Origin of the sequence: Aestuariibius insulae (genome assembly GCF_040783535.2) — a bacterium.
Classification (GTDB): Bacteria; Pseudomonadota; Alphaproteobacteria; order Rhodobacterales; family Rhodobacteraceae; genus Aestuariibius; species Aestuariibius insulae.
Genome location: NZ_JBFONW020000007.1, coordinates 1 through 188,819, shown reverse-complemented (window position 1 = coordinate 188,819; position 188,819 = coordinate 1). Strand labels below are relative to the sequence as shown.

The following is a 188,819-nucleotide window of genomic DNA, read 5'->3' as shown; positions in this document are numbered from 1 at the left end:
CCCCCCCCCGCTTCATCTGGCCATAAATACTCAAATCCAGCGCGCTCAACGTGCCCGCCGCTCGGGCCAAGACGACCACCGGCCCCGCCTGTCTCAATTCCCGCCGATCCCCCTTCCCGCCTCCGGTCCATCCCGCTATCCATGGCGGGACATGACCGACGACCTCCTCCCCGATCCGACCCAAATCCCCAGCGCCCCTCACCCCAGGGAGACCGAAACGCTGTTCGGCCAATCCGAGGCAGAGGCGGCCTTTCTGGGCGCCATGGGATCGGGCAGGCTGCACCATGGCTGGCTTCTCACCGGTCCTCGCGGCATCGGCAAGGCGACCCTCGCCTGGAAGATCGCAGCGGCGCTCCTTGCAGGACAAGTCACTGATGCACAAGCGCTTTTCACAGAAAGTCCGGCGCTCGAGATTCCCTTGGATCACCCGGACCGCCGTCTTCTCCTCGCGGGCAGTCATCCGCGCCTCTTCCTCCTCCGGCGCAGCTACGACGGCAAGACCAAGCGTCTGAAATCCGCCATCGGCGTCGACGAGGTGCGCGCTCTCAAAGGCTTCTTCTCGATGTCCGCCGCCGACGGGGGCCACCGGGCCGTTATCGTGGACAGCGCCGATGAGATGACGAACCAGGCTGCCAACGCACTCCTCAAGCTGCTCGAAGAACCGCCTGTCAGTACCACGCTGCTTCTGATCTCGCATCAGCCCTCGCGCCTTTTGCCGACGATCCGCTCTCGCTGCCGGACGCTGCGCCTCGCCCCGCTCTCGCCCGAGGATACGGCAGCGGCCCTCGCGCAGGCAGGCTTCGCCAGCGAGGAATCGCCCGCCCTCGCGGCCCTGACCGCAGGATCCGTCGGTGACGCGATCCGCCTTCTGGCGATGGATGGCTTGCCGCTCTATGCCGATCTGGTCAAGCTTCTGACCGGCCTGCCAAATCTCGACCGGCCCGCTCTGCTCAAACTCGCCGAAAGTGCGACCGGCGCGAAGAACGCCCCCCGTTTCGACCTGCTCCTCGACCTGACCGAAATTGCGATGGCCCGCATTGCCCGCGCGGGGCTCACCGGCCCGCCCGCCGCGCAGGCCGCCCCAGGCGAAGCGCTGCTGCTGCAAAAGCTCAGCCCCGATGCCCGCGCCGCCCGCCAATGGGCCGCGCTGGCCGAAGACCTTTCCTCCCGCGTCCGTCACGCGCAGGCGGTCAACCTTGACCCTGCTCAGGTGATCCTCGATATGGCCTTTAGGATCGAACAGACGGCCCACCGTCTCGCCGCCTGAGGAGCCGTCTTGTCCCAGCCCCCGATCACCGACAGCCATTGCCACCTCGATTTCCCCGATTTCGACGGCGAACACGGCGCCCTTATCGCACGCGCTGCCGAGGCGGGCGTGACCCGCATGGTCACGATCTGCACCAAGCTCCGGCTCGAGCCGCAGGTCCGCACCCTGTCCGAGGCGCACGCCCCCGTCTTCTACGCCGCAGGCACCCACCCGATGAGCGTCGCGGACGAGCCGATGGCCACCGTGGATCAACTCAAACCCCTAGCAAAGCACCCGAAATTCGTCGGCATCGGAGAGACTGGGCTCGACTACCACTACACGGCCGACACCAAGGATCTGCAGCAAGAGAGCCTGCGCCTTCATATTGAAGCGGCCCGCCAAACCGGCCTGCCGCTCATCATCCACGCCCGCGCCGCAGACGAGGACATGGCGCGGATCCTGACCGAAGAGCATCAGGCAGGCCCCTATTCCTGCGTCATGCACTGCTTTTCCTCCGGTCCCGATCTGGCGCAAGCCGCCCTTGATCTGGGCTTCTATCTCTCCATGTCCGGCATCGCTGCTTTCCCAAAAAGCACCGAGCTGCGCGAGATCTTCAAAACCGCCCCGCTCGACCGGATCCTCGTCGAGACCGACAGCCCCTATCTCGCGCCCCCGCCCCATCGCGGCAGGCGCAACGAGCCGGCATATACAGCCCATACCGCCGCCCGGGCCGCCGAACTTTTCGAGCTGGACTACGCCGGTTTCGCCGCCCGAACCGAGGCCAACTTCGACCGCCTATTCGCGAAAGCCGCCGCCTGGAGCCCCGATGGCTGAGCGCCGCTTCACCATTCTCGGCTGCGGCTCGTCCGGCGGCGTCCCGAGGCTCGGGGGTCACTGGGGCGCCTGCGATCCGGACAACCCGAAGAACCGCCGCCGCCGCTGCTCTCTCCTCATCGAGCAAACAGGCGCCACTGGCACCACCCGCGCACTGATCGACACCTCTCCCGATCTGCGCGCCCAACTCCTCGATGCCGATATCGGAGAGCTTGACGCCGTCATCTACACCCATTCGCATGCCGATCATGTCCACGGTCTCGACGATCTTCGGATGATCGTCTTCAACATGCGCAAACGCCTGCCGGTCTGGGCCGATGGCGCGACCCAGAACGACCTGCTCTCTCGCTTCGGCTACGCCTTCGTACAGCCCAAGGGCTCCCCCTATCCGCCGATCCTCGATCTCAACACGATCGATGGTCCCGTGACCATTGATGGCGCAGGCGGAGAGATCACCCTTACCCCGTTCGAAGTCGATCACGGCGCCATCGACGCGCTCGGCTTTCGTATCGGAGACGTGGCCTATCTGCCGGATGTCTCCGACATTCCCGACGCCGCGTGGCCTGCTCTCCAGAACCTCGATACCTGGATTCTCGACGCCTTGCGCCGCGATCCGCATCCGACCCATGCCCATCTCGCCAAGTCACTGGATTGGATCGAAAAGATGGCCCCGAAAGAGGCGATCCTGACCAACATGCATATCGATCTCGACTACGAGACGGTGCTGGCCGAAACACCCGAAAACGTGCGCCCTGCCTATGATGGCCTGACCCTCTGCCATGATCTCTAAGCACCGACCTCATCCTCATCTTGCCCTAAATACCTCCGCCGGAGGCATCCGCGCCTTCAGCCAGCGCTCCGCCTGACATGGCGGCGCTGACGGTCGTCATCCTGCCGGTCTTCCTGCTGATCGGTGCGGGCTATGGCGCGGTCCGGATGGGCTGGTTCTCGGATAGCGGCGTCGACGGGTTGATGAAGTTCACCCAAGGCTTTGCTATCCCCTGTTTGCTCTTCCGCGCGATCTCCACCCTCGATCTGCAGTCGAATTTCGACCCCGCCCTCCTCTTCAGCTTCTATCTTGGCGCCACCGCGGGCTTTCTCGCAGGGCTCTTCGGCGCGCGCCTGCTCGCGGGACGCGAATGGGAAGATTGTGTGGCCATCGGCTTTTGCTGTCTCTTCTCGAACTCGCTTCTGCTCGGTCTTCCCATCACCGAACGCGCCTACGGCGCTCAAGCGCTCGAGGCGAACTTCGCCATCATCGCGCTCCACTCCCCGTTCTGCTACGGCCTCGGCATTACGGTGATGGAGATCGTCAAAGCGCGCGGCACACCCAGTGCCCGCCTGCCTCTGACCGTCCTCAAGGCCATGTTCCGCAACGCCCTGATCCTCGGGATCACCGCAGGCCTCATCGTCAACCTGTCAGGCCTCACCCTGCCTCGGCCCGTCACCGACGCCATCGACCTGCTGGCCCGGACCGCCCTGCCGGCCGCGCTTTTCGGTCTGGGCGGCGTGCTTTACCGCTACAAGCCCGAAGGCGATCTGCGCCTGATCCTCGCCGTTTGCGCCATCGGACTGATCCTGCACCCCGCCATCACCTGGACGATGGGAGGCTTCACAGGTCTGGGCCGCGACGCCTTCCGCTCCGCCGTCGTGACGGCGGCGATGGCACCGGGCATCAATGCCTATATCTTTGCCGATATGTATGGACGCGCCCGACGGGTCGCGGCGTCCAGCGTCCTGATCGGAACCGGATTGTCGATCCTGACGGTCTGGCTTTGGCTCGCGATCCTGCCCTGACAGGCGCTCCTTAGGCGAGAAAGGCCCGCGCCTCAAAGCCTTTCAGGCTGGGATGAACCGACGGACCATATGCCCCCTCGACCTCGGCGATCTCGGAAAAGATCTCAAGCAATTCCGCCCGTGCTGCCGCATCGAGCTTATCGAGCGTGCGGATCCCGGGATGCAGGCTCTCCGCCTCCGCCCCTTCGGCAAAGATGATCTGATGGCGGTCGAACATCAGGTGGTGATACTCGACCGTGCCGCCAAGACGGCGCGTGACCGTATCGTCATTGAGGAAATGGACCGCAGGCACCAACGCCTCGATCTCGCCGAAAAGAAGCTCCGCCTTCCAGCCGGAGACCCGGACCCGGTGCTGCGGCGACAGGACCAGCTCGCGCTCGTTCCCGATCACGCCCGGCTTGAAGACGATGGGCGCCATCGACCCGATCGCCGCAAAGCGCCGCACACCGTGCCAGCGCACCGTCTGAAACCCATTATCGCGCGTCCGCACGCGCATACCGACCTCGATCTCCTCAATTGGCATCGGGCCACGCTCGGTCTCGATCAGCGTGCCTGCGCCAAAGCAGATCGGCGTCGCGTAATCCGCCGCCGGGAAATTAGGGCCCTCTGCCGCCGATACCACCGTCAGCGGCACACCGACCGGAGGAAAACCGCCCGGCCCTCCGATAAAGGCGAGACCCTCGACCGTCCCGTAAGATGGGTTCGTCGTCGCAATGTTGAACCCGACCAGCGTCCACGTGACCGGATTGCCCTCGCTGTCGAAAGTCCCGTCGGTGACGACAAAGGAATACTCCGCCTCCACCTTGGATCCGGCGCTGAAGGTCGATCCGTCCAGGCTCGTCTCGTTGACCAACGTCTGGGCCGTCGTGCCCCGCGTGTCATTGTCGGAAAAGTTGGCGTCGTCGTCCGAAATCTCGGTCGGCATCCAGTTGGACCCGCCCAGCGTCAGCGTATCACCCACCAAATGCGAGCCGTCCCCCTGGTTCACACCATCGAGATTCTCGGCCGTCCCATCGCTGTTCGTCAGCGTGATATCAGCCTCATCGAGGACATAGATCGTGTAGTTCGGCATCTCGGCACTCGTTACGCAAGGTCAGCTTGGGTCTCGGGAATAATCACATCCGAATGGTCCTGAAAAGGCCCAACTAAGGCGACGCTACGGCAAATCGTTCAACTCGGCGACAGTCCCCTCAACCGTTCCGAGCGTCGACGCAAAACCTCCAACATCGTCAGTAGAAGGATCGAGATGATGACGAGAAGCGTGGCCACCGCGAGGATCGTCGGCGAAATCTGCTCGCGTAGTCCGGTGAACATCTGCCAAGGCAAGGTCGTCTGACTTGCCGACCCCACGAAAAGCACGACCACCACTTCGTCGAACGACGTAATAAACGCAAAAAGCCCGCCAGACACGACCCCGGGCAGGATCAACGGCATCTGCACTTTGAAGAAGGTCCGCACCGGCCCCGCCCCCAGATTGGCCGCAGCCCGCGTCAGCGACCGGTCGAACCCGATCAGCGTCGCCGTCACCGTGATGATGACAAAGGGAATCCCCAGCGCCGCATGGGCCAGAACAACCCCGGTATATGTGCCGGTCAACGTGAACGGCAGCTCTACCCGACCCAAGAAAGGGACCGGAATGTAGGGGTTGGAGTAGAAGAAATACATACCCGTCGCCGAGATGATCAGCGGCACGATCATCGGCGAAATCAGGATCGCCATGATCGTGCCCCGGAACGGCACATGGCTCTGGCTCAGACCGATAGCCGCGAGCGTGCCGAGGCTCACTGAAATCAGCGTCGCGGCAGGCGCGATCTTCAGCGAGTTCCACATCGCCTGCTGCCAGTCATTGCTGGTGAAAAAATCCTCGTAATGCTTGAGAGAGTATCCCTCCGGGTCCAGAGCCAGCATCTTTGGCGTGAAGGTAAAGAAATCCTGCGCGTTGAAGCTCAGCGGGATGATGACGAGGATCGGCGCGATCAGGAAAAAGAAGATCAGCCCGCAAAGGACGCGAAAGCCGTAATGCCAGATCCGCTGCCCGGTCGTCGCATAAGGTGCCAGTGCCATATCCTCAGCCCCCCAGCTTCACGTTGTCGATGCCCACGATCCGGTCGTAAAGCCAGTAAAGCACCAGAACCAGCGCCAGCAGGATCGACCCCAATGCTGCTGCCAGACCCCAATTGAGCGAGGTCGAGATGTGATAGGCGATCCGATTGGAGATAAAGACACCCTTGGTGCCGCCCACCAGTTCCGGCGTGATGTAATAGCCGATGGCCAGAATGAAGACGAGGATCGACCCCGCCCCGATCCCCGGCACGCTCAGCGGGAAATAGACCCGCCAGAACGCGGTCCAGTTCGTGGCCCCCAGCGACTTGGCCGCGCGCAGGAAGGACGGGTTGATCGTCTTCATCACCGAATAAAGCGGCAAGATCATGAACGGCAAAAGGATATGCGTCATCGCAATCACCGTGCCGGTGGCATTGTTGATCATTACCAGCCGGTTCGCATTATCCAAAATCCCGCTCCAGACGAGGATATCGTTGATGACCCCCTGTTGCTGCAGCAGCACCTTCCACGCGCTCGTGCGCACCAGAAGCGATGTCCAGAACGGCAGCAGAACAAGGATCATCAGAAGGTTCGCGCTTCTTGCGGGAAGGTTGGCCAGAAGCCATGCAATGGGATAGCCCAGCAGAATACACGAGCCGGTAATCAGCAGGCTCATCCACATCGTGCGCAAAAATAGCGTGCCATAGATCCGCTGGTTCTCGGGTTGGCGCTCGACACCGGTCGATGTGAGTTGCCGGTCGGTCGCGCGCAGAAAATAGCCCGCGGTGTAGCGATCGGAATAGGCCTCGATCGTCCCCCAGACCTCGGGGCTGGCCCAGTCCTCGTCGATATCGAGAAACGCGGCGCTGACATCCTCGGTCAGAAAATCGCTCGCTGCGTCCTGCAACGAGGCCAGCGGCACATCTGTCGCCGCGATCTCCTCCGGGATCGTCTCCAAAGCCGCCAGATCCTCGACCAGCGCGCGATAGACGACCGGCCATGGCTCTTCCTCGGTCGGGCTGTCCTCATCCTCGATCTGGAGCGTCCGCGCAAAGGCCTGATAAAGATCCGAGCTTAGCGGCAAAGCGTCCCGTGCCGCATCGCTCAGCCGAAAGCGCGGCTCGGCCCCCTCGCCCTCCTCCGCCGCCCACTCGGCCTGCGCCTCGATCCAGTCGGGATCGGCCATCAAAGTTACCCACGTCGCGGGCTCCTCCCACACGGCATTGACGCCGACGACCTGCGCCATTGCGGTCTCGCCGATCTCGTCCACCCCGCGCCCGGTCTTGCGGAACAGCGAGGATATTCCCGTCATCTCGTAATTCAATCGGCTGCCCAGCCGCGTATGGGCCTTGCGCTCAACCGCGATGTTCAGATCGCCCGCCAGCGCCAGAAAGACCGGCTCGCCCGGCACGGTCTCGCCGTCCCATTCGTCCAGCGCAATCACGGTACGCGGCAGCGTCTCGCTCACGATCTGGTTCTCGACCGACCGGAAAAGCATATCGGCGATCGGCGCAATGAACGTGAGCAGAATGAACAGCAAAAGCGGCGCGATCAGCAGCAGCGCCCGCAGCTTGGACCGCCTGAGCGACCGCGCCAGCGACGCTTTCAAGGGGCGTCCATCGGCGGCCAGCATCGGCCCCTCCGCCCGCTCGGCATTGCGCAGGGCATTGTCCGGCGTCGCGCCAGTGAACTGATCGGGACCGGTGGCCGTATCCGACATCAGGTGCCTTCCACGATGACGATGCGGCTGTCGGCCGTGCGGTGCCGGATCTTCACGACCTCCTGATAATCTGGATCGTGATAGGCCGCCTTGGCCATCTCGTAACTTGGAAATTCGATGACGACATGCCGGTCGTAAAGCGCCCCCTCCGGCGCTTCGGACGAACCGCCCCGGACGATGAACCGCCCGCCAAGACCCTCGAGGATCGGCGTATCGCGCTCCACATATTCCTTGTAGGCCTCGGGATCGTTCACGGTGATATGTCCGATGATATAGCCCTTGGGCATGTCCGTCTCCGTCCTGTCGTCTGAAGAAAAGGGGCGGCCCGCTGGACCGCCCCGATAGCTCTTATTGCGCGAGCCACGACTGGAAACGCGCATCCAGATCGTCGCGATAATCCGCCCACCATTCGTAGTTGAAGAGGAACGTGTTCTCCGCATTGGCCGGATCGGTCGGCATATGGGGCGCCATATCGATGCCCAGCTCCGCATGCTGCCCGACCAGAGGGGCCGACGACTGACGCGCCGGACCGTAGGAGATATACTTCGCCTGATCGGCCAGCCGCTGGGTGTCGGTCGCAAAGCGCACGAAATCAAGCGCGCGCGCTTCCCGCTCTTCGGACAGACCGGCGGGAATGATCCAACCGTCCAGATCGAACATCTGCCAATCCCACAGCATCGCGATCGGCTGGTCCTGCTCCTCGATCGCCGAGAAGAGGCGCCCGTTATAGGTCGAACCCAGCACCACTTCGCCATCGGCCAGAAGCTGCGGCGTCTCGGCACCGGCGGTCCACCAGATCACGTTGTCCTTGATCGTATCGAGCTTGGCAAAGGCGCGGTCCTGCCCTTCCTCAGTCTCCAGAACGTCATAGACTTCCTCAATCGGCACGCCATCACAGATCAGCGCCCATTCGAGGTTCGCGATGGGCCGCTGCTCCAGCGACCGCTGGCCGGGGAACGTCTCCAGATCGAAGACCGCGCAGACATCCTCGGGGGTCGCGCCGTTCCATTCGGCCACATCCGTGCGATAGCCAAAGGTCGTCGAATAGACGATCTGCGGGATGAAGCAGTCGCTGACGATCAGCTCGCCAAAGTCCTCGCTCGCGGTCGATCCGTCATCGCCGGGGGCCAGCATCTCGTCATGGTCGATCTCCATCGCCAGACCCTCGTCGCAGAGCCGGATCGCATCGGCGGCGACGACATCGACGACATCCCAGGTAATATTCCCGGCTTCCGCCATGGCCCGCATCTTCGCGGTCGCCTCGGCCGAGCTTTCGTCCCAGGTGATGCTCACCCCGGTATCGGCGGCATAGGGCTCCGAATAGGCCTTCTGCTGGCTGGTCTGATAGGCGCCGCCCCAGCTTACGATCGTCATCTCGTCGGCCATATGGCCTTCGGCAAAGGCCAGGCCAGCAAAGCCCAGCGCCGTGCTCGTCAGTGCGATTGTCTTGAGTTTCATCGATATCTCCTGTTGTCGTGTCCCCGGTTCGATTTGGTCGGCGCGCCCCGCCCGGGTCGAGGGCACCGAATGGTCAGAACCTGCGCGCGGCAGGCCCTTTCATCTTGTCATAAATATGCACAATCCCGCCCTCAGGCATCAAGCGCCCGCGCATCTTCGGGCAGCCAGCCGATCTCGATCGTCTCGCCCGGTCTCAACCGGTCCTGTCCTTGGGCATTCCGACTCTTGACGATGAAATCGTCCCGCCCGGCAACCCGCAGCCGCGTGCGGAACTGATCGCCCATATAGATGAATTCCAACACCTCCGCCTTGAGCGTATGGGCATCAGGCGACAGTCGGTCGCGCTTGTGCTCGACACGTTCGGGCCGGATCGAAACCAGCGTTCGCTCTCCAACCTCGGCCACATTGACCGGCACCGCATCGATCAGCCCGCCATCGTCGAGCCGCACGATGGCGATCCCGTCCCGCAGTTCCTGAACGACGCCTTCCAGCGTGTTGTTTTCACCGATGAACTGCGCCACGAAACTGTTCTGCGGGCTTTCATACAGCTCGTCGGGCGGCGCCAGCTGCTGGATCCGCCCGTCATCGAAAACCGCGACCCGGTCGCTCATCGTCAGCGCCTCCGTCTGATCGTGCGTGACGTAGACCGTCGTGATCCCCAGCTCATGCGCCAGATTGGTGATCTCGAACTGCAAACTCTCGCGCAGCTGCTTGTCCAATGCTCCAAGCGGCTCGTCCATCAGAACCAGTTCCGGCTCAAAGACCAAAGCCCGCGCCAGGGCGACCCGCTGCTGCTGCCCGCCCGACAGCTGCGCCGGGCGCCGCCCCCCGAACTCTCCCATCTGCACCATATCGAGCGCGCGCTGGATCTTCGCCTCCCGCTCGGACTTGCCCAACTGGCGCACCTCAAGCGGAAACGACAGGTTCTCGGCCACGCTCATATGCGGGAACAGCGCGTAATTTTGAAAGACCATCCCGATCCCGCGTTTATGCGGAGGGATGTTGTTGATCGGAGAGCCGTCCAGCCGGATCTCTCCATGCGTCGCGGTCTCGAACCCCGCCAGCATCATCAGGCACGTCGTCTTGCCGGACCCCGACGGTCCAAGCATCGTGAGAAACTCACCCTTGGGCATCGCCAGGTTCAGATCCTTCACGACCAGCGTTTCGCCGTCGTAACTCTTTTGAACCCGCTCGAACTCGACGAACGCATCCGTTCCGGCATGGGCCGTACCGTCTGCCACCAAGGCAACCTCTCCCTTTGACCGCGCGGCTTATAGGTGCCGCGTCAGCGTTGCAGCAAAGCAAAGCGCACCGCTCTTTGCAACCCGCTAGAAGGTCACATCGCCGCAAGACCGGTCATTGACAGCCCTGTGCAAACTCTTTTGGCATTCAAACCGATGTCCGCACGTCCTCTCCTCAAAGGTCGCCCGATCTCCCTCGGCCTGCTCGATTACGGGCTGTTCCGCGTCCATGACGGGCCGCGCACCATTGGCATCTGCGGCTACCTGATCCAAACCGATGCGGGCGAGGCCGTCCTCGTCGATCTCGGCTTCCCGCCCGCCTATGCCGCCGATCCCGAGGCTGCCTCCAAGGCCGACGCCCTCACCACGTTCGGAACCGTGCTGACCTGCACCGCCGAAAACACGCCCGCCGCCCAGCTCGCCAAGGCGGGCCTGACCGAGGCCGATATCGATCTGCTCGTCCTCACCCACAGCCATATCGACCATATCGGAGACCTCGCCTTCGCGCCTGAGGCCCCGTTGATCCTGTCGGCGGCTGAACGCGCCTTGCCCCGCCCGCTTTATTGGGGAGACCGCCAACCACTCGACTGGCCGGACCGCGAAACCCTCGCACTGGAACGCGACACCGATCTCGCCGCGGGCCTACGCGTCCTGATGGCCCCCGGTCATACGCCCGGCCAGATCGCACTCCTGCTCGAGCTGCCGCAAACCGGTTCCGTCCTTCTGACCTCCGACGCGATCTCCCGCCCGTCCGAAATCTTCGCCACCGACCGCGAACGCCAAACCGCCGCCCGCCTTCTTCAGATCGCCGAAAAGAAAGGCGCCGTCATCCTCTACGGCCATGACCCGGCTCAATGGCCTAGCTTGCGCAAGGTCCCCGATCTCTACCTCTGAAAGGCGCCGCTACCGCCGCTCCGCCCAACCCGCAAAGGTCCGCTCCAGCCAGACCACCGCGTAATAAAGAGCGATCCCCAGCACCGCCAAAGCGATCAGCACGGCAAACATCAGCGGATAGTTCGAATTCGTCTGCCCCGACAGAAAGAGCGCCCCAAGCCCCCGCCCGTGGGGCGAGACGATCTCCACCAGATTTGTGCCGATAAAGGCCAGCGTCACCGACACTTTCAGCGCCCCGAAAAACTCCGGCAGCGTCTTTGGCAGCGCGATCTTCCAGAAGATCGTCGCCTTCGACGCCCCAAGCGATCGGAGGATATCACGATATTCCGGCTCCAGCGTCGACAGCCCGATCCCGACCGATACCGCGATGGGAAAGAACGAGATCAGGAACGCCATCATCACTGTGTTGAAGTTGTGCTGACCGATGAACAGCAGCGCCAGCACTGGAACCAGCGTGGCTTTCGGGATCGCATTGAACCCCACCAGCAGCGGATAAAGCGCGTCGCGCATGATCCGTGAAAAGCCCATCACCATCCCCAGCAACAGGCCAACGATCACGGCAAGCAGCAGCCCCAGCACTGTCCGCCACAGCGTCTGCCATGCGCCGAGCAGGAACAGATCCCAGAACCGGATATAGGCCGCCGGCAGATCCGACGGCGCGGCCATCACGAAATCGGGCCAGCCATTCGCCCAGACCAGCAGCTCCCACAGCGCGACGAACACCGCCAGCGCTAGAACCGGGACCCCGACCGAGCGGATCATGCACTCTGCTCCACCGGTCGCCCCTGCGCGATCTTGATCTCGTCCCGCAGCAGATGCAGCATCTCGCCCACACGCGGCGTATACATCACATCCAGCGTTCGGTCCGCAGGCAGATCCACCCGCATCACATGCTGCGTGCGCGCCGGACGCCCCGACAGCACGACAACCTGATCGCCTAGAAAGACGCTCTCGCGCAGATCATGGGTGATCAGAACCGTGGTAAACGGCTCGGCCGCCCGCAGATCCCGCATCGTCTGCCACAGATCCTCTCGCGTGAACGCATCAAGCGCCCCGAACGGCTCATCCAGGATCAGGACCGACGGTTTATGGACAATCGACCGGCAAAGTGAGGCGCGCTGGCGCATCCCGCCTGACAGCTCCGAGGGCCGCTTGTCCTCGAACCCCTCCAGCCCGACCATGCTCAACAGCTCTTCAGCCCGCGCCACGCGATCCCGGCGCGCCATCCGCGGAGCCACGATCTCGAGCGGCAGGATCACATTGTCGAGGATCGTGCGCCATTCCAGCAAAACCGGGTTCTGAAACGCCATCCCGACGGATCGCCGGGGGCCGGTCACGCGCTCTCCGGCCAGCCGCACCTCGCCCGCATCGGGCCGCATCAGACCGGCGATCAGCCGCGTCAGCGTGGATTTCCCGCACCCTGACGGTCCCACAACGGCGCAGAACTCGCCCTCCGGAACGGCCAGCTCCAGCCCGTCCAGAACCGGCAACGGCCCGGCCTCCGTCGCATAGGCGTGCCGCACGCCGGTGATCTCGATCAAAGGGGTCATGGATCGGTCCAATGGGGCCGCCGAGACGGCCCCGGTCCACTCAGTCCGACAGCATCAGCACATCGCCCTCGGGCAGATAGCTGCCATCGAAAAAGAGGCTCGGATCCGGCTCGGTCTGAAACTCGTAGACCTGACGCGTCTGCTCGATCGCAGCCGCCAGCCGCCCGGGATCGACCGATCCCATCCCGGCCTCACGCACGGCATCGGTCAGCACATTGGTCTCGACCGCCAATTGCAGACGCCGCTGCTCAAGCTCCGCATCGGCCGCCGGGTTGCGCTCGACCAGCGAGGCGATCGCCGCCTCCGGATCATCGATGGCCGCCTGCCAGCCCATCGCCACACCAGTCAGAAACCCGGTCACCGCCTCGGGATTGGCCTCGGCGAAATCGGTATTCACAATGATCGCATTGCCATAAAGCTCCAGCCCGTGATCGGCCATCAACAGGACCGAGATATCCTCTTCCGGCACACCCAAACGGATCAGGTTCAGCGTCGAGGAAAACGAGAACCCCGTCACCGCATCGACCTCGCCCTGCGCCAGCATCGGCTCACGCGTTGGAAAGCCCACGGGCTCGACCGTGATCGCATCCACATCGAGCCCCGTTTCGGCGGCAAAGATCGGAAACTGCGCCCAGGCCCCGTCCGGCGGCGGCGCGCCCAGAGTGCGGCCCTCCAGATCGGCGGGCGTCTCGACCCCCTGACTGATCCGACCCACCACGGCGAAAGGCGGCTTGTCATAGACCATCATCACCGGCACGACCGGAGCGCCCGGATTCTGATCGATGAACCGCATCACCGAATTGATATCGGCAAACCCCACCGGAAACGCCCCCGTCGCAACCTTCGGGATCGCATCGAGCGATCCGGCCCCTTCGGTGATCGTCACCCTAAGGCCTTGATCGTCAAAGAACCCTTCATCGATGGCCAGCGTATAGGGCGCGGCAGGCCCCTCGAACTTCCAATCCAGCGCAAACGGCATCTCGGTCTGGGCGAGCGCCGCAGAAGCGCTCACGGCAAAAGCTGCCGCAGTCAGTGCAAAACGAAACATATTTCTCTTTCTTAAAAGGAGACCAGCCCCAATGCGGTACGGGATCGCCTTAGGGAAATCAGCCTTCCGCCCCAAAGGTCCTGTCCTCGAGATGCGACTTGCCCAGGCATCTGCCTGTTTTCCAGCCGGACCGCCGAATTTTCAGGCACTCGGACGAACGGCACGGCCCAAAGACCCCGCATCCCACGTCACATATCAAAAGAGAAAAACCACCTGCCGGGCCCGGCCTGCCCGTCGTAATAGGAACCGGATGGTGCGGTCGAGAAGACTCGAACTTCCACGGGTGTTACCCCACAGCGACCTCAACGCTGCGCGTCTACCAATTCCGCCACGACCGCACGTGATCAGGTAGTCGCGGCTCTTTAGACGAAGGCACAGAGGTTGTGAAGGCCCTCTTTTCTCCCGGGTCCGGCTCACGTCGCGTCCCGCCGGAATTCGCCCCAAGGGATGGCGGGTGGGGCGATCTGCGCCAGCAGGAGCGTCACCCTCCATCCATTTACAAACATCGCCTCAGCGGCCACATCCCTCCTGATGGTAGACTGGATCACCTCCCCCGGCTTGACGCCGTACAACGCCGCCCTGACCGAGATGGAGGCGCGCGCTGCCGCTATCCGCGCCGGCACCGCGTCCGAGGCGATCTGGCTGCTCGAACACCCCCCGCTCTACACCTCCGGCACTTCGGCCGATCCCAAGGACCTGCGTAATCCTCGCTTCGAGGTCCACGAGACGCGGCGCGGCGGCCAATACACCTATCACGGCCCCGGCCAGCGTGTCGCCTATGTGATGCTCGACGTCGCGGCCCGAGGCCGCGATATCCGCGCCTTTGTCCAAAGCCTCGAGGCCTGGGTCATCGCCGCGCTCGCCGAGTTCGATCTGGTCGCCACCACCCGCCCCGGCCGCGTCGGCGTCTGGATCCCGCGCCCCGACAAGCCAACCTTGCCCGATGGCACCCCGCGCGACGACAAGATCGCGGCCTTAGGCATTCGCCTCAGGAAATGGGTCAGCTTCCACGGCCTCTCGATCAACGTCTCCCCCGATCTCAGCCATTTCGACGGTATCGTCCCTTGCGGCATCGAAGGTCACGGCGTCACCAGCCTCGCCGATCTCGGCCTCACGGCAACAATGGAAGATCTCGACGCGGCTCTGAAACGGACCTTTGCGGCCTCGATCACGGCGCTCCAAGAACCATCGGTATCGGCCGGCTGACCTTGCAAAGCGTGCAGGTCCGCACCGCTTCCGTGATCCCCATCAGGGCCAGCTCCCGGAAGGACGGCAGATCGAACGCATCGGCCGCCGCCAGATCCACTTTATATCCCAGATCCGCGAACGAAGCGACGGACATCCGGCTCAGCGGCCGGTCCTCGCCCGACAAGAACCCCGTCAACAGCTCGTCGCCAAAGACCAGCTCCCGCCAATGGCCCTCGCGCGTGCCCGCCCCGCCTGTATTGGCAATCGGCACCGCGCCCTCGTCGCCTGAAAGCCCGCCATATTCCCGCACCGCTCCTTCACCGATAAAGCGCGGATCCATCGTCCCCGATCCCGCGATCAACCCCTGACGCGCCCAAAGTGTGCCGAACCCCAGCACATGGGCCATCTCGTGCAGGATCACATCGGCAAAGCTGCCTTCTTCTTCAAGCCGCGTGATATCGGCCTCGTCGAACTGCATGATCCCCTTGACCGGAAGCTCGGATCCCGGTCTCAGAACCGTCGGCCCAGCCTGTCCCAGCGTGCCTTCGGGCCCGTCGATCGGCTCCACCGCCGCATCGATCACCAGCCCGTCCAAAGCCTCGCCATCCACCTCGACCGGCTCGAAGGCAGTATTGAGAACCCTGTCCCAAACCTCCCCGGCCCTCAGAAAGACCTGCTGACGTGCTTCAGATGTTGACGTGCTGAACCGGACTGTGATCATCGCGCTCTCCTTCTGGTAGAGACCTACCATAAAGCGCGCAAACGCCCCGCGACCAGTCCAGAAGAACAAATCGGCAACAAGTCGCTTTGCCGCGCGGATCCGGGGCTTTCCTATCGGCAAAGCTGTGCTAAGCCGCGATCACGTTGTTCGGAGCTATCTTGTGATCTCCCGCCTGGTCTCGATGACCCGCCTGTCCCTGGCGCTCTGCCTGCTGGCGGCGCTGGTGCTGCCCAAGGTCTCGGGCGTGCTGATCGAGATCGTCCCCGGCATGCAACGCGTGGTCCTGTGCAGCGGATCCGAAATGATCGTCATCCTCATCGGCCCGGATGGCATCCCTGTGGAAGAGCCCGCCTCCGATCATGCGCCCTGTATCGCGGCCGATCCAACCGGCATCGCCCCCGCGCCTCTGCCCCTCTGGCAAAGCCTTGCAGTCGATTTCACCGACCCTTTCCGGGTCAAGATCCACGCCGCCGCAAATGCCGATCGCGCGGCGCTGACCTGGCCCTCCCGCGCGCCGCCTGTCCCGGTCTGATCCCCTCCCAGAACAGACCCAAACAGGACAGCTCAAAATGACCGATGCAATCGTATCGGGGCCCGCCGCGTCGCAGACGACCGGTGGAGCCCTCTATCGTCTGGTGTGGAAATGGCATTTCCTCGCTTCCCTCTTCGTTCTCCCCTTCATGGCGCTTCTGGCCATCACAGGCGGGATTTACCTCTACAAACCCCAGATCGAAAACTGGCTCTACGCGGATCGCCTCGCCGTCGCGCCTCTTGAAGAGACGCTCCCGATCGAGGCCCAGATCGCCGCCGTCGAGGCCGCCTCCGGCATCACCCGCCTGCGCGGCATCACCAGCTTCGACGCGCCGGGCCGCACCACGCTCATCGAATTCGACGACGCGGGCGGCACACGCTCCAAGGCCTGGATCGACCCCTATCGCGGCGAGGTGCTGGCCTCCACGCCCCGCGACCAGATGGCGATGCAGGTCCTGCGCAAGCTGCACGGAGAGCTCCTGCTTGGCGATGTCGGCACCAAATTCGTCGAACTCGCCGCCCATTGGGCCATCGTGATGTTCATCACCGGCCTCTATCTGTGGTGGCCGCGCGGCAAGCGCAGCCTGGCCAAGGCCATCCGCCCGCCCTCGGGCAAGGACCGCAAATGGTGGCGCGAAACCCACATGTTCACCGGCATGCTCGCCACCGTCCTGATCGTCCCGATCCTGATCACCGGCCTGCCCTGGACCGATGTCTGGGGTGGCGGTCTGGGCTACGTGCAGGAAAAGACCGGCCAGACCTCCAAAAGCCTCCGCTTCGGCGGCGCCGTCCCCGGCTCCACTGCCTCGGAAGGCGAGACGATCCCTTACGCGCAGGTCTTCCAAATCGCCCGCGCCGAGGGGCTCGCCGCCCCCTACGAGATGCGCCCGCCCAAAGACGACAGCGCCGCCTTCTGGGTCCGCTCAACCAGCAAGATCCGCACCGAGCAGACCGAGCTGATCGTCGATCAATATACCGGCGCCGTGCTCAAGCGGCACGACTTCGCGGATAATCCAATAGTCGCGCGCACGATCTCGCAAGGCATCTCCTTCCATCAGGGAGAGCTCTATGGCTGGCTGAACATCGCCCAGAACACGGTTGCAGCGATCCTCGGCGTGATCCTCGCGGTCTCGGGCTTCGTCGCGTGGTGGATGCGCCGCCCGGCAGGCTCTCTCGGCGTGCCAGCGGCGCCTGATGCTGCGCTCGGCACGGGCATGATCGTCCTCGTCACCGTCCTGATGATCCTTCTACCACTGATGGGCGTCTCGCTTCTGGCGGCCCTTGCCCTCGACTGGCTGATCTTCCGACGCCTCGGCTGGTTCCGCGCCCCGGGCGCCACCTAACACGGACGCGCCCCGGCCACCGCGCCGGGGCCTCCCCCCTTTACCTCTCAAGCCAGACCTTCACCGTCGCGATCTCGAACGGCCCGAGCTCGAGCCGCAGATCCCTGGCCTCGCTATCCAGGTCCTCCAGCTCCGCCTCGAAGATATCGACCCGCGCCGCCCGCCGGATCCCGTCCCGGAACCGCAACGTGCAGCGCGGCTCGGCCCCGCCGCTCTCGAAAAGCCGCAGCACGACCGCCGCGCCGTCCTCGGACGGCTTCAGCGTCTCCAGAATAATGGTCTCGCTCTCGCAAGAGACAAAGCGACCGGCGGATCCCTCCGCCACCCGCGGCGGCGTATTCAGATCATAGGCCGCCTCCTGCAGCCGCCGCGCCTCTCCGCCGGGGTTCGCCAGTAGCGCATAGGTAAATACGTGCCGCCCCTGATCGGCCTGCGGATCGGGCGAGGTCGCCGACTTGATCAACGACAGGCGTAGCACGTTCTCGCGCACGTCATAGCCGTATTTGCAATCGTTCAGCAGCGCGACCGCATAGCCCGGCTCGGCCAGCTCCGCCCATTTCTGCGCGGGCACCTCGAACCGCGCGGCATCGAACGCCGTATCCCGCGAGGTCGAGCGCAGAACCGACCCCCACTGGATATCGAACCGCGCCTCCCGCGCCTTAACCGACACCGGAAAAGCCACTTTCAGCAGGATATGGCTCTGGTGCCAGTCCACCTCGGTCACGAAATCCAGCCGCCGCGATCCTGCCTCCAGCCGGATCTCCTGCGTGATCCGGCTCCCGCGCCACACATGATCTACGCGGAGAGTGGCGCGCAAAGGCCCCGTCTCGACAATCTCAACCGTCGCAGGCGCGTCGATCAGCTCCCGGCGGTCTTCGAAATGCGGATCGATATCCCAGGCATCCCAGCAGATCGGCCGATCCTCGAAGGCCTGCAGCACATTGCCGTGCAGCCCCTGCGCCAGAACCTCGCGCCCCGCCTCCTTGTCGTAAAGCCGCAGGATCTGCCCATTCGCCCCGACCACTGCCAGCAGGCACCCGTTCTCAAGAACGATCCCCGTCTCGCCCTCGTAAACCGTCACGCCTTCCGAGGGGACCACAGCCTCCGTCAACGGCGTCGCCGAATAGGCCGGCAAAACCTCGAAGAGATAAAGCCCGCCCGCCTCGGTGGTCTGCACCGCGCCCTCCGCAGGCCCCTCGACCAGACGGCGCCCCGCCACCGGCGAGGTATTCAGAACGCAAAGCTCCCCGCCTCCCAGCCGCGCCGCTGCCTCGGCTGCCGCCGCCTCCGCCATCCCGGCGACGCGATCGAGATCCCGCCGCGCATCGGCAAAGACCTCCGTGATCGACGTTCCGGTGATAATGTCGTGGAACTGGTTCAGGCACAAAAGCCGCCACGCCGCCTCCAGGTCCGGCGCCAGCCCCGCCATCGCCGACAGCGCCTCCGCCTCGTGCAGCGCCCGCTCGGCCTTCCGGTTCGCGCGCTTGATCCACCCTTGCGAGGTAAAGACGCCCCGGTGCCCCTCCATGTAATGCTCGCCGCGCCAGACCGGCAAAGCGTTCCGCCGCGGCTCAATCCGCTCGAAGAACCGCCGCACCGTGCTCATTTTGAACCGCGGCATGCCCGGCATGTCCTCGAAGATATGCGCCTTGGCCAGCAGCGTCTCGGTCGGCCCTCCGCCGCCATCGCCATAGCCATAGCAAACCGGCAGATCGCGCACCCCGTCGGTGGTCGATCGCGTCCAGCTGCCCAGAACCTCCCGCGCGCTCAGATCGCTTTTGTAGTTCGTCGGAAAGGGCAGATACTGCACGGGCCGGGGCGTGGTGAAAATATGCGCCAGAACCCGGCTGCCATCGATACCCTCCCACAGATGCGTCGACCAGGGCACCGGGTTCATCTGGTTCCAGTTCAGCTTGTTGGTCGCGAACCACTCCAGCCCCGCCAGCCGCATCAGCTGCGGGATCTGCCCCGGAAACCCGAACGTGTCGGGCAGCCACAAAACCGGCGTCTCGACGCCCCCGAAGGTTTCGCGGAAATAGCGCCGCCCCAGCACAAGCTGCCGAACCAGCGCCTCCGCCCCCGGAACGTTCAGATCCGGCTCCACCCACATGCCGCCCATGACCTCCCAACGGCCCTCGGCGACACGGGCTCCGATCCGGTCAAAGATCTCAGGGTAATCCTCCGCGCACATTACGTAAAGCGCAGGCTGAGAATGCGAGAACGTATAGTCCGGATCCTCGTCCATCAGTCGCAGGACGTTGGAATAGGTCCGCGCGTTCTTCAGCCGGATCTGATCGATCTGCCACAGATAGGCGATGTCCATATGCGCATGGCCGATCCCGTGCAGCACCACATCAAGCGGTGCACCCGCTCGCGCGATCCCGTCCAAAAGCGCCTGCCGCGCCGCCGGGAAAGAGCCGTAGATCTCCTCCCCGATCGGATCGCGCGTATCGAGCAGCCGGAACGCCATCTCCAGCGCATCCAGAAGCCGGTCCCGCTCAGGCTGATCACGCTCCAGCACCGACACGGTGTCATGCACGGTCGAGGCCAGCTGCCAGAAGGCCAGCGCCTCGGGATCCCGCTGGATCAACGCGGGCACCCCCATAAAAAGCTTCGCCTTGCTGTTCGGATCGGGCGGCCATCCCGCCAGCCCCGTCCAGCCATGCAGCGCGATAGCGTGTTCCGCCCCATCCGCGCAGGCGGGATCCAGCGGGATCGTATGGTGATACCGGTCCGCCGACCCGATCGCCCGCCCGTCGATATGCACCAGCGCCTCGGGATGGTTGAAGATATCGCCATAGACGCCCAGCGGTAGGTAAAGCGCCAGATGCCCCGCGCTCCAGCCTTCCGGCACGGCAAAGGCGGTCTTCATCAGAAAGTTCAGGGCCGGCGCGCCCCAGTAGCTTTCCGCCGGGATCTCGGTCCAGCCGGACGCATCGGCCCGAACCGGAGCCTCCACGACAGCGCCCTCCAGCGGCGTCATCCGAAACGGCGGCAGCGGCATCGACCGGCGATGGATCAGCGGCTCGATCAGGGCCAGGCGCGCACCGATCTTCTCGAACGTAAACCGCCAGTTGTGATTGACATTCATACCGCGATCACGCCTTGGCCAGCTCGAAGCCCGCGACATCTCCGCGGAAGGCGGGCGGCGCCGAGGCGATGGTGTCCTCCGCCCCATCCTCAAGCCCGCTCCCCCAGCCGCGCTGCAGATCCGGCCACGGGATCGAGGCAATCAGAAGCTGCGTATAGGGATGCTGCGGATCGCCGATCACTGCCTTGGGCGGCCCGGCCTCGACCACATGACCCTTGTAAAGAACCATCACGTAATCGCTCACGTGATAGGCCGTCGCCAGATCATGCGTGATATAGAGAACCGAGATCCCGTGCTTGTCCTTCAGATCGTAGATGTTGGACAGGATCGTCGCCCTGAGGGACGCATCCACCATCGATACCGGCTCGTCCGCGATCAGCAGCTTGGGCGACAGCATCAAGGCCCGCGCCACGATCAGCCTTTGCCGCTGCCCGCCCGACAGCTGATGCGGATAACGCGGCAAGACCAGATCCGGATCCAGCCCCACCGCCGCGCAGGCCTCCTCCATCGCCGCTTGCGTCTGCGCCTTGCCCTGCGACAGACCGAACCGCTTGTAAGGATAGCTCAGCGCATGACCGACCCGGTAGAACGGGTTGAAACAGGAATAGGGATCCTGAAACACCGCCTGCACATTGCGCCGGAACTCAAGGTTCTGCGACGCCCCGATCTTCGCCAGATCCTGCCCTTCGAAAAGGACCCGCCCCGTCGTTGGCGGAGTGAACCCCAGCATGATCGAGCCCATCGTCGACTTGCCCGATCCGGACTGCCCGACGATCGAGATGATCTGAGGGGTATCCCCCTGCAGCGCGAACGAGATCGGATGCAGCGCCGTCACCGCGCCATAGGTCTTGCTGACGCCCTCGAACTGCAAAAGCGGCTCGCGGCTCTCCCGCTTCGGCGCCTCGGCCCGCCGGTCGGGATTGAGAAAACTCTCGCCCCCCACTAGCGGCACGGACGAGATCAGATCCTGCGTATAAGGATGCTTCGGCGCCTCGAGGATCTGCTTGACCGTGCCATGTTCCACCAGCTCCCCGTCCTTCAGAACGGCCAGCTCGTCCACCGATTGCGCCATCAGCCCCATATCATGCCCGATCAGGATCAGGCCCGACCCGATCTGCTCCTGAATGTCTTTCAGTGTCTGCATCACCTGCCGCTGCGTCACCACATCCAAAGCCGAGGTCGGCTCGTCCGCAATGATCAGCTCCGGCGTCAGGATGATCCCCAGCGCGATGCAGACCCGCTGCTTCATCCCGCCCGACAGCTCATGCGGATAAAGCTGCGCCGTATGGACCGGCAGCCCCACGCTCTCCAGCGCGGCATCCGACCGCCGCTTCAGCTCGCCCCGGTCCAGCCGCCCCTCATGGGCAACGATCGCATCCCAAAGCTGCGGCTCGATCCGCATCACCGGGTTGAGCGAATTCATCGCCCCTTGCGGAATATACGCGACCCGGCTCAACCGCGTGCGCCGCATCTGCTCGTCATTCAGGGCCAGAACATCCGTGCCGCCCAGATCGATGCTCCCGCCCGCCACGCGCCCCGGCTCGGCCAGCATCTGCATCACCGCCAGCGCTGTCGTCGTCTTGCCCGACCCGCTCTCGCCGATGAACCCCACACGCCGCCCCGCCTCGATCGTCAGATCCAGCGCCTTGACCGCCTCCACCACGCCACCGGGCGTCGGAAACTCGATCGACAGATCCTTGAGCGTGAGGACAGGAGAGGTCACGACAGCCGCCTCAGCCGCGGGTTCGACACCTCGTCGAGCCCCAGATTGATCAGCAAAAGCCCGATGAACATCACTGCAAGCAGCAAGGTCGGAATGCCCCACCACCACCACAGGTTCTGGATCAGCGCGCCCGCATTGATCGCCTCGTAGATCGTCCGCCCCAGCGTCGGGATCCGCTGCGGCCCCAGCCCCAGCACCTCAAGCCCCACCGCCGTCACGATCGACGTCGTCACATTCGCAATGAACGAGCCGAAGAGATAGGGGATCAGGTTCGGCAACATCTCGCGGAACATGATATGCGAGGTCGGCGCCCCCGAAAGCCGCGCCATCTGCACATAACCCGACTGCTTCATGCTTAGCACCTGCGCCCGAATGAGCCGCGTTGGCGACTGCCAGACGAACCCCGCGATCAACAGCGCCATCATCGTCAGCGACACATCCCCAAAGGCGGATTGGAACACGACAAGGATCAGCAGCGGCGGGATGGTGATCATCACATCGCTCAGTACCCGGATCACGTCGTCCGTCCGGCCTCCGACGAAACCGGCGGTAAAGCCCAGCACGATCCCGGTCGTCATCCCGATCAGCGAGGCGAGCAGTCCCACAAAAAGCGAATTGGGCGCCCCGATCACGATCAGCGCCAGCATGTCGCGCCCCGACCCGTCCGTGCCCAGCGGATGATCCCAGACGCCAGGCTGCCTCCTGAGGTTCTCGAACCCCACAGGCGGCAGTTTGAGCGTCGCCGACCCGGTAAAGACCAGATCGAGGTTCCATAGGATCCGCCCAAGGATCCCCAGCAGAACGATCCCGATCAACAGCCCCGCCCCCCAAAGCAGCTTTGGGTTCAGCCACGGATTGTCGAACCGCCGCATCCGGCGGGCCTGACGCTTTTCCGCGCGGGTCATCGGCTGGGTGGACTCTGCCACATTGTCATCGGTTGAGAAATTACTCATCCGCGCGTGCCTCCCAGAGTTGCAACCGGGTGACGCACGCAGTTCGCTTTGCGAACCGCTGTCGCGCACGGCGTGATATGAAATCGAGATTTCATATCACGCAGCCTCATGCCGCACACGCGGATCGATGAACGGATAGACGAGATCCACCAGAAAGACGCTCAGCGCCGTCATCAGGATAATGACGTAAGAGACGCCCTGAATGACCGGGAAATCCTGATCGAGGATCGCGTCGTATAGCAGCTTGCCCATCCCGTTATAGGCAAAGATACGCTCCACCAGCACCTGTCCCGCGATCAGCAGGCCGATCTTCAGGGCAAAGGCCGTGATCTGCGGCAGGATCGCGTTGCGGATCATATAGCGATAAAGGATGTAGCGCGGCCTCAGCCCCTTGGCCTTGGCCAGCGTCGTGTAATCCTCGCCCTGCACCGTGATCATCAGACCGCGCATCCCCAGCGCCCAGAAGCCGAAGGTCACGACGATGATCGACAGGGCCGGCAGGAACCCGTGATGGATGACCGATTGGGCGAAATCCCAGCTCCAGCCCGGCTCGACCGTCAGCCCGTAGGATCCGGTCAGCGGGAACCATTGCAGCTTGGCCGCAAAGATCCACATCAGCAGCAATCCCGACAGGATCGGCGGGATCGAGGTAAAGACCATGGCCGCCGGGATCGCGACCTTCACCAGACGCGGCGAGCGCTCCCAGACCATCAGCGCGCCTAGCAGATTGCCGATCACAAAGGTGATCACCAGCGACAGCACCATCAGCCCCAACGTCCAGGGCAGCGCCTGCGCGATCAGGGCCGAGACCGGCGTCGGAAAAGAGGCGGTTGACAGGCCAAAATCAAAGACCAGAACGCCACCCAGATACTTGAAATACTGAACGATCAGCGGCTGATCGATCCCCATCTGCGCCCTAAGCTGCGCCAGGATCTCGTCGGCATTGGCGACCGATCCCGCCCCCGCCGCCATCCGCCCCAGAGCGATCTCAGCAGGATCGACCGGCGACAGGCGCGGTATGATCCAGATCAGCGTCGCCGCGATCAAAATGGTCAGAACCAGCGTGACCAGCCGGTTGAGAAGATAAGAGCGCGGGATGCGGCTCACATCCGGCCCTCCTCAAAGCCCAAGAGCAGCCCCCGGCCGCAGGTGAGGGCGCAGCCCCCGCCCATGGGAGCGGTCGGGGCCTGCCCGGCGATGCCGGGCAAACCAAGGGGGTGCAAAGAGATGCTCCCCCGATCCATCACTCAGCCTTTTCAAGGTTGTGAATGATCTGGTGCGTGTGGTTCCACCAGAAGAACGGATGGTTGTACTCGTTCTCCGCCGTGGGCCATCCCGTCCAGTAGGTCGTGTTCATCGGCAAGAGCTTCGCCGCCTGCACCAGCGGGATGAACGGCATCTCCGCATCGAGATGCGCATAGGCCTCCGCCACCAGTCCCGCCACGGCCGGATCGCCCAACGGCATCTGCCCCATCCGCTCCACGATCTGGGAATACGACGCCGCCGCCTCGCTGTCCCAACGCGCGGTGTTGTTGAACCCCGGGCTGCGCTCGCCCACCGGGACAACATCGGCCACGGTATAGCGGCTCATCGAGGTCCAGGGCTCGTTCACCGACCCGCAGGAGAGCCAGCTATAGGTCATCTCGTAGGCGCCAAAAGGCAGCACCTCACCCCAGAAAACCCCATTCTCGACCGGCACCGGAGTGGCGGCGATCCCGGCGCGATTCAGCTGCTCGACGATCATATCGATGGTGCGGGTATACTCGGTCGAGGCCGAATTGACGTGGATCCGAACCGACAGATCCTCTCCGTCCTTCTCATAGATCCCGTCCGATCCCTTGGTATAGCCCGCCCCCTCGATCAGCGCCTCGGCGGCGGCGACATCGGCACTCTCGGGCAAGCCGTAGCCCGCTTCGATCACCGCATCGATGAACGGCTCCATCGATCCGTAATCGGCAAACATCGTCCGCGAAGCGAGCGTCGCTCCCTCGGCGGCGACATTCACGATCTGGCTGCGGTCGATGATATGGGCCACCGCCTTACGCATATCCGGATCATCCCAGGGCGCCACGGTCGTGTTGATCTCAAGCTGACGCGCACAGGGATCGGCAGCCGCATATGGATAATCGGCATACCACGCGATCACGTTGGGGTTCTGCGCCCGGATCGCCTCGAACGTGCCGACGCTCACATTCTGCGCCGCATCCAGCTGGTCAGTCACCATCAGCTGCGCCCGGCTCTCTTCGCCGCCCGTCTCGAGGAAGATCACCCGCTGCGGCTCGGGCAGATCCATGAACCCGGTCCTGGCGCCCCACCAATCGTCGTTGCGGTCCCAGATCGCCCGGTTCGTCGCCGCCGAGGTGAATGTGTAAGGTCCTGTCCCGATCGGCTCGGCAAAGGCAAAGGTCGCGGGATCCTCACCGGCCCAGATGTGCTCTGGCATGATCAGGAACGAGCCAAAGATCCGCACCCCGAAATTCTCGACAATAAAGCGCGGATTCGGATCGTTCAGCGTGAAGCGCACGGTCAGATCGTCGACCTTCTCGACGCTCGCGACCTGCGCGCGGATCGTCGCCGCTTCGCGCTCTGACAGGTTTTCGTTGCCCATCGCCATCTCGACGGTAAAGACCACGTCATCGGCGTTGAACGCCTCGCCATCCGACCACTCCACGCCCTCGCGCAGGCTGATCGTGAATTCAGTGGACTCCCCGTTATCCTCGAACCCCGTCGCCAGCCAAGGATCAAGCTCCCCGCTGCCGTAATTGAGGATGAACAGCGGCTCCCACATGGTCTGGTGCGCGCCGTGCATCCGCTTGGTGCCGGGCGTGAACCAGTTGAAGTTGCCGGGATCCTTGATCGTCCGGTCCAGATCGAAGATCACCGTATCGGCGCGCGCGACATCCTGCGCGAGCCCCGGCCCGGCCAACGCGGCCAGAGCAATCCCCGAAACCGCCATCACGGCTTTAATCTTGAGCATCCTATTCCTCCCTTTGACGGGGCGCAGCGCCCCTTAGTCCCGAACCTTGCGGTCCGACTCGTCCTGTTTACCGAACGTAGTCCATCACCAGAACACGTGTCCGCTCCGGCAAATCCTCCCTTTTGATATCGATCGAACTGCCAAAGGCGAAATCGATATCCTCCTCCTCGAAATGGCCAAGAAAGCTCTCGATCCACATCGTGTTGCGCGGTCTGTAGGTCAGCGTGCGAAAATGCATCGGGATGACCAGCCGCGGCCGCACCCGGTGGATCATCTCCATCAGATCCGGCAGCTCGATCGTCAGATACCCGCCCGCGAGCGCAAAGAGGATATCGGTCCCAGCAAAGAAATCCTGCTGCGCGCCCGTCAGCGGATTGCCCACATCGCCCATATGCGCGCAGGCGATCCCGTCCAGCGTGAAGCGGTACATCCCGTTCTGCCCCGGCACCGAATGTTCGGGATGATGATCCCACTCCGCCGCCTCGATAGCAGTGATCTCGATACCCAGCGCCTCGCGCCGCCCGCCTGATTGGGCCACTTCCAGCGCATTGACCACCTCGGGGTCCCCGTCGATCAGATCCGCCCGGCAATGGGCACTGTCGTCGTCCGACGAGATCAGCACCAGATCCGCCGCGTCCCGGATGGGCGCATAGCCGACGCCGTCGGGCGTATAGGGATCGGTGATCACATGCGGCCCACTCTCGGGGCGCAGCCCAAAGGCTGCATGTCCGTACCACGTGATCTTCAAGTGTCCGTCATCCCGCCCTTGTCAAAACCGGCACTGAGGGGCCTCGCCCACTCCATGCAGCACCCAATTGCGGTGCCGCTCCTGCCCAAGGTCCTCCCCGGCCCGTCCAGGAACGCTACTCATCCCCGCCTCCGATAACAGCGAACCGGTTTGACTTAATCTTGAACTATATTGATATTCATTGGACCGTATACTGACCGACCTCAGACCCCCAAGGCCCATGTCTCACAAGACGTTCTACATAAATGATTATATCCGGGTCGATGAAGCCTACCATTTCGCGCGCAAGGACCTCGCCCGCCGCTTCCCGGACGCCCAGCACGATCACGACTATTTTGAGGTCGCCCTGATCGAAGAGGGCCAGACCGAACACCGGATCAACGGGATGACCCAGCAGTTGAAGGCCGGTCAGCTCATCTTCATCCGCCCGCGGGATGTCCACGCCTTCCGCGCCGATCCCAAGACAGGCTGCCGGATCGTCAACATCATGTTCCGCAGCGACACGGCGCATCATCTGGCAAACCGATACGCAAGCTCCATCGCCGGGCGCTTTTTCGACTCCAAGGAAAGCCTCCCCGAAGAGCACAGCCTTGGCTCCGTCCGGTTCGACCGCGCACTCTCGGTCGCGCGTCCCCTTCAGACCGGCGACCGCTCGCTTGCCCGGATCGAGGAATTTCTTCTGACGCTCACCAACCGCGTCGCCGATTTCACCAGCCCCACGAACACCGCCGCGCCGCGTTGGTTCACCGATGCCTGCACCGCCGCCCAGTCACGAGAGGTCTTCCGCCGCGGCACCGAAGGGTTCGTCTCCGCCGCGGGGCGCAGCCACGAACATGTCTGCCGCACCTGCCAAGACGTGCTGGGCCTTACGCCCTCCGCCTACATCAACCAGATCCGCATCGACCATGCCGCGCACCTGCTGCGCAGCGACGAGGCGTCGATCGAGGATATCGCGGCAGCCTGCGGCTACGACAATACCAGCTATTTCTACCGCCTGTTCCGCAGCCAGTACGGCACCACCCCGCGCTCCTACCGCCTGCGCCACCAGCGCGACCCGTTCGAGCGAGAGGCGTCCTAAACGCGCGGCAGCATTCCTTCGCCGACGATCAGAAGAAGCTGCCCTTCATCAACCATTTTCTCCCCGTGCAGTTTGTCGTCAAGCATCAGGAAACTGTGCCCGTGCACAAAGCACCACAGCGCATAGGCCCTCAGCTTCGCCTCCTCGCTCTCAAGTGGGATCGCCAGATGATCGGCCACAACACCGACCACGATCCCCAGCGTCTCGTCGCCCATCCGGCTCAGCTCCTCATCGTCCTGATGGCCCGCCGTGAGGCTGAACATCATCCGGAACAGCCCCGGCTCGGCCCGCGCGAAATCGATATAGGACTGGCCCAACGCCGCGACCCGCGCGACCGTCCCCGCCGCATGGGCATCCGCCGCCTCCTGCATCCGCTCGCGCATCCGCAGCATCCCCAGAAAGACGACACCCCGCAGGATCTCGTGCCGGTCCTTGAAGTGCTTATAGGGCGCAGCCGTGCTCACCCCAGCCAGCCGGCACGCCTCCGCGATCGAGAACTCATCTGCCCCCTTTGTCTCCACCAAATGCCGCACCGCCTCCAGGAGCTGACCTTTCAGATTGCCATGATGGTAGTTTTTCTTCTCTTGTATCAGACCTTTACCTTCGGCCATTCCGCTCGCCCCTGATTTTTGTCTTGCCAATGTAAGCGTCGCAAACATATGTAAGCAATGCTAACTTTGAAAGGGTGACCCGATGTCCGACCCCCGATCCTCCCTCTGGCGGCGCGCCGCGCGGACCACCGGCAGACTTGGCCTCACCCTTGGCATCATCGCCATCTCCGCCGCTCTGATCCTCGCCGGACGAAGCGTCCTGGCCCAGCGCTCCGCCGCCGTGACCGGCCCAGAACCGGCCGCTGTCACCCCCGTCGCCACGCGCCCCATCGAGATGACAGACCATTACGAGGTCACTCGCCGCTTCTCGGGCCAGTTCGAGGCGCGGCAAGAGACCGCGCTCGCCTTCGAACGCGCTGGCACCATTGCCGAGGTACTGATCCGCGATGGCGACACGGTCACGCAAAATCAGCCAATCGCCCGCCTCGACACCCGCCTTCTGGAGGCCGAGGCCAAACGCCTCACCGCCCAGCGCGCGGGGCTTGAGGCGCAGGCCGAACTCGCCCGCCGCACCAACGCCCGCCAGGCCGAGCTGCGCGAGCGGGGCCACGCCTCCGATCAGCGCGTCGACGACACCTCCCTCGCCCTCGCCCAGCTCGAGGCCGGCATCGCCGAGATCGACGCGGCTCTCACCTCGACCCAAGTCAATCTCGGCAAATCCGTCCTGACCGCTCCCTTCACCGGCACCATCGGTGCGCGCCTTGTCGATGCAGGCACCATCGCCGCCCCCGGAAGCCCTGTCGCCACGCTCCTCCAGGACGGCGCTCCGCGCTTCCGCGCCGGGCTCGACCCCGCCCTGGCCGAGGCGCTGACCCTGGGCGATCCCGTCGAGATCACGCTCGGCACCGGCACCCGCACCGCGACTCTCGCCCATCTCTCCCCCGAGCTCGACACGATGACCCGCGCCCGCACCGCGCTCTTTGACGTCGACGGCCCCGCCCCGCCGTCCCGCGCGACCGGAGAGGTCGCCCTCACCCAGCGTATCGAGGCCACCGGCGCCTGGATCCCCCTCTCGGCCCTGCGCCAGGGCCCGCGCGGCACCTGGATCCTGCTCACCGTCGAAGACGGCGCCGTCGCGACCGAAGCCGCCGAAATCCTCCACGTCCAAGGCGCCCGCGCCTTCGTCCGCGGCACCTTCACGGACGGCACCGAATTCATCACCGGCGGCACCCATCGCGTCGTCCCCGGCCAGCCCGTCACCGCCGAGGAGGCTTTGGCATGGGCGCGCTGACCTTCCGCCAACCCCGCATCGTCGCCCTCGCCCTTCTCGTCATCATCGCCGCAGGCGCCTCGGCCCTGCTGGCCATCGGGCGGCAGGAAGATCCCACGATCACCAATCTATTCGCCACCGTCACGACACCCTATCCCGGCGCCGAGCCGGGCCGCGTCGAAACCCTCGTCACCGCCGAGATCGAGGACGTCCTGCGCGAGGTTGCCGAGGTCGATGTCATCAATTCCACCTCGACGACCGGCATGTCCATCATCTCCGTGGAGCTGGTCGAAACCACCCCCGAAAACCGGATCGAACAGATCTGGGCCGAGATCCGCGACAAACTCTCAGATACGGCCGTCCTCTTGCCACCGGGTGCGCTCGATCCCGAGCTTGATGCCGACGGCGTCAGCGCCTTCAGCGCCATCGTGGCCCTTTCCGCACGCCATGACGACGTTCCGATGACGCTGGCCGCCCGCTACGGCGATGCGCTCTCTGAAAAGCTGCGCAACGTCCCCGGCACCAAGCTGGTCGAGGTCTTCGGCCAACCCGAAGAGGAAATCCTCGTCACGTTGGAGACCTCTCGTGCTGCCGCCCTGGGTCTGACCGCCGATACCGTGGCCCAGGCCGTCCGGCAGGCCGACGCCAAGGTCAGCGCAGGCCGCGTCACCGGTGCGGGCGAGGATATCGTGATCGAGGTCTCGGGCGAGATCGAAACCTTGGACCGGCTCCGCGGCATCGTCCTGCGCGACGGCGCGGACGGTCTGACCCTGCGGCTCGGCGATGTGGCCGAGATCACGCGTGGTCCCAGAACCCCTCTGGCCGAGGCCGCGCTCCATAACGGGCGTCCCGCCATACTCGTGGCCGCCAGCCTCGAATCCGGTCTTCAGGTCGACATCTGGGCCGCGCAGATCCGCGGGGAGGTCGGCAGCTTCATCAGCACCGCCCCCGGCGGCCTCGACGTGCAGCTGATCTTCGATCAATCCACCTATACCGCCGACCGCTTGGCTGAGGTCGGCACGAACATGGCCATCGGTGTCGCCCTTGTCGTCGCCGTCTTGCTCGTCACACTCGGTCTGCGGGCCGCACTCATCGTCGCCATGGTCCTGCCGGTCGTCTCTCTGGCGACGCTGGCCACGATGAACCTGATCGGCCTGCCCATTCACCAGATGTCCGTCACCGGCCTGATCGTGGCGCTTGGCCTGCTGGTCGATGCCGGGATCGTCATGACCGACGAGGTCGGCCGCCGCCTACGCAGGGGGCTCGACCGGGCGCGCGCCGTCTCAGGCGCGGTCTCGCGCCTTGCAATGCCGCTCTTTGCGTCGACCGCGACGACCGCGCTCAGCTTCGTGCCGATGATCCTCTTGCCGGGCGGCGCGGGCGATTTCGTCGGCTCCATCGCGCTCGCCGTTGTTATCATGCTGCTCTGGTCCTTCGTCGTCGCCGTCACCATTACACCCGCCGTCGCGGGCTGGAGCCTGCCCGAAGGCTCCGCCACCGGCTGGAGCGCTACCGGCATTCCGTCCGGCGCTGTGGGCCGCCTCTTCGCCGCCTCGTTGCGCTGGTCCGGCCGCAACCCGGTCCGCTCCATCGCCCTCGCGCTGGTTCTGCCCATCATGGGCTTTCTGTCCTTGCCGCTTCTGACGGCCCAGTTCTTCCCGGGCGTCGATCGCGACCAGTTCCATATTGAGGTCGACCTGCCCCCCGGCACCGGCATCGACCGGACCCAAGCCGTCGTTGCCCGTCTTGATGCCGAATTGCGCGGCACGCCCGAGATCGAAAGCATCACCTGGACCCTCGGCCGCTCCGCTCCCGCCTTCTACTACAACATCACTGGCGGACGCGACGCGGCCCCGCGCTATGCCCAGGCGCTCATCCGGACCCAAAGCGCTGAGGCGACCGAGGCCGTCCTGCCGCATCTGCAACGCACCCTCCCAACCATCGCCCCCGAGGCGCAGGTCCTCGTGCGCGGCCTCGTCCAGGGCCCGCCCGTCAACGCCCCGGTCGAGCTGCGGCTGGTCGGCGACGACATCGATACCCTGCGCCAGACCGGAGAAGAGCTCCGCCGCCTTGCCGCCGCCTCCCCCGTCGTCACGCTGGCCCGCGCCTCGATCACCGAAGGCGCTCCGAAGCTGACCGTCGACGTAGATGAAGCCCGCGCCCGCCTCGCCGGTCTCGATCTGGGACAAGTCGCCCGACAGCTCGAGGCGGCGCTTGTCGGCAGCACAGGCGGCACGATGATCGAAGGGACCGAAGAGCTACCCGTCCGCGTCCGCTTCGGCGACGCCCTGCGCTCCGATCCTGCCGCGATCCGCGATATGCCGATCCTGCCACCCGCGCCTGTCCTCGACGGGTCTCTGCCCGCTCTACCGCTTTCGGCCATCGCCGAGATCCGCCTTGTCCCCGGCGAAGGCGTCATCACCCGCCGCAACGCCGAACGCGCCAACACGGTTCAGGCGTTCCTGCTGCGCGGCGTCCTCCCCGAAGAGGCGCTCTCGGACATCCAGGCGACAATCGCCCAAAGCGGCTTCACCCTGCCCCCCGAGATCCGGCTCGAAATCGGCGGCGACGCCGATGCCCGCTCCTCGACGCTCAACAACCTGCTCGCCTCGCTCGGCCTGATCGTCACGCTCTCGATCGCGGTCGTCGTGATGACTTTCCGCAGCTTCCGTCTGGCCGGTGTCGCCCTAGTGGTTTCGGGCCTTGCAGCGGGCCTGTCGATGCTGGCGCTCGCGATCTTCGATTACCCGTTCGGGATCAACGCAATCATCGGGCTCATCGGCTCCATCGGCGTATCGATCAACGCCGCTCTCATCATCATGACCGCCCTGCAGGAGGACGAGGCCGCCGCCACCGGCGATCCCGATGCGATGGCCGAGGTCGTCATGGGCTCCTCCCGCCACATCGTCTCGACCACGATCACCACCTTCGGTGGCTTCCTGCCCCTGATCCTCGCCGGAGGCGGCTTCTGGCCACCCTTCGCCATGGCCGTCGCCGGAGGGGTGTTGCTCTCGACCGTCGTCAGCTTTTACTTCACCCCGCCAGCCTTCCGTCTGGTCTACACCCGCAAGACAGCCCGCGCCGCCCCGCGGGAGGTCGCTCGCCCGCAGTCCCCGCTCCGCCCGATGCTTCTGGAGGCTGCCGAATAGAGCGCGAAACAATCCTGTCCTCGCAGAAGGGATTATCCATTGCCGTTGCGCGAAGCATGAGCGCCCGGTCCGTTAACACCGAACCGTGCCCGCGACTCACCGACCAAATACCGACGTGATACCGACCGGATACCGAAAGGCCCGTTTCGCGTCGCTCAGCCTCGTTAACCCGAATATCCCTTGGTTCGCGCTCCGCCGCGCCCGCTGCGCCAATCTTACCCACCGTTTGGGACCTTCGGACGCTTGCCCGCTCCGATCAGGAGGACTAGAACCCTCTCGAAAGCCGTCCGGGCGCGATCCGGCTCCGGCGCACAAAAAGCTACAGTTCAAGGAGCGCCCCATGGCAGACGCCGCCGTACACGGCCATGACCACGAGGACGACCGCGGGTTCTTCACTCGCTGGTTTATGTCGACAAATCATAAGGATATCGGCATCCTCTATCTCTGGGTCTCCGGAGTTCTCGGGTTCATCTCGGTCGCCTTCACCGTCTATATGCGGATGGAGCTCATGCATCCGGGCGTCCAGTACATGTGCATGGAAGGCATGCATTTCCTTCCGCAGGCGCTCGAGGATTGCACACCGAACGGCCACATCTGGAACGTGATGATCACCTATCACGGCGTCCTGATGATGTTCTTCGTCGTGATCCCCGCCCTCTTCGGCGGATTTGGCAACTATTTCATGCCCTTGCAGATCGGCGCGCCGGATATGGCGTTCCCCCGTCTGAATAATCTCAGCTTCTGGCTCTTCGTTGCGGGCTCCACCCTCGGCGTCGCTTCCATGCTGTCCCCGGGCGGCAACGGCCAACTCGGATCGGGCGTTGGCTGGGTCCTCTACCCACCGCTCTCAACCTCTGAAGCCGGGATGTCGATGGACCTCGCGATCTTCGCCGTCCACGTCTCGGGCGCATCCTCGATCCTGGGCGCGATCAACATCATCACGACCTTCCTGAACATGCGCGCGCCGGGCATGACGCTGCACAAGGTGCCGCTCTTTGCGTGGTCGATCTTCGTGACCGCATGGCTTATTTTGTTGGCCCTGCCGGTGCTTGCTGGGGCGATCACGATGCTGCTGACAGACCGGAACTTCGGCACGACCTTCTTCCAGCCTGCGGGCGGCGGCGACCCGATCCTCTACCAGCACATCCTCTGGTTCTTCGGGCACCCGGAAGTCTACATCATCATCCTGCCCGCCTTCGGCATCATCAGCCACGTCATCGCGACTTTCTCCAGAAAGCCGATCTTCGGCTATCTCCCGATGGTCTACGCCATGGTCGCAATCGGTGTTCTGGGCTTCGTCGTCTGGGCGCACCATATGTACACGGTTGGCATGTCCCTGACCCAGCAGAGCTATTTCATGCTGGCGACCATGGTCATCGCGGTGCCCACCGGCGTTAAGATCTTCAGCTGGATCGCGACGATGTGGGGCGGCTCGGTCGAGTTCAAGACGCCCATGCTCTGGGCCTTCGGCTTCCTCTTCCTCTTCACCGTGGGCGGCGTGACCGGCATCGTTCTCAGCCAAGCGGGCATCGACCGCGTCTACCATGACACCTACTACGTCGTGGCCCACTTCCACTACGTGATGAGCCTCGGAGCGGTCTTCGGAATCTTCGCAGGGATCTACTTCTACTTCCCCAAGATGACCGGGAAAATGCTGCCGGAATGGGCCGGAAAGATCCACTTCTGGGCTATGTTCATCGGCGCGAATATCACCTTCTTCCCCCAGCACTTCCTGGGCCGTCAGGGGATGCCGCGCCGCTATATCGACTACCCAGAAGCCTTCGCCTTCTGGAACTACGTCTCCTCTTGGGGCGCGTTCCTGAGCTTTGCGTCCTTCCTCTTCTTCATCGGCGTGGTCTTCTACACGCTGCTGAGAGGGGCCCGCACGGCCGAAGCGAACCCGTGGAACGAATATGCGGACACGCTGGAATGGACCCTGCCCTCGCCTCCGCCCGAGCATACGTTCGAGATCCTTCCCAAGCGCGAGGACTGGGACAAGACCCACGCCCACTGACCGGGGCCAACCGATGACAAGGGGTTCCGGGAAACCGGGACCCCTTTTTGCTTCCGCCGCGTTTTATCGATGAGATGTTAGGGGTATCTTAACCGACATGCCTTACGAGTGGATCGACACAGCGAATCAATCGGGCGACAGACCCGCAGAAATCGAACTGCATTGCTGGCCATACCGATCCCTGCCCCGTCGGGACATGGTTCTCTTTATCGGTGCCACGGCAGTCCTGATTTCGCTCCCGCTGATCGTCGTTCTGGGATCTCCGATCCTCTGGGGGCTGCTGCCCTTCTTTCTGATCGCCTTGGGCGCTGTCTGGTACGCGCTCGAACGGTCCTACCGGGACGGCGAGATCCTCGAAGAACTTCACCTCACGCCCGACGAGATCCGCATCGACCGCCACAATCCGCGCGGTCCCGACCAACACTGGGACGCCAATCCGCACTGGGTCCAGATCGCGCTCGACCATAAGGACGGTCCGGTCGAAAACTACGTCACCCTGCGCGGCGCGGGCCGCGAGGTCGAACTCGGCGCCTTCCTCATGCCCGACGAACGCGCCGCCCTCTACAGCGAGCTGAAGCAGCGTCTCGACGCCGTGCGCACCTGAACATGGCCCAGGCCCCCGCGACGTCCAAGACCCGCCGCCGCCTGCTGGAATGGGGCGCCGGCACGCTGGGGTCGAACTGGCTTCTGACCCGCCGCAAACTGCATCCGGCCGAAAAGGCCGCGCTCAAGCTGCGCATGCTGGGGCGCCTGCCCGGCAAACCGAAAGAGCCGCATTTCGCAATCCTCATCCCCCTCGTCGGCCCGGGCGATGTCGGCGACTGGGATGCGGTGACCCGCCGCCTGACCCGCACGGTCGAAAGCTTCAAGCGCCAGGAGTACAGGCGCTGGACCGCCTTCGTCTGCTGCCAGGAGCGTCCGCCCCTCCCCTGGTCGAGCCACCTGCGCTACACGCCCTTTCGCGATGCGGTCGAGGGCAACGACAAATGGGCCAAGTTGCGCACGCTCGCCAAGGCGATGACCGAACTGCGCGACGACGACCCCCAGGGCTTTGCCATGAGCTTCGATGCCGATGATCTGCTCGCAGACGGGCAACTGGCGAACATGGCCCAGCGCAAGACATCGGGCGGACATCTCGTCACGCAAGGCTACGTCGCCGATATCGGCGAAGACCGTATCGCCCTCGCCCGCCCGCAAAGCGTCTCTCAGCCGGGCCAAAAGGCGTTCTGGAAACTCTGCGGTAGCTCCGCCGCTTTTCGCTACGATCTGCGGCACGGGATGAAAACGGAGCTCGCCTTCCTGGCCGCGGCGCTCAGCCACGAGCACCGCATGTTCCCGCATCTGGCGGCCCTTTCAGGCCGCCCGCTGAGACCGCTTGATGATCCGGCGGTGCTATACCTTTTGAATCATGGGGAAAATTTCGGCGCGCGTCGCGGCCGAACCGAGTTCAAACAGCGCTTTGCAAACCGGTTCGAGATCACTGATCCCGATCAGCTCGACGAGATCAGGACCAAATTCCCGCCCTTCTGACGCGCCTTTTCAGCTCAGGCGGTCCTTCACCATAGGTCCGACCTTCCCGAAATCCATGCGGCCCGTGTATTTCGCTTTCAACGCTGCCATCACCTTACCCATATCGCGGATCGAACTCGCGCCCGTCTCGGCAATCGCCTTGTCCACAGCGGCGGCAATCTCGTCATCGTCCAGCTGCTTGGGCAGATAGTCCTCGATGATCCGGATCTCCGCGCGCTCCTTCTCGGCCAGCTCCAGCCGCCCGCCTTCCTCATAGGCCCGCGCGCTTTCCTGCCGCTGCTTGACCATCTTGCCCAGAATGGCCAGCACGCCCGCATCCTCGAGCGTCGGCACCTCGCCCTCACCGGCATCGGCCCTGAGCGCAATCTCGCGATCCTTGATCGCTGCCGAGATCAGGCGCAGCGTCGCCAGTCGCTCTGTTTCCTTAGCGCGCATCGCCTCTTTGAGGCCCGCAGTGATCCGCGTCTTCATATCCATTCGGTGGTCCATCCGGTCATGTGTGGAAGGTCTGCACGCTAGCCCCGCGGAACCGGAGTGACAAGAACCGACCTCGCGTCGTCCGGCCATTGACCCGGACCCGCGCCCTGCGTAAGACCGCATCGTTTGCCCCTAGCCCGGAGACCGCGATGCCTGATCCCACCCCCGGACGGCCCACCGCCTGCCTCGCGCTGGCCGATGGTACGCTCTTTTACGGCAAGGGCTTTGGCGCGACCGCCCAGACCGTCGCGGAGCTCTGTTTCAACACCGCCATGACCGGTTATCAGGAGATCATGACCGATCCCTCCTATGCCGGACAGGTCGTGACCTTCACCTTCCCGCATATCGGCAATACCGGCATCACGCCCGAGGATGACGAGACCGCCGATCCCGTGGCCGAGGGTATGATCGTCAAATGGGACCCGACCGAGCCCTCCAACTGGCGCGCCATGGGCCGCCTGCCCGACTGGCTCGCCGCGCGCGGCCGCATCGGCATGGGCGGCGTCGACACCCGCCGCCTGACCCGAGCGATCCGCCAGCAAGGCGCGCCCCACGTCGCGCTCGCCCATGATCCTGAGGGTAATTTCGACGTCGAGGCCCTTGTGGCAAAGGCCCGCGCCTTTAACGGCCTCGAAGGTATGGATCTGGCGAAAGGCGTCACTTGCGCCCAGTCCTATCGCTGGAACGAGATGCGCTGGGCCTGGCCCGAAGGCCATACGGAAAAGGCCCCCGGAGGCCCCAAGGTCGTCGCGATCGACTACGGCGCCAAACGCAACATCCTGCGCTGTCTGGCATCGGCGGGCTGCGACGTCACCGTCATGCCCGCAACCGCGACCGCCGAAGACGTGCTCGCCCAGAACCCCGACGGCGTCTTTTTGTCCAATGGCCCCGGAGATCCCGCGGCAACCGGTGAATATGCCGTGCCGATGATACAGGAGGTATTAAAGACCAACCTTCCCGTCTTCGGCATCTGTCTGGGCCATCAGATCCTTGCGCTCGCTTTGGGCGCACGGACGATCAAGATGAACCACGGCCACCATGGCGCAAACCATCCCGTCAAGGACATGGAGACCGGCAAGGTCGAAATCACATCGATGAATCATGGCTTCACTGTCGATAGCCAAACCTTGCCCGAGAATGTTGCGGAGACCCATGTCTCGCTCTTTGACGGCTCGAACTGCGGCATCCGCCTGAAGGACCGCCCTGTCTTCTCGGTGCAATACCACCCCGAAGCCAGTCCGGGTCCCCAGGACAGCTATTACCTCTTCGAGCGGTTCGCCGAGGCTATCAAAGACCGGATGCAGACCCCCGCTTAACGTTTTCTTAAACAAGATCCTCCAGCGTCTCGCCTTGGGACGTTTGGCTGAAGGATCGGTTTATGAAAACCGGTATAAGCGTCGTCCGTAGTCCCGACATTCGGTCCTTGCAGGCGTTCGCGTCACTGGAAGACCGGCTGATCGATGCCGGTATCTGCTCATCCGAACTGATGGCGGTCCTTAAACGACGGCAAGCCGAGACGGGGCAGCCGCTTGCCGATCTCGTCTGCGTCTCGGGCGTGGCGAGCGAGGATGCGGTCGCCGGTGCAATCTCCGGTCAGTTTGGCGTGCCGCTGATCGATCCTCAGGCCGAACCTCCGCAATCCGCCTATCTCATGATGTACGGCCCCCACCGGGCCGCGCGCACTCAGCTTCTGCCCTGGCGGCGGATTGGCGGGGCAATGGTCGTCCTTACCGCTCGGCCCGAAGAATTTCCACGCCACCGCGAAGAGCTCGAGAAGATCTTCGGCACCGTTCGCATGGCCCTTGCAACGCCCGGCGCTTTGCGTGCGGCGATCCAGCATCTGGCCGGGGACAGCCTGCGCGACCGGGCCGAAACCCGTGTCGCGGTGGACGACAGCTGCAGGACATGGCGCTCTCGTCACGCGCTTGCTGTCTTGGTCGTCGCAATCCTCCTTCTGGGGACCGGTCTGATCGCTGCGCCTGTCATGACCGTACTGGTGCTGACGATCTGGGCACTCTTCACCCTCGCGCTGACGATGGGCGTCAAGGCCGCCGCCGCCATCACCCATCTCCGCCACGACCCCCGGCAGGCGCCCGACATCCCGGTCGCCGTTCCGCACCGTGTCCCGGTCGTCTCGATCATCGTGCCTCTGTTCAAGGAAACCCAGATCGCGGAACATCTTCTCGCCCGCCTTCAGGACATCGATTATCCGCGAGAGTTCCTCGATATTCATCTCGCGCTTGAGGAGAACGACCTCACAACCCAAAAGACGCTGGCCAAGACCCACCTCCCTCCATGGATCCGTCCCATCGTGGTCCCCGCAGGAGCGCTTCAGACAAAGCCGCGTGCGCTCAACTACACGCTCGACTTCTGCCGAGGCAGCATCGTCGGAGTCTACGACGCCGAAGATGCTCCCGCCTCGGACCAGTTGCGCCGGGTCGTCGCACGCTTCGCCACCTCACCGTCCGAGGTGGCGTGCCTGCAAGGCGTGCTCGATTACTACAATCCCCATGCCAACTGGCTGACCCGCTGCTTCACCATCGAATACGCCACCTGGTTCCGCCTTGTCCTTCCGGGGCTCGAGCGGATGGATCTGCCGATCCCGCTCGGCTGCACGACGCTGTTTTTCCGCCGCGACGTGCTCGAGGAACTCGGCGGCTGGGACGCGCATAACGTTACCGAAGATGCCGATCTCGGCATGCGCCTCGCCCGGCGCGGCTACCGGACCGAGCTGATCGCGACGACAACCGAGGAAGAAGCGAATGGACGGATATGGCCGTGGATCAAACAGCGGTCCCGCTGGCTCAAGGGCTATGCGATCACCTACGCCGTCCATATGCGACGGCCGCGCACGCTCTGGCGTGAACTGGGGCCCTGGCGGTTCTTCGGCATGCAAGTGCTGTTTCTCGGCACGCTCAGCCAGTTCGTTCTGGCACCGCTGCTCTGGTCATTTTGGCTAATTGCGTTTGGCCTGCCCCATCCGCTGACGACGATCCTGGCGCCGCCGGCACTCTGGACGATGGTAGGCTTTCTCCTTTTGACAGAAGCCATCAACATCGCAGCCGGCATTCTCGCCGTCCGGCAAACGCGCCACAGGGGGCTTATGCCTTGGATTCCGACATTGCACCTCTACTTCCCGCTTGCCGCACTCGCCTCCTACAAAGGCCTGTGGGAGCTGACGCGCAACCCCTTCTACTGGGACAAGACCGCCCATGGCTTGCTGCTCGGGGAGGCTACTCCGCCGCTTCCACCGCCTGAGCATCCAGCTTCAGACGTGTGATATAGGCGTTCGAGATATGATCGCGGAGGGCCTTGTAGGCCCTGCCTGAATCCCGTGCCGCGATCGCATCCACGATCTCGTCATGCTCGGCCAGAGTGCCCGCACTGCGGCCCTCGGCGGCCAGCGATGTCGTGGCCAGCAAAGCCATCGATCGGTGAACCAGATCAAGCTGTTGCACCAGAAACCGGTTATGCGAAGCCAGATGGATCTGCTTATGGAACCGCCGGTTCGCGCGGCTGAGCGCTTTGGGATCATCCGCCAGCGCCCTGTCGGCGGCCGCCATGTCACGCAGCACCGAAATCTCCTCCGGCGTCGCATGAACCGCGGCGAGCCGCGCGGCCAGCCCTTCCAGCTCTCCGCGCACGACATAAAGCTCCGCAAGCTGCGTGTGATCGAGCGACGCCACCATCAAGGACCGCCCATCCCGGGTCAAAAGCGACTGCGTCTCAAGACGCTGCAATGCTTCGCGAATAGGCGTTCGGGAGACCCCGAACCGGTCGGCAAGCTCGCTTTCGACCAGCCGATCTCCCGGGCGATAAACGCCCACGTCGATCGCCTCCAATATCAGATCATAAGCATCCTTCAGCGGCGCTTTATGCTCGGCCATCACGCACCCCTCCTCTTGAGGCTGGACCATCCTAACCTCCAGATCGGTCGCCGCATATCCCCGATTGCCGCGAGCAGGTTCTCGCAGTAGCGTCCCGCCATGCCGCGTGACCAGTTCAAGCCGATCCGCCATTGGGTCTTCGATCTCGACAACACCCTCTATTCGCCGGATGCACGGCTCTTCGATCAGATCGAGGACCGGATGGCCAACTGGATTGTCCGAACGCTCGATCTGCCGCGAGAGACCGCCAACGAGATCCGCAAAAGCTACTGGCAGACCTATGGAACCACGCTGGCCGGTCTCATGGCCGAGCACAAGGTCGAGCCCGACGCCTTCCTCGCCGACGTCCACGACATCGACCTTTCCGTCCTGACGCCCGATCCGGACCTGCGCCGGGCCATCGACGCCTTGCCTGGACGCCGCATCGTTTTCACGAACGGAGACGGTGCCTATGCCCGCCGCGTTCTGGCCGCGCGCGGGCTCGATAATCTCTTCGAAGCGATCTACGGCGTCGAGGATGCCGCCTACCGCCCCAAACCCGAGCGCGAGGCGTTCCGGCTTGTCTTCGACGCAGACAAAGTGACACCCGCACAATCGGCCATGTTCGAGGACGATACCCGCAACCTGCAAACCGCTCACGACTTTGGACTGCGCACGGTGCATGTCGCACCAGAGGCTGACGAGCAGCCGCATATCCACCACCACACGGACGATCTGCCGGGCTTCTTGTCGCAACTTGTCTGAGAGGCTTTGCCCGACCCGCCCGTCCCCCTATCTTCGAGGATATGACAGTGGAACAGACCGATATCCTCATCTCCGGCGGCGGCATCGCCGGCCTTATCGCTACCATCGCCTTCGGACGCGAGGGGCTCAATGTGCTGTGCGTGGACCCTGCCCCGCCGGTCACCGACGAGCAGACCGAAGGAGCCGATCTTCGGACAACCGCGTTTCTTCAGCCCGCTCGCGATCTGCTGGACGAAATCGGGCTCTGGCCTCGGCTCGAGGATGAGGCGACGCCTCTTCAGGTGATGCGCATCGCCGATCTGGGCGGCAGCTCTGCGATCCGCGACTTCGACGCCGCAGATATCTCTGACCGGCCCTTCGCTTGGAACCTACCGAACTGGCTGACCCGCCGCGAAGCGCTCGCCCTGATCGAGGAGATGGAGAACACCGAATTCCGCTCCGGCGTCGGTACCGCCGACATCCTCACCCGCGAAAGCGAGGCCCGCATCCGTCTGACCGATGGCACGCAGGTGCGTGCGCGTCTTTTGATCGGCGCAGATGGAAAAGGCTCGCCGGTGCGCGAGGCGCTCGGGATCGGTCTGCGCAAGACCAGCTATCCGCAAAAGGCGCTTAGTTTTGCGGTGACGCATCCCAAACCGCACGGGAATGTCTCGACCGAGATCCACCGCTCTGGCGGACCCTTCACACTCGTCCCTCTTCCCAACCGAGATGGTCAGTCCTGCTCTGCGATCGTTTGGATGGAAACCGACGACGAAGCCGACCGCCTTCTCGCCTTGGACGAAACGGCGTTCGAGCAGGAAGCGACCGAACGCAGCAACAGCTATTTCGGACCGCTCACGCTGGTCTCGAAGCCGACCGGCTGGCCCATGACGAACCAGATCGCCCGCAGCTTCATCGGCGAACGCACGGCCCTGATCGCCGAAGCTGCCCACGCGGTGCCACCCATCGGCGCGCAAGGGCTCAACATGAGCCTTGCCGATATCGCGATGCTTCGGGATCTGATCCGCGAAGCTCCGGACAAGCTCGGGACACAGGCCATGCTCGCAGGCTACGATCGGGCCCGGCGGCTTGAGACGCGCCTGCGCGTGGCTGGGATCGACATGCTGAACCGAGTCTCCATGGCCGATACCGCTCCGATCAAGGCCGCCCGGTCGCTGGGGATGCGCGCGCTGCATGACATCGCACCGATCCGCCGGGGCCTGATGCGCCTCGGGCTGGGCAGCTAGCGAATGGGCCTTTTTCCGAAGGTCGACCTGAAAGTCGTCGCATGGGACATTCACGGTGTGCTTTGCCCCATAGAAGGCACGCTCGATTTCGATGAAGCTCTACTCGACTGGGCCGAGACGCTGTCGTCTCAAGGGCTCAGGCAAATCGCCCTGACCAACGCCCCGCCTGACCGAATGCGCGAGATCCAGACCCATCTCGGCGATTGGCCCGCCATCGATCTGGTTCTGACCTCCGCAGGCACGGATCTGACGAAAGCCGACCCCGCCTTCTACGATCATGTTGCCTCGGAACTCGGCACCCTCCCCGGTTCGATCCTTCTGATCGACGACAAAGGCGCGAATATCAACGCCGCAGCCGCCGCTGGATGGCGCGGCTTTCGCTACTCTTCTTTGGCCCGTGACGCCTTGAAACGCTCGCTCAAGCTGTGACGCGCCGATTGCATCCCTAAGCAAAACCGCTAGAAGTCCCCGGACGCTTGATATCTGGGCACAGGAGAGGGACCGAAATGCGCGTTTACTATGATCGCGACTGCGATGTGAATCTGATCAAGGACAAGAAGGTCGCGATCCTGGGCTACGGCTCTCAAGGCCACGCGCATGCGCTGAACCTGCGCGACAGCGGTGCAAAGAACCTCGTCGTTGCTCTCCGCGAGGGCTCTGCCTCCGCCAAGAAGGCCGAAGGCGAAGGTCTCAAGGTCATGGGCATCGCCGAAGCCGCTGCTTGGTGTGATCTCATCATGTTCACCATGCCCGACGAATTGCAGGCTGAAACCTATCGCAAATATGTTCACGACAATATCCGCGAAGGCGCCGCTATTGCCTTTGCGCATGGCCTAAATGTCCATTTCGGACTGATCGAGCCGAAAGAGGGCATCGACGTTATCATGATGGCGCCCAAGGGCCCTGGCCACACCGTCCGAGGCGAATATACCAAGGGCGGCGGCGTTCCTTGCCTTGTAGCAGTTGATACCGATGCGTCAGGCAAAGCGCTCGAACTGGGCCTCTCCTACTGCTCAGCCATCGGCGGCGGACGCTCGGGCATCATCGAGACGAACTTCCGTGAGGAATGCGAAACCGACCTCTTCGGCGAACAGGCCGTGCTCTGCGGCGGTCTGGTCGAGCTGATCCGCTGCGGCTTCGAAACCCTGGTCGAGGCGGGCTACGCCCCTGAGATGGCTTATTTCGAATGTCTCCACGAGGTGAAGCTGATCGTCGACCTGATTTACGAAGGCGGTATCGCAAACATGAACTACTCGATCTCGAACACCGCCGAATACGGTGAATACGTCTCTGGCCCCCGCGTTTTGCCCTACGACGAGACCAAGGCCCGCATGAAAGATATCCTCACCGATATCCAGCGCGGCGCCTTCGTGCGCGACTTCATGGCCGAAAATGCTGTGGGCCAACCGTTCTTCAAAGGCACGCGCCGCATGAATGACGAGCACCAGATCGAGGAAGTCGGCAAGAAACTCCGGGGCATGATGCCTTGGATCTCTGCGGGCAAGCTTGTGGATCAGGACAAGAACTAAGGACAAGCCGGCGGCGGCTCTAACAAGACGTCGCCGGCAGGGATCCCCTTTCATGGGAACACATAACCCGTTGGAAATGGACAATGTCGTCCGCCCCAAGACGCGGGATCGAGGTATCTGTTTCCTGCACCTGCCCAAGACCGCAGGCTCTTTCGTTGTCGCTTGTTTCGAAGAAAGATATGGGGCGGAAAACTGCGCGCCCTTTATCGAAGGGCATCTGGTCAAATCGATATCGACCGGAACAGCTGATCCCATAGCCGCCGATTTCATAAGCGCCCATGCGTCCTTCCATACCCTTTCGATTGCCGGGGTGCGACAGCGGTTCGATCTCTTCACGATCCTGCGGGACCCTGTCGACCGGCTCGTGTCGCACATGAACTGGATGGATCGCTACAATCATAGGGATCGGCGGCAAGAACTCAGACAGCTCCCCAAAGCGCATCTGACGCTTCTCGAACAGCTCAAGAGCGCTGATTGCCACGACGTAGACTCGATGCGCCGGTTCTTTCACCTGGACGATCTGACAAAGGCGCAATTCCTATTGAACATGCAAACCGGCATGGTCATGGATTGCATCCGTAAGGATATCCTGTCGATCGCCGCCCTCTCGCAGCTTCCGAACGAGGCCATTCGAAAGCGTCTGCGCAAGTTTCGCTTCGTCGGTCAGGTTCAGGAGTTCAACGATCTCTTTCTGGCCCAGACCGGGTTCGACCCCGCAGATCTCGGCGACGGCGTGAACAAGACCCATCAGGGACGCTTTTCCCGGACGCCAGAGCTTGAACGCTTCTGTCAGCCCTATGTCCAGGCCGACAAACGATTGCTCACGATCTGTAAGGCAGAGCGGGCCAAGGGCAATCTGAATGATCTTGTGATCGACTAGGGCAGACAAAGGGGCGTGCCGCGCGCACCTCGCTGAGTGCCCAAAGAAAAGCCCCAAACTCCAATTTCCTTAGAGTTCGGGGCTATTTTGGAGCTCGTTCGAGCGCGCTCACTTGTCTGCGTTGCTCTCGGCAAGTGCCGAAGGGGATGTCGTAGGATCTTCAAGTCGATCCTCCGTCTTTGACTTGCTGCGCAAGGCAAAAACGATGACAGCTCCGAACGTAACAAGCGCAAGAACGGCAATTAACGGAAAGCTGTCCATGCCAATCTCCTGTTTTTCGTTCCCAGTACGCCGCTAACCGCAAAGACCGACAGAAGGTTCCTCAGATCGCCGCTTCGACCTCCGCGACAATTCCGCCAACCACTTCTTCAAGCAGATCCGAATCGTCTGCCTCGCCCATCACACGGATCAACGGCTCGGTCCCGGATTTGCGTATGACCAGACGGCCATGACCGTTCAGCTGTGCCTCCGCATCGGTAATCTTGTCCTGCACGGTCTTCAGTCCCAGCGGATCCTGCCCGGTCTCGTAACGCACGTTCCGTAAAAGCTGCGGCACTGGGGTGAAGACAGTGGCAAGCTCGCTCGCCTTGCGCCCACTTCGGACCATCTCGGCCAAAAACTGGAGGCCTGCGATCAGGCCGTCGCCGGTTGTCGCGAAATCAGTCATCACGATATGGCCTGACTGCTCCCCGCCAAGGTTCCAGCCGCCCCGGCGCATGGCCTCGACGACATACCGGTCTCCGACCTTGGTCCGCTCAAGCCGCATTCCCGCGTCCGTCAGGAACCGCTCGAGCCCCAGGTTCGACATGATGGTCGCAACCAGCGTGCCATCCTTTAGCTTGTCGTCCTCCGCCCATCGCCGCGCCATCAGGGCCATGATTTGATCGCCGTCCGCAATCCGGCCCTGCTCGTCGATCAGGATGATCCGGTCCGCATCCCCATCAAGGCATAGCCCGACATCGGCCCCGTGAGAGACGACGGCCTCAGCCGCCGTTTGCGGCGCTGTTGATCCGCACCCATCGTTGATATTCGTGCCATCGGGCGACGTTCCGAGCGGGATAACCTCTGCTCCCAATTCCCAAAGGACCTCCGGCGCGGTCTTGTATGCCGCGCCATTCGCGCAATCGACAACGACCTTCATCCCATCCAGGCGCATTCCGGTCGGGAAGGTTGATTTTACTCGCTCCTGATAGCGAAACCGTCCGTCATCGATCCGCTTGGCCCGCCCGATATTTCCTGCTCCTGCCGGCTCGGTGCCGTTCTCCACGAGCGCCTCGATCTCTGCTTCGGCCTCGTCAGACAGTTTGAAGCCATCGGGACCGAAGAATTTGATACCGTTGTCATGATGCGGGTTGTGGCTGGCCGAGATCATGATGCCGAGATCTGCGCGCATCGAAGGCGTAATCAGCCCGACCGCCGGTGTCGGCACCGGTCCCAATAGCAGAACATTCATACCTGTTGAGGTCAGCCCAGCGGTCAGCGCGTTCTCGAACATGTATCCCGACAGCCGGGTATCCTTGCCGATGACGACCCGATGACCATGTTTGCCGTCCCTGCGGAAATACCGGCCCGCCGCCGCGCCCAGGCGCATGGCGATCTCTGCGGTCATGGGGTGAACGTTAGCCTTGCCCCGGACTCCGTCCGTTCCGAACAATTTACGGTCCATGGAATGCTCTCCTCTCGCTCCGTCCGGCCTCTGTCAGAATAGAGCCAGTTGTAGAGCCATTGCCTGCCGGGTTGCAGCCATATCATGAACCCGGGTGATCTGCACCCCTTGCCGGATCCCATGCAGCGCCACCGCAACCGATCCGGGAACCCGCCGGTCGGGAACGGGCTCGCCTCCGATCCGGCCTATGAACCCTTTGCGGGACACACCCAAAAGGATCGGACATCCCAGACCATGAAACAGTGACAGACGCTTCAGCAGGGCAAGGTTATGGGCCTCCGTTTTGCCGAACCCGATCCCGGGATCGACAACGATCCGCGAACGAGCAATTCCAGCAATCTGTGCTGCATCAACCCGGTCGGCCAAAGCGTCATAGACATCAAGGAGGACATCCTCGTAAGTCGGATCGTCCTGCATCGTCTTCGGATCACCTGCCGAATGCATTAGGCAAACTGGCGCCTCCGCCCCAGCGATCACAGAGGCCATCGCCTTGTCATAGGTCAGGGCGGAAACATCGTTGATCAGCGTCGCCCCTTTTGCCAAAGCCCCTCGCGCGACGCCTGCCTTGCGGGTGTCGACCGAAACGGGCGCATGGGCAGCAAGCGCCTCCACAACAGGCAGCACACGGCGCGATTCCTCGTCTTCAGGGACAGGCTCCGCTCCGGGACGTGTGCTTTCCCCTCCGATATCCAGAAGATCGGCGCCTTCCTTCATCAGCGCTAATCCATGGGTAATCGCAGCCTCGCCCAGATGCTGTCCTCCATCCGAAAAGCTGTCCGGGGTGGCGTTCACAACCCCCATCAGGCGTGGCTGGTCCATCTGTAGGCCAACGCATGAGATGCGCGGTTCGGTTAGACGCGCTAACTCGCGTGCCTCAAAATCCCGAGCCGGAACGATCCTGGGTGCAGCATCCCGCGACAGAACCTCTAGCTCCGTGAACCAGGCCCATCCCCCGGCCAGTGGAAATGCATCATTCGGGCGCGCGACATCGGTCCGCGCAATAGGGCGATAGTAGTCCCGTGTCACAACAGGCTATCAGCCGCGACTGAAACCTCCCGGACGGGACACTCCGCCGGACCCGCTGCCACTCCAACGCAGACAAGCTCGGCCGCCGCCATTTGTCCGGCAAACCAGCCCGCCAATACCACGGGATCCTCCGGGCCGGGAGGCACTGTATCAACCGCATCCAGGACCAGCTTGGACGGTGCCCAGACACTGATCTGCCCGTTCCTCATGCCCCAATCCAGCTCTGTCGCGGTCTCCACCACAACGCATCGCGGATCCCGGCCCGCCAGAACCCAGCAGGCCTGCTCCAGCGACAGAAGATCAATGCGACGCTGTACCATCTTCACCGGCGTCTGCGGAGCATCGGTCTGGGGCGGGCAGACAGTCAGAATGGTCGGCACGCCCGAGCGCTCCAACGCATCGAGCCAATTCGAAAGCTGCCCGGACTGCACCGCCTCGTTGGCCAGCAGGACGACACGCGGGTGAAGCACTGCAGTGTCTGCCGGGCTGACCACACGCAAACCGTCGCGCCGCGTGCGCACAATCTCGACGCCAAGCGCTCCTGGACCCCGATCCAGCTTCTCAATACGAACGAATGTCCGCACCGCCTGCGGCTCAAGCAGGATGCGCTCTGCGACCCGCTCAGCCAGAGTTTCAAGAAGATTGATCCGCTCCGCACCGATCTCTGTGGCAATCGCTTCGGTGACACGGTCGTAGCTCAGAATCCGGTCCACATCGTCCTCGATCGGACCGTCTAGCGGGCGAACCTCGACGACGACATTGAAGCGAATACGCTGGGTCGTGCCGCGCTCGGCCTGAAAGGCACCGATCTCCACACTGACAGTGTGATCCCTGAGCGAAATCCTGTCGCGCAGCGTCTCTGAGGTCGCAGCCGCGCGTTCCGCGGGATGGGCAAAGGCCAGATGAATATCGTCGGTCATGATCGACAGCCACAGGCCTGGATGGCCCCAGCTGCCGCCTTACCCCAGTCAGCCTCCCGACGACAAGAGGCGCATCCCCTAGCTGGAGGCCGCCGTCCGGGTGATCTCGCGATAGAAGTAGTGCGCGCCGATCGCGGCCGTTTTGGGGAACACAGAAGCCCAGTTCGGATTAACGGCCTTCGTATGGTAATGGGTCGCCCCCTGCGTCAGCTGACGCGGCGCCCCGTCCAGAAGTAAACGAGCGACTTTCCCGACCCGCGCATAAGCACGCGGCTCGTTTATCACTTCCGCAATCCCGTCGCAGGTATAGCTGAACTGGCAGGCATACTTTCGGCCTGTTCCCTGATTCACTACCTCGCAGACCGTATCGGGATAGCGCGCGCTTTCCACCCGGTTCATGATGACCTCAGCCACGGCAAAGATGCCGGAAACGCTTTCGCCCCGCGCTTCGAAGTAAAGCGCCTCAGACAGGCATTCCCACTGCTGTCCGCCATCGGCTTCGGGAAGCTCGGCCAGAAATGAGCGGTTATACTCGATCTCGCTTTCATCCACGTCCAGCGCGATGGAAGCTTCTGTCACTACGACGGGGGCACTGAACACCATGGCGTCGGATGCAGGAGCAGGTTCGATCGACGCCAGATCAGATCCAAGCAACGCGCCCAAGCGGGCACTCATCAATTCGCTGGCCTGAGCCACTCCGCAAACAGCAAAAGCACAGACCACAGCAACAGCACGAAACCCGAAAGTCTTGACGATCATCAGCAGCTATCCCTTCCTCGGCGGACCCCTATTTCCGCGATCAGGGGGCTATCTATGGAAAGGTGTCCCTAACGTAAACCCGATGGAATGGTGCAGGACGTCGCACCCATGGAACAATGAGGCTACGTTCTCACATCACTGATAAATAAGAATCTTTCCGGGTTTTGCCGGAGGCTCTGTCAACCCCATACGTCCCGCAACAGCGAGCCGGGCAGCGGAAAGTCGCGCACCGGGCACCCGAAACGGAGAGCAGGACACATAGTCGAAACCATGCGACCGGCAGAAGGCGATTGTCGCCTGATCGGCTCCATGTTCGCCGCAAATCGCAAGGACCAGATCGTTGCGGGCGGTCCGGCCACGCTCTGCGGCGATCGTCAAAAGCTCGCCTACACCTTCAAGATCAAGCGTGTGGAACGGGTCCTCACGATAGACCCCCTGTTTGACATATTCCGACATGAACCGCCCGGCATCGTCCCGCGACAGGCCATAGGTCATCTGCGTCATGTCGTTGGTGCCAAAGCTCAGAAAGGCGGTATTCTCCGCGATGTCTCCGGCGCGCAGCGCGGCGCGCGGTGTCTCGACCATCACCCCCAACCGATAGGTGACCTCGCGGCCGGTCTCCGTCTGCACAGCGGCAGCCACCGAATCGATCCGCGCGCGAACGATCTCGACCTCCCGCTGGGCGCTGACCAGCGGAAGCATGATATCGGGCACGAACTCGCCGCCCGTTTTCTCGGACAGACCGATCGCAGCTTCAAAGATCGCGCGGGCTTGCATGTCATAGATTTCAGGCACGGTGATCCCGAGCCGCACGCCCCGCATCCCCAGCATTGGATTGTATTCCGACATCCGCTCCGCACGTTCCATCACGTCCGACAAGGGCTGGTCGAGCGCTTCAGCCAAATCGCGCAGCCCTGCGCGGTCGCTCGGAAGGAACTCGTGGAGCGGCGGATCGAAAAGGCGAATGCAAACGGGTAGCCCCTCCATAATCTCGAACAGTCGGGTAAAATCGGCGCGCTGCATCGGCAAAAGCCGGTCGAGCGCCGCAGCCCGGTCGTCATCTCGCTGCGCAAAGATCATCTCGCGCATCACGGTCAGCCGTTCTCCGTCAAAGAACATATGTTCCGTGCGGCAAAGCCCGATCCCCTCGGCCGAGAAATCGCGGGCTGTCTGCGCGTCGTCCGGCGTGTCGGCATTCGCGCGCACCCCGATATCGCGCAGATCGTCCGCCCAGGACAGCAGGGTCCGGAACGCATCGTCGAGCGCCGGCTCGATTGTGCCAGGCTGCCCGATCAGGACATCGCCCGTATGGCCATCAACCGTCACGATCTCGCCCGCGCCCAGAACGCGGCTGCCGGCCCGGATCGTTCGCTTGCGCGTGTCGATTGTCAGGTTCGATACGCCGACAACGCAAGGCAGGCCCAGCCCGCGACCGATCACAGCAGCATGGCTCGTGATCCCTCCGCGCGCGGTGACAACGCCCGACGCCGCATGCATTCCGCGAATGTCTTCGGGCGTCGTCTCGCGGCGAACAAGGATGCTCTGCTCTCCACGTGCCGCTGCCGCCTGAGCCTCCGAGGCCGAAAAGACGAGCTGCCCGCTCGCCGCACCCGGGCTGGCCGCGATCCCACTCGCCATCACCTCCCGCGCCGCATCAGGCGCAACCTGCCGGTGCAACAAATCATTCAGCGTATTGGGCGCGATCCTGAGAACCGCCTCCTCCCTCGGGATCACGCCCTGCTCTCCCAAAGCGACAGCAATCCGAACGGCCGCCCGGCTGGAGCGGGGCAAACGCACCGCATCGAGGACATGGAGAACACCGCTCTCGATGGTGAACTCCACCTGCATTTCTTCGCGCAACCGCTCCCGCGCCAGCGCGCCGATCCGGATCAGATCCGCATAGATCTCGGGGCAAAGCTCTTCTAATGACGGCCCGCGCGGATCGCGCGTCAGATAGATCGCACCTTCCTGCGCCAGTGCATCCCTGCCTTGGCTCTGGCTTAGATACCGTCCCTTCACCTCTGGCGCGCCGGTCACTTCTGAGGCGAACTGGATCACGCCCGCGCCGCTTTCGGGCGCGCCAACGCCAAGGGCCATCTCCTGAACGACAAGGCCAAGCCCCGCATCCGCAGGGGCACCCTTCGCTTCCCTCAAGATCCGCGCCGTTGTGCCATCCCAGGCCCGCGCCATGAACCGCAGAACCTCGCCAAGCTGCCGCGCCGGATCCTGCGGGAATGGCTCGTTCGTTTCCGCCTCATAGGCGGCCAGCATCGCGGCAAGGCTAGCCTCATCCGCATCATCCGGCAGCTCGAACGGCTCGGGATCCAGACGGGCGACATTGATCGCAAAGGACTGGATGAACCGCAGATAAAGGCTGATCGCAGAGGCCAGGCCGATCTCGTCCGCCAGCGCTGCGCAACGCGCATCGTTCATTCCGATATTCAGAACCGCACCGGGCCCGCCCCAATCGGGATCGAGCGAGGAAGGCCTCACAGATACAAGAGGCGTTGGCCCGAAAGGCTCGAGCACCGCATCGATATCTGGCATCCGCCCCTGCGCGATGCCCCGGACGGTGTCAAAGCTCAGCGCGACGGTAGTTGGAACCGGCATATCAAGCCGAATCAGCCGCTGGAGACATTTCGCACGCCCGCCAAACACCTCCGCCGTCATGCTCGCGGTCGGCGTGATGAGCGTTATCGCGTTGAATGTCGTATGTTTCTGCACCGCGGCGAATTCTCCTGCTGATGCAGCATAGGGGTTACCCGCGCGTCATCAAGCACACCTTGGTCGGACGCTGCGTCTAACCCTCAAGGCGTGAGAGGTCGGCAACAGATGTGCACAGCGTCCGGATGCGGTTCAGAAGGTTCAGGCGGTTGCGACGCACAGCCTGATTGTCGGCATTGATCTTGACCGCCTCAAAAAAGGCATCGATCGGAGCCCGCAACGCCGCCATCGCCGCCATCGCCGTCGGAAAATCCTGCGCCTCAAGCGCCGGAGCGATATCCTTCTCCGCCAGATTGAGTGCGGCAAAAAGCGCCTTCTCTTCCTCGGCCTCGGCAAATTTGGGATCCGCGCCGTAGGAGTACTCAACCCCGTCGGCCTCTTCCGCCTGCGTCAAAATGTTGTTCGCCCGCTTGAATCCCTGCACGAGGTTCTCACCATCCTCCGTCTGCAAAACCGCCTGCAAAGCCTCCGCTCGTTTTACGAGGAGAGTGAGGTCGTCATTCCCCGGCATAGCGATGCAGGCATCGATGACGTCATGCCGGATGCCTTCGGAGCGGAGATGGACCTTCAGGCGGTCATGGATGAACGACATCAAACTTTTGGTGTTCTCAATGGCACGCGAGATCCGGGGCCATATTTTCTCGTCACGTATCCCATAGTGCTTTTCGACCAGCGCCCCGATGCTGGAGTCGATTGCTTTCGCTTCCGATAAACTTGTGGGGAGCTCAAATTTCTCCATAACGTCGGCCATGTTTGGATTTACCTGTCTCTGTCGGAAATCAATCCAAACAGATAGCACTAAGCACTTATCGAGACCGCAATCCGCATTATTCTCGAGAATAATTCGCACCACCCCCAACGCCGCCCGCCTCAGCGCATAAGGATCCTTAGACCCTGTCGGCTTCTCGTCAATCGCCCAGAACCCCGTCAGCGTGTCGATCTTGTCAGCCAGCGCCACCGCCACCGAAACAGGCGCAGTCGGCACGTCATCGGACGGCCCCAGCGGAGCGTAATGCTCCTCGCAGGCTGCCGCGACGGCATTATCATGGCCTGCTGCATTGGCATAATACCGCCCCATGATCCCCTGCAGTTCCGGGAACTCATAGACCATCTCGGAGGCCAGATCGGCCTTGCAGATCCGGGCCGCTTCCGCTGCCAGATCGGCATCCGCCCCGACCATCGGAGCGATCTCGCGCGCGAGCGCCTCGATCCGGGCCACCCGATCCGCCTGCGAGCCCAGCTTGGCATGGAACGTCACATCGGCGAGCGGCTTGGCCATCCCCTCCATCCCGATCCGCTCGATCGTGCGCAGATCGTTCTCCCAAAAGAACTTGGCATCTGCCAGACGCGCGGCCAGCACCTTCTGGTTGCCCGCCAGGGTCGTCGCCCCGTCATCGGCGGTCTCGATATTGGCGACCGTCACGAATTTCTCAATCCGCCCCGTCTTGGAGTTGCGCACCGAGAAGAACTTCTGATGCTCACGCATGCTGGTTTGAAGAACCTCGGGCGGCAGATCGAGGAAATCCTCTCCAATCCCGCCCATCAGCACGACCGGCCATTCCACCAGCCCCGCAACCTCGGCCAGAAGCCCGCGATCCTCAACGATTTCAAGCCCCTGCGCGAAAGCGGCATTGGTCGCGTCGTTCCAGATCGCCTCCGCCCGCTCCGCCGGATCGAGCACGACGAAGGCCCGCTTCAGCTTTGCCGCATAATCCTCGAAAGACGTGACTGAAAACGGTGCGGGCGCCATGAAGCGATGCCCCTGCGTCACATCTCCGGAGGCGATCCCGTCGATCTCGAGCGGGACGACCTCCGCCCCTTGCTCGTGCGTCAGCAGGCACAGGATCGACTGCAAAGGCCGAACCCAACGCAGTGACCCGTCGCCCCACCGCATTGAGGTCGGCCAGGGAAAGCTACGCACCGCAGCCTCAAGGACCTCTGCCACGATCTGAAGGGCCGGACGTCCGGGGATTTCCATCACGGCGAAATAGACGGCGCCCTTTCCCGCATCGCGCTCTTCCAACTGGTCGCGCGTCAGACCCGTTGACCGCAGAAACCCCTCCACTGCCTTATCGGGAGCCCCGACCTTGGGCCCCTTTCGCTCTTCACGCCGATCCGGAGAGCGCTCCGTCAGCCCTTCGACCGACAACGTCAGCCGCCGCGGCGTCGAAAACGCGCCCGCGCTGGCATAGGTCAGCCCCGCCTCGACCAACCCGTCGGTGACCAGCTTTTTCAGATCCTGCGCTGCCTTGCCCTGCATCCGGGCGGGGATCTCTTCGGAGAAGAGTTCGATCAGAAGATCAGCCATCCACGCCTCCTTCGGCTGCCCCGCCCAGCCCGCCTTCAGGGATCGGCGGGCAGTCCTCCGGCACCGGATTGCCGTCGAACACAACCTCTCCGCAGGCATTGATCTGATGCCAGGAATAGCCGCGCCCATCGGGGTAAACGGCCACGACGCGGTCGATCCCGTAGGTCACGTTCTCAACCCCGAGAAAGGCAATCGCCTCTCCGCCCTGCAAAGCGGCCCCGATCGCATCGGCGTCGAAGCACTCGAACCAACCCGGCGCGACCCGCGGCTCCGCGCCATCGTAAACCAGATAGGTTTCGGTCAGCATCGCCTGGCTCTGACCCGTCGTGAAGCAATCGCGATAGCGCAGCGGAGAGCTCTCGGCATCGATCCCCTCATAATCCTCGAAGAGGATCGGCTCCGGCAGGCCGCTCACGACAGAGGTCAGCTCCACCCGCCCCTCCGGCACCTCTTCGTAGAAGGCGTAGACCTGAAAATAATAGAGCCCGGCCCCGGCCGCCAAAGCACTGATCAAGATAAACAAAACGGCAATCCTTGCAGTCACGCGGCGGCACCCCCGGCAGGCGTCTGCAGAAACGCATCCGCACAGGCCTTGGCGAGCGTCCGGACCCGGCCGATATAGGCTTGCCGTTCGGTGACCGAGATCACGCCGCGCGCATCCAGCAGGTTGAAGATATGCGACGCCTTGATGCACTGGTCATACGCCGGCTGGGCCATCACGATGTCCCGCCCGGTCTTCGGATCCGTTGCGGGAGCATCCAGGATCCTTCCGCATTCCTCTTCCGCATCCACGAAATGCCGCAGCAGCACATCGGTATCCGCAACGTCGAAATTCCAGCGCGAATACTGCTCTTCTGCATCACGGAACACATCGCCGTAACTCAGCGCAATAGGCGTTTGCGGATCGTTAAACGGCATGTCCATGACATGATCCGCGCCGAGGATATAGATCGCCAGACGTTCCAGACCGTAAGTCAGCTCCCCGCTCACCGGACGGCAATCATGTCCGCCGACCTGCTGAAAATAGGTGAACTGCGACACTTCCATCCCGTCGCACCAGACCTCCCAGCCAAGACCCCATGCGCCCAGCGTCGGGCTCTCCCAGTCATCCTCGACGAAGCGGACATCATGGACCGCCATATCGATGCCGATCGCCTCGAGCGATCCCAGATAGAGCTCCTGAAAATCCGGCGGCGACGGCTTCATCAACACCTGGAACTGGTAGTAATGCTGCAACCGGTTGGGGTTCTCGCCATAGCGACCGTCGGTCGGACGCCGGGACGGCTGCACATAGGCGGCGGCCCAGGCTTTCGGCCCCAAGGCGCGCAGCGTGGTCGCCGGATGGAACGTGCCCGCGCCCACTTCCATATCATAGGGCTGCAGGATCGCGCAGCCCTTCGCGGCCCAATAGGACTGCAGGCGCAGGATGATCTCCTGAAAACTCTTCGGTTTGTCCACGATGACAGGCCCTCGTTGATCGCGCGCTCTGCATAGGGTCGCGGTCCAACAGGGTCAATTGCGCCACGCCCGGATCTTTCCCGCCACCCCACGAACGATTGAAGATGCAACCCCGGCGGTCACTGATAATCTGCCGGGTGAACACCTCACGGGATGAGAAATTTTTATATGCCTGCTGCCTTTATGACATCCCGAACCGCTTTGGTTCGGACATTTGCCAGATGTATCCTGGCTCTCCTTTTCGCCATCGCCGCTGTTTCTCAGTCTGTCCGCGCCCAAGCGGGCGATGTCTGGATCCAGGTCGAGGCAAGGCCAAGCCTGACCGCCGCGCAGGATCGGGCGCGCTTCTATGCGGGCTCACTCAACGATGTGAACGGCTTCGCACTCGATACAGGTTGGTACGGGATCGCCCTCGGCCCCTACTCTTCCGAGGATGCAGAAGCGCTGAGCCGCCAACTTCTGCGCGACAGGCTCATCCCCTCCGACAGCTTCATCGCCGATGGCTCACAGTTCGAACGACGCTTTTGGCCGGTTGGCAACGCCGCCTTTGAGATCCTCACCCCAGAGCCTGAAGCGCAGCCCGAGCCTCAGATCATCGCCGAGCCGGAGCCGCGGCAGGTTCCGGAGCCCCAGCCGACCCCCGTCGTGCAGGTCGAGGAAACGCCCTCGCAGGCCCGCGCCATCGAGGCGCAGCTCACACGTCGCGAGCGCGAAAAGGTGCAGACCGCTCTGGAATGGGCCGACGTCTATGAAGGCGCCATCGACGGGCTCTTCGGTCGCGGCACTCGCAACGCCATGGCGGAATGGCAGGCGCGCAACGGCTACCAGACGACCGGCATCATGACGAGCGCGCAGCGCGACGAGCTTCTGACCGCCTATGACGCGGTTCTCGACGGGCTTGGCATGCAAACCATTACCGAGGATGTCGCAGGCATCCGGCTCGACATGCCGATGGGAGCCGTACAGTTCGAGGCCTACGCCCCGCCTTTTGTGCGCTACACATCCGACACGATCGAGGAGGCGCAAATCCTTCTGATCTCCCAGCCTGGGGATCAGGATCGCCTCTTCGGTCTCTACGAGATCATGCAGACCCTCGACATCGTCCCCGAAGACGGAGATCGCAAAAAAACGGACATTGCCTTTCGGATTGAGGGGGCGAACAACCGGATCTCATCCTTCACGCTGGCCGAGCTCAGAGACGGCCGCATCAAGGGCTTCACGCTGGTCTGGCCCGCTGGCGACGAACAACGCCGCAGCCGCCTTCTGGCCGAGATGCGAGCAAGTTTCGAATTCCTGCCCGGCGTGCTCGAGCCGTCCTCCGCCTCCAACCCCGAAGATCAGGTCCTCGGCCAGATCGCGGGCCTCGATTTACGCAGACCGCGTCTGTCGCGAAGCGGGTTTTATATCGACACCGCGGGAACCGTCCTCACCACGCCAGAAGCCGTAGCGGGCTGCGAACGCATCACGCTCGACCGGACCCACGATGCCCAAATCGCTTTTGTCGACGACGCACTCGGTCTTGCCGTTCTGCGTCCAGTCGAGACGCTCGCGCCGCCCGCTGTGGCACAGCTTAGGATCGAAACGCCCCGGATCGGCGACGAGATGACCGTCTCCGGCTACCCTTACGAAGGCATTCTCAACGCGCCGACGCTGACATTCGGAACGCTTGCCGATATCCGCGGTCTCCAGGGCGAAACCGACCGGATGCGTCTCGACATGAGCGTCGAACGCGGCACCGCAGGAGGACCGGTCTTCGACCGATCCGGCGCGGTGGTGGGCCTCTTGCTGCCTGCATCGCCGGACGGCGGCACCCAGTTGCCTGACGGGGTCGGTTTCTTTCTAGATGCGGCCGCGCTCGACCAGCGTCTGAAATCCGAAGGGTTCGAAATTGCGCCCCCTGCAGACCGGTTCGAAACACAGTCGCCCGAGCGGCTGACGAAGGCCGCGCCGAAGCTCACTGTCCTCGTCAGCTGCTGGGACTGACGAGGCTCTCGCAGAGTAGCTCGTCAATCGCGCCAGAACTGAACCGTAAGGATGGTGAAGACAGCCATTACCTCCAGCCGTCCGATCAACATGGTGATGGCAAGGATCCATTTTGCAGTCGCACCCAGATCCGCAAAATTCCCGGCCGGCCCGATTTCGGAGCCAAGGCCGGGCCCGATATTGCCAAGCGCCGTCGCCGCTCCCGATACTGATGTAATGAAATCGAGCCCCGTCATTCCCAGCGCCACCGCCACGACGCCCAATGTCACCGTGAAAAAGAAGAAGAACGACATCACTGAGTTGAGCACATCGTCGCTGACTGTCCGTCCGTCATAGCGCGGCGTGAAAATGCCCGACGGGGAATGGATCCGTTCGATCTGGGTTTTGATCGATGCAAAAAGCAGCTGGTAGCGGAAGATCTTGATCGAACACGCCGTCGATCCCGCACAGCCTCCGATTAGACCGATGAAGAAGAACAGGACCACAGGAAAGGCGCCCCAGCGCATGTAGTCGTCACTTGCATAACCGGTGCCCGTCAGGATCGAGACGACGTTAAACAGAGATTTGCGGAAAGCGTATTCGAACGAGTTTTCGGAGCGCGTAACAAGCCAAAGCGACACGACCGTAACAAGGATGAAGGCCGTCAGAAAAAAACCCCGGATCTGCCGGTCCCGCCACATGGGCTGCGCGGTGCCCGCAAGAAGCTGAACATACCGCACGAACGGCAAAGCGGCCAGGATCATGAAGACGGCGGCAACATATTCGGCGCCCGCTGAAAAGCCACTGAACGAAGTGTCATAATTCGCGAAACCGCCTGTCGCGACGGTCGTCATGGCATGGGTGACTGCATCCAACCAGCCCATCCCGGAAAGCCCGTAGCAGGCCGCGCAGGCTGCGGTCAGCCCCAAGTAGATAACCGAGATCCGGCTGGCGATCTCCCCTGCCCGTGGCAGGATCTTCCCCATCGTATCAAAGCTCTCCGTGCGGAAAATCTGCATCCCGCCGACCCGCAGCTCGGGCAGGAATACCATCGCGACCACGATAATGCCGACCCCGCCCAACCATTGCAGCACGCCTCGCCACAGCTTGAGCCCGTCCGGCAAATCCCCAATCCCCGTCATCACCGTTGACCCGGTCGTGGTCAGCCCGGACATCGCCTCGAAAAAGGCATCGGTAAAGGTCATGCCGCTCGCCCCCAATATCAGGGGCAAGGCGCCGAAAACCGGCAGGATCAACCAAACGATTGTAGTCAGCAGGAAAGTCTGCCGGATCGACAGACCTTCGCCGACCCCGTTCGAACAGGCCAAAGCGATCAGGCTGCCGCCCAGAACCGTGACGATCCCGGATTGCAGGAAAACGATCCATTCGCCGTTTCCAGCAATCAGATCTACGCCAAGCGGCAACAGCATTGTCGCGCCCAAGGCGGCGACCAGCAGGCCGATGACATATCCTACAGGGCGAATGTCGAACATAGGGCGGAGCTTTGGAGACAGGGTCCCGGCACGTCAAGCAAGCAGCTTGATAGACGGACCGATCCAGCAGGTTCAAAAGGAAAGAGCCGATCCAGCGGATCGGCCCCTCGCAACCTGCAGGTTGTTTGCCGGACCTAGCGTCCGAGACTGCTGAATGTCCGGCGCTGATCCGGTCCGATGCCCAGCCAGCCTTGAGTAACGGCCGCCAGGTGGTTGACGATCCGCACCTTCTGCGTCTGGCCTTGCTCGGCCGCCTGCACCGCCTGCTCGCCGGTAAAGGCCTCAAGATCGGCGCGGAACGCAATCGGTTCAGTGATGGGTGCACCGGTGCGGGCATCCAGAACCTGCGCCGTGTAGACAATATCATGCACCGCTTGGGGGGCCCGTGCGACAGCGGCGGGCGTGACGGCATGGAAGCGCTGCACGGTGACATTCAGCGTGACAGGCTTGGACCCGCGAACACCGGCCACGCCGCGCTCGAGCCCGGCTTCCATGATTGCCTTCACCTGTGCCCTGCGATCCCCGGCCGCATCACCGTGCCAGACGATATCGGCCTCCGGCGCGATCCGGTTCTCGTCCGTCACTGTCAAGGTTTGCGGAACATTCACATTCACCGATCTGAAAGACCAACTGCGCGCCGTCGCCTCATCGATCGATTGATCATATCGTGTCACCCAGGTCGATGAACACGCCGCCAATAACAGCGCCGCCCCCATCATCACGATCGTTCTTAGTTTCATAACCACTCCTCCGGTCACTCGAGATCTTCCGCGATAGTCAGTTGGCGAACGTCCGACAAGGTAAACCACCTCGGAAAACATAGCTTTATCAATAAACTGCTTCACTTTTCCACCCTCATCGGGCAAGAACAGCCATAGGCAGAAGAAAGACCAACTCATTCTACCTAAAAGGAGTTGGCCGCTCTCGCGGGGGATCGGAACCGACAAAGGTTTAACAGAGCGTTTAGAAGCCACGAAAATTTAAGAAAAATTGCTATGTTTTTCTCGGTCTTGAGGGCCAACCGCAAAGGTCATGCGACAAATCGACCCGATCCGCCTCAGCGCACCGTAATTTCCCAATAGACCTACGTCGAATTAGATAAGAATTTCCGTGTTAATGTAGTTTTCTTCCTCACCCTCTGAATAGTTAGTGCGAACTCACGGGAAGGCCCCGGCGCTCTAGTTGGAACCCAGCTTTTTCCCGCCTGCTTTGAGGTGAGCGCGCATTATCGGTCTCCTTCCACCGGCGGAAGCGGTACTGGCTGATGCTGGATCGCGTAGAAGGGAAAACCAAAGTCTTCCCATCTCTCAATTATTGTCGGCTGCCAGTCCTGTTATTGGGTACTGCACAGTCACGCTCACGTCCAATCGTTCAGCGACGCGCCCGTCCCCTAAATAGTGCGGCACGAATAAGGCCTGATCGTAGTCGTATCCAGAGCGGTACTCAGATCTTTCACGTAGAACTGACGCTTGCAGCCATTAAAGGGGCCGGTGTTCTGCATTGTTGTAAAGACACCAGATAGCGAGTGTTTGATTTACCATATCGGATGTCGCGTTAAATCGCACCTCGGGTTGAAGCGCCATCGACGCGAGGTGTATAAGGCTCGCGCCCTAGGGAATACAAACTGATGTCCGACGCCGTTGAAGCACCCGCGCCCCTTTTGGAAGAGCAGCTTTGCTTCGCCCTCTACTCCACGTCTCGGGCGATTACGAAAGTGTATGCCGGCCTGCTTGAAGATCTCGGGCTGACATATCCGCAATATGCGGCGATGTTGGTCCTGTGGGAGAGTGACGGCATCACCGTTCAGGCAATCGCCGATCGCCTCGAGCTTGAGGGGGCGACCGCAACTCCCTTGATCCAGCGGCTCGAGAAAATGGATCTCGTGCGGAAGGCGCGCAGCAAGATAGACGCGCGCGCTCAGGACGTCTTCCTTACCGAAACCGGTTATGCCATGCGCGCGCATGCTATCGATATGCCCGATCGGTTGGGATGCGCCCTTGGCGTGTCGGATCAAGATGCCAAGGCTTTGCTCGAGGGTATCCGGTCGCTCCGAAACTCCATGGCAGAGACTACGAACACGACGAAGTGAGACATACCCCATTTGACTAGCGCACTAGCTTTGTGACTTATAGCTAGTACACTAGCCAAATAGGAGATCTCTATGCTTCCCCGTACTCTGCTCGCCGGTCTGTCGACAGCTTGCCTGTCCCTCATTGCCGGTATCTCAACCGCAACCGCTCAGGATCTGGAGGCCAGATCGGTCGTCCTTGTCCATGGTGCCTTTGCCGATGGATCAGCCTGGAACCAGGTTACACCGCTTCTTGAAGAGGCTGGACTAAACGTTATCGCAGCCCAGATCCCCCTGAATTCACTCGAGGCGGATGTGGCCGTGACGGAGCGGGCCATCGACCGGCTTGAAGGGCCAGTCGTGCTTGTCGGTCATTCCTGGGGCGGCATGGTCATCACCGAGGCCGGTGCGCGTGACGATGTGCACTCGCTCGTCTATGTCGCGGCCTTCGCGCCGGATGAAGGTCAGTCCCTTGGCACCTATACCGCCGATTTCCCGCATGCCGACGGTCTCGACTTTCTAGAGAAGGACGCGGCGGGATATTACCGGCTCAGTCACGAGGGCGTCGCGAAGCATTTCGCGTTCGACCTGCCTACAGAGCAGATCGATCTGATCGCAGCCTCTCAGGGCCCTATCAACAGCGAGGCGCTCGGCACGCCCGTTACGACAGCGGCCTGGAAGGAAAAGCCCAGCTTCGCCGTCGTCACCACTCAGGATCGCATGACGCTGACCGACATCCAGCGCGCGCAAGTTGGGAAGTTGAACGCCGTGGCCGTGGAGGTGGACACCAGCCATGTCCCGATGCTCACCTATCCGCAGGTGGTGGCTGACATGATTATCGAGGCTGCCAGATGAACGTCCGCATCTTATCCCGCCCGATTATCGGCGCAGTCGCCGCAATGTTCGCCTTCGTTTCCCCGGCGGCGGCACAAAAGGCTCGGACCGGCGTCTATCCGGCCGATATTGTTCCGATCGCGCCTTACTCTCCGGGTCTTCTGACCGACAACGGTTTTCTCTACGTGTCTGGCCAGATCGCCTATGTGGATGGTGCCGTTCCGGATCACGCCAAAGATGGCGACGATGACCTGCGCGACCAGACCACGGTCGTGATGGAGAACATCCGCGCCGTTCTCGACGAGGCTGGCTACGACTTCAACGACGCCGTTCGGGTGACCGTCTTTCTTGCTGACATGGACGATTACGGCGCGTTTAACGAAGTCTACGGAAGCTACTGGGGCGAAGGAGCCACACCGCCTGCTCGCGCTGCGATCGAGGCGAGCGCCCTGCCCGGCGGGACATCCGGCGCACCGATCTTGGTCGAAGTCACGATGATCGCTTACAAGTAGGTCGATACCAAGACATTGAACATGATATCGGAGGGCCAGCATATTCGCTGGCCCTGCCATCGTTTGAAGAGGAGACACGACATGAAGAGCACTCAGGACCTTCTAGATGAAGCCAACGCGACCGTTCCCCGGCTGTCCACCGAAGAGGCGATCGCCATTCACGCAAAGGACGCGGGCACGTTCATCGACGTGCGCGACAGCGCCGATATCGCGAAGTCAGGGACCATTGCAGGCGCACAGCGTATTCCCCGGGGATTTCTGGAGTTCGCAGCCGATCCCGATCTTGGCTTTCACAACCCGGCTCTGGACCGCCAGGCGGATCTCTACCTGGTCTGCGGCAAAGGCGGACAGGCCGCGCTGGCCGGTAAAACCCTGATGGATCTGGGCTTCACATCCGTCACAAATGTGGGCGGCGTCGGATCCTGGAAAGAGGCCGGTGGGCCGATGGAGGACGCGTAGGCGCTGCTCGATCCGTAGTCGCCCGCATTCCGAACCTGGGTGGTAATCGTATTGAAGCGCGCCATCATGAGCCGCAATTCAAAGCGATAGCGGGCAAAGCGGATGCGCCGCGCAGATACCGGCCTCCGCGCGAAGGCCAGTGTAAGCCGCGAGCGGGTGCATCCCGCTCGCAGCTCCATCGTTTCAGGCGGCCTTGCGCTGCCAGGCAAATGGCTTCACCGGCTCATCAAGGGGCGTTTCAGCGACGTGATTGATATAGTTCGACATCGTCTTCTGCGCGAGGCCCAGCACAACGTCGAGCACCGCGCGGTGGCGATAGCCTGCATCGAAGAACGCCGTCATCTCGGCATCCGATACGTGGCCCCGACCGCGCAGCATAGCGAGTGTGAAAGTCCGCAGTGCTTCGAGTTTAGGTGACGGTAGGCTGGTCTCGTTGCGCAAGGCCTCCGTGATTTCGTCAGAGACCTTCATCCGCTTGGCAATGCCGGTATGAGCGGGCACGCAATAATGGCACTCGTGCTCCACATTGATGGCTTGCCAGACAACCGTCATTTCATCGGCGTCGAAGTCTGTTTCGGTGAACAGTTTGTGTAGCAGCTGGTATCCTTCCAGCGCCTGCGGGCTCTCGGCCATGACTTTGTGCAATCCTGGTAGACGTCCGAAGGCTTTCTGCGAATTTTCCAAAAGTGGCTTCGAAGCGTCCGGAGCGCTATCGAGATCGTGAGACGGGAAGTCGGTCATGGTGAATCCTCATATGATTGCCAGACACTCATACGCCTTGCTTGAGCGATCACTCAAGTTTAAAGTTGAGCAAACGATCAAGATTGTGAGATTGGCATGGTTCGCACCGCTTCATTCGACCGCGACGACCTTGTGACCCGCGCGCGGGACCTGTTTTGGCGACAAGGTTGGGCGGGCACGTCACTGAAAGATCTGGAGCTCACGCTCGGTGTACGACCGGGCAGCTTTTACGCCGCATTCGGTTCAAAAGACGCTCTTTACGCCGAAACCTTGGATATCTATGCGGCGGACGGCGCAAAGCGGCTGGATGGACTTGCAAAGGAGAATGGGCCCCTCGGCACTTTGAAAGCCCATGTTCTGAGCTTTGCCGGGTCTCGGCCGTTTGGAGCGGCTCATGCCTGTATGCTTGTGAAAACCCTTCTTGAGGTTCAAGGACGGCAAGGAGATCTTGCCAAGCAGGCCAGCCGCCTTCTGGAGGAGATGGAGATCCGCTTCGCAGCGCTATTCTCGGCAGCACAGATCGCCGGCGACGTCGCAAAGCATCACGACCCCGCTCGCCTGGCCCGGCGCTACCAGTCGGACTTGATCGGTTTACGGGCCTCGGCCGAAAGACCGGATGTCGATGCCGCTGAGCTGGCGCGTGAAATCGCGGCGGGACTCGACGCTCTTCAAAATTGAACGGCTTCGAAAGTGTCTCTCAATCCTGCGCTTCCGAGGGTTTTGAGGCATGATTGGCCCTGACTTTGCACCAAGTCGGCTGGGATCATCATTTCCTATCCATCAGCGCAGCAAGATCGAGCGGCTTGAGCTCCATGACAAGCCCGCCCTCGGTATCGCGCGGCCAGTCTTGTGGAGCGCGATCGCGGTAGAGCTCCAGTCCGTTTCCGTCTGGATCATTCAGATAGACCGCCTCCGAGATGCCGTGATCGGTCGCGCCCGTCAAAGGATGTCCAACCTCCAACACCCGGCGAACGGCCTGTGCAAGATCGGCGCGTGACGGATACAGGATGGCCGCATGGTACAGCCCGGTATGACCACCCGGCGGCGGTGTGCCACCTCGGCTATCCCAGGTGTTGAGGCCGATATGATGGTGATAGACCGTGCCATCCGCCATCGGAGCTCCGAGGAAGGCCGCAGCATTCCCGACCCTCGCCTGAACCTGAAAGCCCAGTATGCCTTCGTAGAACGCAAGCGCCCGGTCAAGATTGGCCACACGTAGATGCATGTGGCCAATCCCCGTTCCGGCGGGCGCCCGATAGGGCCTTTCGGTCATTCTGCCGCTGCGGAGAGCTCGCCCGCATGGCTTTCGACGAATGCCTCCATCGTTGTCTCACCCATGTCGACCAGCTTTGCGTTCTCGCCAGCGATAATTGTGACGTCTTTGATCCCGATCGCGCCTAGAATGACCTTCATATACTGCTGCGCAACAGCGCGGTCCGCGATCGGCGATCCGGGCCCGTAGGCGCCGCCTGCCGCAAAGATGACTGTTGCCTTCGTGTCCGTCACCAGGCCTTTGCCGTCGAAGCCCAAGGTCATCCCCTTGCGAACAGCATGGTCGATCCACGCTTTGAGCACTGCAGGTACGTTGTAATTGTAGATCGGGGTGGCGATGACGATCTCGTCAGCGTCCAGCACCTCGCCTGCCAGTGTGTCTGAGAGTGCAAGCGTGGCCTTCATCTCTGGCGAGTGCTGGTCTGTTGGGGTGAAGTAGGCCTGGAGCCACGTACCCGTCACAAATTCCAGCGGGGTGTCGGCGAGATCCCGGCGGACGATATCGCCGCCGGGATGGGCGGCGGCCCATATCTCGACGAACCGCTGTGTCATATGGTGCGAGATCGAGGCATCGCCTCGGGGGCTTGCTTCGACGACGAGTAGCTTGGTCATGGGTCTTTCTCCGATCAGATGGGTTCCCCCGGAGATGTACGAGCAAAACCAATTGCAGAAGCGATGAAATTGCGATGATCTCTATCCGTTGATACGATGGTTTATGATCGGCCGTCTGACCCTCGACCAACTCCGCGTTCTCGTCGCTATTGACGAAACGGGCAGCTTCTCGGCTGCTGGCCGGCGCCTGGACCGCGCACAATCCGTCATCAGTCAGACCGTTGCGACACTGGAGGACGTCCAGGGCGTTATGCTCTTCGATCGCAAGGGCTACCGGCCAAAACTGACCGAAGCGGGACGCGTCCTCGTCTCGCAGGCGAGAGCGACATTGGCAGCTGCAGCTCGCTTCGAGACAATGGCAGAGGGAATGAGGACCGGGCTGGAGGCGGAGTTGGCGCTCGCATCGACCCGCTCATGCCGAGCGCACCACTGATCAAGGCGCTGCACGGTCTGCGGGCCACCTTCCCGGATCTTCCCGTTGCCTTCTCGACCGAGCGGCTGGGCGGCGCGCTGGCGCGCGTCCGTGCTGACGGTACGGCCCTTGCCCTTTGCCCGCTTCTGCCGGACGTGCCGGGCGATATCGTCGCTCATCCGATCTTGAGAACGACAATGCGCGCTGTTGTAGCGCCGGGTCATCCGCTTGCGCGGATCGGCCCCCCGGTTTCGCGCGCCGACCTTGTACCGCATATCCAACTCGTCCTGTCCGAAGACGACCAGGCAGGTGGGCGAGACTACGGAATGATCGGCGCAAGACGGTGGCGCTTCGTTGACCTTGCACGGCGCCTCGACTTCCTTCTAGCCGGCTTTGGATGGTGCCGGATGCCCGACCATCTGATCGAACCGTTATTGGTTGAGGGTCGGCTTGTCCCTCTCGACATCGAACAGGATGACCCGCGCGCCCATGAGCTTGTTCTTTACGCCGCCCACAGGGCGGATCGCACCCTTGGTCCGGCGGGGCGATGGCTAATGGAAACGCTGCCAAGCAACGACTGAGAGCCGGCGCCATACCGCCAGCAAGCAGTCATGCCGGATCGATAGCACAGCATCGGAGCGCATATGAAGCGAGCCGCTGTCTACGACCCCCAAAGTGATCCGAAGAGGACGAAGTTGGAGCCAGAGCTCCAGCGTCGCCAACACGCCTAATAGCGGGGCCGCGCCAATATAGACGTCGTGGGTACAGGTAATATCGTAGCCACATACATCATTCGCATCGTTCTCCGGAGGCATCACGCCCAAAGGTCTGTACTGGAACGATCTCTACAGAAGATTGAACTATTTCACATAGTCCGTCTGCGAAAGACGGCCAACCTACTGGTGTAGCGGCCGCATTGTCCTGGTCGCGTGGATCATCAAGGGAGCTGAAGATGGCCGTTTATACGTCTAAAAATCGAACGGGCGAACCCGGCGAGCCGGGATATGGACTGATCTCCCACGTGAACCACTGGTTGACCGCGGCCGCGTTCTTGGCAGCCCTCGGGATCGGCCTCGTGATTGACTACGCGGGCTTGCCGGAGCAGCAAGTCTTTGCACTCTACGATTGGCATATGCTTTTCGGTGGCATCGTCCTCGTCTATGGCATCTGGCGTGTCGGCTGGCGGATCGCAAAGGGGTTTCCTCCACCCGCCGCAGGTACGCCCCACTGGCAGGAGGTCGCGGCCAAGGCAGTCCATTACGCCCTTCTGGCGGCGATCGTGGTCACGCCGGTCTCGGGCGTACTGATGACGATCTCTGGCGGTTTCGACGTCGCGGTCTGGGGCGCTGTTCTGGTGCCCTCAATCGGTGAGGTCGAATGGCTAAACGCGGCTATGGGCGCCATTCACTGGGCAATGTCGTTCGTCATCCTTGCGCTGCTTGCGCTGCATATCGGCGCGGTGCTTAAGCATCGTTTCATCGACCGCGACGCGACGCTTGCGCGTATGACGACGGGGCGACGACGAGCGGCGCCGCGCTAGTCCGTCGCGCCACTGCGCTTGGCGAACTGCCGCGGCGCATGGCCCATCACGCGCTTGAAAGCGACGCCGAACGCGCTTTCGGATGTATAGCCTATGTCTGCCGCAATTCTGGCGACGGGTGTCCGACCATTGCGCAGGCGTTCGGCGGCCAGCAGCATGCGCCATTCCGTCAGGTACTCGATCGGAGAGCGGTCCGTCACGGCCTTGAAGCGTACAGCGAAGGACGTCCGCGACTGGCCCGCGACAGCGGCAAGATCCTCCACCGTCCAGTTTTGTGCCGGATCGTCGTGCATCGCCTCCACAGCCGGGGCGATCCGCGGATCCGACAAGGCGGCAATCCATCCAGGGCCGGTCGCCGCGCCGCTGGCCAGATGTCCGCGCATGACCTGAAGGAGCAGCAGGTGGGAGAGGTGCGTCACCGACAGGGTACTGCCAGGCTGAGCCTCGCGCAGCTCTGCCATGATCCGCTCCAGCGTCCAGCGAAGCGCCTCGCTCTCGGGGCTTGCGCGCAGGACGATCAAGGGAGGCAGACCGCGCAGAAGGGGCCCTGCCTGCGGCCCGGACAAAAGGAAGCGGGCACCCGACATGAAGAACTCGCCGCCCGCGCCATAAACGGCGGTGCCTCCGTGGCGGACAGGGGAGTAAAGAACCTGCGCGTCCTCACCCATGCGCGTGGGCCGTGCGGACAGACGGAACGGCCGACCTCTGGGCAGGATCACGCAGTCACCGGCGGTCAGGTGGACGGCATCCTCACCCTCCACCTGGATCCAGCAGGCCCCATGGATGACCGCGTTGCATTTAAGCCCCTCATGCGCCTCGAACTGGATGGACCAATCCCCGGCCGCGTCAAAGCCCGCCGCGACGCAATCGTGCGGATGCAGAAGCGAGATGATGCCTGAAAGTGGGTCCACGATGGCAATCCTGAACGATCAAAAGAGAAGTCTGTATCCACAGACATGTGACGTTCGAAGTGTCGCTCATAGATCAAGGACAAGCAAGACAGGGACCGTCCAACATGATCCTCCTCACCACACCCACGGGCGATATCGGAGCCCGCGTCCTCGACCGCCTTCTGAACACAGGCGCGCCGGTTCGGGTGATCGTCCGCGACCCGTCGCGCCTGCCGCCGGATGTCCGCAGCAGGGTCGACCTCGTCCGGGGCTCCCATTCCGACGCCGCGACGATCGGTGCTGCGCTGGACGGCGTGGACAGGGTGTTTTGGCTGCCGCCGGGCGATCCAACCGCAGCGGATGCGCATGCAGCATACGTCACATTCTCAAAGCCATTTGCGGAGGCTCTTCCAGCGTCGGACGTGACCCATGTTGTCGGTATTTCGGCCGTCGGACGGGGGTGGGCAAAACCCGCAGGTTTGGCCTCGGCAAGCGTTGTCATGGACGATCTGATCGCGGCCACGGGTGTAGCCTACGGGGCGCTGGCCTGCGCCTCGCTCATGGACAATCTGATGCGGCAGATTGAGGTGATCCGCGACGGTGCATTCTATGCCCCGACACCCGGCGATCTACCGCTGCCGCATGTGGCGAAAGCGGACGTCGCGGCGGTTGCGGCCCGCCTCCTTCTGTCGCCGGACTGGACGGGGTTCGAGGACATACCGCTGCATGGACCCCAGGAGGTGTCGTTCGATGAGATCGCGTCGATCCTCTCGGATATCCTCGGGCATCCGGTCGCCTTCCGCGAGATGTCTATGGACGCATTCAGCGCGATGCTGCGGTCCATCGGTACGAGCGAAGGCATGATCCGCGACTATACCCTGATGATGACCGAAAAAAACGAGGGCATGGACACCCCGCATCCTGGCACCTCTCGAGACGACACCCCGACGTCTTTCCGCACTTGGGCTGAGCGAGAGCTGCGACCGGCGATCCTAAATCACACCCGCCATCTTGCACCGAATGACGAGGAGCTATCATGACCTTTGACCTTCCGACCGACCGCCGCACGCTTCTTCGCCTTTCGGCGATCGCCGTCGCCGCCGGTCTTGCGCCGATTATGGCTTCTTCGCAGGAGGAGGCCGAGAAAGAGCCCGCGCCGACGCCCTATCCGCAGCCGAGTGTCGATGCGCGCTTTCCCGCAGAGATCGCGCCCGGCGTGTTCGTTCTGCCGGACCGCCGCATCCCGCTGGTGCCCAATATCGGCATCATCGTCGGCACGGAGCGGATGCTGGTCGTCGATTGCGGGCTGGGGATCGACAGCGCCGAGGCAGTGCTGGACGCGGCGCAACGTCTGGCGCCGGGGCGCGAGATCGTCCTGACGCTGACCCACGCTCATCCCGAGCATGGGTTCGGCGCGCAGGTTTTCGCACCTGACGCCCGCATCTTCTACAATGCCGCGCAGGCCGAGCACCTGATGCGGGCGGGCCCTGGTCTGCTAGAGGGATTTCGGGCAGGCGTGCTGCCGCCGGAGCATCAGGTCCTGCTGGACGGGATCCGGATCACCCCGCCAAGCGAGACCTATGACAGCGCAGAGGCCCGCATAGATCTGGGCGGGCGCGAGGTCGTTTTGCGCTCTGTCGGGCTGGCCCATTCGCCAGGCGATCAGATCATTGAGGTGCCCGATGTGGGTGTGCTTTTCGCAGGCGACCTGATCGAGGAGCGGATCTATCCGATCGTCCCCTACTTCCCGCCGCTGATCGGCGCCGAGGATATCGACCTGCCGACCTGGCGCTCCGCTCTAGTCGCGATAGAGGGATCGGCCCCGTCGATCATCGTGCCGGGACATGGCGCTCTTGGCAGCATCGAACTCGCGCAGAGCGTCGACGGCTACCTGGCTGCGCTTGAGGACGTCGCCGCAAGCGGGTCGGACATGGAGGTCATGGTCGCCGAGATGCGCCGCCGCTACCCGACCTGGGAGCAGCCGAACTATATCCCGCCCGCCTTGCAATACCTCACCCGCTAGACCGGACCACGCAGGTTCAATCCTCAGACAGGAGATCTCAGATGACCAAACCGACCTTGACCCGCCGCACGATCCTTTCAGCCACCGGAACCGCTTTCGCCATCGGCGCATCGGGCCTTGCCGTGCCCGCCCGCGCCCAGAGCCTTGCGCCGACGCAGACCATGCGCGGCGGCGCCAACAACTACCGCCCCGGCGCTCCTGTCGTGGAGCGGATCGGAGGCGGCGGGTTCTGGACCACCGGCAACGTGCGCCGCGCAGGCGACGGCGCTCCGCTTGCCGGACGGCGCATTCAGGTCTGGGCCCATACGACCGAAGGGCACGAACGCGACGCGCGTTCGCACGGGGCGACGCTTACCGATGCAGATGGTATGTTCCGGATCGAGATGCCGCAGATCGTGCCCGCCTTCGGACAGCCGCATGGGCATCTGGCCTATGATGCGGACTACGATGACGGTGGCTTCGAGACCGTATTTTTGCGCCCAATCATGGGAAGCGCGTCGGACACCAGTCTCCAGGTCGAGTTCGTCCTCCGCCCTGCCTAATGCAGGCGACTCTGATCTGGGCGGCGCTTGCCCGTCCTTCAGATCCACCTAGATGCCAAGGCATAAAGTTCTCTGCTGCGATGACGCGAGCCGATCTACACCGTTAAGTGGCTTGCGAGAGCGGTCGGACCGTCTTCCTACCTGTTTAAGCCGCGCTCATTGCCGATTCCGGCGTCGTGCTCCGGCGACGGTGAGCTCAGCGTCGCGCGGGTTCCGATAAGTGCCATCCACAGGACGATGGTGATGATCCCCCGACCGCCCGATATGCTCGATCTCATCCTCTTCCGCCCGTTTATTCCGTTTGTGATCCGAAATACGATGACAATGAGGACGACAGTCGCGGCAGCCTTCTTCGCCACCTCCCGAGAGTGGGTGGACTTACCTCTCTCGCGTTTCGGGTAACTGGTAACGGCGGGAATTATCGTTGGCGGAACCGTAGTACGTGTCTGGCTGAATCCGGCCACGATGATCGGATGGGGCAGTAGCGGCCCAGCATAGTGATTGCAGCATGCGATAATAGAAGAAATTAGCGTTCTGCTTAAGTGTTCCTGCGCGCGATTGATTACAAAACGCTTTGCCGATCGCGATGGGTTGCCTTTGAGCATTTCAAGTATTCGCGGGAGAGGGCCAGAGACCTCTCAAACGGCTTTCCCATAATCTCAGTCGCCGAAGTAGCCGTTCACGGCGTATCAAGTATTGGTCTAATTCAACCCTAAGCCGTCACTGAATGCAGCGCAGTACTCCGCCTCGATCCTACTCAAGAACATCGGCGCTTGGGGAGGCCTAGTCCTTCCGCAAGGGCATGCACAAGATATCGGCGCAGCGTCGTGAGATGCCACTCAATACCTGACAAAAATAGTTTGACTCTCCATATCTTATCGTTTCCTTCTCCGCGCAGGAGGAACAGCGATGAACGTTCTTAAGCTTGCTATAACCATGATCTTTGGCACAACCGGGATTGCGATAGCGCAGGAAGGTGATCCTGTGATGCTGGGCACAATCGTGCTGGAAGCGGAAAGTGACGAGACGCTGGTGCAAGACGGTTATGTGGCACAATCCGGCCGCCAGGCGACGAAGCTCGACACTCCGATCAAGACGATCCCGCAATCCATCGGGGTTGTCACGCTTGATCAGATCGAGGATCAGAAGCCCAGTCAGCTGCTTGAGGCTTTTGAATATTCCGCAGGTACGACCGCCAGTACTTTCGGCTTTGACACCCGATACGACGCGTTCAAGCTGCGAGGGTTTGCGGCATTCAACAACGGCTTTTTTCGGGATGGCCTTCGTCAGGTCAACGGGCCTTCGGCGTGGTACCGCAATGACCCTTACACAATTGAAGGTGTCGGTATTCTGAAAGGTCCGTCCTCGTCGCTTTATGGCGTCAGCGGTCCGGGCGGGCTTATCAATGTCGTCTCCAAACGGCCGAAGGCTGATCCATTCCGCGAATTGCGATTGACCACAGGAACGGATGACCGCGCAGAGCTGGCTTTCGACTTTACCGGACCTGCAATAGATGACGGCCGACTGATCTTTCGCCTGACCGGCCTTGTTCGGGACTCGGGCACGCCGCTTGAAGGGTATCCAGACGACAAGACGCTGATTGCGCCGTCCCTTACCTTTGATCTGAATGATCGTACGCGCGTCACGTTTCTCACTGAATATTCTGACTCCACCGTTGGCGCGACGGCTGCCTTTTATAACCCGGAACCAGGGGTCGCATCGGATATCTATGTCGGCGATCCCGACTACAATAGCTTCGACCAAGAGCAGTACCGGATCGGGTATGAGATTGCTCACGATCTGACGGATCGCATCACCTTGCGACAAAAATTGCGCTATTCCGAAGTCGAGAGTGAGCTGCGCTTCAGCGACGTCTTTGATACGGGAGCCGGGACCCTGGGCCGGGGTTGGGGCAAGTACTTCGAAGATCAATCCAATTTTAGCGTCGACAATACCGTTGAAATGTCGTTCCAGACCGGCGATCTTTCTCATGACCTGATAATTGGGCTCGACTATACGGCTGCTGAGTATGAGGCGTTCTTCACGCCTTTTTCGGTCACGTCAGCATCCGCGGTCGACGCCGCGGAAGCGCCTTTCTTTGGTGGACAGGATGTCGAGCAAACCGGTCTTTATCTCCACAATCAGATCTCGAACGGACCGCTCAATCTTTTTGTGAGTGGCCGATATGACTGGGTAAACATCACGACGTTTGCCGCTGATAATACCCAGAGCAATAAGTCGGACGAGGAGTTCAGCGGCCGGATCGGGGTGTCGTATGAGATGGAAAATGGCCTGACGCCTTTCGCCAATGTCTCTAGCTCTTTCGTGCCGAATACCGGGCTCGTGTATTCCGATCCGACCGATGCGACCAGCGACCGACCGGCAGACCCGACACGCGCGGTCCAAACCGAACTTGGCGTGAAATACGAGATACCGGATACCGATAGCCTGATCACGGCTTCGGTCTTTGATATTCAGCAGGAAGACGGCGTGGTTTTCCAGATCGTCGATCCTGCGACGTTCAATGGACTAAACCAGATCCAGGTCCCATATGATCTGCGTTCGCAAGGTGCTGAAATCGAGGCGCAGGCGAATTTCGGTAATGGCCTGCGGATGACCGGTTCCTACACGTATCTCGATGTCGAGATTGAAAGCGGAGCCGCTGGAACAGTCGGCAATCAGCTATCGGCCACGCCAGAGCATCAGGCGTCGATCTGGGCCTTCTACGAGCCGCAAAGCGGACCTCTGGACGGCGTTGGTTTAGGGGGCGGCCTGCGATACGTCGGCGAAAGTTATGGCGACGATCAGAATACCTTTAAAAACGATGCTCAGACCTTTGCCGATCTGGCAATGAGCTATGATTTCTCGAAGGTCGGCTATGATGGTCTAAAGTTGCAGACCAATGTGCGGAACGTGTTCGACAACGATGAACAGATCTGCAGCGCCGGATTTTGCTATCGCTACGAAGGCCGGACCGCGAAGCTGGCGCTTCAGTACCGGTTTTAGGTCATGCAAACCGGTCAACTCCGCACCGTCGGCGCGATCGGCGGGGTCTACATTGCCCAAAGTGTTCTCGGCGGACTGACATGGACCGGGTTGCCCGGCGTATTGCGTGCGCAGGAACTTCCGCTGGATCGTATCGGCCTCGTCTCCTTAATTGTTCTGCCTTGGGCACTGAAATTCCTGTGGGCGCCCGCCATCGAACGGGTGCGTCTACCATGCTATGGCAGGGATCGGTCCGCTGATATTGTCGGCACCGGAATTGCCATCGTCGTCGCGGCGCTCTTTGCTGTCGGATTTGTCGGACCGGTTCCAATGCTGGCGGTTCTGGGGGTTCTGTTATTTGCGGCGACCGCGACAGCAACTGTGGATATCGCGGTAGATGGATATGCTGTCGCACGCCTGTCAGCGACCCGCTATGGCTGGGGCAATGCCGCGCAGGTTGGCGGCGCCTATGTCGGATCGGCTATCGGCGGCGGTGTGTTCCTGATCCTGGTGGACCTCTTTGGTTGGATGATTGGGACGTGGTCAATGGCTGTCCTGATCGCCTTGATCTGTCTTCCATTTGTCTTCCTGGCCCGCACGGACCGGATCGCTGCCGAGAGGTCGCATGTGCCCAGTCTAGGCGCTGCGCTCCGACGTTCGGAGGTGCGCGCAGGGCTATTGATCGCTGCGCTTTACGTCATCGCGCAAAAGACAGCGATGGGCATGTTCGGTCCGTTCTTCATCGACGCAGGTTACAGCCTGATAGAGCTGGGCCTCCTGTCGGGAATCGGCAGCCTCACTCTAGGTCTTGCAGGAGCGTTGGCCGGTGGAGCCATTGTTCGTCGGTTCGGCAGTCGCCCTGTCCTCGTTGGTGCGGTGGTAGCGCAGGCCGGTCTTTTGGGAGTTCTCGCACTCGCCGCCGGATCGGATGTAGTGTCGGCAGTCGCGGTCGCGCCGCTCGCGCTGGTTGCGACAGGCGCGATAATGGCTGTGGGTTTTGTAGCTCTTTACGCGCAGTTCATGGCCTGGTCCGATCCGCGCCAGGGCGGTGTGGATTTTACGCTCTTTCAATGCATGGATGCGGCAATCAGCATGATCTCCGGCGTCGCGGCTGGTCTGATCGCCGAACGCTTTGGCTACGGGATCTTCTTTGCACTGGCTCTCGGCATATCTCTTGCCACGATCCCTTTGATTCTTCGCGCGGCTGCACCGGGCCCGGACGCAGCTCGTGCATGACATCACGGACGGGACATCAGACCATGACGAAGGACCGCTATCCCCTCGAGGCGCTGGCTGACCTGCCTGGCGTCTCTTTCGCATCGATGCGGCAAATGATGCTGTTTCAGGCGAACGAAGACGCTCTGGATATCCTCGAGGACGAACCGGGACGTCTGACGGTTCAGACCACTTGGGGCCTCATCGGGTTGCGGCCGGGTATAGATGCGGAAACCGCCTGTCTCGTAGCGGCGGCCGACGCGCGCTGGCTTTTCGCTCTGAAAGGAGGGGTGGTCGAACAAATTCAGGGCGTTCTGCCGCAGCTTGCCGATGCAATCCGCTGGTCCGGCAGTGAAGAGGAAGGTGGCTTGCCTCCCAATTTTCAATTCGTGCGCGCGAGCAAGGTTGAAACATTGGGCTCAGCTTTCTTGCGCGTCACGTTGGAGTGCCAGGATCTGTCCTCCTACACTGATGATGCGATACATTTCCGAATTGTTCTGCCGCCGCGGGGAGTTGCGCCGGAATGGCCTTCGGTTCAGGCGAATGGCGCGACGCTTTGGCCTGAAGGAGCAGCCGCGCCGCACAAGCCTGTCTATACCGCCCGCGCGGTCGATCATGCAGCGCATACCCTTCTCATGGATGTCTATATCCACGACGGCGGACGCACGACCGAATGGGCAAAAAGCATCATGCACGGCTCACAGGAGCGCCGGGTGATCGGCCTTCTTGGTCCGGGCGGCGGCGGGCTGCTGAATGCGGATCGTGTGCTGATAGCATCCGATGAGACCGGATTTCCTGCAGTGGCGCGTTTGATCGAAGGACTACCTGACCGATCGTCTGCCGAGGTCATTCTGGAAGCAGAGAACGGGGCTGCCTGCACCTATCCCTTCCCGGAGCGGAAGGACATCGACGTTAAATGGCTGTCACGGAGCGCCGGAGACAATCTCGGCGAGGCCAGCATTGCCGCGCTGGCGCGGCATCCCAAATCTGTGATCTGGTTCGCAGGAGAGCGACAGGACGCCCGAAATTTGCGCGGGGCTGCAAAAAGAGATGATCGAACGCCAGCAGACCTGCGAATATCGGCATTTTGGAAAACGCCGACCGGCCATCTGCCGTCCGCATCGCCGAAATAGGATCATAATCCAACGCGCGATTGAAGGGACCTCTTGGGGCGCAAGTTTTTTGGGCTGGTCAAATACCGGTATGGCAGTCTATACACCAATGCTGATAAAAAAGCTCAGGATTTATTTAGCCAGACATTCCATGACGTTGACCGAACCCGGTCGATCATGGCGTCAAGCAAACCCAATGGTGAATACGCAGACCGGAGGTTTGAATGCGGAAAAATTCGCTTGTCTTTGCACTGGCTGTCGCGGCCAGTCAGGCGATGGCCGAGGATCCGTCTGACGGCCTCTCGATCGAGCTGAATGCAATACAGACCGAAGATCTGTCCTGTCGACTGACATTTGTCATCACCAACGGCATGTCGACGAAAATTGAGCAGGCCGTCTACGAGATCGTCCTGTTCGATCCCGATGGGCAGGTCGAACGGCTGACACTTCTCGATTTCGCAGCTCTTCCGTCCGAGCTTTCGCGGGTCCGGCAATTTGTCGTGCCGGATCTGACCTGTGATCAGCTTGGGCGGATACTCTTCAACAATGCCCATACCTGCATTTCCGAAACCGACAATGCAGATGCTTGCTCGGCCTCGCTCCAACTGAGCTCAAGAACCCAGATCGAGGTGATCGGATGACTGCCGTTATCGATCTTTTCCGCCGTATCGAAGAGCTTGGCGGACCCGTCGTTCTGATCCTTATCGGTCTTTCGATCGTCACGTTAACCGTCATGCTTTACAAGTCTTGGCAATTTGCAGTGGCGGGCGTCGGACGCCACCGCGAACTCAAGGCAGCTGTAGCGGCATGGGATCAAGGCAGCCGCGGCGATGCGCGATCTCATCTCGAGCGCTCTTCCAGCTATCTGGCTCCAGTCGTGGAAATGAGCATGGAGAGAGGAGACGGTTCGGCCTCCCGTCTTGAGGCGGAGGCCGAAGCGAGATCCCGCAAGCTGGAACGGGGTCTTCGATTTCTGGATAGCGTCGCGCAAATCGCACCGCTTTTAGGCCTCTTCGGAACGGTCCTCGGCATGATCCAGGCCTTCCAGGCCCTGCAGGAGGCAGGGGCACAAGTCGATCCTTCGATCCTGGCCGGGGGGATCTGGGTGGCGCTTCTGACAACGGCTGTCGGGCTGGCCGTTGCCATGCCAACCGCTCTCGTTCTGAGCTGGTTCGAAGGGAGAATGGACAACGAAAGGATGATTGCCGAGACTGCAATCCAGACGATCCTAAGTCCTCGGGATATCGACGTAACAGCCGCAGAGCCGGCGTCTGGTCAGGCCTATGCTGAGGCGTGAGCGTCGTAAACGCAGACTGTCTATGACGTCATTGATTGACGTTATCTTCCTTCTGCTGCTTTTCTTCATGCTCAGTTCCACCTTCTCGCGATTCGCCGAGGTCGAACTTGCAAGCGCTCCGGGCCAAGGAGATGCTCTCCCGGATGCGACGCCAGCGTTTCTGCAGGTTGAGACCGGTCGCCTTGCCTTGAATGGCACGGCAATGACAATCGAGCAGCTGACCCCCGCATTGATCGCAATTCCCCGCAGCGGCGAACGCCTTCCCGTATTGGTCAGCCTTCGGCCGGATATCTCATCACAACGGCTTATCGATGTCATGGTGGTCTTGCGAGGTATCCCCGGACTTTCGATCGCTGTTCTCGGGCAGATGTCATGAGACCGCGTCGCCGTAAATCTAGGCTGGAGCCGACCATTGCCCTGATCAACATCGTCTTTCTGATGCTGATCTTCTTCATGGCGGCAGGAACGCTTGCGCCGCCGCTCGATCGCGACTTGCAGCTTGTCTCGACAGCGGAGCTCGACGGGGCGCCACCACCGGATGCGTTGGTCATCCATCCCGACGGTCGCATGAGCTATCGCGGAGAGGATCAAGTATCCGTCGCCGGTTTCATGGACGCACTGACCGAGGAAGAGAGGACCGTCCTTCGTGTTGTTCCGGACCGCGCTTTGCCTGCGCAGGATCTCGTGGAGATCACCGGAAACCTGCACCGCGAAGGCGCGGGACGGGTTGTTGCGGTGACGGAGCGTGGTCTGCCATGATCCGATCGTCTTTATGGGCCATATCTGTTTTCGCCGTTATCGCGGTGACATTTCATCTGGTACCCGCTCTGGCCTTCGTCTCTGAAGAAGAGGCGCTGATCGAGAGCCGCACAGGCTCGTTCGAGGCGCGGATCGGCTCCAGCTTTGCAGACTTCAGCCAAGGGATCCTGGAGGCGGAAGCCGTAACCGCGTCGGAAACGCTTACTCCGCAGACGCCCGAACAGGCCGAGCCAAAGACGAGCGCAGAGCCGATCAGCCCCTCGGACACCGTGTCAGCAGAGACCGCAATCCCGCGACCGACATCGGATGCCTTAGCCGGACCCGAGGCCCCGGTGCTCGCCCCGTCACAACCTTCGACCCCTCAATCAGCCGAGCGCGTCTCTCCCCGGTCAGCCGAGCAAACACCACCGGCAGAGACGCTTAGAGCGATCGAGTCGACGACAGCAGTCTCCCGGTCCCTTCGCCCCAGCCCTCGCCCGGACCGCCCGCGACAGGCAGAGCGGCCGCGCCGATCGGAGCCCCCGCAAACGGAGCAGGCCCCGTCGAGAGGAAACAGGGCGCAGCAAAACCAGACCGCTGGTTCAGCGCAGGGAACGCAACGCGCAACGTCCGCGCAAGCCGGCGTAAGTTCGGGCCAAGCCGTGGAGGCTGGCACGACGGCGGCAGCGACCAACTATCCAGGCGAGGTCATGCGCCGCATCTCTCGTGTCCCCAAGCCACGCGTGGGCTCCAGGGGACTTGCCGTCGTCAGCTTCAGCATAGCGGCCAGCGGCGGGCTCCAAAGCGCATCAATTGCGCAAAGCTCCGGATCAGCTCGGTTGGATCAGGCAGCCTTACAGGTCATTCAGCGTGCCGCGCCATTTCCGCCGCCACCGGCAGGCGCCAGGCGGAGCTTTTCCATCAGGATAGAAGGCGCGGGGTGACCCTCTTTTTTGAACAAAGCTGTACTTGGGGTGCGATCAAGACAGTCCCGGACCCCAATCTCGATAAGAATGTGATCCGGCAATATCGCTGTAAAGAGAATTCTTTATTCAAGGATGCGCCACAGGTTTGCGGCGCATCATTTGCTCTATTTAGAATGTTCGAGCCAGTGAGAGCTTGATATTGCGTCCGGGGGCCGGGCGCGTCGACAGATGCGGCGTAAATTCCCGGTCGAAAGCATTCTCCAACCCCAACCGCAGCTCGGATCCCTCCAGAACGCCCTGCTGCGGGACGTAAGTCGCGCGAAGATTATGAACGGCGAAACCGGGGCTTCGGTCATCCTCTCGATTCTCTGCGCGCGCGGCCACGATCTCCCAGCTTAGATCGAGTTCCTCTCCAAACCGCTGACCTAGGGTCAGACGCGCCGAGTCCGCTGGCGTGATCCGCCAATCGGTCGTCCTACCGTTCGCGTCGGTCTCTTCACCGGCGACGATATTGGCATTCAGATCGACGTAGAAACCACTTCGCATTGCATAGGACGCTTCAAGCTCGAACCCCTCGGTCTCCACGCGGTCCAAGGGCTGGCTCTCTATGTCATCAGGCCCCGGGCCCACGAAAACATCAGAAACATAAGAGGTCACTTCCGTCAGTTCGGTCCGGTAGAATGTACCCTTGATCGCCAGCACATCCTCGTCCGCGAAGATGCTCGTGCGATCAAGCGAGGCGCCAAGCTCGAACGTTCGCGCCTCCTCTGCTTGCTCCATCAACTCGTCGTTCTCGAGATCGTCGAGGATTGGGAGGTTTTCGGTGTAGGCCGCAGATCCGAACAGCGCGACCCCGTTGGAGAAGGCATATCGCACCGAAAGTCCGCCGACCAAGGCATCGTTGTCATAGGACACATCTCTGCCGTCATCGAGGGTTCCGTCGATCTCGGAGGTCTCATAACGCAAGGCCGGTGTAATCGTCCAAGCCTCCCCGATCCGCATCTCATCGATAGCAAAGAACGCGACGCGGTTGTCTTCTCCACCCGGAGCAGAGGCCGCATCGAGCCTCTCTTTCCGAAGAAGCTCAACGCCCGCCCGCAATTCGTGGTCGACACTGCCAGTAGTGAACAGGCTCGTATTCCTGATGCTCAGCTTCGTCGTTTCGTATTGTTGATCGGCATTAACGACGCTGAAGCCTCCTTCAGGAAACGGAAAGTCGCATGGAAACGGGGGGCCGCCTTCACATGAAGAGCTGCCCTCAACGTATTCCTGCTCGATCTCCTGGTTCGCATAGGACAGATCAACCGTGACGTCGATCAAATCGTCGCCCGGTGGATTGTACTCGTAGGACAGGACTGCCGTCTCGGTCTCGATATCGCGATCTACATTGCCGAAGACATCGTCAGACGTCAGAAACGTATCATAGGGCACGTCCCGATCACTCTCGCTTGTCTCGGTGTAGGTCAGCGACAGCGCGTGAGCTCGATCCTGGCCAAATCGATACCGGCTCTTAATCAAGGATGACGGCAGGTCGAAGGCGCTGTTGCCGATGTCTTCGCCATCGCCATCGGTCTGGAAATCCTGCTCGCGCCACGTGTAGTTGGCAAGGAACTCCAGATTCTCGGTCGGCTGCCACGCGACGATTGACGACGACGTCAGACCATCGCCATTCGTCGTGAACTGAAGCGTTTGCCGAACCCGCACACCTGGCTCGCCACCGGTGAAGTCAGATGCATCTTTGGTCTCCAGAAGAACGACACCGCCCACAATTCCAGTCCCGTATTCGAAGCTGCCGACTGTTCCACGAATAACGGATACGCTCTTGAAAAGCTCAGGATCGGTAAAGAGCTGAGTTCCGATCCGATAGATTTCTTCGCTGCCGACGCTGGCTCCGTCGATCTGGATCGCCACCTTCTGATCGCTGCCGAATGTGCTGTTCGCGCCGAAGCCTCGGATGTTGATACCCGACCCGTTCGGCGTAGAACCATTGACCAAGCTCACGCCCGGGACGCTGTCGATCAACTCGGCGACAGTGCCAGCCTGACGATCGTCGATCTCGGTCTGGTCGACCTCCGTCACTGGCGTCGCAGTGTCAGTCGCGACCTCCCGCTTGCTCTCCCCAAGGACGATAGTCCCCAGAAAGACACCGTCCTGCTCTTCCTGTGCCGTGACAAGTTGGCCTGACAAGCAGGCTAAGGCGCATGTCGTTCCATAAAAGAAACCGCGTTTCATTTGCATATTTTAATCCCCGAAACCCTTTGGATGTGCCTTGGGCTCGCGGGGGCTGGCTGGGCAGTTCTATTCTGACGAGCGAGATTTCCCGCCGGCCACACTTGTTTGTCCTACAAAGACCTACTAAAAGCGTCAACAATAGGAGGTAGCCGCCGCCATCCTTCCAAACGGATTTCTGGAGGCCACCTTATGACTGAAACGCTCGTTCTCACGTCTGCTGATCTTCGCGCGGCTCGACTTGAGAAGCCGAAGATCCGTGATCGCGATCTAGCCGCGGCGCTCGGCGTATCGGAAGCCGAACTACTCGCTGCCCATGTTGGCCCGAAGGTCATCCGCATTCACGCTCACCCTGACCGGCTGATGCCAGCTGTCGAGAGCTTTGGCCCCGTCATGGCGCTTACTCGAAATGCCTCCTGCGTCCATGAAAAGGACGGTCTTTATGCGAACTACCATCCGGGCGAACATGCCGCGATGATCCTGAACGAGGCTATCGATCTGCGGATCTTCCCGTCTCACTGGCGGTACGCTTTCGCAGTGGAAACAGAGACCGAAACCGGGCCGCGGCGCAGTTTTCAGATCTTCGATGCAGCAGGTGACGCGGTTCACAAAGTCTTTCTGCGCGATGGAGCTAACCTTGATGCCTGGGATGCGGCGAAGCGGGACCTCGCCATGACAGACCAGTCCGATGCAATGCGCACCGATCCGCGTCAGCCGCCTGACGGTGCCAAATTTAACATCGCCAAACTTGATGTCCTGCAGGAAGAATGGCGGCGCCTGACCGATACGCATCAGTTCCTGCGGCTATGTGCGAAGCTCAAGATGAACCGGCTCGGCGCCTATCGCATCGCGGGTACTCCGTTTGTGAGACCTCTCGCGGTCTCTGCGGTCGATACAATGTTGAAAAGAGCGTCTGCCGACAAGATCCCCCTTATGATCTTCGTCGGCAATCGCGGCTGTATCCAGATCCACAGTGGACCGGTGCACGAGATCAAGCCGATGGGACCTTGGCAGAACGTGCTCGATCCAGAATTCAATCTTCACCTTCGGCTCGACCATGTCGCGGAAGTCTGGGCTGTCGATAAGCCGACCAAGCGCGGTTCGGCCATTTCGGTCGAAGCTTTCGATGCGGATGGCAGTCTGATCCTGCAAGCCTTCGGCGTCGGAAAGAAGGGGGCCGATACACGTCCTGCCTGGAACGCGCTTGTCGAGACGCTGGAGACGGCGTCATGAGGGGTCTCTTCGTTGCAGCCGCCCTCCTTGCCCAGCCGCTTGCCGCTCAAGAAGATCGCATCCTCGCTTTGGGAGGCTCCGTCACCGAGATCGTATACGCCTTGGGCGAAGGCGACCGGCTTATCGCCCGTGACACAACGTCCGTCTATCCCGAGGAGGCTCGCTCCCTTCCCGATGTCGGCTACATGCGGGCGCTGTCGGCTGAAGGCGTTCTCTCGGTCGAACCGGCCCTCATTCTGGCGGAAGAGGGTGCCGGTCCGCCAGAAGTCATCGATGTTCTGGAAAGCGCCCGCATTCCGTTGATTATCGTTCCCGATGAGTTTTCCTCGGAAGGGATCCTCGCCAAGATCGATGCAATCGGCCGTACCCTTGAGGTAGAAGACAAGGCCGCAGATCTGCGCGAGAGCGTCGCCGCTGATCTTGGCGCCGCCAGAGAGCGGGCTGCCTCTTTGTCAGGCAGTTCACCCAAGCGGGTCCTGTTCATCCTCAGCCTGCAGGACGGTCGCGTGATGGCGTCCGGAGCGGAAACAGCAGCGAATGCGATCATCGAGCTGGCCGGCGCAGAGAATGCAATCACGTCCTTTACAGGTTATAAGCCGCTGACAGACGAGGCTCTAACGGCGGCAGCGCCGGATGCGATCTTGATGATGGACCGCACCGGTGATCACGCCGCCACCGACGATGAGCTGTTCGAGATCCCCGCTCTGTCGCTCACTCCGGCAGCGCAAAGCAAAGCGGTCATCCGAATGAATGGTCTTTACCTGCTCGGCTTTGGGCCCCGTACCGCATCGGCGGCAGAGGAGCTGAGCGAGGCGCTCTATGGCGGCTGACATCGCCGTGCAACCGGTCGCGGATCGGCGCCAGACGGCGCGGCAAATGCATCTTTGGCTTATCGGCCTTCTTGTCGTTGTCAGTTTGCTCAGCCTGACAAGCGGTGCCGCTGACGCCTCGCTTGTGAACGCCCTCACAACACTTTCCCGGGGTGAGCCGCTGAGTCAGCTTGAGCGGGTCGTTCTGCTGGACGTCCGTCTGCCTCGCCTTTTGCTGGGCATCGTGGTCGGCGCCGCGCTCGCAGTGTCGGGGGCATTAATGCAGGGGTTATTCCGCAATCCACTTGCCGACCCTGGCATCGTTGGCGTCAGCGCAGGCGCGTCCTTGGGCGCGATCGTGGCCATCGTTCTGGGGCCGCTTCTGCCGACGGCAATTGCCGCCTATTTCGGAAGCGCATTGACTGCGGTTGCCGCATTCTTCGGAGCCTGGATCACGATGATCCTTCTTTACCGCGTCTCCACCCGGCAAGGCCGGACATCGATTGCAACAATGCTGCTTGCGGGGATCGCCTTGGCGGCGCTGGCCGCTGCCGTATCGGGTCTCCTGATCTACATGGCCGACGATCAGCAACTTCGTGATTTCACGTTTTGGAACCTTGGTTCTCTGGGCGGGACAAGCTGGTTGAAGGTCTGGATCACAGCTCCCATTATCCTTGGCTCCATCCTGCTCGCGACACGCCTTGCCGACGGTTTGAATTGCCTCGCTCTTGGAGAGGCTGCCGCACGTCATCTGGGGATCCGAACGGAGCGTCTTAAGACCGGAACCATCCTTCTCACTGCTGCGGCAACCGGATCGGCGGTCGCGGTTTCGGGAGGGATCGGTTTCATCGGCATCGTCGTACCGCATCTTCTGAGGCTTGCGAACGGCCCAGACCATACAACGCTCATCCCCAATGCGGCGCTCTTGGGCGCGTCTTTGCTGATTGCTGCCGATATCATTAGCCGAACGATCGCGGCCCCCGCCGAGCTTCCGATCGGCATCATCACGGCGATTCTCGGAGCGCCTGTGTTTCTTTGGATCCTGCTGCGCCGCACCACCCTCGTGGATCTCTGACGTGCTAGAAGTCCAGAATCTTACAGCAACCCTGAACGGGAAGACGGTTCTTAAAGGGATTACAGCGCAGGCCAAGCCCGGTGAGATAACCGTCATTGTCGGGCCGAACGGGTCCGGCAAGACGACGCTTCTCCGCGCATTGTCCGGAGATCTTCCCTATAGCGGCGTCGCGACGCTCAACGGCGACGATATTGCTGCCGCTGATCCCGCGAAACTGGCCGGTCTTCGCGCGGTTCTGCCGCAAACGACGCCGCTCGCATTCCCGTTCACCGCGGCAGAGGTCGTGGGTCTCGGCGCAAGGGCCGGGATAGGGGCGGCTGACCTGACCATTCCAGCACTGGCGCTCGCGGCAGTCGATCTTGGCGGATACGGCGGACATTTCTATCAGCAGCTATCGGGCGGCGAGCAGCAGCGCGTTCAGCTTGCCCGGGCGCTTGCGCAGGTATGGCACCCGGTCTTGGACGGCGTTCCACGCTGGCTATTCCTCGATGAACCCGTCTCCAGCCTGGATCTAGGGCACCAGATCCTCGTGATGAAACTTGCCAAGCAGTTTGCCGCGTCGAGCGGCGGGGTTATCACTGTCCTTCACGATCTCAACTTGGCAGGACTGTTCGCCTCGCAGGTGTTGCTTCTATCCAATGGATCCCTTCAGGCCGCCGGATCCGCAGACGAGGTCTTCAAAGACCAAACGATCGAAGATGTCTATCGATGCCGGGTCGTCACGCGTCAACCGCCTCTAGCAGACACCTTCTTCCTGCTTCCTCATGCCGTTGAGCTTATGTGACGACGGACCACGTCTCCAAAGCCGCATCCGACGTACCTTTATCGATCTTGTGCATTCGCGCGCACGGCCAAACAGTCATGGACGCGATCAGGCCACCAGATTTTTGAACCGACGATCAGTCGAAATATTCTCGAAAGATGGCCCCTTACGCGCCGCTGCCCCTTGACTGACCAGTTCAGAATATAAAGTGAACTTCGGCAACACTTCCCCAGCGGCATAAGGGCCGCACGGGCCGCAATCGCTCGCCACGCCCATCTCGTTCTTCGGTGTCGAATTCTATTTGCCGGCATCCGCCTCAATCAGGCTTGCCGAGATAGCCACGCGTTGGCCCTCGATCAAATCACCGTCGAAGCGGCGCGCCAGTGTCAAAAAACGAATGGCGCCGCAGACCTGTCTCACCCGCAGGCCGAACTACTCATAAAAAAGGTAGAGTAAACGGCTGCGAAACCGTTCAGACCGAGACAGAAGACCCATTATGCCCATACGCGTTTAAGCATAATATCCATTGCAGTCATACTCAGTCCGGGCGGGCGCGAATTACATGTAGGCCGTAAGCGTCGCGGTGTGTCTCCCGACCATCCATACTGCGAGAGTATGATGTTTCATCGACTGTCAGAAATACGACATCCGAAGGCTCGTTTCCGCGTGTTGTGAGATAGAGTTGTCCATCGACGTTCCGCATCGAATACAGAAAACCCCCGTGAAATTCGGTAGGCTGACGGAAGGAAATCTGCTCGCCGCGATGCGTCAGTCTATAATATCCGATACCCATCCAATCAAATGATATCACCGGAATAAAATAGTAAAGATAGGGCCATTCATCGAACTCGGTAAATTCGAAACCGACCAAATCGAGCCGACCGGAAAGTTGTTCGAAACTGTAGGCCGGAGTATATTGCCGCTCAGGCACAATATGCAGATGGACATATCGCGCATCATTCTCAAGGTCGAGAAACTGCACGGAAGAGGTCAGACGCCGCCGTTCTATCAGATGACCATCCTGGCTGACAGACAGGACGAACCGGCCAAAGTATCCCGGCTCCCACGGCTCGACCGGGTCCGCGACGATCAGATAGCTGCTGTCCTGCTGATCGAACCAGATCTCGCTCCACCCGTATACCAGCTGCGCAATCTCGTAGTTTTCGCTTTGCGGGCCTTGCGACAAGGAGGGATAGGTACGTTCTTCAGCAGAAAGCCGCATGCCCGAAACAAGGTTCAGCGCAGGTACATGCAGCACATATGCCGCCATGATTCCCAAAACGAACAGGGCCGCTATGGTGGCGATCTTCATTGGCGGTTCTCCATCTACCACGATGCCCCTCTGACTACTCCAACCGATCTTGCAATGCGATCACCTCCCAGGCGGCCAGTATTCGAACCGTCATGCTCTGATCGTATTGCGGAGAAGCGGATACGATCAGGCCTACTCCCCTGCGGAGTACTCGATTTGAGGGTGGCCTGCTCTCCAACTGAGGAGAAGAGCGAACGGAGAGAAAGCGTCTAAACGCAGTGCAGATAATCGGCCTTTCTAACGAGCATCAGGCTGGGATGAGCGCACTTGATCTGCGCTGCGAGGACGGGGATCCATAAGGCAGCCGTCTACAACTGGCATCGTAAGGAGGGCGGCGTCGAAGTCGCCGATGCGAAGCGGCTTAAAGCGCTGGAAACCAAAACCGCAAGGCTAGAAAGAGGTTGGCCAAGCGGATGATGGAAGTGGCGGTACTAGTAGAAAATGCTCAGAAAAAAGTCTGAGGACAAGCTATGTCCCGCGATCGGTCCGGGCAACAATGGCGAACGTTCGAGGAGGAAAGCCGTGGATAGGGCGATTGAGAACAAGAGCGGCACGCGGTGGCAAGTCTGCGGCTCCCCGGGATCGATCCGCGTGTTTCTCGGCGCCGCTCGAAGCGACCGGACCGATCAAGGAAAGAGCATCGGTCATGCAGAGCAAGACACAAAAGCCAGTTCGTTTTGACATTTTTGAAGGGACCCGCGCCTCCGTCGAGACGTGGATGGAGGACGAGCTCACAGTCGGCTCCGAGTATCTTTGGCCTTGCCCCTTTCGTAAGCGCCTGCACACTTCGACGCACCGATAGGCATAGATCGTCCGCGATTGAGTCACATCGATCAATCGAGAATCAAGCGCCTATGGAACTCATTTGAGTAGGCGGACGAAGGTAACTCAAATCTACAAGAAAGCAGAAGACTTGCGAGCGGTTCAGCTTTTGAGTTTACAGTATAGTGCGGTATCTAGGCGTCGAGTTCGACGATGCGTTAGCAATCGCAAAGGCCGTCAAAATATAGCGGCTTTCGGATCGCCTTCGTCCTCCGGCCCGTCGGGGATATTGAGCAATGCATTCGGCGCCGCAGTACAGCTTTCTAGCAAGCAGTCGTCTCCTGACGAAACCGTTTGACCTATTCCAACGAAACACGAGGCCTCGATCAACCTGTCCAAGGGCATGTCGCGCCGATCGCTGGGGATTGATCGACGATTGAAGCTTGGTTTTGATTGGACGGCGTCGGCGAGCATCTAAATGCTAAATCCGCTCTCGCCTCCGACGCCAGAGAGCTTGTGCCGGATGTAGCCGCGCTTGATGGTTCTCATCGTTTCAATTCTGTTTGGGATCGCCTGGGCCGCTTCCAAGGATCGAAAGCTCTGGCGATAGCCGAGCGATCGCTTCATAACGGCGTGATCGCTTTCGATCAGGTTGTTGCACCACTTTCGGTCGATGTGCCGGCTGCGGCACAAATGTGGATCATAGCAGTGATGATTTCGCCGATAACGCGGTGATAGGCCTGGGCCTTGTCCAAGCAGATCGCAACGGGTCGGTGCAGATAAACAGGCTCGATTGCCTTTCTGAAGAAGGCTTTGGCCGCGTTGGCATCCCGCCATGCCGTTAGCGAGAAGTTGACCAGACGGCCACTCGCACCGATTGCGCGCCAGAGGTAGCGTCACTTGGCGCCAATGCGGGTAGAAATCTCGTTTGCTTAACAATCGACGCTGGCTCGACGCAGATCGCTCTCGGTCCGCTTTATGACCTCTGGACTGACTTTCCGAGCCCGGTGATCCACAGTGGATCGATTAACTGTGACGCCGCGCTCGGCGAAACGATCACCGACATCCTCGAAGACAAAGGATAGCGCAGATACCAGCGCACCTCGCAAAGGACGACGTCTCCTGAAAAGCGATGGTGCTTGAACAGCGATCTGCGCAGCATGCTGAACCGTCAGAGCGACACCTCAGGCAATGCATCAATCCGTGTGATCGTTGATCGCTGCTTGAGCGGCGCGCGTTGTCGTGGCGCGCTTGTGACGAACTTGGCCTATAGTGCCTTTTTCCATTACTCTAAGCGGATCGCGCCATCAAATCCTGGGATCAAATACCCATGGACTTTGTCGTATTCTGCAGCCGTCCGCGAAACCAGCGACGGAAGACAACGAAGCCCGGTGCGGCCCGGTCCCAGATCACGTCAGCCAAAGGCATTGAACCTAAATTATTGACAGGTTCGGAAAAACCTGCACCCTAACTGGTATTGAGGCCGGACCAGCATATCAGAGAGAACCGGTCAAGGGAGGACAGTATGACTATTCGTTTCGAAGCAGCATTGGCGGCTTCTTTCATCATGGCGAGCTCGATCGTCATTGCGCAGGACTATTCGGAGCCGGTGCGCGGGAATTACGTGATTGAGAACTTCGAGTTTGAGACTGGTGAGGTTCTGCCGGAAATGAACGTCAGTTACCTTACAATCGGTGACCCCTCGAACCCGGCCGTCCTGATCACGCATGGCACGACGGGGCAGGCAAAAGGGATGCTCGGTGAGGCTTTTGCCGGTAATCTTTACGGTCCCGGGCAGCCGCTGGATGCGGAAAAATACTTCCTTATTTTGGTCGATGCCATTGGCGCGGGGGAAAGCTCCAAACCGTCGGATGGGTTACGCGCGGAGTTTCCAGAACAGACGCTGATGGACATGGTCAATGCCCAGAAAATGTTGCTTGAGGACGGCCTGGATATCGATCGCCTGCATCTGAAGATCGGCTTTTCGATGGGCGGCATGCTGACCTGGACGTGGCTCACGGAATATCCTGAATTCATGGATGGCGGGGTGCCCATTGCCTCGCTTCCCGGACCGATGGCCGGTCGCAACTGGATGATGCGCCGCATGGTGATCGACGCGGTGCGGGATGACCCCGCCTGGATGGACGGCAATTATGAAGAGCAGCCGCCGATGTTGCGCTACATGTCGGCATGGTTCGGCATTGCAACATCGAACGGCAACCTGCGCCTGCAGGAACTGGGTGCGACCCGAGAGATGGCAGATGCCTTCGTCGACGAGCGCAAGGAGCAGCAAACCGTCGGTGACGCGAATGACGTCATGTATATGTGGAACGCCTCGCGAAACTTCGATCCAACGCCCAAGCTGGGCGACATCCAGGCCGATTTGCTGGTCATTCTGAGCCAGGATGACGAGCGTAATCCGGTAGAGTTGCCCATGCTGGAAGAGAACATGGCGAAGATACCGAATGCCGAGCTTTACATCGTGCCCGAGGATAACGAGACGCGCGGGCACGGCACGACATTCAATGCGAGTTATTATGCCGATGTATTAGGCGAGTTCATGGCGCAGCTTCCGAACGCACCCCAATAGAACAGGCCAAAAATTACAATCGGAAGGGGCGCCATCAGGCGCCTCTTTCTGTAAGTGTCTGCGACTTTGTCAGCGGTCGGGGGAAATCTTGCTGTCGAGAAACGCGCGAGTCGTGACATAGATGCGGGTTGCATGATCGATCACAGCCCGTTCGGCCGCTTTTGCATCACGCGCCTCCATGGCCTGCAGGATCAACCGGTGATCCGACAGGCTTTCAGCGATCGACCCGGGTTGAGCGACGATCCGGCGACGATGATCCAGAAGGTGATTGTATAGCGACATCGCAATATCAAAGAGCGCCTCGTTGCCCGCGGCACGGTAAAGTGCCGTGTGAAACTCCCGGTCGCAAAGAAGGAATCGGACGGGGTCGTCGCCGCAATCCTCCTGCGCCGCGATAGAGGCCCGGAAGGCAGCGAGGCCAGCCGCGTCGATCCCTTTTGCGGCTTTGGCCGCGATGCGCTGTTCGACCAACAGACGGGCTTCATGGACGCTTTCCAAATCGTACGAGCCGTGGAAACCGACAGACGGCGTGCCGGCGGCAAGAGACCGGGTATCGGCTTTTGCAACTGTCGTGCGGGCGCCGTGGGCGACACGCAGGACACCATGCGAGGCAAGGATCGCGATGGCACCACGCACGGTCTCGCGACTGACCGAAAGAGATGCTGCCAGTTCGCGTTCACTGGGAAGTTCGTCACCGACCGACAGAACGCCAGAAGATACGAGGGCCGCCAGCTTTTCGGCAATCACATCCCGCACCGAACGGCGCGAAACATCCCCCATGAGCGCCTTCGTATCTTCCAGTTGCAGTCGTCTGGCCTGAACCACGTTATGGCACCTTTTCTTCGGAAATGACGGATGGGCGCGAGGGAGAAGCACCGGAAATTGAGCCTCTGAAATGTAACGCATTCAGAGGTTCGGCTGCAACCCGAGCGCATGTTGACAGGTGTTTCAAATTGGACCAGTGTCCATACCAGTGGTCCAATTTGATGGAGTTTCGTGTTGGGCCAGACATCCCGAAATTCGGGGTTTCTATACCGGGGCGGTCCGCCAGCTGCTGGCTGATGCGCTTCCAAAAGCCGAAAACGGTATACGATTGGGAGGAACGTTCATGACAAACCGCAAGTCCCTTGTGGGAGCTTTTTCAGCGGCATGCGCCGCGGCCTTGTTTGCTTTCACCTCGCCCCTTCAGGCGCAGGAGAACGGTGAGCTGGTCTACATGACGCCTGGGCTGGACCTGGCATTCTGGCGATACGTGTCGGAGGGTGTGAAATCCGTCGCCGAAGAGAACGGATACGGGTTCGCGGCGCTCGATTCCACGAACGATCCGCAAACGCAGCTTCAGAACGCGCAGGATGCCATCGCACGCGGCGTTTCCGGCATCGTTCTGTCGCCGACGGACAGCTCGACCGCGCCCGCGGTTCTGCAATTGGCGCAGGACGCAGGAATCCCGGTGGTGATTGCCGATATCGGCACTGATTCCGGTGAATTCGTCTCGGTTATCGGATCCAACAACTATGAAGGCGCCAGCGGCGTGGGAGAGGCCCTCGCCTCGGCGATGCAGGAGGCAGGCAAGACGGAGGCGACTGTCGGGATTGTCGGCATCAGTCAGGCCCGGCTCAATGGCCAGGCACGGACAAAGGGCTTCAAGGATGCGATGGCAGACGGCGGCGTCGTTGGGGATGCTGGGCTTCAGCAGATGCAGGCCTACACGGCTGACGAGACGTTCAAGTTCACCCAGGACATGATCACCGCAAATCCGGATATGGGCGGGATGTTCATTCAGACCGACGGGCCCACATTGGGGGCATTGCGCGCCATCAAGGCCGCGCGGATGGACGGGGACGTTTTGGTCGCCGCCTTCGACGGCATCCCGGAATTCGTCCCGCTTCTGCAATCGGGAGAGCTTGTGGTGTCCGGAATGCAGCAGCCTTACTTGATGGGCGTTCGTTCTGCAGAAGCGATGCTGGAACATCTGGACGGCGGCACTCCGGACAAAGAGATCACCGTCCCGATCCTTATCGTGACGTCAGACAATATCGACGGGATGCTGCCGACGATCCGGGAAACGGTCTTTGCTAACGAGATCGAGTGATCGGACTTCCCTTGCGCCGGGGGGCTTCATCCCCCCCGGCGACTTGCCGAATGACAGCATGATCCAGACCGACCTTCAAACCGCCAGCACCGCGCGCGCTGACCCTTTGCTCATGGCGACGGGTGTCGTGAAGCATTTCGGCAAAACGCGCGCGCTGGTCGACGCTGCGCTGACGCTTCGCCCAGGCGAGGTGGTCGGTCTTCTGGGGGCCAACGGCGCAGGCAAGTCGACCCTATCCCGGATTATCTCGGGCCATATTCAGCCGACGGCCGGGACGCTGGTCTTCGATGGTGCGCCGCTTGTCTTGTCGTCCCCACGCGATGCACTGGGCCAGGGCATCGCGCTTGTCGCGCAAGAAACATCGCTCGCACCTGATCTGTCGGTTCTCGAAAACATCTTTCTGCCCGATCTGGCCACCCCGGGGCGCCTGTCGTTCCGCGGGATGCGCCAGCGGGCAAATACGCTTCTGTCCGGTCTGGGGCACGAGCATGTCCTGCGGCTCGATGCGGAGGTCAGATCGTTATCGGCGGCCCAGCGCCAGCTGGTCGAAATCGCCAAGGCGCTGGCTCTGGACGCGCGTCTGGTGATCTTCGACGAACCCACGGCATCGCTTTCTGCGACCGAGGTAGACAGGCTTTTCGATATCATGGATCGCCTGAGGGCCGACGGCCGTGCATTGGCCTTTGTCTCGCACCGGCTCGAAGAGGTGTTCTCGATCACCGATCGCGTCACGATCCTGCGCGAAGGGCGCGCCGTTGCCGAAGACCTCGTTACCTCGGAATTGACGCAAGGCGACATCATTCACCATATGGTCGGCCGGGATATCGGTGCGATCCATTCGCCTCGTCGAAACGCGCCGAACGACGTTGGCGACACTGTCTTTGAGGTCCAGGGACTTCAGGCGTTGCCTTGGGTTCGAGACATGAGTTTCTCGGTGCGCTCCGGTGAGATCCTCGGTCTTGGCGGGCTGGTCGGCGCCGGACGGTCCGAGGCGATGGAGGCGATCTGGGGTCTGCGCGCCCGGCAGGCTGGCCGGATCATGGTGCGCGGTGAAACTGTCCGGTTACGAAAACCGTCGGACGCCGTCCGCGCGGGTCTCGGGTTCGTCGCCGAGGATCGCCGTGCGCAAAATATCGTCCCCGATCTTTCGGTGTGCGAGAACCTGCTTCTCGCCCAGATGGGCCAGCACCGCGGATTCTGGCGGGGCTACGGCCAAAGGGCCGAGAAAGCCGCTTCGCTTCTGGCGGATCTAGGGCTCCCTGTAGACCGGCTGGACACAAGCCTTCTGAACTATTCCGGCGGGATGCAGCAGAAGATCATCATCGCGCGCTGGCTGCTGACCGAACCGGATATCCTGATCCTCGACGAGCCGACCAAAGGTGTCGATATCGGCACGCGGTCGTCCATCTACCGGATCCTTCAGGATGCAGCCGATGACGGACTTGCCGTGATCGTTATCTCGTCGGACTTCGAAGAACTTCTAGGTCTTGCTGAACGGATCGTCGTCGTCTCCGACGGAGTTAGCATCGCGGATCTGTCCGCAGAGCGCCTAACGGAGGAAAAACTGACTTTACTCGCAGCACCGCGCAGCTCGACCCGACGCAACCAGGCCTTGCTCGACGAACTTTCAGAAGTCCATGGCGGGGATGCGTTCTGGACCCTTCTCGATAAAGAAGAAGCGATCTGCCTGGCGCAGTCAGGGGCTCGGCTTTCGGGGCTAACACCCGGTGAAGCCGCGATGGCGGATGAAACGAACATTGCCGACGCGATCCGAAAGCGCAGCGACGATTTTGTCGTCGAAGCGGCAGGCCAACGGACGCTTCTGTCTCAGATGACCGACCGGCGCGGCCACGATCTGGGATGGATCGGGCTGACGCTGTCCGGGGCAGAGACCCTGCCGGATCCCGCGGCGATCCGCACCCGCATTCAGGATCTGACGAAGGGTGAGAGCTGACATGGTAGACTCCGCATCGTCGCAGTCACGCTTGCCGTCCATTACAGGAAAGATCCTGCGCAGCCTTGAGATCAGGATGCTGGGCCTTGCCCTGCTGCTGGCGATCGTCCTGTCTTTCTCGTCACCTTTCTTTCTGACCGAGCGGAACATCTTTAACATTCTCGATCAATCGGTCGTCATCGGTATCGTCGCAGTCGGCATGACCTTCGTGATCCTGACCGGCGGGATCGACCTGTCGGTCGGTGCGGTCTTTGGCCTGACCGGCGTGATCCTGGCGCAGGCCCTGCAGATCATGCCGATCCCGGTCGCGATCCCCCTTGCCGTTCTGGCCGGCGCCGGGATCGGTTTGTTCTCGGGGGTGCTTATCGCCGTCTTCGGTCTGGCGCCGTTCGTCGTGACGCTTGGCGTCATGGCGATCGGTCGAAGCCTGTCTTTCATCTTTTCCGGGCAGCGCAGTATTTCGGGCCTGCCTCCAGATCTGGAAGCCATCGTCTATTCGACCTTCCTCGGCATCCCGGCAAATGTCTTGTTCCTGATCTGTCTCTATCTTCTGGCCTGGGGGTATCTGACCTATACGAAAGGGGGACGGACCATCTATGCCATCGGGTCGAATATCGAGGCCGCGCGCGCCGCCGGCCTGCCGACCCTGTCCTATTCGATCATGCCATACGTCGTCTCTGGTGCCCTGGCAGCGGTCGCCGTCACCTTTTCGCTGGCGCAGATCATGTCGGCCGATCCTTTGGCAGGAAACCAGCTGGAACTCGATGCTATTGCCGCCGTCGTGATCGGCGGCGCCAGTCTTTACGGCGGGCGCGGATCAATCATCGGCACGCTTCTTGGAGTTCTCATCATGGTGATGATCCGCAACGGCCTGAACCTTATGGGGGTTTCACCCTTCTGGCAGGGCACCGCCATCGGATCGATCATCATTCTCGCCCTTCTCGCCGAACGCCTGATCAATTGGCGGTCAAATCGCAGCTGAATGGAACCTGTCATGTCAAATCCTTCGCGGGCCATCGCACTTTATGGAACCGAAGAAGCGGTGCCAGCGCCGCGCCTTCTGACCGCGGGAAAGCTGACTGCAGAGCTTGAGGCAGGCAACTTGCGCTACATCCGCTGGGACGGGGAGGAGGTGTTGCGCGCGATCTCCTTCATTGTGCGGGACAGGGACTGGGGCACCTATGCCCCGCAGATATCTAAGTTGGAGATAGAAGAGGACGGGGATGTCTTTCAGGTTTCGCTGCGTGCAGAGGTTCAGGGAAAGGACGAGACGTTCATCTACGAGGCCCGGATCGAGGGCGGATCGGACGGAACGCTGACATTCCATGGCCGCGGAACAACCCAGACGGGCTTTGAGACCAACCGCACCGGTTTCGTGATCCTGCACCCGATTGACGGGATCGCGGGCGCCCCGGTCACCATCGAGCATACGGATAAGCGGATCGTCGAAGACCGTTTCCCCCGGATCATAGACCCCATCCAGCCAATGATGGATCTGCGCGCCCTTACTCACCGAACGCCCGGCGGTCTAACCGTCCGGGTCGTGATGGAAGGCGACACTTACGAGATGGAGGATCAGCGCAACTGGACCGATGCCTCCTACAAGACATATGTGCGCCCGCTGGCTCTGCCCTGGCCTTACAGGATCGGGCCCGACGATGTGATCGACCAGACTGTCACGGTGATCATAAGCGGTGAGACTTCCGCAAGTGGACATTCGGGGACGGTAGAATTGTACCCCGGGTCAATCTCTGGAGAGATGCCGTCCTTGGGCCTCGGGCTGAGACCCGAGAATACGAAAACCACCCGAGGCGCCGCGAAGGCTCTGAAGGAGCTTTCGCCTGCCTATATCGTCCTTCACCATGATCCCCGGACAGGGCATGATCGTGCTTCGCTCGAGGCGATGCTGGATGTCGCGAACGCAATCGGAGCGCCCCCCTGGCTGGAAGCGGTCATAGAGGCGACGGATGACGCGGGCGCGCGGGCTGAACTGCAATCCCTTGGCGAAACAGCCGCTGCGCTGGGACGCCCCTTCGACACCGTTCTGGTGTCGCCCGCGCCGGACCTCAAATGCACGCTTCCCGGGTCGGTCTGGCCGGACACGCCAGATGCGGCTGCCCTTTACGAGGCGGCACGTTCCGCATTTCCGGGCGCTCGCATCGGAGGCGGCATGTTCAGCTACTTCACCGAACTGAACCGAAAGCCGCCACCTTCGGGAACACTCGACCTTGTCAGCTTCACGACATCGCCAATGGTTCATGCCGGTGATGACCGGTCGGTACTGGAAACCCGCGAAGCGCACGGCGCCGTCGCAGCGTCGGTCACCAAGATAGCGGATGGCACTCCGTGGGCGGTGGGACCCTCCGCAATTGGGGTGCGCGACAATCCCTATGGCGAAGCGGCAAAGGACAATCCCGACAATATTCGCCAAGCGATGAACCGGAACGATCCCCGGCAACGGGGTCTGCTGGGGGCGGCCTGGACGCTTGCCTATATCGCGGATTTCGCGGCCGGTGGAGCATCCGCCATAGCCATCGGCGGCGCGACCGGCCCCTTTGGCGTCCTTTCCGCAGGGGGTGACGATCCAGAGCCTTGGTATGATGGAAACGGCGGATTTTATCCTGTGTATGCCGTCCTTCGGGGCCTCTCGCGACTCAAGGGCGCGCCACGGCTGGGTTTGAATCTATCTGCATCCGGACCCCTCTCTGCCATCGCTGTGCAAATGGCTGATGGAATTGAAATCTGGGCCGCCAACATGACCCCGGATCCGGTCGAGGTGAGGTTCCCCAAGCCGGTCGAGGTCGCCGTCCTTGACGCGTCCAGCTTTGCAGAAGCCGCTACGGCATCCGACTATCTCGACCATGTCACCGGGCGCGACCCCGTCATGACATTGGACAGCTTTGCAATTGCTCGCATCCTCATGAAAGGCTGATCTATGCACATCACCATCATCGGCGCCGCGGGCATGATCGGCCGGAAGTTGGCAGAACGGATCGCCCGGACCGGCAAGATCGGAGAGCGTCCGGTCAACAGGCTGACCCTGGTCGACGTCGTCGAACCTGAGGCCGCGACGGACTTTGCCGGAGAGCGGACCGCGCTATCGGCGGATCTTTCCGAACCCGGGACAGCCGAAAGGCTGATAGCAGAACGGCCGGATGTAATCGTCCATCTTGCCGCCGTCGTCTCGGGGGAAGCAGAGGCGGATTTCGACAAGGGATACCGCGTCAACCTGGACGGAACGCGCGCGCTGTTCGACGCGATCCGAACGGATGAAAGCTATGCGCCCCGCGTCGTCTATGCCTCCTCGCTCGCTGTCTTCGGGGCGCCGTTCCCGCCTCGGATCGGGGACGATTTCCACCTGACGCCCCTCACCAGCTACGGAACGCAGAAGGCAATGGGCGAGCTACTGCTCGACGATTACACAAGGCGCGGATTTTTCGATGGCGTGGGCATTCGCTTTCCAACGATCTGCATCAGGCCGGGTAAGCCGAACAAGGCAGCCTCAAGTTTCTTCTCTGGCATCCTGCGCGAGCCGCTGAACGGGCAGGAGGCGGTTCTGCCGGTCGATGACGACGTGCGCCACTGGTTTGCCAGCGCGCGTGCGGCCGTGGGCTTCATCGAACATGCGGCAACGATGGACACGAACAGGCTCGGGACCCGGCGTAACATGACAATGCCCGGCGTATCGGCTACCGTCGCCGATCAGATTGAAGCGCTTCGCGATGTGGCTGGCGATCATGCGGTCAACCTCATTCGCAGGGAGCCCGATCCAGCCGTTGCCCGTATCGTGGCCGGCTGGCCCCGCGATTTTGACACCACACGCGCCCATGACATGGGATTCCGCGCCGAGACGTCCTTTCGGCAGATCATAGAGGTCTACCTGGAAGACGAAATGGACGGGCGACGCCCGGACATCGCTAATCACAAGACGTAAGCCAAATTCTCAGGGAGGAATGAGATATGACCTACTACACTATGACCGGAATTGCCGGTGCGCTCATCGTGGCGGCCGGTTTTGCCTCGGCTCAGCAATCTATCGTCATCGGCCACACGCTGTCCGCCGACTCTCACTACGGGATCGGCGCGGATGCCTTCATCGCCAAGCTGGAGGAGCTGTCGGGCGGCGAGTGGACCGGCGAACAGGCCCCCGCAGGTCAGCTCGGAGGAGAGCGCGACATGATCGAGGGCCTGCAGATTGGCTCGCTCGACGTCGTCATCACATCGACTGGGCCGCTCGGGAACTTCGTGCCGGAGGTTTACGCGCTCGATCTGCCATTCCTGTTCCGCGACTACGACCATGCACGCGCGGTTCTGGACGGCGAAGTCGGCGAGGAACTTCTTGGCAAAATCAACGAAAACCAGCTGGTCGGCCTTGCCTGGTCCGAAAATGGCTTTCGTCATGTAACCAATTCCCAAAGACCAGTGAACACACCCGAAGATCTTAACGGCCTAAAGCTCAGAACAATGGAGAACCGCGTCCATATGGAAGCGTTCTCGCAGATGGGTGCCGCGCCCACTCCAATGGCATTCCCCGAGCTTTTCACGGCCCTGCAACAAGGCGTGGTTGACGGTCAAGAAAATCCGGTGACTGTCATTACCGCCTCTAAGTTCTGGGAGGTGCAAGACCATGTCTCCCTGACCGGCCATGTCTATTCGCCAGCGGCGGTTCTCGCCTCCCCCATTGTTCTGGATGCCCTGACCGAAGAGCAGCAAGGCTGGTTCTACGAAGCCGCGGCAGCCGCCGCCGAGGCGACACGCGCCGAGGTCAACCGGCTCGAGGATGCAGGCGTCGCATTGTTGAGGGAGAACGGGATGGAGGTTGTTACCGACATCGACAAGGCGCCGTTCGCCGAACTCGCGCAACCTGCCTACGCCGTTTATACCGATCAGTACGGGACCGAATTGGTCGAACGCATTCAGGCCGTACAGTAACAGACCAGCGACTGGCGCGCAGATGTCGCGCCAGTCGTCTCGGATGGGGTAGGCAACGAAATGCGGTATTTCCTACGATTTGAGGACCTGACGACCGGGCTGGCGCTTAGACTTTCAATTGTATTTCTGATCACCGCCGCAACGCTGGCGCTCTATCAAGTCGTGACCCGCTTCGTCTTTGGTGCGCCATCCACATGGTCGGAGGTGATAACGAGGTCTTCGATGATCTGGTCGGTGTTCCTGGGCGTGGCCGTAGCCTTCAGACATGGCGCCATGATCTCGGTCGAGGTCATTCAGACCGCCTTGCCGCGAAAGCCTGGACTCGCGCTTTTCGTGATTTCGAATGTCGCATCGCTCGCTTTTTTCGCGGTCCTCTTCTGGCAAGGCTGGGCCATGACGCTTCGCGTCGTGCCCCAGCGCCTTGCCGCGCTCGAGATGTCGATAGCCTGGGTCTATGCAGCGCTGCCTATCGGATCCGTCTTCATCATAATCGCCATTCTGGCCTCGATGGTCCGGGGCCTCCAAGGCGACTGGCCCGCCCCCCATGATGCGGAAGCCAGCCAATGAACACCACGCTGGGTCTTTCGCTCGCGATCCTGTTCCTGATGGGCGTTCCCATCGCCGTGTCGATCGGTCTGGCGTCCGTCATAGGCATCGAGGCGCAGGGCCGTCTTCCGCTCCTTTTGGTTGCCCAGCGAATGTTCACGGGCATCGACAGCTTTCCGCTGATGGCGATCCCCCTCTTCATCCTTGCCGGGAATCTCATGTCGGCGGGCGGCATATCCCACAGACTGGTGGAACTGGCGAAATCCATTGTCGGCGGCATTCAGGGCGGGCTGGCCTGCACCTGCGTTCTGACATGCATGCTGTTCGCGTCTGTCTCCGGCTCTTCCGTCGCCACCACTTTTGCCATCGGTGCGATCCTGATCCCCGCAATGGTGCGGCACAATTATCCCAAGCCGCTTGCCGCCTCGATCCAGGCCTCCTCGGCAGAGCTTGGGGTTCTGATACCACCGTCGATCCCACTGATCCTCTATGGCGTCGCCACCGATACCTCGATCGGTAAGCTTTTCGTGGCGGGGCTTGGGCCGGGCTTTGTCGTGGCCGGCGCGCTGATGGCTCTGGTTTTGGTGATCTGTCGTCGTCGCGGCATCGGCAAGGACGATGGTCGCGACCGTGCCAGCCTGCGGGTCGCGCTCGTCTCCGCCATTCCGGCCTTGCTGGTTCCGGTGGTTATTCTCGGCGGGATCTATTCGGGCATCTTCACGCCGACTGAGGCCAGCGCCGCCGCCGTTGCGGCAGCGCTTATCGTCGGGATGGGGCTCTACCGCGAGCTGAAATTGTCCGATCTGCCGGATATCCTCAAGAAGACGGTGATCTCGACATCGGCGATCATGATCATCATCTCGGCCGCGGCGCTGTTCTCATTTCTCATCGCTCGTTCCGGGCTGCCGAACGAGATAGCGGCCTGGTTCCGAGAGGTCTTCGAAAGCAGGATCGCTTTCCTGCTCGCCATTAACCTGCTGCTTTTGATCGTCGGGATGTTCATTGAGACATCCGCAGCGATCCTCGTTCTGGCTCCGATCCTGACACCGATCGCCATCGCCTATGGCGTGGATCCAGTCCATTTCGGTCTCATCATCGTGGTCAACCTCGCGCTCGGGATGATTACGCCGCCTCTAGGCGTCAATCTGTTTGCCGCCTGCGCTGTGGCGGAATTGCCGGTCGAGAAGATCATCCCGCAGCTGATCTGGTTCGTTCTGACCGTCTTCGCGGCCTTGCTGGTCATCACTTACGTTCCGGCGATCACCCTTGCGCCGGTCAACCTTATCTTTGGAGGATAGCGCCATGATCGTCTATTTCGCTGGTCTGGGGTCCATGGGCTCCGGCATGGCCAGGTGTCTAATCCATGCCGGGCACGAGGTTCATCTTCTCGACCACAATCCGGAGCGTGTCGCCTCGCTACACGAGGCAGGCGGGCATCCACTCCAGGGCAACGCACCGCCTGCGGACGCCATTGTTTCAGTCGTGATGAATGCAGAACAGACGCGGTCTGTCCTGTTTGCGGATGAAGCGCTTGCGCTGCGACTGAAGCCAGGCGGTGTGATCGTCTCCTGCGCGACGGTTTCGCCTGCCTTCGCCTCAGAGATGGAAGCCGAAGCCAACAATCTTGGTCAGCTCTACGTTGATGCACCGATCTCCGGCGGTGCTGTCAAGGCGGCTGAGGGAACCCTATCGATGATGGTGTCCGGCAAGGCAGAAGCATTGAAGGCCGCGACACCGCTTTTTGATGCGATGGCCGAAACGGTCCATCGCATGGGCGATACCGCAGGGGCCGGATCCGCCATGAAGGCGGTGAACCAGCTTCTGGCGGGGATCCACGTGGCCGCGATGGGAGAGGCTTTGGCCTTTGCCGCATCGCAGAAGCTTGATCTCGAACAGGTGGTCAAGGTGGTATCGGCCTCGGCCGGTACGTCTTGGATGTTTGAAAACCGTGCGCCCCATGTCGTTCAGAGTGATTACACGCCCCTCTCGAAGCTCGACATATGGCTCAAGGACCTAGGTATCGTGACCGACATTGCCAGAGCGGCCGACCTTCCGGTCCCCGTGGCCGCGTCGGCCCTGTCCCAGTTCCGCGATGCCTCCGATGCCGGATTTGGTCAGCAGGACGATGCGGCGGTCGCGAAATATGCGGCAAGCCGGGGCGGGATCACATTGCCTGGAGAACGATAGATGCTGCTTGGTTGCATCGGCGACGACTTCACAGGATCATCCGATCTGGGTAATACCCTGACGAAGGGCGGCATGCGATGCGCCCAGTATGTCGGCGTTCCGAAGGGACCTGCCGCGTCCGATGTGGAGGCGGGCATCGTCGCCTTGAAGTCGCGGTCCATCCCGGTGGCCGACGCGGTAAGTCTATCGCTCGAAGCGCTTGACTGGCTCAGGGATCAGGGCTGCCACCAGTTCCTGTTCAAGTATTGCTCAACGTTTGATTCCACGGCAGAGGGCAACATCGGCCCGGTCGCTGAGGCTCTGGCCGACGCGCTTGCTGCGGAAAAGGTCATTGTCTGTCCCGCTTTTCCTGCAACGGGCCGCTCTGTCTTTCAGGGGCACCTCTTTGTCGGAGACCGGCTGTTGAACGAAAGCGGCATGGAAAACCATCCGCTGACACCGATGACCGATCCCGATATCCGGCGCTGGCTTGGTCATCAAATAGACGGCACGGTCGGGCATGTGCCCTCCGCAATCGTGGCAGGCGGACCAGAGGCGGTGCGCGAAGCGCTGCAAAGGGCTCAGGATAGCGGCAACCGGCTGATTGTGGCGGACGCGATCCATGACAGCGACCTTGTCACACTGGGCCAAGCCGCCGATGGGCTGCCCCTCCTGACCGGCGGATCGGGTATCGCCATAGGTCTCCCGGACGTCTTTCGGAACAAGCGCCTGCTTTCAGAAAGCGGGGGCACGTGGGCTGGTCAGACGGGACCGGTCGCGGTCCTCTCCGGCTCCTGCTCGAAAGCCACGCGGGCGCAGATTGCGCGGCACCAGGCGTCGAACCCGTCCCGCGAGGTCGCGGCAGACGATGTGATGTCAGGGGCAGCTACTGCGCAGGACCTGGCGGATTGGGCTCTTTCGAAATCCGGCATTCCCTTGGTCTACACCTCCGCCGATCCTTCCGAGGTGCGCGCGGCCCAAGACCGTCACGGATCCGAAGCCACCGCGACGGCGATAGAAGCCCTCTTCGCCGAGACGGCTCGCCTTCTGGTCCAAGGCGGTACGACGCGGCTTATAACAGCGGGCGGTGAGACATCTGGCGCCGTGGTAGAGGGGCTGTCGCTGGACAGGCTAGAGATCGGACCAGAGATTGACCCCGGCGTTCCTGTCATGCGCGCCGGTCCGGATCTTGTTCTGGCTCTCAAATCCGGAAACTTCGGCGGGCCGGACTTCTTCGCTAAGGCCGCCGCCACATTGGAGGGAACATGAGCGAAAGCAAATTGCGAGAGGATGTGTGCTACTGGGCCGCCTCGCTTTTCGATCGCGGGTTGACTGGCGGCGCGTCGGGTAACGTGTCGGTGCAGACCGAGGACGGCGGCCTTTTGGTGACGCCCACAGGCATCAGTCTCGGCCGTCTGGATCCCGCGCGGCTGTCGCGGTTTGATGCAAAAGGTCGCCACATAGACGGTGATCCTCCCACCAAGGAGATGCCGTTGCATTCGGCGTTCTATGAAACACGAAGCGGCGCCGGCGCGGTCGTTCACCTGCATTCCACTCATTCGGTCGCACTGTCGATGCTGCCCGAAACCGATCCCGATGACGCGATCCCGCCATTGACCGCCTATGCCGTGATGCGCGTCGGTAAGGTATCGCTTCTGCCGTTTTTCGTGCCGGGCGATCCGGCGATGGCCGATGCCGTGCGCAGCCTTGGCGGGCGCCGCTCGGCGGTGCTTCTTGCCAATCACGGTCCGGTCGTCGCCTCCAGCGATCTGGAGGCCGCGATCTTTGCAATGGAGGAGCTCGAAGAGACAGCGAAACTTGCCTTGCTTCTGAGGGGAACAAAAGCCGTTCCACTGAAGCACGATCAGATCGATGCCGTGGTCCGTAAATTTAAGCTGGAGTGGGACTGATGCGATTCTCTGCCAATCTGGGCTTTCTCTATACCGACCTGTCGCTTCCTGATGCGGTTAAGGCCGCCAAAGACGGCGGGTTCGATGCTGTCGAATGTCATTTCCCTTACGACACGCCGCCTGAGGATCTACAGGCCGCGTTGGACAAGACAGGCTTGCAAATGCTGGCGCTCAATACTTGGCCGGGCCACCGAGACGCGGGTGATTTCGGCCTTGCCGCCTTGCCTGACCGGGCCGAAGAGGCCCGTGCCGAAATCGGCCGAGCAGTGGATTTTGCCGCTGCGACTGGCATAACATTCATCCATGTCATGGCGGGTCTGACCGATGGTGGACACGCCGCCGAAGATCAATTTAGGGCCAATCTCGACCACGCCTGCGATCTAGCAAGCGCTCATGGAATGACGGTTTTGATCGAGCCCATAAACACGCGCGACGTGCCCGGCTATCACCTGTCGGGCACAGACCATGCCGAAGAGATCCTGACGGCGCTGGACCGGCCCGAACTGAAAATCATGTTCGACTGCTATCATATGCAGATCATGCAAGGTGATCTGGCCGCATCCATCGAACGGCTGCTGCCAATGATCGGTCACATCCAGATCGCGGCGGCTCATGATAGAGGAGAGCCGGACACCGGAGAGATCGACTATGCTTGGCTGATGAGCCACTTGGAGCGTCTCGGCTTCGACGGCTATGTAGGGGCGGAATACAAGCCTCGGAAAACGACCGTCGAAGGGCTCGGCTGGCTGAACCGGTTTCGGGGATAAGCATTGGACTGATGCGTTATTCCGCGCGGCACCACCCGCATCTGGTATGAGCTTGATCTAAGCGTAAGCTTTGCATCTGACCCTTCCGATAGATTCTTCCCGATATAGCTAATACTGCCGACAGCAGCGCCACGTGCCACCGACTAAGCATGAATAGATTCACTTCCGCCCAAACCAGACCTTGAGCGCAGCGCATCTCTGCTGCGATGCGGCCTGGCCTGTCCGGCCACGGAGACATTCGGTGCAAGCGCTAGATTGAAAAGGCGTCGGAGATCGGTGGAGATGGAGGTGCGGGCTTTCGCTGCGTCTTAGGAGCATATCCCTACTGGTCGGACTGCCCTGCAAAACGCTCCACCTCTCTCGCAAGATGATGCTACGGTCGGCGGGTGATCTACGTGAGCATGCAAATAGGAGAAACTCGTATGACCTTGCGACCCGTCGGTTGCCTTACCTCTATCTGGCAAGCGGGCTTACGCGCGTTCAGTATGCTCATCATCATCATCATCGCAGGAGCGCCGGCAACCTTGCACGCGGATGATAAGGTCCTCCTTCCAGCTCCCGAGCGGCAAGTAGAAGGCAACCGGATCGTCAGCGAGGCCAATCCAGCAATGACTGTCGTTGTTCCGCAGGAGGCGAAGTATCTCGGAGCGCGGCGCATCCTTATAAACGCAGCCTTCGACGCGGAAATCCATGTTTACGCCGAAGTCGATCCCTACGATCTCATCGAGCGTTTCTATTGGATCCAATTCGAGTCCTACCTGCCGGATACGCCAGGGCGTTACGATTATGCCGAAAGCAACCCCGATATTGTTATTATAGATGGGATCGAAATGCATGTGCGGCCCGGCGGTGACAACACGGTAGAGGGCACGATCCGGCCCGGCTCGGACTATGCCGCTTTCCGCGAGTAGGTGGAGGAAGCGGGCTACCGTCTGCCCACCTGGCTCACGACGCTGCGTCTTGTGCATCTCTATGAACCTACCGAGCGCGGCGAGATCATCATTCTCTACGGTGAGGGGCTCGATGCACTGGCAGAGGCCGCAGAAGCTGCGATGATTGCTGGCGAACCTGACCTCGTGTTCGCCGATATGCTTCCCGGTTTTATTGCTGATGTGGACGCGAAAGTCGATTTGATCCCGCACGACTAAAAAGTGCCGATGAAGGAACTACAGCGAGAAACGTCCGCGACCTTTTCACTTGAAAGCTTTCTAGTGAAACAGCCAGATGATGCGGTCCGACCTATGCGTAGCACTCCGTCTGATTTTCCGAACGCACCTACAGCGGGAGCCGAGCCACTATAAAATTGCATAAAGCCGAGGCGGGACATCCGCGAAGACCCCGTTATTGCACGGCGTCTCTCCAATAGATCGGACCGTGCGTAGGCACGCCCAACACTTGTCCCCTTGAATTGCGCTAAGCTCTTTTCAGCGATCTCCCTAGCCGCATCGGCCTCTGCCGCTTCCCAGTTCCGAAATGCTGACGGTAGGCAAATCATCACTCCCGGCTGCCTGATCGCATCGGCCTGCATTCGCCCTGTCTTCAGAAAAGCATGCTCCGCCAGCGTGTTGACCCGCGGCCGCCCGTGTCTGGGATTCTTCTATATAGGCCGTCGCTTGACGTGGACTTGTCGGGCGACCTCCTCAAAGCATGGCATATTACGCCGCGTATTATAGCGCGGATTGATGTTCTGCGTCGCCATGTGACGATGCTCAAAGATCCGGTCACAGGCCTGTTTCAGAATGACGAGATCCACCCCATCAAGCCCGAAGCCGGTATGGAGCGGCTTGCCCTCACAGTTACGCTGTCTGTCTACCTCGACGCGCATGACTCACAGCCTGGATCAACTATAAGTGAGAGACCGGTACTATTACCGTGCCTTCACCGCCCAAGAGTTCGTACGGGATTGTTGCCCAGTTTGCAGCCATAGAGAGCCATGCAAACGCTATGTTCCTTACCACGCAAGGAACAGAATCGAAGGCATCTTGATCACAGCAATAACTGCATATGAAACAACGTAGACAGCCCCATAAGCGGCCGCACTATATGGGATCGAAATAACAAAATTGGTGGGTGGCGGAGACGAAGGGATTCGAACCCTCGAGACGGTTTCCCGCCTACTCCCTTAGCAGGGGAGCGCCTTCGACCACTCGGCCACGTCTCCGCTGACCCGTCTATCTGCAACTGGGGGCGGGGGACAACCCTTCAAAGCATCTTGTCGCGCGAAAGACGGCGCCTAGGGCAACATCGCAAGCGTCTCGATGAACCGGTGACGGACGGCGTCCGCATCGACGCCCATCGCCACTGCGACCGGCGGGGCTCCGCAGGCGGGATCTGCCAGGGTCCGCCCCGACGCCTCGCCTTCCGTGACAACACGGATCGGCGTCTTTCTCCATTCAAAGAGATCCGGCGCAACAGCGGCAATCATCGCGGCGGGATCGTGTAAGGCGCAACCATCGAACCGACCGACACTTTCGTAGAACTTCAGATAATGCAGGCTCATCTCCTGGATCTGTCCGCCGATCACAGGCGAGCGATGCGCGATATTGGCAAAATCGCTCGCCGCGCAGAGGATCTGATGCGTCACGTCGAGCCCCACCATCCGGATCGGCGCGCCGCTGGCAAAGACGATCTCGGCCGCATGGGGATCGTGATAAAGGTTCGCCTCGGCATGGGGCGTGATGTTCCCGCCTGCATCCACCGATCCGCCCATGATGACCAGTCCGGCCAGCCGCCCGGCAAAATCCGGATCGCGGCGGAGTGCCGAGGCGACATTGGTCAGCGGGCCCAGCGCGACGAGGGTCAGTTCTCCCGGTGCCTCTGCCGTCATCCGCAGCAGCATGTCGTCCGCCGCCTCGTCCACGACCTTGCCCGCCGGGAGTTCTGCCGGAACCGTCCCGAAGCCTTCGCGCCCATGGATCCTCCAAGTCGGCTCGAAAGGCGGCAGGACCAACGGCTGCCAGGCTCCTTCCGCGACGGGCGCCTCTACCCCTGCCGCCTCAAGCAGGCGCAGTGCATTGCGCCCAGCGATCCGGGAGGAGACGTTGCCGAAAACCGTCGTAATCCCGGCAATCTCGATTTCGGGCGCGGCAGCGGCCCAATAGATCGCCATGGCATCGTCGATGCCCGGATCCGTATCGATCAGAACCCGCATCAGGTGTTGAAAAGGAAGTGCAGCACGTCGCCGTCCTTGACGCGATAGCCCTTGCCCTCGGCCCGCATCTTGCCCGCTTCCTTGGCCGCCTGCTCGCCGCCCAGCGCGACGAAATCGTCATAGGCGATGGTCTCGGCGCGGATGAACCCCTTCTCGAAATCGCCGTGGATCACGCCGGCGGCCTGCGGCGCCGACGTGCCTTCGCGGATCGTCCAGGCGCGCGCCTCCTTGGGACCGACCGTGAAATAGGTCTCGAGCCGCAGCAGCGCATAGCCCGCGCGGATAAGCCGGTCGAGCCCGGCCTCCTCCAGCCCCATTTCGCCCAGGAACATCTCGGCCTCCTCGGCCTCAAGCTGGCTGATCTCCTCCTCGATCCGAGCCGAGATCACGACATGCGAATTGCCCTCCGCCGCAGCCATCTCGGCGACCTTCGCGGATAAGGCGTTGCCCTCCGCCGCGTCGTCCTCAGAGACGTTGCAAACATAGAGCACGGGCTTCGTCGTCAGAAGCTGCAGCATCCTCCACGCCTTTGCATCCTCCGCCTCGACCTCGACGACCCGCGCGGGCTTACCGTCTTCAAGCGCCTCCTGCGCCGCGGCCAGAAGACGGTCCTGCTGCTGCGCCTCCTTGTCGCTGCCCTTGAGCTTGCGGACGAGCCCCGCCCGCCGCTTCTCGATGCTTTCGAGATCCGCCAGCATCAGCTCGGTCTCGATCGTCGCAGCATCGGCCACCGGATCGACGCGCCCCTCCACATGGGTGACATCGTCATCCTCGAAACAGCGCAAAACATGTGCAATAGCATCAACCTCGCGGATATTGGCAAGAAACTGGTTGCCCAGCCCTTCCCCCTTCGAGGCGCCCTTCACCAGACCCGCGATATCGACGAACGTCATGCGCGTCGGAATGATCTGCTTAGAACCGGCCAGCGCCGCCAGTTTCTCAAGCCGGTCGTCGGGCACGCCGACATCGCCGACATTCGGCTCGATCGTGCAGAACGGGAAATTCGCCGCCTGCGCCGCCGCCGTCCGCGTCAGCGCGTTGAAAAGCGTCGACTTGCCGACATTCGGCAAACCCACGATGCCCATCTTAAAGCCCATGCCCGTTCCTCTCGCGATACCGCTCGCCTCTTAGAGACGCCGAAGGCCCAAAACAAGCAGGAGTGGCGAGACGTTTCCGCAGCAACAGGATCGGAACGAGCCGAAGGCGCCGATCCATCGCCAGTCCGCCCAACCGGGCTGGCGATTTGGTCGATCTTTGCGAGACAGGCATGCGGCGAGATATCCTTGATCCATAAAGCGCCCGGAAACTGGCGTGACATCGCCACCCCGCGGACTGGCAATGGATCGGCAAGCTGAAACCCTGCGCCTCTAATCCCCCCGCCGTTCCCGCCGATCTTCGCGGGTCTGGAAGATGATGATCCAGGCCAGCAGGATGAACATCGGATGGGTCAGCCCGCCCGAAAAGATGATCGCCGGGATCCAGATGACGAAAACCAGGATCGACAGAAAGATCCGGCCGACCAGAAGGATCGACAGGGGCGGCAGCAAAAGAGCGACAAGATAGAGCATAACCTGAAGATAGGAGCGTTTTGCCCGTTGAACATCCCCCCGTCCTGCCGCAACAGAACAGAACCAGACGAAAAGGGAGGCATCATGGGCCGCATCTCCACCGCGTTCGACCGGCTACGGTCCGAGAACCGCAAAGCGTTCGTCGCCTATATCATGGCGGGCGATCCCGATCTGGAAACCTCGCTCGAAGTCATGCGAGGCCTGCCCGAAGCGGGCGTCGACATCATCGAACTGGGTGTGCCCTTCACCGACCCGATGGCCGATGGCGGCACGATCCAGCTGGCCGGACAGCGTGCTCTGGCGGGCGGCCAGACGCTGGCCAGAACGCTCGACATGGTGCGCCGCTTCCGCGCGGACGATCCGGATACGCCCATCGTGCTCATGGGCTATTACAACCCGATCTATAATCGCGGGGTGGAGACCTTTCTCAAGGACGCCTCCGAAGCAGGCGTTGACGGGCTCATTGTCGTCGATCTGCCGCCCGAGGAGGACAGCGAGCTTTGCCTGCCCGCGCTGGCCGCCGGGCTCGACTTCATTCGCCTGACGACGCCCACCACCGACGACGCGCGTCTGCCGACCGTCATGCAGAACACCTCCGGCTTCGTCTACTACGTCTCCATCACCGGCATCACCGGCGCAGCCGAAGCCGACCCGCAGGCCGTCGCCCCCGATGTAGAGCGCATCCAGACCGCCTCCGGCCTCCCCGTCGTCGTGGGCTTCGGGGTCAAGACCCCCCAGAACGCCGAAGCCATCGCCAGCGTCGCGGACGGCGTGGTCGTCGGCTCCGCCATCGTGGCAAAGATCGCCGAGGGCAAACCGGTCCCCGAAGTCCTCGACTTCGTCTCGTCCCTCTCAGACGGCGCCCACCGCGCCTAGCCGCTGACAGCTTCGCGAGACGTCTTGGCCGAATGATCTGACGCAGCTTCACAGTCGTGCACGCCTGTAGCGGTGCGCCGGTGCATCAGGCCTTCTGCTTGATCCGGGCAGTCACTCTCGCGGACAGAAGAGGGGACGACACAAAAGCCACCCCGGTCACAGGTCCTTTCCCGCGATACGCCTCCGAATACGGGACAGGCTTTCAGGCGTCAGGCCAAGGTAACTCGCGATAAGATATTGCGGGACCCGGCGGGCGACTTCAGGGCGCGTTTCGATGAAGCGGCGGTAGCGTTCTTCGGGTTGCAGCGTCAGCAGGCGACTGGCGCGGCGCTGTGATCCGATCAGCGCCTCCTGCAGCATCAGGCGGCCGAACCGTTCGATCGCGTGATCCTCGTCATAGCCTGACTGAAGCACGGCGCGGGGCAGCACGACGATCGAACTTGTCTCCAAAGCTTCGAAGTTCTGCTCTGCGGGAACACGGGTCAGAAAGCTCTCTGCATCGGTGACCACGAACCCCTCGTCGAAGAACTGACCGGTGCGTTCCTTGTCCCCTTCGTTCGGGTCGTTGAAATAGTAGCACAAAAGGCCCTGATGTACGAAGAACACCTCCTCCGCCACGGTCCCGGCGCGCAGGATGTGATCGCCCTTTTTCAAGATCCGATGGCGCGCTCCGCTATGGAGATGCGCCATCGCCGCGTCGCCCGGAACAAGTGGCGCGACCGCTGTTTCCAACCGGCGGGAAAAGGCCGCGAGCGCGGCCTCCCTGTCCATCACGCTGCTTTTTGATCCGTCTTCCGCCACCACTCCACCGTCTGGCTCAACGCCGTGTCCCATCCGCTTGTCTGTGTGCCCACGGCTGCATCGAAGCGAGCGTGGTCGATGATGAACGCATCGTCAAACATGTAGCGCATCTCAACCAATTCACCTGCGGCAGGCCGCACAAGGCCAACCGCCCGCAAAAGCCATGACGGCGTTTGCCGGATCTTCGGGCCGGATGTCCGCCACGGATCCGCCCGTTCGCAGATCTCGCGCAGGCTGATGGGCGCAAGAGCGGGCAGATGCCAGGCCTGCCCCCACGTCTCGGGCGTTCGGCCTAGCTCGGCATAGGCGGCGGCCAGATCGGGCAGATAAGCAAAGCTGTGAGGCGCATCAGGATCGCCTACCCAATCGATGGTCTTTCCAGACAAAAGCGCTGGCCAGAAGCGATCGCCAAGGGCTGCCTGTCTCACGCCGGGGCCGAAGAAATCGGTGGCGCGTCCAGCCACGCATTTGGCGCGGCCTGCGGCATGGGCGTCCAAAAGCTCTTGCGACAGCCGGGCGCGCAAGGCTCCCTTCCGGGTCTCGGCGGTCAGCGGCATGCCTTCCGTCAAGGTCCCGGTAGAGCCATATCCGTAAAGGTTTTCGACAGCCACAAGCACGGCCCCGGTCGCGGCCGCTGCAGCAATCGCCGCCTCCTGAAGAGCCGGGAAGGCGGAGGTCCATTGGTGATAGGGCGGGGCCGCGCACTGGTATATCGCATCCGCCCCTCGGCAGGCTGCCACTGTCTCCTCGGGGTCGGACAGATCCGCCCGGCGCGGCGTGATCCCGGGGCCGATATCGCGCCCGTCCCTTGTGACAACGGCGACGGCCTCACCTCTCGCGGCCAGTGCTTCAGCGATCGCGCGGCCCACCGGGCCCGCGCCAAGAATGATGGATTGTCTATGATCGGTCATCATCCCCTCCCCCATCATGCCCGGCGCCAAAGCGAGATCGCCAAGGCCAAGGTCCAGAACTGCCAAAGGATGCCGGACAGCGTCAGCATGATCGGCGATTCAATCCCGACCACCGACAGCAGGGTCGACAACAGCAGCGCCGCCGCGCCAAACCCGGCATAGCCCAGCCATCTCGATCCCCGGCGCAGCATCGCGACCGAGATCACGATGGTCCAGATACCGGCAAAAAGCCCGACACCAAGCAGCTCGCCCACGCCGCCCGCATAGGCGTTGAAAGCGCCGTAGACGACTTCGATGGCATCCTTCGTGGCGGGGCTGGCGGATGGATCGGTATAGGCGGCGGCCAGTCCGGGCATCAGGAACAGCCAGCGGACGATCCCGAACGCCTTGGCAAAGCCCGCCAGAACACCCAACGCGACCACCGCGAGCCCCATGGCACCGTCAAGCTCCAAGGCGTCCCGCAGAAGGATCGCAAGCGGGATCAGCGCAAGGGCATGGATCAAATAGCTCAGATAGCCCGCGAAGACCGCAGTGGACTGGTCCAGGATCAAAGGCAGGATCACGGACGGCGGCTCATCGAGCGATGCGGGCCAGTTGATCGCGGGGGCGAGGATGAAGAACGCGGTCCACATGGTCACGAATTGAAGAAGCAGCAGCCCGGCTGCGCCCGGAACACCTTTGCGCCTCGTTTGAGTTGGCGTCGATAGAACATGGGTCATTTGGTTTTCCTTCTTGATGATCAGGTAAGGCATGAAGGTGGGATAGGACCGGCGAAGAGGCCCGTCATTGATCCGGGGTAAGATCAGAGGGGCGGCAGCCCCTCGGATGCCCGCGCAAGGGTAAAGAGGGTGAGACCTGCCCATCCGCTCGCCAACGGGATCGTAAGCGCGGCAACGACAGATGACGGCAGGATGGCCAGCAGAATCAGGGCCGCCAGCGGCAGCGCCTGCATGGCGTGCACCCCGATGAAGTGGGAGATACGATAATCTCCTCCGCTCAGGGACCAGCCGGTCAGCGGCATGAACGGACCGGCGGCCGGGTCGACACCGACGAACGGGCCGCCATTGGCTCCGATCGCGCTTCCCGTCTGGGCGCCGAGCCATCCTGCCAGTATGAAACCAAGCGCCAGCGCGAACGGCAGCGGGTTTTCCGCGATGCCGGAAACGCCGCTCCTGAGGACTGTGATGGCGAGTGCGACGCCAAGCAAAAGCGGCACTATAACCAGCACGCCCGCACCCGCCGCCATGATCGTCCCGCCGATAGCGTCAAAGGCGGTCGTGTCGTTGAAATGCGACCGAACCCCACGACCGGCCTGAAGCGACAGGAAGACCGCTTCGTAGACGATCACGGCGCCGAAGACGAAAAGCCCAATCTTCGTTGCGATATGGGTTTGCCACGCCTCAGGCAGGAACCGCACCGCCAAAAGGACGGTGATCCCGTGAACCGCAAGCGATAGATGAAACTTAAGCGGTTTAAGCCATAGCGTCTCATCGTCGAGGATCCGGCGATCAAACCCAAGCAGCAACAGACTAATCGGAACGGCAATCAGGCAAAGCCAGATTGCTCCGCGAAGCAATGGCGGGTCCGATGGGTAAAAGAGGGTCATCATGAGCGTTTTCCGGCGATAATGAACCGACCCCGCAGGCCGGTTCTAATGCGCCAGAGCTATTGAAGCGGACGATGCCGCTCATTGACTTCAGGTAAGAAAGACATCGCACCAGGCATAGGAACGTCTGCTCCCGACGGCAAAGCGGCCAAACGACCTTTGACGGCCATAGAAACCGGCAAGACCCCTTCGGCATGTCCAGGATGGAAGGCCCGGATCGGCAAAGACGGTTCGGGATCAATCCCGCGCCGTCATCCCGGTCCCATCGCCAAGGTTCAAAAGGCTGAACCAGACGTAAGCCTGAATGCATCTCGACAGGGGTCGGACATGACCGCAGAGCTCAACATTGATCAGCCTCCAGCAAATCCGCGGAGGATCGAAGACGGCGCATACTACAGATAAATCCAGTTCTTCCGCTCAGAGACGATGCCACCGGGCGAGGCGCCTATGAGGCGCCCAACTTCACGGGCGGCTCAGACGTCCTTCATCAACGATCGGCGGCATCGCCAAAGCGACCAAAGCCATGCCAGCTCTTTCGATCTGAGCAGGAGTAGAGGCGACTACCCGGCTACTGCCAATGGCCAGATAAGGTTGAAGATGAACATCACAACGACGACCGCCAGAAATATCCGCCAGTCAAAGGCGGCCCTGCGATGCTCCGAAACAACGCCGAAATGACGCAGCGCCCATAATGTCCCGAGGATCAGAACCGCCGAGATGATGGAATGCAGAAGATCAATATGCATCGCACGACGCTCCTGCGATCAAGGACGAATTAGGCTCCTTTATAAGCTGAACGGAGCTTAAGGCCAGACTGCAACCGGGACCAGCGCGCCGCGCTCGCAGGACGGTGCCTCACAGGCGTTCATCTTTGACTGACGTGGCCAATCAAAACCGACGCCCTTTGCAGCAAAGCAAACCAACCGTCCGATCAGGCTGTCAAAAAACGCGCTGCGGCAATGCTGGATCGAACCAAGCATTGCCTGCACTCCAATCCATCGAACTGGATCGCCCCCATATTCGCCTGCGCAGAGGCCGATCTCTGCAGAGAATATCCCCGCCAACCCAGCGGCCCGCTTAATCCTCGTCGCGTGCGGCGTCGAGGAAAGCGCGCATTTCGGCCAGCTTCGGGACGATCTCCCGCATCGTCTCGGGATCGAACTGCTGGGCAAAGGCGGCGAGGGCCGGTCCCGTCGCCTCGACCACGCGGTCACGCAGGGAACGTCCGGCTTCCGTGATCCAGACCTGCTTGGACCGTCCGTCCTTGGGATGCGGCTTCAGCTCGATCAGACCGTGCCGTTCCAGCACGCCCAGACTGTGGGTCATCGTCGTCTTGGGAACTTGAAACGCATTGGCCAGCGTCAGCGGCGTCTGGCCGTCCTTCACCCGGACCGCATGGTTCAGGATCGAAAAATGCGGCGCCAAAAGCCCTTTGGGCAGCTCCGCCTCCAGCATGGCACGGCTAAGCTGCCCGATGATCCCGATCTCGTTGAAGAACGCAAAATACAAAGGGGCGTCAGAGCGATCCATTTACCATCCGGTGACCATACGCGTCTCGAGCGGCCAGCGCGGCGTGCGCGGCGTGCGCTCTCCATAGCCCAGCAATCCGATCATTTGAACCGTCTCGCCGTCCGGCGCATACATCTCGTGGATCGCGTCGAAATGCGCCGTCATCTCCGGATATTCCTGAAGCGCTTGGCTGACAGGCCGCAAGGCCAGCCCCGCCCCGGTCGCCGCCAGGTTCAACCGCAGCCAGCGGTCGCCCGCCTCGATCTGCTCCAGCCGCGTATTGCCCTTGGTCGTCTGTACGACATAGGCCGGTGCCGCGGCGATCGCGGCGGCAGTGTCCTCGATCGCCCCTTTCGTGCCCGGATTCTCAAGATCCGACGCCGCCTCACGTGTGAACAGTCCGACCAGTGCCAGACTGTCCATCATTGGCCCGCCGATATCGATCCCGTCCGGTGTCGCATTGATCTCGCTCTTGCCGATGCGCAGCAAATCGACGCTTTCCTCCCAGGCCTCCTGCGTCGACGCCTCCGTCCGCCAAGCCGCCTCCGCAATCCGCGCCGTCTCGGCGACAGCGCCCGGATCGGTCACCACGTTTGCATAAGAACGCAAGACATCCGCCTCGGCCCCGACAGCTTGCGGCAGGAACCCCTCCTTATGGGACCGCCGCTGCATCACGTGGGCAAATAGCGGATCAGGCTCCGCCCCGCCCGGCACGAACCGGCAGACCGCGACGGGACCACCCTCGCCTTCGGGATAAAGCACCTCCTCGACGCCGAACCCCTCTTCGGCGGCCGCCATCTTCATCAGCGACAAGAAACAGCCCATCCCGATGGTCAGCTGTCGCCCATAGGGATCGGTCACCGGCAGATCCCGCGTCTCGTCCCGCCAGATCGTCACGCTGTCTTCTCCGTCCAACTGAGCCAGCCAAGGCTGCCGGTTATGCGGGTTGGGCGCCAGCAGCGCATAGGACAGCGCCCGCATCCGCGGATCGCCATAGTCGCCCGCCTGATCCCAGGGCTCAAGCGCCCGGGTGGGCGTGCGGGTCACCACAAAGGTTCCAGCCGCAGCGCTTGCCGCGAAAATCGTACCGCCGCCAATCAGGGCCAGCGTCTTTCTGCGCGAGAGGGTCATCTGTCGATCTCCAATATAATCCAATGTCGCACTATTTAGTACGATTTCGAACCATATGCAACCCTTGTGACGGGACCCGCCGCCCCGTATGAGATTTGCATCTGTTTTCAGGGGGATCCGCGGCCATGCCTGTCATCACCACGATCGAGGACTTCAAGCCGATCTATCGCCGCCGCGTCCCCAAGATGTTCTACGACTACGCCGAGTCGGGCAGCTGGACCGAACAGACCTTCCGCGAGAATACCTCCGATTTCGACCGCATCCGCCTGCGCCAGCGCGTCGCCGTCGATATGGAAGGGCGCACGACCGAAAGCACGATGATCGGCGAGGATGTGACGATGCCCGTCGCCCTTGCGCCCGTGGGCCTGACCGGAATGCAATGCGCAGACGGAGAGATTAAAGCCGCCCGCGCCGCCGAGAAGTTCGGCGTCCCCTTTACCCTCTCGACCATGTCCATCTGCTCGATCGAGGATGTCGCCAGCCACACGAGCAAACCCTTCTGGTTCCAGCTCTACGTGATGCGCGACGAGGAGTATGTTGCCTCCCTGATCCAGCGCGCCAAGGATGCGGGCTGCTCGGCCATGGTGCTGACGCTCGATCTGCAGATCCTCGGCCAGCGGCACAAGGACCTCAAGAACGGCCTGACCGCCCCGCCCAAGCTGACGCCCAAGACGATCGCCGATCTGGCGACCAAATGGGCCTGGGGGCTCGAGATGCTGGGAACCAAGCGCCGCTTCTTCGGCAATATCGTGGGCCACGCGAAAGGCGTCACCGACGCCTCCTCGCTCTCCTCCTGGACGGCCGAGCAGTTCGACCCGCAGCTCGACTGGTCCAAGGTCGCCCGCCTCAAGGAGCAATGGGGCGGCAAGCTCATCCTCAAGGGTATCCTCGACGCCGAGGATGCAAAGATGGCCGCCAAGATCGGCGCCGATGCCATTGTCGTCTCCAACCACGGCGGCCGCCAGCTCGACGGCGCGCTCTCCTCGATCCGCATCCTGCCCTCCATCGTCGAGGCGGTCGGCGATCAGGTCGAGATCCACCTCGACAGCGGCATCCGCTCGGGCCAGGACGTGCTCAAGGCGCTCGCCCTGGGCGCCAAGGGCACGTATATCGGCCGCGCCTTCACCTACGGCCTGGGCGCCATGGGCCAGAAGGGCGTCTCCACCGCGCTCGAGATCATCCGCCGCGAGCTCGACACCACCATGGCCCTCTGCGGCCGCAAGGACGTAAAAAGCCTCGACCGCGACGTCCTGCTGGTCCCCGAAGATTTCGAAGGCAAATGGGTTTAGAGGTCACATGCCTCGCATGTGACAGGTGCCGGTAAGCGGTTGCGCAAGTAATCGCGGCGGCACCCTTCTGTCGACATCCAAGCGCCGGGCGAGCGCCTGACCGGGGGCTGGCGCAGCAACGCTGGAACGACGCGCTTTATCGCAGCCAAGCACATCCCCAGATCGACATGGGCAGTACTCCATTTCCAAAGCGCCAGACCGCCGGGCCGGTCAGGCGCTCGCCCGGCGCGGCGATGCCGCGTGTTCCGGGCAAAGGCGGCGCGTCACGTCGCCACCAACCGCTTCGGCTGCCGCACCAACACCGCCAGCGGCACGAAGGCCATCAGCAAAAGCACTCCCACGAAGGCAAACGCCACCCGCAGCCCGAACAGCTCCGACACCCCGCCCATCACCGCCGGTCCGATGAAGAAGGCCGAAAACCCGATCGCCGCCACCCGGCTGATCGCGAAGGCCCGCGGCCCCGGCCCGACCCGTGTCCCCACCATGGCAAGCGCCGTCGGCGCGAGCACCGAGATGCCAAGCCCTACGATCCCGAAGCCCAGATAGGCTACCGGCTCGGACGGCGCGCCCGCCGCCACCAGCGTTCCGCTTGCCGACACCACGATCGCCCAGGTCAACAGCCGCCGCTCCCCGATCCGCTCGGCCAGCGCCTGCCCTGCGAAACGTCCCGCTGCCATCGTCAGCCCCAGCATCGTCGGCCCAAAGGCTCCTTCGACCGCGCGCCCGCCCAGGGACCGCTCGATATGCAAGGCCGACCACGCCTCCACCGACGCCTCCGCCTGAAACGCGATCAGCACGAAAAGCCCCCCCGGCACGATCACCGCCCAAGGCAGGGCGACCTTGGCGGGCGCTCCGTCAAGCGGCGCCTCCGGCGTCATCCGCAGGCTCAGCGCCAGCAGCACCACCACGGCCCCAAGCGCAAGGAACACCTCGAGAGGCCCCCACCCGGCTTCCCGCGCCAACCCGGTCGCAAACGCTCCGGCCCCATAGGCCAGCGAGAACATCGCATGGGCAAAGTTCATCAGCGACCGCCGGTGACGGCTCTCCAGCTCGCTCACCCGTGCATTCATCACCACATCGAACGTGCCCGCTGCAAAGGCCGCTGCGACCAGCGCCAGAACGAAGGCCAGCGGCGTCGTCGCCCACCCGATCAGCAGAAACGCCCCCGCAAGCCCGATCGCCGCGATCTGCATCGACCGCCCCCGCGATCCGGCGTCAAAGCGTGGGGCCAGCAGCATCGCCACGAGCAGCCCGCCCGCCGACGCCGCAAGCATCGCCCCAAACGTCCCGTCGCTGACCTCGATCCGCTCCCGAAAAACCGGCACTAGCGCGGCAAAGCCGCCCCACATCAGGCCCATCGCCATGAACCCGGTGGCCGGTTGCCGCGAGAGCAGGAAGAGCCGCAGAAACGCCATGGATCTCTCAGATCCCGAAACGCCCCGTCATGCAAGCGCGCCTGCCCGAACGCGCGCCGAAAAGGGCTTTTCAAACAGCGCCACCCCGCTTAAGAGAGCGCCTTCAACCGGGCCATACACCCTTGGAGGATGGCCCCCTATCAGGAGAAACACCATGGCTGGAGAGATCCCGGATCTCATCGCCGAGGAACGCGCGGGGACAGGCAAGGGGGCCGCCCGCCAAGCCCGTCGTGACGGTCGCGTTCCCGGTATCGTTTATGGCGGCGGGGAAGACCCCGTTGCAATCAGCGTTCCCTATAACGAACTGCTCAAAAAGCTGAAGGCAGGCCGCTTCCTGGCGACGCTCTTCAACCTCAAGGTTGAGGGCCACGACGATGTCCGCGTGATCTGCCGCAACGTGCAGCGCGATGTCGTCAAGGACCTGCCGACCCATCTCGACCTGATGCGGCTCAAGCGCAATTCGCGCGTGAACCTTTTCATCCCGGTCGAGTTCATCGGCGAAGACACGAGCCCCGGCATCAAGAAGGGCGGCGTTCTGACGGTCGTCCGCCCCGAGGTGGAGCTGATGGTGACCGCAGGCGATATCCCCGAAAAGCTGGTGGCAGACGTCTCCGAGCTCGAGGTCGGCGATACGATCACGATCTCCTCGATCACGTTGCCCGAAGGCTCGCGCGCGATCATCGACCGCGATTTCGTCATCGGAAACATCCAGCCGCCCTCCGGCCTGGCCTCCCAGAACGACGATGACGAGGACCAGCCCGACGCGGATGAAGTGCCCACCACCGAAATGGGCCCGCCCGACGGCGAGTAATCCTCCCACGCTGAAAGCCCCGGCCCGCAAGGTCCGGGGCTTTTTCATCCCCGTTCATTCCCGCAGCACCGCCTCGCGCAACGCCGCCTCTCCAGAGGCCGAAAAGAGCACCGCCCGGCTGCCCGCCTCGCGCCGCGCCCAGCCCTGCTCGAGGATCCGCGCCAGCAGCGCCCGGCCGAGCGATCCCGCCAGATGCGTCCGGCGCACGCTCCAATCCAGACAGTCCAGACAGAGCGGCGACCGATGGCCCCGCAGCGCCTCCAGATCCACCCCGAACCGCCCGGCAAATGCCGCGCCGGCCTCCGTCAGCTCGGGCCGCTCCGCCCCCGCCAGCAGATATCCCTGCTCCAGCAGTGCATCATAAAGCCAGACCCCCATCTCCCCGGCCAGATGGTTATAGCAGACCCGCGCCTTCCTCAGCGCCGCATCTCGCGGCCCGACGCGCGTTCTCAGCTGCCCGGTCCCGGCCGCCAGACCCATCAGGCCCTCTAGAACGGCCGCGACCTCCTCGCCGGCTAGGCTGACATATTTGTGCCGCCCCTGCCGCCTTGGCCGCACCAGCCCACCCGCCTCCAGCTGTGCCAGATGACTGCTCGCCGTCTGCGGCGTCACGCCAGCCTCCGCCGCAAGCTCGGTCGCGGTCAGCGCCTGACCCGTCATCAGCGCCGTCAGCATGTTCGCCCGCGCCGGATCCCCGATCAAGGCGGCCACGCGCGCAATATCCGGTCCGTCCTTCATGCTTCGACCATCACCGAAACATCCGCGCCCGGCAACCCCCTATACCGAACGCAGAAAGGAGCCTCCGCCATGCTCACCTGCATCATCCGCTACCAGATCGACCCGACGAAAAAGGCCGACTTCATTCGCTACGCCGAAAACTGGAACACCGCGATCCCGCGCTCGGGCGCCAACCTCATCGGGTATTATGCCCCCCATGAAGGTTCCTCGACGCTGGCCTATGGCATCTACGACATCCCCAGCCTCGCCGCCTACGAAGCCTACCGCAAGAAACTCGCAGCTGATCCGCTGGGGCAGGAAAACTACGCCTTCGCCCAGTCCGAGCGCTTCCTGCTGCGCGAGGACCGCACCTTCCTCAAACGCATCCCCTAGACGTGCTGCACCGCAGCGCGATATCACCGCGCCATGAAACTCTTTGCAGGTCTCGGAAATCCCGGCGCGAAATATGCGGGCCACCGCCACAATGTGGGCTTCATGGCACTCGACCGGATCGCCTCCGATCACGGCTTTGCCGCCTGGCGTGGCAAGTTCAACGCCAGCCTGACCGAAGGGCGTCTGGGCGGCGAAAAGGTGATCCTGCTCAAGCCCGAAACCTTCATGAACCGCTCGGGCCAGTCGGTCGGTGAGGCGATGCGCTTTTACAAGCTCACCCCCGCCGATGTGACCGTCTTTCATGACGAGATCGACCTGGCCCCCGGCAAGCTCAAGCACAAGATCGGCGGCGGTCATGCGGGCCATAACGGCCTGCGCTCGATCCACGACCATATCGGCCCCGACTATGCCCGTATCCGCATCGGCGTCGGTCATCCGGGCCACAAGGACCGCGTCCCAGGCTATGTGCTCCATGATTTCGCCAAGGCCGACGAGCTCTGGCTCGATGATCTGCTGCGCGGCGTCGGCGACGGTGCGCCCCTTCTGGCGGATGGGGACCCTGCCCGCTTCATGAATGCCGTCGCCCTGCGCACGGCCCCGCCCCGTTCGTCCAAGACGAAAGAGGCCGCCAAAGCACCGCCCCCTCTGCCCGAGCCTGAACCCGAAGAGACCCGCTCCCCGCTCCAGCGCCTCGCCGACCGGTTCCGATGAACGTCCGCGAGGCGTTCCGCAGGCAGGCCGTCAGCTGTACCGGTCTCGGCTCACCCTTCATGGGCCGCCTCATGACGCTCGCCGCCGATCGCCTCGCCCCGGGCCATCCGGTGGCCGACAAGATCCTCAACTGGCCCGGACGCCCGGAGGCCAACAAGGATTCCGTCCCCCTCCGCTTCGCCGGAGCCCTCCATGCGCTGCAGATCGAGGGCGATCCGGATCTTACCGCCGCTTACCCGCCGAATGACGTCTCCGACGACACCCTCTGGCACGCCGCCCAGATCGCGATCGACCGGCACACCGACGCCATCCTCCGCTTCCTGGACAGTCCGCCCCAGACCAACGAGGTTCGCCGCTCCGCCGCGCTCATCGCGGCGACCACTTGGCTGAAACCGGACCATCCCCTGATCCTCAGCGAGCTTGGCGCCTCCGCCGGTCTCAATCTGATGTTCGACCGCTTCGCACTGGCCACTCCGAACGGCCCCCTCGGAGCGAGCGATCCGGCCCTTACGCTCACTCCCGACTGGCAAGGCGAGGTCCCTGCCCCGCATCCCGTCTCCGTCGCGGAGCGCCGCGGTTGCGATCTCTCCCCCATCGATCCCTCAGACCCGGATCACCGCACCCGCTTGCGCGCCTATCTCTGGCCCGACCAGCCCGAGCGCCGCGCTCTCACCGATGCGGCCATCGCCGCCCATGACGCCCCCGTCGACCGCGCCAAGGCGCAGGACTGGATCGCCTCCCGCCTGACGCACCGCCCCGGCCACCATCACCTGATCTACCACACCATCGCCTGGCAGTATTTCCCCGATGACGCGCAAGGCAAAGCAACGGCCCTGATCGAAGAGGCCGGCGCCTCGGCCACCTCAGACACGCCGCTCTCCTGGCTCTCTGTCGAAAATGACGAAGGTCGCGGCGCCGGGATCACGATCCGCTGCTGGCCTGGCAACCGCGCCTATACCCTCGGCCGGTTCGACTTCCACGGACGCTGGATCGACTGGCAACCGGCCGCGCTGCCCGAAGCGCCGCGCAACGGCGGGCGGGCGGTCCGTTAACTCGGAGTCGGTCCGAAAATCCACCGACCAAATACCGACGTAATACCGACCGGATACCGAAACCCCGATCTCGCCGCTTCCGCCCCATTAACCGAATCAAAGGCGGCGCGGGAAATCCGGCTCCATCGCCTCAGAACCACTGCCCCGGCTCGATCAGGCCCAGATCCAGCAATTGCTGCGACGTCCAGTCGAAATGCACCGAATTGTGCCAGTGAAACGTGTCGATATCCGACCGGCTCCCCGGATTGCGACGCAGCGCCTTCGCCGCCCGGAACGAGCAGACAGCCGCCGTCACGTTGTGATGCCACGGACAGGAATAAGTGTTATATTCCGGCAGGTTGAACGTATAATCCGGGCGCAGCTCGATCCCTGGAATAGCCTTGAAAATCGACACCCGATCAATCCTCCGCCGCGCCTTCGGGATATGCTCCTCAAAGCGCCAGCGCAGCCCGCCATAGAAATCCAGCTGCCGCTCCTCGAACTCGCCATCCTTGCGCTTGCGGCCCAGTGCATAATAGCCCGACCGGTCCAGACATGCCGTCTCAAGCGATACGGCCTCCGGATGATCGTTCAGATTTCGCGCATATATATCAACGACATAGGTCAGAACCGTGTCGCGCCGCTCCTCGGTATTGAACGCCAGAAGCTCCCCGATCGTGCGGCTCTCGCAGAACGGATAGAACAGATATTCCGTGTTGTAGCAGTAGTAGATCCAAAGCCCCGGACAGGCCGCCGCAACCCGGTTGACCACATGGGCAGCCGCTCCGCTTTCGCGCATGTCATGCCGCACGAAATGAACCTGCTCGGCCAGCTCTTCGGGCAGTTCGACATCCGCGCCGCCGAACAGGATAACCGAACAAAATCCAAGCTTTAGGTGATGCTCCAGTGTCGATTTTAGCTCGACCGCATCCTCCGCCAGGATCAGGGCGATCGGCCCCTTAGCCAGCGCCTTTTGCCCGGATTTGACCAGACTGGAGAGGTTTTCGTAGTTCATCGTGACATCCCGCAGCCTGACTTGACGCTCCGCATTGCGCCGGGCGTCCGGCACGATTAGACAGACGCTCGTTTTCCCGCAAGTCTCCTCACCAAGGCTCCGCCGATGTCCGCCACCAAGAAGCTTTTCGTCAAGACCTATGGCTGTCAGATGAATGTCTACGACAGCGAGCGCATGGCCGAGGCTCTGGGCGGTGCGGGGTATGAGACGACGGACCGTCCCGACGAGGCGGATATGATCCTGCTAAACACCTGCCATATCAGGGAAAAAGCTGCCGAGAAGATCTACAGCGAGTTGGGGCGCCTCAAGCCCTTCAAGGCCGCCAATCCGGATCTGAAGATCGGCGTCGCGGGCTGCGTGGCCCAGGCCGAAGGCGAGGAAATCCGCCGCCGCCAGCCGCTCGTCGATCTGGTCGTCGGCCCGCAAAGCTATCACCGCCTGCCCGATATGGCGGCAAAACTGGCAACCGGCGAACGCGTGGTCGACACCGAATTTCCGCCCGAGGACAAGTTCGACCACCTTGCCCGCCGCCCCCGCGCCCGGCGCGCACCGGCGGCCTTTCTCACGGTTCAGGAAGGCTGCGACAAGTTCTGCGCCTTCTGTGTCGTTCCCTATACCAGAGGCGCCGAAGTCTCGCGATCTGCCGCGCAAGTCCTTGAAGAAGCGCGCGATCTCGTGGATCGCGGCGTGCGAGAGATCACCCTTCTTGGCCAGAACGTGAACGCCTATCACGGTCACAAAGGCGGCCTGGCCGGCCTCATCTGGGATCTGGCCGAGATCGACGGGCTCGCCCGCATCCGCTTCACCACGTCCCATCCCAACGACATGGACGACGCCTTGATCGAGGCGCATGGAACCTGCGACAAGCTGATGCCCTACCTGCATCTGCCCGTCCAATCCGGCAGCGACCGCATCCTTAAGGCGATGAACCGCAAACATACCGCCGATGGCTACCGCAAGCTGATCGACCGCATTCGGACTGCCCGCCCCGATATCCTGCTTTCAGGCGATTTTATCGTCGGCTTTCCGGGCGAAACCGAAGCCGATTTCAACGCAACGCTCGCACTGGTCAGAGATGTTCAATACGGCCAAGCCTATTCCTTCAAATATTCCACGCGTCCCGGCACACCGGCCGCCGAGAAACCGCAGATTGACGACGATCTGGCCTCGGACCGCTTGCAACGCCTTCAAGCGCTGCTTTCGGAGCAGCAGCGGGCCGCGCAGGACGAGATGATCGGGCGCACCGTCTCGGTTCTTTTCGAGAAACCGGGGCGTCTTGACGGACAGATGGTCGGCAAGTCGGACTATCTTCACGCCGTTCATGCCGCAGCGCCTGATGTGGCCATCGGCGATATCCGGCGGGTCAAGATCGTGCAAAGCGCATCGAACTCTCTGAAGGGAGAGCTTTTGCAGGATATTTGACCTGTTTTGTGACAATCCCGAAATACCGCGCGCCAAGGCTTGCACCTCTATCGCGCCCTTGCCACTCTGGATCCAGCCGCGTTGAGTGCGGACCACGAAGGAGACGTATTTGGCCCTCGACCCGCCCACCGATGTCGCCGATGTCACCGAGACAGACCTCGAATTTCCCGATAACCGCCTCCTGATTGACCTGTGCGGCGAATATGATCGCAACCTGACGGATATCGAGAACCGCCTGTCCGTGCAGATCCTGCGCCACGGCAACCGGCTTCGTATCCTTGGCTCCGAGGGGCAGGTCGACAGCGCCGCCCAGACGCTCGAATCGCTTTACGAGCGGCTAGAGCAAGGCCGTGCGGTCGAACCGGGCGACATCGACCGGGAGGTCCGCATGGGCCCGTCAGAAGACGAGACCGGCTCGCGCGACGGCGACCAGATGGAGCTCATTCCCTCGGGCCGCGTCGAGATCAAAACCCGCAAAAAGCTGATCGAACCCCGCACAGAGGCGCAAAAGGCCTACGTTCAGGCTCTCTTCGATAACGAGCTTGCCTTTGGCATCGGCCCCGCAGGCACCGGCAAGACCTATCTGGCCGTCGCCGTGGCGGTGAACATGTTCATCATGGGCCATGTCGATCGCATCATTCTGTCCCGCCCCGCCGTCGAAGCCGGAGAGCGCTTGGGCTTTCTGCCCGGCGACATGAAGGACAAGGTCGACCCCTATATGCAGCCGCTCTACGACGCGTTGAACGACTTCTTGCCGGGCAAGCAGACCGCCAAGCTAATCGAGGAAAAGCGCATTGAAATCGCACCCTTGGCCTTTATGCGCGGGCGGACCCTAGCCAATGCTTTTGTCGTGCTGGACGAGGCGCAGAACGCGACATCCATGCAGATGAAGATGTTCCTGACCCGCCTCGGCGAAGGCAGCCGGATGGTCATAACAGGCGACCGGAGCCAGATCGATCTGCCCCGCGGCGTCCAGTCGGGCCTCAAGGATGCCGAGCGCCTGCTCAAGCATATCCCCCGGATCAGCTTCAACTATTTCACGGCCGATGACGTGGTCCGCCACCCCCTCGTCGCTGCGATCATCAAGGCCTACGACGCCGACGCCACCTCGTGAAACCCGTCGACGTCGTCATCGAAGATCCCCGCTGGGAGAGTATCGATATCGAGAAGCTGGCCGACCAGGCCGCCTCCGCTACTTTGGAGCGTCTGGGCCTTGAACCCTCGATCTGCGAGATTGCCTGCTTGGTCTGCGACGATGCTCGGATCGCAGTGCTGAATGCGGATTTCAGGCAGAAGTCCCAGCCAACCAACGTCCTGTCATGGCCAAGCGAAGACCGCGCCGCGATGGCCGCCGGAGAGATGCCGCAGCCCCCCGCCCCCGATCCCGGCGGACTGGTCGAGCTGGGAGATATCGCCCTCGCCTACGAGACCTGCCTGAGCGAAAGCGTCGATTTCGGAATATCCCTGACGGACCATACGACGCATCTGATCGTGCACGGAACGCTGCATTTGTTGGGATTTGACCACATTCGCGAGGCGGATGCTTGCCTTATGGAAGATCTCGAAGCGGAAATCCTTGGCAATCTCGGGCTTAAAAATCCATATGATAGAACCTGAACGAAGTGACACGCGATGTTAGGCGGAAAAGGATCAATGAACGATACGGCGGACGGGTCTTCTGGAGCGGCGCAGAGCGCGCAGGACGATCAGGAGCAGACCAATCGTGGATTTCTCGGACGGGTGAAGGACATCTTCAGCCCTTCCGCGACCCCGGCACCCAACCAGGACATTCCCGCGGCGACCCCGACAACGGTGCCCGGCATGCTGAACCTGCGCCGGATGCGGGTGGAGGATGTAGCGGTTCCCAAGTCGGATATCGTCGCGGTCCCCGTGACAGCGACGATGGAGGAAATTCTCGAAGTTTTCCGGGACAGCGGCTTGACCCGCATCCCGGTCTTCGAGGGCACGCTCGATAAGCCGGTCGGTTTCGCGCATCTCAAGGATTTCGCGCTCAAGCACGGCTTCAACGGCAAGGTGAAGAACTTTGATCTGAACGCGCTTGTCCGGCCCCTTCTTTTCGTTCCGCCTTCCATGCAGATCGGCGTCCTTCTGACAAAGATGCAGGCCGACCGCATTCATATGGCACTGGTCATCGACGAATACGGCGGCACCGACGGTCTCGTCACGATCGAGGACCTGATCGAACAGGTCATCGGAGAGATCGAGGACGAGCACGACATCGCCGAAGGCCAGAACTGGAGCCTCGAAGGACCAGGCTGCTACATGGCCAAGGCCAAGACACCGCTGGACGAATTCCGCGACGAGATCGGTCTCGACCTGACCGCGACAGAGGAGATCGACGAGGAAGAAGTCGACACGCTGGGCGGTTTGGTCTTCATGCTCTCGGGTCACGTCCCGGCACGCGGAGAGGTCATCCCCCATCCCGCCGGACCGGAATTCGAGGTGGTCGATGCCGACCCCCGCCGGATCAAGCGTCTGAGGGTTCGCCTTAAGGAAGCACCCAAGGATGAGTGAGGCAGGCTTCTTTCGCCGCCGCCTCAACGATCCGCTGGTCCATCTGTCCCTGAAAGGCCCGCGCCTGAGGCTTCCGGCGCTTGTGGGACTTGGCGGCCTGGCCGCGCTTGGGCACGCGCCGTTCGATTTGCCTGTCCTGACGCTTCTTGCGCTCACCGCCGCGCTTCATGTGGTGACAGGGCAAGGCAGCTGGGCCCGGATGGCCTGGTCGGCCTGGGCGCTTGCTTTCGGCTACTTCCTTGTCGGCTGGAATTGGCTGGTCGAGCCGTTCCTCGTCGATGCCGCGACCCATGGCTGGATGGCGCCCTTTGCCATCAGTCTCCTGTCCGGAGTAATGGCCCTCTACTGGGGCATCGCCGGTGGCCTCGCCTATGGTCTGGTCTCCGGCAGATGGCCGCGCCTTATCGCGCTCGTGCTTCTGATCTCGGTCGCGGAGTACCTTCGCGGCATCCTCTTCACCGGATTTCCATGGGGCATGCTGGCCTATATCTGGATCGAGACGCCGCTCTCCCAGCTTCTTGCATGGATCGGACCTCACGGGCTGAACGTCGTGACACTCGGCGCAACCGCCGCCATCGCAGGCTGGATCGCGACCGGCCGGGGCGCTGCGGTGCCAGCACTCCTCCTCGTCGCCGGAGCGGCTCTCGCCGTCACACTCTCTCCTGGGGCGGTCCCCGCAGCCGATCCCGGCGCCGCTCAGATCCGCATGATCCAATCAGGCGCGCCGCAGGACGAGAAATGGCAGCCGGGGAAACTCGAAGGCTTTGTCGATCTGCAGATCGCCCTGACCGCGGAAGGCAACCCGGTCGATCTGACCATCTGGTCCGAAACCGCCGTGCCCTATCTGCTCAGCGATGCTGGCCCTCTTCTCGAGACGATGTCGGCCGCCGTCCGAGGCGGCACCGTCATTGCCGGGATCCAGCGGTTCGCGGACGGCTATTACCACAACAGCCTCATCTCGATCGAAGCGGGCGCCGACATCACCCATATCTACGACAAGAACCACCTCGTCCCCTATGGCGAGTATCTCCCCTACGACAACCTCATGCGCCGCCTGGGACTGAGGGGGCTGGCCTCCAATGTCGGCGCCGGGTTCCGGAAAGGGGAGAGGCGGGATCTTTTCGATGTGCCCGGCATCGGTCTGGTTCAGCCGCTGATCTGCTATGAAAGCGTCTTCCCCGCAGAAGTCGCCAAGGGGCCACGTCCGCGCTTGACGGTTCTGATCACCAACGACGCCTGGTTCGGCAACTTCTCCGGCCCCTACCAGCATCTCGCTCAAGGCCGCGCCCGCGCCATTGAACAGGGCGTTCCGATGGTGCGTGTGGCCCAAACTGGCGTCTCCGCAATGATCGACGGCAAGGGCCGCATCACCGCCTCCATCGGGCTGGGTACTGGCGGAGCAGCCACCGCCGCATTGCCGCCAGAGCTTCCCCCGACCCTTTACGCCAGAACCGGCGATGTCCCTGCCCTTGCGGTCCTGCTTGTTGGCCTCGCCCTGCTTCTCCTGACGCAAGCCCGGCGAAAAGCCGTTGACCCCGCCGGAGGGGCGGCGTAGGCCCATCCGACACCCGCCCCAACGGCTTCCTGACGGGGTTGGCTGACGTGAATGGAGCGCTCCCGATGATACGCCAGAATTACATCTTTACCTCCGAATCCGTCTCGGAAGGTCATCCCGACAAAGTCTGCGACAGGATCTCCGATGCGATCCTTGACGCGCTTTTAGGCGAAGAACCCAATGCCCGCGTCGCCTGCGAGACCTTCGCGACCACCAATCAGGTCGTAATCGGCGGAGAGGTCGGTTTGGCCGATCAGGGCAATCTGGCGCGCCAGATGGGCCGCGTCGATGCCATCACCCGCGCCTGCATCAAGGATATCGGCTATGAGCAAGAGAAGTTTCACCACGCAACCTGCAACGTCCTGAACCTGCTCCACGAACAGTCCGCCCATATCGCGCAAGGCGTCGACCGCGAAGGTGCGGGCGATCAAGGGATTATGTTCGGCTATGCCACGACCGAAACCGAAGAGCTTATGCCTGCTCCGATTCAATACTCGCACGCAATCCTGCGCCGTCTGGCCGAGGCGCGCAAATCCGGCGACGCCCCGTCCCTGCGGCCGGATGCCAAGACGCAGCTGTCGGTCCGCTACGAGGATGGCAAGCCGGTCGAAGTGACGCAGCTGGTCCTCTCCACGCAGCACGAAAGCGAAGATCAGACCAGCGACGATATCCGCGCCATCGTGGAGCCTTACATCCGCGACGTGCTCCCCGACGGATGGTTGACCGAAAACACCGAATGGTGGGTCAATCCGACAGGCACCTTCGTGATCGGCGGCCCGGACGGCGATGCCGGTCTGACGGGCCGCAAGATCATCGTGGATACCTATGGCGGCGCCGCTCCCCATGGCGGCGGCGCCTTCTCCGGCAAGGATCCAACCAAGGTCGACCGCTCGGCAGCCTACGCCGCGCGCTATTTGGCGAAGAACGTCGTGGCCGCAGGTCTCGCCGAGCGCTGCACGATCCAGCTGAGCTATGCGATTGGTGTGGCCAAGCCTCTGTCCATCTATGCCGACACCTTCGGCACATCCGAAATCCCCCCCGCCAAGATCGAGGAAGCCATCTCCCGCGCCATGGATCTGACCCCGCGCGGCATTCGCGATCATCTGCATTTGAACCGTCCGATCTATGAACGCACGGCGGCCTATGGCCACTTCGGGCGGGCGCCGCAAAATGACGGTGGCTTCAGCTGGGAACGCACGGATCTGGCCGAGGCGTTGTCGAAAGAGCTCTGATCGATGTCGAAGGCCCATCCGTCCGGAGCGCATTGGCGCAACTTCTACGGTCGCCTCAAAGGCAAGGCTCTGAAACCCTCGCAAGAACGGTATATTCGCGAGGATCTGGACGCACTGGCTCTTGACGGCGTCGATTGGCAAAGCAATCCCGATCGCACGCCTTTGCCGGTAGCCGAGATTTTCGGGGATCGCCCGATCTGGCTCGAGATCGGCTTTGGCGCAGGCGAGCATCTGGTACGCCAGGCCGAGATGAACCCGGACGTGACGCTGATCGGGTGCGAACCCTATCTCAACGGCGTTGCGATGTGTCTGGGCAAGATCCGCCGCTCGAGCGCCGCCAATATCAGGCTGCATCCCGGCGATGCGCGCGATCTGATGGACGTGCTGCCACCCGCCTCCATCGACAAGGCGTTCCTTCTCTATCCCGATCCATGGCCCAAGGCGCGCCACCACCGTCGCCGCTTCGTGACGCCCGAGCATCTCGATCCCCTCGCCCGGATCCTCAAGCCCGGCGCGGAGTTCCGCGTGGCCACCGATATCGCCGACTATGTGCGACAAGCCATGGAAGAGATCCCCAAGGCAGGTTTCGACTGGACCGCGAGGCAGGCCTCCGACTGGAGGAAGCCCTGGAGCGACTGGAGCCCGACGCGCTACGAGCAAAAAGCGCTCCGCGAAGGACGCACACCGCACTACCTGACCTTTTTGCGTCGCTGATGGACCTCCGCGCCCGCCTGAGTTAAGGGGCGGACCACGTCGAGCAAAGAGGACATTCCGATGGCCGCCCATGGCACCCCACCACCGATGTCGAGCCATCGCTGCGGTCCCCTGACCGGTGTTGCAAACGTCCCCGGCGACAAATCGATTTCCCATCGCGCGCTGATCCTCGGAGCCTTGTCCGTCGGCGAAACCACGATCTCGGGCCTGCTTGAAGGCGATGACGTTCTCGATACCGCCAAAGCCATGCGCGCGCTCGGCGCCGAGGTCACGCGGTCGGAGAACGGCCTCTGGAGCGTGCATGGCGTCGGCGTCGGCGGCTTTGCAGAGCCCGATAGCGTGATCGACTGCGGCAATTCCGGCACTGGCGTCCGCCTGATCATGGGCGCTGTCGCGACGACACCGATCGCCGTGACCTTTACCGGGGACACCTCGCTGAACGGCCGGCCCATGGGGCGTGTGACCACCCCTCTTGAGGCGTTTGGCGCCCGGTCTTGTGGCCGCTCCGAAGGGCGTCTGCCGCTCACGATGATCGGCGCCGAGGACGCGATCCCAGCCGATTATACCCTGCCGGTCGCATCCGCTCAGGTGAAATCCGCGGTGCTCCTCGCTGGCCTCAATGCGCCAGGTCAGACCGTCGTTCGGGAGGCCGTCGCGACCCGCGATCACACCGAGCGTATGCTGAAGCTCTTCGGCGCGGATCTGACCGTCACCGACGAAGAAGACGGCAGTCGAACCATCACTCTGACAGGGCAGCCGGAGCTTGTCCCGCAGCACATCATCGTCCCGCGCGACCCCTCTTCCGCCGCCTTCCCCGTTTGCGCCGCGCTCATCACCGAAGGCTCGGACGTCCTTGTTCCCGGTATCGGCCTCAACCCGACCCGGGCGGGGCTTTTCGAGACGCTGCGCGATATGGGTGCAGACCTGACCTACGAGAATGAACGCGAAGAGGGCGGCGAGCCCGTCGCCGATCTGCGCGCGCGGCACTCACCGACGATGAAAGGGATCGAGGTCCCGGCAGACCGGGCAGCCTCGATGATCGACGAATACCCAATCCTGTCGGTCGTCGCCTCCTTTGCGACAGGCAGCACGACGATGCCGGGCGTGCACGAGCTGCGCGTCAAGGAAAGCGACCGGATCGACGCGATGGCCAAGGGCCTGCGACTGAACGGCGTGACTGTAGAAGAAGGCGAGGACTGGTTCTCCGTCGAGGGCCTCGGGCCATCGGCCGTGCCTGGAGGCGCAACGGTGAGAACCCATCTCGACCACCGGATCGCGATGTCGTTCCTGATCCTCGGCATGGCTTCGCAAAAGCCGGTCAAGATTGACGATAGCGGACCAATCGCAACCTCTTTCCCGATTTTCGACCCTCTGATGCGAGAGCTGGGGGCCCGTTTCGAGGCGAGCCGATGACATCGGGCGGATGCCTCTGCGGCGCGATCTCGTTTACCGTGAGCGGTCCACTTCGGCCAGTGATCGCCTGCCATTGTACGCAATGCCGCAAGACGTCCGGTCACTTCGTGGCCGCGACCTCTGCGGCGCGTGAGGATGTGACGATCACAGGCGACCCGGTTTGGTACCGATCCTCGGACAGCGCGCGCCGCGGCTTTTGCGGCATATGCGGATCGCAGCTTTTCTGGGACGGCCCCGGCACGGCACTTTCCATCTTTGCCGGAACGCTCGATGCGCCGACGGGACTCAGCATCGCCGGTCATATCTTTTGTGCCAACAAGGGCGACTACTACGAGATCACGGACAGCCTTCCGGCGGTCCCGGCCGATGATCCAACCCTGACAACGCAAGTGCCGGAGTAAGGCGGATGGGTAGACAGACTACCTTCACCGTCGCAATCGATGGCCCGGCCGCCGCTGGTAAGGGGACGATCTCGAAACGGATCGCCGAGCGGTTCGACCTCGCCCATCTCGACACCGGCCTTCTCTATCGCGCCGTCGGCGCGCTAAGCCTTGCGGGACAGGACCCGATTGAAGCGGCCAGAACGCTCGTTCCAAGCGCGCTGGACCGCGAGGATCTGCGCACGCCCCAGGTTGCAAAGGAGGCTTCACAAGTCGCCGCCATGCCCGAGGTTCGGGGTCATCTGCTCGCCTTTCAACGCGACTTCGCGCGGCAAGAGGGAGGCGCCGTTTTGGACGGGCGCGATATCGGCACCGTCATTTGCCCCGATGCCAACGTGAAACTCTTCGTCACCGCCAATGCCGAGGTTCGGGCCAAACGCCGCCATGCAGAGCTGACGGGCAAGGGGCTCAAGATTGACTATGAAAGAGTTCTTTCAGACGTAATCGCTCGCGATCAGCTCGATGAAGGTCGTCAAGACGCTCCGATGTTTAAAGCAGAGGATGCGATCCTCATCGACACGTCTGAGATGGATATCGAAACGGCCGTTGCGAAGGCGGTCGAGATCGTGGCGGCGCATCTCGATTAGCCGTCCGCACGAATAAAGCTGCATTTGACATAGACCCTCGAAGGCCCGGTTAGGCTTGCGTCCCGCTCGACCTTGATATACGTCCACTCCCGTCGAAGCGGCGGGACAGCCGCAGGCGGATATGTTGAGCAGGGTCGGTTTGTGCCGACCCTTCGTTTTTGCGTATCCGGACTACGCTTCGTCCAACCCAAACCCAAAGACCGGCGGAGACAACCGCGCGGCCCGTAAAATCGTAGATAAGGAAACTGAAAGCCACATGGCGCAGAACGCATCAATGGAGGAATTCGAAGCCCTCCTGAACGAAAGCTTCGAAATGGACACGCCCGACGAAGGGTCCGTTGTCAAAGGTCGGGTCATTGCCGTCGAGGCAGGACAGGCCATCATCGATGTCGGCTACAAGATGGAAGGCCGCGTCGATCTCAAGGAATTTGCCGATCCGGGCGAGAGCCCCAAGATCGAAGTGGGCGACGAGGTGGAGGTGTTCCTCCGCCAGGTCGAGAATGCCCGCGGCGAAGCTGTCATTTCCCGCGAGATGGCGCGCCGTGAAGAAGCATGGGATCGCCTCGAGAAGGCTTATGCCGCTGAAGAGCGTGTCGAAGGCGCAATCTTCGGCCGGGTCAAGGGTGGCTTCACCGTCGATCTCGGCGGAGCCGTGGCCTTCCTGCCCGGCTCTCAGGTCGATGTGCGCCCCGTGCGCGACGCCGGCCCTCTCATGGGTCTCAAGCAGCCGTTCCAGATCCTCAAGATGGATCGCCGTCGCGGCAACATCGTCGTTTCGCGTCGCGCGATCCTCGAAGAAAGCCGTGCCGAACAGCGCGCCGAAGTCATCGGCAACCTCACCGAAGGCCAGGCGGTCGACGGTGTGGTCAAGAACATCACCGAATACGGTGCGTTCGTTGATCTGGGCGGTGTGGACGGTCTGCTTCACGTCACCGATATGGCGTGGCGCCGAGTCAATCACCCGTCCGAGATCGTCGCCATCGGCGAGACGATCAAGGTGCAGGTCATCAAGATCAACAAGGAGACCCACCGCATCAGCCTCGGCATGAAGCAGCTGCAGGACGATCCTTGGGATGTCGTGGCCGCCAAATATGCACTGGGCTCGACCCATCAGGGCCGCGTGACGAACATCACCGATTATGGTGCATTCGTTGAGCTGGAACCGGGCGTCGAAGGTCTCGTCCACGTCTCCGAGATGTCCTGGACCAAGAAGAACGTTCATCCGGGCAAGATCGTCTCCACCTCGCAAGAGGTTGAGGTCATGGTGCTCGAGATCGACGCGGCCAAGCGCCGGGTGTCCCTGGGTCTCAAGCAGACGCAGCGCAACCCGTGGGAGGTCTTCGCGGAGACTCATCCCGAGGGCACCGAGGTCGAAGGCGAGGTTAAGAACATCACCGAATTCGGTCTGTTCGTCGGCCTCGAAGGCGACATCGATGGCATGGTTCACCTCTCCGATCTGACCTGGGAAGGTCGCGGCGAGGATGTGATTGGCGACTTCCGCAAGGGCGACGTCGTTCAGGCCAAGGTCACCGAGGTTGATGTCGAAAAAGAGCGGATCTCGCTCTCGATCAAGGCGATGGACGGCGATCCCTTTGCCGAAGCCGTTGGCGGCGTAAAGCGCGGCTCGATCATCACCGTTGAGGTGACGAAGATCGAGGATGGCGGCATCGAGGTCGAGTATGAGGGTATGAAATCCTTCATCCGTCGCTCCGATCTGTCACGCGATCGGGCCGAGCAGCGTCCCGAGCGGTTCGGCGTCGGCGACAAGGTCGACGTTCGCGTGACCAACATCGACAGCAAGACCCGTCGTCTGAGCCTGTCGATCAAGGCCCGCGAAATCGCCGAAGAGAAAGAGGCCGTCCAACAGTATGGCTCCTCCGACTCCGGCGCGTCGCTTGGCGATATCCTCGGCGCAGCTCTCAAGAGCGGCGACGACGACTAACGCCTCGTCTCAAATGAAATTTGGAAACGGCCCCGCCTTCAAAGCGGGGCCGTTTTCGTTTCGCGACCCCGTAATGAGGGTTGGCCCAACCTGAGCCGTTTCGCGAATCGCGAACCGATGCCGCATCGCGGCACAACCGGCGGAGTCCTGCCCGGTTGCTCAATTGCCACTCTTTGAGCGGTTTAAGAGGCGTGATTTCCTGATTTAGAGGTCATCCTGACGGTTTCGCGATCCGGGCAACATGCGTATAGTCGTTTGAATAGACTGCACTATCTTAGAAAAGCGCTTGGGGGCCCTATGATCCGATCCGAACTGATTCAGAAGCTCGCCGACGAAAACCCCCATCTTTATCAGCGGGACGTCGAAAGGATCGTGAACACCATCTTTGACGAGATCACCGACGCGATGGCGAAAGGTGACCGGGTCGAACTCAGGGGCTTTGGTGCGTTCTCGGTGAAAAAGCGGGATGCCCGTCAAGGGCGGAACCCAAGGACCGGTGAAGCCGTTCAGGTCGAAGAGAAGCATGTTCCGTTCTTCAAGGCGGGAAAGCTTCTACGTGACCGACTGAACGGGAATGCGGAGTAAGCGCGTGCGCTATCTGAAATACGGATTTCTTCTGATCCTCGCCATCTGTCTGGCGACGGTCGCACTGGCCAATCGGCCATCTGTCCCGCTTAAGCTCATGCCCGATTGGCTGTGGCGGCTGCTCTCCCGCCCGTCCGAACTCGAGACGGCTCAGATGACAGCGCCCTCCCTCGAATTGCCGCTTTTTTTCGTGATCCTCATCAGTGTGGCCGTCGGCCTCTTGATCGGCTTCATCTGGGAATGGATCCGCGAGCATAAACACCGCGCCGAAGCCCGCGAGCGCAAAAAGCACGTTCACCGCCTCGAAGCGGAAGTCACGCGAATGAACCGCGCCAAACATGACGGCGAGGATGACGTGCTGGCCCTGCTTGAAGAGCGGTCCGTGAAAGGCTAGTGCCGGACCCTGCGCAATCCCCTCTGAGGATCAAGATCTGCGGGTTGAGCACTGCCGAAACCATTGCGGCCTCAGTCGAGGCAGGCGCATCCTATATCGGCTTTGTTTTCTTCGAACGATCTCCGCGCAACGTCACGCCCAAAAGGGCAGCCGAGCTGTCGGCTGATGTACCACCCGGTGTCGCGAAAGTCGGTCTGATAGTGGACCCGAGCGACGATACCTTGGATGCCATCCTCTCAAACGTCTCGCTTGATATGATCCAGCTGCACGGCTCCGAGAGCCCGGATCGGGTTCTTGAGGTCAAGACACGGACGGGTCTGCCGGCCATGAAAGCCGTCGGGATTTCATCGGCCGAAGATCTGTCTCGTCTTCCCCCTTACGAACAGGTAGCCGACCAGATCCTTGTCGATACCAAGGCGCCGAAAGGATCGGACCTGCCGGGCGGAAATGGTCTCTCTTTCGACTGGAGCCTTATCTCGGGCCGACGCTGGCCCATCCCCTGGATGTTGGCTGGCGGGTTGACGGTCGACACGGTCGCCGCGGCAATCCAGCAAACAGGTGCGCGGCAACTGGATCTTTCTTCCGGGGTTGAACGGGCCCCCGGGGTGAAAGACCCCGAGAAGATCCGCGCCTTCATCACCGCCGCGCAGGCGGCCGTTCCGACAAGCTGACCCCGACAGCTTTAACGGATGACGTTTTGTCCTGACTGAATCGCTGGATCTGACGCGGCCTGCCGCGTATGAGAGAGAGCCAGACAGGAAAGCGACACCATGCCCGACGATCTTTTCAATTCCTTCATGAATGGTCCCGACGAAAACGGTCGCTTCGGCCAGTTCGGCGGACGGTTCGTTTCGGAAACCCTGATGCCGCTGATCCTCGAGCTTGAGGAGCAATATGAGCATGCCAAGACCGATGTCGGTTTCTGGGCGGAAATGCAGAACCTCTGGACCCATTACGTCGGACGGCCCAGCCCGCTCTACTTCGCGGAGCGTCTGACCAAGCATCTGGGTGGCGCAAAGATCTATCTGAAGCGTGACGAGCTGAACCATACCGGCGCGCACAAGATCAACAATGTCTTGGGCCAGATCATTCTCGCCCGCCGCATGGGCAAGACCCGTATCATCGCCGAAACCGGCGCCGGTCAGCACGGCGTTGCAACCGCGACGGTCTGCGCAAAGTTCGGTCTCAAATGCATCGTCTACATGGGCGCCCACGATGTGGAGCGTCAGGCCCCCAACGTCTTTCGGATGAAGCTTCTGGGGGCCGAGGTCATTCCGGTCACATCCGGACGGGGCACGCTGAAGGATGCCATGAACGATGCGCTACGGGATTGGGTCACGAATGTGCGCGATACATTCTATTGCATCGGAACAGTGGCCGGGCCGCATCCCTATCCAGCTATGGTTCGCGACTTTCAATCGATCATCGGCAAGGAGGCCAAAGAGCAGATGATGGAGGCCGAGGGATGTCTGCCCGACACCATCATCGCCGCAATCGGCGGCGGCTCGAACGCGATGGGCCTTTTCTATCCGTTTCTGGACGACACCGATGTCTCGATCATCGGTGTCGAGGCCGGTGGCAAGGGCGTAAACGCCAAGATGGAACACTGCGCCTCTCTCACCGGAGGCAGACCCGGCGTGCTTCACGGCAATCGGACCTACCTGCTTCAGGACGAGGACGGGCAGATCCTCGAAGGTTTCTCGATCTCCGCAGGCCTCGACTATCCCGGCATTGGACCCGAGCATTCATGGCTCCACGATATCGGCCGGGCGCAATATGTCGCGATCACCGACCGCGAGGCGCTCGAGGCATTCCAGCTTTGCTGCGAGATGGAGGGGATTATCCCCGCACTCGAGCCGTCTCATGCTCTGGCCCATGTCATGAAGATCGCTCCGGATCTTCCGAAGGACCACCTGATCTGCATGAATATGTGCGGCCGGGGGGACAAAGACATCTTCACTGTGGCCAAAGCGCTCGACGTGGATATTCACTCGTCCAACTTGTCCTAGGACTATCGATCTAAATCTGAGCGTCTGCCCTAAACTTACGGAATAAACCCCATATTCTGGTGGTTTATTCTTTTCTTACCCTTTGTAGAACATCTTCGGCCTACTCCGCAGGGCCGATGGAGGACGCCGTCGAATCCGTCATTTCTGCTGATGCAACGTGCATATTCGTGCGCTGCGACAACTCAACAGGACCGACCTGAAAGGATATATCGATGGACAGGACATATAGGCTCACCGCTCTTTCCGCTGCATTTCTTCTTACAGCAACAACGACAATGGCTCAGGGCGTTCCTTTTGCGGATGTAGACTCCAACGGAGACGGTGAACTCTCCTTCGCCGAACTCGAACAAGCCTTCAGCACACGCAGCGCCGCGCAGATCATGTCGCGCGATGACGATAATGACGGCCGCGTATCTCTCGCCGAAATGTCGGACGATGACGATGATGATGGCGATCAGCGGGATGACCGCGCTCGCGATGACAGCGATGACGATGACGACGACGATGACGGAAACGACAGCGGCAATCGCGATGATGACGATGACGACGGTGGTCGTGACGAAAGGACCGGGAGTGACGACAGCGGTCAGGATGACAATGATGATGATGACGACGATGGCGGCGATGAGGATCGCGACGACAACGACGATGACAGCGATGAGGATGATGACGATGACGGCGATGAGGATGACGACTGATCGTTCGATTGATCATATGCATGACGCGGTTTAGCGTCGCTTTCCAAGTGTTCCTGCCGCCTTGGCGGCAGGGATCCACTGCCGGAGGTCACCAGCTTTGAGAGTGTTTGTTCTTTGTATCGCTTTCACGATCGCGCAACTCGTTGCGACCGCCACGAGCGCGCAGTCGCTCGAGCGTAGCATAACGCGGCAACTGCGTGATCAGGGCTATCAGCGGATTGAGAGTAACACGACGCTTTTGGGACGGTTGCGCATAACCGCCACGGCCGGCAATCAGAGGCGGGAAATCGTTGTGAACCCCCAGACCGGCGTTATTCTGCGCGACTCCACGACGACACTTGGCCGCGAAGGGGTGACGCCTCGTTTGCTGAATCGTCGCGACGATGACGACGACAATGATCCGCAGGATCGAGGGTCATCTGGTGGCAATGGATCTGGCGGTGGAGGATCATCTGGCGGCGGCGGTAGCTCTGGTGGAGGCGGATCCGGCTCCGGCGAGGACGATGATGATTACGATGGCGGCTCCGGTGGAGGTGGCTCGGGTCAGGATGGCGGCTCTGATGACGATGACGACGATGATGACGGCGGCAGCGACGATGATGACGACGACGATGGCGGCGATGATGATGACGACGATTAGAGACCACACAGCATTTTACTGACTGAATTTTGTCGACCAGGGAGTGGAAAAACTGGGAATGACGCGGACTTGGCTTATCGGGTTGACGCTCCTGATTCAGGCAGCGTGCGCGATTTTTTTCGTGTCCGATATCGCCATTTCCGTTCTGGGTCTCGGTGTCGCTCCGATAAGCTGGAGAATTCACGAGGCCATCGAAATTGGCGCTTCGATCGGTCTTTTACTGGGCTTGATGGTCGGTGCGGTCCTGTTGAGAAATACCCTTCAGCGAAATCGTCGCGTCGAAGAGCAGCTGAGAGCGGCCTCGGGCGCATTCCTTGAGCTGATGGAGGATCGCTTCGATCAGTGGGGGCTGACCCCGGCCGAGCGGGACGTCGCTCTTTTTGCAATCAAAGGGTTCTCCACCAACGAAATCGCGGTCATGCGCGAGACCTCCGAGGGAACCGTCAAAGCGCAAACGAACGCAATCTATCGGAAGGCCGGCGTCGGCGGACGGCCTCAACTGTTGAGTCTCTTCATCGAAGATCTAATGGGTGATGGTCTTGTTGGAACGGGCCGGCCTTAGACTGGCGCATGCGCCTCAAGGATATGGAGAGGGACGATATCAAGCGCCCGTTGGTGCGTAGCCTCCAGGTTAACCACCGGAGCGCAACCTTCCTCAACCGCCTGAAGAAACCGGTTTGCACAAACACACCAGTGATCGCCTGGTTTTAGCCCCGGAAATCTGAACTCCGGACGCGGGGTCGACAGATCATTCCCGACATATTTCGAGAAAGCCAGAAACTCTGCAGTAAGGCTTACGCAAACAGTGTGGGACCCTTGATCCGCAGTGCAGGTATCGCAGAAACCATTTCGAAAAAATCCGGTGACGGGATCGGATGAACACGGCGCAAGGGGCAGGCCAAGGACATTTATCGAGGGATCTTGTTCCATCGGCATGTCATACTCCATGTGCATCCGAAGACAAAGCCATCCGCCATATGATACCCCGCCACAGATAACGGCGGAGAGCTGAGGCGCCGTTGTTGCCTCCCTTCCTTTCAGGTTCAGCCAGAGAAACCGCGGCGGAGTAACATTAAGGCATCGTATGCCGGGTCAGTCCGTTCTGCTACGCAACACCGCCCCGCGAGGCGGTCCACCAGCCGTGTTTCCGAAGAGAGCCGATAAGACATATTTCGCCACAGGAAGGTTTGCTCGACCACACGCATCGCTACCCTGCATAGTAGATATTCAGACGTAGATTGGATTTTTGATCCAATACGATCGATTCTATCAACCTAAGGGTGTATACTGAATTCCCACGTGGAAAGTGGATATAGGGTCAAAGCGTCTGCACTGACCGCCGGTCAAATGCGCCTTGAACCACGCAGCAATAGAGATGCTCAACATGCAGCCAACTTGATCGGGTAGCGACAAGATGACGGTGACAGAACGGCTCAGCCGCTTCAAACGTGAACAATTCTGTCGATTCCATGACGACAGTCGCCTGACAGTGAACAAGATTACGTCCAAAAAACTTCGGATTACTCGACGATGTCTAGCTTCAGAAACGTTCTCTGATTCGGACGAAACCATGAATGCGTCTCAAAGATATTTGGACTACGCGAATGCGGATTGCCTGTGCGCAATCGGTCGTAAGTCAGGTATGTATCTGGGACGTGGCGTTTCGGGTAAAGTACAAGCGACGCTCGCGTCATCTTGCCGGATAAAGTCTGGATCGCACGGTACTTTGTCGTGGGATCCGACGATCATTCCCGATAACGCCATTCAACGCCTGATAGAGACGAACACCACCAACGGGTCAGCTGGTCCAAAATTGGTCCAAATGCCTTTGTCATAAAGAGTAACTGCCCCGGTGAGGGGATCTTAATCGCGAACCTTGTCGCGAACGTACGTGATGGTCTCTTTCCTGCTGCAAGGTGGAGAAGAGATCGAAGAATCCCCGGGGCCGCTTCCCCGACTGAAATGCAAACGGAACCTGTCTTCAGGGCAAGGTTCTCAGGACGAACGGATTGGAGTAAGCAGATGAACACTGTTTGGAGCACGCTGAAAATAACGGTTGCGAGCGCCCTCATCGCCACGGCGGTTCAGGCCGAAGAAGGCGTGACCGACAGCACGGTAACCTTTGCCCAGGTCGCGGCCTTCGAAGGACCGGCTTCCGCTTTGGGGGAAGGAATGCGTATCGGTCTCGAAGCTGCCTTTGCTGAAGCCAACGCAAATGGCGGTGTTCATGGCCGTCAGATCATGCTCGAAACGTTCGACGACGGATACGAGCCCGATCAGTCAATCGCCCAGTTCAACAAGGTCATTGAAGGCAACGACCACCTTGGCTTCATCGGACCGGTCGGAACCCCGACGACATTGGTTACCCAGCCGATCGCGACCGAAGCCGGGATGCCATTCATCGGGCCATTTACCGGTGCGGGCTTCCTGCGGGAGCCAAGCCACGGCAACATCTACAACATCCGCGCAACCTACGCTGCCGAGACCGAAGCCTGGATGGAATACCTCGTCGACTCGCTCGGAATGACCGACATTGCGATGCTCTATCAAGACGATGGGTTCGGCTATGTTGGTCTCGACGGTGTCGAAAAGGCGCTGGGGCGCCGCGACATGGAGCTGATTTCGAAGGGCACCTACACGCGGAACACGCTGGAGGTTGAAGCGGCGCTCGAGACCATCAAAGCGTCCAATCCTCAAGCGGTCGTGATGGTTGGCGCCTATGCTCCTTGCGCCGAGTTCATCAAGCAGGCCAAAGCCGCAGGCATGACCGACGTGACCTTCGTCAACATCTCCTTCGTGAACTCCAAGGCGTTGTCACAAGAGCTGGGCGATCAGGGCGAAGGCGTCATCGTCAGCCAGGTCGTTCCTTTTCCGCTGAATGGCTCCATCCCTGTCGTCTCCGACTACATGGGTGCGCTTTTGGGCACCGGTCAGGCCGCTGAACTCGGCTTCACTTCTCTCGAGGGCTACCTTGTCGGTCGCCTTGCTATCGATGCGCTCCGCAATTCCGGACCGAAGCTCACTCGGGAGAAATTCCTTTCCAGCCTCGCATCCATGCGTAGTGTCGATCTGGGCGGTCTGGAACTCATCTATGACGAGGGCGACAATCAGGGCCTCGACGAAGTCTTCCTGACACGGATCAGCAAGGACGGCAGCCTTCAGGCCGTCGTGATGGACGGCCCACAAGGCTAGGTCACATTAAATCCAACACGGGGCGTGCGCGGGGAACCGGGCGCGCCCCTTTTCTTTGACACTTAAAATTAACGTTGCAGATCAGGTGCGACGCAGCCGGATCACGACATCGACCTTTGCGATCTCGGCCCCTTCGGGGGCAGTCGGGATACGGCTGATCTCAAGCTCTTCGGCAGGCGCATCAGAGAGTGTCGCGCTATCTTCCCAAAAGAAATGGGGATGATCGCTCATATTCGTGTCAAAATAGCTCTTTGACCCATCGACGGTGATCTCACGCATTAGACCCGCGTCACAAAACGCTTTCAGCGTATTGTAGACCGTTGCAAGCGACACTTTCTCCCCGCTATTCGAGGCTGCCGCGTAAAGGCTCTCTGCCGTCACATGACGATCCTGCCCGTCGCCGACAAGCAGCGAGGCAAGAGAAAGACGTTGCCGCGTTGGCCGAAGGCCAGCGTTGGCGAGCCATTCTTCCCCGCGACGTGTATGGGTCTCTTGATCCGTCATTCTTTCCTTATATGGGAGAAGGTGTTGATGGTTCAAACCATTTCATCGGATCCGGCCTTCGCTTGCCCTATGCGAACCCGCGATGCTAGACGGGCGGGCAACACATCGCGCATTGCAAGGATCGCCGCCTATGGCCGACTACCCGACCCACTTCGACAAGGAAGCATTGCTCCAATGTGCACGGGGCGAGCTCTTTGGTCCGGGGAATGCGCAACTGCCTGAACCGCCCATGCTGATGATGGACCGAATTACCGATGTTTCAGCAGATGGCGGCTCCGGCGGGAAGGGACATATTACCGCAGAGCTCGATATCACGCCGGATCTGTGGTTTTTCCCCTGCCATTTCCCGGGAAATCCAGTGATGCCAGGCTGTCTGATGGTCGACGGCCTATGGCAGCTAACGGGCTTCAATCTAGGCTGGCGCGGCTGGCAGGGACAGGGTTTCGCGCTGGGCGCCGGCGAAGTGAAGCTGAGCGGGATGGTCCGTCCGGATCGCAAATGTATACGCTATGAGATCAACTTCACCCGGGTGATCGACCGCAAGCTCAAGATGGGCGTGGCCGATGGCAAAGTCTTTGCCGATGATGAAGAGGTCTGCACCGTGACAGGCATGAAGGTCGGTCTTGCGACCGCCGAAACCTGAAGGGAAACCAGCCATGCGCCGCGTCGTCATAACGGGCCTCGGGATCGTCTCCCCCATCGGAAACTCCGCTCAGGAGGTGACAGAGGCGTTGAAGGCCGGGCGGTCCGGGATCGAAGCGTCGCCCGAGATGGCCGGGCACGGCTTTCGCAGCCGGGTTGCCGGAACGCTCAAAATCAATCCGTCCGAGCATATCGACAAGCGGATTATGCGCTTCATGGGGCCCGGCGCGGCCTATGCCTATCTGGCGATGGAGCAGGCCGTTGCAGATGCGGGGCTGGAGGCAGAGGATGTCTCGAACCCGTCGACCGGGCTGATCGCCGGATCCGGAGGGCCATCGACCTCGGCGATGTTCGCGGCGCATCAGACGGTTCTCAAGACCGAAGCGACCAAGCGGATCGGCCCTTTTGCGGTGCCAAAATGCATGTCCTCAACGGTCAGCGCAAACCTCGCGACGGCCTATCAGATCAAGGGGATGAACTTTTCGATCACCTCAGCTTGCTCCACCTCGCTCCATTGCATCGGGATGGCAGCTCAACAGGTGGCGCTCGGGGTGCAAGACGTGATGTTCGCAGGTGGCGGAGAGGAGCTCGACTGGACACTCTCCTGTCTCTTTGACGCAATGGGGGCGATGTCCTCGAAATACAACGACACGCCGGAGCGGGCGAGCCGCGCCTTCGATGCGGACCGGGACGGGTTCGTGATCGCAGGCGGCGGCGGCATGGTTGTGCTGGAAGATCTGGAGCGGGCGAAGGCGCGCGGCGCAAAGATCTACGCCGAAGTGACCGGCTTTGGCGCAACTTCGGATGGGCATGATATGGTCGCGCCCTCGGGCGAAGGCGGCGAGCGGGCGATGCGGATCGCGCTAAAGACGATCGCCGACGGTCGCAAGGTCAGCTATATCAATGCTCATGGCACCTCTACCCCTGTCGGCGATGTCGGTGAAGTCGAGGCGGTGCGGCGGGTTTTCGGACAGGGATCGACCCCGCCGATCAGCTCGACCAAGTCGATGACCGGCCACTCTCAAGGAGCCACTGGTGCGCAAGAGGCGATTTACTGCCTTCTGATGCTTCAGGACGATTTCATTGCCCCTTCGATTAACGTCGAAACGCTCGATCCAGCGCTCGATCCCAGCGAAATAGCGACACAGACGGTGACGGGCGCGGGCCTCGATACTGTGATGACCAACTCGTTTGGCTTTGGCGGCACGAACGGATCGATGCTGCTTTCTAAATACGACGGATAAGATCCCATGGCAGATTTGATGACGGGCAAGCGCGGGCTGATCATGGGGGTGGCCAACGAGCGGTCCATCGCTTGGGGGATCGCCAAGGCCATGGCCGCCGAAGGGGCGGAGTTGGCCTTTTCCTATCAGGGCGAGGCGTTCGGCAAACGGGTGGAACCGCTCGCAGCCTCTGTCGGATCAAACCTCTTGGTGGATGTCGACGTGACGGACGATGCGTCGATGGACGCATGCTTTGCCAAACTGCGCGAGGAATGGGGCTCGATCGATTTCGTCGTGCACGCCATCGCCTATTCAGACAAGGCAGAGCTGACGGGCCGGTTCATCAACACGACGCGGGACAACTTCCGCAACTCGTTGTCGATCTCGTGTTATTCGCTGATCGACGTGGCGCGCCGCGCATCCGAGCTTATGCCCAAGGGCGGAACGGTTCTGACTTTGACCTATCAGGGCTCGAACCGGGTGACGCCTTTCTACAACGTGATGGGCGTGGCCAAGGCCGCGCTAGAGGCCGCGGTTCGCTATCTAGCCAACGATCTGGGACCACAGGGCGTGCGGGTCAACGCCATTTCCCCCGGGCCAATGAAGACGCTGGCTGGAGCGGCGATCGGCGGCGCACGCAAGACATTCAAGCACACGGATGCCAATGCCCCGCTTCGCGCGAATGCAACACTGGAAGCGGTCGGCGGCACGGCGGTCTATCTGGCCAGCGATGCAGGGGCCTGCACGACCGGAGAGATCATCCGTGTTGATGGCGGCTATCATGTACTGGGAATGCCGCAGCCCGAACACCTCTAGAAAACGTTCCGCTGCGAAGCTCGTCAGGCTGCCGAATTGACCGTGAGCACGCCATGCTGACGCGGATCGTTTTGGCAATCTGACCACATCCTCAGGCGAGCGCGACCGGACCGTTTCGCGCGATAGAGCGCCTCGTCGGCACGTGCGAGCAAAGTCTCGATCTCCTGCCCGCTGGCCACCATGACGGCCCCGGCGGAGACAGTGATCTTTATCGGATCCATCATATCGGCAAGCTGGATATCGAGCGTCTTGCAAAGTCTTTCCTCGATCGAGTGCATTGCCTGAGCGCTTAGCGCGGGGAAATAAAAGGCAAATTCCTCTCCTCCGATCCGCGCGACAAGATCGTCGGCTCGCGTCATTGCGCGCAGGTGATCGGCCACAACCGTCAAACAGTGATCACCCGTGCTATGTCCATAAGTATCATTGATTTGCTTGAAATGATCGACATCGACCAAAAGAACAGCACCGCCCCTCGCTTGCTCCAGCCTATTGGCAGCCTCGTCGAAAAAGGCCTGACGGTTGGGAAGTCCGGTCAGGGGATCGGTTCGCGACAGATTGAAAAATCGAAGCTCCAACCGTTTGAAATGGGCGAGCGCAGTCAACATGAGAACCAGAAAAGGCGAGCCCACAAGAACCGTCGTCAATGCCAGATCGACGGGCGGCATCCAAAGGTGACCGTCCAGCCCGTAATCGACCGCAAAATGCAATACGATCGCAAGCATCATAATAAGCGTGCCTTTCAACACCCCCTCACTAAGCGAATGTACGGCCAATAGATTGAAGATCCGGTTCAGCATCTAGGTCCTCTTGCGCCAAGACACCTTCATGAATCGTCCTTTAGAAATCGTTTCCGCACGGCTGCAAGATAGCTAAGATGCGATCTTTCTCTTTGGTCTTTCCACTAAGCGGCGCCAATGTCAGTCTCGGCCCGACCGCCGGGAGAACCCATGACCGTCCAAGTTTGTATCTTCGATGCCTATGGCACCCTGTTCGACGTGGCCGCTGCCGCGCGCGAGGCTGCGGCGGAACCTGACTTTCCACAATTGGCTGACCTCTGGCCGCAGATCGCGGAGAATTGGCGGCTCAAGCAGCTACAATACACTTGGCTCCGGGCTGTCGCCGGACGGCACTGTGATTTCTGGCAGATCACGGCGGATGGCCTCGACTGGGCGCTCCAGCGAGCGCAGTTGACCGATGCGGCTCTTCGGAGCCGATTGCTCGCCCTCTACCGTGAACTGACGGCCTATCCAGAGGTCCCGACGATGCTGCAAACGCTGAAACGCGACGGTTTTCAGACCGGTATCCTGTCGAACGGCTCACCGGATATGCTGGCAAGCGCCGTGGCCTCCGCTGGGATTGAAGACCAGCTCGACGCGGTTCTTTCCGTCGAAGAGGTCGGCGTGTTTAAGCCCCATGACCGGGTCTACGACATGGTCGGCACCCGGTTCGGCTGCGCGGCGGACAATGTTCTCTTCGTCTCGTCCAACGGATGGGACGCCGCCGGAGCGGCAGGATACGGGTTCCGCACCGTCTGGGTAAATCGCGCGGGCGAACCGGTGGACCGCCTTTACGCAAAACCGGACGAGATTATGACGGACCTGAGCGGCATCCCTGATCTGGCGCGGCGGCTATGACCGAGCAATTCACCGCAGCCGATGGCACAAGCCTTGCCTATGATATGATAGGGACCGGCATACCTCTCCTCTGTCTGGCGGGGCTGACGCGGAACATGCGCGACTTCGATCCGGTGACAGAGCGGTTTGCCGATCACGCCCGGATCATCCGGATGGACTACCGCGGACGCGGATTGTCGGACTTCGCCGACCCCGCGACCTACTCACTGGCTCAAGAGGCGCAAGACGCGCTCGCGCTCCTCGATCATTTGGATATCAAGCGGGCCGCGATCCTCGGAACCTCGCGCGGCGGTCTCATCTCGATGCTGCTGGCGGCCAGCGCGAAGGAGCGACTGCTGGGCGTGATGCTCAACGATATCGGCCCCGTAATCGAACCCGCCGGCATCGACTTCATCATGACCTATCTCGGCCGCCCGCCCGGTTTCGCCGATTACGATCAGGCGGCGCGCGCGCTCGAGCTATCGATGGCTGGCGGTTTTCCCGGCGTCAGCCGCGCCCAATGGAAAGAGCGCGCGCAGCTTTGGTGGAAAGAAGGGCCCGACGGGTTGGAGCTGCGCTACGATCCCAAGCTGCGCGATGCGGTAATCGCGCAGTCGGCGACCGGTGAGACACCGGATCTCTGGCCGCTCTTTGATGCGCTGGACGGTCTGCCGCTGGCACTGATCCGGGGCGAAAATTCGGATTTGCTCTCCCCAGAGACGGTGGCCGAAATGCGCAAGCGCAGACCCGATATGCTGTTTGCCGAGGTCGCGGATCGGGGTCATGTCCCGTTCCTCGACGAACTCGAATCCCTCCGATTGATTGAAGATTTTTTGAAAGGACTGTCATGAATTACGAGATGATCCGCGCCGCCGACCAACGTCTGAACGGCTATGTGCGCCGCACGCCGCTTCTCTCCGCGCCGCAACTTGATGAAATCGCTGGGCGACGTGTGTTGATCAAGGCAGAGAACCTGCAGCATACCGGATCCTTCAAATTCCGCGGCGGCTGGTCCGCCTTGTCAGCCTTAGGCGCAGAGGCGCGCAGTAAAGGCGTCATCGCCTTCTCCTCGGGCAATCATGCCCAAGGCATCGCAATGGCGGCAGCCGCCCACGAGGCGCCAGCGACGATCGTGATGCCCAAGGACGCCCCACAGGCCAAAATCCGCAACACGCAATGGCTCGGAGCGGATATCCAGCTATACGACCGCGACGACGAAAAGCGCGAGGAGCTGGGCCGCAAGCTGTCCGAAGAACAGGGACTGACGCTGATCCAGCCCTATGACGAGCCGCAGGTGATCGCCGGTCAGGGGACATGCGGGCTCGAAATCGCGAAACAGGCCAAGGCGGCCGGGGTGGAGGTCGCGGATGTCTTGATCTGCTGCGGCGGCGGCGGGCTTACCTCGGGCATCGCACTCGCGCTTGAAGCAGAGGCGCCGGGCCTCAAACCGCGTCCGGTCGAGCCTGAGGGGTTCGACGATGTGACCCGGTCTCTCGAGGCGGGAGAGATCCAGCGGAACGACAAAAGCTCCGGCTCGCTTTGTGATGCGATCCTGACGCCGCAGCCAGGCGACATCACCTTCCCGATCATCAAACGCCTCTGCGGCCCCGGCATCGTGGTCACTGACGAAGAGGCTTTGCGCGCAATGGCGCTCGTCTTTCGGCATTTGAACATGGTGCTCGAACCCGGCGGCGCGGTGGCTGTCGCGGCGGCTCTCTTTCATCCGGGCGAGAGCGACGGCAAGGATGTTATCGCCATCGCCTCAGGCGGCAATGTCGACGCCGATATCTTCGCCCGCGCGATCACCGAGCATGGAGATACGGCATGACGCTCGCCACGGTCGCCAGCTTCAACGTCAAGAACCTGATCGGCCCGGACAAAGAGTATTACCGTTTCGAAAGCTACACGCCCGAAGAATACGCCTGGAAGCAGGACTGGCTCGCAGACCAGCTGCTGACAATGGATGCCGATGTTGTGGGCTTTCAGGAGATCTTCGAAGAGGACACCTTGCGCGCGGTAGTGGCCGAAACCAACCGGCGCGGCGCCTTGGCCAATGCGGCGAACGTTCCGGACCCGTCAAAGCGCTACGCCAAAAAGGCGATCTTTCGCAAACTTGCCTTCCAAGGCTATGACAAAGCAGAGCTGGTCTTCGCTCCGAATGCCAATGATGGAGAGCCGGGCCAGCGCAGACCGGGCCTCGCGATCCTCTCGCGCTTCGGCTTCGCAGAGCCGCCTGAGGTGCTGCAGGTTCTCGATCCCCCGGTCGAAATTGGTTTTCGTGATCTGGACGGAGAGCCATCCGGCAGCTACCGGCTCAGCCGCCTGTCCCGGCCGGTTCTCAAGGCGCGGATCCCCATCGGCAATCAAATCGTCACGGTCTTCAATTGCCACCTCAAGTCCAAACTGGGCGAATACGACCGCCCGCCGGGCGCACCCTTCGCCCCTGCTGTCGATTTAACGAGATACAACCCGGCCGCCCGCGCTCTTGGGTCGCTGCGCGCTGGCCTGCGCCGGATGGCAGAGGCCTGGATGCTCCGACGCGCCGTCCTGACCAGTCTGGGCCGCAGCGAGCCGGTCATCGTACTGGGCGACTTCAATGATGGAGAGGCAGCGGTCAGCAGCGAGATCATCGCTGGAGAGACCCCGTTCAAAAACTACGCCTGGATGCGCCGCCACGATGCGGAGCGGCGCAACGACCGCTACTCCGACGAAGAGAACGAGCAAATCACCGAGGATATCGAAGCCGTCCGGCTGCATTCGGCGGAGAAGCTCTTTGTGCGCAAATCGCTGCGCGACATGGTCTATACCGCGGCCTTCGGAGGGGAGTTCGAGAGCATCGACCAGATCTATCTGAGCCGCCATTTCCATCCAGATTACGAGAACCGGATCGGCGAGATGGAGTATTTCAGCGTGCTGAACGATCACCTCACCGACGGCAGCCACCCGGAAGCGCCTTACAACAAGCTCGCGTCCGATCACGGGCAGATCATGGCGCATCTGAGGTTCAACGCCTCGTGAGCGAGGCCGCCGCCCCTGCTCCACCTGCCGCGTCCCGCAAGGCGTTTCTCTTCATCATCATCACGCTCATGATCGATGCGATGGGGATCGGCCTGATCATCCCCGTAATGCCCGACCTGCTGACAGAGATCGACGGCGGCACGCTGGGCGAGGCGGCGATCTGGGGCGGCATCCTGACGACACTGTTCGCTGTCATGCAGTTCTTCTTCGGACCGACGCTGGGATCCCTGTCGGACCGCTACGGACGGCGGCCGGTCCTGCTGGTGTCTCTGGCCGTCATGGCGGCGGACTACCTTGTCATGGCGACGACTGGGCTCTTATGGGTGCTGATCCTCGCGCGGATGGTCGGCGGCATAACAGCAGCCACACAATCGACGGCCTCGGCCTATATCGCGGATATCTCACCGCCCGAGAAGAAATCAGCCAATTTCGGTCTGGTCGGCGCAGCCTTCGGCGTGGGTTTCGTCTTCGGTCCGGTAATCGGCGGTCTACTGGGCGAATACGGCACGCGTGCGCCGTTCTATGCCGCCGCCGCGCTGGCGGCGATCAACCTCGTCTTCGGCTTCTTCGTCCTACCCGAAACCGTGACAGACAGGACGCGGCGCGCCTTTACTTGGCGCCGCGCCAATCCGTTCGGATCCTTCGCGGCCTTATCAAAACTGCCCGAAATCACGCGGCTGCTAATACTCGTCTTCCTCTATGAATTCGCCTTCATCGTCTATCCCGCAACCTGGGCCTATTACGGACAGGCCGCGTTCGGCTGGGACAGCGGCATGGTCGGCCTCTCGCTCGGCGCCTTCGGCATCGCGATGGCCGTCGTGCAGGGCGGGCTCATCCGCTGGATCATTCCGCGCTTCGGCGAGCATCGGGCGATCATCGGCGCACTCGCTTTCAACTTCATCGCCTTCTTCGTGCTGACCGTGTTGACCAACGGGATCATCGCGCTGATTTTCGTGCCGTTCACAGCCCTCGGCGCAATCATCACGCCAACCCTGCAAGGCATGATGAGCCGCCGCGTCCCCGATGACAGTCAGGGCGAGTTGCAGGGGGTCATCGCCTCGAGCAAATCGGTGGCGATGATCTTTGCGCCGCTGGTGCTGACACGGATCTTCTGGGCCTTCACCGATGGCGACGGGATTTACCTGCCGGGCGCACCCTTTGCCTTATCGGCATTGCTGATGGTCGTCTGTCTGGGCGTCTTCGTCACCCGGCGGCGCGCTCAAAGCCTGTCGCGCAGCTGATACCAAAGCATCGCCACCACCAGAAGCGGCTGGCGCAACCGCCCCCCGCCCGGAAAGGCCGGCGTCGGAACGGCGGCAAGCGTATCAAAGCGTTCGGCCTGCCCCGCGATGGTCTCCGCGGCGATCTGGCCAGCGAGCGTGGCCATCGCGATGCCGTGACCGGAATAGCCCGATAGGCTCAGCGTCGACGGCCCAATCCGTGCGATATGCGGCATGCGCGTCATCGTGATCCCGAGCGTACCGCCCCAGGCATGACTGATCGGAACGCCCTTAAGCTGCGGAAAGATCCGTTCGAGCGGTTTGCGGACCGTTCTCGCGATGTCGGTGGGAAAGTGGTAGCCATAGCTCTCGCCGCCTCCGAACAATAGCCGTCCGTCCTGCATGCGGAAATAGTTGATAACATGGTAGCTGTCGGCAACGGCAATGTCCTGCATCGGCGGCTCGGACAAGGGCTCGGTCGCGGCGATGAAATTGTTGATCGGCATGACGCGCGCGGCCACCTTCGGCGCGAGCTGACCAAGATATCCGTTGCAGGCGAGAATGACGTGATCGGCAGTCAGGGCGCCGTCCCGGGTTGTGACCTGGCCCTCGGTCAGGGCGGTCACGCGCGCCCCTTCATGGATCGTAACCCCTACCGCCTCGGCCAGCCCGGCCAGACCCAGCACATAGGCGAGCGGATCCAGATGCGCACCCTCGCGGTCTAGGTAACCTCCGACATACGCCGGACTATCGACCAGATCGCGCAAAGCCGCGCGCTCGACCGTCTCCGCCGCCTCATAACCGTAGCGCGCGCGCAGGTGCTCCACATAGTCCCGCACCTCACGCATCTCGCCGGGCCGATGCACCGTCTCGAGGATACCGTCCCGCAGCGGCACGCCCGCCTGTCCCGCCAGATCCCGCACCAGCGCCACCGCATCGAGCCCCATCTGCCAAAGCGCCTTCGCGGCGCCCTCGCCGACCGTCTCCTCCAGCCAGAGCTGATCGCGCCGCTGGCCGGTGCCGACCTGCCCTCCATTCCGACCCGACGCGCCAAAACCGACACGCTGCGCCTCAAGAAGCGTTACCGCATAGCCGCGCTGCGCCAGATGAAGTGCGGCGGAGAGGCCAGTATAGCCGCCACCGACGATAGCGACGTCAGCCCGCGCATTGCCCTTCAACGGCGCCCTTGGCGGCGGAGGCGTGTTGACCGCAGCATAATAGGAGGCCGGATACTTCCCCTGCCGGTCATTGGCCGTCAGAAGGTCCATCAGGCCGCTTCGAGCAGGCCCTCTGCCTTGGCGGTCGCATAGGTCTCGCCAAGCGCCTTGCCCGCGCGCTCTTTGAAGATCTCGCAATGCTCCTCGGTCAGGATAAGCGGGGGCGACACGATCATCCGGTCGCCCACATGGCGCATGACGATGTTGTTGCGGAAACAGGCCTCGCGCGCGATCTGCCCGATCGTCCCCTTGGGCGCCTTGAACGGCACGCGTCGGGATTTATCGGGCGTGAACTGCAGCGCGCCGAGCATCCCGAGGCTGCGCGCCTCGCCGATCAACGGATGGTCGGCAAAGCTCTCGATCGCCTTGGCGAGGGCGGGCGCAGCATGATCGTTCACATGGCCCAGAAGGTTCTCTTCCTCGATGATCCGCAGATTCTCCAGCGCGACGGCGCAGCTGACCGGATGGCCGGAATAGGTATAGCCGTGGTTGAAATCGGAGCGTCCGATCACCTCGGCCACGTGATCGGAGACAAGGCTGCCGCCGATTGGCGCATAGCCCGAGGAGAGGCCCTTGGCGATGGTCATGATATCGGGGCGGATGCCATAATACTCGCTGCCGAACCACTTGCCTGTGCGCCCGAAGCCGAGGATCACCTCGTCGGCGATCAAGAGGATCTCGCGCGCATCGCAAATGCGCTGGATCTCGGGCCAGTAGGTCTCGGGCGGGATGATCACACCGCCCGCCCCTTGGATCGGTTCGGCGATGAAGGCGGCGACATTCTCCTCGCCCAGCGCGTCGATCTCCTGTTCGAGCTGGCGCGCGCGCAGAAGGCCGAATTCCTCGGGGCTCATTTCCGCGCCCTCGGCCCACCAGTGCGGCTGGTCGATATGGACGATATTTTCGATCGGCAGCCCGCCCTGGGCATGCATATGCGCCATCCCGCCCAGTGATCCCGACCCCATGGAGGAGCCATGATAGGCATTCGTGCGGCTGATGATGACCTTTTTCGACGGCTTGCCGAGCGCTGCCCAGTATTGCCGCACGAGGCGGATATTGGTGTCATTCGCCTCGGAACCCGAGGCCGCAAAGAACGTGTTGTTGAAAGGCTCGGGCGCAAGCTCGGCCAACTTTTGGGACAGCGCGATGACCGGTACGTGCGAGGTCTGGAAAAAGGTATTGTAGTAAGGCAGCTCCCTCATCTGGCGAGAGGCGGCGTCGGCCAGTTCGTCCCGTCCGTAGCCGATATTCACGCACCACAGACCGGCCATCATGTCGAGGATCTCATGTCCGTCGCTGTCAGTCAGCATCACGCCATCGGCGCGCGTGATCACGCGGGTTCCCTTGGCGGCCAGCTCTGCCCCGCCTGTGAAGGGATGCATGTGATGGGCCGCATCGATGCGTTGAAGCTCTGCCGTAGGCAGATGGTTGGTGAGGATGTTCATAAGCGGTGCGCCTTTTCCACAGGACGGATCGTTTTGCAGGCAGCGTGATCGCAAAGCGGGCGCTTGTCCATGCGGCGCAGGGGCCAAGACGTCTCTTCATCTTGCACATGCCTGCAATCCGCGCTCAACTCAGCCGCAAATGCTGACGTTTGGGAGAGACGCGCCATGAAGACCCTTGCCACTGCCGTTGTCACGATCCTTGCGGCCCAGGCCGCGCTTGCCGAAGAGGTGCGCGTCTACAACTGGTCGGATTACATCGACGAGGAATTGCTCGCCAAATTCGAGGAAGAGACTGGGATCGAGCTGATCTACGACGTCTTCGACAGCAACGAACTGCTCGAGACCAAGATGCTCGCCGGCGGATCGGGCTATGACGTTGTGGTGCCCACCGGGTCCTTCCTTGAACGGCAGGTCGCCGCAGGCGCGTTCCAGCCGCTTGATCAGGCGAAGCTGCCCAACCTCGGCAATGTCTGGGAGGTCGTGACCGAGCGGACGGCGCAATACGATCCCGAGAACCAGTATTCGATCAACTACATGTGGGGCACGACCGGGCTGGGCGTGAACGTCGAGAAGGTGACCGAGATCCTTGGCGAGGATGCCCCGATCGACAGCCTCGATCTGGTTTTCGATCCGGCGAATATGGAAAAGCTGCAGGAATGCGGCGTCTACTTCCTCGACGCCCCGACCGAGCTGATCCCGGCCGCCCTGCAATATATAGGCGAGGATCCGAATGCGCAGGATATCGAGACGATCGAAAAGGCCGAGCCGGTCCTGATGGCGGTGCGCCCCTATATCGAGAAATTCCATTCCTCCGAATATATCAACGCCCTTGCCAACGGTGAGATCTGTGTCGCTGTCGGCTGGTCGGGCGATGTCCTGCAAGCGCGCAGCCGGGCCGAAGAGGCCGACAATGGCGTGACCATTGAATACCATGTGCCCAAAGAAGGCGCGCTGATGTGGTTCGATCAGATGGCGATCCCGGTCGATGCGCCCAATCCCGAAGGCGCGCATAAATTCCTGAACTTCATGCTGGATGCGCAGAACATGGCGGCAGCCTCGAACTACGTGTTCTACGCCAACGGTAATCTGGCCAGCCAGGATTACCTCGTTGAGGACGTGATCGACGATCCGGCGGTCTATCCGGGTGCCGAGGTGCTCGAAAACCTCTTTACCGTTTCGGCCTATGACGCGCGCACCCAGCGCGGCGTCACCCGGATGTGGACGCGCATCAAGTCAGGCACCTGATCCGGCAGGGCCTCTTCCCGTGGTCAACGACACCTCTTTTGCACCGTGGAACGATCCGGGCGCTGCGGCTCTGATAGAGTTTCGCGGCGTCACCAAGCGGTTCGGAGAGTTCACGGCGATCGATACGCTCGATCTGAAGATCTATCCAAAGGAGTTCTTCGCCCTGCTTGGCCCCTCAGGCTGCGGGAAGACGACGCTCATGCGAATGCTCGGCGGGTTCGAAACACCGACCGAAGGCACGATCGAGATTGACGGGCAGGACATGGCGCGCGTGCCGCCGAACAAGCGGGCCGTGAACATGATGTTCCAGAGCTATGCCCTCTTCCCTCATCTGACAGTGCGCGACAACATCGCCTTCGGCCTCAAACGCGAGGGGATGGAGGCGGCGGCGCGCAAGGCGCGGGTCGACGAGGTCATGCGGATGGTGCAGCTGGGCGCGCTGGGATCGCGCAAACCGCACCAGATCTCGGGCGGTCAGCGGCAGCGGGTGGCGCTGGCCCGGTCGCTGGCCAAGGCGCCAAAGCTGCTGCTGCTGGACGAACCGCTGGGCGCACTCGACAAGAAACTGCGCGAGGAAACCCAGTTCGAGCTGATGGAAATTCAGGAAACGACGGGCACGACCTTTGTCATCGTCACCCACGATCAGGAAGAGGCGATGACCGTGGCCTCTCGCGTCGCCGTCATGCGCGAAGGCCGCATCGTTCAGGTCGATGTGCCCGAGCGCATCTATGAGGCTCCGAACTCGGTCTATGTGGCGGACTTCATTGGGGACGTGAACCTGCTCGAAGGGCGCGCCCGGCAAAGCGGCAGCGGCGTGGTCGTCGATGTGGCCGAAGGCGTCTCGCTGACCGCCGAAGGAATGGCGGAAGGCGCGGTCACCTACGCGGTGCGGCCCGAGAAAGTGTCAATCTCGGGCGAACGGCCCGAAACGCCCAACGCCGTGCGCGGCAAGGTGATCGATATCGGCTATCTCGGCGGCTCTTCGACCTATCACGTGGAGCTGCCCTCCGGTCATGTCGTCAAGGCGGCGACAGCGAACACGCGCCGCGTCGCCGCACGCGCCTTCGACTGGGAGGACGAGGTCTGGCTGGGCTGGAGCGGGACCGCCGGTCTGGTGCTCGAGCGATGACACCTGCCTACCTGTCCCGACGCCCCCCGGCCTTGAGCCGGGGCCTGCCCTTCAGGGGCCGTGCAGGAGGTCCCAGATCAAGTCCAGGACGATATCGGCGCGCTTTCGCATGAGGCGGCTGACCATCGCTCTGCCCTATCTGTGGCTTCTGGCGCTCTTTCTGGTGCCGTTCATCATTGTGCTGCGCATATCACTGAGCGATCCGGCGCTCGCGATCCCGCCTTACGAACCGATCTGGAGCAAGACCGAAGGACTGCGCGATTTCCTGAGCCGCTTCGATGTCGAGAACTTCGTCTTCCTGACCGAAGACGATCTTTACTGGAAAGCCTATCTCTCCTCGCTGAAAATCGCCTTCATTTCGACCCTGCTGGCGCTGCTCATTGGCTTTCCCATCGCCTACGGCCTCGCCCGCGCGCCCGAGGCGTGGCGGCCGCTTCTTCTGATGCTGGTCATCCTGCCCTTCTGGACCTCGTTTCTGATCCGCGTCTACGCATGGATCGGCATTCTGGGCACTGAAGGTTATCTCAACCAGGTCCTGCTCGGCCTCGGCCTGATCTCCGCCCCGCTTCAGATCCTCAACACCGACTGGGCCGTCTATATCGGGATCGTCTACACCTACGTGCCGTTCATGATCCTGCCGATCTACGCCACGCTCGGCAGGATCGATGCCGAACTTCTGGAGGCGGCGGAAGACCTCGGATGCTCGCGGATCAAGGCCTTCTGGCTCATCGTCGTCCCGCTCTCCAAGGCCGGCGTGATCGGAGGATGCTTCCTTGTCTTCATCCCCGCCATCGGCGAATTCGTGATCCCCTCCCTTCTGGGCGGATCGGACACGCTGATGATCGGCAAGGTCCTGTGGGAGGAGTTCTTCAACAACCGCGACTGGCCGGTTGCCTCGGCGGTGGCGGTGATCCTCCTCATCATTCTCATTATCCCGATCGTCCTCTTCCAGCGCAACGAACAGCGGTTGAGGGACGAGGCATGAGAGCGCCATCCTGGTTCAATGTCACATCGCTCGCGCTCGGCTTTGCCTTTCTATACCTGCCAATGCTGATCCTCATCGTCTACAGCTTCAACGACGGACGGCTGGTGACGGTCTGGGCGGGGTTCTCGACCCGCTGGTACGCAGAGCTCTTCCAGAATGAAGCCTTTCTAGACGCTGCCTGGGTGACGCTGCGGGTTGCCTTCCTGTCCTCCACTCTGGCCACGGTGCTTGGCGTGATGGCCGCACTGGCGCTCGTGCGGGGCGGCCGGTTTCTGGGGCGGACGCTCTTTTCGGGTATGATCTACGCCCCCCTTGTGATGCCCGAGGTAATCACCGGCCTCTCATTGCTGCTCCTCTTCATCGCGATCGGGATGGACCGAGGGATAGGCACCATCGTTCTGGCGCATACGACCTTCTCGATGTGCTACGTCTCGGTTGTCGTCTCGGCGCGTCTGGCCTCCTTCGACCGGTCGCTGGAGGAGGCGGCTCTGGATCTGGGCGCCTCTCCGGCGCAGACGTTCCGACTGGTGACGCTGCCGATCATCGCGCCTGCCGTGATCTCGGGCTGGTTGCTTGCCTTCACGCTGTCGCTCGACGATCTGGTGATCGCCTCCTTCACCGCCGGACCTGCTGCGACGACCTTGCCAATGAAGATCTTCTCCTCCGTCCGGCTCGGCGTCACGCCTGAGATCAACGCGCTCTCAACGATCCTGATCGCGGTCGTTGCGACTGGTGTGATCACCGCCTCGCTCGTCTCGAAACAGGCGATTGCCCGCAAGGCGCGGGATGAAAGGTTGGCCGCCGGATGAGCTGGAAGGCGGAGGTCGCGGCCTATTTGAGCGCGCATGGTCTGCCCGATCGCGTCGAAGTCATGCTCTGCGATATCAACGGAATCCTGCGCGGCAAATGGCTTCCGGGCGATAAGCTCGAGGCAATCGGGAACGGCGCGGTGCGGCTGCCTGTCTCGACTTATGCGCCCAACATTCTGGGCGAGGAGGTCGGCGAAACCGGTCTTGGCATTCTGGCCGGAGATCCAGACGGCGTCTTGTCGCCAGTGCCCGGAACGCTTGGACCCTGCATCGGCGGCGCGCAGGTCCTGGCAGAGATCGAGGGCGATCCCAATTCACCGCGCGAACGACTGGCCGACGTCATCAGGCGCTTCGCCGTGCGGGACCTGACGCCCGTCGTCGCGCTGGAGCTGGAATTTCATCTGCTCCAGCAACGGGATCGCCCGGATGCGCCGCCGCTTCCACCGGACGGTGCGCCGCAGTTCCAGAATTACGACATGGAGGTTCTGGACCGCACCGCTCCGGTGCTAGAGGCGATCCTCGCCGGAGCCGAAGCGCAGGGACTGGAGACAGAAACAGTCATTGCCGAATACGGCCCCGGCCAGTTCGAGGTGAACTTTCGCCATTGTCCCGACGCCTTGCGCGCCGCCGATATGGCCGTGCTTTTCAAACGGCTCGTGCGAACCACTGCGGCGGCGCATGGGCTCGAGGCGACCTTCATGGCCAAGCCCTATGCGGACAGCCCCGGCAACGGGCTGCATGCCCATGTCTCGCTGCTGGACCCGAAGGATGGGAACGTCATGGCTGCGGATGAAGGGCTGTCGGATGTCCTGTCAGAATGCGTAGCGGGCCTGATCGACAGCATGGCCGACTGCCAGGCGATCTTCGCGCCGCATCTGAACTCCTACCGGCGATTCCAGCCCCTCAGCTTTGCGCCGACCGCGCCTGATTGGGGGATCGACGACCGCTCGGCAGGGGTGCGCCTGCCTGCCACATCGGGTCCCGCCGCACGGCTCGAGCACCGGATCTCGGGCGCGGACGTCAACCCCTACCTCGCCTTGGCCGGGATCCTCGGAGGCATGCTCTGGGGCCTCGAGCATCGTCCCGATCTGCCGCCGGAGCGGGCGGAGGCGCCGCCTCTAAGTCACGACTGGTCCGCCGCCGTGGACCGGTTCGCCCAATCCGAGGCCGCGGCCTCCATCTTCGGCACCCCCTACCGCGACCTCTACGCAGCCGTGCGCAGAAACGAGATCGCCAGGATCCTGCCGATCATTTCCCCGCTCGAATACGAGATCTATCTCTCACGCTTCTGAGCGAACCGGGCCGCCCCGCGCGTCGCCGACAGGACCGGATCGGTCGACACCTCGATCGCGGGCGCAGATGTATCCTCCCAGATCAGCTCTTCAAGGCGAGCGGTCAGGTCGCGGGCAAGGTCAGGCCGCGCGGACAGACCTCCCCCCAGAACGATCCGGTGCGGATCATAGGTATGAACGAGAAGCAGCAGAACATGCGCTCCGATCGCAAGCCAGTCATCCCAGATCCCGGGATCCTCGGCTGCTTCCTCCGAAGAAAGCGCCGCCCCCCGCCGATGAGCCGCCAGCCGCGTCAGACCCGGCCCCGAAAAAAGCGTCTCCATACAGCCCTGCCTGCCGCATGGGCAGTCCAGCAGCGGCAGCCCGCGCTCCATTACCAGCGGGGCGGGAAGAGGCAGATGACCAATCTCGCCGCCGATCCCCGTGGAGCCGACCGGACCCGGCACGCAGGCCGCCGCCAGACCGGTGCCGATGGCAAGACCGACAAGCGTCTGCGACCCCTCCGGGACCTTGGCCGCCTCGCCCAGCGCGAATGCGCGAACATCGTTGAGTAAAGCAACCCCGTCCGGCAGATCGCTCTGAAGGATGTGACCCGACAACGGCAGATTGGCCGCATCGATCCCGCCGGTCACCGGATCTACGCGCCCCGGCAGACCGATCCCAACCGGACAGGCCTCGCCCGCTTCAGAGCGGATAGCCGCGATCAGATCCTGCAGCGCTTCGACCAGCGCCGGATAGGTCTGAGGTGTGGGCGCACGATGTCTGAACAGGACCTCTCCACCCGGCCCGAAAAGATGCGCGGCGATCTTGGTCCCGCCGATATCGATCCCGCCCGAGAGGGTCATGCGCTGCTCCTTTTGGCCCGACGGTGATGCGCCAGAGGCGTGCGCGGCGCAAGGCAGGGATGGCTTACGGGCGGGAATAGAGATCCTCATGCCGGGTGATGTCGTCCTCGCCCAGATAGCTGCCGGTCTGCACCTCGATCAGAACCATCGGCAGCTTGCCCGGGTTCTCGAGCCGGTGCACCGCACCCAGCGGGATAAAGACCGACTGGTTCTCGGCAACAAGGGATGTCGTTTCCCCGATCGTCACACGCGCCGTCCCCTCAACCACGATCCAATGCTCGGCCCGGTGGATGTGGCTCTGCAAAGAGAGGATGCCACCCGGATTGACCGTGATGCGCTTGACCTGAAAACGGTCGCCCAGAACCAGTGTCTCGAACCATCCCCAGGGCCGGTAGTCACGCGGCGCCCGTGTCGCCTGCGGGCGCGACCTGGCCCGAAGCGCCTCAACCGCTTGCCCCACATCCTGTGCCCGCGACCGATCGGCGACGAGCACCGCATCCGGCATCGCGACCGCAATAATGTTCTCCAGCCCCAGCCCGACAAGCTCGAGCGTTTCCGCTTCCGATCGCAACAGACTACCGCTGCAATCGATCGCGGTCGCTGCACCCGACGTCGCGGTGCCGGACGGGCCTTGCGGCGTCTCGTGCAGCACCGCCTCCCACGAGCCAAGATCGGACCAACGCCCTTTGTAGGGGATCACGGAAAGCTGCGTCGCCTTTTCCAGAACGGCGTAATCGATGGAGATATCCTCGGCCCGCGCAAACGCTTCCGGATCCAGCCGCAGGAACCCAAGATCGGGCTGGGCTGTATCGACAGCTTTGCGCACAGGCTCAACCAGGGTCGGCGCGTGAGCCTCATAGGCTGCCAGAATATCCCGCGCCCGAAACAGAAAGAGCCCCGCATTCCAAAGATGGCAGCCCCCTTCAAGCATCCGCTTTACTGTCGCCGGATCGGGCTTTTCGGTGAAAGATTTAAGCGGCAGGGGACCCTCATCATCCGGCGGGGCGGCGAGTTCCAGATAGCCGTAGCCGGTCTCAGGCCTATCGGGCGCAATACCAAAGGTAACAAGATCTCCCCGCCCCGCCGCCGGAAGACCGGCAGCAATCGCCTTCCGAAACGCCGCAGGATCAGGGACCACATGATCTGTGGGAGAGATCAGAAGGATCGCCTCAGGATCCGTCTTGGCGATATGAAGCGCAGCGGCCAGAACGGCCGGTGCGGTATTGCGCGGCTCCGGTTCGATCAGAACCGCACCCGGATCGATCCCGATTTCGATCAGCTGCTCGGTGACGATGAACCGGAAATCGGTCCCCGTGACGATAATGGGCGCCGCAAACGAAAACGCGCTATCCGAGCCGCTCAGCCGCCGCGCTGTTTGCTGATAGAGCGTCTCTTCCCCCAAGACAGAGGCAAACTGTTTGGGATAGGAGCGCCGGGACAGCGGCCATAGCCGCGTTCCGGAGCCGCCGCATAGCAAAACGGGAGTTACCTGCACAAACGCTATCCTCAATCACCTCAAGGTCGCGCAAAGGTGCGCGGTCTGCGCCGTCGTGTCCAGTCGCCCAATCGGCGGGGAATATGTCCAGGCGGCTATCGCAAGTGCCGCTCGTCAGTCTTCCGCAAGCCGGGCAAGAGCGTCGAGCGTCTCGTCGCGCAACCGCTCTGCCTCCTCTGCCCTATCCGCCTCGACATAGCAGCGGAATTCCGGCGCATTCCCGGACGGTCTCAGATGCAGGATTCGCCCATCCGGTAGACTGGCGCGAAATCCATCGGTCCGGTCGATCTCGGCAATATCCGCAAGCGTGGGGTGGATCCGGTGCGGTGCCTTCTCGATCTGCTCTGCAATATGCGCCAGTCCCCGATCCGAGACCTGCGGAAGCCGCCCGCTGGCCGTATGCCGATCTGGCCAGTCGCCGCAGAGATCGGACAGGCTGCGGTTTGCCCTACGCGCCTGCCAAAGCGGCGCAATCAGCGGCAGCACCGCATCTCGCGTCAGCAAAGGCGAAAGAGACCCGGCATGACCCTCCGCTTCAAAGCCAAGCAGAAATCCCCCGTTCGCCTCATACCCAACCGTCCGTCCGGGATGGTCGGTCATTCCCGCAATGACATGCGGCGAGCCGATCCGCGTCTGAATCACCTGCTCGAACCGGCCAGACCGCGCAGCCATCGTGTTGGAGGAAACCGGCGTCACCACGATTTTGGCCCCCAGCGCATGGGCCGTCAGCGGCCCCAGGATATCCCCAGCTACGATACCCTCCGGCGTCGCCAGAAGCGGTCGGTCCCCATCCCCATCAGCCGAGACGATGGCATCCAGATCATGCTCCACGATCCAGCGAGCCAGCATCGCCGCCACCTCCGGCTCGACCGCTTCGGTATCAAGCGGAATGAACGTCTCAGACCGGCCAAGCCGAACCGTCTGCGCACCAAGTGCAGCAAAAAGATCAGAAAGAAGATCCCTCTGAACGGTGCTATGCTGGTAGATACCGATACGCAGACCCCGCAGCGCCTCCGGGCCAAAGGCGCGGCTGTAGCGCGCGCCATAGGGTATCATGATATCGCGCTGGGTCAGGCCGCCTTCACGCGAGGCCTGTGGCAGGGGACCCGCAGCCAGAATGGCGGCCTCGTCCGCCTTCGTGATTTCCCCTTCGGGCGTGTAGAATTTCAACCCATTGCGGTCTGCTGGAATGTGGCTGCCGGTCACCATGATCGCCGCTGCCACCGCCTCTCCCGCAGCCAGCGCAAGGGCTGGCGTCGCAGCCTCCCCGCAATCGGCAACATCGAGACCGGCGGCACGCGCCGACCGGATTACGGTCTGCGCAATGCTTAAGGAGGACGGCCGCAGGTCGCGCGCCACATAAAGCCCGGTGCCGGTGGGACAGGCCGCAAGAAAGGCGCCTGTGTAGCGCCTGATCACGATGTCGGTCAGATCGCTCACGAGGCCGCGTAGGCCGCTGGTCCCGAACTTGGGAGGCATGGAAAACCCTTCTTTGCTTACGCTCAAAGGACGCCAGCACAGCGACCAGGTCAAGAAAGAGCGCTAGCGCAACCCGTCTTCAAGCAAGGCCGCAGCCTCTTCCTGATCGATAAAACGCTGCAAATAGCTGTCACAAAGCCGGATCGTCCGGCGGCTGCGGCTCCACCCCGCGCCGCCATCACACCCGTCGAAAAAGAGCGTAATCTGCGAATGCCAGTCGAAGCGGGAGATCTCGCCCCCAATCTCCTCCATCAGACCGCTCTCGCGCACCATATCGGTCAGATCACTGTCACCATATTCGATCCGAAACTCGCGGGTCTCAAACTCGTCCGGCGCCATCAGAGGCGTCAGCAGACGGCGCCAACTGCGGGCAATCTCGGGGGCCGCGTCAGCGCAGTCCGCCGCATCATTGTCGGATAGACCAGCCCAGGACGGCAGATCGCCATAGCTTTCCGGATCGAACCCATAGAGAAGACAGACTGCACGATAGGCCCGGCGGGCATCAGGCGGATGCTCGCCCTTCAGATCTGGCGTGCCGGGGAACTCCGCCGCCTCGATGATCCAGGACCTCGCCCGGTCGGTGACGATAGCCTTGGCACGGTCCGGCATGACCTGCGCGATGTAAAGCGTGGCAAATGCATCGGCGATTATCTCCTCATTGCCAAGGACGGGCAAGTCGAATTCGCGGATCAACGCATGAGCCAGCTCGTGGATCAGGACATGGGTCGTGACATTGCGGGCGAAATCGCCCGGTTCTGTCTCGGCAGCGGCGGGGCTCGCGGCAAGAGCCAAGCCGACAATAGCCGCGCGCAGCCATCGGTCAGGTCGGTGCATCATCGTCGAACTCCATCGGAACCAGCGGAACTTCGATAAGCGTCGGGGCCTCGGCCCGTCCGTCCACAAGGTCGAAGATATGACGCATCATAGCCGTCACATCTTGGCGCACCATAAAGATGTTCTTGCCAAGGACCGCAACGAAGGGGTCCCAGTCGAAACAGGCGATCGACAGTTCCGTCATGTTGAGGTCGGGATGATCACCAAAGAAGCGCACGACCCCCTCGAGCGTAATTGTAGAGGCGACGAAAAGGCCCGGCGGCAAACGTCCCGTACTGGCAAGATGATGCGAAAGCGCCTCATAGGCTTTGTCCGCCGCGTATCCTCCGGTAAGGATATTCGCCGGATCGACACTCAGCCCCTGCTCGGTATGAGCATCTAGAAAGCCTCGGATGCGCTCGCGCGTGTTATGATCCGTCGCGCGGCCCCCGAGGAAGATGAACTGCCCCTCCCCCTTGGCCGTCGCAAGAGCCTGGCGTGTCAGGGTCAGCGCGCCAGCATAATTGTCGGAAATGACAGAAGCGGCCTTGGTTCCCGGAAGATCGAGGTTAAGCGTGGGAACGCCTGCCGCGGCACACAGATCATGGATTTGATCGGGATCGGTCGTACCGGTGCAGATCAGTGTTTCGACCTGATAGGCGAGCATCGCGCTGGCGGCTTCCGCCTCTAGAGCGGGATCGCGCTGGGTACTGGTAACGATCGGCAAAAGCCCCCGCGCCCGGGCCATCTGCTCAAATGTCTGCGCGATAGAGCTGAAATAGCGGTTGTCATACATCGGAACGATCATCCCGATGATACCCGACCGTTCCTTGCGAAGCGCCCGCGCCTGCATGTTCAGCGCATAGCCATGCTGTCGCGCCAGCTCCTGAATGCGCTGCGCCATTCTTTCGCTGATGCGCCGCTTGCGCCAGTTGCCGCTCAGAACGGCGCTGACCGTACTGGGCGAGGCCTCCGCCAGCATCGCAAGATCATAGATCGTGATGCGCTTTCTACCGGCAGGATCAGCCATGCGCACCTGCTGATGAGGATCTCACAGCCCAGACGCCGCTTGCAACGCGGCAAAGCGCCGGAAGCGCGCGGTATGGGCATCCGTCCGTGCTGGATCGGGGCTCAGACGAGCAGCGTTGCGTGACATGGCCCGCATCGCGACCGGGATATCCGCATGGATCCCGGCAGCCACGGCTCCGAGCATCGCAGAGCCTAGAAGCACCGGTTCAGGCGTCTCGGGCAAAAGGATCGGCAGCCCTGTCGCGTCGGCCAATGTCTGCCGCACAAACGGATGCGCCCCCGCTCCGCCGCTGACGACGATGGCCTCGGTGTCGATCCCCGCATTCCTTTGCGCCTCGAGGATCTGGCGCAGCCCGTAGCCCAGCCCCAGAAGCCCCGCCGCATAAAGCGCGATAAGCGAGCCATGATCCGTTCGGGCGCCAAGGCCTGCAATCACCGCGCGCGCGCCCGGATCGGCATGGGGTGAGCGATTGCCGTTGAAGTCCGGAACGACCGTGATCTCTCCAGCCACCGCAAACGCATCGCCCATAGCAGCCGCCTCTTCCGCCAGCGCGTGGGGAAGGCTCTGCCCATTCGTTTCAGCACGCGCGCTCGCCGGATGCATCGCAAGAAGCTGCGCAATGGCAGCCCCGGCCGCGGACTGGCCGCCTTCGTTGAGCCAAAGCCCCGGGATCATCGCGGAATGATACGGCCCCCAGACCCCCGGCACGAAGGTCGGATCCTGTGTCGAGGTCATGGTGCAGGCCGAGGTGCCGAACACATAGGCCATGCGGCTGGTCGCCTCTCCCGGCCCGTCTGCTGCGCCAAGGGTGCCAATGCCGCCTGCATGGGCATCGATGAGGCTCGCCGCGACGGGTATGCCCCGGATCAAGCCCAGATCCGCAGCGGCTTCGGGTGAGAGACCGGAACCGAGCGGCGTGCCAAGCGGGACGATTTCGGTACCAATCCGAGCGGGCGCCTCTGCCAGATCCTCCAGCCCGATCTCCCGAAAATAGCTGGAATCCCAACGATGTTCATGCGCCAGATAGGTCCACTTGCAGGTGACCGTGCAGATCGACCGCGCCGTGCTGGCGGTCGCGCGCCAGGTCAGCCAGTCGGGCAAGTCCATGAAATGCCCGGCCCCCGCATAGCTTTGAGGCATATTTTCCTTCAGCCACAGCAGCTTGGGCGTCTGCATCTCGGGCGAAATCCGTCCACCGACATAGCGCAGGACAGGGTGGTCAGTCTCGTTGATGCGCCGTGCCTGATCGATCGCCCGATGATCCATCCATACGATAACATCGCGCGCCGGATGGCCGCTTCGGCTGACCGTGACCGGACTGCCATCCGAGCTCAGCACCGCCATCGAGCAGGTGGCATCGAACCCGATACCAGCGACATCCTCGGCCTTGGCCTCCGCCGCCTCCAATGCGCCAGCCGTCGCACGGCAGACGGCCAGCCAGATATCGGCTGAGGATTGCTCCGCCAATTCGCCATCCTGCCAGAGATGGATCGGATGCGCCCCATGCCCCGCAAGCCGCCCTGCCCCATCAAAGAGCCCCGCCCGCGCGCTACCCGTGCCCACATCGATCCCAAGCGTCAGCCTATCCGCCATCGGGGCCCTCCTGCGTCAAAAGCAGGTCGACACCTACGCTAGAGGACCGGACATAGCGTCCGTTCGGCAGATCATTCTCATCCAGCTTGGCCAGGATCGCCTCCTCGGACAGCGCGTAGTGCTCCCACCGTTGCCGCAGACGGCGGCGCAGTTCGTCTTCGGGGACATCGATTAGGACACGCAGCTCAAAAGCATCGCGCAGCACCGACCAGGGCGGATCGCCAGCCAGAACGTAATTGCCTTCCACCAAAATGATCTCCGCCGCCTCCGGAATGACCCGCGCCCCGGCGCGGGCGATCTCCTTGTCGCGGTCGAAGACAGGCACGACCACCTCGCCCCCGGATCTCAGCCGACCGATCATATGCGCCAAGCCATCCACATCGAACGTATCGGGCGCCCCTTTGCGGGCATGGCGACCCAGCTCGTGCAGCAGGATGTCATCGTAGTGATATCCGTCCATCGGCAGCACCGCAGCGCGTGCGCCAAGAGCCTCCGCCACCCCGTCCGCCAGCGTCGACTTGCCCGATCCCGGCGCGCCCGCGATCCCGATGATCGTCCGCCTCCCCCGCGACAACGCGTCCAGCCGAGCGATCAGGCCAGCCCCGGTGATGCGCTCAGGCGCCATCCCTCAGATCAGCCGGTATTGCTGCGCCTTGTTGCGCAGAAACGGCAGCCCCTTGTCCATCACTTCGCGATGGCTCTCTGCGACAGGACGCCAAACGGAAAGGCCATAGGCGACCTCGGGGGGCATGTTGATGAAGCTCTCCATGGCGAGCCCTCCCTCGAACCCGATGGCAGCGAGTGTGGCATAGACCTCGTCCCAGTCACAGCAGCCTTCACCCGGCGTGCCACGATCGGATTCCGACAGGTGAATATACTTCAGATGCTCGCGCACATCGAGAATACCATTCGCCACGCCCTTCTCTTCGATATTCATGTGGTAGGTGTCGAGATGGATAAAGATATTCTCCGCCCCGACCCGCTCGATCATATCGCGCGCTTGCCAGCCGGTATTGATCAGATGGTTCTCGTAACGGTTCACCGGCTCGATCCCGAACAGCAGCCCCAGTGATTTGGCATAGGCCGCTGCCGCCTCCAGAGCGCGGGCGACGTTCGACAGCTCCTGCTCAGACGGCGGCAATCCAGTCCGTTCGCCGATCCCGCCATAGGTCACGCCAGAGAGCGCTTCGGCACCCATCGCCTTCGTCACGTCCATGGCGACCTTGAGATGATCCACCGCCCCCTCGGGGTTCACCGACGCCCAGACCGGCTCGGGCAGGCCCAGCGAGCAAACCGCCCGCAGCTTATGCGCCTCAAGCAGGCCGCGCGTGTGAGCCGCGTCGACCGCAGGCGCGTTCAAAAGGGCTATCTCGATGAAATCCATGCCGTATTCAACGGCGCCCGCGACGGCCCGTTCGGCGCCATCCCGGTCCCAGTTCATCGTCCACATGCTGGTGTGAACCCCGAATCCTTGCATTGTCAGATCTCCCGTCGTCGCCTCGAATTCCATTGCTGCGCCACCCAGCGCAGCGCCATGACCCCAATCAGGAACAGCCCCCAGACCGCCGTCGACAGATGCTGGTTCGCGCCCAGCAGGTTCAGCCCCGAGGACAGCGCCTGCAGGATCATCAGCGCCAGCACCACGGGCAGCACCTTGCCAAAGCCGCCGAACGGATCGATCCCGCCCAGAAAACAGGCCAGCACCGTGACCAGCAGAAGCGCCTCTCCGTGCCCCACGCGAACCGAGTTGAACCGCGCGGCCATCAGGATCCCTGCAATCGCGCAGATCACACCGGAAATCGTGTAGATCAGCGTCAGCGTCCGCTTTGTATGCAGCCCTGAATACTCCGCCGCATCGATATTCGAGCCGACCATGTAAACGGAAAAGCCGTGCCGCGTGCGCTTGAGCATGACGTGCCACAGCAAAGCGGCGCCCAGAAAGATCAAAAGCGGAACAGGCACGCCAAGCACATCCCCATGCCCAATCACGCGCATATAATCGGGAAAGCCTGAGATATCCCCGCCGCGGGTCATGAACTCTCCCAGCCCCCGCAGAAAGATCATCATCGCCAGCGAAACAAGGATCGGATGCGCGCCGATATAGGCGACCACCAGCCCCATAATCAGCCCCGATAGCGCACCTACGGCAATCGCTGCAACAGTCCCCAGAACGAACGCCCCAAACCCCGCCTCGGACCCGCCAAAGGACAGCAGCACCCAAGCCAGCGTCAAGCCTGACAGGTTAGCCTGATAGATGATCGCAAGGTTCAGCCCGCCCGACAGGATCGGCACCAGCATCGCCAGCGTCAGCAGGCCCAGCACCGGCAGCTGCACCGCCATCGAGCCCAGATTGGCCGCCGTCAGAAAGCGCGGCGTCGCCAGGGCAAAGACCACGACGACCAGCGCCAACATCACTAAAAGCGGCAGCGTCTCGACGCCGAGGGCCTTGCGCAGGCGGATCATGGCGCCCTCTCCGTCCCGAGAGCCACGCGACGGCCGCCCAGCCCCGGCAGATCCAGCGAGATATTCGACGAAGAGATCGCGATCAGGATCGCCGCCCCGATGATCATCTGAAACGCAAAGGGCGAGATCCCGAGCAGGTTCAGCCCGTTCTGCGTGATCGCCACGAACATGACGCCCAGAATGCAGCCCAGCACCGTCCCCTTGCCGCCGCCAAGGCGCGCACCGCCAAGAACGACGGCAGCCAGCACCTCAAGCTCGCGCCCATAAAGCGCATTCGGGACGACCTCCTTGACGATATTGACCTGCATAAACCCGCCGATCCCGGCCATCAGGCCCATCCATCCGAACGCAATCGCCTGCATCAGCGCGATGTTCACACCCGCCCGGCGCGCCCCTTCGGGATTGTCCCCGAACGCATAAAGCTGCCGCCCGATCGTCGTCCGCCGGATCAGCAGCCACGTCGCGATCACGCAGCCTGCCATGACGGCGACGGCAAGGCTCAGCTCGGACCAGACCCCGCTGGCCGACTGATGTTCGAAGATAAAGATCCGGTCCGTCCACCAGTCCGGCAGATCATAGATGAACCGCCCGCCGGAAAAGAACATGAGCAGCCCGAAATAGGCATTGAATGTCGCGATGGTGATCACGATCGAGATAATGCGAAAGCCGTGGATCAGCGCCGCATTGATCAGCCCCAGCCCGATCCCCAGCGCGCCGCAGATGAGGAACCCGATGAACCAATTGCCTCCGCCCAGCGCCTCGAAGCAATAGACGGCGACATATTGCACGACCGACGCCGCAACCGCGAAGCTGATATCGATCCCGCCTGCGATCAGCACGACCAAAAGGCCCACCGCCCAGATCAGGTTCACCGCATTATTGTTCAAGAGCGAGGTCAGATTGGCGAGCGCCAGGAACGTATCCGTCGTCAGGCTCAGCCCGATCACCATCAACAGCAGCACGATCCCAAGCCGCGCCTCGATCCGGTTGGAGGCCACAAGGCTACGCATAGATCTCGGCCTCCAGCGTATCGACCGACGTCGCATGGGGGTCATGTTCAGCCTTCAACCGCCCGCCGCGCATATGCAGGACGCGGTCCGCATTGTGCAGCACCTCCGTCACCTCGTCCGAGATCAGAAGGATCGCCAGCCCCTGATCAGCGAGCTGGCGCACGATGCGAAAGATCCCCGCTCGCGCGCCCACATCGACGCCGACCGTGGGGCTGTCGAGGATCAGCAGACGCGGCTCCGTCGCCAGCCATTTGGCCAGCACGACCCGCTGCTGATTGCCCCCTGACAGGGTCGAAACAGCATCGTCCGGAGTGCCGATCTTGACCGCTAGCTCCTCGATCCAGTGCTGAACAAGCGCCTCTTTCTGACCGGACGAAATCAGACCCAGACCGTTCAAAAGCCGGTCCAGTACGGAGATAGACGTGTTGTCCGAAATCGATTGCGGCTGGATCAGACCCAGTGACAGCCGATCCTCAGACACATAGGCGACCCCCTCCCGGATCGCGTCCCGGATCGAAAGGGGCCGGATCTCGCGACCGTTCAGCAGCACCGTGCCGCTCTCGGGACGGGTCATTCCGATCAACGCGTGAGCCAGCTCAGTCCGCCCCGCGCCAATGAGCCCGGTCAGTCCCAGCACCTCGCCCTCGCGGATCGTCAGCGACACATCGTAAAACTCCCCCGCGCGGCTCAGCCCCTGCACCTCCAGCACCGGCGGCAGGGCACTGCGGTCGCGGGCAGTCACCGCCTGCTCCAGCTCGGCGCCGGTCATCAGATGGCCCAGCCGCGCCTGAGTCATCCCCTCGGTGGGGTAGACACCCACCAACCTGCCATCCCGCACGACAGTCACGCGCGAGGCGATCTCAAGCACTTCGGCCAGACGGTGGCTGACAAAAACCACCGCCACCCCGTCCGCCGACAGCCCCCGCACGATCTCGAGCAGCCCGTCCGTTTCAGACTGCGTCAGCGAGGCGGTCGGCTCGTCCATAAAGATCAGCCGCGCCTCACCCATCAGCGCCCGTGCAATCGCCACGATCTGACGCTGCGCGATCGGCAGACTGTTGAGTGGCGCATCCAGATCAAGCGTCACCCCAAGGCGCCGCAGAACCTCCCCCGCCCGGCCCCGGCTCTGCCCCGGGCGCGTTAGCCGAGGCAGCGGGCCGACCATCTCGTCAAAGGCGATGTTCTCGGCCACAGTCATATGCGGAAATAGCGCCAGATCCTGCCAGATGACGGCGATGCCGCGCGCCCGCGCCACGTTCGGCGTGATGCCATCCAGCCGCTCCCCGAAATAGGTCATCTCGGCACCCGGCTCCGGCGTATAGACCCCGGTGACGATCTTGATCAGCGTGCTTTTCCCGCAGCCATTCTCTCCGGCCAGGCAATGCACTTCGCCGCGCGCGACGTCGAAGCTGACATCGTCCAAAGCCCGCACGCCTCCGAATGTCTTGGAGATCCCGCGCAGGCGCAGGGCGTCATCCGGCTGATCGCTCGTTTCGGTCATGGCTGTCCTGAAAAGGTCAGGTGAGGGCCCGCATCGGCTGCGGGCCCGTCAGGTCAGGCTTAGAGGCCCTTCTCGGCTAACTCATCCACCGTATCCGCGTTAATCTCGAGCAGATTGTCGGTGATGATATTGCGCGTCTCCGCATCGGGGCTGACGACACCCAGACCCTCGATCTCGGTCCCTTCGGTGATCTCCGCACCTTCGACCAGCATCTGACCCATGGTCACAAAGACACGGCCCGCCTCCGCCGGATTCCACATATACCCGCCCGAAATGATGCCGTCCTTCAGCATGCTGCGCCCCTGCCCGGGAGAGAACGGCCCCATCACATGGACCTGCCCGCCCAGACGGCGCTCCTCCACGGCCCGCCCTGCCCCGATGGGCCCTTGGCTGCCGAAGGCCAGAAAGCCCTTCAGGTCGGGATTGGCCGCGATCAGATCGAGCGCGGTCGACCGACTGTCATCGACGCTCTCGGCTACGCCATAGCGGTCACCCACCAACTCAAGATCGGGCCGGTTGGTCTCCATCCAGGCAATAGCGGCATCCGCCCAGGCATTGTGCAGCGGCACGGTCAGACTGCCGACATAGACGGCGTATTTACCTTCGCCTTCCGCCTTCTCGCTCAGAAGCTGCGCATGCGCCTCGCCAAAGCCGTCGGCCGAGGCTAGCTCGAAGTTCCAGTCGACATTCTCCAGGCCCGGCCCTTCATGGGCGATCACCTTGATCCCAGCATCCATCGCCTTCTTCAACACCGGCTCCAGCGCCGCCTCGTCATTTGGCACCACGCCAATCACGTCGACGCCACGGGCGATCAGATCCTCGATTGCCCGCACCTGCAAAGCGGGGTCCGCAGAGGTCGGCCCGATCATCTCGGCATCCATGCCAAGCTCGGCGGCGCGCTCCTTAATGCCTTCCTCCATGGCGTTGAACCACGGGATACCGCCGATCTTGACAACAACCCCCATCGTCGGGTTCTCGGCCGAAGCAGCACTCGCGATCCCGGCGGCAAGCGCTAGACTCGAGACGATCCTGAGTAATCTATTCATGCGTTCCTCCCTTGCATGTCTGTCTTAGGACAATCGATTGTGCATCCGAAGCAGCATCCCTCTCTTGGCGGAGGATAAGGCGCACAATCGATGGCGCAAACATCGCGAGATTACCCCGCACCTGTCAAGCCCAGCCCCATGACGATCTGTCAAACGGATTTGCAAGCCGGAAAGCAAAGCGGAGCGGCCCGGTCGAGAGTGGGGTAGCGGGCCGCTCCTGATCTGTCGCGACTATGCGGAGAGAGCGTCGACGACAGCGTTCGTGGCCTCTTCGGTATTCGCGCGCCCGCCGAGATCGGCGGTGCGTGTCTCCTCGGAGGCAAGAGAGTGTTCGATGGCCCGCTCGATATCGGCGGCCGCCTCCGCCTCGCCCAGATGCTCCAGCATCATGGCAGCGGTCCAGATGGCAGCGACAGGATTGGCAATACCTTTGCCCGCGATATCAGGGGCCGAGCCGTGGACCGGCTCAAACATGGACGGATAGACACCTTCGGGATTGATATTGGCCGACGGCGCGATCCCGATCGACCCGGCCACAGCCGGACCCAGATCCGACAGGATGTCACCGAAAAGGTTCGATCCGACAACGACGTCGAACCAATCGGGATGCAGCACGAAATGCGCGGTCAGGATGTCGATATGGAACTGCGCTGTCTCGATGCCCGGATGCCGCTCTGACGCGGCGGCAAAGCGTTCGTCCCAGAACGGCATCGTGTGCACGATCCCGTTCGATTTGGTGGCCGAGGTGACATGCCCCCGCTTGCGCGTTTTCGCCAGCTCGAACGCGTATTCCATGATCCGGTCGACGCCCTTGCGGGTAAAGACCGCCTCCTGCATCGCCATCTCGCGCTCGGTGCCCTCATAGATCCGTCCGCCGATCTCGGAATACTCGCCCTCGACATTCTCGCGCACGACCACGAAATCGATATCCTCCGCGCTGCGCCCTGCAAGCGGTGACTGCACCCCTTTGAGAAGGCGCACGGGCCGCACATTGGCATATTGATCCAGCTCGCGCCTGAGCGGGATCAGAAGACCCCAAAGCGAAACGTGATCGGGCACGCCCGGATAACCAACCGCGCCCAGATAGATCGCATCGCTGCCTTTGACCTGCTCGATCCCGTCCTCCGGCATCATCCGCCCGGTCTGCGCATAGCGTTCGCACGACCAGTCGTAAGTGTCCCATTTCACGGCAAAACCGCGCTTCTGCGCGACGGTCTCGATGACGCGCTGGCCGGCGGGAATGACCTCGCGGCCAATGCCGTCCCCGGGGATAGAGGCGATCGTGTAGGTTTTCGAAATGGTCATGCAAATGCGATCCCGGATGGAATTATGTTCGGGCATCGCGAGGAGCGAGCCGGTTCGGCGGCACCCTAGCGAAGATCACAGGCTTTATCTCACGGCATTTCTAATCGCGTATCGCGATTAATCTGTCTTAACGGCGTCCGAACTCCTTGCGAACCGCCGCCACGAACTCATGAACCGTGTCCAGCGGATCATCCCCGCGCCAGGCCATCATGATCTGAAGTTGCGGTCCGCCATCCTCCATCTCGCGATAAACCACACCCTCCCGGCGAAACATCGTCACCCAGTCCGGCACCAGCGTAAGCCCCAAACCCGCCGCGACGAGCGACAGCAACATATGCCGCTCGTTTGCTTCCTGATCGATCGAGAATTCATGACCCGCCGCTTCGATATAGCGGCGAACGCAATCATGCAGGATGGGACGCTGCGCGCGGGACTGAAGGATAAGCGGGTTGGCGGCGATGTCTGCGGCCGTCAGGGTCTGGCGACTGGCCAGCGGATGGTCCTCCGGCATCGCGACGCTCATCCCTTCGGCCTTCAAAAGGAAGCTGTCGATCTCAGGATTGGTCGGAGCATAGCGCAAAAACCCGATATCGACCCGCCGCGCGGTCAAAGCCGGATCGGTAATATGGGACAGCATCTCGATCAGCGTGATGTGGACGTTGGGCTGTTTGGTCAGAAAGGTCTTCACGATCCCGGGCAGCGGACCCGAAAGCGCCGAATCCACACCCCCGATCTTAAGCGATCTGTAGTTCTGCGTGGCCGTCCGGCGCACCACTTGCTCTGCCCGCCGCATCTGCGTCAAAAGAGCGGTTGCCTCAGGAATAAAGGCCCGTCCCGGCGCGGTCAGCGAAACGGTCCGGGTCGAGCGCTCGAAAAGCTGCGCCCCAAGCTCGGTCTCAAGCGCCTTGATCCGGGCCGACAACGCGGATTGAGCGATATTTTCCGCCTGTGCAGTCTGCCCGAAATGCAGCCGGTCGGCCAATCGAAGAAAAAGCCTGATATCGAGTTCGTTCATGCCTAGAATTCATAGTCGATCAAAGCATGTTGTGACAGGCCCTGACCCGCAAAAATGATAGCGAAATCAAGGTACGGCAAATCATGCCGGCGGACGATCTGACCCACTCCCGGCAGGCCGTCAAAGGAACACAAGAATAGCTCTTGGAAGCGGCGCCACGGCATACCGATCACTGTCGTGACCTGCACGCCAGAACCACCAGATCCCGGACGGCACCAGCACCAAATCCCTTGGCAATCTATCATATTCGACTGGCGATCCCTGAAGGACTCGAACCCTCAACCTGCTGATTAGAAGTCAGCTGCTCTATCCAGTTGAGCTAAGGGACCGCTGAAGCTGCTTTTACCGATGGTTCAGCACGAGGCAAGGGGAACCCAAGAAGCGGGGTCGGTGTTAGCGGATCAAATCAGCCTGGAGATCGCCATGAAGACCACCTTGACCGTCGCCGCTCTTGTCCTTCTCCCTGGCATTGCCGCCGCCGAAGCGCACTCCACTCCGGCCGCCGTGGCCGAGGTTCAGAGCCGTGACGGCGCGGCGATCGGGACCGTCTATGTGAACCCGACAGCCTCCGGTTTTGTCACGATCAACATCGCACTCACCGACCTTCCCGAAGGAGCGCTCGGCGTGCATATCCACGAAACCGGCGACTGCTCGGCCGAGGATTTCTCCAGCGCCGGCGGGCATCTGGCCGAAGGTCGGGAGCATGGCATTCTGACCGAAGGCGGTCCCCATCCGGGCGATCTGCCCAATGTCATCGTCCAGCAGACGGGGGTCGTGAATGTCGAATATTTCTCGAACCTCCTCGAGATCGACGAGATGATGTTCGACGAGGACGGATCGGCCTTCATCGTGCATTCCGGTCCGGACGACTACACAAGCCAGCCCTCCGGTGCGGCCGGGGACCGGATCGCCTGCGGCGTCTTCACCCGCGGCGAAAGCTGACCCGATGGCGGCGACCGATTTCCTGTCCACCCTGGGCCGCGAATTCATGGTCGAGCTTGACCGCCACGTGGACGAGGTCACGCGCCAGGACGGCTATGAGGTCTTCAGCCTCGCTCTCGGGGAGGAGCCGTCAGTCGAGCGGCTCGAACATCTTGACGAGGATGACTACGAGGCGCTCGCCCAGGCCGCAGAGGACTTCTTCGAGGACGAGGCCGCCCGCGAGGCCGATTTCGAAGAGATCGTTCGCTCCACGCTCGCCAATTACGAAACCGATTGAAGCTGACCATCACAGCTCTTGCAGCGGGACATCCGGCCTTCCGCGAAACGCCTCCATGGGCAGCATGAGCAATTCTGACCCAACCTTAGGACCGCCAAGGCTCAACACCCGTCAAGCGATAGAGACCGGACGCCCGAACCACTTCCCGATCTCGCTGTGCAGGTTCACCAACACCGATTTCAGCAACGCGGCAGCATCGGTCCCTTCGCCCAGCTGCCTCATAGGGTGCCAGACCGCATCGATCCAAGATCGGCCACTGGATCTTCATGGTACATAAATCATCCATCGAGGTGCGATCAGTCCGTTAAAGAAAACTGAAACTGATCAATGTTTCTGCAATTTAAGCGGGTGTAAGGTCTGTTAAACTAATCTCTACGAGGACATCGGACGTGACTGGAATGGGACGGCTTGAGCAACTCGAAAGGTTGCTCTCTGAATATATCGAACGCTATGGGGCGATCCCGGCTGCGATGGAGTACTTTGCCGAAGTCTCTCGTGGCGGATTGACAGATCAATCTGAGTCGCCGACGTTAAGACCCTCCACATCAAATTGACCTCTGAACCGCCGGTTTAGCCGGTGGATCTCTACAGTCTTCTGCGAGGTCAGCTTGAGGAGATGACGGCTCCTTGAGCGTGAGATGCGAAGAGTGGTTGGACCCGATCGAACCCCCGTCGCAAATGCGCTGGATCGGTGAACCGAAATAGATCTCGGGATCGTGTTAAGGCGCCTCATCTCCACCACCGAAGCCACGTGCGGGCTGTAAGAAAGTCGGCACTCCCGTACCGGACAGGAGCCCGCATCGATCAACGAGACCCGCCCACCAAAGCCCTAGCGGTGAACCCAGTTCACTGCTAGGACCGCCCCATGGCCAGACAGACAGAACAGCGCCGCGACGCGCTCAGAACCAATCTCACCGAAGAAGCGGAGCGGCGCATCCGGGGCGAAGGCCTCGCCTCCCTCAAGGCGCGGCCCCTGGCCGAGGCGGTCGGTTGCTCGGTCGGCGCGATCTACAACGTCTTCCCGGATCTCACCGCTCTGGTCTTGACCGTGAACGGACGGACCTTCCGGCGTCTCGGTGCGGATATCGAGGCCGCCGTGCAAACGCAAAGCGGCGGATCCCCGCCAGATCGGCTTCACGCCATGGCCATCACCTATCTGCGCTTCGCTGCCGCGAACCGGACGCTCTGGCACAGCCTCTTCGATGTCGAAATGGCCGATCCCGGCGAGATCCCCGACTGGTACGACGAGGAACTGGAGCGGCTCTTCTCCTTCATCTCGTCCCCGCTCAAGGAGATCTTTCCGGATAAGGACGCAGACGAGATCGAGTTTCTGACCCGCACGCTCTTCTCTTCGGTGCATGGGATCGTCCTTCTGGGCCTCGAACAGCGCGGAGAGCCTGCCCCCTCTGACGAGCTTGAGCGCCGGATTTCCTATATTCTAAACGTATCCACCAAAACCTGATCTCCTAATTTGAACAACGCTCATATTCATCTTGCCCCGCAAGTTCGAATCGCCTATCCATATTTTTGAACGCTGTTCATCGAGAAGGAGACGACTATGCTCTCGACCCTAAAGACCCTATTCGACGGCGCGAATACGCGGGCTGAAACCCAGCTTCGTGATAAATACGCCATCGAGCTGATCGACCAGAAGATCTACGAAGCGGACCTCAATCTTGCGGCTGCAAAACAGACGCTGGCCAGCCTGATCCAGCGCAAGCGCACCGAGGATCGGCTTGTCTCCGGCCTCGACAGCCGGATCACGGACCTTACCAAGCGCGCGACAGACGCGCTCGAAGCTGGCCGCGAGGATCTGGCGACCGAGGCGGCAACCGCCATCGCCGACATGGAAAACGAACGGTCCCGCCGGGCCGAGACGATCGAGCGTCTTCAGACGCGGATCCTGCAACTGCGCGGCGCTGTCGAAGCAGCCCATCGCCGGATCATCGACCTCAAACAGGGCGCCATCACCGCCCGCGCGATCCGCAAGGAGCAGAAGATGCAGGTCGGACTGCGCAAGACCATCGGCAACACCTCCGCCGCCGACGAGGCCGAGGCCCTGATCCAGCGCGTCACCGACCGCGACGATCCGTTCGAGCAAAGCCAGATCCTGCAAGAAATCGACAGCGGCCTGACCCATCGCGACATGGCAGACCGCATGGCCGACGAAGGCTTCGGCGATCCCAGCAAAACCACCGCAAAGACGGTCCTCGACCGTCTCAAGAAGAAATCGGGCTGACCCCCGCTACCACCGTAAGAAAAGGATACTCCCATGAACCGCAACGAAAACAACCTGATCATCAGCTTCAACTTCCTCGGCGTTGTCGTGGCCTACGTCATGCTCGCCCTGTCGCTCTGGCTGACCGACATCCCGCTTGCCACCAAAGGCTATTGGGGCATCGGTGTTCTGCTTCTGACGATCTCGCTTGTGAACTTCGTCAAATACAAGTTCGACCAGCGCATCAGTGAAGAGCGGATCTCCCGCATCGAGGAAGCCCGCAACGAAAAGCTGCTCGAGGACTATGTTATCGACAAAGCCGCATAAGATCGGCACGGCCCGGCGACACCGCCGGGCCCTCACCCTCTCCCGAGACAAGGAAGAATGCCATGTTCCGCTCCCTCGCTCCCGTCCTTCTCGCCGCGACCCTGACCCTTCCCGCTGCGCCTCCTCTGGCGGCTGAACAGACAGAGGACGCTATGATCTTCCATATCCTGAACTACCCAAACCCGAACCTTATCGACACAGATCAATGGGCTCGCGCTACCCAAGAGGCGGGCCTCTCGGATCGCACACGGACCGTCTACAACGCATCCGGCGACCAGATGGTCGCCGACATCCGCCGCGCCAGCCGGGACGGCAGCGGCGAAGCCGTCTTCGTCCTTTACGGCGTGGTCATCGACGTTGCCGACTTCGCAAACGGCGCCGACGCGGTCGAGGCCAATATCCGCCGCCAGCCCGCCCACGCGCAGGTCGATCTCCGGATCAACACTGAACGCTGCCGCCTCCTCCACAGCCCGCTCAAACCCACGAACTACGCTCCGGAATTCACCCTCCTCGCCCCCACAGATCCTGAAGGCCAGCGCCTCTGCTATGCTCAGGCGCTCGGCCTCTTCGACGGGCTCGCCCGCGACCCCGCCTCGGCCATCGACCGCACCGCCATCCATGCCCAGACCGCCATGCCCCAGATGATGCGCTACGGCTCGACCTTCCTGGACAAGGCCGACGACGGCAGAACATCCCATCGTCCCACCAACATCTTCGCCCCGGGCGACGAAATCCATGCGGAGATCTCCCTCGACTATGTCAGCCGCACCACGCCGGGCGAGCCTGGTGCCCGCTACCGGATCGGGCTGGATATCGAGGTCTACGACGCCGCCAATACTCTCCTGAACCGTCAGGAGGACGTCACCGTCTACGAAGGCGAGATGCGCCACCGCGTCCCCGTCGATGCCGAATACTTCCGCAACTTCGTCACCGCCGGACTATCGCTCGACGATCCGGGCAACTACCAGCTCGTCTTCATCCTGACCGACCTGGTGCGCGAGAACGCCGAGCCGCTGCGCGTCGGCATGCCCGTCCGCATCGGCCTCGAGCCTGACCTCCCCGCCTTTGCAGTCGAGGCCCAGACGACCCAGCGCATCCACGCCCCCGACCCGGCCGAGAATTACACCCTCCGCCGCTGCGCCGCGCTCTATCAAAGCCGGGTTGTGCGGATCGGCAGAGAGACCATGGACGAGGCCGAATTCACCCGCCTCGACGCGCGCATCCAGTATTTTCTGCAATCGGACATGACCCTCCAGATGGGCCCGGGCAACGTCTCGCAGGACCTCGCCCGAACCCGCACCCTCAGTGCCATGCACGCCCTCTCCGCGCTCTACCGGGACCGCATGGCCCAGCAAGCCTCAGAAGGCACCGATCCCTGGCTCGAAGACCCCCTGCTCCGCCGCGACGAGGCCTTCTGCGACCACCTCTTCGAAACCCGGCCGGAATAACGAACGGGCGGCAGGCCGGACATAAGACCGGCCTGTCGCCAAGCCCTATCCCTCCATGCGAAAAAATGCCTGCTCGGACAGCTCATCGGGCCGCGTGACGCATCGGTCGAATGTTTCTCCGCCAAACCTCAGACGGCGGCCGCCCTCGTCGATCATCACGACATCCATGTCGACGCAATCGCCGACGCTGAAGGGCGGTCCGCTGACACACTGCGAAATCTCGACCGCAACTCCGACCTCGAGCGGGCAATCTTGCATATTCAGCGCAGCAACCAGATCGGGGATCTCCTGATGCAGCGTCACCTCCGACCGGTCGTTCTCAAGATCGAGAGCAATCGCACCGGCCACCGGCGACGGATCATCGGCAACCCGGTATGGCCCGCTTGACCGATAAGTGAAAAGAGGCACGGTCCTCTCTTCATCGGCAAAGATCTCGAAGACCAGCGTCTCTTCCGTCTCGGCAAAAAGAACGGTCGCCTGCGTCCAAGCCGTGGCGCTCCCGTCCGGGGAAGCCTGCTCGACCACCGGCGTCTGCCAATCTCCGATCAAATCGGCTTTCGACGTCTCTGCAATGGCAGGCAAGGCGGCAAGGGCGAGACAACTCGCGAAAAGGATCGGTCTGGGCATGGGATCTCCATAGGTTGGGACTGGACTGCGCCAAACTGATACGACATTGGACTATGTAGTTCAATATTGTACCATATAACGAAGCCGTGAAGGCGCTGCTCACGCTCGTCCCACGCAGATACGAAACTTTAGAAAGACTGCTCCAGAAACGAGAGCAAATCGGGATCCTCTGGAAATCGCTCCAATCCGGCACGCGCCTTCTGGCGCGCCTCTTTAGTCCGGCCCAACTGGTGAAGCGCCCAGACATGCTCTGTCAAATGCCTCGGATCGTGTGGAGCCAGCGACATGCCCTGTTCCGTCAGCGGCAAAGCCCTACCCGACTGATCGAGAAAGCTAAAGGCGCGGGCGGTAAAATACACCGTATCCAGGTTGTCGCCCTCCCGTCGCAACGCCTGCTTGCAGTCCCCAAGGGCGTCCTGATACCGCTCCATATCCTGCCGAACCACGCAGCGCGACAGCCAGCCTTGCGGGTGATCGTCTTCCGCAAGCACTTCTGTATAAAGCCTCTCCGCGGCCTCAAGGTCGCCTGCCTCGCGATAGGTCCAGGCAAGCATCCGCATCGTGAATGTGTTTCGGGATGAGGAAACGCTCAGCTTCAGATCGAGAATACTGCGCTGAAAATCCCCAAGCTCGCGGAATGCGATACCACGATTTGTAAGCGCCTCATCGCGTTCAGACCTCTCGAGCCCTTTTGTCTCAAGAAGCTCGGTACAAACCTCGACACTCAGCTCAGGTTTGTCGTTGGGATTGATCCTATGGCAGATATGAGGGTCCGCAACCAAGACGCCCGGAAGGGCAAGAACTACAAAACCGCCGAGAAACTGACGCATCACCGAAACTCCGGCACGCGAACTCACCCGGCTCCTCATCGCATCAATGCGTCCAGGAGCCCCGACGGTTGGTCGCGAAGTTCTCGCCATAGCCGCCCTTGCGGACGTTCGGCTTGCGCTCCTGCGGCTCGGTCACGACCGCGTCGATGCCGTTCTCCTTGGCGTAATCAAGCGCGTCTTCCTTGCTCTCGAAGCGTAACCGCACCTGACTTTGCGTATCCGACGACGACGTCCAGCCCATCAGCGGATCCACCTCGCGCGCGCTGTTCGGCACAAAGTCCAAAACCCAAAGCTTGGTCTTGGCAGCGCCCGACGACATAGCCGTGCGGGCGGGGCGATAGATACGGGCGGGCATGGGCGATCCTCGGTCAGCAATCGCCACGGTTTAACGACAACAGCCCCTGCAACACAAGATGCCCCATCATCGCAACAGCGTTTCGACATCGGCCAGCAGCGCTTTGAGCTGTGCCATCCCATGCGTACCGATCCGGGCCGTGACCCGGGCATGAAGATCCATCTTCGCCGCATCCAGAACCTTAACAAGCGCATCACCCTGATCGGTCAGCCGTACGATCTTGGCCCGCCCATCGGTCGGGTCAGGACCAAGTTCGAGATAACCGCGTGCAAGAAGGCTGCGCACCTGCTCATGCGCGGCCTGCTTGGTGATCCGGCGTGCGGCGGCGAGTGCGGTCATTCGCGTCCCTTTTGGGCCGATCAAGACAAGGACATCACTGTCGGCCACGCTGATATCCGCGAACCCTTCGGCATCGAGATCCGCATACATCGCAGCTTCGAACGCTTTGAAGGCGCGCCAGATATCGGCGCCGATATGATCGGGCGGTCGGCGCTCGGGTCGGTCAGACATCTCCATCCCCGCAGGTTAGCGATATCTCGCCCCTACACAATCGTCATGCTACTTGACTATATTCCCGACTCTGGTAGTCAGGTTGCCTGACTTTATAAGGAGAACGTGATGAAAGGACCCCTCATGGCAACGATGCTTCTCGCTGCAGGTGCGCAAGCTGCATCGGCGGAAACACGGCTGGACGCGGCACAAATGGACGGGCTGCTCACCGGCAACACAGTCTATATCTCGATCCCGCCGGGCGCCCCCGGCATGCCCGATGGCGGCATCGCCCCGTTCAAGTTTGGAGGCAACGGCAGCGCTGCGGCCAAGTTGCCGACCGGGCTCACTCTGGTCGGCACATGGTCGCTCGGCGACGACCGCTACTGCGTCGACTGGGAGAACGGTCCGAAAAACAGCTGCACTTACCTCATCAAGACCGAAGGCAGTATCGCTATGTACGACCCGGACGGCACCGCCGAGCGCGGAATGATCGAGCGGATCGTGCCCGGCAATCCCGAAGGGCTCTGACGTCCTGCCAGCCTCCTGCCATGACGCTGGCAGGAGGCGCGGCCCAGAGGGTTGAACTGACCTCGCTCAGCGACACATGGTAAGGCTGGCCTCCAAGGACCCTGCCCCCATGCCCAACACCGCCCCGATCCTGAACTCCCCGGCCCCCGACGTGCGCACCCGCGACAAGCTCGAAGGCGGCATCCGCTTTAGGATGGAGACCGAGTTTAAGGCCGCCGGCGACCAGCCCACCGCCATCGCCGAGCTGTCCCAGGGCGTGAAAGACGGCGACCGCGACCAGGTCCTCCTCGGCGCGACCGGCACCGGCAAGACCTTCACCATGGCCCGCGTGATCGAGGAAACCCAGCGCCCCGCGATCATCCTCGCCCCGAACAAGACGCTCGCCGCCCAGCTTTACGGCGAATTCAAGGGCTTCTTCCCCGACAACGCCGTCGAATACTTCGTCAGCTACTACGACTACTACCAGCCCGAAGCCTACGTCCCCCGCTCTGACACCTACATAGAGAAGGAAAGCCAGATCAACGAGCAGATCGACCGGATGCGCCACTCGGCCACCCGGGCGCTGCTCGAACGCGACGACGTCATCATCGTCGCCTCCGTCTCCTGCATCTACGGCATCGGCTCGGTCGAAACCTATGGCGCCATGACCCAGGACCTCGTCGCGGGCAAAAGCTACGACCAGCGCTCTGTCATGGCCGATCTGATCGCCCAGCAATACCGCCGCAACGACCAGGCCTTCCAGCGCGGCACCTTCCGCGTGCGCGGCGACAGCCTCGAGATCTTCCCGGCCCATCTAGAGGACCGCGCCTGGAAACTCTCCTTCTTCGGCGAAGAACTGGAAGCGATCACCGAATTCGACCCCCTCACGGGCGAGAAGACCGGCAGCTTCGACAAGATCCGTGTCTACGCCAACTCGCACTATGTCACGCCCAAGCCGACGATGAACCAAGCCGTCATCAACATCAAAAAAGAACTGCGCCTGCGCCTCGACCAGCTCGTCGGCGACGGCAAACTGCTCGAGGCCCAGCGGCTCGAACAGCGCACCAATTTCGACATCGAGATGCTCGAGGCCACCGGCGTCTGCAACGGCATCGAAAACTACTCCCGCTACCTCACCGGCCGCGCTCCCGGAGAGCCGCCCCCCACTCTCTTCGAATTCATCCCCGACCACGCCATCGTCTTCGCCGACGAAAGCCACGTCTCCGTCCCGCAGATCGGCGCGATGTACAAAGGCGACTACCGCCGCAAATTCACACTCGCCGAACACGGCTTCCGCCTGCCCTCCTGCATGGACAACCGCCCCCTCAAATTCGAGGAATGGGATGCCATGCGCCCGCAATCGGTCTTCGTCTCCGCCACCCCCGCCTCGTGGGAGCTGGAGCAAGCGGGCGGCGTCTTCACCGAACAGGTCATCCGCCCCACCGGCCTTCTGGACCCCCAGGTCGAGATCCGCCCGGTCGAGATGCAGGTCGACGATCTGCTCGACGAGGTTCGCCGCGTCGCCGCAGATGGCTACCGCACGCTCGCCACCACGCTGACCAAGCGCATGGCAGAGGATCTGACCGAATACATGCACGAACAGGGCATCCGCGTGCGCTACATGCATTCGGACATCGACACGATCGAACGGATCGAGATCCTGCGCGACCTGCGCCTCGGCGCCTTCGATGTGCTGATCGGCATCAACCTGCTGCGCGAAGGGCTCGACATCCCCGAATGCGGCCTCGTCGCCATCCTCGACGCCGATAAGGAGGGGTTCCTGCGCTCCGAAACCTCCCTCGTCCAGACCATCGGCCGCGCCGCCCGCAACGCCGAAGGCCGCGTCATCATGTATGCCGACCGCATCACCGGCTCGATGGAGCGAGCGCTCAAGGAAACCGACCGCCGCCGCGCCAAGCAAATGGCCTATAACGAAGAGCACGGCATCACCCCCGAGACGGTCAAGAAGAACGTCGAGGATGTGCTGGCAGGCCTCTACAAAGGCGACGTGGACATGAACCGCGTCACCGCCCAAGTCGACAAGGGCCTCGCCGGAGGCAACCTGCAAGCCGTCATGGACGGCCTGCGCACCGACATGCGCAAGGCCGCCGAAAACCTCGAATTCGAAGAGGCCGCCCGGCTCAGGGATGAGCTCAAACGGCTCGAGACGGTGGATCTCGTCGTCGCCGACGACCCCCTCGCCCGCCAGCAGGCCGTCGAGAAGGCGGTGGATGACGCCGCGAAAGCGTCAGGGCGGAGCACGGCAGGAAGAGCGGGGCAGCGGGGTGGGAATAAGCGGCGGAAGGGGCGATAAGAGCACCGAGCGCGGCCTTGCAATTTCTTAAATCAAATAACTACGATCAATATAAGCATAACATTGGAGGAAAAATTGGCCGAACCCAAAATCGGTGTCGACGCAATACCATTTGATGAAGACACAACAAAGTATCTCGCCTCGCACAGCCCCGAACTCTGGAACGAGGTTGTTTATTCGCTGAACCCAGATTCCCCGCTAGCCGAAGATATATTAAGTTGGATCTGCAACCAGCCAGAATGTGATATAGCAACTGCACTAACAGTATTTATCAACTTCGAGCTGGAGGATATCACAAAAGTAGCAATCTCAGACACGAGAGGTCGAGAAGAAATTGCAAAATATCGGTCCAATAAAACATGGGAGCTTACTAGAATAATATGTGAAAACTCCGAAAGAAATTTCTATCAGAGATCAGACTTCTCTCCTCACCGATTAGAGGACCAGCCAGCCTCCGTCCTTGAGCGTTTAGAAAAGCACAGGTCTGAAGCTAATGTCCAAAAAAGCGATTATCTTCCGATCCCGCGGAACTTGCTAAAACATAACTTTCCAAATAGGCCACCGAAGCCATCAGGCTATTTCGGTGATGAGACGGGCATGTATCATATCAGCACCTTGCCTCCCGAGCTTCAGGAGATGTTTAAGCAATCGTAGGATGGGTGCTCGCACCCATCGCCCCCCTACTCCCCAAAAGCCCCTCAACCACGGCCCACGCACATTCCGGCTCCACCCTCCCGGCCCGGATATCCCGATGGATCGACGAAGACGGCCACCCCGTCGCCCGCTCCCCATATTTGTGATTGAGCGAGTTATTCCCACAATACCGAACATAAAGCGCATGATCCTCGGCATCCCTGATCTGAGTCCCAACACCGCCACACGCCTTTCTCTCCCTCTGCAATCTGAGACGCCAACCCCGGCCAGTTCGCATTAAAGGAGCTTGTGAAGCGCGCCTCGATCAGCCGCCACCTCGTCGAATAATCCACGTCCCGCAAGACGGGTTCACACTGCTTGCAGGTGATCTGGAAGGACGCGGCTCCCCTCCAAGCACATGACGCCGAACCACCTCCCTTCCCAGTTTCGATACCGGCGGAGCCACAATAATTTCTGATGCACCGTCAGACATCATAACCGCGATCATATCCCAAAATTTCGCAGGTCGAGCGGCACGTCAGATGATTCCTCCATCCCCGCACAGCGGTCCAAACGGCCGCCCTCGGTCCGCGTCAGCCCCCAATGAAACAAAGAACACGGGGTTTTGCGGAAGGACTTACTTAGCGTTTTCGGTAGGACATGATCTTCGCCGGAACCTAGTCTCTGCGCAACATTCCGGGAAGCTTGTAGAGGTTTATCCCATGAATGTTCCTGTCGATCCGAACGGCTCCTCCCTCCAGAACTCCACAGATGCATTTCACGCGGATACATTGCAGGGTTCCGGCATGGATGCAGGCATGCTTCCCGGAACATGGGACGATGCTCGGTCTTTCGAATACATCGCCAGCCATCCCGACCTGATGAATGCCTACGGCATGAATGCCGATGCAGGGCGCGGACACTACGCATCCAGCGGCCAGACCGAGGGACGGCAGATCACCTTCTCCGCGGCCAATTACCTGGCCGCCAACGAAGATCTGAAAACGGCATTCGGCACGAACGAGGTCGCGGCAACGCAACACTACATAGAGACCGGACGCTTCGAAGGCCGCTCGCTTGCCCCCGGACAATCCCAGACGGCACCTCAGACCCGCCCGATCTTTCGCGACGAGGACGGTGACGGGATCGGGCAGATCCACCTGGGCGGCGAGTGGATCGACGCTCAGGTCGAGACTGTCGATGCTTATTTGACGTCCGGGATCGGGTTGATTGACTTGGGCGCCGGACGCCGGGTCACCGCAGCGCGCGATGGCGGGGCGCCCCTGGCCTATTCGGCTGTCGGAAACTCGCTTCTTAATAGCGAGCTGACAACCAATCAGTATCTCGCATCCGATAACGGGCGCTACCGCGCACTTCTGCAGTCGGACGGCAATTTCGTCGTGTACGACACATCACTGTCGGACGGCTGGGACCCCGAGGCGGCGATCTGGGCCTCCGATACCGTGACCGGTCAGCCGGGCGGGACAGTGCGCATGCAACCGGACGGCAACCTTGTCGTTCAAAACGGAGAGGGGGCGCCCGTCTGGGACAGCGCAACCTACAGCCAGACCGCAACGGTCGATCGTTCCTTTCGGCTTCTCATGCAGGATGACGGCAATCTTGTCGTCTACGATGATGCGACCAGTCAGGCTCTTTGGTCGAGCCAGCATGGCAAGCTTGCTGAGGCCGGCGATCTCAGCGGAGGATGGAGCGACGTCCGCGCGCTGG

The 188,819-nt window shown here is 61.8% G+C and carries 183 protein-coding genes, 3 tRNA genes, 1 pseudogene and 1 riboswitch; of the genes and pseudogenes, 109 read left to right on the top strand and 78 right to left on the bottom strand.

Translation table 11 applies throughout. From position 1 onward, the window contains the following. From AAD018_RS18290 to AAD018_RS18275, 4 genes are all read left to right on the top strand, one after another. Positions 1–1,267: DNA polymerase III subunit delta' (locus AAD018_RS18290; RefSeq protein ID WP_367316577.1), on the top strand; the 1,267-nt coding region annotated here is incomplete at its 5' end. 9 nt (positions 1,268–1,276) lie between these two features. Continuing rightward, positions 1,277–2,080, top strand: coding sequence for a TatD family hydrolase (locus tag AAD018_RS18285; RefSeq protein ID WP_367316576.1), 804 nt, complete (start codon positions 1,277–1,279; stop codon positions 2,078–2,080). Continuing rightward, positions 2,073–2,870: an MBL fold metallo-hydrolase gene (locus tag AAD018_RS18280; RefSeq protein WP_367316575.1), complete on the top strand. Its 798-nt coding sequence runs from the start codon at positions 2,073–2,075 to the stop codon at positions 2,868–2,870. Before AAD018_RS18285 ends, AAD018_RS18280 begins: the two co-directional genes overlap by 8 nt. Before the next feature lie 77 nt (positions 2,871–2,947). Continuing rightward, positions 2,948–3,877: an AEC family transporter gene (locus AAD018_RS18275; RefSeq protein WP_367316574.1), complete on the top strand. Its 930-nt coding sequence runs from the start codon at positions 2,948–2,950 to the stop codon at positions 3,875–3,877. A 10-nt stretch (positions 3,878–3,887) separates the two neighbouring features. Here AAD018_RS18275 and AAD018_RS18270 read toward each other — a convergent pair whose 3' ends face one another. From AAD018_RS18270 to AAD018_RS18245, 6 genes are all read right to left on the bottom strand, one after another. After that, the gene (locus tag AAD018_RS18270; protein ID WP_367316573.1) at positions 3,888–4,949 is read right to left on the bottom strand and encodes a Hint domain-containing protein; all 1,062 of its coding nucleotides are present in this window, start codon (positions 4,947–4,949) and stop codon (positions 3,888–3,890) included. 98 nt (positions 4,950–5,047) lie between these two features. Further along, positions 5,048–5,941 carry an ABC transporter permease gene (locus AAD018_RS18265; RefSeq protein WP_367316572.1) on the bottom strand — a complete coding sequence of 298 codons (894 nt, stop codon included), beginning with the start codon at positions 5,939–5,941 and terminating at the stop codon, positions 5,048–5,050. Between the two features lie 4 nt (positions 5,942–5,945). After that, positions 5,946–7,640, bottom strand: a complete 1,695-nt coding sequence (locus AAD018_RS18260) for an ABC transporter permease (RefSeq protein WP_367316571.1) — start codon at positions 7,638–7,640, stop codon at positions 5,946–5,948. Next, positions 7,640–7,927: a DUF1330 domain-containing protein gene (locus tag AAD018_RS18255; protein ID WP_367316570.1), complete on the bottom strand. Its 288-nt coding sequence runs from the start codon at positions 7,925–7,927 to the stop codon at positions 7,640–7,642. Before AAD018_RS18255 ends, AAD018_RS18260 begins: the two co-directional genes overlap by 1 nt. A gap of 61 nt (positions 7,928–7,988) precedes the next feature. Continuing rightward, positions 7,989–9,098, bottom strand: coding sequence for an extracellular solute-binding protein (locus AAD018_RS18250; protein WP_367316569.1), 1,110 nt, complete (start codon positions 9,096–9,098; stop codon positions 7,989–7,991). Between the two features lie 131 nt (positions 9,099–9,229). Continuing rightward, positions 9,230–10,339, bottom strand: coding sequence for an ABC transporter ATP-binding protein (locus tag AAD018_RS18245; protein ID WP_367316568.1), 1,110 nt, complete (start codon positions 10,337–10,339; stop codon positions 9,230–9,232). Between the two features lie 156 nt (positions 10,340–10,495). Here AAD018_RS18245 and AAD018_RS18240 point away from each other — a divergent pair, with 156 nt between their 5' ends. Beyond that, the gene (locus AAD018_RS18240) at positions 10,496–11,233 is read left to right on the top strand and encodes an N-acyl homoserine lactonase family protein (protein ID WP_367316567.1); all 738 of its coding nucleotides are present in this window, start codon (positions 10,496–10,498) and stop codon (positions 11,231–11,233) included. A gap of 9 nt (positions 11,234–11,242) precedes the next feature. Here the strand turns inward: AAD018_RS18240 and AAD018_RS18235 are convergent, their stop codons facing one another. The 4 genes from AAD018_RS18235 to AAD018_RS18220 all read right to left on the bottom strand — a co-directional run bounded on the left by AAD018_RS18235 (position 11,243) and on the right by AAD018_RS18220 (position 14,169). Continuing rightward, positions 11,243–11,995, bottom strand: coding sequence for an ABC transporter permease (locus AAD018_RS18235; protein WP_367316566.1), 753 nt, complete (start codon positions 11,993–11,995; stop codon positions 11,243–11,245). Next, positions 11,992–12,783, bottom strand: coding sequence for an ABC transporter ATP-binding protein (locus AAD018_RS18230; RefSeq protein WP_367316565.1), 792 nt, complete (start codon positions 12,781–12,783; stop codon positions 11,992–11,994). The genes AAD018_RS18235 and AAD018_RS18230 overlap by 4 nt, the downstream gene beginning before the upstream one ends. 40 nt (positions 12,784–12,823) lie before the next feature. Further along, entirely contained in the window at positions 12,824–13,831 is a 1,008-nt protein-coding gene (locus tag AAD018_RS18225; RefSeq protein WP_367316564.1) for an ABC transporter substrate-binding protein, read from the bottom strand. 251 nt (positions 13,832–14,082) lie between these two features. Next, positions 14,083–14,169: transfer RNA gene (locus tag AAD018_RS18220), tRNA-Leu, on the bottom strand. A 193-nt stretch (positions 14,170–14,362) separates the two neighbouring features. Between AAD018_RS18220 and lipB the strand changes: the two genes are divergently transcribed. Continuing rightward, positions 14,363–15,037, top strand: a complete 675-nt coding sequence (gene lipB / locus AAD018_RS18215; RefSeq protein ID WP_367316563.1) for a lipoyl(octanoyl) transferase LipB — start codon at positions 14,363–14,365, stop codon at positions 15,035–15,037. Here the strand turns inward: lipB and AAD018_RS18210 are convergent. Next, positions 15,000–15,740 carry a M8 family metallopeptidase gene (locus tag AAD018_RS18210; protein ID WP_367316562.1) on the bottom strand — a complete coding sequence of 247 codons (741 nt, stop codon included), beginning with the start codon at positions 15,738–15,740 and terminating at the stop codon, positions 15,000–15,002. The two genes, lipB and AAD018_RS18210, sit on opposite strands and share 38 nt — an antisense overlap. Positions 15,741–15,921: 181 nt before the next feature. Here AAD018_RS18210 and AAD018_RS18205 point away from each other — a divergent pair, with 181 nt between their 5' ends. Both AAD018_RS18205 and AAD018_RS18200 read left to right on the top strand, forming a co-directional pair. Beyond that, on the top strand, positions 15,922–16,272 hold the full coding sequence (locus tag AAD018_RS18205) for a hypothetical protein (RefSeq protein ID WP_412005323.1): 351 nt from the start codon (positions 15,922–15,924) through the stop codon (positions 16,270–16,272). A 37-nt stretch (positions 16,273–16,309) separates the two neighbouring features. Then, positions 16,310–17,614 carry a PepSY-associated TM helix domain-containing protein gene (locus AAD018_RS18200; RefSeq protein ID WP_367316560.1) on the top strand — a complete coding sequence of 435 codons (1,305 nt, stop codon included), beginning with the start codon at positions 16,310–16,312 and terminating at the stop codon, positions 17,612–17,614. 40 nt (positions 17,615–17,654) lie between these two features. Here the strand turns inward: AAD018_RS18200 and AAD018_RS18195 are convergent, their stop codons facing one another. The 7 genes from AAD018_RS18195 to AAD018_RS18165 form a co-directional block, all read right to left on the bottom strand. Continuing rightward, on the bottom strand, positions 17,655–20,705 hold the full coding sequence (locus tag AAD018_RS18195) for an alpha-mannosidase (protein ID WP_367316559.1): 3,051 nt from the start codon (positions 20,703–20,705) through the stop codon (positions 17,655–17,657). 7 nt (positions 20,706–20,712) lie between these two features. Then, complete coding sequence (locus AAD018_RS18190; RefSeq protein ID WP_367316558.1) at positions 20,713–22,428, bottom strand: ABC transporter ATP-binding protein; 1,716 nt, start codon at positions 22,426–22,428, stop codon at positions 20,713–20,715. Further along, positions 22,425–23,381 carry an ABC transporter permease gene (locus AAD018_RS18185; RefSeq protein WP_367316557.1) on the bottom strand — a complete coding sequence of 319 codons (957 nt, stop codon included), beginning with the start codon at positions 23,379–23,381 and terminating at the stop codon, positions 22,425–22,427. The genes AAD018_RS18190 and AAD018_RS18185 overlap by 4 nt, the downstream gene beginning before the upstream one ends. Before the next feature lie 96 nt (positions 23,382–23,477). Next, a complete protein-coding gene (locus AAD018_RS18180; RefSeq protein WP_367316556.1) occupies positions 23,478–24,488 on the bottom strand; it encodes an ABC transporter permease in 1,011 nt (336 codons plus the stop codon). Then, the gene (locus AAD018_RS18175) at positions 24,485–24,625 is read right to left on the bottom strand and encodes a hypothetical protein (RefSeq protein WP_412005322.1); all 141 of its coding nucleotides are present in this window, start codon (positions 24,623–24,625) and stop codon (positions 24,485–24,487) included. Before AAD018_RS18175 ends, AAD018_RS18180 begins: the two co-directional genes overlap by 4 nt. Next, positions 24,625–26,358 carry an ABC transporter substrate-binding protein gene (locus AAD018_RS18170; RefSeq protein WP_367316555.1) on the bottom strand — a complete coding sequence of 578 codons (1,734 nt, stop codon included), beginning with the start codon at positions 26,356–26,358 and terminating at the stop codon, positions 24,625–24,627. Before AAD018_RS18170 ends, AAD018_RS18175 begins: the two co-directional genes overlap by 1 nt. A gap of 67 nt (positions 26,359–26,425) precedes the next feature. Then, positions 26,426–27,106: an MBL fold metallo-hydrolase gene (locus tag AAD018_RS18165; protein WP_367316554.1), complete on the bottom strand. Its 681-nt coding sequence runs from the start codon at positions 27,104–27,106 to the stop codon at positions 26,426–26,428. A gap of 220 nt (positions 27,107–27,326) precedes the next feature. Here AAD018_RS18165 and AAD018_RS18160 point away from each other — a divergent pair, with 220 nt between their 5' ends. Then, positions 27,327–28,184, top strand: coding sequence for a helix-turn-helix transcriptional regulator (locus tag AAD018_RS18160; RefSeq protein WP_367316553.1), 858 nt, complete (start codon positions 27,327–27,329; stop codon positions 28,182–28,184). Here the strand turns inward: AAD018_RS18160 and AAD018_RS18155 are convergent. Then, the gene (locus AAD018_RS18155; protein ID WP_367316552.1) at positions 28,181–28,795 is read right to left on the bottom strand and encodes a TetR/AcrR family transcriptional regulator; all 615 of its coding nucleotides are present in this window, start codon (positions 28,793–28,795) and stop codon (positions 28,181–28,183) included. The genes AAD018_RS18160 and AAD018_RS18155 overlap by 4 nt on opposite strands. An 82-nt stretch (positions 28,796–28,877) precedes the next feature. Here AAD018_RS18155 and AAD018_RS18150 point away from each other — a divergent pair, with 82 nt between their 5' ends. From AAD018_RS18150 to AAD018_RS18130, 5 genes are all read left to right on the top strand, one after another. Further along, positions 28,878–30,026, top strand: a complete 1,149-nt coding sequence (locus tag AAD018_RS18150; protein WP_367316551.1) for an efflux RND transporter periplasmic adaptor subunit — start codon at positions 28,878–28,880, stop codon at positions 30,024–30,026. After that, the gene (locus tag AAD018_RS18145) at positions 30,014–33,154 is read left to right on the top strand and encodes an efflux RND transporter permease subunit (protein WP_367316550.1); all 3,141 of its coding nucleotides are present in this window, start codon (positions 30,014–30,016) and stop codon (positions 33,152–33,154) included. Before AAD018_RS18150 ends, AAD018_RS18145 begins: the two co-directional genes overlap by 13 nt. Positions 33,155–33,494: 340 nt before the next feature. Then, a complete protein-coding gene (gene ctaD, locus AAD018_RS18140) occupies positions 33,495–35,168 on the top strand; it encodes a cytochrome c oxidase subunit I (protein ID WP_367316549.1) in 1,674 nt (557 codons plus the stop codon). Between the two features lie 97 nt (positions 35,169–35,265). Further along, a complete protein-coding gene (locus tag AAD018_RS18135; protein ID WP_367316548.1) occupies positions 35,266–35,772 on the top strand; it encodes a DUF2244 domain-containing protein in 507 nt (168 codons plus the stop codon). 2 nt (positions 35,773–35,774) lie between these two features. Further along, on the top strand, positions 35,775–36,698 hold the full coding sequence (locus tag AAD018_RS18130; protein WP_367316547.1) for a hypothetical protein: 924 nt from the start codon (positions 35,775–35,777) through the stop codon (positions 36,696–36,698). A gap of 9 nt (positions 36,699–36,707) precedes the next feature. On the opposite strand, the gene AAD018_RS18125 is transcribed toward AAD018_RS18130, so the two are convergent. Next, the gene (locus AAD018_RS18125) at positions 36,708–37,175 is read right to left on the bottom strand and encodes a GatB/YqeY domain-containing protein (RefSeq protein WP_367316546.1); all 468 of its coding nucleotides are present in this window, start codon (positions 37,173–37,175) and stop codon (positions 36,708–36,710) included. Between the two features lie 149 nt (positions 37,176–37,324). Between AAD018_RS18125 and carA the strand changes: the two genes are divergently transcribed. Beyond that, entirely contained in the window at positions 37,325–38,491 is a 1,167-nt protein-coding gene (gene carA / locus AAD018_RS18120) for a glutamine-hydrolyzing carbamoyl-phosphate synthase small subunit (RefSeq protein ID WP_367316545.1), read from the top strand. 62 nt (positions 38,492–38,553) lie between these two features. Further along, a complete protein-coding gene (locus tag AAD018_RS18115; RefSeq protein WP_367316544.1) occupies positions 38,554–40,455 on the top strand; it encodes a glycosyltransferase family 2 protein in 1,902 nt (633 codons plus the stop codon). Here the strand turns inward: AAD018_RS18115 and AAD018_RS18110 are convergent. Beyond that, positions 40,409–41,062: a GntR family transcriptional regulator gene (locus AAD018_RS18110; protein WP_367316543.1), complete on the bottom strand. Its 654-nt coding sequence runs from the start codon at positions 41,060–41,062 to the stop codon at positions 40,409–40,411. The genes AAD018_RS18115 and AAD018_RS18110 overlap by 47 nt on opposite strands. A gap of 99 nt (positions 41,063–41,161) precedes the next feature. On the opposite strand from AAD018_RS18110, the gene AAD018_RS18105 reads away from it, so the two are divergent. The 5 genes from AAD018_RS18105 to AAD018_RS18085 all read left to right on the top strand — a co-directional run bounded on the left by AAD018_RS18105 (position 41,162) and on the right by AAD018_RS18085 (position 45,441). Further along, entirely contained in the window at positions 41,162–41,806 is a 645-nt protein-coding gene (locus AAD018_RS18105) for a pyrimidine 5'-nucleotidase (protein WP_367316542.1), read from the top strand. A gap of 41 nt (positions 41,807–41,847) precedes the next feature. Continuing rightward, the gene (locus AAD018_RS18100) at positions 41,848–43,032 is read left to right on the top strand and encodes an FAD-dependent monooxygenase (protein ID WP_367316541.1); all 1,185 of its coding nucleotides are present in this window, start codon (positions 41,848–41,850) and stop codon (positions 43,030–43,032) included. Between the two features lie 3 nt (positions 43,033–43,035). Beyond that, positions 43,036–43,461: an HAD-IA family hydrolase gene (locus tag AAD018_RS18095; protein ID WP_367316540.1), complete on the top strand. Its 426-nt coding sequence runs from the start codon at positions 43,036–43,038 to the stop codon at positions 43,459–43,461. Positions 43,462–43,538: 77 nt separating this feature from the next. Further along, positions 43,539–44,561 (top strand): ketol-acid reductoisomerase, encoded by a 1,023-nt coding sequence (ilvC, locus tag AAD018_RS18090; protein ID WP_367316539.1) that lies wholly within the window; start codon positions 43,539–43,541, stop codon positions 44,559–44,561. Between the two features lie 52 nt (positions 44,562–44,613). Next, positions 44,614–45,441, top strand: a complete 828-nt coding sequence (locus AAD018_RS18085; protein WP_367316538.1) for a sulfotransferase family 2 domain-containing protein — start codon at positions 44,614–44,616, stop codon at positions 45,439–45,441. A gap of 108 nt (positions 45,442–45,549) precedes the next feature. Here the strand turns inward: AAD018_RS18085 and AAD018_RS18080 are convergent, their stop codons facing one another. From AAD018_RS18080 to AAD018_RS18040, 9 genes are all read right to left on the bottom strand, one after another. Then, the gene (locus tag AAD018_RS18080) at positions 45,550–45,702 is read right to left on the bottom strand and encodes a hypothetical protein (RefSeq protein ID WP_367316537.1); all 153 of its coding nucleotides are present in this window, start codon (positions 45,700–45,702) and stop codon (positions 45,550–45,552) included. A 61-nt stretch (positions 45,703–45,763) separates the two neighbouring features. After that, the gene (glmM, locus tag AAD018_RS18075) at positions 45,764–47,107 is read right to left on the bottom strand and encodes a phosphoglucosamine mutase (RefSeq protein ID WP_367316536.1); all 1,344 of its coding nucleotides are present in this window, start codon (positions 47,105–47,107) and stop codon (positions 45,764–45,766) included. A gap of 33 nt (positions 47,108–47,140) precedes the next feature. Then, positions 47,141–47,926 carry a dihydropteroate synthase gene (gene folP / locus AAD018_RS18070; RefSeq protein WP_367316535.1) on the bottom strand — a complete coding sequence of 262 codons (786 nt, stop codon included), beginning with the start codon at positions 47,924–47,926 and terminating at the stop codon, positions 47,141–47,143. A 203-nt stretch (positions 47,927–48,129) separates the two neighbouring features. Next, positions 48,130–49,053, bottom strand: a complete 924-nt coding sequence (locus AAD018_RS18065) for a dihydroneopterin aldolase (protein ID WP_367316534.1) — start codon at positions 49,051–49,053, stop codon at positions 48,130–48,132. A 78-nt stretch (positions 49,054–49,131) separates the two neighbouring features. Next, complete coding sequence (locus tag AAD018_RS18060) at positions 49,132–49,812, bottom strand: cell wall hydrolase (RefSeq protein ID WP_367316533.1); 681 nt, start codon at positions 49,810–49,812, stop codon at positions 49,132–49,134. Positions 49,813–49,947: 135 nt separating this feature from the next. Then, the gene (locus AAD018_RS18055; protein ID WP_412005321.1) at positions 49,948–52,536 is read right to left on the bottom strand and encodes a putative PEP-binding protein; all 2,589 of its coding nucleotides are present in this window, start codon (positions 52,534–52,536) and stop codon (positions 49,948–49,950) included. Positions 52,537–52,612: 76 nt separating this feature from the next. After that, a complete protein-coding gene (gene glyS / locus AAD018_RS18050; RefSeq protein ID WP_367316532.1) occupies positions 52,613–54,844 on the bottom strand; it encodes a glycine--tRNA ligase subunit beta in 2,232 nt (743 codons plus the stop codon). Then, positions 54,837–55,367: a DUF6446 family protein gene (locus AAD018_RS18045; protein WP_367316531.1), complete on the bottom strand. Its 531-nt coding sequence runs from the start codon at positions 55,365–55,367 to the stop codon at positions 54,837–54,839. Before AAD018_RS18045 ends, glyS begins: the two co-directional genes overlap by 8 nt. 17 nt (positions 55,368–55,384) lie before the next feature. Continuing rightward, the gene (locus AAD018_RS18040; RefSeq protein WP_367316583.1) at positions 55,385–56,305 is read right to left on the bottom strand and encodes a glycine--tRNA ligase subunit alpha; all 921 of its coding nucleotides are present in this window, start codon (positions 56,303–56,305) and stop codon (positions 55,385–55,387) included. Positions 56,306–56,485: 180 nt separating this feature from the next. On the opposite strand from AAD018_RS18040, the gene AAD018_RS18035 reads away from it, so the two are divergent. After that, on the top strand, positions 56,486–58,285 hold the full coding sequence (locus AAD018_RS18035; RefSeq protein ID WP_412005320.1) for a trypsin-like peptidase domain-containing protein: 1,800 nt from the start codon (positions 56,486–56,488) through the stop codon (positions 58,283–58,285). A gap of 23 nt (positions 58,286–58,308) precedes the next feature. Here the strand turns inward: AAD018_RS18035 and AAD018_RS18030 are convergent, their stop codons facing one another. Together AAD018_RS18030 and AAD018_RS18025 are read right to left on the bottom strand one after the other, a co-directional pair. After that, positions 58,309–59,757 (bottom strand): TrkH family potassium uptake protein, encoded by a 1,449-nt coding sequence (locus AAD018_RS18030; RefSeq protein ID WP_367316529.1) that lies wholly within the window; start codon positions 59,755–59,757, stop codon positions 58,309–58,311. 134 nt (positions 59,758–59,891) lie between these two features. Beyond that, positions 59,892–60,497 carry a DUF6778 family protein gene (locus tag AAD018_RS18025; RefSeq protein WP_367316528.1) on the bottom strand — a complete coding sequence of 202 codons (606 nt, stop codon included), beginning with the start codon at positions 60,495–60,497 and terminating at the stop codon, positions 59,892–59,894. An 887-nt stretch (positions 60,498–61,384) separates the two neighbouring features. Between AAD018_RS18025 and AAD018_RS18020 the strand changes: the two genes are divergently transcribed. The 4 genes from AAD018_RS18020 (at position 61,385) to AAD018_RS18005 (ending at position 63,630) form a co-directional block, all read left to right on the top strand. After that, positions 61,385–61,846: a MarR family winged helix-turn-helix transcriptional regulator gene (locus tag AAD018_RS18020; RefSeq protein WP_367316527.1), complete on the top strand. Its 462-nt coding sequence runs from the start codon at positions 61,385–61,387 to the stop codon at positions 61,844–61,846. A 72-nt stretch (positions 61,847–61,918) separates the two neighbouring features. Next, on the top strand, positions 61,919–62,680 hold the full coding sequence (locus tag AAD018_RS18015) for an alpha/beta fold hydrolase (RefSeq protein WP_367316526.1): 762 nt from the start codon (positions 61,919–61,921) through the stop codon (positions 62,678–62,680). Then, positions 62,677–63,171 carry a RidA family protein gene (locus AAD018_RS18010; RefSeq protein WP_367316525.1) on the top strand — a complete coding sequence of 165 codons (495 nt, stop codon included), beginning with the start codon at positions 62,677–62,679 and terminating at the stop codon, positions 63,169–63,171. The genes AAD018_RS18015 and AAD018_RS18010 overlap by 4 nt, the downstream gene beginning before the upstream one ends. An 81-nt stretch (positions 63,172–63,252) precedes the next feature. Continuing rightward, on the top strand, positions 63,253–63,630 hold the full coding sequence (locus AAD018_RS18005) for a rhodanese-like domain-containing protein (RefSeq protein WP_367316524.1): 378 nt from the start codon (positions 63,253–63,255) through the stop codon (positions 63,628–63,630). Positions 63,631–63,813: 183 nt separating this feature from the next. Here AAD018_RS18005 and AAD018_RS18000 read toward each other — a convergent pair whose 3' ends face one another. Next, positions 63,814–64,371, bottom strand: a complete 558-nt coding sequence (locus AAD018_RS18000) for a carboxymuconolactone decarboxylase family protein (RefSeq protein WP_367316523.1) — start codon at positions 64,369–64,371, stop codon at positions 63,814–63,816. A gap of 96 nt (positions 64,372–64,467) precedes the next feature. On the opposite strand from AAD018_RS18000, the gene AAD018_RS17995 reads away from it, so the two are divergent. Beyond that, positions 64,468–65,049 (top strand): TetR/AcrR family transcriptional regulator, encoded by a 582-nt coding sequence (locus tag AAD018_RS17995; RefSeq protein WP_367316522.1) that lies wholly within the window; start codon positions 64,468–64,470, stop codon positions 65,047–65,049. A gap of 88 nt (positions 65,050–65,137) precedes the next feature. On the opposite strand, the gene AAD018_RS17990 is transcribed toward AAD018_RS17995, so the two are convergent. Continuing rightward, entirely contained in the window at positions 65,138–65,596 is a 459-nt protein-coding gene (locus AAD018_RS17990) for a VOC family protein (RefSeq protein WP_412005319.1), read from the bottom strand. A 44-nt stretch (positions 65,597–65,640) separates the two neighbouring features. Further along, positions 65,641–66,255 carry an FMN-dependent NADH-azoreductase gene (locus AAD018_RS17985; protein ID WP_367316520.1) on the bottom strand — a complete coding sequence of 205 codons (615 nt, stop codon included), beginning with the start codon at positions 66,253–66,255 and terminating at the stop codon, positions 65,641–65,643. 103 nt (positions 66,256–66,358) lie between these two features. Between AAD018_RS17985 and AAD018_RS17980 the strand changes: the two genes are divergently transcribed. The 3 genes from AAD018_RS17980 to AAD018_RS17970 all read left to right on the top strand — a co-directional run bounded on the left by AAD018_RS17980 (position 66,359) and on the right by AAD018_RS17970 (position 68,207). Then, positions 66,359–66,688 carry a LysR family transcriptional regulator gene (locus AAD018_RS17980; RefSeq protein WP_367316519.1) on the top strand — a complete coding sequence of 110 codons (330 nt, stop codon included), beginning with the start codon at positions 66,359–66,361 and terminating at the stop codon, positions 66,686–66,688. Continuing rightward, positions 66,670–67,248 (top strand): substrate-binding domain-containing protein, encoded by a 579-nt coding sequence (locus AAD018_RS17975; RefSeq protein WP_367316518.1) that lies wholly within the window; start codon positions 66,670–66,672, stop codon positions 67,246–67,248. The genes AAD018_RS17980 and AAD018_RS17975 overlap by 19 nt, the downstream gene beginning before the upstream one ends. A 371-nt stretch (positions 67,249–67,619) precedes the next feature. Continuing rightward, positions 67,620–68,207 carry a cytochrome b gene (locus AAD018_RS17970; protein ID WP_367316517.1) on the top strand — a complete coding sequence of 196 codons (588 nt, stop codon included), beginning with the start codon at positions 67,620–67,622 and terminating at the stop codon, positions 68,205–68,207. On the opposite strand, the gene AAD018_RS17965 is transcribed toward AAD018_RS17970, so the two are convergent. After that, a complete protein-coding gene (locus AAD018_RS17965; RefSeq protein ID WP_367316516.1) occupies positions 68,204–69,118 on the bottom strand; it encodes an AraC family transcriptional regulator in 915 nt (304 codons plus the stop codon). The two genes, AAD018_RS17970 and AAD018_RS17965, sit on opposite strands and share 4 nt — an antisense overlap. Before the next feature lie 104 nt (positions 69,119–69,222). On the opposite strand from AAD018_RS17965, the gene AAD018_RS17960 reads away from it, so the two are divergent. The 11 genes from AAD018_RS17960 to AAD018_RS17910 all read left to right on the top strand — a co-directional run bounded on the left by AAD018_RS17960 (position 69,223) and on the right by AAD018_RS17910 (position 79,953). Then, complete coding sequence (locus AAD018_RS17960; RefSeq protein WP_367316515.1) at positions 69,223–70,137, top strand: NAD(P)H-binding protein; 915 nt, start codon at positions 69,223–69,225, stop codon at positions 70,135–70,137. Further along, entirely contained in the window at positions 70,134–71,120 is a 987-nt protein-coding gene (locus tag AAD018_RS17955; RefSeq protein ID WP_367316514.1) for an MBL fold metallo-hydrolase, read from the top strand. Before AAD018_RS17960 ends, AAD018_RS17955 begins: the two co-directional genes overlap by 4 nt. A 41-nt stretch (positions 71,121–71,161) precedes the next feature. Further along, a complete protein-coding gene (locus AAD018_RS17950) occupies positions 71,162–71,662 on the top strand; it encodes a peptidase associated/transthyretin-like domain-containing protein (protein ID WP_367316513.1) in 501 nt (166 codons plus the stop codon). 909 nt (positions 71,663–72,571) lie between these two features. Continuing rightward, complete coding sequence (locus AAD018_RS17945) at positions 72,572–74,668, top strand: TonB-dependent siderophore receptor (protein ID WP_367316512.1); 2,097 nt, start codon at positions 72,572–72,574, stop codon at positions 74,666–74,668. A 3-nt stretch (positions 74,669–74,671) separates the two neighbouring features. Beyond that, the gene (locus AAD018_RS17940) at positions 74,672–75,883 is read left to right on the top strand and encodes an MFS transporter (protein WP_367316511.1); all 1,212 of its coding nucleotides are present in this window, start codon (positions 74,672–74,674) and stop codon (positions 75,881–75,883) included. 23 nt (positions 75,884–75,906) lie between these two features. Beyond that, entirely contained in the window at positions 75,907–76,995 is a 1,089-nt protein-coding gene (locus tag AAD018_RS17935; protein ID WP_367316510.1) for a siderophore-interacting protein, read from the top strand. Between the two features lie 203 nt (positions 76,996–77,198). Next, positions 77,199–77,615, top strand: coding sequence for a hypothetical protein (locus tag AAD018_RS17930; RefSeq protein ID WP_367316509.1), 417 nt, complete (start codon positions 77,199–77,201; stop codon positions 77,613–77,615). Continuing rightward, positions 77,612–78,271: a MotA/TolQ/ExbB proton channel family protein gene (locus AAD018_RS17925; protein ID WP_367316508.1), complete on the top strand. Its 660-nt coding sequence runs from the start codon at positions 77,612–77,614 to the stop codon at positions 78,269–78,271. Before AAD018_RS17930 ends, AAD018_RS17925 begins: the two co-directional genes overlap by 4 nt. Continuing rightward, entirely contained in the window at positions 78,258–78,647 is a 390-nt protein-coding gene (locus AAD018_RS17920; protein ID WP_367316507.1) for an ExbD/TolR family protein, read from the top strand. The genes AAD018_RS17925 and AAD018_RS17920 overlap by 14 nt, the downstream gene beginning before the upstream one ends. Further along, positions 78,644–79,030 (top strand): ExbD/TolR family protein, encoded by a 387-nt coding sequence (locus AAD018_RS17915; RefSeq protein ID WP_367316506.1) that lies wholly within the window; start codon positions 78,644–78,646, stop codon positions 79,028–79,030. The genes AAD018_RS17920 and AAD018_RS17915 overlap by 4 nt, the downstream gene beginning before the upstream one ends. Further along, on the top strand, positions 79,027–79,953 hold the full coding sequence (locus AAD018_RS17910) for an energy transducer TonB family protein (RefSeq protein ID WP_367316505.1): 927 nt from the start codon (positions 79,027–79,029) through the stop codon (positions 79,951–79,953). The genes AAD018_RS17915 and AAD018_RS17910 overlap by 4 nt, the downstream gene beginning before the upstream one ends. A 150-nt stretch (positions 79,954–80,103) precedes the next feature. On the opposite strand, the gene AAD018_RS17905 is transcribed toward AAD018_RS17910, so the two are convergent. After that, the gene (locus tag AAD018_RS17905; RefSeq protein WP_367316504.1) at positions 80,104–82,167 is read right to left on the bottom strand and encodes a TonB-dependent receptor domain-containing protein; all 2,064 of its coding nucleotides are present in this window, start codon (positions 82,165–82,167) and stop codon (positions 80,104–80,106) included. A 189-nt stretch (positions 82,168–82,356) separates the two neighbouring features. Between AAD018_RS17905 and AAD018_RS17900 the strand changes: the two genes are divergently transcribed. The 4 genes from AAD018_RS17900 to AAD018_RS17885 are packed head-to-tail and all read left to right on the top strand — an operon-like array spanning position 82,357 to position 86,065. Beyond that, positions 82,357–83,397, top strand: a complete 1,041-nt coding sequence (locus AAD018_RS17900; protein WP_367316503.1) for a hemin-degrading factor — start codon at positions 82,357–82,359, stop codon at positions 83,395–83,397. Continuing rightward, positions 83,394–84,227 carry a heme/hemin ABC transporter substrate-binding protein gene (locus tag AAD018_RS17895; RefSeq protein WP_367316502.1) on the top strand — a complete coding sequence of 278 codons (834 nt, stop codon included), beginning with the start codon at positions 83,394–83,396 and terminating at the stop codon, positions 84,225–84,227. Before AAD018_RS17900 ends, AAD018_RS17895 begins: the two co-directional genes overlap by 4 nt. After that, positions 84,217–85,281: a FecCD family ABC transporter permease gene (locus AAD018_RS17890; RefSeq protein WP_367316501.1), complete on the top strand. Its 1,065-nt coding sequence runs from the start codon at positions 84,217–84,219 to the stop codon at positions 85,279–85,281. The genes AAD018_RS17895 and AAD018_RS17890 overlap by 11 nt, the downstream gene beginning before the upstream one ends. A gap of 1 nt (position 85,282) precedes the next feature. After that, the gene (locus AAD018_RS17885; protein ID WP_367316500.1) at positions 85,283–86,065 is read left to right on the top strand and encodes a heme ABC transporter ATP-binding protein; all 783 of its coding nucleotides are present in this window, start codon (positions 85,283–85,285) and stop codon (positions 86,063–86,065) included. Positions 86,066–86,582: 517 nt separating this feature from the next. Here the strand turns inward: AAD018_RS17885 and AAD018_RS17880 are convergent. Continuing rightward, positions 86,583–87,356 carry a hypothetical protein gene (locus tag AAD018_RS17880; RefSeq protein ID WP_367316499.1) on the bottom strand — a complete coding sequence of 258 codons (774 nt, stop codon included), beginning with the start codon at positions 87,354–87,356 and terminating at the stop codon, positions 86,583–86,585. Positions 87,357–87,623: 267 nt separating this feature from the next. On the opposite strand from AAD018_RS17880, the gene AAD018_RS17875 reads away from it, so the two are divergent. Beyond that, positions 87,624–87,773, top strand: coding sequence for a transposase (locus AAD018_RS17875; RefSeq protein WP_367316498.1), 150 nt, complete (start codon positions 87,624–87,626; stop codon positions 87,771–87,773). 819 nt (positions 87,774–88,592) lie between these two features. Here the strand turns inward: AAD018_RS17875 and AAD018_RS18425 are convergent. Beyond that, positions 88,593–89,280: pseudogene (locus AAD018_RS18425) on the bottom strand (IS6 family transposase). Between the two features lie 363 nt (positions 89,281–89,643). On the opposite strand from AAD018_RS18425, the gene AAD018_RS17860 reads away from it, so the two are divergent. After that, entirely contained in the window at positions 89,644–90,708 is a 1,065-nt protein-coding gene (locus AAD018_RS17860) for an alpha/beta fold hydrolase (protein ID WP_367316497.1), read from the top strand. 69 nt (positions 90,709–90,777) lie between these two features. Here the strand turns inward: AAD018_RS17860 and AAD018_RS17855 are convergent, their stop codons facing one another. Beyond that, entirely contained in the window at positions 90,778–91,533 is a 756-nt protein-coding gene (locus AAD018_RS17855; protein ID WP_367316496.1) for a FadR/GntR family transcriptional regulator, read from the bottom strand. A 283-nt stretch (positions 91,534–91,816) separates the two neighbouring features. On the opposite strand from AAD018_RS17855, the gene AAD018_RS17850 reads away from it, so the two are divergent. The 14 genes from AAD018_RS17850 (at position 91,817) to AAD018_RS17785 (ending at position 106,223) form a co-directional block, all read left to right on the top strand. Next, entirely contained in the window at positions 91,817–92,800 is a 984-nt protein-coding gene (locus AAD018_RS17850; RefSeq protein ID WP_367316495.1) for a substrate-binding domain-containing protein, read from the top strand. A gap of 58 nt (positions 92,801–92,858) precedes the next feature. Then, the gene (locus AAD018_RS17845; protein ID WP_367316494.1) at positions 92,859–94,754 is read left to right on the top strand and encodes a sugar ABC transporter ATP-binding protein; all 1,896 of its coding nucleotides are present in this window, start codon (positions 92,859–92,861) and stop codon (positions 94,752–94,754) included. Position 94,755: 1 nt separating this feature from the next. Further along, positions 94,756–95,736 carry an ABC transporter permease gene (locus AAD018_RS17840; RefSeq protein ID WP_367316493.1) on the top strand — a complete coding sequence of 327 codons (981 nt, stop codon included), beginning with the start codon at positions 94,756–94,758 and terminating at the stop codon, positions 95,734–95,736. Positions 95,737–95,748: 12 nt separating this feature from the next. Then, positions 95,749–97,686, top strand: coding sequence for a hypothetical protein (locus tag AAD018_RS17835; protein ID WP_367316492.1), 1,938 nt, complete (start codon positions 95,749–95,751; stop codon positions 97,684–97,686). Between the two features lie 3 nt (positions 97,687–97,689). After that, on the top strand, positions 97,690–98,688 hold the full coding sequence (gene denD, locus AAD018_RS17830; protein ID WP_367316491.1) for a D-erythronate dehydrogenase: 999 nt from the start codon (positions 97,690–97,692) through the stop codon (positions 98,686–98,688). A gap of 26 nt (positions 98,689–98,714) precedes the next feature. Further along, positions 98,715–99,686, top strand: a complete 972-nt coding sequence (locus AAD018_RS17825; RefSeq protein ID WP_367316490.1) for a TRAP transporter substrate-binding protein — start codon at positions 98,715–98,717, stop codon at positions 99,684–99,686. 60 nt (positions 99,687–99,746) lie between these two features. Continuing rightward, entirely contained in the window at positions 99,747–100,253 is a 507-nt protein-coding gene (locus AAD018_RS17820; RefSeq protein ID WP_367316489.1) for a TRAP transporter small permease, read from the top strand. Further along, positions 100,250–101,530 (top strand): TRAP transporter large permease, encoded by a 1,281-nt coding sequence (locus AAD018_RS17815; RefSeq protein WP_367316488.1) that lies wholly within the window; start codon positions 100,250–100,252, stop codon positions 101,528–101,530. Before AAD018_RS17820 ends, AAD018_RS17815 begins: the two co-directional genes overlap by 4 nt. A gap of 4 nt (positions 101,531–101,534) precedes the next feature. Next, positions 101,535–102,419 (top strand): L-threonate dehydrogenase, encoded by an 885-nt coding sequence (gene ltnD / locus AAD018_RS17810; RefSeq protein ID WP_367316487.1) that lies wholly within the window; start codon positions 101,535–101,537, stop codon positions 102,417–102,419. After that, positions 102,420–103,667, top strand: coding sequence for a 3-oxo-tetronate kinase (gene otnK / locus AAD018_RS17805; RefSeq protein ID WP_367316486.1), 1,248 nt, complete (start codon positions 102,420–102,422; stop codon positions 103,665–103,667). Further along, positions 103,664–104,308 carry a 3-oxo-tetronate 4-phosphate decarboxylase gene (gene otnC, locus AAD018_RS17800; RefSeq protein WP_367316485.1) on the top strand — a complete coding sequence of 215 codons (645 nt, stop codon included), beginning with the start codon at positions 103,664–103,666 and terminating at the stop codon, positions 104,306–104,308. Before otnK ends, otnC begins: the two co-directional genes overlap by 4 nt. Beyond that, a complete protein-coding gene (locus AAD018_RS17795; RefSeq protein ID WP_367316484.1) occupies positions 104,308–105,075 on the top strand; it encodes a hydroxypyruvate isomerase family protein in 768 nt (255 codons plus the stop codon). Before otnC ends, AAD018_RS17795 begins: the two co-directional genes overlap by 1 nt. 386 nt (positions 105,076–105,461) lie before the next feature. Further along, positions 105,462–105,986, top strand: a complete 525-nt coding sequence (locus AAD018_RS17790) for a hypothetical protein (RefSeq protein WP_367316483.1) — start codon at positions 105,462–105,464, stop codon at positions 105,984–105,986. Continuing rightward, the gene (locus AAD018_RS17785) at positions 105,987–106,223 is read left to right on the top strand and encodes a hypothetical protein (RefSeq protein ID WP_367316482.1); all 237 of its coding nucleotides are present in this window, start codon (positions 105,987–105,989) and stop codon (positions 106,221–106,223) included. 923 nt (positions 106,224–107,146) lie between these two features. Here the strand turns inward: AAD018_RS17785 and AAD018_RS17780 are convergent. The 4 genes from AAD018_RS17780 to AAD018_RS17765 all read right to left on the bottom strand — a co-directional run bounded on the left by AAD018_RS17780 (position 107,147) and on the right by AAD018_RS17765 (position 109,794). Beyond that, positions 107,147–107,236 (bottom strand) — tRNA-Ser (locus AAD018_RS17780). Between the two features lie 72 nt (positions 107,237–107,308). Beyond that, positions 107,309–108,229 carry a nucleoside hydrolase gene (locus AAD018_RS17775; protein ID WP_367316580.1) on the bottom strand — a complete coding sequence of 307 codons (921 nt, stop codon included), beginning with the start codon at positions 108,227–108,229 and terminating at the stop codon, positions 107,309–107,311. After that, positions 108,226–109,323, bottom strand: coding sequence for a redox-regulated ATPase YchF (gene ychF, locus AAD018_RS17770; RefSeq protein ID WP_367316481.1), 1,098 nt, complete (start codon positions 109,321–109,323; stop codon positions 108,226–108,228). The genes AAD018_RS17775 and ychF overlap by 4 nt, the downstream gene beginning before the upstream one ends. Before the next feature lie 270 nt (positions 109,324–109,593). Further along, positions 109,594–109,794, bottom strand: coding sequence for a hypothetical protein (locus AAD018_RS17765; RefSeq protein WP_367316480.1), 201 nt, complete (start codon positions 109,792–109,794; stop codon positions 109,594–109,596). Positions 109,795–109,878: 84 nt separating this feature from the next. Here AAD018_RS17765 and trpA point away from each other — a divergent pair, with 84 nt between their 5' ends. Then, positions 109,879–110,670, top strand: a complete 792-nt coding sequence (trpA, locus tag AAD018_RS17760; protein ID WP_367316479.1) for a tryptophan synthase subunit alpha — start codon at positions 109,879–109,881, stop codon at positions 110,668–110,670. Between the two features lie 156 nt (positions 110,671–110,826). Here the strand turns inward: trpA and AAD018_RS17755 are convergent, their stop codons facing one another. The 7 genes from AAD018_RS17755 to AAD018_RS17725 all read right to left on the bottom strand — a co-directional run bounded on the left by AAD018_RS17755 (position 110,827) and on the right by AAD018_RS17725 (position 116,628). Continuing rightward, complete coding sequence (locus AAD018_RS17755) at positions 110,827–111,441, bottom strand: Crp/Fnr family transcriptional regulator (RefSeq protein ID WP_367316478.1); 615 nt, start codon at positions 111,439–111,441, stop codon at positions 110,827–110,829. Further along, positions 111,441–112,382 (bottom strand): NAD-dependent epimerase/dehydratase family protein, encoded by a 942-nt coding sequence (locus AAD018_RS17750; RefSeq protein WP_367316477.1) that lies wholly within the window; start codon positions 112,380–112,382, stop codon positions 111,441–111,443. Before AAD018_RS17750 ends, AAD018_RS17755 begins: the two co-directional genes overlap by 1 nt. A gap of 14 nt (positions 112,383–112,396) precedes the next feature. After that, positions 112,397–113,101 (bottom strand): hypothetical protein, encoded by a 705-nt coding sequence (locus AAD018_RS17745; RefSeq protein ID WP_367316476.1) that lies wholly within the window; start codon positions 113,099–113,101, stop codon positions 112,397–112,399. A gap of 83 nt (positions 113,102–113,184) precedes the next feature. Next, the gene (locus AAD018_RS17740) at positions 113,185–113,991 is read right to left on the bottom strand and encodes a hypothetical protein (RefSeq protein ID WP_367316475.1); all 807 of its coding nucleotides are present in this window, start codon (positions 113,989–113,991) and stop codon (positions 113,185–113,187) included. Positions 113,992–114,548: 557 nt separating this feature from the next. Further along, complete coding sequence (locus tag AAD018_RS17735; RefSeq protein WP_367316474.1) at positions 114,549–114,734, bottom strand: hypothetical protein; 186 nt, start codon at positions 114,732–114,734, stop codon at positions 114,549–114,551. A gap of 331 nt (positions 114,735–115,065) precedes the next feature. Continuing rightward, a complete protein-coding gene (locus AAD018_RS17730; protein ID WP_367316473.1) occupies positions 115,066–115,518 on the bottom strand; it encodes a MarR family winged helix-turn-helix transcriptional regulator in 453 nt (150 codons plus the stop codon). Continuing rightward, the gene (locus AAD018_RS17725) at positions 115,519–116,628 is read right to left on the bottom strand and encodes an Acg family FMN-binding oxidoreductase (RefSeq protein WP_367316472.1); all 1,110 of its coding nucleotides are present in this window, start codon (positions 116,626–116,628) and stop codon (positions 115,519–115,521) included. Positions 116,629–116,753: 125 nt separating this feature from the next. Here AAD018_RS17725 and AAD018_RS17720 point away from each other — a divergent pair, with 125 nt between their 5' ends. Continuing rightward, positions 116,754–117,917, top strand: coding sequence for an alpha-hydroxy acid oxidase (locus AAD018_RS17720; RefSeq protein ID WP_367316471.1), 1,164 nt, complete (start codon positions 116,754–116,756; stop codon positions 117,915–117,917). A gap of 263 nt (positions 117,918–118,180) precedes the next feature. Here the strand turns inward: AAD018_RS17720 and AAD018_RS17715 are convergent, their stop codons facing one another. Beyond that, a complete protein-coding gene (locus tag AAD018_RS17715; RefSeq protein WP_367316470.1) occupies positions 118,181–119,332 on the bottom strand; it encodes an MFS transporter in 1,152 nt (383 codons plus the stop codon). A gap of 154 nt (positions 119,333–119,486) precedes the next feature. Here AAD018_RS17715 and AAD018_RS17710 point away from each other — a divergent pair, with 154 nt between their 5' ends. Further along, the gene (locus AAD018_RS17710; RefSeq protein WP_367316469.1) at positions 119,487–120,143 is read left to right on the top strand and encodes a 50S ribosomal protein L25/general stress protein Ctc; all 657 of its coding nucleotides are present in this window, start codon (positions 119,487–119,489) and stop codon (positions 120,141–120,143) included. Between the two features lie 54 nt (positions 120,144–120,197). Here AAD018_RS17710 and AAD018_RS17705 read toward each other — a convergent pair whose 3' ends face one another. After that, the gene (locus AAD018_RS17705; RefSeq protein ID WP_367316468.1) at positions 120,198–120,881 is read right to left on the bottom strand and encodes an ArsR/SmtB family transcription factor; all 684 of its coding nucleotides are present in this window, start codon (positions 120,879–120,881) and stop codon (positions 120,198–120,200) included. 69 nt (positions 120,882–120,950) lie between these two features. Between AAD018_RS17705 and AAD018_RS17700 the strand changes: the two genes are divergently transcribed. Genes AAD018_RS17700 through AAD018_RS17690 form a run of 3 tightly spaced genes read left to right on the top strand, consistent with a single transcriptional unit; the run spans position 120,951 to position 123,016 of the window. After that, positions 120,951–121,253, top strand: a complete 303-nt coding sequence (locus AAD018_RS17700; RefSeq protein ID WP_367316467.1) for an NIPSNAP family protein — start codon at positions 120,951–120,953, stop codon at positions 121,251–121,253. Between the two features lie 33 nt (positions 121,254–121,286). Next, entirely contained in the window at positions 121,287–121,964 is a 678-nt protein-coding gene (gene pth / locus AAD018_RS17695) for an aminoacyl-tRNA hydrolase (protein ID WP_367316466.1), read from the top strand. Continuing rightward, positions 121,961–123,016, top strand: coding sequence for a DUF2332 domain-containing protein (locus AAD018_RS17690; RefSeq protein ID WP_367316465.1), 1,056 nt, complete (start codon positions 121,961–121,963; stop codon positions 123,014–123,016). The genes pth and AAD018_RS17690 overlap by 4 nt, the downstream gene beginning before the upstream one ends. Before the next feature lie 130 nt (positions 123,017–123,146). Here the strand turns inward: AAD018_RS17690 and AAD018_RS17685 are convergent, their stop codons facing one another. Beyond that, entirely contained in the window at positions 123,147–124,010 is an 864-nt protein-coding gene (locus AAD018_RS17685) for a glycosyltransferase family 2 protein (protein ID WP_367316464.1), read from the bottom strand. Between the two features lie 105 nt (positions 124,011–124,115). Here AAD018_RS17685 and miaB point away from each other — a divergent pair, with 105 nt between their 5' ends. The 18 genes from miaB (at position 124,116) to AAD018_RS17595 (ending at position 140,738) form a co-directional block, all read left to right on the top strand. Beyond that, positions 124,116–125,432, top strand: a complete 1,317-nt coding sequence (gene miaB, locus AAD018_RS17680; RefSeq protein WP_367316463.1) for a tRNA (N6-isopentenyl adenosine(37)-C2)-methylthiotransferase MiaB — start codon at positions 124,116–124,118, stop codon at positions 125,430–125,432. 109 nt (positions 125,433–125,541) lie between these two features. Beyond that, positions 125,542–126,546 (top strand): PhoH family protein, encoded by a 1,005-nt coding sequence (locus AAD018_RS17675; RefSeq protein ID WP_367316462.1) that lies wholly within the window; start codon positions 125,542–125,544, stop codon positions 126,544–126,546. Then, a complete protein-coding gene (ybeY, locus tag AAD018_RS17670; RefSeq protein WP_367316461.1) occupies positions 126,543–127,049 on the top strand; it encodes an rRNA maturation RNase YbeY in 507 nt (168 codons plus the stop codon). The genes AAD018_RS17675 and ybeY overlap by 4 nt, the downstream gene beginning before the upstream one ends. A 36-nt stretch (positions 127,050–127,085) precedes the next feature. Next, positions 127,086–127,967, top strand: coding sequence for a hemolysin family protein (locus AAD018_RS17665; protein ID WP_367316460.1), 882 nt, complete (start codon positions 127,086–127,088; stop codon positions 127,965–127,967). Continuing rightward, on the top strand, positions 127,960–129,522 hold the full coding sequence (lnt, locus tag AAD018_RS17660) for an apolipoprotein N-acyltransferase (RefSeq protein ID WP_367316459.1): 1,563 nt from the start codon (positions 127,960–127,962) through the stop codon (positions 129,520–129,522). The genes AAD018_RS17665 and lnt overlap by 8 nt, the downstream gene beginning before the upstream one ends. 10 nt (positions 129,523–129,532) lie before the next feature. After that, positions 129,533–129,581: riboswitch (SAM-SAH riboswitch) on the top strand. A gap of 6 nt (positions 129,582–129,587) precedes the next feature. After that, entirely contained in the window at positions 129,588–130,754 is a 1,167-nt protein-coding gene (metK, locus tag AAD018_RS17655) for a methionine adenosyltransferase (RefSeq protein WP_367316458.1), read from the top strand. Positions 130,755–130,757: 3 nt separating this feature from the next. Next, on the top strand, positions 130,758–131,468 hold the full coding sequence (gene trmB / locus AAD018_RS17650) for a tRNA (guanosine(46)-N7)-methyltransferase TrmB (RefSeq protein ID WP_367316457.1): 711 nt from the start codon (positions 130,758–130,760) through the stop codon (positions 131,466–131,468). Between the two features lie 60 nt (positions 131,469–131,528). After that, positions 131,529–132,881, top strand: a complete 1,353-nt coding sequence (gene aroA, locus AAD018_RS17645; protein ID WP_367316456.1) for a 3-phosphoshikimate 1-carboxyvinyltransferase — start codon at positions 131,529–131,531, stop codon at positions 132,879–132,881. Then, on the top strand, positions 132,878–133,282 hold the full coding sequence (locus tag AAD018_RS17640; protein ID WP_367316455.1) for a GFA family protein: 405 nt from the start codon (positions 132,878–132,880) through the stop codon (positions 133,280–133,282). Before aroA ends, AAD018_RS17640 begins: the two co-directional genes overlap by 4 nt. A 5-nt stretch (positions 133,283–133,287) precedes the next feature. Continuing rightward, positions 133,288–133,908: a (d)CMP kinase gene (locus AAD018_RS17635; protein ID WP_367316454.1), complete on the top strand. Its 621-nt coding sequence runs from the start codon at positions 133,288–133,290 to the stop codon at positions 133,906–133,908. A gap of 121 nt (positions 133,909–134,029) precedes the next feature. After that, positions 134,030–135,850, top strand: coding sequence for a 30S ribosomal protein S1 (gene rpsA / locus AAD018_RS17630; protein ID WP_367316453.1), 1,821 nt, complete (start codon positions 134,030–134,032; stop codon positions 135,848–135,850). Positions 135,851–136,147: 297 nt separating this feature from the next. Then, positions 136,148–136,435: an integration host factor subunit beta gene (gene ihfB / locus AAD018_RS17625; RefSeq protein ID WP_367316452.1), complete on the top strand. Its 288-nt coding sequence runs from the start codon at positions 136,148–136,150 to the stop codon at positions 136,433–136,435. Continuing rightward, positions 136,425–136,829: a LapA family protein gene (locus tag AAD018_RS17620; RefSeq protein ID WP_412005318.1), complete on the top strand. Its 405-nt coding sequence runs from the start codon at positions 136,425–136,427 to the stop codon at positions 136,827–136,829. The genes ihfB and AAD018_RS17620 overlap by 11 nt, the downstream gene beginning before the upstream one ends. Continuing rightward, on the top strand, positions 136,829–137,500 hold the full coding sequence (locus AAD018_RS17615) for a phosphoribosylanthranilate isomerase (protein ID WP_367316450.1): 672 nt from the start codon (positions 136,829–136,831) through the stop codon (positions 137,498–137,500). The genes AAD018_RS17620 and AAD018_RS17615 overlap by 1 nt, the downstream gene beginning before the upstream one ends. A gap of 99 nt (positions 137,501–137,599) precedes the next feature. Then, positions 137,600–138,838 carry a tryptophan synthase subunit beta gene (trpB, locus tag AAD018_RS17610; RefSeq protein ID WP_367316449.1) on the top strand — a complete coding sequence of 413 codons (1,239 nt, stop codon included), beginning with the start codon at positions 137,600–137,602 and terminating at the stop codon, positions 138,836–138,838. Between the two features lie 212 nt (positions 138,839–139,050). Then, complete coding sequence (locus tag AAD018_RS17605) at positions 139,051–139,536, top strand: EF-hand domain-containing protein (protein WP_367316448.1); 486 nt, start codon at positions 139,051–139,053, stop codon at positions 139,534–139,536. 103 nt (positions 139,537–139,639) lie between these two features. Further along, positions 139,640–140,176 carry a hypothetical protein gene (locus tag AAD018_RS17600; RefSeq protein ID WP_367316579.1) on the top strand — a complete coding sequence of 179 codons (537 nt, stop codon included), beginning with the start codon at positions 139,640–139,642 and terminating at the stop codon, positions 140,174–140,176. 58 nt (positions 140,177–140,234) lie between these two features. Beyond that, positions 140,235–140,738, top strand: coding sequence for a helix-turn-helix transcriptional regulator (locus tag AAD018_RS17595; protein ID WP_367316447.1), 504 nt, complete (start codon positions 140,235–140,237; stop codon positions 140,736–140,738). Here the strand turns inward: AAD018_RS17595 and AAD018_RS17590 are convergent. Further along, positions 140,735–141,106, bottom strand: a complete 372-nt coding sequence (locus tag AAD018_RS17590) for a DUF2237 family protein (protein WP_367316446.1) — start codon at positions 141,104–141,106, stop codon at positions 140,735–140,737. The two genes, AAD018_RS17595 and AAD018_RS17590, sit on opposite strands and share 4 nt — an antisense overlap. A 1,092-nt stretch (positions 141,107–142,198) precedes the next feature. Between AAD018_RS17590 and AAD018_RS17585 the strand changes: the two genes are divergently transcribed. Then, entirely contained in the window at positions 142,199–143,368 is a 1,170-nt protein-coding gene (locus AAD018_RS17585) for an ABC transporter substrate-binding protein (protein ID WP_367316445.1), read from the top strand. 81 nt (positions 143,369–143,449) lie between these two features. Here AAD018_RS17585 and irrA read toward each other — a convergent pair whose 3' ends face one another. Further along, positions 143,450–143,872 (bottom strand): iron response transcriptional regulator IrrA, encoded by a 423-nt coding sequence (irrA, locus tag AAD018_RS17580; protein ID WP_367316444.1) that lies wholly within the window; start codon positions 143,870–143,872, stop codon positions 143,450–143,452. A gap of 130 nt (positions 143,873–144,002) precedes the next feature. On the opposite strand from irrA, the gene fabA reads away from it, so the two are divergent. Genes fabA through AAD018_RS17565 form a run of 3 tightly spaced genes read left to right on the top strand, consistent with a single transcriptional unit; the run spans position 144,003 to position 146,553 of the window. Further along, positions 144,003–144,515 carry a bifunctional 3-hydroxydecanoyl-ACP dehydratase/trans-2-decenoyl-ACP isomerase gene (gene fabA, locus AAD018_RS17575; RefSeq protein WP_367316443.1) on the top strand — a complete coding sequence of 171 codons (513 nt, stop codon included), beginning with the start codon at positions 144,003–144,005 and terminating at the stop codon, positions 144,513–144,515. A gap of 13 nt (positions 144,516–144,528) precedes the next feature. Continuing rightward, the gene (fabB, locus tag AAD018_RS17570; protein ID WP_367316442.1) at positions 144,529–145,758 is read left to right on the top strand and encodes a beta-ketoacyl-ACP synthase I; all 1,230 of its coding nucleotides are present in this window, start codon (positions 144,529–144,531) and stop codon (positions 145,756–145,758) included. Between the two features lie 6 nt (positions 145,759–145,764). Beyond that, positions 145,765–146,553: an enoyl-ACP reductase FabI gene (locus tag AAD018_RS17565; protein ID WP_367316441.1), complete on the top strand. Its 789-nt coding sequence runs from the start codon at positions 145,765–145,767 to the stop codon at positions 146,551–146,553. A gap of 23 nt (positions 146,554–146,576) precedes the next feature. Here AAD018_RS17565 and AAD018_RS17560 read toward each other — a convergent pair whose 3' ends face one another. Further along, positions 146,577–147,350 carry a GGDEF domain-containing protein gene (locus AAD018_RS17560; protein WP_367316440.1) on the bottom strand — a complete coding sequence of 258 codons (774 nt, stop codon included), beginning with the start codon at positions 147,348–147,350 and terminating at the stop codon, positions 146,577–146,579. Between the two features lie 150 nt (positions 147,351–147,500). Between AAD018_RS17560 and AAD018_RS17555 the strand changes: the two genes are divergently transcribed. The 5 genes from AAD018_RS17555 to AAD018_RS17535 are packed head-to-tail and all read left to right on the top strand — an operon-like array spanning position 147,501 to position 152,425. Further along, complete coding sequence (locus AAD018_RS17555; RefSeq protein ID WP_367316439.1) at positions 147,501–148,187, top strand: haloacid dehalogenase type II; 687 nt, start codon at positions 147,501–147,503, stop codon at positions 148,185–148,187. Next, positions 148,184–149,017 (top strand): alpha/beta fold hydrolase, encoded by an 834-nt coding sequence (locus AAD018_RS17550; RefSeq protein ID WP_367316438.1) that lies wholly within the window; start codon positions 148,184–148,186, stop codon positions 149,015–149,017. The genes AAD018_RS17555 and AAD018_RS17550 overlap by 4 nt, the downstream gene beginning before the upstream one ends. Beyond that, the gene (locus tag AAD018_RS17545; RefSeq protein WP_367316437.1) at positions 149,014–149,994 is read left to right on the top strand and encodes a threonine ammonia-lyase; all 981 of its coding nucleotides are present in this window, start codon (positions 149,014–149,016) and stop codon (positions 149,992–149,994) included. Before AAD018_RS17550 ends, AAD018_RS17545 begins: the two co-directional genes overlap by 4 nt. Then, a complete protein-coding gene (locus AAD018_RS17540) occupies positions 149,991–151,184 on the top strand; it encodes an endonuclease/exonuclease/phosphatase family protein (protein ID WP_367316436.1) in 1,194 nt (397 codons plus the stop codon). Before AAD018_RS17545 ends, AAD018_RS17540 begins: the two co-directional genes overlap by 4 nt. Then, on the top strand, positions 151,181–152,425 hold the full coding sequence (locus AAD018_RS17535) for a TCR/Tet family MFS transporter (protein ID WP_412005317.1): 1,245 nt from the start codon (positions 151,181–151,183) through the stop codon (positions 152,423–152,425). The genes AAD018_RS17540 and AAD018_RS17535 overlap by 4 nt, the downstream gene beginning before the upstream one ends. Here AAD018_RS17535 and AAD018_RS17530 read toward each other — a convergent pair. Then, complete coding sequence (locus AAD018_RS17530) at positions 152,404–153,672, bottom strand: NAD(P)/FAD-dependent oxidoreductase (RefSeq protein WP_367316435.1); 1,269 nt, start codon at positions 153,670–153,672, stop codon at positions 152,404–152,406. The genes AAD018_RS17535 and AAD018_RS17530 overlap by 22 nt on opposite strands. Further along, positions 153,672–155,066 (bottom strand): aspartate aminotransferase family protein, encoded by a 1,395-nt coding sequence (locus AAD018_RS17525; protein ID WP_367316434.1) that lies wholly within the window; start codon positions 155,064–155,066, stop codon positions 153,672–153,674. Before AAD018_RS17525 ends, AAD018_RS17530 begins: the two co-directional genes overlap by 1 nt. Before the next feature lie 165 nt (positions 155,067–155,231). Between AAD018_RS17525 and AAD018_RS17520 the strand changes: the two genes are divergently transcribed. From AAD018_RS17520 to AAD018_RS17500, 5 genes are all read left to right on the top strand, one after another. After that, positions 155,232–156,311, top strand: a complete 1,080-nt coding sequence (locus tag AAD018_RS17520) for a polyamine ABC transporter substrate-binding protein (RefSeq protein WP_367316433.1) — start codon at positions 155,232–155,234, stop codon at positions 156,309–156,311. A gap of 19 nt (positions 156,312–156,330) precedes the next feature. Beyond that, positions 156,331–157,440 (top strand): ABC transporter ATP-binding protein, encoded by a 1,110-nt coding sequence (locus AAD018_RS17515; protein ID WP_367316432.1) that lies wholly within the window; start codon positions 156,331–156,333, stop codon positions 157,438–157,440. A 109-nt stretch (positions 157,441–157,549) separates the two neighbouring features. After that, on the top strand, positions 157,550–158,425 hold the full coding sequence (locus AAD018_RS17510) for an ABC transporter permease subunit (RefSeq protein ID WP_367316431.1): 876 nt from the start codon (positions 157,550–157,552) through the stop codon (positions 158,423–158,425). Continuing rightward, a complete protein-coding gene (locus AAD018_RS17505) occupies positions 158,422–159,234 on the top strand; it encodes an ABC transporter permease (RefSeq protein WP_367316430.1) in 813 nt (270 codons plus the stop codon). The genes AAD018_RS17510 and AAD018_RS17505 overlap by 4 nt, the downstream gene beginning before the upstream one ends. Next, positions 159,231–160,526, top strand: coding sequence for a glutamine synthetase family protein (locus tag AAD018_RS17500; RefSeq protein WP_367316429.1), 1,296 nt, complete (start codon positions 159,231–159,233; stop codon positions 160,524–160,526). The genes AAD018_RS17505 and AAD018_RS17500 overlap by 4 nt, the downstream gene beginning before the upstream one ends. Here AAD018_RS17500 and AAD018_RS17495 read toward each other — a convergent pair. The 15 genes from AAD018_RS17495 to AAD018_RS17425 form a co-directional block, all read right to left on the bottom strand. Next, entirely contained in the window at positions 160,508–161,371 is an 864-nt protein-coding gene (locus AAD018_RS17495) for an ROK family protein (RefSeq protein WP_367316428.1), read from the bottom strand. The genes AAD018_RS17500 and AAD018_RS17495 overlap by 19 nt on opposite strands. A 64-nt stretch (positions 161,372–161,435) precedes the next feature. Further along, a complete protein-coding gene (locus AAD018_RS17490) occupies positions 161,436–162,875 on the bottom strand; it encodes a mannose-1-phosphate guanylyltransferase/mannose-6-phosphate isomerase (protein WP_412005324.1) in 1,440 nt (479 codons plus the stop codon). A 105-nt stretch (positions 162,876–162,980) separates the two neighbouring features. After that, the gene (locus AAD018_RS17485; RefSeq protein WP_367316426.1) at positions 162,981–164,345 is read right to left on the bottom strand and encodes a phosphohexomutase domain-containing protein; all 1,365 of its coding nucleotides are present in this window, start codon (positions 164,343–164,345) and stop codon (positions 162,981–162,983) included. A gap of 63 nt (positions 164,346–164,408) precedes the next feature. Then, a complete protein-coding gene (locus AAD018_RS17480) occupies positions 164,409–165,182 on the bottom strand; it encodes a DUF4344 domain-containing metallopeptidase (RefSeq protein WP_367316425.1) in 774 nt (257 codons plus the stop codon). Beyond that, positions 165,166–166,188, bottom strand: coding sequence for a LacI family DNA-binding transcriptional regulator (locus AAD018_RS17475; protein WP_367316424.1), 1,023 nt, complete (start codon positions 166,186–166,188; stop codon positions 165,166–165,168). The genes AAD018_RS17480 and AAD018_RS17475 overlap by 17 nt, the downstream gene beginning before the upstream one ends. 21 nt (positions 166,189–166,209) lie before the next feature. Next, positions 166,210–167,781 carry an FGGY-family carbohydrate kinase gene (locus AAD018_RS17470; protein ID WP_367316423.1) on the bottom strand — a complete coding sequence of 524 codons (1,572 nt, stop codon included), beginning with the start codon at positions 167,779–167,781 and terminating at the stop codon, positions 166,210–166,212. After that, positions 167,771–168,406: an AAA family ATPase gene (locus tag AAD018_RS17465; RefSeq protein WP_367316422.1), complete on the bottom strand. Its 636-nt coding sequence runs from the start codon at positions 168,404–168,406 to the stop codon at positions 167,771–167,773. Before AAD018_RS17465 ends, AAD018_RS17470 begins: the two co-directional genes overlap by 11 nt. 3 nt (positions 168,407–168,409) lie before the next feature. Continuing rightward, positions 168,410–169,258, bottom strand: a complete 849-nt coding sequence (locus tag AAD018_RS17460) for a sugar phosphate isomerase/epimerase family protein (RefSeq protein ID WP_367316421.1) — start codon at positions 169,256–169,258, stop codon at positions 168,410–168,412. Between the two features lie 2 nt (positions 169,259–169,260). Further along, positions 169,261–170,244 (bottom strand): ABC transporter permease, encoded by a 984-nt coding sequence (locus tag AAD018_RS17455; RefSeq protein ID WP_367316420.1) that lies wholly within the window; start codon positions 170,242–170,244, stop codon positions 169,261–169,263. Then, positions 170,241–171,254 (bottom strand): ABC transporter permease, encoded by a 1,014-nt coding sequence (locus AAD018_RS17450; RefSeq protein ID WP_367316419.1) that lies wholly within the window; start codon positions 171,252–171,254, stop codon positions 170,241–170,243. Before AAD018_RS17450 ends, AAD018_RS17455 begins: the two co-directional genes overlap by 4 nt. Then, on the bottom strand, positions 171,247–172,755 hold the full coding sequence (locus tag AAD018_RS17445) for a sugar ABC transporter ATP-binding protein (RefSeq protein ID WP_367316418.1): 1,509 nt from the start codon (positions 172,753–172,755) through the stop codon (positions 171,247–171,249). Before AAD018_RS17445 ends, AAD018_RS17450 begins: the two co-directional genes overlap by 8 nt. A 59-nt stretch (positions 172,756–172,814) precedes the next feature. Beyond that, a complete protein-coding gene (locus AAD018_RS17440) occupies positions 172,815–173,801 on the bottom strand; it encodes a substrate-binding domain-containing protein (protein ID WP_367316417.1) in 987 nt (328 codons plus the stop codon). A gap of 231 nt (positions 173,802–174,032) precedes the next feature. Continuing rightward, complete coding sequence (locus tag AAD018_RS17435; protein ID WP_367316416.1) at positions 174,033–175,106, bottom strand: tartrate dehydrogenase; 1,074 nt, start codon at positions 175,104–175,106, stop codon at positions 174,033–174,035. A gap of 127 nt (positions 175,107–175,233) precedes the next feature. Next, entirely contained in the window at positions 175,234–176,121 is an 888-nt protein-coding gene (locus AAD018_RS17430; protein WP_367316415.1) for a LysR family transcriptional regulator, read from the bottom strand. A gap of 252 nt (positions 176,122–176,373) precedes the next feature. Next, a tRNA-Arg gene (locus AAD018_RS17425) sits at positions 176,374–176,450 on the bottom strand. A gap of 94 nt (positions 176,451–176,544) precedes the next feature. Here AAD018_RS17425 and AAD018_RS17420 point away from each other — a divergent pair. The 6 genes from AAD018_RS17420 to AAD018_RS17395 all read left to right on the top strand — a co-directional run bounded on the left by AAD018_RS17420 (position 176,545) and on the right by AAD018_RS17395 (position 181,333). Beyond that, positions 176,545–177,063: a superoxide dismutase family protein gene (locus AAD018_RS17420; protein ID WP_367316414.1), complete on the top strand. Its 519-nt coding sequence runs from the start codon at positions 176,545–176,547 to the stop codon at positions 177,061–177,063. Positions 177,064–177,067: 4 nt separating this feature from the next. Beyond that, entirely contained in the window at positions 177,068–177,340 is a 273-nt protein-coding gene (locus AAD018_RS17415; protein ID WP_367316413.1) for a hypothetical protein, read from the top strand. 865 nt (positions 177,341–178,205) lie between these two features. After that, positions 178,206–178,802 carry a TetR/AcrR family transcriptional regulator gene (locus tag AAD018_RS17410; RefSeq protein WP_367316412.1) on the top strand — a complete coding sequence of 199 codons (597 nt, stop codon included), beginning with the start codon at positions 178,206–178,208 and terminating at the stop codon, positions 178,800–178,802. A gap of 96 nt (positions 178,803–178,898) precedes the next feature. Further along, positions 178,899–179,579 carry a PspA/IM30 family protein gene (locus tag AAD018_RS17405; RefSeq protein WP_367316411.1) on the top strand — a complete coding sequence of 227 codons (681 nt, stop codon included), beginning with the start codon at positions 178,899–178,901 and terminating at the stop codon, positions 179,577–179,579. 33 nt (positions 179,580–179,612) lie between these two features. Continuing rightward, the gene (locus AAD018_RS17400) at positions 179,613–179,885 is read left to right on the top strand and encodes a hypothetical protein (RefSeq protein ID WP_367316410.1); all 273 of its coding nucleotides are present in this window, start codon (positions 179,613–179,615) and stop codon (positions 179,883–179,885) included. A 62-nt stretch (positions 179,886–179,947) separates the two neighbouring features. After that, positions 179,948–181,333, top strand: coding sequence for a hypothetical protein (locus AAD018_RS17395; RefSeq protein WP_367316409.1), 1,386 nt, complete (start codon positions 179,948–179,950; stop codon positions 181,331–181,333). A gap of 45 nt (positions 181,334–181,378) precedes the next feature. On the opposite strand, the gene AAD018_RS17390 is transcribed toward AAD018_RS17395, so the two are convergent. The 4 genes from AAD018_RS17390 to AAD018_RS17375 form a co-directional block, all read right to left on the bottom strand. Further along, entirely contained in the window at positions 181,379–181,960 is a 582-nt protein-coding gene (locus AAD018_RS17390; RefSeq protein ID WP_367316408.1) for a hypothetical protein, read from the bottom strand. Positions 181,961–182,088: 128 nt separating this feature from the next. Further along, the gene (locus AAD018_RS17385; RefSeq protein ID WP_367316407.1) at positions 182,089–182,790 is read right to left on the bottom strand and encodes a tetratricopeptide repeat protein; all 702 of its coding nucleotides are present in this window, start codon (positions 182,788–182,790) and stop codon (positions 182,089–182,091) included. Positions 182,791–182,833: 43 nt separating this feature from the next. Then, on the bottom strand, positions 182,834–183,145 hold the full coding sequence (locus AAD018_RS17380) for an ETC complex I subunit (protein WP_367316406.1): 312 nt from the start codon (positions 183,143–183,145) through the stop codon (positions 182,834–182,836). 66 nt (positions 183,146–183,211) lie between these two features. Further along, entirely contained in the window at positions 183,212–183,655 is a 444-nt protein-coding gene (locus AAD018_RS17375; RefSeq protein ID WP_367316405.1) for a MarR family winged helix-turn-helix transcriptional regulator, read from the bottom strand. A 108-nt stretch (positions 183,656–183,763) separates the two neighbouring features. On the opposite strand from AAD018_RS17375, the gene AAD018_RS17370 reads away from it, so the two are divergent. From AAD018_RS17370 to AAD018_RS17355, 4 genes are all read left to right on the top strand, one after another. Continuing rightward, positions 183,764–184,165 carry a hypothetical protein gene (locus AAD018_RS17370; RefSeq protein ID WP_367316404.1) on the top strand — a complete coding sequence of 134 codons (402 nt, stop codon included), beginning with the start codon at positions 183,764–183,766 and terminating at the stop codon, positions 184,163–184,165. 109 nt (positions 184,166–184,274) lie between these two features. Next, positions 184,275–186,458 (top strand): excinuclease ABC subunit UvrB, encoded by a 2,184-nt coding sequence (gene uvrB, locus AAD018_RS17365; RefSeq protein ID WP_367316403.1) that lies wholly within the window; start codon positions 184,275–184,277, stop codon positions 186,456–186,458. Between the two features lie 75 nt (positions 186,459–186,533). Then, a complete protein-coding gene (locus AAD018_RS17360) occupies positions 186,534–187,112 on the top strand; it encodes a DUF4274 domain-containing protein (protein WP_367316402.1) in 579 nt (192 codons plus the stop codon). 701 nt (positions 187,113–187,813) lie between these two features. Further along, a partial coding sequence (locus tag AAD018_RS17355) for a hypothetical protein (protein WP_459382425.1) occupies positions 187,814–188,819 on the top strand: 1,006 nt, incomplete at its 3' end.

Bases quoted from the DNA above. Each gene is read 5' to 3' on its own strand.
- AAD018_RS18280 (WP_367316575.1), top strand. From the start codon at position 2,073: ATGGCTGAGCGCCGCTTCACCATTCTCGGCTGCGGCTCGTCCGGCGGC.
- AAD018_RS18275 (WP_367316574.1), top strand. From the start codon at position 2,948: ATGGCGGCGCTGACGGTCGTCATCCTGCCGGTCTTCCTGCTGATCGGT.
- AAD018_RS18270 (WP_367316573.1), bottom strand. From the start codon at position 4,949: ATGCCGAACTACACGATCTATGTCCTCGATGAGGCTGATATCACGCTG.
- AAD018_RS18265 (WP_367316572.1), bottom strand. From the start codon at position 5,941: ATGGCACTGGCACCTTATGCGACGACCGGGCAGCGGATCTGGCATTAC.
- AAD018_RS18260 (WP_367316571.1), bottom strand. From the start codon at position 7,640: ATGTCGGATACGGCCACCGGTCCCGATCAGTTCACTGGCGCGACGCCG.
- AAD018_RS18255 (WP_367316570.1), bottom strand. From the start codon at position 7,927: ATGCCCAAGGGCTATATCATCGGACATATCACCGTGAACGATCCCGAG.
- AAD018_RS18250 (WP_367316569.1), bottom strand. From the start codon at position 9,098: ATGAAACTCAAGACAATCGCACTGACGAGCACGGCGCTGGGCTTTGCT.
- AAD018_RS18240 (WP_367316567.1), top strand. From the start codon at position 10,496: ATGTCCGCACGTCCTCTCCTCAAAGGTCGCCCGATCTCCCTCGGCCTG.
- AAD018_RS18235 (WP_367316566.1), bottom strand. From the start codon at position 11,995: ATGATCCGCTCGGTCGGGGTCCCGGTTCTAGCGCTGGCGGTGTTCGTC.
- AAD018_RS18230 (WP_367316565.1), bottom strand. From the start codon at position 12,783: ATGACCCCTTTGATCGAGATCACCGGCGTGCGGCACGCCTATGCGACG.
- AAD018_RS18225 (WP_367316564.1), bottom strand. From the start codon at position 13,831: ATGTTTCGTTTTGCACTGACTGCGGCAGCTTTTGCCGTGAGCGCTTCT.
- lipB (WP_367316563.1), top strand. From the start codon at position 14,363: ATGGTAGACTGGATCACCTCCCCCGGCTTGACGCCGTACAACGCCGCC.
- AAD018_RS18210 (WP_367316562.1), bottom strand. From the start codon at position 15,740: ATGATCACAGTCCGGTTCAGCACGTCAACATCTGAAGCACGTCAGCAG.
- AAD018_RS18205 (WP_412005323.1), top strand. From the start codon at position 15,922: ATGACCCGCCTGTCCCTGGCGCTCTGCCTGCTGGCGGCGCTGGTGCTG.
- AAD018_RS18200 (WP_367316560.1), top strand. From the start codon at position 16,310: ATGACCGATGCAATCGTATCGGGGCCCGCCGCGTCGCAGACGACCGGT.
- AAD018_RS18195 (WP_367316559.1), bottom strand. From the start codon at position 20,705: ATGAATGTCAATCACAACTGGCGGTTTACGTTCGAGAAGATCGGTGCG.
- AAD018_RS18185 (WP_367316557.1), bottom strand. From the start codon at position 23,381: ATGAGTAATTTCTCAACCGATGACAATGTGGCAGAGTCCACCCAGCCG.
- AAD018_RS18175 (WP_412005322.1), bottom strand. From the start codon at position 24,625: ATGGATCGGGGGAGCATCTCTTTGCACCCCCTTGGTTTGCCCGGCATC.
- AAD018_RS18170 (WP_367316555.1), bottom strand. From the start codon at position 26,358: ATGCTCAAGATTAAAGCCGTGATGGCGGTTTCGGGGATTGCTCTGGCC.
- AAD018_RS18160 (WP_367316553.1), top strand. From the start codon at position 27,327: ATGTCTCACAAGACGTTCTACATAAATGATTATATCCGGGTCGATGAA.
- AAD018_RS18155 (WP_367316552.1), bottom strand. From the start codon at position 28,795: ATGGCCGAAGGTAAAGGTCTGATACAAGAGAAGAAAAACTACCATCAT.
- AAD018_RS18150 (WP_367316551.1), top strand. From the start codon at position 28,878: ATGTCCGACCCCCGATCCTCCCTCTGGCGGCGCGCCGCGCGGACCACC.
- AAD018_RS18145 (WP_367316550.1), top strand. From the start codon at position 30,014: ATGGGCGCGCTGACCTTCCGCCAACCCCGCATCGTCGCCCTCGCCCTT.
- ctaD (WP_367316549.1), top strand. From the start codon at position 33,495: ATGGCAGACGCCGCCGTACACGGCCATGACCACGAGGACGACCGCGGG.
- AAD018_RS18135 (WP_367316548.1), top strand. From the start codon at position 35,266: ATGCCTTACGAGTGGATCGACACAGCGAATCAATCGGGCGACAGACCC.
- AAD018_RS18130 (WP_367316547.1), top strand. From the start codon at position 35,775: ATGGCCCAGGCCCCCGCGACGTCCAAGACCCGCCGCCGCCTGCTGGAA.
- AAD018_RS18125 (WP_367316546.1), bottom strand. From the start codon at position 37,175: ATGGATATGAAGACGCGGATCACTGCGGGCCTCAAAGAGGCGATGCGC.
- carA (WP_367316545.1), top strand. From the start codon at position 37,325: ATGCCTGATCCCACCCCCGGACGGCCCACCGCCTGCCTCGCGCTGGCC.
- AAD018_RS18115 (WP_367316544.1), top strand. From the start codon at position 38,554: ATGAAAACCGGTATAAGCGTCGTCCGTAGTCCCGACATTCGGTCCTTG.
- AAD018_RS18110 (WP_367316543.1), bottom strand. From the start codon at position 41,062: ATGGCCGAGCATAAAGCGCCGCTGAAGGATGCTTATGATCTGATATTG.
- AAD018_RS18105 (WP_367316542.1), top strand. From the start codon at position 41,162: ATGCCGCGTGACCAGTTCAAGCCGATCCGCCATTGGGTCTTCGATCTC.
- AAD018_RS18100 (WP_367316541.1), top strand. From the start codon at position 41,848: ATGACAGTGGAACAGACCGATATCCTCATCTCCGGCGGCGGCATCGCC.
- AAD018_RS18095 (WP_367316540.1), top strand. From the start codon at position 43,036: ATGGGCCTTTTTCCGAAGGTCGACCTGAAAGTCGTCGCATGGGACATT.
- ilvC (WP_367316539.1), top strand. From the start codon at position 43,539: ATGCGCGTTTACTATGATCGCGACTGCGATGTGAATCTGATCAAGGAC.
- AAD018_RS18085 (WP_367316538.1), top strand. From the start codon at position 44,614: ATGGGAACACATAACCCGTTGGAAATGGACAATGTCGTCCGCCCCAAG.
- AAD018_RS18080 (WP_367316537.1), bottom strand. From the start codon at position 45,702: ATGGACAGCTTTCCGTTAATTGCCGTTCTTGCGCTTGTTACGTTCGGA.
- glmM (WP_367316536.1), bottom strand. From the start codon at position 47,107: ATGGACCGTAAATTGTTCGGAACGGACGGAGTCCGGGGCAAGGCTAAC.
- folP (WP_367316535.1), bottom strand. From the start codon at position 47,926: ATGGACCAGCCACGCCTGATGGGGGTTGTGAACGCCACCCCGGACAGC.
- AAD018_RS18065 (WP_367316534.1), bottom strand. From the start codon at position 49,053: ATGACCGACGATATTCATCTGGCCTTTGCCCATCCCGCGGAACGCGCG.
- AAD018_RS18060 (WP_367316533.1), bottom strand. From the start codon at position 49,812: ATGATCGTCAAGACTTTCGGGTTTCGTGCTGTTGCTGTGGTCTGTGCT.
- glyS (WP_367316532.1), bottom strand. From the start codon at position 54,844: ATGGCTGATCTTCTGATCGAACTCTTCTCCGAAGAGATCCCCGCCCGG.
- AAD018_RS18035 (WP_412005320.1), top strand. From the start codon at position 56,486: ATGACATCCCGAACCGCTTTGGTTCGGACATTTGCCAGATGTATCCTG.
- AAD018_RS18030 (WP_367316529.1), bottom strand. From the start codon at position 59,757: ATGTTCGACATTCGCCCTGTAGGATATGTCATCGGCCTGCTGGTCGCC.
- AAD018_RS18025 (WP_367316528.1), bottom strand. From the start codon at position 60,497: ATGAAACTAAGAACGATCGTGATGATGGGGGCGGCGCTGTTATTGGCG.
- AAD018_RS18020 (WP_367316527.1), top strand. From the start codon at position 61,385: ATGTCCGACGCCGTTGAAGCACCCGCGCCCCTTTTGGAAGAGCAGCTT.
- AAD018_RS18015 (WP_367316526.1), top strand. From the start codon at position 61,919: ATGCTTCCCCGTACTCTGCTCGCCGGTCTGTCGACAGCTTGCCTGTCC.
- AAD018_RS18010 (WP_367316525.1), top strand. From the start codon at position 62,677: ATGAACGTCCGCATCTTATCCCGCCCGATTATCGGCGCAGTCGCCGCA.
- AAD018_RS18005 (WP_367316524.1), top strand. From the start codon at position 63,253: ATGAAGAGCACTCAGGACCTTCTAGATGAAGCCAACGCGACCGTTCCC.
- AAD018_RS18000 (WP_367316523.1), bottom strand. From the start codon at position 64,371: ATGACCGACTTCCCGTCTCACGATCTCGATAGCGCTCCGGACGCTTCG.
- AAD018_RS17995 (WP_367316522.1), top strand. From the start codon at position 64,468: ATGGTTCGCACCGCTTCATTCGACCGCGACGACCTTGTGACCCGCGCG.
- AAD018_RS17990 (WP_412005319.1), bottom strand. From the start codon at position 65,596: ATGCATCTACGTGTGGCCAATCTTGACCGGGCGCTTGCGTTCTACGAA.
- AAD018_RS17985 (WP_367316520.1), bottom strand. From the start codon at position 66,255: ATGACCAAGCTACTCGTCGTCGAAGCAAGCCCCCGAGGCGATGCCTCG.
- AAD018_RS17980 (WP_367316519.1), top strand. From the start codon at position 66,359: ATGATCGGCCGTCTGACCCTCGACCAACTCCGCGTTCTCGTCGCTATT.
- AAD018_RS17975 (WP_367316518.1), top strand. From the start codon at position 66,670: ATGCCGAGCGCACCACTGATCAAGGCGCTGCACGGTCTGCGGGCCACC.
- AAD018_RS17970 (WP_367316517.1), top strand. From the start codon at position 67,620: ATGGCCGTTTATACGTCTAAAAATCGAACGGGCGAACCCGGCGAGCCG.
- AAD018_RS17960 (WP_367316515.1), top strand. From the start codon at position 69,223: ATGATCCTCCTCACCACACCCACGGGCGATATCGGAGCCCGCGTCCTC.
- AAD018_RS17955 (WP_367316514.1), top strand. From the start codon at position 70,134: ATGACCTTTGACCTTCCGACCGACCGCCGCACGCTTCTTCGCCTTTCG.
- AAD018_RS17950 (WP_367316513.1), top strand. From the start codon at position 71,162: ATGACCAAACCGACCTTGACCCGCCGCACGATCCTTTCAGCCACCGGA.
- AAD018_RS17945 (WP_367316512.1), top strand. From the start codon at position 72,572: ATGAACGTTCTTAAGCTTGCTATAACCATGATCTTTGGCACAACCGGG.
- AAD018_RS17940 (WP_367316511.1), top strand. From the start codon at position 74,672: ATGCAAACCGGTCAACTCCGCACCGTCGGCGCGATCGGCGGGGTCTAC.
- AAD018_RS17935 (WP_367316510.1), top strand. From the start codon at position 75,907: ATGACGAAGGACCGCTATCCCCTCGAGGCGCTGGCTGACCTGCCTGGC.
- AAD018_RS17930 (WP_367316509.1), top strand. From the start codon at position 77,199: ATGCGGAAAAATTCGCTTGTCTTTGCACTGGCTGTCGCGGCCAGTCAG.
- AAD018_RS17925 (WP_367316508.1), top strand. From the start codon at position 77,612: ATGACTGCCGTTATCGATCTTTTCCGCCGTATCGAAGAGCTTGGCGGA.
- AAD018_RS17920 (WP_367316507.1), top strand. From the start codon at position 78,258: ATGCTGAGGCGTGAGCGTCGTAAACGCAGACTGTCTATGACGTCATTG.
- AAD018_RS17915 (WP_367316506.1), top strand. From the start codon at position 78,644: ATGAGACCGCGTCGCCGTAAATCTAGGCTGGAGCCGACCATTGCCCTG.
- AAD018_RS17910 (WP_367316505.1), top strand. From the start codon at position 79,027: ATGATCCGATCGTCTTTATGGGCCATATCTGTTTTCGCCGTTATCGCG.
- AAD018_RS17905 (WP_367316504.1), bottom strand. From the start codon at position 82,167: ATGAAACGCGGTTTCTTTTATGGAACGACATGCGCCTTAGCCTGCTTG.
- AAD018_RS17900 (WP_367316503.1), top strand. From the start codon at position 82,357: ATGACTGAAACGCTCGTTCTCACGTCTGCTGATCTTCGCGCGGCTCGA.
- AAD018_RS17895 (WP_367316502.1), top strand. From the start codon at position 83,394: ATGAGGGGTCTCTTCGTTGCAGCCGCCCTCCTTGCCCAGCCGCTTGCC.
- AAD018_RS17890 (WP_367316501.1), top strand. From the start codon at position 84,217: ATGGCGGCTGACATCGCCGTGCAACCGGTCGCGGATCGGCGCCAGACG.
- AAD018_RS17880 (WP_367316499.1), bottom strand. From the start codon at position 87,356: ATGAAGATCGCCACCATAGCGGCCCTGTTCGTTTTGGGAATCATGGCG.
- AAD018_RS17860 (WP_367316497.1), top strand. From the start codon at position 89,644: ATGACTATTCGTTTCGAAGCAGCATTGGCGGCTTCTTTCATCATGGCG.
- AAD018_RS17850 (WP_367316495.1), top strand. From the start codon at position 91,817: ATGACAAACCGCAAGTCCCTTGTGGGAGCTTTTTCAGCGGCATGCGCC.
- AAD018_RS17845 (WP_367316494.1), top strand. From the start codon at position 92,859: ATGATCCAGACCGACCTTCAAACCGCCAGCACCGCGCGCGCTGACCCT.
- AAD018_RS17840 (WP_367316493.1), top strand. From the start codon at position 94,756: ATGGTAGACTCCGCATCGTCGCAGTCACGCTTGCCGTCCATTACAGGA.
- AAD018_RS17835 (WP_367316492.1), top strand. From the start codon at position 95,749: ATGTCAAATCCTTCGCGGGCCATCGCACTTTATGGAACCGAAGAAGCG.
- denD (WP_367316491.1), top strand. From the start codon at position 97,690: ATGCACATCACCATCATCGGCGCCGCGGGCATGATCGGCCGGAAGTTG.
- AAD018_RS17825 (WP_367316490.1), top strand. From the start codon at position 98,715: ATGACCTACTACACTATGACCGGAATTGCCGGTGCGCTCATCGTGGCG.
- AAD018_RS17820 (WP_367316489.1), top strand. From the start codon at position 99,747: ATGCGGTATTTCCTACGATTTGAGGACCTGACGACCGGGCTGGCGCTT.
- AAD018_RS17815 (WP_367316488.1), top strand. From the start codon at position 100,250: ATGAACACCACGCTGGGTCTTTCGCTCGCGATCCTGTTCCTGATGGGC.
- ltnD (WP_367316487.1), top strand. From the start codon at position 101,535: ATGATCGTCTATTTCGCTGGTCTGGGGTCCATGGGCTCCGGCATGGCC.
- otnK (WP_367316486.1), top strand. From the start codon at position 102,420: ATGCTGCTTGGTTGCATCGGCGACGACTTCACAGGATCATCCGATCTG.
- otnC (WP_367316485.1), top strand. From the start codon at position 103,664: ATGAGCGAAAGCAAATTGCGAGAGGATGTGTGCTACTGGGCCGCCTCG.
- AAD018_RS17795 (WP_367316484.1), top strand. From the start codon at position 104,308: ATGCGATTCTCTGCCAATCTGGGCTTTCTCTATACCGACCTGTCGCTT.
- ychF (WP_367316481.1), bottom strand. From the start codon at position 109,323: ATGGGCTTTAAGATGGGCATCGTGGGTTTGCCGAATGTCGGCAAGTCG.
- AAD018_RS17765 (WP_367316480.1), bottom strand. From the start codon at position 109,794: ATGCTCTATCTTGTCGCTCTTTTGCTGCCGCCCCTGTCGATCCTTCTG.
- trpA (WP_367316479.1), top strand. From the start codon at position 109,879: ATGGGCCGCATCTCCACCGCGTTCGACCGGCTACGGTCCGAGAACCGC.
- AAD018_RS17755 (WP_367316478.1), bottom strand. From the start codon at position 111,441: ATGGACAGGGAGGCCGCGCTCGCGGCCTTTTCCCGCCGGTTGGAAACA.
- AAD018_RS17750 (WP_367316477.1), bottom strand. From the start codon at position 112,382: ATGACCGATCATAGACAATCCATCATTCTTGGCGCGGGCCCGGTGGGC.
- AAD018_RS17745 (WP_367316476.1), bottom strand. From the start codon at position 113,101: ATGACCCATGTTCTATCGACGCCAACTCAAACGAGGCGCAAAGGTGTT.
- AAD018_RS17740 (WP_367316475.1), bottom strand. From the start codon at position 113,991: ATGATGACCCTCTTTTACCCATCGGACCCGCCATTGCTTCGCGGAGCA.
- AAD018_RS17735 (WP_367316474.1), bottom strand. From the start codon at position 114,734: ATGCATATTGATCTTCTGCATTCCATCATCTCGGCGGTTCTGATCCTC.
- AAD018_RS17730 (WP_367316473.1), bottom strand. From the start codon at position 115,518: ATGGATCGCTCTGACGCCCCTTTGTATTTTGCGTTCTTCAACGAGATC.
- AAD018_RS17725 (WP_367316472.1), bottom strand. From the start codon at position 116,628: ATGACCCTCTCGCGCAGAAAGACGCTGGCCCTGATTGGCGGCGGTACG.
- AAD018_RS17720 (WP_367316471.1), top strand. From the start codon at position 116,754: ATGCCTGTCATCACCACGATCGAGGACTTCAAGCCGATCTATCGCCGC.
- AAD018_RS17715 (WP_367316470.1), bottom strand. From the start codon at position 119,332: ATGGCGTTTCTGCGGCTCTTCCTGCTCTCGCGGCAACCGGCCACCGGG.
- AAD018_RS17710 (WP_367316469.1), top strand. From the start codon at position 119,487: ATGGCTGGAGAGATCCCGGATCTCATCGCCGAGGAACGCGCGGGGACA.
- AAD018_RS17705 (WP_367316468.1), bottom strand. From the start codon at position 120,881: ATGAAGGACGGACCGGATATTGCGCGCGTGGCCGCCTTGATCGGGGAT.
- AAD018_RS17700 (WP_367316467.1), top strand. From the start codon at position 120,951: ATGCTCACCTGCATCATCCGCTACCAGATCGACCCGACGAAAAAGGCC.
- pth (WP_367316466.1), top strand. From the start codon at position 121,287: ATGAAACTCTTTGCAGGTCTCGGAAATCCCGGCGCGAAATATGCGGGC.
- AAD018_RS17690 (WP_367316465.1), top strand. From the start codon at position 121,961: ATGAACGTCCGCGAGGCGTTCCGCAGGCAGGCCGTCAGCTGTACCGGT.
- AAD018_RS17685 (WP_367316464.1), bottom strand. From the start codon at position 124,010: ATGAACTACGAAAACCTCTCCAGTCTGGTCAAATCCGGGCAAAAGGCG.
- miaB (WP_367316463.1), top strand. From the start codon at position 124,116: ATGTCCGCCACCAAGAAGCTTTTCGTCAAGACCTATGGCTGTCAGATG.
- AAD018_RS17665 (WP_367316460.1), top strand. From the start codon at position 127,086: ATGAACGATACGGCGGACGGGTCTTCTGGAGCGGCGCAGAGCGCGCAG.
- lnt (WP_367316459.1), top strand. From the start codon at position 127,960: ATGAGTGAGGCAGGCTTCTTTCGCCGCCGCCTCAACGATCCGCTGGTC.
- metK (WP_367316458.1), top strand. From the start codon at position 129,588: ATGATACGCCAGAATTACATCTTTACCTCCGAATCCGTCTCGGAAGGT.
- trmB (WP_367316457.1), top strand. From the start codon at position 130,758: ATGTCGAAGGCCCATCCGTCCGGAGCGCATTGGCGCAACTTCTACGGT.
- aroA (WP_367316456.1), top strand. From the start codon at position 131,529: ATGGCCGCCCATGGCACCCCACCACCGATGTCGAGCCATCGCTGCGGT.
- AAD018_RS17640 (WP_367316455.1), top strand. From the start codon at position 132,878: ATGACATCGGGCGGATGCCTCTGCGGCGCGATCTCGTTTACCGTGAGC.
- AAD018_RS17635 (WP_367316454.1), top strand. From the start codon at position 133,288: ATGGGTAGACAGACTACCTTCACCGTCGCAATCGATGGCCCGGCCGCC.
- rpsA (WP_367316453.1), top strand. From the start codon at position 134,030: ATGTTGAGCAGGGTCGGTTTGTGCCGACCCTTCGTTTTTGCGTATCCG.
- ihfB (WP_367316452.1), top strand. From the start codon at position 136,148: ATGATCCGATCCGAACTGATTCAGAAGCTCGCCGACGAAAACCCCCAT.
- AAD018_RS17620 (WP_412005318.1), top strand. From the start codon at position 136,425: ATGCGGAGTAAGCGCGTGCGCTATCTGAAATACGGATTTCTTCTGATC.
- trpB (WP_367316449.1), top strand. From the start codon at position 137,600: ATGCCCGACGATCTTTTCAATTCCTTCATGAATGGTCCCGACGAAAAC.
- AAD018_RS17605 (WP_367316448.1), top strand. From the start codon at position 139,051: ATGGACAGGACATATAGGCTCACCGCTCTTTCCGCTGCATTTCTTCTT.
- AAD018_RS17595 (WP_367316447.1), top strand. From the start codon at position 140,235: ATGACGCGGACTTGGCTTATCGGGTTGACGCTCCTGATTCAGGCAGCG.
- AAD018_RS17590 (WP_367316446.1), bottom strand. From the start codon at position 141,106: ATGGAACAAGATCCCTCGATAAATGTCCTTGGCCTGCCCCTTGCGCCG.
- AAD018_RS17585 (WP_367316445.1), top strand. From the start codon at position 142,199: ATGAACACTGTTTGGAGCACGCTGAAAATAACGGTTGCGAGCGCCCTC.
- irrA (WP_367316444.1), bottom strand. From the start codon at position 143,872: ATGACGGATCAAGAGACCCATACACGTCGCGGGGAAGAATGGCTCGCC.
- fabA (WP_367316443.1), top strand. From the start codon at position 144,003: ATGGCCGACTACCCGACCCACTTCGACAAGGAAGCATTGCTCCAATGT.
- fabB (WP_367316442.1), top strand. From the start codon at position 144,529: ATGCGCCGCGTCGTCATAACGGGCCTCGGGATCGTCTCCCCCATCGGA.
- AAD018_RS17565 (WP_367316441.1), top strand. From the start codon at position 145,765: ATGGCAGATTTGATGACGGGCAAGCGCGGGCTGATCATGGGGGTGGCC.
- AAD018_RS17560 (WP_367316440.1), bottom strand. From the start codon at position 147,350: ATGCTGAACCGGATCTTCAATCTATTGGCCGTACATTCGCTTAGTGAG.
- AAD018_RS17555 (WP_367316439.1), top strand. From the start codon at position 147,501: ATGACCGTCCAAGTTTGTATCTTCGATGCCTATGGCACCCTGTTCGAC.
- AAD018_RS17550 (WP_367316438.1), top strand. From the start codon at position 148,184: ATGACCGAGCAATTCACCGCAGCCGATGGCACAAGCCTTGCCTATGAT.
- AAD018_RS17545 (WP_367316437.1), top strand. From the start codon at position 149,014: ATGAATTACGAGATGATCCGCGCCGCCGACCAACGTCTGAACGGCTAT.
- AAD018_RS17540 (WP_367316436.1), top strand. From the start codon at position 149,991: ATGACGCTCGCCACGGTCGCCAGCTTCAACGTCAAGAACCTGATCGGC.
- AAD018_RS17530 (WP_367316435.1), bottom strand. From the start codon at position 153,672: ATGGACCTTCTGACGGCCAATGACCGGCAGGGGAAGTATCCGGCCTCC.
- AAD018_RS17525 (WP_367316434.1), bottom strand. From the start codon at position 155,066: ATGAACATCCTCACCAACCATCTGCCTACGGCAGAGCTTCAACGCATC.
- AAD018_RS17520 (WP_367316433.1), top strand. From the start codon at position 155,232: ATGAAGACCCTTGCCACTGCCGTTGTCACGATCCTTGCGGCCCAGGCC.
- AAD018_RS17510 (WP_367316431.1), top strand. From the start codon at position 157,550: ATGAGGCGGCTGACCATCGCTCTGCCCTATCTGTGGCTTCTGGCGCTC.
- AAD018_RS17505 (WP_367316430.1), top strand. From the start codon at position 158,422: ATGAGAGCGCCATCCTGGTTCAATGTCACATCGCTCGCGCTCGGCTTT.
- AAD018_RS17500 (WP_367316429.1), top strand. From the start codon at position 159,231: ATGAGCTGGAAGGCGGAGGTCGCGGCCTATTTGAGCGCGCATGGTCTG.
- AAD018_RS17495 (WP_367316428.1), bottom strand. From the start codon at position 161,371: ATGACCCTCTCGGGCGGGATCGATATCGGCGGGACCAAGATCGCCGCG.
- AAD018_RS17485 (WP_367316426.1), bottom strand. From the start codon at position 164,345: ATGCCTCCCAAGTTCGGGACCAGCGGCCTACGCGGCCTCGTGAGCGAT.
- AAD018_RS17480 (WP_367316425.1), bottom strand. From the start codon at position 165,182: ATGATGCACCGACCTGACCGATGGCTGCGCGCGGCTATTGTCGGCTTG.
- AAD018_RS17475 (WP_367316424.1), bottom strand. From the start codon at position 166,188: ATGGCTGATCCTGCCGGTAGAAAGCGCATCACGATCTATGATCTTGCG.
- AAD018_RS17470 (WP_367316423.1), bottom strand. From the start codon at position 167,781: ATGGCGGATAGGCTGACGCTTGGGATCGATGTGGGCACGGGTAGCGCG.
- AAD018_RS17465 (WP_367316422.1), bottom strand. From the start codon at position 168,406: ATGGCGCCTGAGCGCATCACCGGGGCTGGCCTGATCGCTCGGCTGGAC.
- AAD018_RS17460 (WP_367316421.1), bottom strand. From the start codon at position 169,258: ATGCAAGGATTCGGGGTTCACACCAGCATGTGGACGATGAACTGGGAC.
- AAD018_RS17455 (WP_367316420.1), bottom strand. From the start codon at position 170,244: ATGATCCGCCTGCGCAAGGCCCTCGGCGTCGAGACGCTGCCGCTTTTA.
- AAD018_RS17450 (WP_367316419.1), bottom strand. From the start codon at position 171,254: ATGCGTAGCCTTGTGGCCTCCAACCGGATCGAGGCGCGGCTTGGGATC.
- AAD018_RS17445 (WP_367316418.1), bottom strand. From the start codon at position 172,755: ATGACCGAAACGAGCGATCAGCCGGATGACGCCCTGCGCCTGCGCGGG.
- AAD018_RS17440 (WP_367316417.1), bottom strand. From the start codon at position 173,801: ATGAATAGATTACTCAGGATCGTCTCGAGTCTAGCGCTTGCCGCCGGG.
- AAD018_RS17435 (WP_367316416.1), bottom strand. From the start codon at position 175,106: ATGACCATTTCGAAAACCTACACGATCGCCTCTATCCCCGGGGACGGC.
- AAD018_RS17430 (WP_367316415.1), bottom strand. From the start codon at position 176,121: ATGAACGAACTCGATATCAGGCTTTTTCTTCGATTGGCCGACCGGCTG.
- AAD018_RS17420 (WP_367316414.1), top strand. From the start codon at position 176,545: ATGAAGACCACCTTGACCGTCGCCGCTCTTGTCCTTCTCCCTGGCATT.
- AAD018_RS17415 (WP_367316413.1), top strand. From the start codon at position 177,068: ATGGCGGCGACCGATTTCCTGTCCACCCTGGGCCGCGAATTCATGGTC.
- AAD018_RS17410 (WP_367316412.1), top strand. From the start codon at position 178,206: ATGGCCAGACAGACAGAACAGCGCCGCGACGCGCTCAGAACCAATCTC.
- AAD018_RS17405 (WP_367316411.1), top strand. From the start codon at position 178,899: ATGCTCTCGACCCTAAAGACCCTATTCGACGGCGCGAATACGCGGGCT.
- AAD018_RS17400 (WP_367316410.1), top strand. From the start codon at position 179,613: ATGAACCGCAACGAAAACAACCTGATCATCAGCTTCAACTTCCTCGGC.
- AAD018_RS17395 (WP_367316409.1), top strand. From the start codon at position 179,948: ATGTTCCGCTCCCTCGCTCCCGTCCTTCTCGCCGCGACCCTGACCCTT.
- AAD018_RS17390 (WP_367316408.1), bottom strand. From the start codon at position 181,960: ATGCCCAGACCGATCCTTTTCGCGAGTTGTCTCGCCCTTGCCGCCTTG.
- AAD018_RS17385 (WP_367316407.1), bottom strand. From the start codon at position 182,790: ATGCGTCAGTTTCTCGGCGGTTTTGTAGTTCTTGCCCTTCCGGGCGTC.
- AAD018_RS17380 (WP_367316406.1), bottom strand. From the start codon at position 183,145: ATGCCCGCCCGTATCTATCGCCCCGCCCGCACGGCTATGTCGTCGGGC.
- AAD018_RS17375 (WP_367316405.1), bottom strand. From the start codon at position 183,655: ATGTCTGACCGACCCGAGCGCCGACCGCCCGATCATATCGGCGCCGAT.
- AAD018_RS17370 (WP_367316404.1), top strand. From the start codon at position 183,764: ATGAAAGGACCCCTCATGGCAACGATGCTTCTCGCTGCAGGTGCGCAA.
- uvrB (WP_367316403.1), top strand. From the start codon at position 184,275: ATGCCCAACACCGCCCCGATCCTGAACTCCCCGGCCCCCGACGTGCGC.